This is a genomic window from Clostridium tertium, from assembly GCF_017873245.1.
In the GTDB taxonomy this organism is placed as follows: Bacteria; Bacillota; Clostridia; order Clostridiales; family Clostridiaceae; genus Clostridium; species Clostridium tertium.
Window position 1 is genome coordinate 1 of sequence record NZ_JAGGJY010000005.1, and the last position, 186,304, is coordinate 186,304.

Below are 186,304 nucleotides of genomic sequence, written 5' to 3' on the forward strand. Positions count from 1 at the left end.
ATATTTAAATCCTTACATATTTTCTTTTGACTCTTTCCTGTTTTTATATATTCTTCAATTGCATTTATTTTAAATTCTGCACTATAAGCTTTGTGATTTATTGACATAAAAAATCACCCCATTATGTAGATTGTACTCGACCCTTTGTCGATTGTCTACATAATAGGGTTATGACCAAAACGTGAGACCCTTGAAAGATTATTTATTTTATATTAAGTACAAGGGGGTCGCGAAACGCGACCCCCTTTAAAATATATGTTTTTTGTGTATTTTTAAAATAAATCCGGCAAGCTCGGGCTTTTATCAGATGCCTGTGAAGTTATTATATTAACACTCTTTGATAAATTACTAAACTTAATTTCATTTGTTAATGATTGCGCCTCTGAAAACCCATCCTTAACTCTTGCTTGATATATAACTAATATCTCCGAATCTGATGTCTGGCTGCTTTCCTTAATATTATTAACAGATATCTTAAATTTATTATCTCCCTGATTCTCTATAGCTCTATTTCCATTTGTTATTTCTGTTAATATACTATTTCCTGAAGAATCCTTTGAAACCTTATATATCTTAATATCAGTTGTATTTACGCTATTAAACTTATTATCTATATTTAATGTAAAATCAACGCTACTTCCACCTACTGTACATTTAGAACCAAAGGTTACTGTTGAACCATGAGCCATTTCAAAGCTTGTACCGTTATTATTTTCTTGGATACTTACTTCTTTTTTGTCTGTAGCTCCATTACTTATAATTCCATTGTATAATCCATGAGTAACATTTTTAACTTCTTCCTTTACAGTAACTATAGGAGTAGAAATTAAAGATTCTACAATTCCTCCTTTTAGCTTATTATAAGTAATTACATTTTTATCAGCTTCACCAAAGTTCAATTCTCCAACTTTATCTAAATTAGGTGATACAGAAAACTCTATTGGAGTAATACTATTTGCTGAATATCTACCATTTGAAACATAATTATAAATAACTTCCGGTAATTTTATGATTGCAATACCATTACTTACACTTTCTATTCCACTAACAGAAGTAAAATTATTTCCCAAGTTAATTTTTAGTATAGGATTAAATTTATATGGTCTGTAATTAGTAGTTGAAACTATTCTCTCTGCAACTAGGCTCATTAAGCTATTTTCAATACTATTATAATCATTATTCACTACATTAAAATATCCATCTGCATTGCCTGCTAATAAGTTATGCAATTTATATAAACTATCCTCAGTTGTTTTATTATTCATAGATAAACTTACAATATTATATCTCTTATCACTTAACTTACTCAACTCACTATCAGTATAAGATACTTGACCAGTAGATATAAATATTACATTTTTCTTTGCATCAGCTCTTCCTGAATTTAAAACCTTTGTAATAGAATCAAATGTTTTAGAAATATTAGGAGTTAAACTATCAGTAGCTAAACTTTTTATATAATTATCATTTAAATTTGTAATATTGTCTGTTAAAGGAACTTCTTGTTTAACTTGATTACTAAATGTTATTAACCCATATTGAGATTTACTAATTTTTAAAGCATCCTTATTTAAAAGTTTATTAAATAAAGAGTTTTTTACTATTGTTAATGAATCCTTCATTTGCTGTGAAACATCTAGAACTATAACAATATCATTAGGAACTGCATTTGTACTATCATTAAATACAAAATCTGCTGCTTCAATTTGATATCTAACATTAAATGCTTCTCCTTTATTTACATTAATATTCCTTTCACTTATAAGCTTTGCACTTATAGATGGTAATTCATTTGATTTAATTGTTATAGGAATAGTATTCTTAGGATTTATCGTTATAGTGCTCTCTTTCCAAGGGAAATTAATACTCATTTTATTATATATTTGTTGATCTCCTGGCCTATTTCCTTTTACTACAAATTGAAATGATACTGGATCAGCTTCATATCTTACTTTACCATTTCCTTCTGATGCCTTTTTATAATTCACATTACTTAACTTTACAGTGCTTCCTCCTACATTTAATGTAAAACCTTCTGTAAAACTTATATTCATATTTATATTATTTATAGGATAACTATCTAAAATTTGAGTTGCTATTCTATTAAATACAGCTTGTATAGCATTAGTACTGGTTGGGAAAAATCCGCTACTTTCATATAAATCTGGTTTTCCTTTAATACTAACGCCAGTCATTGCTTCATGTATTGATAATAAGGTGTCATTTCCCTCAGTATCTAACCCGTATCCTATTGAAAATGAATTATATCCCCTTGACTTTATAATTTCGCCTACAGCTCTTGAATAATTTATAGATTTTGTATCTAGACCTGTTCCTATTCCAGCAATTTTGGGCTCAGTATTATCTATTGTAATATAGTTATTTTTATTAGAACCTGTTACTGAATAAAATGTAGGTAATCCATCTGTCATAAGAACTATAGTTTTACTTGCAGATTTGTCTCCACTATCAAGCATATACACTGCTTTTCTCATACCTTCACCAATATTAGTTCCACCTAAGGCTTCTAAGTTATTAATTACTGACGTCAATCTTGAATCATTACTTTGCAAGAAATTTGCTCCAAGTGAATTATAATTTGTAACATCATGGCTACTATTAGAATCTAAACTTTTAACTTTCTTAGTTCCACCTTTGCTATTTGGATTAATTGTGGCTATACTAGAATACGCTACTATACCTATTTTAAGATTAGGAACATCTTTCATTCTATCTATAAAACCATTAGCTGCTCTTTTTAGTTCATCTATTTTTCTATTATCAGAAGCGGTATTATGATCACCAACCTTCTTATGCTCAACGCAGTAATCATTTACCCAGTTATGCCACAAGTTCCACCACTCACCATGATTTGGATCACTACTATCATGCCTTGTACAATATCTTACCCTTTTATTAGTACATGGATTTTCTATTTCTTCATCCATGCTTCCAGATATATCTAAAACTAATACTATTTCCTTAGCTGGTATTGCTGTTTCAAAAGGCTTTGGTATTATTTTTCCGCTAACTGTTATATCTTCACCAACCATAGCAGGATTCGGTGATGCTGAAATTTCCAAATTAAAATCCGGCTTATCTGGAATTTCTCCTGTTGCTTTTACATTCAAACTCTTAAGGGATATTAAAGTTGATATAACAAATAAACTTGTTATAATACTTATTATCTTAAACTTTCTTTTACTAACCATTTTATCCCTCCCCATATTATTTATTTCTAAACTTAACTATGACACTTAATGGTATAGTCACATCTGAGTATCCTCTTTTCTTATTTAAAACTAGCGAAATTTCCAAGCCTGTAGTTTCTTTAAAATTCCCTTTTGGATTCATTCTATAATCTAAAGGTCTAACTTTAAATTCTGTAACATTAGGTGATAATATTTTAGGAATATTTAATTTAGAGTCTGCAACTTCATCCCCATCTTTATTAACTTTCTTTAAAGTTAATTTATTGCTTCCAACATCATATATAAATGTAAAATACTCTGCTCCTATTTTAAATTTCAATTCAGTGACATCTAATTTTCCATTATCATCTAGTAATCCTTTATAATTGTATTTATTAGTATCTTTAATAGTAGCATTATTAAGCTTACTTATTCCTTCTGCTTGTGTTCCATATAGTAATAATTCTTTTTGAATTGCTTCTGACTCTAATTGTAGATCAGAATTAATTTCTGTTTTTGCTAATGTTTTGCTATTACTAAAGAAAAAAGTGTACACTACTCCAAGCACTACAACTGTTAAGCTTAATGTAATTATAAGCTCCAATACAGTAAAACCTTTTGCCTTTTTTCTCATAATTCTACCTCTTCTATTTAACAATTCTCCATAATGATTTTGTAAGGAATTTATCAACACTATAAAGCTCTGAAGCTGAAGTAACTTTTACTTCTTCTCTATCACCTTGTGATTTAACAAATATATCTTTTAATAAATCATGATTTAAAGCTAAAATACTTCTTACAACTTGTGGATCATAAGTTATATTTTTTTCTCCTTCACCTTTCAGAATTATATTTCCTGTAGTTATTATATTTCCTGTAAAACTAAAGTTACCGTCTATAGTTATATCCCCATTAGCTATAATTAGACCTTTACTCAACTCTATATCTGTTCCTTTAATTTTTCCATTTTCTATTTCAATATTCTCATTTTCATTTCCTTTTAAAATAACCATTCCCTCAGTTGTATCAAATGAACTTCCTTGTACTCTTCTAATTTCATTAAAATTGACTTGGTTACTAACTTGACGTTTAACTTCTTGTCCATCATATAAATCATCCCCAAGACCCGTAGTATCCCCCATAGCAAATACATTTCTGGCAAATTCATTTCTTTGCTCATTTACTATACTTATATCACTATCATTTATATTAGATTTTTGAATGTTCCCTTGATTATCTTTAACACTTGCTCCAACGGATTTAACACTTTTCTTAAGGCTTACTCCACCATCATTAAAATTATAAGAATTATTATTTTTAGAATAATATTCTGCGAAATAATCTGCCTTCATAATTGCATTAGATTGTCCATTTTTGCTTTCTAATAATTGTAGTGGTGAATAATATTTTAAAGTAACATTTGTTGCTCCATTTAATACATCATCATCATCAGTATAAGCTAAGTAATTTCCCTTTACTGCTACTGATTCTCCTGTTTGATATTTATTTCCGCTTTCATCTGTTGCATTTAAATAAGCAACTCCCATAATATAAGAATCCTTATTTACTGTTATTGTAGAAGTATTACTTGTGTCATTTACAATAATACTACTTGAACTTAAAGCTTTATTAGCTGTTGAAACCTCTGTTGTCTTTTCATTAATTCCATAAAAGTTATTTTTGATTACTATACTACTATTTGTAGCATTTAAAGCTAAATCATTATTTACAACAACATTTTTCTCAAAAGATATATTATTTAATTTAGAAACATTTGAATTTATGGATTTTCCTACATAAATATTTTTTGCATATATGTCCCCATTTACTGATGATTCATTTACTAAGTTATTTAAATGAAATGTGTTTGCGGTATATATATTTCCATTAATATTAAAACTTGTATTCTCTAGTTTTATCCCACCTATATATTTATCAAAAGTATATGCTGGATTATTTCCTAAATTATTATTTCCTTGTACCCATATATCCCCACTTATATTTACAATACTTTTATTCCCTAAACTTTCAACATTCATATTCCCATCTGCTGTTATTACTTTTCCATCAAAAACTGGATAAATATTTATTGAAGTTATTTCCGAATTATAGTCTGGAGCTGTTATGGAATACTTAGTAGAAACTGTTTTTTTATTTTTTAATTGCCCTTCAGTACTTTCAAAGTTTGATTTAACTTCTATAGTTATATTACTTACTTTCCCATTATTAATATTTTTAACATACCCGCCTTCTGGTATTTCAATTATAAATCTATTTTCTCTATTACTTATAGCTGAATCATATTCCAACTTTCCACTTTCGAGTATTGATTTTATGTATTTCTTTTCTAAAATTAAGTATTCTAAAATCTCTACTTCCTTTTCATTTAGAATTTCTTTATTTCTTACCGTTAAGAACTCATAAAACTTATCTTTAAATATTTCATTTATTTTATCTTTACTTCTATCTTTATCATCTAGTTCAGTAAATTTCTTTTTAACTTCTTTATCTGCATATTTTATAGCTTCTTGTGAGGTTTTTATTATTATATTTTCAACAACATCTAATCCTGAATCTGCTTCATAAAGGTTTTGAAGCTTTTTACTTTGATTAATTCTCATCTTATAATCATTTGCTGTAACTGCTAATATTGTTGTCCCAGTTGTAAAGATAATTGCCATTACTACAACTACTATTACAAAGGTAGATCCTTTCTTTTTTTTTCTAATCTTCACCTATAATTCACCTCCTTAAAACTATTCTATATTCACATTTTTACTTGAAAATCCTTCAAATAAAATATTATTTTCACTATCTTTAACTGTAACTTTATAATTATACATATCTGCTACTGGATTTTCTTCTATTTGCTTTTCTTCATATAAAATAACATCTCCAATGCTTAAGTATATCTTAAACTTAGAATAATTATTATCACCACTTATTAAATGAATTTCTACTGTTTCTTCTGTGTTATTTTTGAATTCTATGTTTATATTTTGAGAAAAGCCTTCCTTAATATATAAAACAATAGTATTATTATCTATATTCGTTTTATTAACAGTTACTAAAGGTGTAGATTCATTTTTTTTATATACAATTAGGTTATTTGAGTTCTTATCTAATTCCATTATTAATTCATTTGAAATAGCATAACTATTATCAGGGTTATCTTTTATTTTAATTATATTATTGTTACTACTATCTCTAAGAAAATTAAGTATAAAAGCTGAATTATTATTTTTAGCTAAATTATTTACATTATCATATATAAAATTTATATCCTTTTTTAACTCAACTTCAATAGTATAAATACCTTCATCTTTTCCTACTGACTCTGAAGAACCACCATATATAGTTCTTTCAAAATTTCCTTTAAAAGTATTTCCAGTTGAATCCTCTTTTAAATCCTGAATTATTTCATCCCCATCTAAAAGTTCAAAATATTTTTTTCCAGCATCATTCTTTAAAGTTATTTTATCGTAAGCCTTTAGCTCTTCTAAAACCTTTTGTCCAATATAACTTGCTTTTTGTCTGTACTCTGCACCTATATTATTTTTTAAGCTAGACATTACTAAACCTGATAAAGGTACTATTAATATTGATAGAAGGGCAACACTAATTATTACCTCAATTAATGTCATCCCTTTCTTTGCTTTCACTTTATTATTTTTCATATAAACACCTACTTCTTAGTAACATTTACAGTATTACCTTCACTTGTTACTGAAACTCTAGGATTTGTAGTATCATCATCTTTAATTATTATCTCAATATTCTTAGATGTGTTGTTAACAACCTTTAACTTTATTCCTGAGTTATCTGAGCTTTCGCCTCTTTTTTCACTTATTATTTCAAGTACTATATCATCTGATTTTGAGGTAAACTCCTTCCCCTCTGATGAATTATCTTTAGGATAATACGAACCAGCTGTTTTGTATTTATAATAAGTTTTCCCATTTGCTTCATCAAAAGACATTTCTACTTCCTCAACCTTATCATTATCTGAATAAATATAACTTTCCCTTGATTCATCCTTAGCTCTGCCAATAGTTACTGTAGGTAATTCAGATAAAGATGATCTTAACATCATTACAAAATCATTAATATCTTTTTTATTGTTTTGTTCTTCTATGGTAGATGCATAAGCTCCACTTGCTGCTCCGCTACTAAATAATATCTCTTTTCCATATACATTATTTAATGTCCATATTAAATATTCCATGTCTTCATCTGATAATTTAGGCACTGCATGGAATTCTAAATTCATAACTCCAGTTAGCTCTTCTTGTAATTTTGATGATATTGTTATATTAGTAATTACTATTTTTCTCTCATAGTTTTGTACTGAGAAAATGAACTTTTTTAAAGATTCATAGCTTCCCGAAAAATTTATTGCAACTTTAAGTTGTTCTGATGTTGCACCATTTTGTTCAGATGCTACTTCTTGAGAATCTTGAGATGCTTGTCCCTCATTACCTTCAGTAGATGTATTATTATTTTCATTATTAGATTCTATATTACTAGTTTCATCTTTTGTTGCATCTCCTGAGTACTCATCTGCTATGGCTTTTAATGAACTTTCTGCCTTTTGAATTTCTGGTGATACCATCTTTTCTACAGAGGCTACCTCCACAGGACTAAAAGCAATATTTCCCTTAAGACCACTATCATTCAATAATTTATCTAATTCAATTATTATTTTTTCTTGCATTATTGTTGGGTATAAGCTTTTAGATTTATCAAGAACTGTTGATTTTAATATTTTTAAATTTTCTTCCTTAGAATCAAGTTTTGATATATTATCCATGACATCATTATATCTTTGCTCAACTTGATTTTTTTCAGCTCTTTTAGTAGCTAGTTTTCCAACTTGCTTAGTATAGATAAATTGATAATAAACAAAACATATTAATACAGTTAATAAAATTCCTATTAAATACTTTTCTCTCTTACTTATATTCATTTTACTCAACATCCTTTAATACACATTTTATATCAAAGGTATAAATTTCATCCCCTGATATTCCACCAATATACACATCTTGTATATTATCTAGTTTCTTTAAGTTATGCTCTATTTCACCTATTGCAACTCTACTTGTTGAAACCGCTTGAATAGAAATTTCTGTATTAGTTATATTTATACTATTAAATGTAACCTCTGTTGGTAATGTTGAACTCAATTTATCTAATAATTCTGTTGTTACAATCTCTCTAGTTTTTAATGAACCTACTATTTTACTAAGTTCATTATTATATCTATCTAAGATGTCATCTTTTCTGCTTATATCATCCCATTTAGCTATTTTTTCTTTTATATCTTCTTGCTCTAACTTTTCATTATAATTTTTTATCTTTCTATTTAATAAAATTATATTTGTACTATTCCAAGCTAAGCTTCCAACTATAACTACAGATAAGAAACCTGCTAAGGAGTAAACATAAATATTCTTATTTTTTTGTTCTTTCTTCTGCCCTTGGTAAGGTGCAAAAAAGTTCATATCTCTTATCATATAATGTCCTCCTTAAAATCTTATAATTGCGCCTATGGCATTTAAGTACTGCCCAAAATTTTCATTTATTAAATCTTTGGATGTTATATCTATATTTCCTATTTTATCTACTTTAACTACTTCAATGGATAACTTATTTTTCATATATAAATTTATATTGCTTAGATTGGATAAGCCTCCATAAATATAAATTTTATCTATGATTGTATTAGATTTGTTACTATAAAATTGAAGTATTCTTTCTAGCTCCTCTAATATTTCATCAACAGCTTTTTTTATAGTTACATTTGAAATATCCTTATCATCCTCATTCAAAAGATTTCCTTCATTTATCTTTATAGATTCTGTTGATTTTATTGACATATTCAAGCTTTGGCTTAAGGCATAATCTATATTATCCCCACCAGACTTTATCATTCTTGTAAAATCTAATTTACCATTTTTAAATATTGCCACATTAATAGAGGTTGCTCCCATATCAACAAAAGCAACAGTACCTCCCATAACTTGTCCATTATTTGATGCATACTCAGCATAATTAGCTATCTTATTTACTGAATTATAAGTAACATCCAATGCATATGGATTTAACTCTAATGAATTTACTACACTGTAATATGCAAAAGCCATTCTCTCTGGAAATGATGTTACATTTATTTTTAGCTTTGCTCCTACATCATCAACAATTTCATCTAAAACTATAAATTGAATTATATAATCATCTAAATTTATAGGTAAATATTGTTGTATTTCATATCTAATTACAGTTTCCATTTCCTCTTCTTGAACTAAAGGAATTAATATATCTCTGTTTATTATTGACGATGAATTAGTTGTGAAAATTACATCCTTAGCCTTTATGCCATTTTCCTTTATTATAAAATCTAAAACATCTATAACACCTTGAAGATTCATTACTTTTCCATCTGCAATACATCCTTCTGGTGTTGGTATTTGTATCACTTTATTTAAACTAAGCCTATTCTTTTGAAACTTACCTTCCACTAACTTTATAGAATTAGTTCCTAAATCTACCGATAAAACAGCCTTTGATCTTTCTTTAGACTTACTTTTCTTTTCAGTTTTATTTCCTTCATAAGAAGAATTCAAATTCTCAGACTTTTCCTTCTTGAAAATCTTTCCTATGTCTTTTATATCCATACTACTTATTTCTTTTAATTTGGATAAATTGAACTTTTTACTTGGCATTAAATCACCTCACAAACAATTGATAATTTATAATGAACAATGAATAATTATAATGAAAGAATGAAGATTCCCTTTGCTTCGCAAAATTGAAATGAAAAAATGAAACAATTAAGGTTGATTTTTAGATGAGCTAAAAATCTTTTGTATGGGCAAAATGCAGATTTTGTCTGCATTTTGCCTATATAGTTTATATAGATTTTGCTATAAAATAAGTATAATTATTAATTAGTTTTCAGGAAATAATTGTTTACCTGCCTTTGTCTCAACTGTAACTATAACATTATTATTTGAATCTACTGTAACAAAAAATGCCTTTCCTTTAGTAGTATTATTTTCTCCACTTTTATAATCTGCTTCTGTTTTAGGAACATTCTGTAAGTAATTAGCTATTTTATTACCATTTGTAGTTCCATTTTCTGCTTTAACCACACTACTCCCATTAGCTTCTGCAACTACATCTCCCTCTGCTATAAGATAAGTGGCAGCATTAGCTATGGTCTTTGCATTAGCTAGGTCTGACTTTAGAGATGCACTCTTTCTTACATCCCCAAATTTAGGAATAGCAAAAGCTGCCAATATAGCTATAATAGCTATAACTATGATAAGTTCAATAAGTGTAAATCCTTTCTTTTTTTTCTTGTTTTTTAAATTGTTAACCATGTAAATTCCTCCTTGATTTTTTAATTTATATTAAATCTTTCAATTTAAACTTGATTTGTATTTTACTAAGCAAAATAATAAAAAAATTATGGGTATAATTCACCTTAATTGAATTATTAAAATCAAATAATTTGAACATTTTTTAATTCAAGTAATGTTTAATACATTTACATTCATACAAAACTAATATTTAAACACTCTCTATTCATTGAGTAGTAATGAATTCTATAAAAACTAAATTTAATTTTGCTAAAAAAAATCCCTTAAGGATTTTTATCCTAAATTCTTTCATTTTTTAATTTTTTATAATTCACCGTAGGTGAATTATCTCCTCAGCTTTTTCACTTTTAACTATTAACTTTTCACTAATAAATCGCTTCGCAATTTATTACATTTGAGTGTACATATCAAACATCGGTAACATTATTGAAATTACTATTCCTCCAATAACTACTCCCATAATAACTATCAATAATGGTTCTATCATTGAAGTTGCAGTTTGGATAGCTTGTTCAACTTCATCATCATAAAAATCTGCTGTTTTGTTTAGGATATCATCTAGTGAACCTGACTCTTCTCCTATTTTTATCATTGAAGATAACATTTTAGGGAAAATATTATTTTCTCTTATTGGCCCACTTAGACCATCCCCTCTTACTACTCTTTCTCTTATTTTCAAAATTGCATCTTCTGCTACTTTGTTTTCTAATACTCCTGCAACTGTTGGCAATGCATGCACTAAAGACACTCCAGATGCTAGTAAAGTAGATAATGTTCTTGTAAACCTTGAAACAATTATCTTTTTATTTAAAGCCCCTATTATGGGAAGTTTTAACTTTAACTTACTTATATTCACTATTCCATTTGTACTTTTTTTATAAATATTAAATAATATAACTATAATTGCTACAGCTATTAATATAAGAATTAAATTATTACTTAAAAATTTACTTGTCCCAAGCATGACTTTTGTTATTAAAGGAAGATCTATACTCTCGCCTTCAAACATTTCTATAAATGTTGGCATTACAAATGTCATTATAAAAACAACCGCTACTACAGCAACTATACTTAAGATACTTGGATATGTCATGGCTGATTTAACCTTATTATTAATCTTGTTTTCCTTTTCAAAATGGACAGACATTCTAAGCATCATTTCATCAATATTTCCACTAACTTCGCCGGACTCTACCATACTTATCAAAAGCTGTGGAAAATACTTTTTATGTTTTGCCATTGATTCTGATAAAAGTTCTCCTTTTTTAACATCATCTTCTATTATAGATAGAAGTTCTCTTAACTTTTTATTGGGAATTTCATTAGACAAGATATTTAAACAAGTAGTTATTGTCACTCCAGCATCTAGCATTGTGTAAAATTGTCTACAGAAAATTGCTAAATCCTTTGTGGTTACTCTTTCAAAAAATTTAAACTCAATTTGTTTACTTTCAATTATTTCTTCTATTATTAAGGGATAATATCCACTTGAAGTTATCATATTTATTACATCATCTCTAGAACTACCTTCAAATTTTCCTTCTATCTTAGTTCCATCACTTTTCATAGCTCTATATTTAAATTTTTTCATAACTCCTCATCACCCCTTATATATCTCTTAATAAAGTTATAGTTGCAAGTTCTTCTATAGTAGTTATTCCATCTAAAACTAGCTTTTTACACTCATCCGCAAGCGTTGTCATTCCATGTTTTATGGATATATCCTTTAAGATATTTGCATCCCTAGTTCTATTTATTGCATCCCTATGTTCTCTTGTTATTTCCATTATTTCATATACACCTATTCGACCATTATACCCAGTATTATTACAATGGCCACATCCCTTACCCCTATATAATTTTAGGGTATCATTATTTCTTATATTAAATGCATGTTTTTCATAGTCTGAAGCTATATATTCTTCTTTACAATTGTTACATATTTTTTTTACTAATCTTTGAGCAATTATTCCAGAAATTGAAGTTGCAACTAAGTAAGGTTCAACTCCCATATCAACTAATCTAGTCATAGATGATGGAGCATCATTAGTGTGAAGTGTGCTTAAAACCAAATGTCCTGTAATAGCTGCTTTTATAGCTATTTGAGCTGTTTCCTCATCTCTTATTTCCCCTATCATCACTATATCTGGATCTTGTCTTAAAATACTTCTAAGTCCACTAGCAAATGTTAATCCAGCCTTAGTATTTACATTAACTTGATTAATACCATTTAGTGTATATTCAACAGGGTCTTCTATTGTAACTATATTTACATTGTTAGAGTTAAGTTCACTTAAAATTGTATAAAGAGTTGTGGATTTTCCGCTTCCTGTTGGTCCAGTAACAAGTACTATTCCATGAGGGCTAGATACTATATTATCTAGTTTCTTAAGATTATCTTTACTTAAACCAAGCCTTTCTTTACCTAACCTATAATTATCCCTATTTAAAATTCTTATTACTACTTTTTCACCATTTACAGTTGGTAAAATGGACACTCTAAGATCTACATCTGTCTTTCCAACCTTAGTTATTATTCTTCCATCTTGAGGTATCCTTTTTTCAGCTATATTTAAATTTGCAAGTATTTTTATTCTAGTTATTAATGGTGCTAAGCTTTCTATTCCAAGAGTATTTATAGTTGTAAGCTCACCATCAATTCTATATCTTATTCTTATTTCCTTTTCATATGGTTCTATATGTATATCTGATGCCCTCATTTCAATTGAATTTCTAAATAAATGCTCTATCATTTTCACAACTGGAGCATTTTTTACATCATCAATTTCTTCTACATCTAACGATATACTTTTTGACTCTAAAGTTTCCTTTAACAGTTCTTCTGCCGCCTTGTTAACTTCTTCAGTACTATAATTTATTTGAACAAATTTATGAATGTCTTTTTTAGGTGCAATAAATGTCTTAACGCTTAAACCTGTTGATATAGAAATATCATCTATTGCAAATATATTTAATGGATCTGCTAGTGCAACCATTATTTTTTCTTCTTCAAATCCAAATGCTATTAAGTTATATTTATTGCAAAGATTTTGAGGTACTATCTTAATGGCCTTTTTATCAAAATTAACATTATTCAAATCAATTTTCTTTATTCCAGTTTGAGTTTCTATAGCATCTATAATATCTTCTTCTGAAACAATTCCACTTTCAATTAGAACTTCACCTAACTTTTTACCTAAAAGCTTTTGTGTTTTTAATGCGTTTTGAAGCTGAAAAGGAGTTATTTTTTCTGCTATTACCAAGATGTCTCCAAGCCTTTTCTTTTGAACTATAGCCATACTCTCTCCTCCTATGTTTAATTTAATTCTAATTGTTAAAAAATTTCCTTTTTTGACCATTTAGTTTACTTATTTTAATATTAATATAGCCATATCGCTTTTTCAATCATAATATAAATTTAAATTAAACTCACATTTTATATAAAAAAATTTAGATATAGTGACAATATTTCCTTTCCTAATAAAATATACACAATTGAACCAATAGATATGTATGGACTAAAAGCAATTTCTGATTTCTTTTCCTTTAATTTAAATATCAATATTATTGCTGCTACTAATCCTCCCAAAACAACAGCTATAAATAAGCAAACTAAAATCCCCTTAATTCCTATAAATAAACCACAAACTCCTGCAACCTCTGCATCCCCTTGTCCCATTCCTTTTGTAATTACCACTATTAAATATATAATTCCATATCCAATAGCTCCTCCTAAAACATTATTACTAATGCTTATATCTTTAGTATATAATCCTACAACTATATAAATAGCAGCAAGCACTACTCCTAAAATAGTAGTAGATGAATATATATATTTAGAGTCTAAATCTATATAAGAAATAACAATTAATAAAGACGTTAAAAGACTATAAAATACAAAACTTAAGCTTAATCCAAATCTTAAAAATATTAATAAATACAATACTCCATTCAACAATTCAACTAGCGGATAGTTTATAGATATCTTTTTCCCACACTTTCTGCATTTTCCTTTTAAAAATAAATAACTTATTACAGGAATAAGATCTATTGCTTTAAGCTCATATCCACAACTTGTACAATGCGATGGTGGAAAAGCAATAGATTCTTCTCTAGGTATCCTATAGATACATACATTTAAAAAACTTCCTATACACAAACCTATTATTAATATTAAAATTTCCATAATAACCTCCTTAAAGTTATAAACTAAGGTATTAATTCTACATAGTATGAACATTTTCCTCTATGCTTTTTAAGTATATGTGTTTTAATTAAAATATTATCCATTAATTGTATTCTATAATCAGATATAACATATCAATTTCAAATTATACAACAAAAAAATCGGATAAAAGCACAATATTAAGCTTTAATATCCGATATTTCTATATTCTATATAATTTTACTCTGATTTTATTTAACTACTCTTAAAAATTCTCCTTCTTTATTAACTTCAAAATCCAATTCATTACTTATAATTTGATTTGCTTCTTCTATAGTCAGCTCTTTTATTTTGTTTAAACCTTCTAAATCCTTTATATACTTATTTATTGAAGATATTTTTTCTCTACTACCAGCTTCCATAGATTTTATAGAATCAGTATTAGCAAATTCAATTTTATCACTTATTTCAGCGGTTTCTACTGCTAAAATAAATTCTCTTATAATAGACTTTACTTCTACTTTCTTTGAATCAATAGAATATTTTTTGAAACTAGGTACTAATATAACTACTAATACTCCTATTATTGCTGCTACTGCAATTAAATCAAATATTGTAAATTTACTTTTTTTCCTTCTATTGATATTACTGCTCATACTGTACCTCCAAAGCTTTATCTTTGTTCTTTCTATAATTTATTATACTTTATAAATTATAATATTGTAATGTACTTAAAATCAATATAAGCCTTTGTATTTTTAATATTTTTTATATCTTAAACTTTTATTCAATTAATAATTATATTTTTATATTAATATACTTTTCAAATATTAATGTAATAAAAATTTTCTTAACTATTAAAAAGGAACTTAGAATCTCTAAGTTCCTAAATTTTTATTTATTAATACATTCCATCCATTCCCATTCCTGGTGCTCCTGGCATTGGAACTTCTTTTTGAGGAATTTCAACAACAGCTGCTTCTGTTGTTAAGAATGTTGATGCTACTGATGCAGCATTTTGAAGTGCTGATCTTGTAACCTTAGTAGGGTCAACTATACCAGCTTTAATCATGTTTACATATTCTCCATTTAATGCATCATAACCTATTACAGATTCGCAATTTTTAACATGTTCTATAATAACTGAACCCTCAACACCTGCATTAGTTGCTATTTGTCTCATTGGCTCTTCTAATGCTCTTACTATTATATTTATACCAACTTGAGTATCTGGAATATTTGAAGTTACTGATACTACTTCGTTAATTATATTAACATAAGCAGATCCGCCACCTGGCACTATTCCTTCTTCAACAGCTGCTTTTGTTGCTGCTAAAGCATCTTCGATTCTTAATTTCTTTTCTTTTAATTCTGTTTCTGTTGCAGCACCAACTTTAATTACTGCAACTCCACCAGCAAGTTTAGCTAATCTTTCTGTTAATTTTTCTTTATCAAATTCAGAAGTAGTTTCTTCAATTTGAGCTCTTATTTGTGATACTCTTTCCTTTATTGCTTCACTATTTCCTCTTCCATTAACTATTGTAGTGTTTTCTTTTGTAACTTTGACACTATCACATTGTCCAAGCATATCTAAAGTTACTTCTTTTATGTCTATTCCAAGTTCTTCTGATATAACTGTTCCACCTGTTAATATAGCTATATCTTGAAGCATTTCTTTTCTTCTATCTCCAAAACCTGGAGCTTTTACAGCTACACATGTGAAAGTTCCTCTTAACTTATTTACTACTAATGTAGTCATAGCATCCCCTTCAACATCTTCAGCTATAATAAGTAATTTCTTACCTTGTTGAACTATTTGTTCAAGTATTGGTAGTAATTCTTGAATGTTTGAAATCTTTTTATCTGCTATAAGAATTAATGGACTATCTAAAACAGCTTCCATTTTTTCTGTATCTGTTACCATATAAGCTGATACATATCCTCTATCAAATTGCATACCTTCAACTACATCTAATTCTGTGCCCATTGATTTTGATTCTTCAACAGTAATAACGCCTTCGTTACCTACCTTTTCCATAGCATCAGAAATTAACTTACCTACTTCTTCATCTGCTGCTGAAATAGCTGCAACTCTTGATATGTCTTCTTTACCATTAACTGGTTTAGAAATTTTCTTTATCTCTTCAACAGCCTTGTCTACAGCCATCTTAATACCATTTCTAATTAGTATTGGATTAGCTCCTGCAGTAACATTCTTTAATCCTTCTCTTATAATTGCTTGTGCTAAAAGTGTTGCTGTAGTAGTACCATCCCCTGCAACATCATTAGTTTTAGTTGCAACTTCTTTAACTAATTGTGCTCCCATATTTTCATATGGATCTTCTAATTCAATTTCTCTTGCTATAGTAACACCATCATTAGTGATAAGTGGTGCTCCAAATTTCTTATCTAAAACTACATTTCTTCCTTTTGGTCCTAATGTCACCTTAACTGTATCCGCTAATGTATCAACACCAACTTGCATTGATTTTCTTGCTTCTTCACTAAATTTAATCATTTTTGCCATAATTCTTTCCTCCCTTATTCAACTATTGCTAAAATATCATCTTGTTTTAAAATAGTATATTCTTCACCCTCAACCTTAACTTCTGTACCTGCATATTTTGAATAAAGTACTTTATCTCCAACTTTAACTTCCATTGCTATTCTATTTCCATCAACTATAGCTCCTGGTCCAACAGCTACAACTTCCGCCTCTTGCGGTCTTTCCTTTGCTGTTCCTGTTAAAACTATTCCACTTTTAGTTGTTTCTTCTGCTTCTAATTTCTTTATTACTACCCTATCTGCTAGTGGCTTAATGTTCATAAAAAATCCCTCCTATTTATATCTATAAATTTAATTACCCTTCTATATTAGCACTCATCAGATATAAGTGCTAACAATTTTATGATAATCTTTTACTTTATAATTTTCAAATGTTACCTAATATATTATTACCCTATATATTATAAATATTACCACTTTTCATTAATTATTTTCCATTTTCTCATGCTTTTATTGATTTTCTTAATTTTATGCATATGTTTATTTATATTATATCCATAGGTGATTTTCCTTCTATTTCTTTGACACAAAAGCCTAAAAATATCAAAAAAATCGGTGCTACCATTATTACACTAATATTAAAAAATGATTGTACTAAATACCCTAGTAATGTTAATAACAGAACCTTAAATAAATTATTATTTATATTTTTAATTAACTTATACATTATTACTCCAAGTAATAATAAGTATGATATTAAATTCCATATTCCATTGCTAACTGCGTATTCTAAAAATTCATTATGTGATTTATCTATATAAGCACTATGTTTATTTATATATTCTTGATGCTTTTCGCTATACTGCGAATCTAACCTATATTTTAATGTATCAGGTCCCCAACCTATAAAAGGATTATCTTTAAATGCACTCCATGAAATATTTAATATCTCAATTCTACCACTATCTTCAACTTTTGCTATACCAGTTTCATCAATTGCAATAGTATTAGTTGCACGTCCAATAATCTTACCATTAGTAGATAAATTTAGTAATAAAAAAATACTTAAAAATGATATAAATACAATTCCTGATTTTTTTAATCTCTTTTTATCTTTAATTACAAATATTAATCCAATAATTGAATAAATTATAAAAGCTAGCCATCCACTACGAGTCAATGTACAAATTAATGCTGTAAATAATATAATTGAATATATTAAATATCTCTTTCCTCCATAAAAAATATAAATTGCCATACTTATAAATAAAAATATACATAAATATGATGAAAAAAAATTTCTATTTCCTATCATTCCGATAGAATCACTCACTTGTATAAAACCAAACATCCAAAACTGTACAGGATCAATCCCATAAAATTGAAGAATCCCATATCCACCCATAATGCATGAAAAAATTAATACTAAATTCAAAAGCTTTCTATTTAAAATAAAATATTTAGATGCTAGTATAAAAAGTAAAATGTAAATACAATACATTACGAAGCCTTCATTCCGTTGAATGTTCCCCATAAAAGCTACATATTTTTGCGGTGACAATATACTTGGAATTAACATAGTTATCAGAAACACTAATGCTATCTTATGCTCAAAATTAAATTCTGTTACCTTTAATCCAATTAATGTAATAATAGAAATTACACCAACTCCATAAAGAAATATCATCTTACCAATTACATATCTAGGTGATGATACATTCATGACTATAAAAGGCATTATAATTACTACAGAATATAAGATTATGTTCACTAAAATTTTAAGATCAATTTCTTTTGTAAGAGCTACTCTTACTTTTTTATTTATACTTTCCATCCTAACACCCACTAGTAGAGCAATTTAAACGATAAATATAAGTTGGTGAAGATAAATAGAATATGTGGAATAAGCATTTAGAAGTACTTGGCGTGGGAAAAACTACTAGGCCTTAGTGTTGCTTAATTGTTTGAGCGCAACGAGTTAACCAAAACTCTTGGCTTAGTAGTTTTTTCAAGCCTAGTACTTCTTTGCACAGCTATTTAGCTTATGGAACATATCTAGTTATCGTAGCCTTTATATTCACAATTTATAACTATCTTTCTAAGTTTATATTATCATATTCCTCAAGTGTTTCATTATCTATTACAGCTTTCTTTGTAGCTTGAGCATTTATCTTATTGAATACTCCTTTTGCCTTAAATGGAGTTACTAGAGTCCCTGCCCCATTTATACATCCACCTTCACACATCATACCTTCAATAAAGTTCCCTTGCAATTTACCTATTTTAGCCATCGTCATTGTTTTCTTTATTTCTATTCCGCCAGATACTTTTACAGGATTAAAGTTTACTTCTAATCCTTGGCTTCTTATATAATTTTCTATAGCTGCTGTTAATCCTCCATGTGCTCCAAAGCCTCTTCCATATATAGAAGCATCATCAACAACATCTTCATCACAACTATCTATATCTACTTCAAAAGCACTAAATAATGCTAGTAATTCTTCAAATGTTATAACATAATCTACAGCATCCTTTACAGACTTTCTAACAGCTTCACTCTTCTTAGCAGTACATGGTCCAATAAATACAACCTTTGCATCTGGATCGTTATGCTTTATAAATCTTGCTGTTGCTATCATTGGAGAAACTGTACCTGATACCTTTTCTACTTCTGATGGGAACATTTTCTCTACATAACTTAAGAAACCTGGACAACAAGAATTTGTCATATAACTTTGTCCATCTTCCAATCTCTCTAAAAATTCTCTGCTTTCATGAACTGTTACAGCATCTGCTCCACAAGCTGCTTCAATCATATCTACAAAACCTAATTTCTTAATTGCATTCTTAATTTTTCCATATGGAGTTTTTGCTCCAAATTGCCCAGTTATAGCAGGTGCTACTACAGCATACATCTTTCTTCCTCTTGCAAGCCTCTTTGCTATAGGAACAATTAAGCTCTTATCTGAAATAGCTCCGAAAGGACATGCACTCATACAACTTCCACAATTAACACATGTTTCTTCCTTTATCATTGCTCTTCTGTCATCTTGATTTATGTCTAATGCTCCTGTAGGACATACTCTTTTACAAGGTCTCATAACTTCTGCAATAGCATCGTAAGGACATGCTTTTTTACACATTCCACATTCCTTACAAAGTTCTTGGTTTATGTATGCTCTTCCAGCAACATAAGTTATTGCGCCAAAATTACACGCTTCATGACATTTATGAGCTAAACAATTTCTACAAGAATCTGTAACACTGTATTTGTTTATTGGACATCTATCACATGCTGCTTCAATAACATATATTATTTGATCATCTTCTTTGATATCAACAAATTCATCATCTATATTATCTCCATTAGCTAAATATCCTGCTGCCAACTTTGCTCTTTCTAAAACAATAGCTCTTTCCTTATATACACAGCATCTATACATAGCTTTATCTCCCTTAATAATCTCATAAGGAATCTTTTCTATTGATTCTGTGGTTAAGTTGCCATCTTTAGCTAACTTAGCAACTTCTGTTAGCACCTCATGCTTAAGTTTCTTTAACTGAGTCTCGAATTGAAACATACCAAAATCCTCCTACTTAATAAATTTAAACAATACTCCCCATCATTATTATACCAGTTAATTTATACCAATTTGTTATATTTAAAATATTCAGAAAATTCATTTTAAAATGATAAGGACATGCTTTGCATGCCCTATTTATTATTTAATTAATTTCTAATATCTTTTCTTCTACATTTTCAACAGCATATACATAATCATCTAAATATTCACCAATTCTATCTTTCAACAATTCTTTAGCTATAGGTTTTAATACCCCTTCTCTAACCTTCTTGTATTGTTCATGCATAAATTGACTTATTATTGTCATCGGAATTTCAATGCCTTCTAAATTATTCATAAGTTTTTCTAAAGCAAAATTTACTTCATCTTTAGGCATATAATATCTTGCTCTATCAGATAAGCTATATTTTCTTTCTAACTTTATTTTTTCACCTGTTCCTGAATAATGATGCACCCAATCTTTAGGATTTTTTATCATACTAAAGTCTAATACTTCTATAAAATTAGATAATTCTACATTTTCATCATATTTCAATAGTTCATTTTCAATATGATTTAATGCAAATATACCTTCTCTGAAACCAAATGTTAATGCTGGTCCAACTTTTAAAATTATGAATCCGTCCTCTACCATCTCTTTTAAAGCTCTTGGCGTTTGATAATCTGTTGAATGAGCTTCAAATATTAACTGAGGATAATTTTTTAGTTCATCTATTAAATCTTTAGCCTCTTCTCTATTATATTCCCAAACATAATCACTACTAAATTCAACTCCTGGCTGTACTACTACGCCAATTACATATTGCCAAGCATCTCCTACTCCAAAGCTTTCAAAAGCTTTTTTAAATGTTTCTACTGTATTTTTAAAACCTTCTACACTAGTTACTTTAGGACCAGCCTCTTCTTCTTCTACTTGAGCTCCACCTGGTATAGGAACTTCACTTCCTATAATATAAACTGGATGCATAGCTTCATCATCTTTTTCTTTAAGCTCTAAATATGCTTCTTCTGCAACTTTACAAAGTACAGATGCTCTATTAGCTATTAAACTATCATCAAATATTTCATTTTCGAAATCACCATTTAACGGCATGCTAGTATCTATATGGATTTTACTAAAGCCAGCTAATACATATTCTCTTATTAGATTCTTAGCATTTTCCATAGCTTCTCTTGGGTTTATCGTTCTCCATGTTAATGGGCCTAAATGATCTCCCCCTAAAATTATTCTTTCTTTTGGAAATCCTACTTTATCAGCTATGCTATAAATATATTTTACATATTCCTTTGGTTTCATTCCTGTATATCCACCAAATTGGTCAACTTGATTTGCAGTTGCTTCCACTAAAAGCGGTATATTCTTATTTAAAAGCTTTTGCATAGCTGCTTCAATTACATATTGATTAGAACAACATACAGAAAATATTCCTACATTTTCACCACTTTTATATCTTTTAACTATATCTTTCATTGGATGTATCATTTCGTCACCTCTCAAATTCCTTTATATACTAAAAAATTACTTATAAAATCACTTATAACTTATATATGAAAGAAAATAATATTCCGGCAAATGCTTTCATATTATTTTCTGTCAAATTCCTTATTATGTTTTTATCTAAACCTTATTTAATTAAGCCTTTCCATTACTTCCACAAACCATTATTTTGTGAGCAACTATATTCTTCATAGCTTCTTTTCCTGGTGTCATATATTTTCTAGGATCATTAGCATCTGGATGCTCATTAAAGAATTTCTTTACTGCATCAGAAAATGGTATTTTTAAATCTGTTGCTACATTTACCTTGCATATTCCAAGGGAAATTGCTTTCTTTACTAACTCATCAGGAACATCTGATGCTCCATGTAAAACTAATGGAATATCTACAATATCTCTTATTTCCTTTAATCTATCAAAGTCAAGTTTTGCTTCACCTTTATATAATCCATGGGCTGTTCCTATAGCTATTGCCAATGAATCTATTCCTGTTCTTTCAGCAAACTCCTTTGCTTGTTTTGGATTAGTGTACATAGAATCTTTTTCATCTACTACTAAGTCATCTTCTTGTCCACCTAATCTTCCAAGCTCTGCTTCTACTGTAGCATCAAACTTATGAGCATATTCAACTACTTCTTTAACTGTCTTTATATTAGATTCATAGTCTTCATGTGATGCATCTATCATTGTAGATTTAAATCCTAAATCTACATAATGTTTTATTTCTTCTACATCTTCAAAGTGATCTAAATGTATAGCTATTGGAATATTATATTTTTCTGCTGCAACTTCAGCCATAGATACTATATATTCTCCACCTGCATAAAGTATTGTTGAAGGTGTTCCTGCTAAAATAACTGGTGACTTTAGCTCAGCTGCTGTATCTACAACTACTTGTAGAGTTTCTAAGTTATGAATATTAAATGCCGGTACAGCATATCCTTCTCTTTGAGCTTTTTTTAACATTTCTCTTGTTGATAATATTTTCATAATCTACCTCAACTCCTATTAATTAATATTTTTATATTACGTCTTCTTCATCAAATTTATCTTCAGTTTCTATCTTCTTAACGAAATCTTTATTGCATCTTTATCTAAATTAGTTGCAAATGTAACTAATTTAGATAAAGTTATACTCAATTTGTATAACTAAGTCTCTAATAATATCCCTACAATAAGAATACTCATTTCAATAAAAAGGCTTATTTATTGTATTTATGAATTACTACACCCTTAACAACTCTATTAACAGTTCCATCAGGTCTTGGATTATCAGGTGAAATTCCTAATTTAAGTGAATTAAATAATCCAAACATTTGTCCAAATAGCATATAATTGAATACTGTATAAACTTCAGGAATTACTTGTCCATCTATTTCTATATATTTGTCACATACACTATTTAGCTCTTCATTCTTTGTATAACTTATTACAGCTAACTTATGATTTCCTGAATCACTATTTATTTCTCTTATAAGATCCATATCATAAAGGTTAGTGTATTTATTAGTAGAATTCATAAATATTACTAAAGTGTCATCATTAATTATTGATTTTGGACCATGTCTAAATCCTAATACTGATTCACAAACTGTAGTTATTTTACCGCTAGTTAGTTCTAGATTTTTTAGAGCCATTTCTTGGCATAATCCTTTTAATATACCTGAGCCTAAATAAACTACTCTTGATGCATTTAAATCAACTAAATCCTTTATCTCTTTCCACTTATTATCTAAAATTAAGTTACCTTGATTAATCACTATATCTAAATACTTTTTATTTTCTTCTAAATTATCAATATCAAATACTAATAATGATGCTAATAACATACAACTAAAAGAACTTGTCATTGCAAAACTCTTGTCATTTGAAAGTTCAGGCATTAATATGCAAAGGTTGTTATCGCTTTTTTCAGCTTTCTTAGCAAGTTCTCCATCTTTATTACAGGTAATTACAACCTGTGATATATCTTTTACATTTTCCTGAAATAAATCAAAAGCTCCAACACTCTCAGGGCTATTCCCTGATCTTGCATATGATACTAATATTGTTGGTACATCTTCTTCAATAAACTCATACGGATTTGATACTAAATCTGTTGTAGCAATAGCTTCTACTCTTAAGTTCAACTTTTTTGCTAAGTATAAATAAATTGTATCTCCAACATAATCTGAAGTCCCTGCTCCAGTTAAAATTATTCTAGTATCATTTTTTAATCTTCTACCAAAAAAACTTTTAATTTTATCTTCATTTTCCTTTATTATATTGTAGGTTTCTCCCCATAATTTGGGTTGTTGCCTTATTTCTGTAGCTGTATAAGTTGCCCCCAACCCCTTAATTTTTTCATTATCCATTCCAAAAAACATTTTAATACCTCCTGCACATTTTTTAATGTAATTATTACTATAAATATTAATTTTTATTGTTTTGTCCATACTTAGTTTTGTCTATACTTAAGTTTATCTACTCTAGATATATTCCTCTGTACTCTTCTACTCCAAGTTCATTTCACTGAGTAAATATTTCTATTTAAACTTTTTTTATTTTGCTAAAGGCAATAACATTTATAATTCCTATATAAAGGCTATATATTGCACCTAATATACTTAAAACTAAAAATAATATGTTAAAGTTTTGTTGTATTGCATTTATTACAATAAGAACACTTAATAAGGCATACGCACAAGCTTTCATAACTACTTTTTCTTTTTCATTGCTTTTTATTATATTTTCTAACATTGATATCTTACGTTCTCTTTTAAAGTTTTTAATTACCTTTAGCTGTTTTAAAAATATAAATCTAAAATATAGTTCGACTATCCCTATAGCTCCAATACCAACTAAAAAAGTATTTAGTAATGAACTAAAATAATCTCCTAGTAAAATCATAACAATGAATATAATTGAATATCTGTAATAAAATATCTTAAATTTTTGTTCTATTTGTTTAGATACAATATAACCATTTTTGTCAAAGAAATTATAATAAACAGTGTCTCCATAAAGATCCAAATATATATTCTTTCCAGCTATATTCACAGCATCTCTTTTCACTATAACATCGCCTTTCCTAAACAATATGTTTGATTTACAGAATAGTCATCATTTATAATTACTAAATCACTATCATATCCAACGCCTATTCTTCCCTTGCGTTTATCAATGCCTAAGCATTTAGCTGGATTAATAGTGCATGAATTAATAGCATAATTAAAAGGTACCATAGCTTCTTCAACTAATATCCTTAGACCATCATTCATCTTTAATGTAGAACCTGCTAATCCCTTTGTTTCTACTAAATGTGCACTTCCATCTTCATAAATTTCTATTTCATTTCCTCCAAAAACAAATTTAGTACCTGCTTCAAAGCCCTTTGCCATTAAGGCATCTGTAACCATAATTCCATAATCTGGCCCCTTTGCATTGAAGAAATTATATAAAGCTGTGGTAGTAGAATGATTTCCATCACAAATTATCTCCCCATACATACCTCTGACCCTTAGCGCAACTCCAACTAACCCGTTTTTTCTATGATTAAATGGAGTCATCCCATTATATACATGAGTTTGTGACCGAGCCCCATGAGCAAAAGCAAATATAGCTTCTTCATATGTAGATGCTGAATGCCCTATACTCACCACTATGTTATTTTTAAATAAATATTCTGTAAGTGAATAGTCCTCATCTATTTCAGTTGCTAAAGTTACATATTTTATTAATCCCTTTGCTGCCTTTTGATAGCATTGAAATTCTTGAATAGTAGGTTTAACTATATATTCTTTTGGTTGAGCACCCTTATATTCCATATCAAGATAAGGACCTTCAAAGTGAATCCCTAGTATTTCTGCTCCTTCATATCCATTTTCAACTACATTTGCAATATTACTTAGAGCTTCAATAAGAACTTCTTTACTTTGAGTTATAGTAGTAGGTAATATTGATGTAACCCCTTCACTTACTATACTCTTTGTCCAATTTCTCAAGCCTTTTTCATTTGCATCATTTGTATCAAATCCATATGCACCATGACAATGAATATCTATAAAACCTGGTAAAATCCTCTTGCTGCCATAATCATAAGCATCTGCCTTTTCATTGTAAGCATAGATATTGACTATTTTATTATCATCAATCTCAATTTGAGCTGGAATAAATTGATCAGCAATCCATACTTTTTTACTTTGTATTAACACATGGCATACCTCCTAAATTAACTTAATCTCATTATACATAAGTTTATCCAGCTAATATTTGCACTTTTGAACATATATCTTATATCTTTTACCATACTTATTGAATTTAAATAACTCCACATTATAATTATAATTATCAAGTATTGTACAAACTATTTTGGGAGATGATAAAATGATAGGATTAATAATTAGCGGACATGGTAACTTTGCATCAGGATTGCACACCTCCTTAAAGTTAATTGCAGGAGAACCTTCTAATATAGAATACGTTGACTTTAAGGAGACAGATTCTATAGAAGATTTAAAGAAAAAATATTATACTTCATTAAAAAATTTAAGAAATTGTGATAACATTTTAGCACTTAGTGATTTACCTGGAGGGTCCCCATTTAAAACTTTAGTAGAGGTTAAAACAGAAATGGACAAGCCTATGGAAGTAATTGGCGGTACTAATTTGCCTATGCTTCTTGAAATATCTATGCTTAAAGATGTTATAGATGATTTATATTCATTATCTGAATCGGCTATAGAGGTAGGTAAAAACGGTATTATAAAATATGAGTTTATAGCTCATGAAGATGATGAAAGTGAGGATGGTATATAAAATGGTAAATTGGGAAGTGGTTATATGGACATGTATCACTATTGCTGTATTATTAGGAATTGGAGCCTTAATATTGCTATTTATATCTGCTAAAAACATAAAAAAAAGAACTGCTGAACTAAAGGAAGTCCATGTTGAATTAAAGCCTGGAATGAAAGTAATGTTCTGTGGTGGAATTTATGGCAAAATAGTATCTGTAAGAGAAGATCAAGTAGAGGTTGACGTTGCTAAAAATACAGTCATAACTATATCTAGATATTCAATTCAAAATATTCTATAAAATATAAGGGACTGTATCAAAATAAATTTTTATATTAGACTATAAAAATGGAAGTTCTAATTCGAGCTTCCATTTTTGCGCACATATAAATAATATTCCAAAATTTCTTTTTAATTTTGAAAGTCCCTAAGGCAAGTAAAATCAATGGTTTAAAAAGGGGGACGCGAAACGCGACCCCCTTTATAAAAATAAGATATTAACTTTTTAAGGCAATAAAAAACTTACTTGAAATTGGATAAATTTTATATTAAATATATTTTTCAGACTGCGCCTTTTTTCTTATTTAAATAAAGTTTGAGCATATTCACTAGGACTTATTTCGTAATGTTGTGTAAAGGCTCTTGAAAAGTAATGGATTGAATTAAACCCTAACATAAATGCTATTTCGCTAATAGTATATTTATTTTCTTTAATCAATTGTTTACTCTTAGCTAGTTTTAAATCATTAATGTATTTCTTCGGAGATATATTTAAATTGTTTTTAAATAATGTTTGCAATGATGATCTGGACACTGAAAATCTTTCGCAAAGCTCTCCTATACCTATTGGAGATTCAATATTTTTATTAATATATTCTATTATTCTTTCTAATAATTCATCTTGAAAATGCTGATATGATTCTTTTGGCAATTTACTATCATCTACCTCTAAATAATCATATTGAAATAATCGAATTATAATTTCATGAAAATTGCTCAAAATAAGATTTTCCGAATACGGTATTGTGTTTGATGATATATTTTTTGCAAAAGTTCTTACTGCATTATACAATTCCTTTCTACACTGAAATATCCTATTGCATATTGAACTATCATCATCAGATTCCATATCAAAAATAATTGTTAAATATGAGCAAGATGAATCACTATTCACAGATTGAGTGTGAAATTGATTTTTTCCATATATAATTAAATCATATGGATTTAATGTATAATCAACGCCATCAATAGATGTATTTAAAATCCCATTATCAACAAATGTTAATTCATATAGATTATGACTTTCTCCTTTAAATTTATAATTAGGACTTTTAATTGTATAGTAGTAAGCTATTATTTCTGGAATATTTATAGTAGGTAATATTCTATTATAAACATATGGTTTATTTAAAAATTCAAGTCTAAGGTTGTACCCTAATGGTATTATTAAATTAAAAGTAGTTTGGGATGTCATCGAAATAACATTAAAATACATATTAGACTTTATCTCTAACTTTCTATGAATTGCAAAAAGCTTGAAATTACCATTATTTGAATCACTTATTAGTATAGCCGCCATTCCTTCAACTACTTCTATATATACTGGCTCTGAAAAATTATATAAGCTAGAAATAACCTTATCACTAGTTACAATTTGCTTTAATATCAAATTCTCCTTTTCTACATCTTTAGCTTCATCATAAATAGAACCATACTTTTTAAACTCAACATTTGTTGTCTTATCATACATAATAAATCACCTCACTATAAATTTATAACTTCATTTTAAATGTAACTTTTTATTATTTTTAATCAATATAGTAGATGCATGTAAAAATTAAATATCAATTTTACTATTTTACTTAGAGAAGCATATTAAATTTTAATCCACTGATTAAGATTATTAATTGAAACAAATATATAAGATTATCAGTATATAAATAAATATATTTATATATTACCACTTAAATTATTCATTTACAAAACCCCTCTGTAAACGTTGTTAAAAATAATAAATTAAATACCAAAAAGTATAAAGATTATTATTTATATTAGTTATATAATAACCTTGTATTCAATCAAAATAAAGTGTTTACATAAAAGGAGGTGAGAATATGCCAAATATTATATTAACAAGAATAGACAACAGATTAATTCATGGACAAGTTGCAACTCAATGGTGTGGTTCTATTGGTGCAAACTTGATTCTAGTTGCAAATGATGTTGTAGCTGAAGATAAATTAAGACAAGGCTTAATGGATATGGCTGCTCCATCTTATGCTTCAACTAGATATTGGACAATTGAAAAAACTATAACTACTATTCATAAAGCTAGCGCTAAACAACTTATATTTATAGTTTGTGAAACTCCTGCAGATGTATTAAAACTTGTTGAAGGTGGTGTACCGATAAAAAAAGTTAATATTGGAAACATGCACATGGCAGAAGGAAAAAGACAAGTTGCTGGTTCTGTTGCGGTAGATGACAAAGATGTAGAAGCATTCAAAAAGTTAAAGGAATTAGGAGTAGAGCTTGAAATAAGAAGAGTCCCTACTGAAAATTCAGAAAGTATTGATAAGATATTTAAATAATTAAATAATACGGGGGAATGCTAAATGGATTTTAATATTATACAAATTCTATTGGTTGCAGTATTTGCATTTATTGCAGGTATTGATCAATTTAGTTTCTTAGAATCATTGTATCAACCAATTGTATCAGGAGCTGTTATTGGTGCAATTCTTGGAGACTTACAAACTGGACTTATTGTAGGTGGTACTTATCAATTAATGACAATCGGTAATATGCCTGTAGGAGGAGCTCAGCCTCCAAATGCAGTTATCGGAGGAATAATGGCTGTAGTATTTGCCATTTCTTCTAAATTAGAGCCAACAGCTGCAGTTGGACTAGCAGTTCCATTTGCATTAATAGGACAATATTGTGTTACATTATTATTCACAATTATGTCTCCATTAATGTCAAAAGCTGATAAATATGCTGATAATGCAGATGCAAGAGGAATTGAAAAGCTTAACTATGGCGCAATGTCTGCTTTAGGATTATTCTTTGCACTTGTAGTTGTTATAGGTTTAATAGGTGGTAGTGCTGCTGGTGAAACATTATCTAATTTATCAGCACAATATTCTTGGTTCATGGATGGACTTGGTGCTGCTGGTGGAATGATGCGCTATGTTGGATTTGCAATTTTATTACGTATCATGTTATCAAATGACTTATGGGGAATTTACTTTGCAGGTTTTGCACTAGCAACTATAATAGGCAAAATCGAAGGTCTATCTGGATCTGCATTATTAATAATTGCATTCATTGGAATAGCAGTATGTATTTACGACTTCCAAATTAATGTAAAAATGAAAGCTGCTTCAGCAAATATAGGAATAGGAGGAGATGACGAAGATGGAATCTAATAGTACATTATATAAAGATTTGACTCCTGCCAAACAACTCGATAAGAAAACTTTAAATAAAATGGTTTGGCGTTCATTATTCTTACAAGCTTCATTTAACTATGAAAGAATGCAAGCTGCTGGATGGCTATATGGAATATTACCTGGACTTGAAAAAATTCATACTAATAAAGAAGACCTTTCAAAATCCATGAAACACAACTTAGAGTTCTTTAATACTCACCCATTCCTTGTAACTTTTGTTATGGGTATAATTATGTCATTAGAGCAACAAAAAGCCGATACTAATACTATTCGCGCTGTCCGTGTTGCTGCTATGGGTCCTTTAGGTGGAATTGGAGACGCTATTTTCTGGTTCACATTAGTTCCAATTACTGCTGGTATCACTGCTAACATGGCTATTGGTGGATCCTTAATTGGTCCAATACTATTCTTGCTAATATTTAATGGTGTTCAATTTGCAATTAGATATTGGTTAATGCATTGGTCATATAACTTAGGTTCAAAGGCAATTGATATCTTAACAAAAAATGCTAAGGAATTTACACGTTCAGCTTCTATGTTAGGAGTATTCATAGTTGGAGCTCTTACTTCAAACTATGGTGCAACAAAGTTAGCTATTGAAATACCAAATGGAGAAGCTCCAATTAATATACAAAATATATTAGATGGTGTTCTTCCTCAAATGCTTCCACTAGCTCTAACATTAATGTTATTCTACTTAATTAAGAAAAGAAAATGGACTCCTGTTGCATGTATAGGTTTATTACTTGTACTTGGAATAGTTGGTGCTTTATTCGGTCACTTATTTGGATTCACAATGTGGGCTAAATAATTTACTTCAAAAAGAGGACATGCTATTTATTAGCAGTCCTCTTTTTTAATTATTAATATAATCATAGTATTCTCAACTTTATAAACATATAAACTTTTCTATCTCAGTATAAAAAAGAACAAACTCTTCTTTAAAATCCACTTACTTATTTATATCTTATATATTTCAAAAATACATTTTTATAATTTACTTAAATATTTCTTTTACATTATCAGGTACTGTATTACCAGCTAAAGTATATGCTAATAAAACAGATCCATTCCAAGGATCAAGTGCAGGTTCTTGTAAATGGCACTTTAATCCTGATTCATTTATCATTTCTTTAAGTGGCTCTAAAACATGCTTACCTGACTTAAATACACCACCAGTATATGAAACAACAAACTCATCTTTGAAATTTAATTCTTTTGATATAGCAGATATATGTTCAAATATAGCTTTTGCTGCATCTTTAAATATATTTTTACAAGCTGGACATCCCTCTTCTGCTGCTAAAAAGCATATTGTTGAAAACTTAGCTAATTCTGTTCTATTAAATTTCAATCTATTAAATGCAATATCAACAATTTCATATTTATATGTTATATTATATTCTTTTTCAAGTATATCAACTAAAACAGTTTCTTCGCTTCTTCCATCTTTTTGCTTTGTATATTCATTAATCGTTCTAAGTGCAATCCAATAAGCACTTCCATCATCGCCTATTCCTGGTCCAAAACCACCACATCTTGCTAGTTTACCTTCGGCATTTCTACCATAAGCTATGCTTCCTGTACCTGCTACTACATTTATACCTGGCTTGCAAGCAGTTCCTCCTGCCCATCCATTGACAGCATCATTATCAATTGAATATGGTACTTCCATAACTTCTTTTATAGCTTCATCAATTTTAACCATATCATCTAAGCTTTCACCATATCCTGGCACTCCTGCAAAAGCATATGAGATATCCCTTACAGAAATCTTTGATTCTTCACATATATTAGAAATATTTTCTCTTAGTTCATTCTTAATTCCTTCTACACCAACTTGATGGATGTGTATAGTTGCTCCTTCTCTTTCGCATACCTTTTGTAACTTTTCATCTACTAATAGATATTTTGTTTTAGTGCCTCCACCATCAATTCCTAAATAATACATTTTGTTTCCCCCTACAATATTTATGTTATATGATTGGATATTTTACATGTATTATTACCAACTTTGCTACCTATAATCTACATTTTCCACTTTATATATTATATTAAAATCCATTAATTTAATTATATAATTATTATTACTAAATTCCAATATTTATATTTTATGAAATAAAATAGTTAAAAGTGAAAGAAGTAATTTCTCACATATATTTTTTAGTTTTGCAACACAAAACACTTTAACTTTTTCACTCTTAAGCTTTCAATAATAAATTTCTTCGCAATTTGCTAAAATCTATACTTCGATTTTATTTTCTCTAGCATAGTAGAAAAGATATTGCTGAGCCATTCCTGATAAAGCTCCAAATTTATCTCTTGCAAATACTCTCATCTTGTTTAGTGATACATCTGGCGCTACATAAAAATGAATCATAGCTCTTTTAACCCATACATCTACAGGGAAAGCTGAATGCTTTGTCATTGAAAATAACATTATGCAATCTGCTACCTTAGCACCTACCCCCATAAATTTCTGTAAAGCTATATGACACTCATCATCACCTAATGATTTTATATATTCTAAATCAAAATCTAATATTTCTGGTCTTTCATCATACTTACTAGGATTTAGTTTTATATCTTCCTTAACTTCTATAGCTTCATTTACCTTTTTAATTGTATCAACTATGTACTTACTTCTAAAAGATGCTCCTGTTTCTTGAATTTCTTCTAATGTAGCATCCTTAATTGCTTGTGGAGTTGGAAATGTATAATATTCATTTCCCTTGTATTCTATTTTTTCTCCCCATCTCTCACATATCTTTTTAACTGTTTTCTTTATTGAAGGGATACTATTTCTTGCAGATATTATAAAGCTTATAAGAATTTCAAAAGGATCTTGATTTAATATTCTTATTCCATAACCAAACTCAACACTTTTTCTAAGTATCTCATCTTTTGCAAGAACATCTTTTATTTCATCATAATTTCTTTCTAAATCAAAATAATTCTTCCATATGTTATTAAAGTCTTCTTCATTGGAATTATATATAATAACTTCATCATCATTTTGAATCACTTCAATAACTCTTCCATAAGCAACTACAATATAGTTATTATCTTCTATCTTATCCCACCTAAAGCATTGCCCACACTCTAGTATTTGTTTTATATTAAAGTTTTTTGTACCTTGTATTACTACTTTATTATCTTCAAAAATAGCATTTTTAAAATCCATTTCTTCACCTCTTATATATAATTAATATACCATTAATATATTATTTATCCCCGAGATATTAATAAACTATTCTTACTTAGCCATCTTCCCCCTAAGAATTAAACTAAATATTAATAATTTTTATCTTTATAAATTATATCATACTCTCAATAAAAAATGGATAATATGTATTCAATAATAATTTATATAAAGAAAGATAGAGAAATTAAGTAAATTTCTCTATCTTAAAAAAGTTCAACAAATCAAATCCATATTAAATCAAATCATATTTAGGGTAAATTTTTAATAATTATAGAATCCTCTACCAGTCTTTCTTCCAAGATATCCAGCTCTAACATACTTTCTTAGAAGATTACTTGCTCTGTACTTTGTATCTCCTGTTTCATTATATAAAACATCCATAATAGCTAAGCATACATCTAATCCTATAAGATCACCTAAAGCTAAAGGTCCCATTGGATGGTTTGCACCATATTTCATAGCCGTATCTATATCTTCAACTGAAGCTATTCCTTCTTGAAGAATAAATGATGCTTCATTAATCATTGGAATAAGTATTCTATTAACAACAAATCCTGGAGCTTCTGCAACTTCTACTGGTTCCTTACCAATTGCTAATGATAATTCCTTTATAGAGTCAAAAGTTTCCTTTGATGTTGCCATTCCTCTTATAATTTCTACTAGCTTCATTACTGGAGCTGGATTAAAGAAATGCATTCCTATAACTTTATCAGGTCTCTTTGTTGCTGAAGCAACTTCTGTTATTGATAACGATGATGTATTAGAAGCTAATATAGTAGATTCTTTACAAATCCCATCTAATTCCGCAAATATACTCTTTTTAATTTCCATATTTTCAACAGCAGCTTCAATTACTAAATCACAATCTTCTGCAAGAGATAAATCAGTAGTTCCAGTTATTCTTGAAAGAACAGCTTCTTTATCTTCTTCACTCATCTTACCCTTAGCAACTAACTTAGTTAATCCCTTATTGATTCCGTTTATTCCTCTTTCAACAAATTCATCCTTTATATCTCTAACTATTACTTCATAACCCTTTTGAGCAAAAGCTTGAACTATACCTGCTCCCATAGTTCCTGCACCTATAACAAAAATCTTTTCCATATTAAAAACCTCCCGTTTCTTCAATTCACAATTGACAATTGATAATTTAGGTGATAATTTCATAACTCAGTAAACTGGTCTATTTCTTTAATTGTCTACTTTCCATTGTCCATTATCAATTGTTATTTCCTTAATTATACATTATTAATTAGTTTTCTTTCATTGCTTTTACTTGTGCTGTCATCTCTGGAACAACTTTTAGCAAGTCTCCAACTATTGCATAATCTGCTGTTTGCATTATTGGAGCTGATGCATCTTTATTTATAGCTATTATTAAATCTGAATCTTGCATACCTGCAACGTGTTGTATTGCACCTGAAATACCACATGCTATATATATAGTTGGCCTTACTGTTTTACCTGTTTGTCCAACTTGATAATCTCTTTCTATCCATCCATTTTCTACAGCTGCTCTTGAACCTGCTACTGTTCCACCTAAAGCTTCTGCTAATTCTTCTAAAATAGCAAAATTTTCTTTTGAACCTACTCCTCTACCACCTGAAACAATGAAGTTAGCTTCGCTTATATCAACGATATCTTTTGCTTCTTTTACTATCTCAACTATTTTAGTTCTGATATCTGAATCTGCGATTTTTACTTCTACTTCTTCTACAGTAAAGTTTCTATCTTCATCTGAAATCTTTGAAAATACTCCTGGTCTTACTGTTGCCATTTGTGGTCTGTGATCTGGACATGCTATTGTAGCCATTAAGTTACCACCAAATGCTGGTCTTGTTGCTAATAAATCAGCTTTTTCTACATCGACATCTAAAACTGTACAGTCTGCTGTTAATCCTGTAGATAACCTTGCAGCTACTCTAGGTCCTAGGTCTCTTCCAATGAAAGTTGCTCCTATAAATAATATTCCTGGCTTTCTTTCATTTGCTAAATCACAAATAACCTTTGTATATCCATCAGTAGTATAGTGCTTTAATAATTCATTTTCTGCCACTAAAACCTCATCTGCTCCATGTCTTCCTAATACATCAGCTAAACCCTTTATATTATCTCCTAATAAAAGAGCTGTTAATTTTACTCCTAATTTATCAGCAATTTTTCTACCTTCACCAAGTAATTCTAAAGAAACCTTTTGAAGTTCTCCTTCTCTTTGCTCAGCAAATACCCATACGCCTCTGTAATCTGCTATACTCATCTTTTTTACCTCCCATATTTCCTAGATGTAGTGTTTTTCTTTTAATTTACCTAATACATATTTTACAGCTTCATTTGGAACTTCATTTATTAATTCTCCTGCTCCCTTAGCTTCTTTAGTCATTGACTTTTTAACCTTCGTTGGTGAACCTTTAAGTCCTAGTTCTTCTTTATTCACTTCTAGGTCAGCTGCTGACCAAATTTTTATTTCTGTATTTGCAGTATCAAAGATATATCTAACATTCATATATCTTGGTTCATTTAATTCTTTTATAGCTGTTAAAAGAACTGGTCCATTAACCTTTATTAATTCATACCCATCTTCTAATGCTCTATTTACTAATAACCCATCATCTTCTACTTTAACACCTTGAACATATGTTACTTGAGGTATATTTAAATGTTCTGCAATTTCTGGTCCAACTTGTGCTGTATCTCCATCTATAGCTTGTCTTCCAGCAAAAACTACATCATATTCTAATCTTCTTATTGCTCCTGCTAAAGTTTTTGAAGTTGCTAGTGTATCAGCTCCTGCAAAAGCTCTATCAGTTATAAGTATAGCTTCATCAGCTCCCATACATAAAGCTTCTCTTAATGCATTTTGTGCTTGAGGAGGCCCCATACTTACTACTGTAACCTTTCCACCTACATTATCCTTTAAAGTTAAGGCTGCTTCTAAAGCATGCTTATCTTCTGGATTTATTATTGATGGAACACCATCTCTTATAAGAGTCCCTGTCTTTGGATCAATTTTAACAGCTGTTGTATCTGGAACTTGTTTTAAACAAACTACTATATTCATCTATAAATCCTCCCCTATTATCTTAAAGCATTTCCTGAAATAACCATCTTTTGAACTTCTGAAGTTCCTTCATATATTTCAGTTATTTTTGCATCTCTCATCATTCTTTCAACTGGATATTCCTTAGTGTATCCATATCCACCAAATATTTGGACTGCCTTAGTTGTTACATCCATAGCAACTTCTGCTGCATAAAGTTTAGCTCTTGCTGCATCTACTGAATATGGAAGTTTATTATCCTTTAACCAAGCAGCTTTATAAACTAAATGCCTTGCAGCTTCAATTTTAGTATCCATTTCTGCTATCATCCATTGAAGTCCTTGGAAAGCTGCTAATGGTTTTCCAAATTGTTTTCTTTCTTTCATGTAAGCAACAGCTTCTTCAAATGCTCCTTCTGCAATTCCTAGAGCTTGAGCTGCAATACCAATTCTTCCTCCATCTAGAGTTTTCATAGCTATACCAAAGCCTTTACCTTCTTGTCCAATTAAATTTTCTTTTGGAACTATACAATTGCTCATAACTAACTCTGTTGTTGAAGACGCTCTAATTCCAAGCTTTTCTTCTTTCTTTCCAATTGAGAAACCTTCAAATTCTTTTTCAACTATAAATGCTGAAATTCCTCTTGTTCCTTTACTTCTATCAGTCATAGCAAAAATAATAAATGTATCAGCTACTCCACCATTTGTTATAAATATCTTTGATCCATTTAATATATAATTATCTCCATCTAATACAGCTACAGTTTGTTGTCCTGCTGCATCTGTACCAGCTCCTGGTTCAGTTAATCCAAATGCACCTAATTTTTTACCACTTGCAAGATCTACTAGATATTTTTCTTTTTGCTCTTTTGTTCCAAATTGCTCTATTAAAGAAGCACAAAGAGAAGTATGAGCAGATACTATAACACCTGTAGTTCCACAAGCTTTTGATAATTCTTCTACTGCTATTATATAAGAAAGAGTGTCTCCACCAGCTCCACCATATTCTTTAGCAAATGGAATTCCTAACATTCCAAGCTTGGCCATTTTTTCAACATTCTCCATAGGAAATCTTTCTGTTTCATCAATTTCAGCAGCAATTGGTTTTACCTCATTCATAGCGAATTCTCTAACCATTTGTCTTACTAATTCTTGCTCTCTAGTTAATTGAAAATTCATTTATTATACCTCCTCGATATTGCACCCATTTTTACTTAACTACATATATTTTAATTTTTCGATAATTCGTTATATTTCATTTTTTCTGACTATTTGTTATAAAAATTTTTATTTCTCTTTTCAATAAAAGCTGTCATTCCTTCTTTTTGATCTTCTGTTGAGAAGCACTTTCCAAAATCTTCAGCTTCAATTTCTATAGCTCTATCTATATCAACTTGCATTCCCCTATTTATTGCATCTTTACATAACTTAACTGCAATTGGAGCATTATTAATTATTGCCTTTGCCATAGCTTTTGCTTCTTCCATTAAATTTTCAAGGGCTACAACTTTATTTACTAAACCAATTCTAAGCGCTTCCTCTGCTTTTACAGTTGCACATGTATAAATAAGTTCTTTAGCTTTACCTTCTCCAACTAATCTAGGCAATCTTTGAGTTCCACCAAATCCAGGTGTTATTCCAAGACCAACTTCTGGTTGAGCAAATCTTGCTTTTTCAGAAGCTATTCTTATATCACATGCCATAGCCAGTTCACATCCACCACCAAGGGCAAATCCTGATACTGCTGCAATAACAGGCTTGTTTAGTTTTTCCAATCTTCTGAAAACTCTATTTCCTAAAAGGCCAAATTCTTTTCCTTCATCCTCTGATAAATCTTTCATTTCTGAAATATCAGCTCCGGCAACAAAAGCCTTTTCTCCCGCTCCTGTTAATATAACACAGTAAATATTACTATCATTTTCTAAGTCTTCTAATACTACGTCTAAATCCTTTAATGTTTCTGAGTTTAATGCATTTAATGCTTTAGGTCTATTAATTGTAACAATCGCTAGATTTTCCTCTTTTTCAAGAATTATATTTTTCAATTCCATTATAGAATCCCCCTTTTATCCATGATTATATTAAATTTATTCAATAGACATAACCCATGTAGTATCTTATGATTGCATTTAAAACATATTAATAATTGAATTTATGTTAGTATGTATCATATAGAATCAATTTGTTAATCTTATAACAATCATAAGCAAAAATAATTGAAGCAGATGCTTCAATTATTATTATAAACTCTTAAATTTTCTTTTGCAATAACTATTTCTAATTTAATCCAATTATCAATTTAGTTATTTATTTTCATTTTTATCATGTAATAAATATATTAATGTTAATAAGCTTTCTGATAAATGAACATTTTCTACTGTTACATCCTTAGGTACAGATAAGTCAACAGGTGCAAAATTCCATATACCTGTTACTCCATTTTCCACTAGAATATCGCATACCTTTTGAGCATTAATTCTTGGAACACAGATTATACCTATATCTATACTATTATCTTCAAGATAATTTTTTAGTATATCTATATCTTGTATTTCTATATCTCTTATTCTCATTCCTAAAAGTTTTGGATTTGCATCAAATATAGCTTCTATATCTAACCCAATTTGTGAGAATCTGCTGTAATTTGCTATTGCCTGACCTATATTACCAGCTCCAATGATTACGCCCTTATATTCTCTATTTAACCCTAATATTATGCTAATTTGATTATATAAGTCCTTTACATTGTATCCATATCCTTGTTGACCAAAGTCACCAAAGCAATTTAAATCTTGTCTTATTTGTGATGCCGTAAATCCTATTTTTTCTCCTAGTTCTTTTGAAGAAATTCTATCTACATCATTTCTTAATAACTCTTGTAAATATCTATGATATTTTGGTAATCTCTTGATTACGGCCATTGAAATATTCTTTTTCTTATCCATACTATATTTTCTCCTACTTTCTCTTATCTTATATATTAAAACAATATTATTCATCTTCATATTTATATTTTACCACTTTTATTATAATTTTAAAATAACTTAGGTTATCTATTTAACAAACTAAAACGTATATTAAATAGTTAATTTTTTCTCAATCATAAAAGTTTACTTAGTAATATTTTGGTCAATTAATATACTTTTTATATATTTTTTTATTAGTTTTAATTTTTATTTTCAAACAAAATTTAGCGTAATTATATTATATAAAAAAATTAAGACTTATGTATAACGTAGCAGATCCGTTATACATAAGTCTCAAATTTATACAGAGCCCCCAATGTGCTCTGTAAACAAGATAATGATCTTGTATGCTTCCCTTATGCCTGAAATGTTCTCAACCTAATTTATTATATTTAATATGCTGAAATTTGTCAATAAAAATAGTATTTGAAATTATTTCAAGCATCTTGTTGAATTTATTACTGCTATTACTGTAACTCCGACATCTGCAAATACAGCTTCCCACATATTTGCAATACCAAAAGCTCCTAAAAGTAATACAAGAACTTTTACTCCTAATGAGAATATTATATTTTGCCATAATATTTTATTTGTTTTTCTTGCTACTTTAATAGCTGTAACTAATGCTTCAGGATCATCTTTCATTAGAACTACATCTGCTGCTTCTATAGCTGCATCTGATCCAATACCACCCATAGCAACTCCAATATCCGCTCTTGCTAAAACCGGTGCATCGTTTATTCCATCTCCTACAAATATAACTTTCCCTTCAGTTGAATTATTTTTAATTAACCCTTCTACTTTTTCAACTTTATCTCCTGGTAATAATTCAGCAAATACCTTATCTACTCCAACTAATGATGCTACCTTTTCTCCTACTGATTTGTTATCTCCTGTTAGCATAACTGTTTGAGATACACCAATAGCCTTTAATCCTTCTATTGCTGATTTAGAACCTTCCTTTATTTCATCTGAAATTACTATATTACCTTTATATTCATTATTTATTGCTACATGAACTATTGTTCCAATTGAATTTATATTATTATATTTTATTTCAAATTTTTCCATAAGCTTATAGTTACCAATTAATACTTGTGAATTATTGATTGTTACCTTAATTCCATGTCCAGATATCTCTTCGTAGTCACTTAGCTCATTAGAATCTATTTCTTTTCCATATTCCTTTATTATAGATTGTGCTATTGGGTGATTTGATAAACTTTCTGAAATAGCTGCAATCTTTATTAATTCTTCCTTAGCTATGTCAACGTTATTTATTTCTGTTACTTTGAAAACACCTTTTGTTAATGTTCCTGTTTTATCAAAAACAACTGTATTAACATCTTTAAGTGCTTCTAAATAGTTTCCACCTTTAACTAATATACCTTTTCTAGATGCACCACCAATACCTGCAAATAATCCTAGAGGAATTGAAACTACCAAGGCACATGGACAAGATACTACTAAGAATATTAATGCTCTATAAATCCAGTCATAAAAACTTGCATCCTTAATAACTAGAGGTGGTATTATTGCTAATGCTAATGCAGAGAAAACAACTATTGGAGTATATATCCTTGCAAATCTAGTTATAAACTTTTCAGTTGGTGCTTTTTTATTAGAAGCATTTTCTACTAACTCTAGAATTCTAGAAACTGTTGATTCTTTAAAGTTCTTAGTTACTTTTACCTTTAAAACACCATTAGTATTTATGAAACCAGCTAAAATATCTTCTCCTGTTGAAACTTCTCTTGGAACAGATTCTCCAGTAAGTGCTGATGTATCAACGAAGCTTGTTCCATCTAATACTATACCATCCAATGGTACTCTTTCTCCTGGCTTTATTATTATTACATCATCTATATTAACTGTCTCTGGATTAACTTTTTCTTCTTTTTCATCTTTTAAGATATTTGCATAATCAGCTCTTATATTCATAAGAGAAGTAATTGATTTTCTTGAACGATTTACTGCATATGATTGGAACACTTCTCCTATTTGATAAAATAACATAACTGCTACACCTTCTGGAAACTCTCCTACAAAGAAAGCGCCTAAAGTAGCGACTGTCATTAAGAAGTTTTCATCAAAAACTTCTCCTCTTAAAATATTTTTAATAGCAGTTAATACAACTTCTCCTCCAACTAATACATAACTTAATGCAAATAATACTACAGATAAAATTGATCCTTCTGTTGAAATTAAAGCAATTGCATATACTATGGCTCCTATTATTAGTCTCATATTTTCTTTTAAACTCACCGCTTCTCCGTGAGAGTGATCATGTGAGTGTTCATGTGGTTTTTCACTTGAATGCTCATGAGATTCTCCTCTAAATTTACCGTGAGAATGATTTTTGTCATGAGTATGATTTTCTTTCTCATTTTTATTTTCTATAGAACAAGTATCACTTGTACACTTGTTAACCTCCTTAGGAATAATATTACTTTCATTTTTATTAAATACTTTAACGCCTGGTTCTAGCTTGTTTATTATAGATTTTGCTTCTAATATAATATCATCATCATGTCTTTCCCCATTTAATTCTATAATTAAAGTAGATGTTGTAAAATTTAAAGTAGCTTCCTTAACCCCATTCATATTATTTACTTTTGTTTCAATTTTATTTGCACAATTTGCACATGTTAACCCTGATAAAATTAATCTTATTTCATTACTACTCATATTCTTCACCACTTCCTTATTCAATAATGTGCTTAAATCCTTCATTAAATATATGCTTAATGTGATCATCTGCTAATGAATAATATATAACTTTTCCATCTCTTCTGAACTTAACTAATCTATTTGATTTTAATACTCGAAGCTGATGCGAAATTGCAGATTGTGTCATATTTAATAATGCTGCTAAATCGCATACACATAACTCATTCTGAAATAAGGCACATAATATTTTTATTCTTGTAGAATCACTAAAAGCTTTAAATAAATCGGCTAAATCATATAATTTTTCTTCATCTGGTATAGATTCTCTTACCTTTTCAACAACATCCTTGTGGATTATTGTACAATTACAACTTTCTAATTTATTCTCTTCCATAATTCCCTCCCACAACATATGAACAATTGCTCATATGTTTCTTTGATAATATTATATGCTACTTATATTAAATGTGTCAACTTTAAATAAAAATATTTTAATCAATTATTTTAAATATTCTAGTATTAAAGTTCTTATTATGATAACATCTACAAAATCTTATAATTTTATACTTTACTTATAAAAAAATAGAGAGTCAATCGACTCTCTATATTACTAAAGCTATATGCTCCTTTAACTTTTGATTTAAAACTACTTCATTTAATACCATATTTACAACTGTACTACAAATATGGCTAGCAAAAAGTAAATCTTTTTCATATGAAGCTATACCTTCATATTCAGTTTGAAGTTTCATTATATACTTTCCAATTTCTTCTGATGTTAGGTGAAAATTCATATCTCTTTTTATATTATAATCCTTTGAAAATTTATTCAATTCATTTTCATATAATACATGTTCTTTCATAGCATTAGCACTTTTAAATTCCCATCTTTGAAAATGTGGAATACAGAAAAAGTCACATAGAAAATGGCAAACTACGCCTAATTCTTGATTAAACTTTTTAGATGAATATCTAGTATAAATATCATCTAAAGTTAATGAGGATAAAAATTCTATTTTTTTAACAATCATACCAAAACTTTCATCTATATAATGTTTTTTAAACTTATATTTTGATACAGAGTCTGGTTTTAAATTTCCCCATATGAATTGTCCGTCATTTATTATAAATACTTTATCCTCTTCTACATTGCTTATAAATTGTTGTGCTAAAGCTTTGTGAGTATTCATCATCATAATTTCCTCACCTCGCTTTTCTTTTATAACTATATGATAATACTATAGATAATAAAAAACAAATATGTTTTCTTGTATATCGTCCCACTTATTATCATATTAGTAATTGCCTTCTCTCTTAACCATTATAACCTTTCACTCATCATTTGGTTAATACTTCCTATTAATTCTTCTTTTATTTTTTCAAATAATTTAGGTTGTATAGATGGATAAGTTAAATTTTTAGGCATATCCTTAAACTCTTTAACTTCTCCTATTTCGAAATCTGGTAGATCTCCTAAAGAATATATTTCAGCAAAAAATAATGCCGCGTAGCTTTCCTTTCCATCAATTTCTAAAGAATAGTCATACATATATACTATTTCAAATTCTTTAGCTCCTGTTTCTTCAAATAATTCCCTTTTTGCTGTTAAATTTATATCTTCATCAATTTCTCTATGCCCTGCTGGAATTTCCCAAGTATTTCTTTCTTTATGCTTAACAAATATCCATTTATTTTTATATCTTGATACTACTATTGCATAAAGTAATTTTTCATTTTCTATTATATTTTTTTCATAAAATTTAATTTTCATATTTCTTCTCCAAAATATAGTAGATTATTAAATTATAAAAATATAATTACTGTTTCACCTCTATATAATTCAATAATTTCTTATACATCTATTGTTATATTAAGCTCAATAAATTCTCTTATTTTTTAATCAAAATTTTTAAATCTGTTATTATAGCAGTTTTACTAACCAACTATTTAAATATATGTATCTTTCCACTGTCATTTAAATTTTTTAGTATTATAACTATTATAGGTAATACAAATAATCCTAGGAATCCAAATATTTTTACACCTATAAACATACACATTAGCATTACTATAGGATGTAATCCTATTTGCTGACCTACAACCTTTGGCTCTAGAACATTTCTTACTATTGTTATAACAACATAAATTATAGTTAACCCTACTGCTAAACCTATGTCTCCTCTAATTAGTTCTATTATAATCCAAGGTATAACAATCCCACCTGTTCCAAGTACAGGAAGTACATCTACGCAAGCTATTAATAATGCTATTGTTATTGCGCTTTCAACTCTTAATATAGAAAGCCCTATTGCAAGTTCTATAAAAGTTACTGATATAATTATTGAATAAGCTTTAATAAATTTGAATAAGGTACCAACTATATAGTCTTTTACATCAAAAATAATACTAGAAGCTCTTTCAGAAAACTGCCTTGTTATAAAAGTTGTTATATTTGTATAATCCATTGCAAAAAAGAAAGATGCAATAATTGAAAATATTACTATAATAAAAAAAGTTGGAACTGTTGTAACTGTTGATGATATAAATACAACTACTCCTGATGATATACTAGAAATTATACTTCCTAAGGATTCTGTTAATGATGATATCATATCTCTTATAGCTTGCATTAAAGTAGGGTCTAATTTTATTAATATATCTTCAAACCCACTTGATAATTGTAATATCACAGGTTCTATTGTTGTTGTATAAAGATTAGGTAATTTAATAAATACATCCTTCAATTCAACAAACAACTTAACTATAAGTACAGTAATTAATGCTCCTACTGTTGTATAAAAAATTAAGACTGTAATTCCCGCAACAACTTTTCTATTAAGCCCAAATTTTTTTGATATTGAATTTATTAATGGTTTTAATATAAATGCTATTCCAAAACCTATGACAAATGGTAAAAACCAACCTAGTCCATATTTAATTGCTATATATATTATTGTAGCAACAATTAATAAATATAATGTATTAATTATAAATTCTCTTTTTTTCTCTACACCCATAAGCTTAATCTCCTTATTTTTTTTATATTGATTATACAATAAATAATTTATATTTTAAATTTATAATTTAAATATTAAGTTAAAATTCAGAATTCAATATAAAATTAAAAATATAATATAATTTTCAAACTTATACCTGTATTATTAAGTTAACTTAGCCCGTAAATCAATAATATCTGAACTTAAATAAATAAGTATATTAAAAAATAACCATAAACTTAATATAAAAAAATAAGTTCATGGTTATTTATACTAATTATTTATATAATTCTTAAATACATCTGTAAAATCTTTTTTAATATAATTTTCTCTATTTATCTTTGTCCAATTAAATGCATACTCATTTATATCTTTAAATATTTCAGCTACATTACCTTCAACAACTTTACTTGATGCACATGCACTGGCGGCTATTTTTAATGTTTCTTCTGATTTGTTAAGCATAATATCATTTTCATGTATTATATGAGATATTCTAATTAATGATTTATATAAGTCCTTTAATTGCTCTATTTGATTTCTATCTACATCTATAGAAAAAATAGTTTCTCCAATAACAAATTTAATTTCACAATCTAAGTCTATAGTTCCTGCTGTTTCTATAGCAACGTTTCTAATTGTATTTTTATAATAATCATATCTAGTTACAAGTCTCTTTTTGCTTACAGCAGATGTACCATCTACATGAATAAGAGCTAAATTAGTAAAACAATATTCATCAGTTCTTGATTTTATAAGGAAAAATATTTGTTCTCCATCCTCATGCATTATATAATCATCTGCATCCACCTTATTAAAGTCCTTTTTATCAATTATTTTACCAATATCACTTAGCCCTAATGCATCTGAAGCTAATTTCTTTAACATATATAACCCCTCCCGTTTTTTATACTCTCTCTTATTTATAATAGTAGCTTTATAATGATAGATAAATATTATAATTTATCTACTTATTGTTAAATTATTTCCTTTTAATTTTGACAAGAAAGTAATTGAATACCTTTACAAGAATATATATATAAATACTAATATTTTTATATTAATCCCAAAATATACTTCCTGAATTTTGTAAATGTTCATAGTTACATATTGGACATCTACTATTAACTATCTCTTCTTCACTAACTAACTTATATTTACTTTTACATATTTCACAACTATACTCTAATTTGAAAATTTTATTATCCTCATATTTAATTTCTACATAAGGAACTGCTGTTAAATTTCCACACTTATCACATTTGGCATATGCATTATAATAACTTATCTTATTAATCTTTTTCCTACTTAATATAAAATCTATGCTGTCATTTCTTTTCTTAGTAAGCTCTCTTCTAAATACTTCGAAGTCTTGAGTCCTAAACCCAACACCTTCAAATAATGTAGCACTGTAATCACATCTCTTACACTGAATGCTTACTCCTTTACCCAAATCCAATCCCCCTTAATTAAATATAATTATTATATGTATATTTTATCATAAATTTAATAGAATATGTTTATATAAAAATTCAAAATAAAATAGAGAAGCTCATACTTCTCTATTTTATAATTCAGCTTGTCTAAATTATTTACACAATTCTTTCACTTTTAACTTTTTCACTATTTCACTCTAAATGTAGTCTTCATATTCAGGTTTATTAGTCAGATCACTTAATAAATGCTTTATTTCTTGATCCTTATTCTTGTCCATTATAAGAATAACATCTCCAGCATCTACTATAACTAAATCTTTTATTCCTAATCCAATTATTAGATTTTTATCTCCAAATATAGAACAATTTTCACTATCTTGCAGATATACATTATTACTTGTTTTATTATCTTTCTTTTCTTCTAAATATCTGCTTAATGCTGAAAAACTTCCTATGTCATCCCATATGAAGTCACTTTTTATAACGAAGGCCTTTCTTGTCTTTTGCATAACACCAAAATCTATTGATATCCCATCTATTAATGAATATTGCTCATTAATAACTTCTTCTTCATCATCTTCTCCAATGTGTTTATATATTTCCATTAAGGATTTATATAATTGAGGAAGATATTTTTCTATCTCTCTTAATATCACATCTGCTCTAAAAACAAACATTCCTGAATTCCATAAATAAGTTCCTTTTAATAAAAAATCTTTTGCAACCTCCACATTAGGTTTTTCAGTAAATCTAGCTACTTTATAAGTCGGTATCTCTGATGATTGTATTCTTGGTCCCATCTCGATATATCCATATCCTGTTTCTGCTCTTGTTGGAGATATACCAAGTGTTACTATTCCCCGTCTTTTATTTGCAATATCCACAGCTTGTGATAATGTTTCTATATAAACCTTCTCGTTTTCTATATGATGATCAGAAGGTAATACAACCATAACTGCATCTCCATCTCTCTTTAAAAGCTTAACGGCAGATAGACCTATACATGTAGCGGTTTCCTTGTTCTGTGGCTCTGTAAAGATATTATTAGGATCTATATTTCCAAGCTCTACTTTTATCTTATCCTTATACTCTTTGTTAGTAACCACATAAATATTTTCCTTCTTAATTAAAGGAGTAACTCTATCTACAGTGTTTTGGAGAAAACTTTTGTTATTTATTACTTTCAAAAATTGTTTAGGCTTACTTGATCTCGATAAAGGATAAAGTCTTGTTCCTTTTCCTCCTGCTAATATTAGCCCGTATATCAATAACTTTCAACTCCATGTAAATACTATGATATATCTTATGCTATTACCTTTTATTTTGTGAAATTTTTAAAATTGACAATTTTTTTATATTTATTATTACCTATTTAGACAATTTTTATGTATTGACATTTTTTTAAAATAGATTTAAAATAAATTTATAATTAAATATTTCCATTAAGAGGGAGTAGTAAAAAATATAACATCAACATTCGCGGCCTATCGGTCTGGTGTTATATACCATCTTGGTTACGAGACTTTTAATACAGTTTTTCATAAAGTGAAAATTGTATTAAGAGTCTCTTTTTGTTTATAGACTCATATATTTCTAGGCTAATTTTTTTTATTAGAACACAAAATATTATTATTAAATAAGTTTGGAGGAGTTATTATGGAGAAGTTTTTTTCAAAACACCATGAAGAAGTATTAAAAAATTTTAATGTATCTAAAAGTGGCTTATCTGAAAATCAAATTAAAGAAAACTTAGACAAGTTTGGATATAACCAATTAACTGAAAAACAAAAACAAACTATAATGCAAGTTTTCTTAAGCCAATTTAAAGATTTACTTGTAATTATACTAATTATCGCTGCAATTATATCCGCAGCAACAGGTAATCTAGAAAGTACCTTAGTTATATTTGCTGTTATTATTCTTAATTCAATTTTAGGTACAGTTCAACACTTTAAGGCAGAAGCATCCTTAGATAGTTTAAAAGCGCTATCTTCGCCATCTGCAAAAGTTTATAGAAATGGTAAGAAAGTTGAAGTTCAGTCTAAAGAAATTGTTCCTGGAGATATATTAATATTAGAGGCTGGTGATATGGTAGCAGCTGATGGTAGAATAATCGAAAACTTTTCTCTTCAAGTAAATGAGAGTTCATTAACTGGAGAATCTGAAAGTGTAAATAAATTTATTGATATAATAGAAAAAGAAGAAATAGCTTTAGGAGACCAAAAAAATATGGTTTTCTCTGGATCTTTAGTTACTTATGGTAGAGCTTTAGTTGTTGTTACTGCTACAGGAATGAATACTGAAATAGGTAAAATAGCTCACTTAATGGAAGAAACTCAGGAAAAGCAAACTCCACTACAAGCTAGCTTAGATGACTTTAGTAAAAAATTAGCTATAGGAATTTTAGTAATTTGTGTTTTAGTTTTTGGTCTTAGCTTATACAGAGGAACACCTATGTTAGATTCCCTTATGTTTGCTGTTGCTTTAGCCGTTGCAGCTATACCAGAAGCTTTAAGTTCAATCGTTACAATTGTACTAGCCTTAGGAACTCAAAAAATGGCAAAAGAAAATGCTATTATTAAAAAGCTTAGAGCTGTTGAAGGATTAGGTTCTGTATCTGTTATTTGTTCTGATAAAACTGGAACGTTAACTCAAAACAAAATGACCGTAAAGAAAGTTTATCTTGATAATAAATTAATTGATGGAGAAGATTTAGATTTAAATGACGAACTTACAAACTACTTAGTAAATAGTTCTATTTTATGTAATGATTCTACATCTAAAGATGGTGTTGAAATTGGTGATCCTACAGAAGTTGCACTTGTTAACTTAGGTCATAAATTATCTTTAGATGAAATAGAAATAAGAAAATCTCACGGAAGATTAGCTGAATTACCTTTTGATTCTGATAGAAAACTTATGAGTACTCTTCATAAATTTGATAATAAAAACTTGATGTTTACTAAAGGTGCTTTCGATGTATTATTAGATAGAATTGTAAAAATTAAAACATCTACAGGTGTAAGAGATATAACTTATGAAGATAAGCAAAATATAATAAATGCAAATAAACAATTATCACAAAGCGGATTAAGAGTTTTAGCTTTTGCTTATAAAGAATTTGCAAATCCAGATTATTTATCTTTAGATGATGAAAATAATTATACATTTATGGGTCTTATTTCAATGATAGATCCACCAAGAGTAGAATCTGCAGAAGCAGTTAGAGATTGTATAACAGCTGGAATAAAACCAGTAATGATTACTGGTGACCATAAGATAACAGCATCAGCAATTGCAAAGCAAATAGGTATCCTTAGAGATGGCGATAGAGCTATTGAAGGCTTAGAACTTGATAAAATGTCAGATGAAGAATTAAAAAACAATATCGAACATATTTCAGTCTATGCTAGAGTTTCTCCTGAGCATAAGATTAGAATAGTTAAAGCATGGCAAGAAAAAAATGAAATAGTTGCTATGACTGGAGATGGAGTTAATGATGCTCCTGCACTTAAGCAAGCTGATATTGGAATAGCAATGGGTATAACAGGAACAGAAGTATCAAAAGATGCTGCTTCTGTAATATTAACAGACGATAACTTTGCAACAATAGTTAAATCTGTAGCAAATGGAAGAAATATTTATAAGAATATAAAGAACTCTATTAAGTTCCTATTATCAGGTAATACTTCTGGTATATTATCAGTATTATATACTTCATTAATGGCTTTACCAATGCCATTCCATGCAGTACATTTATTATTTATAAATTTATTAACTGATAGTTTACCTGCTATTGCAATAGGTATGGAAAAATCTAAAAAAGATTTATTAAAAGATAAACCTAGAGCTAGAAATTCATCTATTTTATCAAAAGATTTTATATATGAAGTTGCAGCTGAAGGTTTTGTTATAGCAGTATTTACCTTAATAGCTTTCTATATAGGATTAAAAACTGATAGTAATGTTGCTTCTACTATGGCTTTTGCAACACTTTGTTTAGCAAGATTATTCCATGGATTTAACTGTAGAGGTGATAGATCAATATTCTCAATTGGTTTATTCTCAAATAGATATAGCTGGGCAGCATTTGGAGTAGGTTTATTATTTTTAAATTCAGTACTATTTGTACCATTTTTACAAAATTTATTCGAAGTATCAGATTTAACAGGATCTCAAGTAGGTTATATTTACTTATTAGCATTTATACCAACTTTAATTATTCAAGCTGTTAAAGTTATAAGAGATGCTATTAACGATAGAAAGCATACTAATATATCTTCTTCTGATGAAAAAGAGGAAGTTGGAAAAGTAGCATAATAACAATTGATAATGGATAATTGACAATTAAGGTGGAAATTCATCAAAGATGAATTTCTGCCTTTTTCATTTTTAAAAATGTTTTTAATGTAAAACTTGTTTATATTTTTGTTTATTTAAATATTTTAAATAAAGTATTAATTTATATTTATCTTATAACTTTAAATCTGTGTTTATTTCAAATTCAGGCATACCAAATGCATATGGTGCTATTTCATAATAAGGAAAATGTATTATTAATTTACCGTCTTTTATATAGAAGCTTTGATTATCCTTAATTCCTTGAAACCCTTCTTTACCTGTAAAATAATAATCAGGATGTTTATTAATTTCTTTTTGTATTTCTTCATTTATAAATTTTTTATAGTCATACCCTTTATCAAATAAATCTTTTAATTGTAGCTTTTCGCCTTTATCCATACTTACATTATAAGTTTTCCTAGTAGTAATCCCATGAGCTCCACCACTAAACTGATAATAATCTATATAGAAGCTTAAAATTTTTTTATCATTAGTTAAACTATAATTTGCTTTCATTTCATATGGAACTGTTGGTTTAAAATCTTCACTTACATCCTTTGTATCTTTTATCCACATAGTAGTCCAATCTAATATTTCCTTGTTGATAACTTTTTCGCCATTTTTATTACTTAAACCAATTATTTGAGGAATTTCGACATTTATATTTATAAATTCAGTATATTCCTTAATAGTTTTATCCACAAGTATTGGATTTTCGACAGCGTTACCATTTAATTTTATCAACATCCCCTGTGGATAAATGTGGACAAGATTTATTAATATTATGATTCCTATTATTGATCTTATAGCCTTCTTCATATACCATATCTCCTATTTCTATAAATTGTAGTAATTTTCAGTATTTTTTATAATTATCTATATATTATATTATTTACAGTAGTGTGGATAATTATTAACATTACTTTCAACATAGTGTACACAACTTATCCACATGGACATGTGGATTATGTGTGTAACATACAGATTTTTACTGGAATCTCCCATAACTTTCTACGCCATAAATTTGACAAGCCCTTTAATAAAGCCACTTTAAAGCCTGTGGATAACTTTTTATACCTTTTAATAAAAACCTCAAATTAATAACAAAGAAGTCACAGATTACTAATAATATTAGAATCTATGACTTCTTATTAATCAAATTCCTTTGTCTTACCTGAATTACTTATTAAATTATTTAGTCCTTTAAGCTCTTTTGAAGTTAAGTTTCTCCACTCTCCTATTTTTAATCTTTCTATATTTATATTCATTATTCTTATTCTATTCAACTTAACTACATTATATCCCAAAGCTTCACACATTCTTCTTATTTGCCTATTCATACCCTGTGTTAAAATTATTCTAAAAGTATTTTTATTTTCTTTTGTAACAATGCATTTTTTAGTTATTGTTCCTAAAATTTTTACACCACTAGACATAGATTTTATAAACTTTTCATCAATAGGCTTATCAACAGTAACTATATACTCTTTTTCATGATTGTTTCCAGCCCTCAATATCTTATTTACTACATCTCCATCGTTTGTTAGTAGTATCAATCCTTGAGAATCTTTATCTAACCTTCCTATTGGAAATATTCTCTTTTTATGATTTACAAAATCTACTATATTTCCTTTAACCTTTTTTTCTGTAGTACATGTAATTCCTACAGGTTTATTTAAAGCTATATAAACTAATTCATCTACTTTCTTTATAGACTTTCCATCTACCTTTACATCTGCTGATTCCTTAACCTTAGTTCCCATAACTGCCTTTATTCCATCTACAGTTACTCTACCATTTTCGATTAACTTATCTGCTTCTCTCCTTGAACAAAATCCTGTTTCACTTATGAATTTATTTAGCCTTATTTCAGGGCCTCTATCATTATGTATTATTACAAATTTATCTTCATTATTCTTTTGCTTCATTTTCTATCACCTTTACAAAACTTAAGGACTTACTTTATGTTCATCCCCAGAGTTATTAAATCTAACTTGAATTTTTTGTTCCTCAATGAACTCCTCTGTTTTTTCTAAAGCATCGTATTTCAATTGGCTTCCAGTAACAGTTATAATAATCCCATTCTCAGGAATCATATCATTGTTAAGTTCATATTCTAATATACTTTTTATGGAGATATCAATAGCTGAATTATCTACCTTTAATTCACTTAACATATTAGTACCTTTTTCTGTTTTACTATAAGAATCTATTATTCTATTAAACTTATTTACCTCTAGTGTTATAGCCGAAGTGGCATCTATAACTATAGTTTTATCAATTGCTCTATAACTAAATGCTCCTATAGCAAGAATAATTATAATTAAACTTAGCAATATTGATATTTGAAGTTTATATTTCTTTATACTTATTCCTTCCGTGCTAATAATATCTTCACCTATTTTATTATCTTTTCCAGATTTAACTTTTATAAACTCACCCTTTGAAGTTAATATAATTGCACTTTTAAACCCTTTATTAAGTATAAGTCCTCTATGTTCTGATACTTGCATTATTTGTGAGATTTCATCTACCCCTAAAATATTTATTGCTTCTACAACTTGTATATATTCTTGTAAATATTTATAATTAGGATTAGAAAATATAACTACATATGCTACAATATACTCCCTCCACGCTTGTAAGAATTCTCTTTCAACTGGTGTTCTTTTAAGAAGTCTATTTATAGGAAACTTCTTTGTTTCACTTAAATAATCAAATAATTCAACATCTTCAATTATAAAATATGCTATATTCAAAATTTTATTTCTTATAGAGTAAGATGGATATTCATGAGCCAAATCTTTTATAAGTATTTTATAAGTCAATAGTTCTTCTTTTAAACTTTCTATTTCTTCTGCTCTTTTTTCAATTGCATCATCCAAAGTTACACTTGATGGAGATTTAGTCGAAAATTTATATTTATCATTTTGAAAACCACTCATTCTTCTCCTCCACTTTATAAATCTTTAGTTTCTACAAGCTTTCCTTTTACTACAACTCTTTCTTTTGCTCCTACTGTACAAGTTATTAATGTTATAGTAGCATCGTCCGTATTATCAAGTACATCTACTCTACTTGGATCAACTATAAAGTTCTCAGTCACTTTATATATATATTCCTTTTTATTTGCTTTAACTATTACTTCATCTTCAGCCTCAACCTTATATAGATTAACAAATGCTTCTGAATAATCAGATACTCTATGGCCTGCAACTGCAAAATTCCCCTTTTCACCCGGTTTTACTGAAGTCTCAAAATGTCCTAAGTAATACTGAAGAATATCATCTGTTATTCCCTCAACCAATCCTTGGGATAAATTTATACTAGGAATTTCAATTAAAGCAACAGGCTCATATCCATTAATTGATATTTCTTGTTTGCCTTCACTTCCATCCTCAGGATCTTCACTTATAACTTGCTCTAAAATATTTTGAAGCTCCTTTTGTTTTTTTGATGTCTCCATTTTTTTATAAACAATTGATACAATTAAAGCTAGTCCAACTATAATTAAAATAATGCCTATCCCTCTTCTAATCTTTTCTTTCAAAACCCTCATCCCCCAATAAACATTTATACTAATTTATCATATATTATATCATAAACAGTTAGAGACTTTTACCATAATATATATTTTTTCATAGTCTATTAATATTTTAGGAGTAACTTATGAATAGAAAAATAATTTATGTAGATTTTGTATTTAAACGCAGGAAACTTTCCTCACGAACTATACATTTTATTTATAAGATTAAAATTAAATTAAAACTCCTTATTAATAAAATATTTAAAAAGAAAAGGATAAAGAATAGTTCCAAAGTATATCCCTTTAAAAAAGTATTATAATACTCATAAATAAACTTTAATATAAAACCTATATTTATGGTAAAATAATTCTATACTTAATTTAGAGGTGATAAAGTGAGGATAGGATTAGGATACGATGTACATCGTTTAGTTGAAGGAAGGGATTTAATAATAGGTGGCGTTAAGATTCCTTATGAAAAAGGCTTACTTGGGCATTCAGATGCAGATGTATTGCTCCATGCAATTATGGATTCACTACTCGGTGCTTCAGCTCTTGGTGATATAGGAAAGCATTTTCCTGATACAGATGAAAAATACAAAGGAATTTCAAGTATAAAGCTTTTGGAGGAAGTTGGAAAGTTACTATTAAATAATGGATATTCTATAAATAATATAGATTCTACTATTATAGCTCAGAAACCCAAAATGGCTCCTTTCATACAACAAATGCGAGAAAACATAGCAAATGCGCTAAACATAGATTTAATGCAAATTAATGTTAAAGCAACAACAGAAGAAGGATTGGGATTTACAGGAAACGGAGAAGGAATCTCTTCACAAAGCATATGTTTGTTAGAAGTGAATAGTTAAAAGTGAAAGAGTGAAAGAGTTATGGTAATAATTTAGCTTAGGATAAATTATATCATTATTCTATTAAAAAAATTCAGCTTGTCTGAATTTCATCCTTAACTCTTTCACCCTTTCACTAAAAAAGTATGGCTCACATAAGAAAGCCATACTTTTTTTCTGGTTTATATATTAATTTTTACAACAGCCTTATTTATTTCTCCAGTGTATGTATATAGCTATTATAGCACATATCCCCATTAAATAGGGATAAAATAAAAATTTCATTATTGCAAATGGTGATAATGCTGCTAGTCCTGCTGCTGATATTAGCTGTGCTCCATATGGTATTATTCCTTGGAATACACATGAAAACATATCCAATATCCCTGCAACTCTTTTTGGTTCTAAATCAAATTCATTAGAGATATCTTTGGCTATTGGGCCCACAGTTACAATTGCAACTGTATTATTAGCTGTACATATATCTACTAAGCTTACTAGCATAGCAATCCCATATTCTGCTCCTCTTTTGCTTTTAAAATTCTTTAATCCTTTATTAAGAATAAAGTCTATTCCCCCATTGAATTTAATAATTTCTATAGTTCCTGCTATAAGAATTGAAATTATTATAAGTTCACTCATTCCAGATATTCCACTTGATATAGAATTGAATAATCCTATTATATCAAAACTTCCAAATATAAACCCAACTACTCCTGATGATAAAATTCCAAGTAATAAAACAACTATTACATTAACTCCAAGCAATGCTGTTACTATAACTATTATATATGGTAAAATCTTAAATAAATTAAATTCTAGTGCTTCTAAATTAATTACTGCAGCATTTTTAGTTAATAACATAAATATTAATGCAGTTATTATAGCAGCTGGAAGAACTATTTTAAAGTTCATTTTAAACTTATCTTTCATTTCACACCCTTGAGTTCTAGTTGCAGCTATAGTTGTATCAGATATTATTGAAAGATTGTCTCCAAACATAGATCCACTAACTACTGCCCCTACAGCTAATGCAGTTGCTATCCCTGTTTTGTCTGCTATCCCTACAGCTATTGGTACCAAAGCAACTATAGTTCCCATAGATGTTCCTATAGATAGAGCTATAAAACATCCTATAACAAATATTCCTGGTATTAATAAACTACTTGGCAATAATGAAAGCCCTAAATTCACAGTAGAATCTACTGCTCCCATATCTTTTGCTACCTGCGCAAATGCTCCTGCTAATATAAATATGATTATCATAAGCAGAATATTAGTGTTTCCCGCACCTTTACAAAAAATTTCTACTTTCTCATCAAATTTTATTTTTCTATTCATAATCAATGCTGTTAAAGCAGCTGCTAAAAATGGGACAATTACAGATACAGCATAGAAATCTTTTGCCACTATTGACGTTCCTAAATAAACTAATAAAAATACTCCTAATGGAATTAAAGCTAGTCCATTTCCTTTATTCTTCAAAGCCTTCTTCTCTCCTTTTATAATAAATTATTTTATAAAATGTAAACTTTCAAAATAAAAAAGCCTCTGCAGAAATACAGAAGCTTTAATCACACATATAAAAAATTATAGTTCGCCTCTTATCTATCAGGATTTCCTGCAGGATTTAGCACCTTAAGAATCGATTAAAATTCTTGGTTGCTGGGCTTCATAGGGCCAGTCCCTCCACCACTCTTGATAAGACTTTTAAATTTTGCATTATTATAGTATCAATTTAGATTATCATTGTCAACATGAAATTTTTTCTTGATCCATATAATTTGAATATTAGTCCATTTTATTGTCAATAATTAAAATAGGATCTCAAAATCTCACTCCTTATGCTTTATAAAAGTGCCTTTGTGCACTTTTATTTTTTGTAATTACATTTAATTAAAGTGTTCAACATTATGTAAATTTACTCTCAATCATTGGAGTGAAAAAAATTATATATTATATTTTTAAACTATTTTATTTTTATATATACAAAAAAGAGATTACATAGTAATCTCTTTTTATTTGGTGCGTTATCAGGGGATCGAACCCGGGACACCCTGATTAAGAGTCAGGTGCTCTACCAACTGAGCTAATAACGCATATGGAGCGGGTGATGAGAATCGAACTCACGTAACTTGCTTGGAAGGCAAGGGCTCTACCATTGAGCTACACCCGCAAATTTTATTGACAATAATATTATATATTCCACAATTATTACTGTCAATAATAAATTTTCCCTTAAATTATTTCTGTAAGTGATTTTAATAAAATATCTCTAAATTTCTCGCCATCACGCTTATTTTTATTAGCTCTTTCGCATATGTTATTCCATTCAGAAATACTTATACCAATCCTATCTTTAAATTCCCTTTCAGTTGTTGTCATATAGCTTGAATTTACTACAAACTCCCCTAACTCCTTTGGGGTATTAAAAATTTTTAAGTATAAAAATTCTCTGTTATCTCCATACCAGGTTCTATTAAAGTCCCTGGAAAACCTTTGAAGTGCTCTAATTAATTTATCCTTAGGCAAAGACCAACAATCCTTTACCATTTTTACATGCCTTCTCATATTATCTGCTTCTTCTTTAGATATTTTCTTATTTTTTTCTCCATCTAAGATTATTTTTTCTACTGGAATGTTTGGAATACTAATAACCATTCTTTCTTTTCCATATATCCATTTATAAAATGCCTCTTGTAAAAACGAATATTGAATATATCCTAATAACATTTTCTCATTTGGAAAATATGACCATGTATTATTAAGTCCGTTATTCTTACAAAAAACTAAACTATGGATATATATACTTTTTTCATTAGGCAATTTATCCATAAACATATGTCCTCTTATTGTTTTGTTTTCATTAATCAATTCTTCCCAGTAATCAAATGAATCATAGCTATGTCTCACTGTATCACCTTTCTTTCAGCTCAGTAATATAATATACTATACATATATTATATAGTATGTTATACCATCTTTTCAAGTATTTTCAAAGAATATAACAAAGTAAGTTTAAACACTTTTACATTACAATATTCTGATAATATAATTTTACACTTATACTTAGTAAAAATATACAATTTTATTATATATAACTTAAATATACTAAATATTATCTATTACAAAAACTATTATATTGTAGATTATTAATCCCAAAAAATATATAATATTATTAAAGATATAAAAAGGAGGCATGACTTTGTACCACTGTGAAATTTGTGGAGCAACAGCGGATATTCATCATATAGTTCATAAACACGAAGGTGGCTACGATATTAAGTTAAATTATAAATATCTTTGTAACTACCACCATAGAGGAAAAAATGGTCCTCACAACTGTATAGAAACTGATTTGAGGTATAAACTAGAATTACAAGATAAACTCTATAAGTTATTACCCAAAGATTACTATACTACTAAGGAGCTTTATACTCTTCTAGGAATGTCTAATTCTTCTTTAAAAAAATTAATTAAAAAACTTAAATTATTTAAAGAAGGTTATTCTAAAGAAGATATAATTAAAAACCTCATGGGCGGTAAACTCTACTCATATGCTATGCTTCAAGAGCTTGAATTGGAACGTCTTTTCCATAGTATTAATATTAGCTAAAACGTTCTTTTATATTCAAGCTACTAACTATTTATTGCATAGATTTACTAAATTTCTTTAGTTTTAAATTAGATTTATAAAATATACAAAGCTCTTAAATACTATACTACCAAGCAATACTTGATAACTATAGTTATTTAAGAGCTTTCTTTTATATCAAATAACATATATTCTTAATAAGCGGCAAATAAAAAGCCTTTTAAAAAATATATTATATTCTTAAAAAGCTTTTGGAGCGGAAGACGGGATTCGAACCCGCAACTTTCACCTTGGCAAGGTGACACTCTACCATTGAGTCACTTCCGCATATTATTTTAAATATTTTAATGGTGCAGATGAAGGGAGTCGAACCCCCACGCCAATGGCGCTAGATCCTAAGTCTAGTGCGTCTGCCAATTCCGCCACATCTGCATACCTTATATTAATATTATATAAAATATTATTTTTTAAATCAATATAGATTGTAAAATTTGGTTATTTTATTTCTATAATAATATCTTATATATACTTTAATTATCTTAATTATTTTAATAAATTTAATAATCACTAAGAGCTTAACATAGTAAAGTTTCTCTTAGTGATCATTAATTCATATTATATTATTTTTTCACTTCTTGTTTAGCTAGTTCTTCTTTATTGTTTTACTATATATTAAATATATAAAGTATTCCAACCTCATGGTTATCTTCTTTATTTTCATAAGTTATATAGACACCGTAAAGTCCAGCTTTCATATCAGATGTATCTATTGATATGTCTCCATTTTCATCTATAGAATTTTCTACATCTAATTTCTCACTACCTACCATAATTTCCTTAGGTTTCAATACCTCTCCACTTTTAGACACTACTCTTTCTTTGAGTATAACTTTATTATTTTCTACTGTAGCCATTCCAGCTTCAATTATTTGTAGATTAGCATTTAATACCTTAAGATTTTTTAAGTTCTTTAGAGGTGATAAATCCCTTACTTCATTTTGCTCTATATTAAGTTCTTCTAAATTCTCAGCATATTCTAAGCCTTTTAAGCTTGTAATTCTTCTGCTACTACCAGTTAAGGTCCTTAGATTATGCATATCTTTTAAAGTTATATCTCCACTCAATCCAAGAGCCTTTTGAATATCTTGTTTTAGATACTTATCTTCAATTTTAATAACTTTATTTAAATCTACTCTTTCTAAGCCATTAATTATTTCTTTTAATTCAGTTATCATTGATTGTATTTCTTCATAAGTAGATGCTTTATTTTCTATCATTTCTGTTGCTTTTCCCACAGCCTGATCTAGTACACTTAAACTTTCTTCAGTATAAGCTTCTCTATCTATACCCTTAGCACTTTCAACTAATTTAGAAAGCTCTGTATAATCTATGGATTCTGAATTTGCATAATAAAGCTTAGTATCTCCCCATGTAGCGTGGTCTGAACCAATTCCATTTCCACCATCAGTTACTACAAGTTTTAATTCCTTAGCATCATTTATATCAACTTCTACATACTTCATAGCATCTCTAGAAGTAATTACTCCACTATCGAATTTCTTTTCTCCATCGACATATATTTCGAAGGAAACTGAACCTACTGTACCAAACATTTGTCTATCTACTCCAACATATGAGCTAAAGAATGCATAATCTTTATCACTTAAATCATATGTTATTGTTGAAGTTGCATGAGCACCTATACCTCTTTCAAATGATACTTCATTGCCGTCTTCATTAGTTAATCTTAAAGCATTATTACTTGTAGATATATCCTTCTTAGGAGCAGCATAGCTATTTTGAGTAGATTTCCAATCATATTCTGTCAAATACGTATAATCTTCCATGTTTACTACTGCTATAGTTCTTGATTTAGTTACTTCATTACCATCACTATCTAGAACTTTATAAGTAATTGGATATTTTCCTGGTTTATTAAAGTTTACTTCACCAGTTACTTCAACACTTGAAGTTAAATCTCCATCTTCAGCATCAATTGCAGTATACTCTTCATTTAAGTCAATTACTTCTCCAACCTTTGTTGACACTGATTTTGGAATAGTTAACTCTGGCTTTGCATTTGTAGTATATAATTTAGTATCTGCCCATGATGCAAAATCTCCAAGTCCATTACCATCAACATTATCTGCTACTAATTTAAGTTCTTTTACTCCAGTAACATCTAGACTTACAAGCTCTGCTTCACTATCTCTTCTTATTACATCTGATGTATAAACTTCTTCACCATCTGCAAATATTTTAAATATTATGGTAGTTCTATTATCATTGTAGTTTTTATCAGTACCTACATATGTTGAGAAGTTGGTATAATTTTCATCTAACTTATATACTATTTCTGCATTTGTTGCAGCTCCAATTCCTTTATCAAATTCTTTTATTTCGCCATTAACTTTAAGTTTAATTTTACTACTTGAGTTAACTGCTGAATCTTTGTTTACAGTTTTCCATCCTGATACTGCTGAATCCCACTCCATATCAGATACATAAGTACTATTACTATAAACTACAAATTTTCTATCTTTGCTTGCTTTATTTCCAGCACTATCTGTTATTGTATATGTCACAGTGTATTCTCCAGATTTATTTATATTAAAATCATTTTTATTAACCGTAACATTACTAGTTATATCACCATCTTCTTGGTCATTTGCTGTAACCCCTGAAGTTAAGTCAAAATTGCTGTTTAACTTAACATAAGTTATATCTTCAACATCTATTGTCGGGAACTTAGCTCTTATTATTTCTTCAGCTTTAACTAAATCTTCTTCGAATAAGTTAGCTGCTGGATGATTTTTAACTTCTTCCCTTAGAGCTTGTACCTTATCTAAAGTATTATAACTTTCAGTAACTTCTGTTTTATTACTATCAGTAAATAGTTCATTATTTATCTTATCTGCTAAAATATCCTCTCCATAGAATGATACTTCACCTATACTAGCCCAATCCTGATTTGCTTCTATAAATTTAAACATCACTCTTCTTGCTGTAGTTTTAGCTATTTTAAACTCTACAACATCATTAACATTTCCAGTATATTCACCTTTACCTACTAATATAAAATCATTTCCCTCAGCTTCATTAGACGTGTATATTTCAAATTTCTTAGCAAATCCTTTTCCTCCACTTCTTGCTTTATAAGCTATTCTATTTATTTCCTTACTTTCTCCCAAGTCAAATATAACTTCATTTTTGAATATATCACTGTTTGGTTTATTAGTTTCCCAATGTGTATTTCCATTACCATCTATTGCATTACCTATAACAGTACCGGGATAACTTCCAGCATTGTTAGTTACTGAAGTAGCTCCGAATTTAAACTCCTCATTATATTTATCTAAGTTATCAAACTCACCAAACTTTGATTTGTTTACTGTAAAATCTTCATATATAGTTACATAAGATTTAATTTCTGCTATGTTATTGTCACTATCTTTTACTCTATAAACAACTTCAAATCTACCAATTTTACCTTCTTTATAGTTATTTGAAACTATTTCAACATCAGAAGATAAATTTCCATCTTCAGCATCTCTCGCTTCGATACCTGATTCAAAATCTACTGCTTCTCCTAACTTATAAATCTTATCTTCAACTGAGATAACTGGTTTTGCATTATTTGTAGTTAATTTAGGATTAGCTATTACTGCATGATCTAAAGTATTTCCATTTCCAGCATCAGTAACTTTTATTACTAGTTGGTTTATGCCCTTAACTGGAACATTTATATATTCCATATTATCAGCATATTTTAAAACTTCAGTATTAGCTAAAGTTTTACCGTCAGCTATTATTTCAAAATTTATACTAGAAGTATCTTGTACTGCTATTCCTGCATCAACTCCAAGTAAAACCTCGAAATTATCATAGTCTTTGCCTGCTAAGTCATAAGTTATTGTACCATTTGCATGTATTCCAAAACCTTTTTCAAAGTCTTTAACTTCTCCATTTACTCTACCTCTTATATTAGTATTTCTTCTTGGAGTTCCCCATTGAGTTTGTGCAGATAACCATTCTAAATCTGATAAATAATCATAATCACTTACAACTTCAACTTCTACTATCTTTTCTACTAATATACCTTCATCACTTACAGAATATTTAACTTGATATTTTCCTTTTTGGCTAGTATCTACATTATGTTCAATCTTAACCTTAGAAACTATATCATTTCCCTCATAACTTAATACTTTTATATAGTCTAAAGGATTAAATTCTTCTCTTAACTCTAAAGTAATCTTATTTTGTTGAATGTTTATACTAGGTGAAAATGACTCTATTGACACAGAATCACCTGTACCTAAATCAATATCATAAGGTACTACTTCGTATTTAGAATTCTTAGTTGTATCTGCATTAGTATCTACAAAGTAATTAGTTGAAGTAAATCCTATTAACTCACCATCTCTTAATATTTCATATCCTAGTAAATCTGATTTAACATTATTATCTATATTAAATGTTAACTTAATTCCATTTTCTACTCTATTTAATGTAACATCTAAATTAGTATCTTGAGTAAATCCATTTCCCTTATAATTAGCTTTGCTATTATTTAGATACCATATCTTTTTATCCGGCTTTGGATACTTACTAGTTTCTTGTCTAGTTTCCTCATTAACCTCAAATCCATGTCTAGCAAAGTATTCGCTTAAGTCTTCACCAATTACCTCTGATGAGAATTTAACTAAATATTGCATCTTAATATTATCAGGATTTTCACTTCCTAAGTTAACATTTCTTTCTCTATATAATTTATTTAAATTTCCCCAATATCCAGGCTTATACATTTCTAATTGCCAATATACTGCTAAATTTTCAGCCAGTTCACCTTCTGAGTACTTATTAGAATTCTCGCTTATAACATTCTTATAAATTTTATTTTCAAACGGTATTCTATTATCTATCTTATTGTAATATACAGACATATACATAGGTAGCATATTATTTGTAACTTCACCATATAATCTTGTGCTTACATCCATTCTATGTCCTATCTCATGATCTAATCCCCAGCCTGGCTCTCCAACTAGTAAACTAGTCATTACATCACCTTGTACTCCTATATGATTGGTATATGCATACATATATCCAAATGGTTGTGCTAACCTAACATTTTCTCTTATATATTTAGGATCATTTTGCTCATTGCTACCATCTAGTCCATAGTATTTAAAAAGCTCTTTCATATGATTATTGTATCGATTTACTGTATCTAGTGGATTCGCACCTTTTTCTATATATGCCTTATATGCACCTGTAGCAGTACCTGTCCATACAATATGGTCACTTACAAATTCGAAAACATCTAAAACTTCCCTGTCTAATACATTAGGATTCTTAGCTATATCTTCATCTATTGCTTTTTTATACTCTATTAAAAATTCTTTAAATTCTTCCGCATTAGTATCCGCTGTAAGGAATGGGTATTTGTCTCCTGAAGCAAATCTTATAACTGGAGTTTTTGGTTGTTGCTCACTAGTGTACGGATTTAAAATATATATTGATCCCCCTCTAGTTACATCATGTCTATACCAATTATCAACTGCTATATCAGGAACAGTTATTACATTTTTACCTGGGTTTAAATTCACTGTTCTCATCCAGTTAGCAAAGCTTCCTTCTTGTTGAGAAAAGACTAACTTTGGCATTGGCTGACTTGGATCAGCATCTACATAAACTGTTATTTCATCACCTGGTTTTGCAGATATTCCTGTCGGTTGATTATTATTACCAAATCCAAATTTTAAATTCTTATTAGCATGTGCTACCATATCTCCGTGTTGTTCTGCTGTAATAATTTTTACAGTCTCTAATTCACCTTTAAAGATCTTATTTGCTAATTCAAATGCTTCTGTAAATGTACTTTCTAAAGGATGTCCTTTAACTTCATTTTCTAAATCCTTTAGTTTTTCTATAGTATTAAATTCCTCTGACAATTCATTCATTAATCCATTTGTAAATAGATTATCAACTTTATCACTTACTACATCTTGTTTATAGAACGCTATCTCTGATAATGTAGCCCAATTTTGATCTGAGTTTTTAAATTTAAATTTAATTCTCTTAAACTTAGTCGGACTGAACTTTGCCTCAACTAATCCAGATACTTTATTATGACTACCTGTTGCCACAAGCTGATATGTATCTCCCTTAGATGTTGTAGACCCATATATTTCAAACTCTTGAGCAAATCCTTTGTTATCAGATTTTCTTGCTCCGTATAATATCCTATTTAATTCTACAATTTCCTTAAATTCTACTTCTACTTCATTTATAAAATCAGCTGTATTTGCTTTATTAGTTTCCCAATATGTATCTGGATTATCATCTATAGCATTTGTTATTACTTGTGATGCATAATGTCCAGCATTATTTTTAATACTTTCTATATTATCATTATCCATTTTAAATAAGTCTGAATAATCTTCATTAAAATAATCCTCAAATTTTCTTGTAATTGCTGTTGTTGCTTCAATTTTATTTTCTTCTAATAGTATTTTGGCATTTTCTATATCTTCTTTGAAGCTACTGTAAAGAGGATGATTTTTAGCTTCATTTTCTAAAGCCTCTAGCTTTTCTTTTGTATTAAACTCTTCACTAACTTTACTCATTGTAGCATCAGTAAATAAATTTAATATCTTGTCATATACTTTATCTTCCTTATAAAATCTAAATTCAGCTACAAATGGTCTATTTATATTAGCCTTTACAAATTTAAACTTTATTCTTTTAAACTTAGTTGGCTCAAATTTAAACTCTAAGAAGTCGTTAGTACTTTGAGCACTTCCTGTTGCTACTAATTGGAATGTATCACCATTTGTTGTTTCTGAAGCATATATTTCAAACTCTTCTGGGAATCCCTTTCTGTTTTCTCTTGCTAAAAATGCAATTCTATTTAATACCTCTGGCTTATCTAATGTAAATATTACTTCATTAGTAAAATCTTCAGTATTATTTTTATTTGTTTCCCAGTGTGTTTCAGTCTTGTCATCTATCATATATTCTAATTTAGAATTAGGATATATTCCTCCATTTGCACTTATGTTAGCTATATTAGAGTTTGGCATTCTAAATAATTCACTATATTCAGAGTCCTTTCCATTGTGGTACGCTTCTAATCTTGAAACCTTCGCTGTTGTTGCTTCAATTTTATTTTCTTGTAGAAGTATTTTTGCATCCTCTAAATTCTCTTTATAATCTTCATAAAAAGGATGGCTTTTAGCTTCTTCTTCTAATGCTTGTACTTTTTCTAATGTATTAAATTCTTCACTTACACTGCTCATTGTATCATCAGTGAATAGCCTATCTATTTTTTCTGCTATTTCATCTTGAGTATATAAACCAAACTCAGCAGCACAAGCCCAATTCTCGTATCCCTTTTTAAATACAAATTTAACCCTTCTAAACTCAGTAGGATTGAATCTTATTTCTATAGAATCCTGTGTTGCTTTAGACGTTCCACTAGACACCAATTCAAATGTATCTCCTTTAGACGTTCTTGATGCATATATATCAAATGCTTCTGCAAAACCTCTATTAGTTCCACGAGGTGCAGTATATACTATTCTATTTAATGTTATTAATTCATTTAACTCTATTACTACTTCATTAGTAAAACTATCACTATTTTGTTTTCCTGAATGCCATTTTGTATTTATATCTCCATCCATAGCTTTAGTTATAGCTTCACTTGCATATTGCCCACCATTTGTAGTTATTGATTTCACTTTGCTTGATGGAACTTTATAGATTGCATCATACTGTGGAAGTATCTCACTATTCATATCTTTAAATTTAGATACCTTAGCATCAATATAGTTAACTTCTTTATTTTCTACAATTAACTTTGCATTTTCTATATCTTCTTTAAGCTCACTATATAATGGATGATTTTTCACTTCTTCTTCTAACGCATTTATTTTTTCTATATTATTAAACTCTTCATTTACTTGACTCATTGTACCATCAGTAAATAAATTCTTCACTTTATCACTCACTACATCTTCTTTATAAAACATAAATTCTGATGCTGAAGCCCAATCTTGATCAGCTTTTTTGAACTTAAATTTTATTCTCTTAAATTCAGTTGGATTAAATTTAATTTCTACTATATCTCCAGTAGAACCTGTATATTCACCACTACTTACTAATCTAAAGTCATCTTCTTCATCAGTAAGAGATGTATATATTTCTACTTCCTTAGCAAAACCTTTACCTTTAGCTGATGACTGCCTTGCTGCATATACTATTCTGTTTAAGTTTGTTACTTCATTTAATTTAAATATTACTTCATTGGTAAAATCAGTTCTATTTGGTTTCCCTGTTTCCCAATGAGTATTGAAATCTCCATCTATAGCCTTATCAATAGTAGAATTTGGATAATTACCTCCATTATTTGTAATAGATTCAATATTTCCATTGTCCATTTTAAATACTTCATTATAAGCATTTAGATTATCACTATTGTATAAGTTAAATTTACTTATACTAGCTTGAGTCAATTCATTAACAGATGTATTTTCTGTTATAGAAACTTGATTTCTTGATAGCTCATCTGCTAAAACCTTTACTGTTGTAGATGAGAAATTGGTTATTAGTGCAGCTATTAATATAGCCGCTATTTTTTTCTTGTTCATAATTTACCTCCCTGGTTAGTTTTATCTAGCCTTAGAAGTACATTAAAAAAGCTACTCTAAAAGAGCAGCTTTATACATCTTAATAAATTAAATATTAATTATAATAAGATAAATAATATTTAAAATTAAACTTTAAAACAAAAAGTATAATGTACTCTTTGGCAACTGGCTGACATAGTTATACACCTTAGTCCCTATAGCTTTGCGTCCTTAAATTTCTCTAAGTTTGCCTATTTAATTTTATAACTTTAAAATAAATTTTAATTATTTTAAAATTTATTATCCGTATTTTAACATAAAATCACATATTTATCCATATATTTTTATAAAATTTCTACTATTTTTCTTCTTTTTTTGCATAATCTCAACTTATTATTCTTCCAGTTTAAGTAAATTATTTTAATTACCTCTTTATATTGACATTGACTAATTAGATAATTATAATATTACTTATAAATATTTTAATACGTTGATGAGAAGAGTAAACTAAATTTCATTTTCAGAGAGAGATAAGCTTGGTGAAATTATCTTATTTGAATCTAGTTGAAGACCACCTCTGAGTGACTCTAATAAAGTCCGTTTAATATCACGTTACGATATATTAAGAGGTCTTATTATAGACAATTAAGGGTGGAACCGCGGGAAGTTTAGAACTTATACTCTCGTCCCTTCTATTTATATAGAAGGGATGGGAGTTTTTTTATTTTAAATTATATTATGAAGGGAGTAATAAATATGATTAAAATTACTTTAAAGGATGGATCAGTAAAAGAATTTGAAGCTGGTATTTCTGTTTTAGATATAGCTAAATCAATTAGTGAAGGCTTAGCTAGAAATGCTTGCTGTGGAATAGTTAATGGAAAGGTTGTTGACTTACGTTATATAGTAAATGAAGATAGCGAACTTGCTATTTGCACATTTGACTCACAAGAAGGAAAAGATGCATTAAGACACAGTGTATCTCACGTTTTAGCTTATGCAGTTAAAAGATTATATCCAAATGCTAAATTAGCTATAGGACCTGCTATAAATGATGGTTTCTACTATGATTTTGATGTAGAAAACTCATTTAGTTCTGATGATTTAGTAAAAATAGAAGATGAAATGAGAAAAATAGTAAAAGAAAATCCTTCAATTGAAAGATTTGAATTACCAAGAGCTGAAGCTATAAAGCTTATGGAAGATGCTAACGAACCATATAAGGTTGAATTAATTAATGATTTAGGCGAAGATGAAGTTATTTCATTCTATAAAATGGGTGACTTTGTAGATTTATGCGCTGGCCCTCACCTAATGTCTTTAAAACCAGTTAAAGCTATTAAACTTCTTAGAAGTGCTGGGGCTTACTGGAAGGGCGATGAAAAGAACAAAATGCTTTCAAGAGTATATGGAACTGCATTCTTAAAGAAAGCTGATTTAGATGCTCATTTAGAAGCTTTAGAAGAAGCTAAAAAGAGAGACCATAACAAATTAGGTAGAGAACTTAAAATCTTCACTACAGATGAAAAAGTAGGTCAAGGTTTACCTCTTATAATGCCTAAAGGTGCTAAAATTGTTCAACTTCTTCAAAGATGGGTTGAAGATGAAGAAGAAAAAAGAGGCTATGTATTTACAAAGACTCCTTCAATGTCTAAAAATGACTTATTTAAGGTTTCAGGACACTGGGATCACTACAAAGATGGTATGTTTGTTTTAGGAGATGAAGATAAAGATCCAGAAGTTATGGCATTAAGACCAATGACTTGCCCATTCCAATATACAATTTATAATGCAGAACAACACTCTTATAGAGAACTACCTATAAGATATGCTGAAACTTCTACTTTATATAGAAATGAAGCATCTGGTGAAATGCACGGATTAATTCGTGTAAGACAATTTACTTTATCTGACGGACATATAGTTTGTAGACCAGATCAAATTGAAGAAGAATTTAAAGGTTGTGTTGAATTAATCAACCACATAATGAGTACTTTAGGAATAGATGGAGATATATCATTTAGATTCTCTAAGTGGGATCCAAACAATACTGATAAATATATAAACAATCCAGAAGCTTGGGAAGAAACTCAAGTATTAATGAAGGCTATCTTAGATCACCTTGGAATTGATTATGTTGAAGCTGAAGGTGAAGCTGCATTCTACGGACCAAAGCTTGATATCCAATTCAAGAATGTTCACGGAAAAGAAGATACAATAATAACAATCCAAATTGACTTTGCTCTTGCAGAAAGATTTGATATGACTTATATAGATAAAGATGGAAATAAGAAACGTCCATATATAATTCATAGATCTTCAATTGGATGTTATGAAAGAACTTTAGCTATGCTTATTGAAAAATATGCTGGTGCATTCCCAACTTGGCTTGCTCCAACTCAAGCAATAGTTCTTCCTATTTCTGATAAATATAATGACTATGCTGAATCAATAGTTAAAGATTTCAAAGATTCAGGAATAAGAATTGCTGCCGATTATAGAGCTGAAAAAATTGGTTATAAGATTAGAGAAGCTAGACTAGAAAGAATCCCTTACATCCTAGTTGTTGGTGAAAAGGAAGCTGCCAACAATGAAGCTTCAGTAAGAAGCAGAAAGAATGGAGAAGAAGGTGCACTTCCAGTTTCTGAATTAAAGAACAGATTAATCTTAGAAATAGCTAATAAAGATAAATAATCAATGTAGAGTTTAGAATGGTGGAAAAATCCTCTGGTAGGATTTTATAAAATAAATAATTTTTGATAGAGAACCCTGAAAATTTTAAAATTTTCAAGGTTCTTCTTAATTTATAATAATTTTTAGTTATGAACTTCTTGTTTCCATTAAAATCACACTTCTTGTTTTATATATCTCTATTATGATAATTTTGTAAAACTTTAAATCAAAATAGATTCTTTTGTTACCATATAAACTGTTTTTTATATTTATATTTTTTATGATTACTATTCATTGTCCAATTTTCTTATTACTCTACAAGGATTACCAACAGCTAGTACATTATCTGGAATACTCTTAGTTACAACACTACCAGATCCAACAACTGAGTTCTCTCCAATTCTCACCCCTGGATTAATAGTGCTTCCCCCACCTATCCATACTCCATCACATATTTCTACTGGGTCTGCATATTCTAAATTTTCCATTCTCTCCTTAGGTGAAAGTGCATGATTAACTGTAAATATATTCACATTAGGCCCAATCATAACATTTTTCCCTATAGTTACTTTGCCACAATCTAATATTGTACAATTGTAATTTGCAAATGAATTTTCTCCCCAATAGATATTGTAGCCATAAGCACATCTAAAAGGTTGCTCTATGAAGAACTCTTTAGGCGCATGTCCAAATAACCCTCTAAGTAAGTCCATTCTCTTTTCTATTTCCTTTGGATGTAGTGAATTGTACTCAAACATAATTTCATTAGCATGTTGCCTATCATTAAACAATTCATCGCCTAAAGAAACATACAAATCTCCCCTCAGCATCTTTTCCTTTTCAGTCATAATATCATCCCCCAACCATAAATATCATATTTATTTATATAAAATACATCTTATAATCATATTACTACTTTTAAACTAATAAATCACTTTATATAAAAATAAAAAAGCCCTTATTAAAAGGCTTTTACTTATTTTCTTCAATAAGCTTTTTCATCTTATTTTGAAGTAACCATATTTTCTTTTGCTTTCTATTATAGGCAACCATCTTATCCTTATTATTAATACTAGACTCTAATTGCTTCGTAGTTTTTTCTTCATACATCTTTAAAGCTTCATTAAGAATTTGAAGTTCCTCTTTATTAAACATAAATACACTCCTTACATCAATGTAAATTAGTTTACTAAATCTTAATTATCATATTATATTATATTTTATAAAGAGTTTCTTTGCAATTATCCCTATTAATCTTTAAATAATGAACAACAGCAAATATTAAATTATTTATTTGCAAGCCAACATATACTCCACTTAATTTAAATCTTATGGATAATATCACAATCCATAATACAGATAAAAAGCTAACTAAACTTGTAAACTTTAATACAAAACTTTCATTTTTATTCTATAATTTATCCTTTTCTTAAATTAGGATAATGCTACATCTAAAATCATCATAATTACAAATCCTATAGAAAATGCTATTGCACTAATATCAGAAAAATTATCTTCTGCTGCCTCTGGTATTAATTCCTCTACTACAACAAAAATCATAGCTCCTGCTGCAAAAGAAAGTAGATATGGCATTATCGGTGTAATAACACTAGAAAATATTATTGTAATTACCGCCGCTATTGGTTCTACTATTCCAGATAAAGCTCCATAAATAAATGATTTATTTTTACTTAAGCCTTCGCTTTTAAGAGGCATTGATATTATTGCACCTTCTGGAAAGTTTTGAATTGCTATCCCTATAGAAAGAGCAATAGCTGAAGCAAGAGTTACTGCATTGGCCTCATTCATAACTGCTGCAAAAACAATTCCTATTGCCATTCCCTCCGGAATATTATGAATTACTACTGACAGTACAAGTTTTGTAGTTTTACTTAGTTTATATTTTTTTGTTCCTTCTTCCTTTTTACTATTGATATGCATATGCGGAACAATTTTGTCCAAAGAAAATAAAAATAAAATTCCTACAAGTACTCCAACTGCAGCTGGAATAAATGATAATTTCCCCATATTTTGAGACATATCTATAGAAGGAATAATTAATGACCATACTGCTGCAGCCATCATAACTCCTGATGCAAATCCAAGAAGTATCTTATTAACCATTTTATTCATTTCTTTCTTCATTGCATAAACACAAGCAGCCCCTAGAGACGTACCTAAAAACGGTATTAAGATTCCAATTAAAATATTCATTCCCACTCCTCCTTTTATAAACACTATTTCATATATTGATTAAATAACTTATAGCATCTTTCCTGAGTACTTTCTATCAAACTTGTTTTCCTATATAAATAGAGCAATTGTTCCATCTTTAAAACCATCATCTACTCAATTTGAATCTGTAAAATCATTATTATTTATATTATTGATTTTATTTTCTGATTAATCCGAAGAAACTAAGTCTATTTTCTTATCATTAACATGTCCCTCTTTTTTTTAATTTATTACACTACTATAGCCACATATGAATAATCAACATATATCTAAAACATGAATAATACTTTTAATAAACTTACTCTTAAACTTTTCCCCTGTATAATCGACTTTCTCCTAATCTTTATTATATCTAAGTATATTTTAACATATTTCTACTTAATATATTCTATTTTAATTCCTATATTATTTATAAAACTAAAAGCAATAGTTAAAAGCTACTATTTTCTAATACCAATTAAAAATAGTAGCTTTTAACAAATATATTATTCTAATTTGTTAAAATATCATATTTCTAAAATGAGAGTCACGAAACGTGATACCCTTTTAAATAAAATTTTAAACAACATTTAATTCTTTTATTTTCTTATTCTTTTTTTATTATTAACTGTTAATTGAGATTAATGCTTGTTCAAAATCTGCAATTATATCTCTTATATCCTCAATTCCAATTGAAACTCTCATCAAATCAGGTGTTACTCCACTTGCTATTTGTTCTTCCTTTGATAATTGACTATGTGTAGTTGTTGCTGGATGTAAAAGACAGCTTCTAACATCTCCTAAAGTAACTACTAATGCCACTAATTTTAATGCTTTTGTAAATTTCTTTGCTGTTTCTATATCTCCTTTTATTCCAAAAGTTAATAATCCACTTCCTCCACCTTTTAAATATTTCTTTGCTTTATCATATTGTGAGCTTGTTTCAATATATGGATAATTAACCCACTTTATTTTAGGATGTTTTTCTAACCATTTTGCTAGTTCTAATGCATTTTGTGAATGTCTTTCCATTCTCAAATGAAGAGTTTCTAAACCTAAATTAGTTAAGTAAGCATTAAATGGACTTTGACATGCCCCAATATCTCGTCCTAATGTAACTCTTAACTTTGTAATATATGCAGCATTTCCAAATGATTCTACATATTTTAATCCATGATAACTTGGATCTGGCAGCGTAAATTCTTCAAAATCTCCATTTACCCAATCAAAATTTCCTCCATCAACTACTATTCCTCCAATGCTCTGTGCATGTCCATCTGCATATTTAGTAGTTGAATGTACCACTATATTTGCCCCATGTTCAAATGGATTACACAAATATGGAGTTCCTACAGTATTATCTACTATAAATGGAACCTTTAACTCCTTTGCAACCTCTGAGAACTTATCAAAATCTAATATATTTAATCCTGGATTACCAATTGTCTCTCCATATACTGCTTTAGTATTTTCATTTGCACATGAAAGAATTTCTTCCTTACTTGCTTCTGGATCAACAAAGGTTACATCTATCCCCATCTTTTTAAGATTAACTGTAAATAAATTAACTGTTCCACCATATAAAGAAGATGCTGATATTATATGATCCCCAACCTTACATATATTTAATATTGAATATAATACGGCTGCTTGTCCTGATGCTGTAGCTACTGCCCCAACTCCCCCTTGAAGTCTTGCAAACTTATCTTCTAATGCACAAACTGTAGGATTAGATATTCTACTATACAAATGCCCCTCTGCTTCTAAGTTAAATAAATTTTCTAAGTGATCTGGATCATCATACTTATAAGTTGCTGTTTGAAATATTGGTAATACCCTAGGTTCCCCAGCCTTTGGCGTATAACCTCCTTGAATACATATTGTCCCCTTTTCCCATTTTCCTTCCATATTGAAAGCCCCCTTATTTAATATTATTGCTTATTGCTTTTCTATAAAATAAAAAAAGTTACTTCAAATTAAGAAGCAACCTAAATATACTAAACTATTCACTAATAAACTCAATGAAATACCTTATTTGCCAAGCATCAGCTTGCAGGATTTAGCACCACACTTATTTATAAAATAATTTTATATTTCGTAGGTTGCTAGGTTTCATAGGGCCAGTCCCTCCACCATTCTTAATAAAGTCTTTTTTATTTAATTATTATATATTATACACTATATCTTTAAATCTTCAACCATTATTTGTATTTTTTAAGGCTCTAGTATTCGTGATTATATAATCTACTTTGATATCATGCACTTCTGATTCTATTTTATCAACTATTTGTAAATCATATGCCAATGCTATCTTATTTTCTTTAGATTTTATATCTTTTAAATACCTATCGTAATATCCTCCTCCATACCCTATTCTGTTACATTCTTTATCAAAAACAACTCCAGGTACTACTATTAAATCTATATTTTCTTTTTCAATATAATTAGAGTCATCTATTGGTTCTAAGATACCCATTGAATTTTTCTTTAGCTCATCAATAGAATTTAATTTTATTGCCTTCATTAATTTATCATTTTTATATACTTTTGGAATAAAAACATTCTTTTTATCCTTAAAGGCCTTTTCTATTATATTTCTTGTATTTATCTCATTACTAAAGCTTATGTAAATAAATATATTAATAGCTCTTTTATATAAATCTGTATTTATTAACTCATTAAATATTTTATTATCCATTAATTCTTTTTCGTTGTTATTTAGTGAATCTCTTATTTCTAATATTTTATTTCTTAAAACTTTCTTTTCTTCTTTATTCATAATTTTTTTCATTCCTTTATTTTTTCACTTTTTAATTATTTTTCTTTGCAAAATATATTTATTATATCTCTTAATATTGCTGCAGCTGCATTTATAGTTCCTGATGCACCGCCTATTACACTAATGTCTCCTAAAGTATCCGTACTATAAAGCACACCTTTATTTTTACCATCTACAAAATATAAAGGATGACTTTTATCTATTACCTCAGGTTTTACATATGCTTTGATTTGTTCGCCTTCTTTATATATTCTTCCTATTAATTTAATTTTATTGCCATTCTTTTTTTCATTTATTATTAAACTTTTATATAATAAATTTATTCCTTGTATCTTAATATCATCGATAGTTAAACTAGAATTCATAATAACATTAGCTAGTATTAAAATTTTTGATGCAGTATCATATCCTTCTACATCTAGATTATAATTTGCTTCTGCTATTCCTAAACTTATAGCTTTGTTTAATGCTTCGTCATAATCAACTTCATTTTCATACATTTCAGTTAAAATATAATTACTCGTTCCATTTAATATACCTTCAATTGACAATACATCTGATCCTGCTATATCAAAAGTTCCAACATTTATAGATGGAAGTGCCCCTCCTGTTGTGCACCCTATCCCAAGCTTTACATTATTTTTATCAGCTAACTTTTTTAAGTTATTATATTGCAGCAATATTGGCCCCTTATTTCCTGTTACCACATTAATAGAATTCTCTAAAGCTAGCTTTATATGAGTTAAACCTGGTTCTCCTGTTTCTATATTAGTATTTGTTAATTCCACAAGCATATCTATATCATTATTTTTTACTATCGTATTTATATTTATGTCTTCCTTAAATTGTAGACTTTCTATATTTAAATTAAAATCATTACTTATAATTTCTTCTAAGTTTATTCCTAAATTATTATATATTCCACCATTACTTTTTATTATATATTTAACCCTTATATAAATTCCTAGATTATATAAATATTCACTTTTATCCCCTAGTAGTTTTATTAAAGCTTTACTAACCCCTCCAAATCCTATTATACCTATATTCATAATACATGCCCCCTTTATATTATTATAATATATCATTTCCTTTACACAAAATAAAAGGTGCCTTCATCTAAGGCACCTTCATTAATTAGAAACTTCTGTACTAAATATCCATTTTTTATCTTTTATATTTCTACCTTTGATAGTAACATTATTATCATTCGCCTCAATATAAACACCCTTAATATAATCTGATTCTCTTTTATAACCTTTTTCTTCATTTGAATCAGGTATAATAGTGTAATGAACAGATCCTGTATTGACTATTGTAAATGGTTTATTTAAAACTACACTACTTTCATTCAAATCCCTATGAGTATGTGATGAAAACATAATTACTTCTGGGTATTGCTCTAATATATTCTTTATTTCTTCACTTTGCTTTGATCCAACCCATGGATTATCTCCATAATCTAAATGCTGATGTAAAAATACAAATATCGGTTTACCTTTTTGATAATTCTCAGCTAACTTTTCTTTAAACCATTCTAATTGTTCATCAGAAATAAATGCTGTAACTGAATTTATAGTTTCAGAATTACCATCTTCAGATCCTAATGATATAAAATGATATCCTTTTATCCATTTATCATGATATACTTTTTCTTCTCCTGAAAACTCAAGGTACTTATTTATAAAGTTTTGAACTTGATCCTTAGAATTTTTTTCAATATTATAGTCAAAAAACTCATGATTGCCTATATTTCTTATAATTGTTTGTGGTAGTAAATCCTTGTTTTTATTTAAAGTTTTTTGTACTGAATCATATTGCTCATCTAATCCTTGATCCACAACATCACCATTTAATACTAATGCATCCATATTAGGATTTATTGTATGTAGATCTTTAATAGCCTCTTCAAAATGATCAATATTTTCATGAACATCTCCTAATACAGCAAAAGAAAGATTTTCATTTGATTTCGCTTCTACTGTTGTAGTATTAGGCTTAAACTCAGTTGATATTACTCCTAATAGAACTAATGTGATTATAATAATAATTAATTTGAATTTTTTTATTTTAATCCCCTCCTCACTTTAAATCCACATAAAAAATTATTAATTAAATCTATTTTTTTCAGAAACTTTTATAATATTCATTTTTTACATGTCAACTCTTTTATAATTTAAAAAATTCAAAATCTAAATTTATTTATCCCCAAATCTACATAATTATTTTTTTCTATAACCTCTAACCATTAAATTAAATACACTTTTAAACATTATAATAGTACTTAAATTTTCTAATTATTTCTATTTTAATTACTATTATAAATAAAAAAATCGTTAATTCTTACAATGAATTAACGATTTTTTTATTTATTTAACAACTATATACGTTATTAAATATTAATCTATATCTAAAATGTTTTTAATTTCATTCTTGTATGCATCTGCTTTAGCACCAAAGATGGCTTGAATTCCGTTACCAACTTCAACTACACCAGCTGCACCTAAAGATTTTAATTGATCTTTATTTACGTTTGCTTTATCTTTAACTTCAACTCTTAATCTTGTTATGCAAGCATCAACGCTAACTATATTTTCTTCTCCACCTAAAGCTGCTAAAACTGCTGGAGCTTTTTCAACTATTTCGCTGTTTTTTCCAGCTTTCTTATTACCAGACTTTTCATTAATGTCAGCTTGAGGAATACCTGCTTTTTCTTGATAATCAGATTTTGAATAAAGTTTAACTTCTTCTTCGCTTTCATCTCTACCTGGAGTCTTTAAATTGAATTTCTTAATTAAGAATAAGAATAAGAAGTAGTAAACTACCGCATAAACTATACCAACTAAGACTAATCTTAACCAGTTAGTAGGAACTCCTGCTCCCGCTGGTAATAAACCGAATAATGTAAAGTCTATTAATCCACCTGAGAATGTCATACCAATAAATACATTAAGTATATCCATTAACATAAATGATAAACCTGCTAATACACAGTGAACTCCATATAATACTGGTGCAACGAATAAGAATGTAAATTCGATTGGTTCAGTTATACCAGTAAGCAATGCTGTAACTGCAGCTGATGCTAATAATGATCCAACAGCTTTCTTCTTGCTTGGAGCTGCTGTCTTATACATAGCTAAAGCTGCTGCTGGAAGACCAAACATCATGAATGGGAATTTACCAGCCATAAATCTTGTAGTACCTGCAACTACTGTAGCCATATCTGCTGATGAAGCTCCAACTAAGCTACTCATGCTTGATAATTGAGCAAAGTAAGCTGTGTTAGCTCCTGCAACTGTTTGCCATGCTCCATCTACTAATATTTGTCCTTCAACAAATGATCCATACCAGAACGGTGTATAGAATACGTGGTGTAATCCAAATGGAATTAATGCTCTTTCAATAACTCCATAGAAGAATGTTCCTATAGCACCTGCATTTCTAACTAATTCTGAAAGTACTCCTATACCATTTTGAACTACCGGCCAGATAAATGCTAATAAAGCACCAACTATTGCCATAGCTAAAGAAGTTACTATTGGCACAAATCTTGATCCTGAGAAGAATCCAATAACTTGTGGTAATTGTATTGTATGATATTTATTGTGTAATATTGCTGTAACTATACCTGTGATAATACCACCGAAAACTGACATATTTAATGTAAATATACCTAAGTTAGTAGTAACATAAGTACCATATTCACCAACTGCATCTGGAGTAACAACTCCTAATTGAGTTAATCCTAATGCTAACATTGAAGATATAACTTGGTTCATAACTATGAAACCAAATATTGAAGCTAAACCTGCAGTTCCTTTATCTTTTTTAGCAAGTCCAACTGCAACACCTACTGCAAATAGTAATGGTAGGTTTCCAAATATAATATCTCCTACGTTTTTCATTATTGTTAATATTGCTGTAACTACAGGAATATTAACAAATGCTATTAATGGTTGATACACTGCTGGTGGGTTAGATAACCCTGATATACCTAGTAATGCACCACCAACACCTAGTAAAATACCTGCTATTGGTAAAGCTGCTATTGGAAGCATGATAGCTTTACCGATTCTTTGTAATTGTTGTAGCATCTTATAATTCCTCCTTAAAAATACTTATATAATAAAAAATAAATTACTACAGTAGTATGTGCTACTATGGGTTTATTATCTCCTTTTTATACAATAGTTATTAAAGTTTTTTAAATGTATTTTAAAAAAATAAAAAAAGGACCAAAACTTATAGATATAGCTATATCTATAATATTTTTAGTCCTTGCCTGCATAACCAGTAACACACTACGTATTTAATTATGTGATTATAATATCATATCACTTTTTAAATGTAAATGATTTTTTTATTATTTTACTATTTTATTTTTTTCCATCAATTTATTTATCATATTATTGAGTAACTTATATTGATTCAAATCTTTAGTTTTTTTATTCATAAAACCAACTCCCTGTTACTTTATTATTATATATATTCTAAATAAAATTTACTAATTTTATTATAATTGATATTTTTTTCTTTTGGTTAATTAAACCTTGTAATCATTTACTATTTATAAAAATCTTATTATTTCTTACTATTTCTTTTAAATATAAATTTTTTCAAACTATTGCTAACTATATAATATACGTTTATGACAATAAAATAATTCCTATTTATTTAAAATTAAATTTTCTTTAAATGTTTAAACTTTCGTAAACCTGGACATAAATTAAACGAGGTGATATTTTTGGAAAATAATACTAGTAAAGTAAGTACTTTAAGAATAGATTTGTCAATTATTTTATTATTAACTTCCTTTTTATTTTTTTTAGTATACTGTGTTAGCTTATAATTAAATTTTATAAATACGCAAAAAGTATGAATAGATTTCCAAAGTCTACATACTTTTTTATTATCAATTAACAGTAAAATAAAGTCATTATTATCTTAAACTTATAAATAGTTCACACTTTTTTAAATTTTATTGAAAATAAATACCTTTCTAACTATCCAATCTTTATAATAATTCTACTTATACTTTAGTATTACCCCTATTTTACTTATAACTAATCTCTAAATAATCAATTAACACTTTGTTAACATTTATAACTTTCATTATATATCTATCAATTTTATAGCACCTTTTACTATAAATTATCAGATTTTTCTATGGATTTTATACAAATCTGATTGTATAATTATAAAAAAATGATTAATTTACTACAAATTTCGAAAGGATTCGATAAATATGGCGTTAATAGGAATATTAATAATAATTGTAGGATTTGCATTAAAGTTTAATACAATTGCTGTTGTAATTGTATCTGGATTAGTAACTGGACTAGTTTCTGGTATGAGTATTTCAGAAATACTTACCACTTTAGGACAAACCTTCGTTCAAAAAAGAGAAATGTGTTTATTTTTACTGACTCTTCCTGTTGTAGGAATGTGTGAAAGATATGGATTAAAAGAAAAAGCAATAATGCTTATAAAAAATGTAAAAGGCTTATCTACTGGAAAAATTATATCTGGATATTTATTTATTAGAGAATTATCTATTGCAATGGCAGTTAAACTTGGTGGACATCCTCAATTTGTTAGACCGTTAATTAATCCAATGGCCCAAGGTGCTGCAATTTCAAAATATGGTAAATTAGATGAAGAAGATGAAGACCTAATAAAAGCTCACTCTGCGGCAGCTGATAACTATGGTAATTTCTTTGGACAAAATGTATTTATAGCAAACTCCGGTGTTTTACTTATAGCTGGTACTTTAGAAACTTTAGGATATAATGTGGACACATTACAAATTGCTAAAGCTTCAATTCCAATTGCTATAATAGCTTTTATTTTAGGAGCTATTCAAAACTATTATCTAGATAAAAAGCTTGCTAAAAAATATAAAAATAGGTAGGTAAATTTTATGGATATTAATACTTTTTCAAATATATTATTACAAGTATTTTACGTTATGGTAGGTTTATTTTTTCTACTTACTATGTTGTTTACTTTAAAAGATAAAAATCATAAAACTAAATACGGTACATCCCTTTTTTGGGGAATACTTGGAGTTATCTTTATATTAGGAGACGCAATTCCTTCAATGATAACTGGACTACTTATTGTAGTTATAGGTATATTAGCAGCATTTAATCAAATTAATGTTGGAACTATTAAACAATTAGACAGTACTTTCGCAAATTTAAAAGCATCTAAAATTGGAATTAAAATATTTATTCCATCATTAATTATAGCTTTAGTTGCTTTAGGCATTGCTCAGTTTACACCAATATCAGGGGTAACTGCTGTTGGTATTGCTGCAATAATAGCCTTAATTGCAACATTCATAATAACAAAGGCTAAACCTAATGAATTTATTGAAGATAGTAATAGAATGTTTCAATCTATAGGTTCTACTGCAATATTGCCTCAACTTCTAGCTGCTCTTGGAGCACTATTTACCGCTGCTGGTGTTGGTGATATTATCTCAAATATGATTTCAAGCGTTATCCCTGAAGGAAACATACTACTAGGAATAAGCGCTTATTGTATAGGAATGGCTATATTTACAGCAATCATGGGAAATGCCTTTGCTGCATTTTCAGTTATAACAGTTGGTATAGGAGTACCTTTTGTATTTGCTCAAGGTGGAGATCCTATAATTGCATCAGCATTAGCTATGACAGCAGGATTTTGTGGAACATTATTAACACCTATGGCGGCAAACTTTAATGTATTGCCAGTGGCTTTATTAGAAACTAAAGATAAAAATGCTGTTATAAAATCACAAGCTGTATTTGCAATTGTATTACTTGCAATTCATATACCACTTATGTACTTCTTAGCATTTTAGATTTTAAGGGAGGCTTTATATATGAAAATATTAATTACAGGATTTGATCCTTTTGGTGGAGAGAATATAAATCCAGCATTAGAGGCTGTAAAAAAATTACCTGATACTATTTTAAATAGTGAAATAATAAAATTAGAAATTCCAACTGTATTTAGAAAATCTCTAGAAACAATTGAAGAAAATATAATAAACCATAAGCCTGATGTTGTTATATCTGTAGGACAAGCTGGTGGAAGATTTGGAGTTACTCCAGAAAGAGTAGCAATTAACATAGATGATGCAAGAATAAAAGACAACGAGGGCAATCAACCAATAGATATATCTATTTTTGAAGATGGTGAAGCTGCTTATTTCTCAAACCTTCCTATAAAGGCAATGGTTAAAGAAATGATGGACAACGGAATCCCCGCTTCTGTCTCTAACACAGCTGGAACATTTGTATGTAATCATGTTATGTATGGGATATTATATTTAATCGATAAAAAATATCCAAATATAAGAGGTGGTTTTATACATGTACCTTATATACCATCTCAAGTAACTACAAAGCCTAATATGCCATCTATGTCTATTGATGATATATCTAAAGGACTAGAACTTAGTATCAAAGCTATCATAGAAAATTCATCAGATATAAAAACTATAGGTGGAGCTATTTGCTAATGAATAAGAAACTAAAGATTTTTGTATATGGTAGTTTAAGAGAAGGCTTTTTTAACTATGACCTTTATTTAAAGGGAAAGATTAATTCTATAAGACCTGCTGAAATAAGCGGATTTGAATTATATCATATGCCTTACAAGGGATATCCTGCCGTATTACCTGGAAAAAACACCATAGTCGGTGAAGTTGTTGAACTTATAAATTATGATTCAACACTTAAACCTATGGATGAAATGGAAGGCTTCTTAGGTGAAGGAAATCCAAATAATGAATATTCAAGAAAAATTGTAAAAGTAAAACTAACTGATGATGAAAGCTTTGAAAATTGTTATTCTTATTTCTACAATAAGGATATAGATACAAAATTCCAAGATGAAGCTATTTATATTGAAAATGGCGATTGGAAAGAATATATGCTTAAGGAAATGAAAGAGTTAAAAGTTTAGGAAAAAACTCAGCTATATGCTGAGTTTTTTTATTCTTCATTATAAGTATCATTTTCTTTCCATTTATCATATTTTTTTAATGCATTAAATACTCCCTGTTCTACTGCTTCTCTAATAACATAGGACAACAGAACTAAAAAAATTATGGTGCCTATAAATCCTAACGCCATTATTCTAATTCTCATCGCCTTATAAGTTTTTTACGAACTCATTACATTCTTTTCTATTTCTAAATATGTATATCTGTTTATTTTTTTCTTTTTGAAGAATATTGTAAAACTTATCTCTATGTTCCTTATTAAAATTCCATATCCACTTTAAAAATTCTAAATCAAATCTTTCTGGACATCCATCTGCCATATCTGGACGAACTTTACCATAACTTGATACTACTCTTTTTATAACACCAAATAAGCAAGTCATCCTTGGGTAATCTAAATAGATAACAGTATCACACATTTCAATTCTTTCCTTTATTGTTCTATCATAATTACCATCTATTATCCATTTTTCTTTTTTTAATTCTTCTTTAAGTAAAGTATTAAACTCTTCTCTTGATATATTTACCCATCCCTCTTTCCAAAATATCTTATCAAGATGAACTACTGGTAAATTAGTCTTCTTAGATAAATTTTTAGCTAATGTAGATTTGCCACTTCCTCCACATCCAATAATTATAATTCTATTCATATCTATTTATCTCCTACTTATATCAATAATATATTTATTACAAGCCCTCATTTTCTTCTATATTATTATCCACAATATTTTCTAATTCCTCATCATTTTTCACAGTATTTCCATAGTTATTTCCACAATGACTCCCACAGTTATTTCCTAAATAAACTCCCTGCTTAATTGGTGCAATAATAAAACCAGCTACAACTCCTCCTAGAAAGCATGTTGAACCTAATAATATTTTTTCTTTATTTTTCATTTAATTCCCTACCATCCTTTTATACACTAATATACTATTTCTCTATAATATATGTTTATATAATTGTATTATATCAATATATATTTTTATCCATATAAACCTTTATGCTATTATTAAAACCTTACCAATATACTAAAAACTAAGATCTATTTATAAAAATTTAAGGGAGCTCTAGCATATTAAATTTTATATTATATACTATAGCTCCACCTCATTTATTTCTTTTCAACAGGTATCCATATTTCACAAAAACAATCTGTATTATTATCTTCTTTATAAAATTCAAAATCAATATCATCTAACATAGTATAATCTGAGCTTGGTAAAAATTCATTAAATATTCTATTCCACATTTCACCAATACAATCACCATTTTCTCCTACACATTTAAAAACTCCCCACAATGTAGGATGTACATCCCAAACCTTATAACCTTCTGGAACATCACCACCATCATATTTCATAGCAATCCCATAATCAAAGTATTTACTTTCTTTAGATATAGGTTTACACACGCCATAAATATCATGATTTGTTGTGTTACTTTTTAATACATCAAACACACCATTCTCTGCACATTCATTCCAAAAGTTAGGTATATCTTCATTATTATCTTCTGAAATTGATTCTACTCTGAACTCCTTAACCTTTACTAATAGTTTGAAACTTTCTTTTTTTACGATTTTATAATCCATAACCGTTCCACCTTCCAATGAAATTTTTATTACAAGGCGATTAAAAGATTTTAATTCCATTCCCGAACGTCTTGCTATATTTGGTGTAACTCCATGAAACCTCATAAATGCTTTTGAAAAACTCTCTGGTGAATCATATCCATATTTTAATGAAATATCTAAAACTTTAGCATCTGACATAGAAATTTCTTGTCCAGCCATAGACAAACGTCTTTTCCTTATATATTCGTTAGCTGTTATGCCTGTTATCATACTAAATAATCTATGAAAATGATAATTTGACATATAAACATGTCTTGCTACATCTTCATAATTAATATCTTCTAAAATATGATTCTCCATATAATCAATTGATTTTTGTATGATTTGAATGCAATTCATCTTCTTCTCACCTCATATATTCATTGTAAGATATTAAAATTTATAATTCCTAATCAGGCTTGCTCAATTTTGTCAAATCTCTAAAGCCACTTCCGTTTGTAAAGTATTTCCACTCATATAATGAATGTAACATTCTTTAAAATGGAAAGTAAAGCAATTTTTAAAATTGTTTTTATCTTTATTTATAGATATACTTTAATTAGAATTTTATTTATATGATAATAGAAGTAATAAATATCGTTTTGGAGATGATTTAATGGAAAATAAAATAGAACAATTAACTCAAATTTTAAAAGAAAGTAGTAACATAGTATTCTTCGGTGGAGCTGGTGTATCAACTGAATCAGGTATTCCTGACTTTAGAAGTTCTAATGGTCTTTTTAATGAAAAACTTAATATAACCTTTACTCCGGAACAGTTAGTATCACATAGCTTTTATATTAGATATCCTGAAGAGTTTTTTAATTTCTATAAAGCTAAACTTATATATCCCGAAGCAAAACCTAATGGAGCACATATTGCATTAGTTAAACTTGAAGAAATGGGAAAGTTAAAAGCTGTCATAACTCAAAATATTGATGGACTCCATCAAGCAGCTGGAAGTAAAAACGTTTTTGAACTTCATGGATCTGTTTTAAGAAATTACTGTAGTAGTTGTAATGAATTTTATGATGAAAAGTTTATACTAAAATCTAAAGGTATACCTACTTGTACCAAATGTGGTGGAATAGTTAAGCCTGATGTGGTTTTATATGAAGAAGGCTTAGATGATTCTGTAATTAGAGGTTCTATTAAAGCAATATCTGAAGCAGATACTTTAATCATAGGTGGAACTTCACTTGTTGTTTATCCTGCTGCTGGACTTATAAATTACTTTAAAGGTAAGAATTTAATTCTAATTAATAAGAGTACAACTTCTGCTGATAATAATGCAAATTTAGTTATTCATGATTCTATTGGCAAAGTATTAAGTGAAGCAATTTTATTTTAAATTAAGCTGTCCTTATGACAGCTTAATCTTTATCCTTATATTACCTTATATTATAACTTTTTTTCAATTCTATTTCGTATATCTTCCATACGTTTATCTAAAGTTGCGCTAATTTCTGAACACTCAAGTAACTCTTTACTGATAATTTCAGCTTCCTCTAGGGAAATATTTTTCTTATATCTTAATTTATGTTCTAAGCTTGCCCAAAAATCCATAGCTATTGTTCTAAGCTGAACTTCTACCTTCATGTACCTCTTTTCATTCTTCAAGAAAATTGGTACTTCGATAATTAAATGTAAACTTCTATATCCGCTTTTTTTTGGATTCTTTATATAATCCTTCTTTGTAATTAACTTAATATCATCTTGATTTAATAAACAGTCCGCTAACATATAAATATCTTCTGGAAATGAGCAAATTACTCTTATGCCAGCTACATCATTTATATTTTCTTGCATTGCTTCCAGTGAAAAAGGTAACTCTTTTTTCTTAAGCTTTCTTATAATACTATCAGTAGACTTCAATCTAGACTTTACATTTTCTATTGGATTTCTATCATACTGTAATGAAAATTCTTCATTTAATACATTAAACTTTGTTTCAACTTCCATAATTGCACAACGATAGTACGCCATTAATTCATTCATTGGCATTATATTTTTTTGTATAGCATCCAAAAAATCCTCATTTATTATTCTTTCTCTAAAAATTTTTTTACCAACATTTTTTAACATATAATCATCCTTTATCTTAGCTAATTTGAATATATTTTTATATTAACATTAGCTAAATATAAAAGCATCAATCTTAACTATATATTAATAATTTATTTTAAATATTCTAAATAAATAATATATAATCAATTTATATATAGCTTTTATATAAATTAGTATTAATTCTTAAATCTTTAGTATGTTATAATTATATGGAAATAATTAATAAAATAGGCATTAAAATGGGAGATATAAATGAAAACAGGAAGATTAAATAAAATTACTGATGTTAAAGGAATAAAGGTTGGTCATAAAACAATTGATAATGGAGATATTCATACAGGTGTAACTATTATTATTCCAAGTGAAGATAATATATTTCAAAATAAATATATAGCTTCATCTTATGTAATTAATGGATTTGGAAAAACTAGTGGTTTAATTCAAATTGATGAGCTTGGAACTTTAGAAAGTATTATAGGTCTAACAAACACTTTAAATGTAGGTACTGTTCAGCAAGCTATTGTAAAACATATGCTAAAGGATAATCCTGATATCGGTAAAGAAACAGGAACTATTAATACTGTTGTAGGGGAATGTAATGATGGTTACCTTAACGATATTCGTACTTGTGCTGTAAAAGAGGAAGATGTCTATGAAGCTATTCATAATGCAACTATCGACTTTGAACTTGGTAGCGTAGGGGCTGGTAGAGGGATGTCATGCTTCCAAATGAAAGGTGGCATTGGATCTGCTTCTCGTATTGTTGAGCTAGATGGACAAGAGTACACTGTAGGTCTTCTTGTATTAAGTAATTTTGGATTAAAAAAAGACTTTATTTTCGATAATATTAGTTTTTCAGATATTGATGATGAAACTTTAGAAAAAGGTAGCATTATGATGATACTTGCTACTGATATACCATTGTCATCACGTCAACTAAAAAGAGTTTGTAAAAGAATGAGTGCTTCATTAGCAAGGTTAGGATCATATTTAGGAAATGGAAGTGGTGATATCGTAATAGGATTCTCTACTGCTAATATAATTCCTCATTATCAAACTACTGATATAATTAATATAAAGGAAATTCATGAAAATAAAATTGATATAGTATTTAGAGCTTCTATTGAAGCCTGTGAAGATGCAATTATGACTTCATTATATAATAATGAAACTCTTATAGGTAGGGATGGAAATAGTAGACTTTCACTAATAGACACATTAAATAATAAATTTTAATATATAAAAGATCTCTATATAAATAGTATACAGTAAAACCATTTATATAGAGATTTTTTATCTATATTTTTATTAATTTATTTTATCTATAAAATCTTTCCTAAATTTATGTTAACATTTAATCTGATATTTAATTATTATTTATTTGAATACTTTTTATGAGTTAAAATAACTTCCTTTGCCATTCCTTTTAAAAGTTCTGTTGTCATTAATTGATCTTCTGCATGCATTAAAAGTAATGATATTTGCACCTTATCTCCTGATGCTTCTTGCATAATTAGAGAACTATGTGATTCATGTGCTTTTATCAATGAATCTTCTGCATCCCTTACTAATTTATCTGCTTCTTCAAAACATTCTTCTCTTGCAGCTCTCATAGCTTCAAATAAAGCTGATCTTGCTTCTCCTACATTACTAATTAATTGAAATGATACTAATTCTAAATTATCCATTTATTCCATCCTCCACTATTTATCTACTTTTGCACTTTTACTACTTTGGCTACCTTTGTTTCTACTGCTGCTTTTTTTACAGCCTCTGCTACTGCTGCCCCAACACCTTTTTCAAATGCCTTTGGAAGAATTTTTTCTTCACTTAACTCTTCTATTGAAACAAAATTTGCTATAGCATAAGCAGCTGCAATTTTCATCTCTTCATTTATTTCTGTTGCCCTAACATCTAACGCTCCCCTAAATATTCCTGGAAAAGCTAATACATTATTTATTTGATTTGAATAATCCGATCTTCCTGTTCCAACTATCCTTGCTCCAGCATCCTTCGCCTCTTCTGGAAATATCTCTGGAATAGGATTTGCCATAGCAAATATTATAGCATCTTTATTCATTCTTGATACCATATCCTTAGTCAAAACATTTCCAACTGATACACCAATAAATAAATCTGCTCCGTTAATAACTTCACCTAATTTACCTTTTTCATTATTAGGATTCGTTATGGAGGCTAATTCTTTTATTGATTCATTAGGATAATTCATACCCTTATATATTGCTCCATCCTTGCCACAAACTATTAAATTTCTTATTCCAGATGATAACAACAATCTAGTAATAGCACTGCCTGCTGATCCATCTCCATTAACAATAACCTTTAGATCTTCTAACTTTTTATTTACTATCTTTAATGAATTTACCAAAGCCGCTAAAACCACTATTGCTGTTCCATGTTGATCATCATGAAATACTGGCATATCTAATTTTTCTTTTAATTTTTTTTCTATTTCAAAACATCTTGGTGCTGATATATCTTCAAGATTTACTCCACCTAAAGTAGGAGATATTCTAACTATTGTTTCAACTATTTCATCAGTATCCTTTGTGTTCAATACTAATGGAAATGCATCCACATCAGCAAAATTCTTAAATAGTATACTTTTTCCTTCCATTACTGGTAATGCTGCTAAAGGTCCAATATCCCCTAAGCCTAAAACTGCAGTTCCATCAGATACAACTGCTACTGTATTCCACTTTCTTGTATAAACATATGCCGCTTCTGGGTCTTTATGTATTTCTCTACAAGGCTCTGCGACACCAGGAGTATATGCTAAACTTAAGTCTTTTTCATTTTCTATAGCTACTCTTGAAGTTATTTCAAATTTTCCTTTTACTTGTTTATGAAATTCTAAAGATTCCTCATATATATTCAAGTATATCACCCTTCTTTCTTTTCGCTAAACCTAAACAACTTTAGTTCCATGAATTTCTTTAGATCCAGTATACTCTAAAATATACTCTCTATTATCTCTATTAACCCCTTTTCCAGGCATAATGATGATTCTATCTTCAGCATAATCTACCAATTCCTTAAGCTTATCTTTTCCTTCAAGAGCATTTTCACATCCACCTTTAGTTAATATTCTATCTACTCCAAGCTTTACTAAATCATCAATTGCAGATTTTTTATCATCAATACTATCAAAAGCCATATGAAATGTTATTTTCATTGGTTTAGCTGCTTCTACCATTTTTCTAGTTAAGTCTAGATCTATTGTATTTCCCTTCAAGGCCCCTATTACTACACCATATGCTCCTAGATCTTTACACAATTTAATATCTTGTATCATTATATCAGCTTCATCTTCAGAATACTCGAAGTTTCCACCTCTTGGCCTTATAATAACCATTACTGGAATATTTAACTTTTCTACAGCCTTTTTAATTGTTCCAAAACTAGGTGTAGTTCCGTCTTCTAAAAGGTTATCACAAAGCTCTATTCTATTAGCTCCTAAAACTTCAGCTCTAACAGCCTCATTGTAATTTCCAACACAAGCTTCATATATATTCATAAATTTACTCCTTATATTAGTCAAATGTTATAGGCGATTTAATTCTTTTTAAATATGCATCCAACCACTCTTGACTTGCTACTTCATAAGTAGTTTTACCATTTTCTTGTTTATTACACACATAGACTGTTGGCTCTAAATCTTCTGTAACTACTGAAAATGAGAAGCCCTCAATATTTGTAGCAACTCCAAATTCTCCTTTATTATTTAATGCTACTACTGATAAATCACCAGCCTTACCTCTTCTTCTTATAAGCTCTTTATCTAATTTTTCAACTGCCATATCAGCTGCTTCTTGAGGATGATGCCCTTCTTTCATTAATCTTACTATCTCATAAGATATACATCCCTTCATTAAGTCTTCTCCAAGACCTGTTGCAGTAGCACCTCCAACTTCACTATCTACATAGAAACCTGAACCAGATAATGGTGAATCCCCTACTCTTCCTTTTTTCTTCATAAATAAGCCACTCGTAGATGTTCCTGCTACCATTTTCTTATTAGAATCAAGTGCCACCATTCCAACTGTATCATGTCCATCATATGGGCTCAACCCTTCTTTTGCAATTTCTCTTCTTTTCTTTTCATAATGTAATTTTGCTCTATCTGTAAGCATATTAACTCTTTCAAAACCATTTTTATGGGCAAATGCTTCTGCACCTAGCCCCTGTAAAAAGCAATTCACTTGCTCATTGCTTAATTTTCTTGCTATACTAATTGGGTTCTTAAAATCTTTAATTCCAGCTATAGCACCAATTGAAAGGGAATCACCATCCATATAAGCAGCATCTAGCTCAACTTCACATTCTTCATTTGGTAACCCACCATATCCTACTGATTTATAGAAAGGAAAGTCTTCTACCATTTTTATTGCATTTTCTATTGCATCTCCTGCTGATTTTTCATCCCTTAATAGTTCTGCTGAACTAGTTATTCCTTCGACTGCCATTCTCCATGTTGCTATCATTGCATATTTCATAAGTCTCTCCTCCACTTCAATTAACTATGCAATTATTAAAAGCAATATCTATGCCAACATTGTATGTAAGTAGTATTTTAAAGAATATTATAACTATTAATTGCCTTTGCATATAAGTGTATTGTAAAATGATACATATAATAATAATTTAATTTATTTTTAATACAGTAACTTAAATTTTTTAATAATAGCAATACAAATTACATATATCTTCTATACAAACAATAAATTTATAAGAAGGGTGCACTTATGAAAAGAATAGATTTAATTTATAATACTGTTAAAAACCTCGATAATGGTGATGGTATAACGACTTTAGATATAAGTAAATATCTTAATTTGGAGCGTTCAAATGTAAGCAAAGATTTAAACATATTATTAAAAAAAGGAAAGCTTTTTAAAAATAATAGTCGTCCAGTAAAATATTTTTTTAATAATCCTAATGCTACCGATTTTTCTAAGAAATCCTCAATGGATAAACTAAGTTATTTATATCCATCCCTTGCTCCTGCAATTAAATTAGCTAAAACTGCAATATTATATCCTCCAAATGGTATGAACTCCTTAATAATCGGAGATACAGGAGTTGGTAAATCTATGCTAGCAAAGCTTATGCATGAGTATTCTAATTCTTTAGATGATACAAAAGATATGCCTTTCATTCATTTTAACTGTTCAGATTATTCAAGTAATACTCAACTATTAAGTGCTCAGTTATTTGGAGTAAAAAAAGGTACATTTACAGGAGCTAATGAAGATAGACCGGGATTAATAGAAGAAGCAAATGGAGGTATTTTATTCTTAGATGAAATTCATAATCTACCAAGTGAAGGTCAAGAAATGTTATTTGTCTTTATGGATACTGGATACTTTAAGAGATTAGGAGAAGTATCTAAAAGAATTAAATCCTCTGCTCGTATAATATGCGCTACTAATAAAGATATAAATTCATCATTATTAGATACATTTATAAGAAGAATCCCTATAAAGATAAATTTACCTGATTTAAATGAAAGGCTTTTAGAAGAACGATTGACCTTAATAGAATCTTTTATTAAAGAAGAAAGTATAAAACTAGATAAACCTGTACTTGTATCAAAAAATTCAATGTTATGTTTATTGTCCTATGATTGTCCGTATAATGTTGGACAATTAAAAAATGATATTATTCTTGCTGTGGCTAATGCTTATTCTGAGTATTTTATAAATAATAAAAAGCATATAAAAATAAATAGTCCAGATTTACCTTTGGATATTAAAAGAGCACTTAATAATCCTTTAGATAGAGAAAAACTACTTATTGAATCTCTTAATTCAGTAGATGGATACTTTGTTTATGATAAGAATACAGAGATAACAAGCCATTCATTTTTAAAACAAAAACATATGATTTTATCAAGTTACAAGGATTTTATAAATAATATAGATAGTGCTATACATCATAAAGAAAATTGTACAAATTTGATTATTAATTATTTTACTAAATATATAGATTTAGTAATTGAAAATAAGGCTAATTATAATTTTAATTTTGAACAATCAGCATATGATGAACTATTATCTAAACTATTAGAATTAGATGATAAGATAAATGAAAAACTTTCTAATAGTGATTTTAAAACTTTCTTTAACATTCATATCGATATGATTTATGACAGAATCGATCTTATGGATTACTCTACTCTACCTTCATTAAATAAATTAAAGTCTATATATAAGGACTACTGTCCATTAACTATGGAAATTAAATCTTTAATTGAAAAAACATATAATATAAATTTATCTGACTTAGAATTTATTTTCTTAATGACATTTACTATATACTGCATTAATAAATTAGATACCTCTAAACTATAACTTGCAGATTAATTTTTAGATTTTCAAAATTAAAAGCACCTAATAAGATGTGATTATTCTTATTAGGCGCTTTTAATTTATCATATAATTTATTTAGTTTTCAAATAAACCAAGCTATTACTTTTAGAACTAGATACAATATCTTTATTAGCTTACTAAGTTTATCATATCCTTAATGTTCAATATCTTACTTACTTCATTTTCTTGCATACCACATTCTTCAATAGCAACATCCTTAACATATCTTTCTGTATTTAAGGCTTTCTTAGCAATATATGCAGCTTTTTCATATCCCAATACTGGTGCTAAAGCAGTTACAATTCCTATACTTCCATTTACAAGGTCATTACATCTTATTTCGTTAGCCTCAATTCCCTTAATGCAATTTTCTACAAATGTTTCTATACCATTTGTTAATATTATTATAGATTCATATATGTTATGCATGATTATTGGATAGAAAGCATTTAACTCTAATTGTCCACTTTGAGTTGCCATAGTTATTGTTAAATCATTTCCCATTATTTGAAAAGCTATTTGCTTCATTACTTCTGGCATTACTGGATTAACCTTTCCTGGCATAATTGAAGAACCATTTTGCTTTGAAGGCAATTTTATTTCTCCAAAACCAGTTCTTGGCCCTGATGACATTAATATTAAATCACCTGAAATCTTACTTAAATTAACAGCGCAAACCTTTAATTGTGAAGAAATATCAGCATACTTATCGAGATTTTGAGTTCCATCAATTAAATCTTCTGATTGGTTTATATCTTCTCCAAATAATTCTGCTAATACTTTTGTGACTTCTTTTATATACCCTTTAGTAGCCGTTATTCCTGTTCCTACAGCTGTTCCTCCCAAATTTACTGTTAATAATGAGTCCTTAACATTTTCTAATCTGTTAGCATCTCTACCTATAGCTAGTGAAAATGCTTTAAATTCAGAACCTAAACTTATAGGAACTGCATCTTGCATTTCTGTTCTTCCCATTTTTATAATATCAGTAAATTCCTTAGCCTTTTCATTTAATGCACTTTCTAAAACTTTAATATTTTTTATGCATTTAACTAATAATTTATATGCTGTTATACTAGCTGCTGTAGGAATTACATCATTTGTTGATTGTCCCATGTTTACATGATCATTTGGATGAACTGGATAATACTCTCCTTTTTCATATCCTAATATTTCATTTGCTCTATTTGCTATTATTTCATTTATATTCATATTCATTGAAGTTCCAGCTCCACCTTGAATAGGATCTATAATAAATTGATCAAAATATTTTCCATCATATATCTCATCACAAGCTTTAATAATTGCATTACTTAATTCTCTTTTCAATTCTCCTGTTTTTTCATTTGTAATTGCACATGCCTTTTTTACTATAGCTAAATTCTTTATAAACTCTTTATTTATATTTAATCCACTTATTCTAAAGTTTTCATATCCTCTTAAACTTTGAACTCCATAATAAGCATCATTTTCAACATATTTTTCTCCAATAGAGTCTCTTTCTTTTCTATATTCCATTTTAGTACCTCCTAAGTAATAATTCTTACTATTTTAGAAAGCAATATGTATGCCAAATATATTAATATTGATTTATAGTTACTTTTTATAAAATATTTACTCACTACCAGTAACTGTATTATTTTTCTTTGACTATTCTACAATTATTTATACACTAACCTAATCTTTCAATTTATTTAACACACTAATTTTCAGTTTATTCTTTTTTTACACTCTATTTAAACTTATTTACAATTACAAAAATAAAAAAATCTTAGAATAATTTAAAATCATTCTAAGATTTTTATCATTATATTATTTTGCTAGTTCATAAATTGCTCTTGCATATGCTTCTACGCATTCCTTAAGCTGATTTATTTCTATATACTCATTTTTTTGATGAGCTAAATCAGGATCGCCTTCATTAAGAGGCCCAAAAGCTACTGTATTTGGCATTAATTTAGCATAAGTTCCTCCACCTGAAGCTAAAAGTTTAGCTTCTTTCTTGAATGTTTCTTCATAAGCTTTCTTTAAACTTTTTATAAGATTATGATCTTTTGGAAAATGTAATGGGTAATTATGATTTCCCATAATAAAATTTAAAGTACTTAAATTTACTTTTTCTTCTACTTTTTTAACTATTTCCTTAAAATCAATAGTTACTGGATATCTTACATTGAACCTCATTCTTATCTCTTCAGAATTTCCATTAATAATTCCTAAATTCATAGTTAACTTTCCTGATTCTTCATCTTCAAAGTTAATTTCTAAATTTTCTCCATTATAACCTCTTCCAATAAGATTATTAAAATCATTTAAAAAGTCTGTAAAATCATCATTGAAATTTAAAACTTTATATAAATACTCCATCATCTTGCATACTGCATTATCCCCTTCTTCTGGAGTGCTAGCATGAGCGGATTTTCCAAAAGATTTTATTAATATTGAATCTTCATTTTCTAAAGTTTCAATATTATATACCTTATTTAAATCTTCATTATTGAAATTATTTAAAAAGCTTTTATCTTTAAAAGATATTTTAACTTCACAAATATCTGGAACTATATTAGACTTTTTACCACCCTTAATATATTCAAGTTTATACTTTTCACTTGGAGATACTTTATGAGTAAGTTCAAAGGTTAGTATTCCTTTTTCTGAAGTAACTATTGGGAAATATGCATCAGGTGTAAAACATAATACTGGCGGCTTCTCTCGCTCCAAATAATAATCTATATCCTCTGTTCCTGATTCCTCATTAGTTCCAAATATAATTCTAACATTTTTAGATAACTTAATATCTGAATCCTTCAATAACTTTAATGCATATAATGAAGCAAATAATGGTCCCTTATCGTCTACTGCTCCTCTTGCATATAACTTTCCTTCCTTGATTACTGGACTAAAAGGATCTGTGTCCCATCCATCTCCAACAGGAACTACGTCTATATGTCCAAGCACACCTACATAATCTTCACTATCTTCATTTTTATATTCAGCATATCCAATGTAATTATCTAAGTTTGTAGTGTTAAATCCATAACTTTTACATATATCTAATATACATTCCAATCCTGATTTTATGCCACTCCCAAAGGGAGCAGCATCTTGTTTTTCACTTTTCACTGTGTTTGTTTTAAGGATTCTAAATAAATCATTAAAAAATTCATCTTCTAACTTTATATTATCAAATAAATACATAATTTATTACCTCACTTTTATATTATAGTGAGAAATCAAAATCATCATCATCTTCTTCAGCTTCTTTTACTTCTAATTCATATTGCTTCTTATCCATCATCTTAATAAATGGATACCATATTCCCATAACAACAAACATATCAAATAATTGTAATAATGCTCCTCTTATACTTCCAGTAATTAAGTATCCTTGAATTATTGGAGGAGTTGTCCAAGGTAAGTAAATTCCGTTTGGTTTTGGTACTATTCCAGTACTCATTGCAAAGTAATTTATACAAATAAGAACTACTGGTGCTAATATTAATGGAATAAATGCAATTGGATTTAAAACCATAGGTAATCCAAACATAATTGGTTCATTAATGTTGAATATACCTGGTACTGTTGATAACTTACCAATTTCCTTGTATTGCTTTGATCTAGCTCTTAATGCTAAGAATATACAAACAGCAAGTGTTGCTCCTATTCCCCCCATATATACTAAGTCATAGAACTGTTCAGTTAAAATATGTGGAGGTTGAAGCCCAGCTTGAATTGCAGCCATATTTTCTTCTTGTAATTGTAACCAGAATGGTCTTACAACACCATTTAATGTTGAAGTTGCATTAACTCCTAAGAACCAGAATAAAGTAGATAACACTGCTAATCCTATAGCTCCAAATATATTATTTCCAACTAAAGCTTGCGCTGGAGCTGCTATCATTGTATAAATCATATCAAATATTGAACCATATGAAGTCATTTGGAATAATGTACGAACTATTAGCATTAATGTAATAATAACGAATCCAGGAATAAGTGCTGAGAAAGCTTTTGAAACTGCTTCTGGAACACTTGGTGGCATCTTAATTGAAATATTTTTCTTAACAAATATATTAAATATTTCTGTAACTGCGATACCTACAAAAATAGCAACTATAATACCTTTAGCTCCTACCCAGTTACCAATTTCAATCATTCTTCCTACATAATGTGAAGTACCTTCTATTTCAATATACTTATCAAATGGCATTAATATAATGAAACTTGCTATACTTATTAAAGACACTGTAAAAGCATCTATTCTATATCTCTTTGATAGGTTATATGCTATAGCCCCTGCTATATAAACAGCCATGAAATCAAAAGTTACTCTTACTGGTGTTTTAATTAGTTGATAAAAACCTTCACCAAAAAGTTTTACTTGTAAATCTTCCCATCCTGGTATAGGGAAGTCTGCAATTATCATAAATACAGATCCTATTATTAAGAAAGTCATTATTGTTGCAAAAGAATCACGGACAGCTCTTAAATGCCTTTGTGCAGATATCTTTTGAGCTATAGGAATAACTTTTTCTTCTAACATTGCTTCAAACTTATTCATTTTATACCCTCTTTTCTTTAATTAAGCTTATTGATTAGCTCTTATCATTTTTATTGCTTGCTTTAATACCTTTTCACCATTCATTGTTCCATAATCAGCTGCGTTTATAACATCCACTGGAATATTTTTTTCTTTACAAGGTCCTTCTATATCTTTTAGTAAGAATTTTACTTGAGGTCCTAAAAGAACACAATCTACTTGTTTTTCATTTAAGGTTTCAAAAGATTTTGCAAAAGGAAGCGCTTCTATGTTAACATTTACATTATGCTTAGTAGCAACCTCTCTCATTTTTGTTACTAGTAAGCTTGTTGACATTCCCGCGTCACAGAATAAAAATATATTTTTCATAATAATTCCTCCTAAATAAATTTAATTTATTAATTGTACAATTATACTAAGCAAGTTTTGTACCAACTTTTTAATAATTCTCTAATCTCTTTATTTTATTAATACTTTTCTAATATATTGAGGGTATAAATTTATAGTTCTTTCCAGTGTATTGCATCTTAACACACTCATTTTATAATTTTCTATTTAATTTATACTAGTGTATCATTTTTTAAATTTATATATACAATAACCATTATACTAGAATACAATTAGAAGCTTTCTTCTATGATATAATATAATCTTTCATAATATAAAAAAATATAGCCTTAATATTTCTTAAAATTTCTTGTTATATTACAAGTGAATCTATAGAGCATATTAAAGGCTATATTCGTAATTTATTATTTTATTTTTATATTTTTGCCTTCACCTATGTAGTACACATCCTTTTAGAACTCAGTATTATTTTACTTAATCTTACATAATGTGTCTACTAATTTTATACTAATTATTATATTTAATAATATTCTAGCAAACTATAATTATTTATAACAATCTTATAATAAGGAGTCTTGAGAAAGCTTTTTATATCTTTCATATCTTTCTTTAGCATCTTCTTCTGTCTTAGCAAACAATTCTTCTGCTATTTCAGGGAAAGCTTTTGCTAATGAAGCATATCTTACTTCTCCCATTAAGAACTCTTTAAGATTACTATTTGGCTCTTTTGAATCTAAGCTAAATGCATTCTTTCCAGCAACCTTTAGGTCAGGATTATATCTGTATAAATGCCAATATCCAGATTCAACTGCTCTCTTTTCTTCATATGGAGTATTAGACATACCCATCTTTATTCCATGACTTATACAAGTTGAATAAGCTATTATTAATGAAGGTCCATTATACGCTTCTGCTTCTGCAATTGCTTTAAGTGTTTGATTTAAGTTAGCACCCATACAAACTTGTGCTACATATACATAGCCATAAGTCATTGCCATTAATCCTAAATCTTTCTTCTTTGTTCTCTTTCCTGTTGCTGCAAATTTTGCTACTGCTGCTTCAGGAGTTGATTTTGATGATTGACCACCTGTATTTGAATATATTTCTGTATCAAATACTAAAACATTAACATTTTCGCCTGATGCTAAAACATGATCTAAGCCGCCGTATCCAATATCGTAAGCCCAACCATCTCCTCCAAAGATCCATTGAGATCTATGAACAAAAAATTCTTTATCCTTTAAAATTTCCTTTGCAATTTCAGAGTTGTCTTCTTCTAAAACTCTTGTTAAGTTTTCTGCTCTTTGTCTTGTTCCTTCTCCACTATCCTTATGGTCTAACCAATCCTTTAATACAGCCTTTGTATTTTCAGGCATATCACCCTCTAAAGCAATCCTAATGTTATCTGCAACTCTTTCTCTAATTGTTTTAACACCTAAATACATTCCTAATCCGTATTCTGCATTATCTTCAAATAAAGAGTTCGCCCAAGCAGGCCCATGACCATTGTAATTTGGTCTATAAGCTGTTGCTGCTCCTGATGCTGCCCAAATTGATGAACAACCTGTAGCATTTGCAATCATCATTCTATCTCCAAATAATTGAGTAACAAGTTTAGCATAAGCTGTTTCTCCACAACCTGCACATGCTCCTGAGAATTCAAGTAGTGGTTGCTCAAATTGGCTTCCCTTAACAGTAGTTTTACTCATAGGATTTGTCTTTTGAGTAACTTCTTCAACAGCATAATTCCAAGCTTCTATTTGATCACTTTGTGTATCCATAGGCTTCATAACTAATGCTTTTCCTGGTGCAGGACAAATTTGAGCACAGTTTCCACATCCAGTACAATCTAAAGGAGTGATTCCTATTGTATATAAATATTCCTTATCTCCTTTTATTCCATTAGCCTTTAAACTCTTATAGCTACTTGGTGCATTTTTAACTTCTTGAGGTGTAGCTAAAAATGGTCTTATAACAGCATGTGGACATACAAATGAGCATTGGTTACATTGAATACAGTTTTCTGGAATCCACTCTGGAACATTAACTGCAATTCCTCTCTTTTCAAAGGCAGTTGTACCAGCCATAAATGTACCATCTTCTGCACCATATTCTATGAATTTAGATACAGGTAAGTGATTTCCTTCTAATTTATTTATTGGAATACATATTTCCTCAACGAATTTAGGAACATTCATCTTTTCTTCTAACTTATCATCTTCAGCATTTTTCCATTCTTCAGGTGGATTTATCTTAACTAAAGATTCTATACCTTTATCTATAGCTTCGTAGTTCATGTTTACTACTTTCTCGCCCTTTTTACCATAAGATGTAACAACTGCTTGTTTTAAATATTTAACAGCATCTTCAAGTGGAATTATATTAGCTAGCTTAAAGAAAGCTGATTGCATTATCATATTAATTCTTCCACCAAGACCTATTTGTTGGGCTATTTTTATGGCATTAATAATATAAAAATCTATATTATTTTCTACTATATATCTTTTAATGCTTGCAGGAAGTCTATCATTTAACTCTTCCTCAGTCCAAATTGTATTTAAAACAAAGGTACCATTTTTTCTAAGTCCCTTTAATAAGTTGTAGTTATATACATAAGATTGATTATGACATGCTACAAAGTCTGCTTGATCTATCTCATAATGTGACTTTATTAGAGTTTTACCAAATCTTAAGTGAGATACAGTTATTCCTCCTGATTTTTTAGAATCATAAGCAAAATATCCTTGCGCATACATATTTGTATGATCACCAATTATCTTAATTGCACTCTTATTTGCACTTACTGTTCCATCTGATCCTAATCCCCAGAACTTACATGCAGTTGTTCCTTCTGGTGCAACATCAATTTCTTCTTTTGGTGAAATTGATAAATTAGTAACATCATCTTCTATACCAATAGTGAATCTGTTCTTTGGCTTATCTTGACTCAAATTTTCAAAAATTGCTGCTATATGTGATGGATATGGGTCCTTTGATCCAAGTCCGAATCTTCCTCCATATACCTTAGGTGGAGTATCCATTTCACTTACTGCTCTAACAACATCTAAGTATAATGGCTCACCAATTGAACCTGGTTCTTTTGTTCTATCTAACACTGCTATTTTCTTAACAGTCTCAGGTATAACTTTTAATAATCTTTCTATTGAAAATGGTCTATAAAGTCTTACTTTTACAAGCCCAACCTTTTCACCCTTTTTCCTTAAGTAATCTATGGCTTCTTCTGCAACTTCCATTACAGACCCCATAGCTACAAGTATTCTATCCGCTTCCGGGTCCCCATAATAATCAAAGCAGTGATATTCTCTTCCTGTAAGCTCTGTAATCTTTGCCATATATCCTTCAACAACTTCTGGGATATCATCATAATACTTATTTAATGATTCGCTTAATTGAAAATATGTATCTGGATTTTGTGATGTTCCTCTTACAACTGGATGATCAGGATTTAATGAATTTTTTCTAAAATCATTAATCGCATCATAATCAACTAACTTAGCTAATTCTTCGTATTCTAAAACTTCTATCTTTTGAATTTCATGAGAAATTCTAAAACCATCAAAGAAATTAAGAAATGGCATTCTAGCTTTAATTGCAGTTAAATGTGCAACTGGTGCTAAATCCATAACTTCTTGTACTGACCCTTCAGATAACATTGCAAAACCTGTTTGTCTTGCAGCCATAACATCTTGATGATCTCCGAATATACTTAGTGATGATGTTGCTATTGCTCTGGCTGCAACATGTATAACTGCTGGAAGTCTTTCACCCACCATCTTATACATATTAGGAACCATTAATAATAAACCTTGAGATGCTGTAAATGTAGTAGTTAAAGCACCAGCCTGAAGTGATCCGTGTACTGCCCCAGCTGCCCCAGCTTCTGATTGCATTTCTACTATATTAACTGGTTTTCCAAAAATATTTTTTCTTCCCTGTGCTACCCACTCATCCATATGTTCTGCCATAGGTGAAGATGGAGTAATTGGAAAAATTGCACTTACTTCTGTGAACGCATAGGAAACATATGCTGCAGCAGTATTCCCATCCATTGTTTTTGTTTTTCTCATATCTTTATTAATCCTCCTTATGAATTAAAAATAACTGCATTTATAAATAAATTTATAATAATTTAAGTATTTGCATAGAACTCGTCTATTATTCAATTTTAAAAACATGCATTTAAAATACTATACCAAAATTTTCTTAAACTTTAAAGATAATAATTATCTATAAATAATTATTAAATGAATATTCTTTATTTAATATAAAAAAAAGTAGGAGAGTTATCTCCTACTTTACCACGTTAACTGCTTTTTCATTTCAATCACAAGTACATGTGATTTTTTATCAGCCTTTATTAAAATATCTTCTTCAACTATTTCAAGTGCATCTCTTTCATTTAATTCTAAATTATTAATTGTAGAATTTCCTTCTATTTGAACTAAATAAGCCTGTCTATTAGAACCAACTTGGAAGTCTATTTCTTTTCCTTCATCTAGCTCTACTACATAAAAGTTTGCATCTTGATTTATTTTAATAGCTGCATCTCCATCTTTGCTTGAAACTATATTAAGCCATTTATTTTTTCTATCGCCCCAATTAAATCTATAGTCACCGTATGCTGGCTTATATCCTTTTTTATCTGGAATAATCCATATTTGTAGTAACCTAGCTGTACTATCCCCTAAATTATGTTCACTATGATATACTCCTGTTCCTGCACTCATATATTGAACATGTCCTCTAGAAATAGTATTTTTATTTCCCATAGTATCGCCATGAGTTAATTCTCCCTCAACTACATAAGATACTATCTCCATATTCTTATGTGGATGTAAATCAAATCCAGTATTACCTTCAATCAAATCATCATTTATAACTCTCAATACACCAAAATTCATATTATCTATATTAAAATATTCTGCAAAAGAAAAATGGAATATACTCTTAAGCCAACCTAAATTACTTTTTCCCATGTTCCTATGATTTAATTTTCTTAACATAACCAAACCTCCTTAGCTTCTTATAAAATGAAAAATTAAACTTAATGATATGTATCAATGAAACTAATTCTTCATTTAATAATTTTAAGTAAAGAATTATAAGCTGGCGAAGATAAATAAAATATGTGAAATAAGCATATAGCGAGCAATTAGAAGTACTTGGTGAAGGAAAAACTACTAGGCCTTAGTGTTATTGGTTTGTTTGAGCGCAGCGAGTTAACCAAAACTCTTGGCATAGTAGTTTTTCCAAGCCTAGTACTTCTTTGCACAGCTATTTGGCTTATGGAACATATCTAGTTATCTTCGCCTTTATATTCACTTATTTCATTATCTTTACTCTGTTTTCTATTGGCGAAAATTCTTTTTCTCCAGCTGGAGCAGTACCTTTACCAAATGGCATTTGAGCAATCATCTTCCAACTATTTGGTATATTGAATTCTTTTCTAACTTCATCTTCTATTAATTCAGTATAATGTTGTAATGTTGCTCCAAGTCCTTCAATAGATAATGCTGTCCAAATAGCAAATTGTAACATTCCTGAAGTTTGCTGTGCCCAAACTGGGAAATTATCTTTATAAAGTTCAAATTGTTTTTGTAATGATTCCACTACGCTAAAATCTTCAAAATATAATACTGTTCCATGACCAGCTTTAAATGAATTTATTTTTTCTTCAGTTGAAGCAAAATTTTCTTCTGGAACTATTTTTCTTAAAGCTTCCATTGCAATATCCCATAACTTATCGTGTTTTTCTCCAAATAATACAACAACTCTTGAAGTTTGTGAATTAAAAGCAGATGGAACATGCTTTACAGAATCTTCTATTACTGCTTGAATCCTTTCATCTGATACTGGTGATTCCTTGCTAATTGAATATATACTTCTTCTTTCTTTTATTGCATCATAAAAATTTTTACTCATTTATATCATTCTCCTATCATATCATTTTAAATTTCTAATTAGTCTTAATTGTTTATCCATCTAAAATAATCTTTTTAAAATCTATAAAGCTATAATTTAAAACTTATTGCTTTAATATTTTTCTTAATTGAATTAAGTTATCTACTAATTCTCTTTTAGTATCTTCATTTAATTCACTAAATAAATTATCTAAGAACTCCTTATGTTTTGGGAATATATCTGAAATAAATTCTCTTCCTTTCTCTGTTAAAGAAACATAAAATACCCTTTTATCTTTTTCGCATTTCCTCCTAACAACTAATTCTTTCTTTTCTAATTTATTTATTACATATGTTATTGTTCCACTTGTAACTAAAATTTTTTCAGCTACTTTTTGCACTGGTTGATCCCCTTTATGATATAGCATTTCTAAAACGCCAAATTCGCTAATATTAAGTCCAAATTCTTGAACATTTTTTTCTATTTCAAAAAACATATCATTATAAGTTCTAGCCATCGCAATAACTAGTTTTAAATTTATATCGCTCATATCTTCACCTACATTATCTTGATTTCAAGATAATTATATATCTAAAATATCTTCAAGTCAAGATATTTATTGATAATAATTATCATTGTTTAATAACTAAATATTTTACTTGTATAAATCTCCCGATATTATGGCGAATATTTTACTAATTGATTATTATCACTCAAAAAACATACTATTTTTTTACTTAATATAAATAAAAAATACATAAGGCCTCTATTAAAATTAGTAGAGACTTTATGCATTATAACTTTTATAAATATTATATTAATTTCTATGTACTATATTCCTTTTAAAGCATCATCAAAACTATCTACATATTGAACTGATTCAGTCCAACCTGGTATTTCTTTTCCTAATCTCTTAAATTGAGATATAGTAACAACATTGCCTTGTGTGACTAAAAATCTGCTCTTAAATGGAACTTCCATATATCTTTGTAATAAAGTTCCTAACATATTTGCTACAGCTGGACTTGATGGTTTTAATTCTGCCGCATCAATTACTAAAGCATAATCTTTTGATGGAAATGTCTTAGTAATAGCATCATAATCCTTTAAAAAAGATGCCCCATCTTCTTCACTGAAAAATCCTGAAGCTTGTGCATGAAAAACCTTTTTTATCTTGTCCGAATTTAATTGATAATTTGAATTTTTTCCTTGGTATTTTATCATAATTAACCCTCCTAAAATTATTTTTATAAACTTACTAATATTGCCGATATATTAGTATATTTATCTTTAAAATTTAAATAATAAAACAGTTACTACTGACCCTGATCCCATAGATGCTAATGTCACGTAGTCACCTTTTCTTATTTTTTCTGACTTCAATGCTCTATCAAGAGCTATTATAGGACTTGTAGTTCCAGTATAGCCAAATTCATCTCCAATATATGTTGTCCTACTTTTATCTATATCTAACTTCTCTAATGTAAGTCTCGCATCAGGAATTGTAAATTGAGAAAAAATAAGATGATTAATATCATTTACCCTTATTCCATTATCCTCAGCAACTTCTTTAATTAAATCTACCCAAACATCAGATATAAAACTTCCATCAAAAGGCTTCCAAGACCATCTCTTATCATCCTCTTCTTCTATTCCATCTCTTATAATTTTTGAGTATCCTGCTTTAGGCATAAGTATATTATTACATTCTGATGCTTGCGCTAAATGCGTAGAATCAATAAATCCTCTCTTTTCATCTTCATCAACCTTTTCTAAGATAACTGCTGCTGCGGCATCTCCAAAGTTTGAATATGAAACTGAATCATTAGGACTTCCCACAGAACTAAATAATATTCCTCCAACAACTAGAGCCCTTTTAAATCTTTTATTAGTCATTAGTATTCTACTTGCCTGATCTAATGCTGTTATCATCCCTAAGCAGTTTGTATTTGTATCATATGCCATTTGTATCTTAGCTTCTGGACCACCTAACATCTCTAATACCTTAACTGCATTAGATGGTGATGTATATTCTGGTGTATCTGTTGCAAAAATAAGTAAATCTATATCACTGATATTTAATTTTGCATCTTTTAATGCCTCTATACTTGCCTTGTGAGCCATAGTTATAACAGTTTCATTAGGATCATTAGAAATATATCTATATTCTCTTTCTAAATGCTTTAATAAACCCGATATTTCAATGCCCATTTTATTAAAATGATTAATAAAATAATCATTATGTATTCTATTTGCAGGATGATCTACTCCTGTACTTATAATATTAATATTTTGATATCTCATATATACCTCTCCATTTTGACCTAACTATAATCTATTTTTTAATTTTAATAACTTTTGTTATAATATATCATTACTATAAATATCATAATATTCACTATATATACATATTATAGTATAATATTCCAAATTACAACATTTTAATAAGAATTTTATTATAATTATAAATATTCTTATATTTTATTCAGAGTAATTTTCCAGCAAAAAAATAAGGATTATGTTATTTAGTAATACATAATCCTTATCTTTCTAATTATTTTATTTTTATATGGGCGTCTTTAAATGTTTTATTTTTTATTTATCTTTCAGCCTTCTATTAATCTTCTAACTTGATTATAGTAATGCTCTATCTTAATTAATATTTCACTATCTTCTGGTAATTTTGCTATCTCAGATAATGATTCTTTTACACCTTTACTTTTTATTAAGTTTTGTAGCTGTCTGCTCTGTTCATCCTCATTATTTTTATAGTGCATAGCAGCCCCAACACCTAGTAATAAGTTTTCAGAATCAATATTATATCCTCTTGCTGTTATTAATGGCTTTATTAATCTGTCATTTTTATTTAATTTTCTTAAAGGCTCTCTTCCTACCCTTGCAACATCATCCTTTAAGTAAGGATTTTTAAATCTTCCTATAATTTTATCAATATATTTAATATGGCTTTCTCTATCAAATCCATATTTTGCAATTAAGGCTTCTCCACTTTCAATCATAGCCTTCCTCACAAAATTATATATTTTTTCATCATTTATACTTTCATCTATCGTTCTATATCCCTTTAAGTATCCAAAATATGCTGTGATAGCATGTCCAGTATTTAATGTAAATAACTTTCTTTCTATATAAGCTACTAAATTATCTACTAAATTCATTCCTTCAATATTAGGAATTTCACTCTTAAAAGCATTTTTTTCAACATTCCACTCATGAAAACTTTCAACAACTACATCTAAAATATTTTCACTTTTCACAGGAGGAACTATTCTATCAACTGAGCAATTAGGAAATCCAATATATTTTTCCAAATATTCCAACTCTTTTTCATTTAAATATTTTATAACTTCATCTCTAAGTTGGGAGCTTGCCTTAACTGCATTTTCACAAGCAATTATATTTAGATATTCTTGCATATTATTTTCTCTTCTAAGCTTAATTCCATTTGCTATTGTTTCTGCTATTCTAGGTAAAATTAAAGGTCCAACTGCTGTTGTAATTATATCTGCTTCCTTTATTTCATTTAAAATACTTTTGCTATTTGATAACACACCACTTATATTATTTATTTTTTCTTCTGTACATTGTATATCCATAATATTTATAGTGTATTGCTTATCTTCATTAATTTTATTTATTATAGATTCATTTACATCTGCAAAAACTACATGATATCCTGATTTAGATAACAATGCTCCTATAAAACCTCTTCCTATATTTCCAGCTCCAAATTGTATTGCCTTTTTCATAAAAACCCTCCTTATTTCTTAAATACTTCTAAAATTTCCTTCTTATCTCTCGTCTTATTAAGTTTATCTACCAATTCAATATCTTCTAGTGATATTGCTATATTAGTTAGTATCTCTAAATGTTCATCTCCAACTCCAGCTATACCTATAACTAAATATGCAAGCTCTTCGCCAAAATCAATTCCTTCTGGATATTGTAGAACTACTATTCCAGATGCTTTTATATTTCTCTTAGCTTCTCCTATTCCATGAGGAATTGCAACTCCCATTCCTATATAAGTAGAAATAACTCTTTCTCTCTCCAACATAGCGTCTACGTAATTTTCATTTACGTACCCACCTTTTACTAATAGCTCTCCTGCTCTCTTAATGGCATCTTCTTTGCCTTCACTTTCTAACCCTAGAATTATATTGCTTTCTGATAAAATCGGTAAATTATTCTTTTCATCTGTAGCATTTAAAATATTCTTTATTTGTAATTTTTGCTTTAATCCTTTTAACATATTATCTTCCAACCTTTCAAATAATTTATCTATTTTATTGTCACTTAAAAAATCTTCTATAAATATATGTTCTGCATGCGGAGAATTTCTTTTTGCTCTTTCTACTAAATTAATGTGACTAATTACTAAATCCGCATCTTGTGGTATTGAATCAACTGATGAATTAGTTACTTCAATATTTAACCCTAAATATTTTATTCTTTTCCTAAACTTTGTTGCTCCCATTGCACTAGATCCCATTCCAGCATCACATACAAATACAATTTTTTTAATTTCATTATTTTCTGCTTCATTCACTTCGAAATCTTCTTTTTCTCCTTCTATTGCTTCCTTTGATTCCTTATCTATTGATAACATTCTTATAAATATTATTACTACTACAATAGAAACTATAAAAATCGCAGGTATTAATCCTTTTGATACAATGAATTCTTTAATATTTTTTAAAGCACTCAACAATCCAAAGGTTAATGGACTAATTATAATAAACCCCATTATTGCTAATACCATACCAATTGTCCCAATTGAAAAGTTATTAACTAACATTTCAAATCCTGCTGGTATCCTATTTTCCATAACCTTATCGAAAGTCTTGATTATATATGCTGATAAAGGTCCAACTATCATTGCTCCAATTATCATTACTATTACTGTATCTGTTCCTACTATCAATCCCATAGTTGCTACTGCAGCTATAATTCCTCCTCTGTATCCTGAAACCATATTTCCGCCTTTTATTGAAATTATTAATGGAAAGAGGTATTTTACCATTGAATCTGCTAAAGATCCTAATGCTTCATTATGAAAAAAGCCTTCTGGAATAACTAGCAAAGTTATAAGTCCCCAAGAAATAAATACTCCTATATTAGCCATTATCATTGAACCTAAGAATTTAACTACTCTTTGAAACTTAGACCTTATCACTCCTTATCCCTCCAAGCTTATTTTTATCTTACTTATATAAATTTCCTTTAATATCTTTTCAACCTCTTGAGAAGCTTCTTTACTATCTTTCTCATTTAAAATATTTAGAAATCTTTCATTTTCAATGATTGCACCATTTATCTTACTCATGAGTTCTGAAGTAATTTCTTTATAGTCTTCTGGTATTATAGATATTAAAACTCCCTTGATTACTCCTTTTTCATTTTTAAATTGACCTTCAATTTTTAAATATCCAAACCTCCCACTATCTAAACATTTGCATTTACAATGTAAGAGCAGTATATTTAAATCTTTTAAATAAGTACTATTAACTTTTTCTCTATCTAGTATTTTATTTTTTATTTCTTCAGCTTCTTTTCTGTCTTTTGAAAATAACTTACTTGCTTCCTCAATTATTTCTTCTAAATCTCCAATATCCTTAATTTCTTTTATTTTCACATTATCTACTATTGATATAATTTCATTTCCTAACTCTGTAATTTCTCTAATTCCCATAGCCTTTTTATTATTTACGTCTACTTTCTTTATAACATTTTTGTATTTCTTATTTTTAAGTATTTTCCTAAAACTATCTTGTAATAATCCCTTATCATGTAAAGATAAAATTGGATCAACACAAATATTTTTAAAATTTATATCTAGTGGGACTGTGGAAACTATAATGTCTACTTCATCCTTTTTTAATTTATCTTCGTCTATATTTATAGCAGATATTGTACCTATAACTTCAACATTATTAAATTCTCTTTCTAATAGTGCTGCTAAAAGACTTGAAGTTCCAATACCAGTTGGGCAAGATATTACTACTTTTATTTTTTCTTCCAACCCCTTTTTATAAATAGCTGCAGCTATATGCATAGTTATATATGCTATTTCCGAATCTGGAATTTCGTCAACCTTAGTATTTAATTTAAGTATTTCGCAAGCTTTTTTTGTTGCATTATATTCCATTGGATATTTTTCTTTTATATTATTTAATAGAGGATTTCTTATATTTAATTTCATCTTTAACCTGCTTATTGCAGGTACTAAATGATTTGTAAGGTCCTTTAAAAGCCTTTCATCATCTTTCAAAAAAATATTTAATTCTTTTTCCACTACTTCAACTATATTTTTTCCTATTCTCTTAATATCAAGATTAGCTATATCCTCTTCTAATTTTGAAACAGAATTCAATCTAAGCTTTGCCCCTTTAAGATGCATAGTGATATATCCAATCTCATCTACAGGAATTTCTATATTGAATTTACTTTCAATATTTCTTACTAACATTTTTCCTATTTCAAATTCTGGCAATTTAGCTAGTTCTTCTAAAACATCTGGGTCTATCTTTATATTTTCTTTATTTTTTATTCTTTGAATAGCTAGAGATAAATGAACTACTAACCCTATATAAGCGCTATCTACAAGTCTAATATCATTTTCTTTTTCTAATCCTGAAACGATTTCTTCAATAGCTTTTATTATGGACTTGTCTATAAAATTTAAAAGTCTATTTTCTATTGAAAATTCTACTATTCCATTTTCTCTATTAGTTATTAAGGAGCCTTTTAAAAGATTTATTAATTCTTTTTCTTCTAAAGTTTCATATAAGATATTAGTAAGTGCTTTTCTATAATCATTTTCTTTACCCTCAACATAAACTCCAAGCCCTGGCTTTCTAACTAACTTTATGTTGAATGATTTTAGCCAATCTTCTATGCTATCTAAATCATTGCTTAAAGTTCCTTCTGAAGTTTTTAAAAGAGATGTAAAGTAAAATGATTTAATTGGATCCTGTGAAATTAGTAACTCGCTTATTATTATCCGTTTTCTTTCTTCCTTAGAGTACTCTTTTTCAATTCTTTCTATTTCTAGTAATTCTAATATTAACTTTTGATTTTCTAAATCTTCATCAATTACTAGACCCACCCCTGGTTTCTTTATAAACTTAAACTCATTTTCTTCCAACCACTTTTCTATCTTTGGCATTTCTCGTAATACCGTTCTAGAACTTAATGATAATTTATCTGCTATTGATGATATTGTTATTGGATTTGTTACCGTAGATCTAGTTAATATTTGAATTATTTCTTTCTGTCTAGAGTTTAGTTTTTTGTTTCTCATATTAAACCTCTCCATTAATGACATTTTTGCTTGTCCAACTCCTTACACCTATATTTTAAACTTTGTTATATCTTAACTCAATTTAATCATCCATTATAAATGTCTTAATCACTTAGTGACACTTTTAAATATAAGGTTATCTTTATTTATCATTATATCAAAGTTACATTTGGTTTTTATAAGAAACTATTTCTATCAAATGAACAATTAAACAATTTATAGCAGCTTCTCTAAATAATAAAAAAGACGTAAGTATTTTACGTCTTTTTTATTATTATTTATTTGCTAGTCTATTATATAAGTTTTGAATATTATCATCAGTTAAAAAGTTTTGAATTCCTATTAATTCTGCATTAGGACAAGACTTCTTAGCTCTATCTATTAATGTTTTATGAGTAACTACAATATCCGTATCTTTAGGTATCTCATCCACAGATGCATGAATAACTTCTATTCCAAGATTTAACTCTTTAATCTTATTTCTAAACTTTGAAGCTCCCATTGCACTTGATCCCATACCTGCATCACAAGCAAATACTATCTTTTTCACTCTAGATTTATTTATATTTTTCATTTCATTGACTTTGCCTTTTGCTTCTTCTAGATCTTCTTCTTTTGCATTCTTTGATGCTATTTTAATAAATGGTGCAGCCACTAAGAATGAAACTACTGTTGCTACTGCCACCCCTGCTAAAACTGGTAGCAATCCACCCTTTGGTGCCATTGCCATTAATGCAAATATACTTCCTGGTGAAGGTGTTGCTACAAGCCCTGCTCCCAATATTGTAAATACTAATATTCCTGATGCTCCTCCTGCTATTACAGCTAATAAAAGTAGCGGATTCATTAATACATATGGGAAATAAATTTCATGAATACCACCAAGGAAATGTATTATTGCTGCTCCTGGTGCAGATTGTTTTACTGATCCTTTACTATACATCCAATAAGCTAATATTATACCTAACCCAGGTCCTGGATTTGCTTCTAATAAGAACATTATCGATTTACCACTTTCTTGAACTTGTTCTAGTCCTATTGGTCCTAAAACTCCATGGTTAATGGCATTATTCAAGAATAAAATCTTACCTGGCTCTATGAATAGTGAAACTAAAGGTAATAATTTTCTTGCAACTAAGGCTTCTACACCTGTTTTTAATATTCCTGTTAAAACTACTACAACTGGACCTATTGCAAAAAATCCAAGTATAGCTAATATCATACCTAATATACCGATAGAAAAGTTATTAACAAGCATTTCAAAACCTGATGGAATTTTTCCATCTACAACTTTGTCAAACTTTTTAATTACAAAACCAGCTAAAGGTCCCATAATCATTGCTCCAATAAACATCGGAATATCTGCTCCTACTATAACACCCATAGTAGCAACTGTTCCTATAACCCCTCCTCTTGCACCGCCTACCATCTTACCTCCTGTATAACCAATTAGTAATGGTAATAAGTACTTAATCATTGGGTCTACTAAGCTTCCTAATAACTCATTTGGTATCCATCCAGTCGGAATAAAAAATGCTGTTATAAGTCCCCAAGCGATAAACGCTCCAATATTGGGCATTACCATACCACTTAGAAATTTCCCAAATTTTTGCATAGAATCTCTTGTACTAGTTTTAGAATTTGTCATTATTTTCCCCTCCATTTATTTTCCATTGTAAACTTTTACTTTGTAATTTAATTATATTTATACATATACATTAATTCAATTTGAAGAAACCGACCTTTTGTCATCTAACATTGGTGACAAGTTTATAATGTTACGGATATAATAGCGAAGATAAATAGATATGTTTCTCAACTTAACATTACTAAACAAATAATTATGCTGAATAAAATATAAAATAAAGAGGCTATGCTAGCATAGCCTCTTTATTTACTTGTATTAAATTTTCTTACATCATATCATTTAGAACTTTTACAAATGCTTCTTCTTCTAAATCAGTGTATCCTTTAGAAATTATTTGATCTATATCTTCCTTATTAAAAACATAACAGTACTCTTCACCTAAATATCCCTCTGGATAAAGACAACCTAAGTAATCATTTAGAGTTTCGCCATTTTCAGAATAAATTTTTCTTCCTATAATCATTAATTTTTTATATCCTTCTTTTAGTACAACTATTGATCCTAGTGGTAATAAATCCATTTTATCTCCTCCAGATTATGTATATAATTCTATAAATATTGTACTACATCTGATTCTCTTTATATAGTATGTATTAATTTATTGTATAAAAATAAAAAAGCATGAAATACCATATTACTTATGACATGAAATGCCAAAGGCATCGCAATATGATATTTCACACTTAAAAACAATTATTCTAATTATAATTTTTTAATTTTTTAATTTTATACTTTAGGAACTTACCATATAAACGTTTACTATTATTTTAAAATTAATAGATAATTTTCTTAAATAATTACATTTAAAATTGGACTGTATAGTTAATTTTATCTAAACTGTTTTCTATAAATATATCTTCAAGCGTTAATGTATCTCCTCTTAAATCTACTATATTTGATAGCTCATACTGCCATTTCCAATTCTTATTGGTAAATATGTTTACTGCCTTGCTATTATCATTTATTTCAAACGGCTCACTTATATTTCCTACGGCCAAAACTTTAGTTTCATTAGTATCTGTTGCCTCTACTAATGCAAATTTTTCAAATTGCTTATAATTATTAGGTAAATTATTTAATGCATAGATTCCATTTTCTATTACATGGTTAATAGTATCTCTCGTTGCTTTTAGAACTATTATCTTCTCTTGACCCATTAAATTACTTGTTAAACACATATGATCACCTCTTTTTTAATATCTCCAATCACTTTTATTATATGTTTATTTTTCATCAGATATATTAATTTTTAAATTCTATATCCTATAAATAAGAAATTTACAAATCTTAGATCATTTTTTTCTATTGTACTTATTTAAAGCAAGTTATACTTTACCACTTATTCAAAACTCTTTCTGCAAAAGCTAAAAAATCTTTTAAGACTATCTTTGTACCATCATCTAATATCATAGTACCATTGAACTTACCAAAAACTTGGTTTTGATCACTACAAATTAATTTCACATCAGTACAAGAAGCTCTATTTAAAATTGGTTCAAATTGCATTTCAAATCTTTGGTCACTACTTGTAATAGTCCAAGGTTTTGTATATAAATAATTTTCATTTTCATCTTTTGGAATATTAAATGTAATATCTTCCAACTTATGCAAAATACCATCATAAAAAATAGCATTTTCACTTGCTTCACTTGTATCTCCAAATCCATAGCCAATATTAAATCCTACTTCATGATTATTAACTATTCCACAACCTGCACCCCAGTACCATATATTTTTATAATTCCAAACACCCCTCCCCCAATCCAAAATGCCTCTTGTACTATTTTTATTAAATTCATATTTAAAATCACCTAATTGAAAATATCCACTAACTTTAAACCCTACTATTTTTTGATTATAATAAAAGTGTTTTTCCTTTTTAAATGGAGTCGCAATAACCATTGAATCTTGAGGTTCTTCATCTAACTCAAGATAACAATGAAATGTTTGTTTATCATGAAAATTATCCATTCTACATTTTAAAATTCTTTTATTATCTTTATGTTTAAATGATAAGTCAATTTTTTTAGAAGTATAAGCTACATCTCCTTCTTTTGAACTTGAAGGCATATTTATTTTACCAAGGGAGCATGCCTGAATTGGTGATACTGTTTTTTCTCTTGCATTTTTAAAATCTAAAATAGAAATACTCTCTAAACTCATATAAGAATTATCTGCAAGAGTTAAAGCAATCCCATATTCATCATTATATATTAAATAATAATCCCATTCTTTAATACGTAGAGAGCTTGCTTTAATATCTTTTCTATCATAATCTAATATTAGATTTCTTGAATATCCTGTTTGTTTTAAATTTCCTTGTTCATTCAATAATTTTGTATTCTCTGTAATCTCTCTTTGCATCGTAGTCCCCTTTCTTTTATAATAAAGTTCAAATAAATGATAAAAAGAATCTCCTAATTTATTTATATAAAAGTTATACTTACCATGTGTCCTCATTTAGATTATGTATATTTCAATTTTACCATATTTATCCATTTTTAATAATATATACCCTTAAAATAAAACTTTTTTAAATCAATGTCCAATTCAATTTCAATTAGCTTTATTGCCTTAAAAAAGTTAATCTTTTATTTTTATAAAGGGAGTCGCGTTTCGCGACCCCCTTTTAAAATATTGATTTCACTTACTTAAAGGCATTTTTTAATTTAAATATCAATTTTTATTATTTATATATGCGCAAAGGGAAGCTCGAATTAGAACTTCCCTTTTTATGAGCTAATATCAAATTTTTTTGATATAGCCCTATTCTTATATTATTAAGCTTCTTTAGATAGCTTTTCTAAATCTCCTATTATTACTTTTACTAAATCTAATTTACCTTTAGCATAATCTTTTTCACTTAGCAAATCCATTCCAAGCTCTAGTGCTTTTTCTGTTTCTTTATATTCATTTAATAAAGTTTTAATTAATTCTTCTCTCATAATTACATCTCTCCCTTATAATTACAATAAAATTATTCAACAGTCACTGATTTTGCTAAGTTTCTTGGCTTGTCTACATCACAACCCTTTTGCTTAGCCATATAGTATGCTAATAATTGAAGTGGAACTACTGATAATACTGGTGTCAATAAAGCGTTTGTCTTTGGAATGTAAATAACATCATCACAAACCCCTTTCGCTTCCTTATCTCCTTCATTAGCAATACCTAAAATTTTTGCACCTCTTGTTACTACTTCTCTAATGTTACTTATCATTTTATCTTTTAGCTTTTCATCTGTTAATAAAGCTATAATTGGTGTACCATCTTCAATAAGCGCAATTGTTCCGTGTTTAAGTTCCCCACCTGCATATGCCTCTGAATGAATATATGAAATTTCTTTTAGCTTTAATGAACCTTCTAAAGCTACTGCATAATCTAATCCTCTACCTAAGAAAAATACATCTTTATCCATATAGTTCTTTGAAGCATATTTTTGTAGTTTTTCTTTTTGAGTTAATATTTCTTTTACCTTTTCAGATAAATTCATTAACTCTTCCTTAAGAGCTTCTGATAATTCATTGTCTATAGTTCCTTTTATTTCTCCAAAGTATATTCCTAAAATATACATAGCTATTAATTGTGTTTCATAAGCCTTTGTTGATGCAACTGCTATTTCTGGACCTGCCCAAGTATAAACAACATGATGTGCTTCTCTTGAAACTGAACTTCCAACAACATTTGTGATAGCAAGAACTCTTGCTCCTATCCTCTTAGCATCTCTTAAAACTGCTAATGTATCTGCTGTTTCACCAGATTGGCTTACAACTATTAATAATGAATTTTCTGTTATTAATGGATCTCTATATCTAAATTCTGAAGCTATATCAACTTCAACTGGTATTTTAGCTAGCTTTTCTATTATAGTTTTACCAACTAGTCCAGCATGATAAGCTGTTCCACATGCTACTATAAATACTCTATCAAAAGCTTCTAATTCCTCTTTAGTAAAATCTATATCATCTAATTGAACTTTAGTATTCTTTATAACTCTTGATGTTAATGTATCTTTTATTGCTTTTGGTTGCTCATGAATTTCTTTTAACATAAAATCTTCATATCCACCTTTTTCAGCAGCATCTACATCCCAAGTAACATGATAAATATCCTTGTCTACAACTTCTCCATCTTCTGTCTTAATTTCTATTCCATCTCTAGTCATTATTACAAATTCTTTATCTTCTAATAAATAAACTTCTCTAGTATGGTTAATAACAGCTGGAATATCTGAAGCTATAAAGTATTCTTCTTTTCCAACTCCAACAATTAATGGACTATCTTTTCTAACTGCAACTATTTTATCTGGTTCATCTTTACAAATAACCCCTATTGCATAGCTTCCTTCCATTTTTGAAGTTGCTTTTACTACTGCTTCAAATAAATCTCCTTTATAATAATAATCCACTAAGTTTGGAATAACCTCTGTATCAGTTTCTGAGTAAAACTCATATCCTTTTCCCTTTAACCATTCCCTTAGTTTTATATAATTTTCTATTATTCCATTATGAACAACACTTATTGTTGCATTTTCATTTGTATGAGGGTGTGAATTTATATCTGATGGTTCCCCATGAGTTGCCCATCTAGTGTGTCCTATTCCCATGCTTCCTTTTAAAGGACTCTGTTCTAAATCATCAGCTAAGTTTTTTAAACGCCCTTTAAACTTTCTAACTTTAATTTCTCCATCATCCAATACTGCTACTCCTGCTGAGTCATACCCCCTATATTCAAGCTTTGATAATCCCTCAACTAATATTGGAGATGCTTCCTTTTTTCCTACGAATCCAACTATTCCGCACATATTCTTTTCTTCCTTCCATTTACGTATATTATTGATTTTAAAATTAAGTAGCTGTCACAACACCTTTAAATTAAAAATTTATAATGTAAAATATACTATTTTAGAAACTCCTTATGGAGTTTCTTCTTTAACTTTACATTTTTAATTATTAATTTTAAATTGTGCGATAGCACCTTGAAGGCTTTAACACCAAGCTAATCTTGTCCTGCAAATTACTTCACAGTTTTATTAGCTGTTAACGGTAGTGTGCAATACCGTGGGGCACCCGCCGAAGTATCGATACTCCCCAACCTCGTCAGCTATTTGCCCTATTAAAGGTAACAAATAGCTCTGGCGCTTTTCTATTCTTCTATTCTCCTTTTAATTTTTATAATTTATCTTATGCACTTCAAATTAAAATCTACACTAATTCTAACATATTTTTTCTTAAAATCAACTGTTTTAATCTAAATTTAATTATTTTTAGCTATTTTATTAAATTAATTCTATATATCTTCTATTTACTCTTGTTTACTCCTATTAATAACTATACATGTAGATGTCTAGACATATCTTCAATTGACAATGGAAAATGGAGAATTGATAATTATGAAAAAAACTCAGCTTGAGCTGAGTTTTCATATTTATACTTTAAATCTTATTCTTTCATAATTATCTATTTTCTAGGAAAATGTAGTTACTTTTCTTTTTACAAAAGTAACTACATTTTTTATTAATTTAATTTTAATTATAGTAGAATATACTTTACTAGCATTTAATTTAAACTGCATCGTCCTCAATAAAACTACCTATTAATTTTAATTTTTCCTGTCTAGATAATTGCTTTATTGCATATTCTCTTTTCATTGCATCTTTCTTATCTTTAAATTCTTCAAAATATACTATTTCTACTGGCAATCTAGCTCTTGTATATTTAGCTCCCTTTCCACTATTATGAGCTTTTATTCTTTTTTCTAGGGAGGTTGTCCATCCTGTGTATAAAGTGTTATCGCTACATTTTAATATATAAACATAATTCATTTTATCACCTAGTCTAATCTTTACTATAATCTTAATAAGTAAATTATAACTCAATAAAAAGCCTTTATAAAAGTAATTTATAGCTTAATAAAAGGTTATCTTAAACTATACTTTTTAAGATAACCTCTTTTCACTATCTACTTTAGTGCATTTTCTATCCTATTTTTCATTTCTTCTACTTTATCTTTAGCAACATCTGTCTTTTCTCTTATTGCTTTATCATATTCGTTAAATAGATTTTCCATATCCCCTACAGTACTTTTTATGGAAGCATCTTCAACAGTATTCTTTAAATTTGTAAGTTTTCCTTTAAATTCATTGCTATATTTATCCCAATCTTCAGCTTTTATATTTTCTATTCCGCCCTCAACTTTTCCTTTAAATTCTGTGTACAAATTATTTACAGAAGTCCTATTCTCATTTACTGATCCCCCTTGATTATTGGTACCATTAGTATTTGAATTTGTATTATCTGTCACGCCAGTACCATTTGTCCCATTATTTGTTCCTTCTGTTACTCCTGTGCCTGAATTTTTGTTTGTTGATGGATTTTCTGCAGTAGTTTTTCCACAGGCTACTAATCCTAAACTACAAGTTATTAACATACCTATTAATAATTTTTTCATTTTAATTCCTCCTTTTTTCACCATATAATTATTCTCTCTCTTAACCACATAATTATTTTCTCTCTTAATTTTTAAATTATACTTATTAGGTAAGCATCACATTTATGGTGTTCTCATATCTACAGCCTCAAAGTCACCACAATATGATACTCATCTCACTATAAACTCATGGTAAAAAAAGAAGGATCTATCTTAAAAGACAGTTCCTTCTTTAAAACTAAAAATTATTTGCATTATTTCTCACAAATTAATAAAATAATTTACCCAAAAGTATCTTTATTTTTAAAATAAATTTAAAACAACTCCAACTAATATAGTTAGTGCATAAGTTACATTCATTACAACAAAATTCTTTACTGCTAATATAAAAGTATCTTTTTTAGTTTGAATTTTATTGAACTTATTTATATTTTTATTTATTACTTTTAATACTAATAATGTTACTATTGAAACTATTGGTAATATTCTAAGTAGTACTCCCACTACTATTGCTATAAATCCAATATAATATAACCATTTAAATACCTTTAAAGCATTTTCTTTTCCAATATATATTGGAAGTGTATATCTTTTATTTTCTATATCTTCATCTATGTCACAAATATTATTTGCAAGCATTATATTAGAAATTCCCATTATAGCTGGTAAACTTATAATAAATATGTATATTAACTCAATTATATTGAAATTAATGCTTATATTACTTAAATCATTGAAGTTAATTGATAATATTCCTAAATCAAATATATGTATATGTATAGTTAAAAATGTTATTATAAATCCCATTGCAAGGCCTGAAAATATTTCTCCAAACGGTGTTCTTGATATTGGTATTGGCCCAAATGAATACGTAATTCCTATAACAAATGAAACTGCACCTATTAATAAAACTATTATATTTGTATTTTTAACTAATAATAAGCCTAAAGCTGTTGCTAATATAAACATAAAATAAATAGTTCTCCTAACTACTTTTGGATTTAAATTATAACTAACTATAGCATTATGAGTTTCATATCCATATCCTTCTTTTTTGACTGCTTTTGCATAATCCATATAGTTATTGATTGCTGTAGTAGTCATATCAAATATTATCATTGATAAAAACATTATTATTGCATTTTTTATATTGAAATTATCATATCTGTATAAACTATAAAAAGTCCCTAATAAAAATGGAATTACACTTGCTACTTTTGTTTGTATTTCTACTAATTTTAAAAAGCTTCCTATTCCCAAAATAAATTCTCCCTTCAAAATATTTCATTACCTATTTTATTACTTATTTACAAAATAGGAAAGTGAAAATATGTAAGTTTACTAATTTCATAACTTTAATTAAAATTAGAATAAACCAATATATTTCCACTTAAACATTAAAAGAAAAAAGTAGAGAAATTCAATTTTATTAATTTTATAAATAAGTTCTAAAACATAGACATATAGGTTTTCTCTACTAATTTACTATTATTTATTTAATTTTTAATTTAAAAACGCTTGTGCTTCTATTTTTGCTGATTCTTGACTTTCTATATCTCCTTCATCATATTCTGAATGCTTATAAAAATAATCTGCCATTTGGAATCTCTTAACTCTAGAAATATTTAATTCTTCAGCTAAATCATCTAAAAATCTCACTTCAGACATTTCATATTCAGCATCAGCTAGTGCAACTCTAGTCAATTCAAAAAATACTATGTTTATTATTCTTCCTCCAGCGTTCTTTATGATATTAATTGTTTCTTCATGGCTAACTTCTTCTAAGTCAAAGTTTTCCATATTCATTTCTTTTAACGCTCTCTCAATTAATTCCTTCTCTTGTTCTTCTACTTTATCATCTACTAATGCAAATTCTACAAGTAAGTTAATATAGGCAGTACCTAACTCCCTACTAAGTTCATTCAAAAACATACTCAATCCTCCTTTGTTTTCCTTAATTTATTATATCATATATTAAATATGTATAAAATAAAGTTGTTATGGACAAACCATAACAACTTTGTAAACTTTTTTAATCTAACTTTTTAGTATCTATCCAGCTCATCATTTCTCTTAATTCTTGACCTACTTTTTCAATTGGATGATCTGTTTCCATTCTTCTTCTTGCATTAAACATCGGTCTTCCAATTTGATTTTCTAGTAACCAATTCTTTGCAAAAGTTCCATCTTGAATTTCTGTTAATACCTTTTTCATTTCTTTCTTTGTTTCTTCAGTTACTATTCTATTCCCTACCATATAGTCACCATATTCAGCAGTATCTGATATAGAATATCTCATCATGCTCATTCCGCCTTGATATAGTAAATCTACAATTAATTTCATTTCATGTAAACACTCAAAATATGCATTTTCAGGAGCATATCCTGCTTCTACTAAAGTTTCAAATCCTGCTTTTATAAGTGCTGTGCAACCTCCACAAAGAACTGCTTGTTCCCCAAATAAATCTGTTTCTGTTTCATCTTTAAATGTAGTTTCTAAAACTCCAGCTCTAGCTCCACCTATTCCATTTGAATAAGCTAAAGCTAAATCACGAGCATTTCCTGTTGGATTTTGATATACAGCTATTAAACAAGGAACTCCTGATCCTTCTGTGTAAGTTCTTCTTACCATATGTCCTGGTCCCTTAGGCGCACACATAAATACATCTACATTTTCTGGTGGAACTATTTGTCCATAGTGAATATTAAATCCATGTGCAAATACTAATGAATTTCCTGCTTCTAGGTATGGAGCTATTTCTGAATTATATACCTTTGCTTGCTTTTCATCTGGTAATAATATAACTACTACATCTGCAGCTTTTGCAGCTTCTGCTACTGTTGCCACTTGTAATCCTGCTTTCTCAGCTCTTTCCCAAGACTTACTTCCTTCATAAAGTCCAACTACAACCTCTACTCCACTTTCATGTAAGTTTAATGCATGTGCATGTCCTTGACTACCATATCCAACTATAGCAACTTTTTTCCCCTTTAATAATTCTAAATTTGTGTCCTTTTCATAATACATTTTTGCCATTTTTCTAACCCCCTAATTATCTACATCTTCTTCACTTATTATTTCATTAATTGGTGCACCAGGTGCAACCATAGGAAATACTTTTTTATCATTATGAATTACATAATCAATTACTACTGGCCCTTTAAACTCTAAAGCTTCCCTTAAAGCAGGTTCTAGTTCTTCTTTTTCATATACTCTAAAACCTCTTCCCCCAAAGGCCTCTACTAATTTAACAAAATCAGTTGATCTATTTAAAGTTGTTGATGAATATCTTGCTTCATAGAAAAAGTTTTGCCATTGCCTTACCATTCCTAATGAATTATTATTAACTATTATTATAATTACAGGCAAATTATTTTTTGCTGCTGTAACTAGTTCATTACAATTCATCCCGAAGCTTCCATCTCCAGCTATATTAAAAACTTGCTTATTCTTTAATGCAATTTGAGCCCCAATCGATGCTCCTAACCCAAAGCCCATGGTTCCAAGTCCACCTGATGATATAAAGCTTCTTGGATATTTATAATCAAAATACTGAGCAGCCCACATTTGATGCTGTCCTACTTCAGTTGCAATTACAAAACTTCCATCGTCTAGTTCACTTAGCTTTCTAAATAAAAATTCTGGAGTTAATTCTCCTGTAACTGAAGTATCTCTAACATTTAAAGATTTAAGTTCATTCATTTGATTTAACCATTCTTCATTTTTCTTTTCCTTTAATAATGGTATTAATTTTTGAAGAACTATCTTTAAGTCACCAACTATAAATGAATCTACTTTAATGTTTTTATTAATTTCTGCCGGATCTACATCTATATGAATTACCTTTGTGTTCTTTATATTTTTTTGATTATTTATAACTCTATCACTAAACCTTGCTCCTAAATTTATTAAGAGGTCACATTTAGTAGCTAATATATTTGAAGCTTTAGTTCCATGCATTCCTATCATTCTTGTATATAATGGATGATCATAAGGAAATGCTGAGATTGCCATAAGAGAAGTAGCTATAGGTGAATTTATTTTTTCAACAAATCCCTTTAGCTCTTCAAAAGCTTCTGATGCAACTATTCCTCCACCTGCATATACAAAAGGATTTTCAGCCTCATTTATTAATGCGGCTACTTCTTCTAAAGCTTTATCAGTTATATGCTTTGTTTTTCGCTCTACTTCCTTTGGTATTATAGGTTCATATTTTACTTTAGCTGCTGTAATATCTTTTGGTATATCTATTAGTACTGGACCCGGTCTTCCTTCTTTAGCTATATAAAAAGCTTCTCTTATAATTCCTTGTAAGTCATTAACATCCTTAACTATATAATTATGCTTTGTTATCGGCATAGTTATTCCAGTTATATCAACCTCCTGAAAGCTATCTTTTCCAAGAAGTTGCTTTGTAACATTTCCCGTTATTGCAACCATTGGTATAGAATCCATATATGCAGTTGCTATCCCAGTCACAAGATTAGTTGCCCCAGGCCCAGAAGTTGCTAAACATACACCAACCTTCCCAGTAGCCCTTGCATACCCATCTGCTGCATGTGCCGCCCCTTGCTCATGCGCCGTTAATATGTGATTTATCTTATCTCTATACTTATATAACTCATCATATATATTAAGAACAGCACCACCAGGATATCCAAAAATAGTATCAACCCCCTCATCCAAGAGAGATTTAATCAATATTTCAGCCCCTGTTAAAAACATAAATAACCCCCTTAATTTTAATGGGAAGAGTGAAAGAGTGAAAAAGTTATGGTTATAATTAAGCAGAAGCTTAATTATTTAATTTGAAATTATTAATTTCATATTTCCTACTACCTTAACAACTTCAATTCTAACTTTTACTCTCCAATAACTTAGCTTGTCTGAGTTATTTCATAACTTCTTTCATTTTTTTATAATTCATTAAAGATCAATTATTTCCTTAACTCTTTCACTCTTTCCCTATTCACTCTTTCACTTTTCACTACTCCAGTATTGCTCCTTTGCTAGCTGAGCTTACTAACTTAGCGTATCTTGCTAAATATCCTTCTTTTACTTTTGGTTCAAGTATTTTTAGATTTTTTCTTCTTTTTGCTAATACTTCCTCATCTACTAAAAGTTCTAGTTTTCCATTTGGTATATCTATTGAAATTTTATCTCCTTCTTCAACTAATGCTATATTTCCTCCTTCTGCTGCTTCTGGAGAAACGTGCCCTATTGCAGCTCCTTTTGTTGCCCCACTAAATCTTCCATCTGTTATTAATGCTACGTATTTATCTAAGCCCATTCCTGCTATTGCTGATGTTGGAGATAGCATTTCTCTCATTCCGGGTCCACCCTTTGGCCCTTCATATCTTATTACTACTACATCACCTTTTATAATTTTTTTAGAAAGAATTGCTTCTATTGCTTCTTCTTCGGAATCAAATACTCTTGCTGGCCCCTTATGTGTTAACATTTCTTCTAATACTGCTGATTTTTTAACTACTGCTCCATCTTCAGCTAGGTTTCCTTTTAACACTTGAATACCACCTGTAGTGCTATATGGATTTTCTATACTTCTTATTACATTATTATCATTTACCACTACACCTTTTAAATTTTCCTTATGTGTCTTAGAAGTGGCTGTTATACACTCTAACTCTAATAAATCTTTCTTCGAAAGTTCCCTCATAACAGCTTGTATTCCTCCAGCCCAATATAAATCTTCTATATGAATATCAGATGCTGGTGCTAATTTACAAAGATTTGGAGTTTTTGAGGATACTTCGTTAATAATATCTAAATTCATTTCGACCTTTGCTTCATTTGCAATTGCAGTTAAATGAAGCACACTATTTGTTGAACATCCGAGTGCCATATCAACTGTCAATGCATTCTTTATAGATTTTTCATTAACTATATCTCTTGGCTTTATATCTTTTTCTAATAAATCCATTATTCTCATCCCTGCATATTTAGCAAGTCTCATTCTTTCTGAATATACTGCTGGTATAGTTCCATTTCCAGGCAATGCTAACCCTAAAACCTCTGCTAAACAATTCATAGAATTTGCTGTAAACATTCCTGAACATGATCCACATGTTGGGCATGCCTTATTTTCAAGCTCACATAAATCTCCTTCTAACATAGTTCCATTCTCATAAGCCCCAACTGCCTCAAACATAGTTGAAAGTGATACTTCCTTACCTTTAAATTTTCCTGCAAGCATCGGTCCTCCACTAACAATAATAGATGGAATATTTAGCCTTAATGCTGCCATCATCATACCTGGAACAATTTTATCGCAATTTGGTATTAAAACTAATGCATCAAATCCATGAGCCTTAACCATACACTCAATAGTATCTGCTATAAGCTCCCTTGTAACTAAGGAATATTTCATTCCTTCATGTCCCATTGCAATACCATCACATACTCCTATAGTTGGAAACACTAAAGGTGTTCCACCAGATAGTAATACTCCCTTTTTTACTGCTTCAACTATCTTATCTAAATTTATATGACCTGGAATTATATCATTTTGTGATGTTACAACTCCAATTAAAGGTCTATTTATTTCTTCATCCGTAAGACCTGTTGCCTTTAATAATGATCTATGAGGAGCTCTTGATGGTCCTTTTTTAACTACGTCACTTCTCAACTAACTCACCTCTTTTATCCTAATATTTTTTCTGAAACTAATTCCCCAATTTCTTTAGTTCCAACTAGCTTCATTCCTTCACTCATTATGTCACCTGTTCTATATCCCTCTTCAAGAACTTTTACAACAGAATCTTCTATAAGCTTTGCTTCTTTTTCTAAATTGAAACTAAACTTCATCATCATTGCTGCTGAAAGTATTGTTGCTAGTGGATTAGCTATTCCCTTTCCTGCAATATCTGGTGCACTTCCATGTATAGGCTCATACATTCCAAGAGTACCTTCTCCTAATGAAGCTGATGGTAACATCCCTATTGATCCAGTTATCATACTAGCTTCATCAGATAAAATATCTCCAAACATATTAGATGTTACTATTACATCAAACTGTCTTGGATCCCTAACTAATTGCATAGCAGCATTATCAACATACATATGATTTACTTCTACTTCTGGATAATCTTTAGCAACTTCTTCTATAACACCTCTCCATAATCTCGAAGTTTCTAGAATATTAGCCTTATCAACACTTGTAAGCTTTTTCTTTCTTTTCATAGCTGTATCAAATGCTATTTTAGCTATTCTTTTCACTTCATTTACATTGTATCTTTCAGTATCATAAGCTCCAGACACGCCCTCTAAATTTTCTCTTCCTCTTTCTCCAAAATATATTCCACCAGTTAATTCTCTAACTACGCATATATTAATTCCATCTCCTATAATGCTATCTTTAAGTGGAGATGCATCTTTAAGTGGTGCATATAATAAAGCTGGTCTTAAATTACAATATAAATTCATTCCACCTCTAAGCCCAAGTAATGCTTGCTCTGGTCTAACTTTAGCATTTGGATCATCCCATTTTGGACCTCCAACTGCACCAAGTAATACAGCATCAGCCTTTTTACATGCTTCCAAAGTTTCATCTGGAAGAGGTGTTCCTTTTTCATCTATTGCGCATCCTCCAGCTAATAAATACTCATATTCAAACACATGCTTAAACTTATCCCCAACACAATTTAAAATATTCACAGTTTGTTCCACAACCTCTGGTCCAATTCCGTCTCCTGGTATAACCGCTATTTTATAATTCATATTAAAAAGCCCCCTTGTAATAGTGGGAATAATGAAGGAGTTAAAAGTTAAAAATTTAGGTAATAATTCAACAGAGTTGAATTATTAAATATTCTAAATGAAATTCTAAAGGAATTTCATCAATACCTCTTTCACTTTTCCCTCTTATTTCTTATTACAGAAATTCTGAAAGAATTTCATCCTTAACTCTTTCCCTCTTCACTCTTCACTTTTTCACTCTTAATATAGTTTACTAGTCCATTGCTATTTATTATTTTCTGCATAAACTCTGGAAATGGTTCGCCTTGATATTCTTGTTTTTTTGATTTATTGTTTATAACTCCTGTTGTAAAGTCTATTTCAAGCTCATCTCCAGCATCTATTGACTTAACCGCTTCTTCGCATTCTATTATTGGTAATCCTATATTTATTGCATTTCTATAAAATATCCTTGCAAATGTCGATGCTATTACACAACTTACTCCACTTTCTTTTATTGCTATTGGAGCATGCTCTCTTGATGAACCGCATCCAAAATTCTTATTTGCGACAATTATATCTCCCTTTTCAACCTTCTTAGTAAAATCAGAATCTATATCTTCCATACAGTGCATTGCTAATTCCTTAGGATCAGATGTATTTAAATACCTTGCAGGAATTATTACATCCGTATCTACATTATCACCATATTTAAAGACCTTTCCACTTGCTTTCATTCTTTTCTCCCACTCCTTATTACAGAAATCCCCAAGGAATTTCATCCACAATTTTTTCATTTTTTTATTCTTTAATCTTTCCCACTTTTTCCGGGTTTGTTATCTTCCCCGTTAATGCTGATGATGCTGCTACTGCTGGACTTGCTAGGTAAACTTCTGATTCAACATGCCCCATTCTTCCTACGAAGTTTCTATTTGTTGTTGATATTGCTCTTTCTCCCTTTGCAAGTATCCCCATATGCCCGCCCAGGCATGGACCACAAGTTGGAGTTGAAACTACTGCTCCAGCTTCTACTAAATCTTTTATTATACCTTCTTCTAAAGCTTGAAGATAAATCTTTTGAGTTCCTGGGAATACAATACATCTAACTCCCTTTTTAACTTTTTTATTCTTTAATATATCCCTTGCAACTCTTAAATCTGAAATTCTTCCATTTGTGCAAGATCCTATAACAACTTGATCTACAGCTACTTCCCCTACTTCATCTATAGTCCTTGTGTTATCTGGTAAATGTGGAAATGCTACTGTTGGCCTTAATTTGCTTAAATCTATTTCATAAACTTCATCATACTCAGCATCTTCATCAGCTTCATATACCTTCCATTCTCTTTGTGCATGATCAACTAAGTATCTAATTGTCACATCATCTACTGGAAATATTCCATTTTTCCCGCCTGCTTCAATAGCCATATTAGCCATTGTAAATCTATCATCTATTGATAAATATTTTAATCCGTTACCCACAAATTCCATGGATCTATATAAAGCACCATCAACACCTATCATACCGATTATATGAAGTATTACATCTTTTCCACTAACCCATTTTGATGGCTTATTTTTTAAAACAAACTTTATTGCTGAAGGAACCTTAAACCAACACTTACCTGTCGCCATTCCAGCCGCCATATCTGTTGATCCTATTCCTGTTGAAAATGCTCCTAATGCTCCATATGTGCAAGTATGTGAATCTGCCCCAATTACAACATCCCCTGCAACAGCTAATCCTTTTTCTGGTATTAAACAATGCTCTATTCCCATTTCTCCAACTTCAAAGAAATTAGTTATTTCTTTTTCTCTCGCAAATTCTCTAATAAGCTTGCACTGTTCTGCTGCTTTTATATCTTTATTAGGTGTAAAGTGATCTGGTACTATAGCTATTTTATCTTTATTAAATACTTTATCTAAATTTAGTCTATTAAATTCATTTACTGCAACTGGAGATGTAATATCATTACCTAACACCAAATCTAAGTTTGCTTCAATTAATTGCCCTGCCTTTACACTTTCTAAACCTGCATGAGCTGCTAGAATCTTTTGAGTCATAGTCATTCCCATCTTATAGTCCCCCTTTTAAAAATACATTCTTACTGTTTTTTCTATATCTTTTATTAATTTATACTCTAATGAATCAACTAAAGCTATCCAACTGGCCTGAACAACATCTCTTGATACCCCAACTGTACTCCAATTTTCTATTCCATCTGTTGATTCTATAAGAACTCTTACCTTTGCTCCTGTAGCACTTTCCGAATCTAAAACTCTAACCTTATAATCTACTAATCTTACTTCTTTTAATTGTGGATAAAAACTTTCAAGTGCTTCTCTTAATGCCTTATCCAATGCATTTACAGGACCATCACCTTCAGATGCAGTCATTTTATTTTTACCATCAACTGTTATATTGATTAATGCTGTTGAAGTAAAATATTTATTATTCCACGGCTGCTCTCCTATGGTTTTAAAATGGTTAAGTTTGAAAAATGGTTTATACTTTCCTATAGTTTTTCTTATTAAAAGTTCTACTGTTCCTTCTGCTCCTTCAAACTTATAGCCTTCATATTCTAATTCCTTTAGTCTATTAGTTATCTTTTCTACTTCTTCACTTTCTCTTGTTATGTTTGGAAAATTTTTTTGTATTTCTTTTAGAATTGTACTTTTACCGCTTACTTCTGATACTAAAAATCTTCTATCATTTCCTATAAGCTCTGGTTTTATATGCTCATATGATTTTGACGACTTACAAACTGCATCTATATGCATCCCACCCTTATGTGCAAAAGCTGATGCTCCTATATATGGCATATTGTCTGATAAATTTATATTTGAAATTTCTGAAATGAACCTTGATGTCTTTGTTAAATTTGCTAATCTTTCTTGTGGTATAGCTTCAAATCCCATTTTTAATTGTAATGTTGGGATAATAGCTGATAAATTAGCATTGCCACATCTTTCTCCAACACCTATAAAAGTTCCCTGAACATGGCATATTCCTTCTTCTACAGCTATTATTGAATTTGATATAGCCATTCCAATATCATCATGACAATGAATTCCCACTCGTCCACCTATTGATTTCATTACATCCTTTGATATATCTCTAATTTCAGATGGAAGAGTCCCCCCATTTGTGTCGCATAATACTATTACATCAGCCCCAGCTTCCTTTGCAGTATTTATAGTTTCCATAGCATATGCTTTATTTTCTTTATATCCATCAAAGAAATGCTCTGCATCAAATATGACTTCTTTACTCTTGCTTTTTATATATTTAATTGAATCATTTATCATATTTATATTTTCCTGCAATGAAGTTTTCAATATTTCCTTAACTTGAAAACCCCATGCTTTACCAAATATAACAATAACATCCGTTTCTGCTTTTATTAAACTTTTAATATTAATATCATCTTCAACCTTAATGTTAGCTTTTCTTGTTGCACCAAATGCTGCTAACTTAGAATTCTTTAAATCAACTTTCTTCATCCTTTTAAAAAATTCCATATCCTTTGGATTTGATCCTGGATTCCCCGCCTCTATATAAGATACCCCCATATCATCTAACGCCATAGCAACCTTTATCTTATCCTCAAGAGAAAATGAAATATCTTCACCCTGTGCCCCATCTCTCAAAGTCGAATCAAAAATCTCTATTCGCCTATTGCTCATTGCTAAACCCCCCCAATAGTAATGGGAAGAATGAAATAATTAATAATGAAAAAGTTAATGAAATAATTCAGCAATGCTGAATTATTAATTTTAACTAAAAAAATTCCAAAAGAATTTTAACCTAAATTCTTTCATTCCTCCATTTTTTCATTTCAATTAAAGTATTCCCCATAACTTGTTATATCTTTATCGCCTCTTTCTAATGCTGTTATTCCTGTCCTTACTATTTCTACTATTCCGTAGTCTTCCATAAGCTCTATTAATGCATTTATTTTACTATCATCGCCAGTTAACTCTATTGTTACTGTGTTATGAGCAACATCTATTATCTTGCTTCTAAATATTTTTACTACTTCGTTTATTGCCCCTCTTTTTTCTGGTGAAGCTTGTACTTTAATTAAAACTAATTCCCTATATACCGAAAATTCTGACTTTAATTCATGTACTCTTAGAACATCTTCTAGCTTATTGAGTTGTTTTGTAAATTGTTCTAGTATATCTTCATTTCCCATTAATACTATTGTCATTCTTGATATTTCTGGATTCTCTATTCTTCCAACAGTTAAACTATCAATATTAAATCCACGCCTTGCAAATAATCCTGAAACTCTAGTTAATACCCCAGATGAATTACGTACCAGTACAGATAATACATGCCTTTCCAAATTTTTAGCCCCCTTTATTAAAAAATTGTGTAAAAAAACCACCCTTAATGATATGACTCAATATGGTGGTAATAAACATTCCGCCTTAAATTATACTATCACTAGGTTCTAACAAACCCTTGCCTTTAACGGTGCTTACCGGTAGTCGCTTACTCATACCCCCTTGTACTTTCTGGACACTGCTCTAGAGTGATATTTATTTAGTAAAGTATCCATTCACACCTACCATGGACTCTCTGTAACTTTATCGCCTAAATAAAAGTCTCCGTCTTCGCATTTATAAAACTTATAAGGACATATTAAATTTTGTTATTGCTAAAATTTTACTCTTCATTTCTTCAAGTGTCAATTATAAAGTAAAAACTTTACCAGATTGCTTTTTGAATACTATTTCAAGAGTATAATATTACCATTTTAATATTCAAATTATATATCTATTGATAAATAAGTAATTATTTTTTCATCATCATAAATATGTATTAGAAAAATATACATTTTTTTGCTAATTTAATTTACAGTTTAAATCTAAGATTCTTATTTATTAATCAGTAGATTTTAAAACATATTACTTATATATAATTTTACATTCTAAATTAAATTTAGTTCACAAGATACTAAAACAGATAATTTGTTAATAATAAATTATTTATTTTAATATAAAATATTTAAATTGAGAGGGATGTTTTTTATGTATGGATTTCCACCACTACAATTAACCGTGGTAAATATCACCAACAATACTGATACAACTATTATATTCAGGAGTACTTCATGTAAGAATAAATTTAGTAAAGGATAATGGAGAATTACAATTATAAGTAACAATAGAGGAATAGGCATAAAATTCAAGGATATAACGAAACGTTAGTCCCTTGAATTTTGACTAAATTCGTAAAATAATTATATATTATATTAAAGAAAAAACTCAGCTCTTCAGCTGAGTTTCTTCTTTAATTATTTCATGTACATTTGAAATAATAATTTCAAACAGCACTTCATTCTTTCATTTTTCTACTATATTTTACTTAATATTAAATCCGCTAATCCATGTGCCATTTTATCTATTTCTTCTTGATCTTCTCCTTCAAGCATAACTCTAACTAGTGGTTCTGTTCCTGAAGGTCTAATTAAGACTCTACCTGCACCATGCAGTGCTTCTTCTATTTTCTTTATTTCATTAATTATTTCTTCATCTTCTAAGTATATATTTTTCTTTTCATTTGGAACTTTAGCATTAACTAAAACTTGAGGAAGCTCCTTCATTATTCCAGCTAGCTCACTTAAAGTTTTTCCACTTCTCTTTCTTATTGCAGCAACTTGAAGAGCTGTAACTAATCCATCACCAGTTGTATTATAATCTAAGAATATTATATGTCCAGATTGCTCACCACCTAAAATATAACCATCCTTAACCATTTCTTCTAATACATATCTGTCTCCAACTTTAGTCTTTATTGTCTTTATATTTTCTTTCTTACAAGCAATGTCTAACCCTAAGTTACTCATTACTGTAACAACTAAAGTATCATCCTTAAGCTTACCTAAGTCCTTAAGATGTTTTGCGCATAACATTAGTATGAAATCTCCATTTATAAGATTTCCTTTTTCATCTACTGCTAAACATCTGTCTGCATCACCATCAAAAGCAAATCCTAAATCACATTTTTTTCTTACAACATAATCTTGTAATTCTTCTGGATGAGTTGATCCACAGTTTTCATTTATGTTTGTTCCATCTGGATTATCATTTATAACATAAACTTCTGCTCCAAGTTGTCTAAATGCCTTTACTGCAGCCTTGTAACATGCACCATTTGCACAATCTAAAGCTACTCTTAAACCTTTTAAATCTACTGGAATTGTTGATAATGCATAATCAGTATATTCGTCAAGAGCTCCAATTTCCATAGATGATCTTCCTAAGTCATGTCCTGTTGGGCTTGGCACGCCTTCAAAGCCACTTTCTATAACTCTTTGAATTTCATCTTCTAATTCATCTTGTAACTTGTATCCTTTATTATCAAAAAACTTTATACCATTATATTCTACAGGATTATGTGATGCTGAAATCATTATACCTGCATCAGCATTATATTCTCTTATTAAATGTGCTACTGCTGGAGTTGGAACAACACCTAATATAACAGCTTCAGCTCCAACTGATAATATTCCTGATACTAAAGCTGCTTCTAGCATATCTCCTGATATTCTTGTATCTTTTGCAACTAATATTTTTGGCTTGTGAGTTCCTTCTGTTAATACATAAGCTCCTGCTCTCCCTAAGCCATACGCTATTTCAGATGTTAATTCTGTGTTGGCGATACCTCTAACTCCATCTGTCCCAAACATTCTACCCATATTTTTTACCTCACTTTTTCTATTGGTTTATTGGTTTTACATAATGTCCTAATAAATAGTATACATTCACAAGTTATATATTACAACTTTATTATTATTAAAACTTTATTATATTCTACTGTTCTTCTAGTCTATCTAAAATTAAATTATATCCTCCAGTACCATAATTCAAGCATTTATTTACTCTGCTTATAGTTGCTGTACTGGCTCCAGTTTCTTCTGCAATTTCTGTATATACCTTCTTTTCCTTTAACATCTTTGCAACATGCATTCTCTGCGCTAGTGCCTTAAGTTCATTTATTGTTGCAACATCTTCAAAGAAATTATAGCAATCATCTATACTTCCTAACTTTAAAACAGCTTCAAAAAATAGATCTAGTTCTGGATTTTTAAGCTTGCTTTCTGCTTGACCCAAATATCTCACCCCTTGTTTTCTTTTGAATACTCTTAATAAATTATAACTATATTTTCATTAGTTTACAACTTTATTACCTTGAAGTATTATTTGTTTAAATTTCTGTATCACTGTCTCTTTGCGGATATACTAATTCTTTTAATCCCTTTTCCTTTAATTCATCATATATAGCCTTAGTTGGAACTAACCATACTTCTCCTGTTCCTCTATATACATTTAGTAAACCCTCTCCATTAAGCGCAGTTCCTATTAACGTAGTTCCTGACTTTTCTACTGTAAATTCTATATTAGAACTTCTTAAAATAGCAAAATTACCGTCTACCTTTAAAGTATCTCTAAACATCTTACATCTTAATATTTCTTTATCTGGAACTGGTATTTCTAATACTACTATTCCACTTCCACTTAATTTAGTTTGGTATACTCCTTCATTTCCAAAAATTAATGAAGATACATTTTTATGCATTACAGGCTCTACTTCTATACTCTCTTCACATGCATAAAATAATCCATCATCAACTATTATTTCTTCATCTTCTAGTTCTATTAAAGTAAAATGTCCAAAGGTAGGCTCTAAAAACACCTCACCAGTTCCCCTAATAATTGGTTTAAACATTGGCTCATTTGTTACCTTACTTGAAAAGAACTTTTTCCCAAGACCTATAATTCCTCCAGTTTTATTTTCTATCTCTATATTACCCTTCATATAGCTTAGGGCTCCTGCTTCTATTTTAACTGAACTATCATCTAATATTAATCTAATTTGTCTTAATTTAATTGATGATTTTTTCATAAAATCTAACTGAATTGATAAATTTAAATCATCCGATCCCTCTAAATCATCATACTCTAAAATCTGAAATATGCTGTCACTTCTCATTTCTGACACCATTGTCATCTTATTATTTGTATTGAATGAAGTTATCATAATATCTCCCCCTTCATCTACATTTTAACATAGTTTTATATTTTCAAACTACAATATATTTTTATGTATATTTTATATTCAACTTTGGCAGAATTAAGATATATTCATTAATTCAAAATTTATTTAATTTGTTGGAGGTGCTTTATGAAAGCAATTGTATATGAAGGTATTACAGATACTAGACATACAAAAGACATAATAAATCAAGGAGTTTCTTCAAATAATGTAAATGACCAATCTAATACATTTGACACTCAAAATTACTCATCTAATATATTTAGCAGCAAAAATGATTCTTACATAAAAATAATATTAAAACCCTAGTATTTAGCAAAGTTTATTCAAATTCATCTAGCAACTGACTTTATAAATTTTTCTCACATAAAATTTAAATAATATATGATTTCAATTTTACTATTTCCTTAATCATGACTATTAACTTTTAATATTATAGCACCATAGTAATTTAGAGTATTAATTGAAACGTATATATCTTAAACTTTAATTAGTATTGACTATGGATGTAAATAATATTTCCATAGTCAATACATTAATCACACCTAATATATTATCTCCTTTATTCTATGAACAATAAACATATTTATTTGAATCAACTTAACACCTTATTTTCCCATTAAACAAAATTCTTATAAACTATAACTTATCTCTTTTTAACCATTCTAATTTAATTAAAGAAATTAAACATTTTATTGAAAGCTTAACAATTTCTATAAGATATATAACCTCTATTACTTTCCTTATTTCTTAAGTATATTATCCGCAATAAATTGTAAAACTATATTTATTACATTTTAGGAGGTATCTTATGAAAGCAATTGTATATAAGGGTGTTAGAGATATTAGAGTTGAAAATGTTGAAGATCCTAAAATAGAACATAATGAAGATATTATAGTTAAAGTTACATCTACAGCAATATGTGGATCTGATCTTCATTTAATTCATGGCATGGTCCCTAATCTTAAAAAAGGCTCAGTTTTAGGCCATGAAACTATGGGAATAGTTGAAGAAGTAGGTAAAGATGTTAAAAAGATTAAGAAAGGTGATAGAGTTATTGTACCTTTCCCTGTTTCTTGTGGACATTGCTGGTATTGTGAACATGAATTATATTCACAATGTGATAATTCTAATCCATATGGAGAGGCTGGAGGATTATTGGGATATAGCGATACCTTTGGAGGTTATGATGGAGGCCAAGCAGAATATTTAAGAGTTCCTTATGCCAATGTTGGTCCTACTATAATTCCTGAAGGTCTTGAAGATGAACAAGTATTATTTTTAACTGATATATTACCAACATCTTATTGGGGTGTTGAAATGAGTGGCATGAAAAAAGGTGATACTGTTGTAGTACTTGGATGTGGACCAGTTGGACTTTTATCTATAAAGTGGGCAATATTTAAAGGTGCAAAAAGGGTCATTGCTGTAGATTGTGTAGATTATAGATTAAACCATGCTAAAAGTTATAAAGGTGTAGAAACTGTTAATCTAGAGGATTATGATGACACTGGAGAATACTTAAAAGAATTAACTAATGGTGGCGCTGATGTAGTAATTGATTGCGTTGGTATGGATGGTAAAATGTCTACTTTTGAAAAAATAGAATCAATGCTAAAACTACAAGGTGGCTCAAAATCTGCAATAGAAATTGCTAGTAGAGCTATTAGAAAATGTGGTACTGTTTCTATGGTAGGTGTTTATGGTGCTAGGTATAACTTATTTCCACTAGGCGATTTCTTTTCTAGAAATGTAACCTTTAAAATGGGTCAATGCCCAGCGCAAGCATATGTTGATCCTATTTTAAAGCTTATACAAGAAGGTAAATTCGATGCTAGAGATATAATAACACACAAAATATCATTATCTGATGGTGAACATGCTTATGATATTTTTGATAATAAAAAAGACAACTGCATAAAAGTAATATTAAAACCTTAGTAGCATTTTACAGAGCAAAATAATGAAAAGTTAATGATGTTTTGCTTCTAACTATTTCATTCCTCAATATTAATTTAAATTTAAAATATAAGTTGGCTAAGATAAATAGAATACGTGAAATAAACATATATCAAGCAATTAGAAGTACTTGGCGAAGGAAGAGGTACTAGGCCTTAGCGTTGTTGGGTTTGTTTGAGCGTAGTGAGTTAACCAAAACTCTTGGCATAGTACATCTTAAAATTCTAGTACTTCTTTGCATAGTTATTTAGCTTGTGGAACATATCTAGTTATCGTAGCCTTTATATTCTCAGTTTAAATGTATTCCTTAGCTTCTTCTTCTCCTGTCATAGCTCTTATTGCTCCTTGTGCTAAAGCTAATAATTCATCTTCTCCTGGATAAATTGTAATAGGTGCTATCCAGCCTACTCTTTTCTTTAATTCATCTATAACTTTCTCTGAATAAGCTATTCCACCTGTGAATATTATTCTATCAACTTTTCCTTCTAAAACTGTTGCCATTTCTCCAATTGATTTAGAAATTTGATATATAAATGCATCAAAACAAATTTGAGCTTCTTTATTTCCTTCTGCTGCTAATTTTAACACATCTCTAGCGTCATTTGTATTTAAATATGCTACAAACCCACCTTTTCCAACTGCCTTAGTATATACTTCTTGTTCTGTAAATTTACCGCTATAGCACATTTTTATAAGTGCTCCTACTGGTAATGAACCTGCTCTTTCTGGCGAAAATGGACCTTCTCCATCTAAAGCATTATTTACATCTACTACTTTTCCATTTTTATGAGCTCCTACTGAAACTCCGCCTCCCATATGAACTACTATTAAGTTTAAATCTGTATATTTAATTCCTGATTCCTTTGCATATCTTTTAGCTACAGCCTTTTGATTTAATGCATGGAACTTACTAACTCTTGGTAATTCAGGAACGCCTGAAATTCTTGCTACTTCATTAAGTTCATCAACAACAACTGGATCTACTATGAAAGCTGGTATATTCAGCTCATTACCTATTTGGTTTGCAATTATTCCTCCTAAATTTGAAGCATGCTGTCCTTGCACACCATCTTTTAAATCCTGAAGCATTTTTTCATTAACTTTATAAGTACCACTTTCCATAGGCTTTAGCATTCCACCTCTACCTACTACTGCATCTAAAGTGTTTATGTCAAAATTCTTTTCTTTTAATACATTCACTATTATATCTTTTCTAAATTTAAATTGATCGTATATTGTTTCATATTTTGATATTTCCTCTGATGAGTGTCTTAAAGTTTCCACTAATACTTCTTGTTCCCCATCATATACCCCTATTTTAGTTGATGTTGAACCTGGATTTATTATAAGTAATTTTAAAGCCATTTAAACGTCCTCCTAACTGCTTATTTATATTCTTTAGCTATCTCTTCTCCCCTCAGAACTCTTAAAGTTCCTTGAGCTAAAGCTAATAGCTCGTCTTCTCCTGGATAAACTGTAATTGGTGCTATAAAGCCTACTTTAGTATTTAAATTAATTATAAGCTGCTTCCAATAAGCTATTCCGCCTGTAACTATAATTCTATCTACTTTTCCTTCTAAAACAGTTGCCATTTCTCCTATTGACTTAGCAATTTGATAAACAAATACGTTATAATACTTTATAGCATCCTCTCTTCCTTCATTTACCCAATCTTCTAATTCTCTAGCATCATTTGTATTTAAATATGCTACGAATCCACCTTTTCCAACTATTTTGCTATACATTTCTTTTTCTGTATATTTACCACTAAAACATAACTTAATTAATTCACCAATTGGAACGCTTCCTGCTCTTTCTGGTGAAAATGGTCCATCTCCATCTAAGGCATTATTTACATCAATTACTTTTCCATTTTTATGAGCTCCTACTGAAACTCCTCCACCTAGATGTACCACTATTAAATTTAAATTTTCATAACCTTTTCTAGATTCTGTTCCATACCTTTTTGCAACTGCTTTTTGATTTAAAGCATGAAACTTACTAACTCTTGGTAATTCGGGTACTCCTGATATCCTTGCTACATCTTCTAATTCATCAACAACTACTGGGTCAACTATATATGCTGGTATATCTAATTCTTTAGCAATTTCATTTGAAATTATTCCACCTAAGTTAGAAGCATGTTGTCCTTGTACTCCAACTTTCAAATCATCTAACATAAAATCATTTACTAAATATGTTCCGCCTTCCATTGGCTTTAGCATTCCACCTCTACCAACGATTGCATTTAGGGTTTTTACGTCAATATTATTTTCCTCTAATGCCTTTATAATTATTTCTTTTCTAAATAGGAACTGATTATATATACTATCGTATTTTCCTATCTCTTCTGCGGAATGTCTTAAGGTCTTAACAAAAACCTCTTTTTCATCTTGGTATACACCAATTTTAGTTGAAGTCGATCCTGGATTGATAATTAATAGTTTGTAAGACATAGCAAAGTCTCCCCCATATTCTTATATTATTTTTTTGCTTCTGCAACTAATGCAGCTAGCGCAATGGAGTGTACCTTTGTTTCAAAACTATCAGCTCTCGATGTTAAAATTACAGGTGCAGATGTTCCAACTAAAAGTCCTCCATTTCTTGATTTTGATGTATATGTTAATGTTTTATACATAACATTTGCTGTTTCAATATTTGGAAGTAAAATTACATCTGCTTTTCCTGCTACTTTTCCTGTTATTCCTTTATGATGGGCTGCCTCTTCTGACAATGCATTATCTAAAGCTAAAGGCCCGTCCACTATACAACCTTTAATTTGTCCTCTATCATTCATTTTTGATAATAATGATGCATCTATTGTTGCTGGCATATCTGGATTAACTACCTCTACTGCACATACTGGAGCAACCTTTGGTAATTCTATTCCGCAAGCATGAGCAACATCTACTGCATTGTTTAATATTTGTACCTTTGCCTTTAAATCTGGATAAGTATTAAAGGCTGCATCAGTTAATAAAATTAATCTATCTATTCCTTCTATTTCAAACACAGCAACATGAGACATTAATTTTCCTGTTCTTAAACCAACTTCTTTATTAAGAACACTTCTTAAAAATGTAGCTGTATCCACTAAACCTTTCATAACCATATCTGCTTCACCAGATGATACTAATCTTATAGCTTCTAAAGCTGCCTTATTTACATTTGTTTCATTTACAATTTCAAATTGTGTAAGATCCATATCGATCTTATCAGCTATTTCTCTTATTTTTACTGAATCCCCAACTAATATTGCATCTGCAATTCCTCTTTCCTTAGCTGCTTTAACTGCTTCTAATACTGGCTCATCTTGTGCTACTGCTACTGCAACCTTCTTTTTAGCACATCCATTAACCTTTTTTAATAAGTCATCAAAATTCTTACTCATTTCTGCACCCCTTATATAATAGTGTGAATTTATTCTAATAATTAAATATTATTCTAATAATTGAGAATTTTCTTTCTTTAATATCTATTATAATACCTAATTACCATTAATACACTATATTTTGTTAAATTTATATCAATTGTTGATATTAATTACAAATATTTTCCTTTATATTGTAACAAAAAAAATTCTGAAAACTTAAGTTTTCAGAATTTTCTTTATTATTTATTTCATAGGTTTATATTCTTGAATTATTTTCTCTGCAACCTTTAATCCATCAACTGCAGCTGATATTATGCCGCCTGCAAATCCAGCCCCTTCTCCTGCTGGGAATAGGCCTTTAATAGATATACTTTGCAAGTTTTCATCTCTTGTCATTCTAATAGGAGCAGATGTTCTTGTTTCTATTCCTGTTAAAACTGAGTCATAGTTTCCATATCCCTTTATTTTTTTATCAAAATCAACTATGCCTTCTTTTAACGCTTCTATTACATAATCAGGAAGACATTCTCTTAAATCTTTAAATACATATCCTGCTGTATAACTAGGAGTAACAGAACCAAGCTTTGTACTTACTTTATCTTGCATAAAATCTCCAACTAATTGCACTGGAGCTTTATATTTTCCTCCTCCTACTTTAAATGCTAAACTTTCATAATGTCTTTGGAATTCCATTCCTCTAAGTGGTGAATCTCCTTCAAAGTCATCTGGTCCTACAGTAACAACTAAAGCTGAATTTGCGTTATCTAAATCTCTAGCATGATAACTCATACCATTTGATACTAATCTTTCATTTTCTGAGGCTGCTGCAACCACAACTCCACCTGGGCACATACAGAATGAATATACAGCTCTCTTAAGCTTTTCACTTTGATATGTTAATTTGTATTCAGCTGCCTTAAGCTTTGGGTGCTGATACATATCTCCATATTGACTTTTATTTATAAGCTCCTGTGGATGTTCTATTCTAACACCAATTGCAAAAGCTTTTGGTTGCATAAAGACTTCCCTTTTATGTAACATTTCATATGTATCTCTTGAGCTATGTCCTATTGCAACAATAAGATTTTCACACCCTATTTCTTTCCCATTTACTATAATAGATTTTACCCTATCATCTTCTGTTTTTATATCTTCTAATTTAGATGAAAATAAAACTTCCCCACCTAGTTCTTTTATTCTTTCTCTAATATTTTTTACTACACCCTTTAAAAGATCTGTTCCAACATGAGGTTTTGCTACATAAGTAATTTCTTCTGGTGCACCAGCTCTAACTAATTCCCTCAATACATAATCGCATCTTGTATCTTTTATTCTTGTAGTTAACTTACCATCTGAAAAAGCTCCAGCTCCACCTTCTCCAAATTGAACATTAGACTCTGTATTTAATTCACCAGTTTCCCAAAACTTATCAACAGTCTCTGTTCTTTTATCCACATCTTCTCCACGTTCTATCACCAAAGGTTTATATCCCTTTTCTGCTAATAATAATGCAGCAAATATTCCCGCTGGTCCAAATCCAACTACCACTGGTTTATTTTTTAATTCCTTTTCTCCTGAAACTATTTCTGCATTATAAGAAGGTGCCTCAAACTTTACATCCTTATCTTTTAATTTATTAACTAATTTTTCTTCATTCTTATGTTCTATTTCTACACAATAGATGTATTTTATATCATTTTTCTTTCTAGCATCTAAGCTCTCTTTTATTATTTTAATATTCTTTATTTCTGATTCAGAAATCTTTAACTTCTTAGAAACCTTTTTAATTAATGTATTTTTATCTTCATCTATCTTTAAAGCTATATTATTAACTCTAATGGACATATTATAATCCCCTTTCTGCTAGTCAATCTTATATATTAAAGATTTATTACACCTTATATATAATTTAAATTAAACATTCATTTGATTGCACCTTATTTTAACATAAATTTATTATTAGTAGTATTATTTTTATATGTATTATTTACTACTATTTTCTTATGATAAATCATCTATATCATCTATATTTATAAATGTCTTAAGATAAAAAGCAAATATCCATAGAAAGCATTATTCTTTTATAGCTATTTAACGTTATTTCAAACTTTTATCTTTTTTAATATATAAAAGAGATACATAGAAAATAACTATGTATCTCTTTACTTAAATTACTCATTATTATTACTATTATTAGCATTATTATTAGTATCAGATGGATTTTGAGCTACTTCTTTAATTACCGTAAATGCTATTTTTTCAACAGAAACTATACTAAAGCTCTCATCTAAACCTTGAAGTGTAACCTTAGGCTCTTGTTCAAAGCTTCCATCTTCCTTAAATGCACTTACATCTATAGAAGCTTTTATATTATCAGCTGTTACATTTCCTAGCTCATTTTCATACCCACTTATAGTCACCTTAATAGTATCTTTAGCAGGTGTAACTTTTACGCCTTCAATTCCCCCTGTTATACTATATTTTATATTAAAATCCTTAGTTGCAAATTTTATTACATTAACTTTAACTGTAATATAATCTTCCCCTTGAGATAGTTTTAATCCTTCTGGAATCACTATTCCAAGGGATACATCTTTACTTTCATTTATTGAGCTTAAATTTAAAGGAGTTGAATTTACTTCACTTATTGTATCTAATATCTCCTTAGGCCCTAAAATTTCTACAAACTTTTTGTTACTTTCTATAGACTTTAGTTTAAGACCATTAGGTAATTGTCCCGTCGTAACTACATTTACTTTTACAGACTTACCCTTACTAACTTTTATCTCCACATTAGCAGATTTTTCTGAAAGTAAAACTCCCAAAACTTCATTTCCATCTTCATCTAATGGCTTTATATCATAACTGCCTACTACATTTTCAAAAACATCCTCTTTATTATCTGAAACAACTAAACTTGATACTCTTGTAACAACTGACTCTGCTCCTGTTACCTTAACTTCTTTTGGATCTATAGTTGCTACTGATGCAAAATATCCCTGTCTTGGTGTGACTATAATATCTGAAGTTATAGGCATGGTTTTTTCCACCATATCTTCTATTTTGACTGATACTGTCAGTGTATTTGTATTTCTTATACTTACCGTAATTGGATAATCTACTATAGATACAGGAACTTTATTTTCTCCCTTTTTCCAAGCATACTCGCTTAAATCAACTTGAACTTTAAAATCACTTTTCTTTATTTTGTTTATATCACTTGTATTTCCCTCTACTTTTAAAGTTACATATAATTCCTGATTTGGGGTTAATGCTAATTTTGAGCTAGTTAAAGCTTCTGTATTAATTAACTCAACTGGTATTTTGCTTATTTCTGTAGTTCTTATTTTATTTTCTACATTAGTTACATAAACCCATAAGCCTATAGATAATAAAAGGCATATTACTGGTATTACTAATCTATTTTTTTCCTTATTATCCAAGCTTTCACCCTCTCCCCAGCTGATCTAACATTCTTTTTAACATTCTTTTTATCATTATGTTGCATCATTTTAAGTAAAATTACTCTTAATTTTTCTCTATCATAATTTCTTGTTAATCTACCATTTATCGCTAAGGATACTACTCCCGTTTCTTCGGATACCACTAAAACTATAGAATCTGAAACTTCTGATACACCTATTGCCGCTCTATGTCTTGTTCCAAGCTTTTTATTTATCGTATTATTATTTGTAAGTGGAAGTACACATCCTGATGCTAATATTCTATCTTTTCTTATTATAGTAGCACCATCATGTAATGGTGTATTAACAACAAAGATATTCTCTAGTAAATTTGAAGTTACTTTTGCATCTAAAATAGTTCCTGAATTAAGTATTTCTCCTAATCTAGTCGCCTGTTCTATAACTATTAATGCACCTGTTTTTGTTTCTGCTAAATTTTCAACTGCAGTAATTATTTCACTTACAGTTATGTTTCTTTTTTCTTCATCTTGAATATTGTGTATTTCTTCAAATGCACTTCTTCCTATGTGTTCTAATGCTCTTCTTATCTCTGGTTGAAATATTATAACAACAGATAAAAGACCAATGGTCAATGTCTTATTTAAAATGAAATTTAACATTTCTAATTTTAAGACATAACTTATAGGTATCAATGCCACCATAAGTATAATACCCTTTAAAAGTTGTTCTGCCCTTGTTTCTTTTATTAGTATATATCCTTTATAGAATATATAGGCAACTACTAATATATCTAAAACTGCAAATATAGATATATTTTTTAGTGTGTTTGTTATAACTGTACTAATCTCCTGCATAAAGGGCACCCCCTAGTTTTCATATATTATTTATTATACACCAATAAGTAAATTCTTAGTATAATATTTAAATTTTTTTTAATTTTATAATATTTTTCACTTTACTGTAATATAAATTTATGTAAAGAAATTTATGTGGGGTGATAAACTTATGAAAGAAAAACTTAGTACTTTGTTCAAAGATTATAAAAATTTAACTGTATTCATAATATCGCTACTGTTACTCTTATCATTATCAACGTTTTTTATCATATATAACTCAGATTCTAATAGAGCTAAAAGAACTCTAAGAAATATTGGTAATGAATTAAATGACGTAAATAAAAATCTTGAATCAGGCATAAAAGATTTTACCATTGATACAACTAAATCCTATGACCTTTTAGTATCTGGATCAAGTAAACTAAAGGAATTATTAAACTCAACCTCTCAAATAGAAGACATTGATGCTGAAATTTCATCTATGAAAAATGACTTAAACAATGCTATAAGCTCTACTATAAGTTTATATGATAATTGCATCAATATTCTTTCTAATCCTAAAGATGTAAAATCTAGTACTGATTTAGATAATTTTAGTGTTTTCAAAGAAAATTGTCTAAAAGATTATTCTATTTTGGCACAAAACAAAATTGATATAGACTTTTCTAATAATACACTACAATTTTTTGATAATACTTATAATTACTTAAATACCATAATTAAGATTAATAGAGATTCTGAATTTCAAAATACTCAACAGCGAGAATTCTTTCTTCAGCTTGATTCATTTAATTCAGAATTTAACTCATTAAATGAAGACTTAATGCCCGCCATTAATAAAATAAGAGAAGATAAAAGAGACCTACAAGCTATAATTGATGATTTATATAGTAAGGAAAAGTCTTATGAAAATTTAAAATCTAAAATTGTATCTATGTCTATTCCAGATGGCTGTATGGATATATATGATGCTTTAGATGAATACTTAAATATGTACTATATATATTTAAAATCTATTAAAGAAGCCGCTATATACGAAAAGACTTGCTCTGATATAGATAAGTTTTCTAAAGAAATTAACAAGAATTATAAGAATGCTTCTTCTAAAAGAGATGATGTAATAAACGCTTATTCTAATTACAAAAATATTCTCGAAAAATAATTTGTATTAAATTTTTCCTTTTGGAAATAATAATCTTGGATTATATATTATCCAAAAGGAGGTTATTTATGAAATATTTAAGAACAATACCTATTTTGTTTTTAACCTTTTTATTTTCAGCAGAGATACCTGTATTTGCTTATAAGAATGTTAGTTTAGTAGGTAATTCTAGCAATTCAATAAGCACTAATTTAAATGGAGAATTAAATAGTACTATAATAAATATGCCAAAAGAAAACGTAGTTGATGTATTCAATCACAATGACAACATGATATATTTAACAGAAGACGACATAAATTTAATGGCTAAAATCGTTTATGCTGAAAGTAAAGGTGAGCCCTATGAGGGTAAAGTTGCAGTTGCATCGGTTATTTTAAATAGGGTATTAAGTCCAGGATTTCCAAATAGCATTAGTGAAGTTGTATTCCAACCTAACGCATTCTCTTGCGTAGTTGATGGTCAAATATCTGTTACTCCAACTGAAGAGTGCTATAATGCAGTTTATGAAGCAATAAAAGGTAATGATCCTACAAATGAAGCATTATTCTTTTATAATCCTGCTATAGCTACTTGTTCCTGGATGCAAAGTGTTGAAAAAGCTGATAGTAAAGCTATTGGCCAACATTTATTTTTCAAAACTAATTATTAAAAATAAGATAATAGGAATGTCAACAGACATTCCTATCATCTTATAATTTAAAACTTGTATTTTTTATATTAAACTTGTCAGTCATTACCCAATATTAATAAAAAAGAAATTCAGCCAAAGCTGAATTTCCACCTTAATTATCAATTATCAATTATTAATTACTCAAATGTTCCTTTTACAACAGGCTCTCCATTTTGTATCATTATTTTTCCCATAGCTATAACAGTATCTATTTCTAATGAATTTTCATCTACTAATACTAAATCTGCATCTTTCCCATCAGCTATAGTTCCTTTATAAGTAAGCTTCAGTACATTAGATACATTTGAAGTTATAACTTTTAGCGCATCTTCAATTTTTATATTATATTTTTTTATACATTCTTTAACTTCCTCATATAATGTTGCCACAGAGCATATCCCAAGTCCTACTAATTTACCCTCATTATCAAATATAGGCATACTTCCATTTCCATCTGACGAAAATGTTACATTTGATATATCTATTCCATCATCCAATAAAATCTTTAATCCTTCACTTGCACTTAACTCTCCTGGTTCTAGGAAATTCGGATCCGAACTTGTAGTAAGATCTATAAATCCACCTTTCTTTACATACTCTTCTCCAGCCTTAAATAATGCTTCATTCCTATTAATATGTGTTGGAAGTAATTGTGTCGCTGGTATCTCAGTTTCTTCTATTAAAGAAAATAAATAACCTAGATTTCTTGCTCCATCTCCTAAGTGTATATTTACAATTCCCGCTTTTCCTGATAATAATCCTCCAACTCTCGCTTGGGCTACTGTTTGTGTGAATTCAGTATAAGTAGCCTGAGAACTTCTATGATCTGATAAAGCTACTTCCCCAACTCCAATAACCTTATCAATTAACATAAGATCAGACTTAATATTATTAGTTGTAGCCTTTACTGGTATTTCATATGATCCAGTATAACAAAATGTAGTTATTCCTTCTTCTTCCAAGGCCTTTGCTTTTGCTATTAGGCTCTTCATATCTCTACAAATCCCATCTGTTCCTATACAACCTACAACAGTAGTTATTCCAGCTCTAGTTAAATCTGTGAGTTTAATTTCGGGTGTCCTAGTTCTAAATCCACCTTCACCGCCGCCTCCATTAATATGAACATGACAATCAATAAATCCCGGAAATAGTAACTTGCCTTTTCCATCTATAACATTTATGTTAATAAAATCTGTTGGAATTTTTAAATCCTCGTATATTCCTTCAATTTTATTCGATGATATCACTACATCCTTTACTCCTTTATACTCAGGAGAATAAACCTTTATTCCTTTTATTACTGTTATCATCCGCGTCACTCCTATAGTTAGTTATTTAAAATATCTTTTATGTTAGTATTATTATAAATTGAATTTGAATATTTACTTATAAGCTCTTTTGCATAATACTTACTTTTATCCTTATTCAAATCTCTATAAAGTAAAGCTATCTTATAATAAGACTCCTCTATATAGTTCCCATTTTCATAACTAGATATATATTTTTCAAAATTTTTTATTGCCTCGTTATTATCCCCTAATTTCTCATATGTGGAGGCTAATAAAAACATTATATCATCATTTAAATGACTATTTTCTGCATAAATAATAGTACTTTCTAATATAACTTTTGTATCGTTGTATTTTTCTTCATCAAATAAATCAGTTGCTTTTATGTAATTTTCTCTTATCTCATCCTCATTTAATATATGTTCATTTAAATTACTATCTTCTTTTTTATCTATGTCATTGCTACTTTCTTTCGTACTTGTATTAATAGACTCTGAATTAGTATCTAAATTACTTACATCAATGCTTTCACTTGCATCAACTTCTCCACTTTTATTAACTACTTCAAAATTATTTTCTGCATTCTCTTTAAATCCATTTTGTAGTTTATCTTTTATCAATATTCCTGATGTTATAATAATACATATAATACCTGTTATAATTATTGATTTTATAACTACGCTACTATTACTTTTTATGTTTAAAATTTCATCAATTTCTTTTTTTATACTTTTAGCTTCTATATTATATTTATCTACTGAAAATACTTTATCAATACACTTTTGACATTCAACATATTCAGCTTTTCTCATATAGCATATTGCTAAAGCATTATTTACATTTATAGAATTATAATCACTTTCCTTACAAATCATTAAAATTTGTAGCGCTTCATCTATATTTAGATTTCTTATTAATTCTTCCGATTCCTTAAATAACTCTCTTCTATTAAAATCTATTTCTATATCTTTTAAATATGCCTTAGCAATCTCATCATCATTATGATATTTATTTATCTTCCATAGTGAAATAGCCTCTTCAAGCTCTCCTTTTAAATATAATAGCAATCCTTTTAAATTAAGTAAGTTTGAATCTTCTAAGCTTCTTGATATCCCTATCTCACAAATTTCTATGGCCTTGTCTATATATCCATTGTTATATAAATTAAGTGCTTTTTTATATTCCTTTTTATTATTATTTTTCATTTATTATTACCTCATTAAAATTTATAAGTAAAATATCAATCCTAAAATAGCAGATATCACTATAACTAATATAGGATGAACTTTTTTACTTAATAGTACTACTCCTATTATCGAAGTGATTATTATACTCTTTAAATCTAAATAAGATTCTTTTGCTAAATCTAAAAAAGCTTTTATTATTAATGCAATTAACACAGGCCTCATTCCCATTAAAGCACCTTTAACAACTGTAGATTCCTTAAACTTATCTAATGTCTTACTGATTATGGAGACTAATACAAATGAAGTTATTACTACTCCAATAGTAGCCATAATACTTCCCAAGACTCCAGATAATTTATATCCAACAAAAGTTGCTGAATTTATTGCAACTGGTCCAGGAGTCATTTGAGATATACCTATAATATCCATAAATTCATTTATATTAATCCAATTATTATTTTCTACTATTTCTCTTTGAATAAAAGGAAGCATAGCATATCCTCCCCCAAAGCTAAACGAACCTATTTTAAAGAAAGAAAAAAATAACTTTATTAATAATTCCAACTAGCTCACCTTCTTCCTTAAAAATATGACTCCATATATAGCTGATACTATTATTACTATAATTGGATGAATATCAAATAATGTTAATGCTATAAGTGCCACTATAATAGTTACTATAGTTCTTGTACTTTTTTCCAATCCCTTACTTAAGCTTATTGCTCCAACTAATACTAACATTGGAACTGCTGCAGTTATTCCCTTAAAGGCTGCATTAACATAATAATTATTTCTAAATTGCATAAAGAAAGCTGCAATTATGATAATTATTATAAATGATGGTAATATTACTGCTAATAAAGCCATTATTGCTCCTATTAATCCTCCAATTTTATATCCTAGAAATATTGAACAGTTAACTGCTAATGCACCTGGAAGGCTTTGTGATACAACTAATACATCCATAAATTCTTCTTTTTCAAGCCATTTTTTATTATTAACAACTTCCTCTTCTATCAATGGAATCATTGCATAACCTCCACCAAAAGTAAAAGCTCCTATCTTAAAAAACGCAATAAACATTTCTATAATTTTATTCATACCTTCACCACCTTAATTAATTTTATTATATTTTATATTATACATTTACTAATCATGTAAATTGTTAATTAAAACAGATATATTTTTCAAAAATAAAAAGCCGCATTAATAGTATGCGACTTTTCTTTATTTTAATTATTCTTGTTCTAATATTATTTTCTTAGCTGTTAATATTGATGTAGCACTCATTGAGAATTCATCTAAACCATATTCAACTAATGTTGGAATTGCAGCTTCATCTCCTGCCATTTCTCCACACATTCCAACCCATTTACCGTGCTTATGAGCTCCATCTATAGTCATTTTTATTAATCTTAATACAGCTGGGTGCATTGGATTATAAAGGTATGATACTTTTTCACTCATTCTATCAGCAGCTAAAGTGTATTGGATTAAGTCGTTTGTTCCTATTGAGAAGAAATCTACATGCTTAGCTAATTCATCTGCATATACAGCAGCTGCAGGGATTTCAACCATTATACCCCATTGAATTTTTTCTGAGTATTCTATTCCTTCAGCCTTTAATTCAGCTTTACATTCTTCTACAAATTCCTTTGCAGCTTGGAATTCTTCTAAACCTGAAATCATAGGGAACATTACTGCAAGATTTCCATAAACAGAAGCTCTAAGTAAAGCTCTGATTTGAACCTTGAATATATCTTTTCTATCTAAACATAATCTTATAGCTCTATATCCTAAGAATGGATTCATTTCTTGTGGTAATGGTAAGTATGGAAGTGTCTTATCTCCACCGATATCTAGTGTTCTTATAACAACTTGTTTTCCATCCATTACTTCAAGAACTTTTTTATAAGATTCAAATTGTTCTTCTTCTGTTGGAGCTGAATCTCTATCCATATATAAGAACTCAGTTCTGAACAATCCAACACCGTCTCCACCATTTGCAACTACTGCTTCCGCATCTGCTGGTGAACCTATGTTTCCACAAACTTCAACTCTTCTTCCTGATTTAGTAACTGTCTTTACAGTTATTAATTTCTTTAATTCTTCTTGTTCTGCTAAGAATTTTTCTCTCTTAGCTGTATATTCATCTATAACTGATTGTTCAGGGTTTATTATACATATTCCTTCAATACCATCAACTATAACAGTATCTCCATTTTCAACTGATGTAGTTATATCTTTTAAACCTACTATTGCTGGTATTTCTAAAGTTCTAGCCATAATAGCAGAGTGAGAAGTTCTTCCTCCGATATTAGTTAAGAAACCAACAACTTTACTTCTATCTAATTGTGCTGTATCTGATGGAGTTAAATCGTGAGCTACAACTATAGTGTTTGCTTCAGTTATAGCAAATGCATCTCCACCTTTTCCTGCTAAGTTTGAGATTATTCTCTTAGAAACGTCTTTTATGTCAGCAGCTCTTTCTTTCATATACTCATCTTCCATAGAATCAAAAATCATTACAAATGTATTTGTAACATTTTCAACTGCTTTCATTGCATTTATGCTATTTGATTCTATTTCTAATAACATTCCGCCAGTAAATTCTGGATCATCTAATAAAGTTAGGTGAGCTTCGAAAACTTGAGCTTCATGTTCTCCTATTTCTGCTAAAGCTTTATCTCTAATAGCAGTTAATTGAACTTTTGCTTGCTCTAAAGCCTTTTGTAGAACTTCTTTTTCTGCCTCTACATTAGAAACTTTCGCATCTGTTATTACTATTTCTTCGTGTTCTTGTAAAAATACTTTTCCTATTGCATAACCTTTAGACGCAGCTATACCTTTTTTCATTTCCGAGATTCCTCCTTAATAATAGCTATAAATTCAAATTCTATATGAAATTTATAGAAAGTACTAATCTGTTTTATAAATTACAACTACATGTATTATAACATATTTTTCACCTATGTTAATACGAATACACATAATTTTTATTATTTTCTATCATTAATTTCATCTTTTTATTTATTTTATTTACATATTTTCTATATAAGTATAATTATACTAAAAATTTTTACATTTTCTTCAAAATCAATAGTACTTTCACCCTCTATTTGATATATTTATTGCCTTTATTATAGTTAAAAGAATAGTTAAAAAAGGCTGTTTTAAACAGCCTTTTATTATAAAAATACAATTCGACAATTTATTCTCACATTTTATTATTTTCTATAAATCATCTATAAGTGCTCCAGCCTTAGCATAAGCAGTTGATTTTGCCTCAAAGAAATCTGTCTTTACTGAATTAGCATCTGATAATATATCTACCCAAGCTGCTGGATTGTTATCATGCCCTTCATAAATTGCATCTAATCCTATTGCCTTCATTCTTAAGTTCCCTAGATATTTTATATAATCATTGATTAAGTTTTTATTTATTCCTTGAATATTATCACCAATAACATAATTTCCCCAAGAAATTTCATGTTCAACTGCAGTTTTCATCATTTCTTTCAGTTGATTTTTTACCTCATCTGTAAATATTTCAGGTTGCTCTAACTGTAATTCTTTTAATATATTTCTAAACAACCAAAGATGGGTATTTTCATCTCTATTTATATATCTAATTTCTTGTGCTGACCCTGGCATTTTACCATTTCTCTCTAAATTATAGAAGAACATAAAGCCTGAATAAAAATATATTCCTTCTAATATATAGTTTGCCATTATAGTTTTAATAAGATTTTCTTGAGTTGGTGCCTCTAAGAAATTATTATACAATTCTCCTATGAATTTATTTCTTTCTAATAATATTTTATCATCTTTCCATTGATATAATATTTCATTTCTTTTTTCTGGAGAGCATATTGTATCTAACATATAACTATAACTTTGTGAATGAACAGCTTCTTGAAAAGCTTGTATTGTTAAGCATAAATTAACTTCACTAGCTGTAATATAATTATTAATATTAGATAAATTTGCAGTTTGTATTGAGTCTAAGAATATTAAGAAAGAAAGTATTTTATCATAAGCTGTTCTTTCATCATTTGTTAACTTATTATAATCCTTTAAATCCTGAGCAAGATTTATTTCTTCTGGAATCCAGAAATTATTCATCGCTTGCCTATACCAATCTGAAACCCAAGTATATTTCATGTTATTAAAATCATTTAAGTTAGTAGTATTTCCATTTATCATTCTCTTTTTAGATGTTTCAGTATCACCAAACTCATTAAAAAGAGGCTTTTTATTTATAAACATTTATTACCCTCCAAGACCTTATTAGTATTCTTTCGAACTTATGCTGAACAACTTTCACAATCACTTACTGTTAAGGATTTTGAGCGCACATAGTATATGGATTTAACTCCAGCTTTGCAAGCTTCTATATATAAATTCATAATTTGTCTCATAGTATAATTAGTTGTTATATATAAATTAAATGATTGCCCTTGATCTATATGTCTTTGTCTAATACCATTTATTTGCACACACCATTTTTGATCTATATTATATGCAGAGTTATAATACCAATAGTTTTCTTCACTTAAGTTTGGTGCAGTTTTTGGTATTATACTTCCTTTCTTTTCTTCAAGCCAAAATCTAGCCATTACTGGATCTATTCCTTCTGAAGTACCTGCTATAGTTGCTGTTGAACCATTTGGGGCTACAGCCATTAGGTATCCATTTCTCATTCCATGAGTATTTACTTCTTCTCTTAGTTGATTCCATTTTTCAGATTTATATCCTCTAAGTTCAAAGTAATTTCCATTATGCCAATCTGATCCTTCAAAACATGAATATCTTCCCTTTTCTTTTGAAATATTCATACTTGCCTTTATTGCATAATAGTTAATTCTCTCATAAACATCATCTGCAAATTCCTTATGCCTATCTTCTGTCCAATGAATTAAATTATTTGCAAGCATATGGTGATATCCACTTGTTCCAAGTCCTATAGCCCTATATTTTTTATTAGTCACTTCTGCAAATGGTACTGAATAATAGTTTAAATCTATTACATTGTCCATAGCTCTTATTTGAGTTTCTACAACATATCCTAGCTCTTCATCATTTTTAACATCAACATTTCCTAAAACTACTGATGATAAATTACATACTACAAAATCACCTGATTTTGTTTTTTCAATTATTATAGTATCTCCATTTTCATCTTTTACTTCTGATTGTTGTATATTCATTGAGCTCATATTTTGCATAATTTCTGTACAAAGGTTTGATGAGTAAATCATTCCTTTATGCTTATTTGGATTCATCTTATTTACTGTATCTCTATAAAAAGCAAATGGAGTTCCAGTTTCGGCAGCACTCTTTATTATTAATCTAACAATTTCTTTTACCGACATAACTCTTTTACTTATACTGTCATCTTCAACACATTCGTAATATTTCTTTTCCCACTCTTCTCCATAGAAATCTTCTAATGAATATCCCTTTGCTAATCTAATTTCATGGGGACACATCATATACCAGTTTGCATCTATATCTGTTTCTGCAAGTTTCCAAAATAAATCTGGATAGCAAAGTCCTGGAAAGACATCATGTGCTTTCTTTCTATCATCACCATTATTAGTTTTTAATTGTAAGAATTCTGGTAGATCCTTATGCCATGCATCTAACCATATGGCAACTGATCCATTTCTAACTCCTAGTTGATCTACTGCTATAGCTGTATCATTAAATAATTTTACCCATGGTATTACTCCACCTGAAGCTCCCTTAAATCCTCTTATAGGTGATTCTAAAGCTCTAACTTTACCAATATATATTCCCATTCCGCCACCAAACTTTGAAACCTCTGCAAAGTTATCAAGTGACTTATATATCCCCTTTAAACTATCTTGTACTGTATCTATAAAGCATGAGCTTAATTGATAAAATGGTTTTCTAGCATTAGACATTGTTGGTGTCGCCATAGTTGCCTTAAGAGAACTTAATACATCGTAAAATCTCTTTGCCCATAATACTCTTACTTCCTTTTTTTCTGGAATAGCTAAATGCATTGCTATCCCCATAAACATTTGTTGCGGAAGCTCTAATGTACTTCTATCAAAATCTTGAATCAAATATCTTTTTGCTAAAAGATTTATTCCACTATACGTAAATAGGAAATCTCTTTCTGGTTTAATTTCATTTTCTAGCTCTAATATCTCTTCTCTTGTATAATTTTCTAATATGTATTTCCCATAAAGTCCTTTTTCAGTTAATTTATTTATAAATCCATATAAATCTCCATATATATTTTCGTCATTAGTAATCTCTCTATTTTTTCTTATCTTATCGTAAAGTTTAAATACATACAGTCTTGCCGCTGCATTTTGCCATCTTGGCTCCATATCTGATGTAAGCTCTAAAGCTACTTGTATTATCGAATCTCTTATTTCCTCATCTTTCATATTAGGTCTAACTATATGATTTAACGCTTCTAAAAGCCTTTCTTCTGTATAAATCCTTTGACCATTATCTATTCCATCTAAAGCTAACCTACAAATATTAAATAAATGTGTCATACTCTTCCCCTTCCACTACATATAGTATGTAATATTCTTTCCGTTTCCATGAATATACAATATATAGTCCATTATAATTTCTATTTTTTCCTTTGTAAAATTTAATAATCTAATGCTAAACAAGAAAAAATGGAGATATTCATTTAATATCTCCTTTTTTCACCTTTAATAATAGTTTTCACAAATAATTTTTATTTTTTAAAATTAAAAGTTAAATAATACTAATTATTTTAACTTCTCAATCCAATCAGCTTCCTTAAATCCAACTAAAACAGTATTATCCTTTATTACTATTGGTCTCTTTACTAGCATTCCATTAGATGCTAATATATCTAAAAGTTCATCTTCTGGTAATACCTTAACTTTATCTTTTAATTGCATTTCTCTATATAATACACCTGATGTATTGAAGAATTTATTAATTGGTAACCCACTTTTAGCTATCCAATCTTTTAGTTCTTCTTTTGTTGGATTTTCATCTGCTATATGTCTATCTATAAATTCTACATTATTTTCTGTTAAAAACTTCTTTGCTTTTCTACATGTAGTACACTTTGGATATTCAACAAATAAAACTGACATATTATCACTCCTATATTTAATTATTATTATTTAATTATTATTATAACATATTATTTCTTAGGTATGATTAAATAAATTTTAAACATATCTCCTTCTACTTCTATTTTTATACTTCCATTATGAAGCTCTATTATACTTTTTGTTATGGCAAGTCCCATGCCAGAACCTTCTACAGATGAATTTCTTGATTTATCAGCTCTTGCAAATCTCTCAAATATATCTTGAGTATTAAAATCCATTTCATAATTAGATATATTTTTAAAAGATACTTCTACTAAGTTTTCTTTAGAATTTATATCTATATATACTCTAGTATTATTAAGTGAATATTTTAATGCATTTACTATTATATTTTCAAATACCCTGGACATTAATTTACCATCTAAATCAACAAATATTTCATCTTCATTTGTATTTACCTTAAATTCCATATTTTTTTCTTCATATAAATTTGAATATTCTCCAACACCTTGATATACTAAAGAAACTATATCTATTTCATGTTTCTCTATAGTCATTTTACCGCTGTTTAGTTTTGATACCTCAAACAAGTCTTCTATAAGAGTCTTTAACCTTTTTGAACTTCTATCTAATATAGTCAAATAATCTTTTCTTTCTTCTTCTGTTATATTAGTATCATTTAATATATTTACATAGTTTATTATTGATGTTAATGGTGTTTTTAAGTCATGAGAAACATTGGAAATTAATTCTGTCTTTAACTTTTCATTTTTTACTTTCTCATTTAAAGCTATTTTATAACCTTCTCTTATTTGATTTATATTTTCTACTAACTCTTTAACTTCTCTTTCACCAATATCACTTATTTTATATTCTAATTCGCCTGAATTAATTTTCTTCAATCCATCATTAATAACTGAAATATCAAGACTTTTCTTCAATGAATATAAAACACATACTAATGGAATTAACACTAAAATTAAAGTTCCTTTAAATGGATATCTAGTCAAAAATGTTATCAAAACATTTTGGTTTCTTATTCCTGCAATTAAATATAAATACACTAATATTACTGCTATTGCTCCACCAAAAGAAACCATAATTTTATTACGTGTATTTTTGTATTTGTAACCATATCTTAAAACGTATATAAGTCTCTTTAAAACTTTAATTTCTAAATGTATATTTTTACTATTAATCACAGAATTTATTATTATCTTTAGTAAAAGTACTATAGCTAGGATCGTTAACACTATCATTACTTTTGCTGTTATAGTATCTGTTTTTATAAGGTATGTATATACACTAGGATCTCTATAATATATCTCTATATATTTATCTACATTTTGTTTACTTATCTTATCTGTAGTACTTGTAACATAATAATTATATTTATCTTTATTGTCTATTCTAACAGATGGATAGCCAAATTCCTTCAAATACGCATTTATATTATCTTCAAGCAAAGCTACAGTATTATCATACTTTTCTACAGATTCACGTAATTTTACATCATTTGTCGTAAAATTTCCTGTTTCTTTATTTATTAATACATAAAATAAATCACCATAAAAATAATTATTCTCTGATAGACGCTCATTTTCGTATTCTATTGACCTAATATCCTCCAGATTATTAGTATTTGAATATATATATTTTGATACATCTTTACTTTCATAATATATCATCGATTCTATGTATTTATCCTTATTGAATAATGCATCAAATGTTCCTGCTCCTAAATCTGAAAAAGTATTATTAAAAGATTGATAATATCCTATAGTTAATGAAATTAATAATATACATACGGTTAAAATTTCTATTCCCCATACACCAGTTATATACCTTTTAATCTTCTCTTTCAATTTTATATCCAACTCCCCACACTACCTTTATATATTCAGGATCTTTTGTATTAATTTCTATCTTTTCTCTTATCCTTCTAATATGAACAGTTACAGTATTTTCACTTCTATAAAATGGTTCTTCCCATACTTTTTCATATATTTCTTTTATAGAGAAAACTCTTCCTAAGTTTGAAGCTAGAAGTTGAAGTATTTTAAATTCTGTTGCCGTAACTTTTACATCTTCTCCTCTTAAAAAAATTGTTTTTTCCTTATTATTTATTATCAAATCCCTTACCTCTATTATATCTGGACTCTCTCCTTCTAATTCCAAGGGCTTTTGATATCTTCTTAACTGAGACTTTACTCTAGCAACAAGTTCTAAATGATTAAATGGTTTAGCTATATAATCATCAGCCCCTACATTTAAACCTAATATCTTATCACTATCTTCTCCTTTTGCTGATAACATTATAATAGGCAAATTCCTTTTTTCTCTAATCTTTAGACATGTTTTTATTCCATCCATTCTTGGCATCATTATATCCAAAACTATTAGATGTATTTTTTCTTTATCTAATAGCTCCAAAGCCTCTACGCCATCTTTAGCTTTAAAGACTTTCATGCCTTCTCCTCTTAGATATATATCAATAGCATCTCTAATTTCCTTTTCATCGTCAACTACTAAAACATTAAACATATTTTCACCCCTCTATCTTATCCTATAATTATAATATCTTATATTATGAAATTTTACTAATTGTAAAAATTACATTTTTATTAAAATAATCAAATATATATATAAGTTATTATTAACATTCGATAGTATTTAATATATAATTTTAGTGTATATTTCTAACAGATAATTTTAAGGAGTTTGATATGTTACATAAGTTTACAATCAACAAGCACATGATTTTAGATTTCTTTTTTATTTTTGTTGGGTGTGTAATAGCATCTCTAGGAGTTAATTTATTCTTAGTTAATGCTCAATTACTTAGTGGTGGAGCTACTGGTATAGCACTTATTTTACAATATTTAGCTGAAGTACCTTCTGGTATAACTGTATTTATAATTAATATTCCTTTATTTTTTGTAAGTTATAAAATGTTAAATAAGCGATTTACTCTATATTCTGCAGTTGGAATGATATCATTATCAATTTCCCTTATAATCACTAAGCCTTTATCTAACTTAGTGAAAGTAGATGACATATTACTTTATTGTATTTACGGCGGAGTTTTATGTGGTCTAGGATATGGTCTAGTTTTTTCAAGAAATGGTTCAACTGGAGGTACCGATATTATAACAATGGTACTTAGAAAGAAGTATTCTAACTTTGAAATAGGTAAGCTTAGCTTCGGTATTAACTGTATAATAGTTTTTATAGGTGCATTAATTTTTGGGCTTCCTAAAGCTCTATATACCTTAATATCTATGTTTGTTCAAGGAACTATAGTAGATAAAGTTATTAATGGATTTAATAGTAAGAAATTATTATTAATATTAACTGAAAAAGAACAGGAAATAATAGAGTATGTCATTAAAGATATGAATAGAGGAGTTACTTCATTAATTGCTGAAGGTGAATATACTCATGAACTAAAAAAAATGCTTTATATAGCTGTAACCTCCTCTCAAATTGTACATTTAAAGAGTAAAATATTAAGAATAGATCCTAAAGCATTTATTACAATAATAGATGTTTCTGAAGTTAATGGAAAGGGATTTCATAAAATTTAATATTAATTATTTTTAAAATATAAAATAGTTTTACCCCCATATCTTAGATTTTTATTATCTCTAATATGGGGGGCATTTTTATAACTATATTCTACGGCAATCAATTTAGCTATATCTGAAATAAATTCATAAATGTAGTAATTATATTTGCTAATTATATTTTAAATATTGATTTCTTTATAATCCTAAAAGTCTTTTTCAAAATATAGATAAACTTTCTGAAACAGATCTTAAATAGTATATAAATCTTTATAAAAATTACTTCTAAGAGTATAACTTTTTATTCACCTTTTTATTCACCTTTTTATTAACTATTTCATTGACTTTAAATAAGCCTCTTGTCCCACTTTATATAAGTTATTACCATTTACATCTATTATAACTATTAAAGGCATGTCTATTACCTTCATCTTTCTAATGGCTTCTGCGCCTAAGTCTTCATATGCAATTATTTCTGATGAAACTATACTTTTAGAGATTAATGCAGCAGCACCTCCAATGGCTCCTAAATATACAGCTTTATTTTTTACTATTGAATCCACAACCTCTTGGTTTCTAGCACCTTTTCCTATCATTGCTTTTAGTCCTAACTCTAGTAATCTAGGTGAGTACGCATCCATTCTATAGCTTGTAGTTGGTCCAGCTGATCCTATAACTTGTCCTTTTTTTGCTGGACTTGGCCCTACATAATATATAGCTTCACCTTTAATATTTATTGGTAAATCATGTCCTGAATCTAATAGATCAATTAATCTCTTATGTGCTGCATCTCTAGCTGAATATATAGTACCTGTTAGTAATATTGTATCCCCTGCCTTTAGATCTTTTATTTTTTCATATGTTAAAGGAGTACTTATCTTTCTTTCCACAGTTTCTTTTCTTATTTCTTTATTTTCCACAATTTTATCCCCTTATAAAATTATTTCTTTATGCCTAGTAGCATGGCAACTTATATTTACAGCAACAGGCAGTCCTGCTATATGTGTTGGATAGGTTTCAATATTAATCCCTAATGCTGTTGTCTTTCCACCAAACCCTTGTGGCCCTATTCCAAGTTTATTTATTTCTCTTAATAATTCTTCTTCTAAATCACTATAAAATTTATTATTATTCCTATTGTTTATAGGTCTTAATAAAGCTTTTTTAGCTAAATATGCTGCTTTATCAAATGTTCCTCCGATACCTACCCCTACAATCATAGGTGGGCATGGATTAGGTCCTGCTTCCCTTACAACCTTTATTATAAAATCCTTAACTCCTTGCAATCCATCTGAAGGTTTAAGCATCTTTATTTGACTCATATTTTCTGAACCAAATCCTTTAGGCGCAACAGTTATTTTTACTTTATCTCCAGGAACTATATCATAATATATTATTGCTGGAGTATTATCCTTCGTATTGATTCTATTTATAGGATCCTTAACTACCGACTTTCTTAAATATCCTTCTTCATAACCTCTTCTAACACCTTCATTTATAGCCTCTTCAAGATTTCCTCCCGTAATATGAACATCTTGTCCAATCTCCATAAAAACACATGTTATTCCTGTATCTTGGCACATTGGCATTTCTTCATTTCTTGCTACTTCAGAATTTATCATTATCTTGTCCAATATATCATTAGCTAAATCCCAAGTTTCCTCTTTTTTAGCATTGCTTAAAGCCTCATATACATCATTGGATAAATTATAATTTGAATCTATGCATAATTTCTTGATAGCATCTGTAATTTCTTCAACACATATAGTTCTCATAAATATCCTCCTATTTCTTAACTTAACAAATCATTAGTTCAATCTTAAATTATTATAAATAAAGTCTTATATATTTTATAGATATATTACTAATGTCTCCATCGTTTCTCGAAGTTTAAAATTATTTTATATATAATTATTTATTTTAATATAAAGCTTTTCATAAATATTTTATCATATTTTTATACCAAAAATATTATATTTTAATAAATATGTCTAAGGAGAGTATGTGATGAATCTAAACTTAAGTAAAATTGCTAACTTTATAGTTTACTTTCTTATTGCTATATTAGTATTTTTTATAATCCATATCCTAGCTACTTCTATTAATTTTGAATTTAAAGAATTACCTAAAAATAGCCTTAAGGTAAATAACTCTATTTTACTTAAATAATCTGTTAAACATTTATTTTGCTACTAATTCAAATTATATAGGTTATTAGTCAAAGTATATATCCTAATTAGGTTCTTTTTAAAATGTATTATTTACAAAATAAAACAAGATATATTATCTTTCGTATAATATATCCTGTTTTTTAAATTTAATATATAGTTGAAATATCTTCGACAATATATTTTGATATATTTCCTCGGAAATCTCCTTATTAATTTGATGTCTTATTTATTTCTTCAAAATACTTTTCTATTCCCAATGATATTCCTTCAACTATTGAATTTTGATGTTCTTCTGTTTGTAATCTTTGTTCCTCTTCAGGATTAGATAAAAATCCGCATTCTACCAATACAGATGCCCCTTCATATTTGTCTCTTAATATTAAATAAGAATCCCCAGCTGGTTTTGATACTCTTTTATTATTATCCTTAACCACTTCTTTAAGTGATCCTTGTATATCGTCAGCAAGCTTTTTACTTATATCATTAGATGCATGCCAAACTTGAGCTCCAAAGCATTTAGCTTGTGGAAACATATTTTGATGAATAGATACAAAGATATCACATTTTGTCTCAGCCTTTAAATCTCTTCTTTTTTTAAGATCTTCTCTTTTCTTTTCTTTTATTGTAGATCCTTTTTCCTCTAAACCTTGATCTCCTTCTCTTGTTAAATAAACCTTATAACCCTTCTGCTCTAAGGCATCCTTAAGCTTTAAGCTTATTTGAAGATTTATATCCTTTTCTATTACACCTGACTTTGATTTTGCCCCACCATCAAATCCACCATGCCCAGGATCAATTAATATTATCTTTTGATTTGCCTCCTCTGCAAAAACTTCAATAGGTGTAAAACATAAAAGTGATATAGTTATACATAAAATTATTGATTGTAATTTTTTCATTTCTTTACCTCCATAATATTTATAAAAATAATTATAAATTTATTATGTCCATATTATTAATTTTTCTTGCTAATAAAAAAATCCCCAGTATTAGGATTTAATATCCTATACTAGAGATTTTTATGTTTTTAACTATTTTCTATAACACTTTCTGCTATATTTGTTGAATGATCCCCTATTCTTTCCAAGTTGCTTAATAAATCTAAGTATATAGCTCCAGCATATGCATTACAAGTTCCATCGTAAAGTCTCTTTATATGAAGTTCTCTATATTTCTTTTGTAGTCTATCAATTTCTGATTCTATGTACTCTATACTTTTAGCTTTTTCTATATCTTTTTTCGCATAACTATCTATAGCTACTTGTAAAGCCTCAGTAGTTTTATTATACATATTATTTATTTGTTCCATCGCTTGACTACTATATTCAAGTTTTTTAGAAATTTTTTGAGATGTTAAATCTGCTATATTTTCAGCATGATCCCCTATTCTTTCTATATCATTTATAACATGAAATGTTGCTGCTACTATACTTAACTCTTTATCTGATAAATCACATTTAGAAAGCTTAACTAAGTAATTTGTAATAGCTTCATTTAATGTATTTATAACGCCTTCATTCTCATAAACTTTTTTAATTAGCTTTTCATCATTTTTTTCAAAAGCTTCTAAAGCTAAAGCCAAGCCCTTTTTAGCCTTATTAGCCATTCTTAATGTTTCTTTTGCAACCTGTCCAGCTGCTATAACTGGAGTCTCTAATAATCTATCGTCTATGTACTTTGGTCCTGGTTTATCTTCTTCATCATCTCCTGGAATAATCCTATTAACAAGCTTAATTAATAATCCAGTTAAAGGTAACATTATTGCAGTATTTACAATATTGAATACTGTATGAGCATTAGCAATTTGTCTACTAACATCTCCTGGACTTATAGTTGACACTACATTTCCTAAAATACCACTAACTAATACTGGTATAAATATTAGAGTCCCACCTAAATTGAATATCAAGTGTAACATTGCTGCTTTATGTGCAGTTTTATTTGTACCAACAGATGCTATCATTGCAGTAATACATGTTCCTATATTACATCCAAATACTATTGGAAGTGCATCATGTATATTGATTGCTCCTGCTGTTGCTAAAGCTACTAGAATTCCTGTAGTTGCTGATGAACTTTGTAGAACAGCTGTTATAACTGCACCAGCTATTATTCCTAAATACCATTTGGAGCCTACTGTTGATAAAATATCATTAAATATAGGTGAAGCAGTTAAAGGCTTCATAGCAGCACTCATTTGTCCCATCCCAACAAATAGAATACCAAAACCTAATATTATGTTACCTATGTCTTTTCTCTTCTTACCCTTAGCAAACATAACCATAAATGCTCCTAAGAAAACAAATAATGGAGCAATTTGATCTAATTTAAACGCAACTAATTGAGCAGTAATAGTAGTACCTATATTGGCACCCATTATAATTCCTGCTGCTTGAGCTAAATTCATTAAACCTGCATTTACAAATCCCACTACCATTACAGTAGTAGCACTACTACTCTGTATTATAGCAGTAACTATTGCCCCTACTATAACAGCAATAATTGGATTTCTAGTTACCTTTTCCAGAATTGACTTTAATCCGTCACCTGCGGCATTCTCAAGGCCATCTCCCATTATCTTCATACCGTAAATAAATAGACCTAATCCGCCAAGTAACTGTATAATTACCTTTAATGATTCCAATAGCTATTCCCCTTTTCAACATTATTTTTACATTTTTAGTTTACAATACTTTTTAACATTTGTTAAGTAATTAAATATATTTTTAACCTAAATTTAATATAGAAATATATAGACTTTCTTGTAATAAGCTTATTTATAAAAAATAAATCCCACAACCATAAGGTTTGTGGGATTTGTGAAGTTCCATATATTATCTCTTTGAGAATTGTGGAGCTCTTCTTGCTTTTTTAAGACCGTATTTCTTTCTTTCCTTCATTCTTGGATCTCTAGTTACGAAACCTGCCTTCTTTAATTCTGGCTTTAAGTTTTCGTCAGCTTTTACTAAAGCTCTAGTTATTCCGTGTCTGATAGCTCCAGCTTGACCTGTGAATCCACCACCGTGAACGTTAACTAAAACGTCAAATCTGTCCTTAGTTCCAGTTAAAACTAATGGTTGGTTAACTATCATTCTTAAAGTTTCTAAACCGAAATAGTTTTCTATTTCTCTATTATTTATAACTACTTTACCACTTCCTGGTACAAGTCTAACTCTTGCGATTGATTTTTTTCTTCTTCCAGTACCCATGTATTGAACTTTTGCCATTTTTATTCCTCCTCCCGAGCATGTATTAGTACTTTAATTCAAGTACTTCTGGTTTTTGAGCATCATGTCCGTGCTCAGTACCTCTATATACTTTTAGCTTCTTAAGCATTTTTCTTCCTAAAACACCTGTTGGAAGCATTCTTCTTACAGCTTCTTCGAAAGCGAATTCAGGTTTCTTTGCTAATACTTCTCTATATGGAGTTTCTTTTAATCCACCTGGATATAAACTGTGCTTTCTCATTAATTTTTGATCTAACTTCTTACCAGTTAAAACAACCTTTTCTGCATTGATTACGATAACGAAATCTCCACAGTCAACATTTGGTGTAAATGTTGGTTTATTTTTTCCTCTTAAAATTGATGCAACTTGGCTAGCAACTCTTCCTAGTGGCTTTCCAGCAGCGTCAACAACATACCATTTTCTTTCAACTTCTTGTGCCTTAGCAATGTATGATTTCATGTTTTTCCCTCCCTGAACTTACATTTGTGCTTTACTTATTAAGTACTGCTTTTATGTCAAGACCCGGGGCTAGTGGATCTTATATACATAAATTATTCTAACAAACATACATTATTATAATACACGCTTACGGGCGTGTCAACTATTTTAATTAATTATTTTAATTAATTATTTTAATTAATTATTTTAATTAATTATTTTAATTAATTATTTTAATTAATTATTTTAATTAATCATCACATTTTAATAATAAACCTTTTCCAATACTAAACCAGCTGCCGGAACACATATTCCTGCTTTTTTTCTATCTTTACTCTCTATTATATTTTTCACTTCTCTTGAATCAATTTTATTAGATCCAACCATTATTAATGTTCCAACTATTATTCTTACCATATTATATAAAAAACCATCACCAGTAACATAAATTTTTATTATGTCATCTTTTATATCTATATACAAATCTGATATTGTTCTTACAGTTGTCTTTACCGAACTTCCACTACTCTTAAATGCTATAAAATCTTTAGTTCCTATAAAGTATTTACAAGCTTCCTTCATATCTTCTACATCTAATTTACGCTTTACATGATACATATAATCTTTTCCTATTGCGGACTTAACATCTCTATTCAATATCGAGTAAGAGTAGGTTTTCCCTTTTGCACTGTATCTTGAATGAAAATCTTCTTCTACTTCCTCAGATTTTAAAATCACTATATCATTAGGTAATCTATAATTAATAGCTTCTCTAAATTTTTCTGATGGTATTTTACTATTAGTTTTAAAATTTGCTACAAATCCCCTTGCATGAACACCAGCATCTGTTCTTGAGCTTCCGATAACTTCAGACTCTTCATTAGTTAAGAGTCTAATAGCCTCTTCTAATGTCTCCTGAATTGTTGCTCCTATCTTTTGCTTTTGCCATCCCAAATAATTTGTTCCATCATATTCTAAAGTTAGTTTAATATTTCTCATGTTTTGAATCACCTTTGCTTATATTATTTACATAGCAAATCTAACTAATAAACTTCCTATAAATAAAATAGAAAATACAGCAAATGCAATAGTATCTCTATTTGTAAATTTTAATTGCTTCATTCTTGTTCTTCCATTTCCGCCTCTATATGCTCTAGCTTCCATTGCCATAGCAAGTTCATCCGCTCTTCTAAATGAGCTTATAAATAGTGGTACCAATAATGGAATCAAGCTTTTTGCCTTTTGAATTATTCCACCTGTTTCAAAATCTGCACCTCTTGCCTTTTGTGCCATCATTATTTTATCTGTTTCATCCATTAGTGTTGGAATAAACCTTAAAGCTATTGTCATCATCATCGCAAGTTCATGCGCTATTTCCTTACCAATTGGTCTTAATAAGCTTTCTATACCATCTGTCAGCTCAATTGGTGATGTTGTTAATGTTAATACTGATGTACCCATTATTAAAAAAATAAGTCTTAATGCCATAAATGCAGCTGTTCTTAATCCTTCTTCATATACTTTCACAAAGCCTAGCTCAAATATCATTGTATCTGCTGTTCCCTTAATCATAAAAATATTTAAAACTGCAGTAAATATTATAAGAAAAAATACAGGCTTTAATCCCTTATATAAATACCTAGGTTGTAATTTAGCAATATATACTGTTAATGCTAAAATTCCAATTATTAATATATATCCGATAAATTTATCTACGACAAATAAGGATATTATAAATAATATTGATAATAATATCTTTGTTCTAGGATCTAACTTATGAACAAAAGTTTCACCCGGTATGTATTGACCTATAGTTATATCTTTTATCATTTTTGCTCCCCCTAGCTCTTAACTTCCTTTAATATTCTTAGTAGTTCTTTTTTTCCTTGCTTTATAGTATAAATTTCATCTGAGACATTAAAACCTCTTCTTTTTAATTCTCTCATAAGGTAAGTTACTTGTGGAACCGCAAGTCCTATATTTTCTAATGTTTCGACTTCCTTAAACACTTTAGCTGGTGTTCCTTCTAAAGCTACTTCTCCCTTATTCATAACTATTATTCTTTCAGCAAGCTTACCTACATCCTCCATACTATGACTTACTAATATTATTGTCATCTTATATTCATAATGTAAAACTTTTATTTGCTCTAAAATATCATCTCTACCTTTTGGATCCAACCCTGCTGTCGGCTCATCTAATATAAGGACTTTAGGCTCCATAGCAATTACACCAGCTATCGCTACCCTTCTCTTTTGTCCTCCGCTTAAATCAAAGGGTGATTTATTTCTATAAGTATCATAATCTAGCCCTACCATTTCCATAGATCTTTTTACTCTTTTTGTTATCTCATCATCAGATAACCCTAGATTCCTTGGTCCAAATTCTATATCTTTTTCTATAGTCTCTTCAAATAATTGATACTCTGGATATTGGAATACTAATCCTACTTTTTTCCTAATATCAGTAAGCTTTACCCCATCTTTTGTAATATCTTCCCCATCTACTACTATTCTTCCTGATGTAGGCTTAAGTAGTCCATTCATATGCTGAATTAATGTAGACTTACCAGAACCAGTATGGCCAATAAGTGCAACAAACTCACCTTCATTTATTTCTATATTAACATTGTTTAAAGCCACTTTTTCAAAAGGTGACTTAGGCATGTATACATGTACTAAATTCTCTATTTTAATTGACATAACGCATTCACCATCTCATCTACATTTAAAATATTTGTATCTATATCTATACCATTATTCTTTAATTCATAGCAAAGTTCAGTTACTTGAGGAACATCTAGACCTATCTCCTTCATTTGCTTTACATTAGAAAATACTTCTCTTGGATTTCCCTCTAAAATTATCTTTCCATCATCCATAACAAGAACCCTATCTGCCTCAGCAGCTTCATCCATATAATGAGTTATGAGAACTATAGTAATTCCATACTTCTCATTTATTTCTTTAATATTATTTAAGACTTCTCTTCTTCCTGAAGGATCTAACATTGCTGTAGGTTCATCAAAAATTATGCATTCTGGTTTCATAGCTAAAATTCCAGCTATTGCAATTCTTTGTTTTTGTCCACCTGAAAGCAAATGAGGTGCATGTCTTCTATACTCATACATTCCAACTTTTTTTAAACTTTCATCTACTCTTTTTCTTATTTCTTCTGGAGGAACCCCTAGATTCTCCGGCCCAAAAGCAACATCTTCTTCAACTATAGTTGCTACTAATTGATTATCTGGATTTTGAAAAACCATTCCTGCTTTTGCTCTTATCTCCCATAAATTATTAGGATCCGATGTATCTAAACTATCTACAATTACAGCACCTTCAGAAGGAACAAGTAATGCATTCATATGTTTAGCTATAGTGGATTTTCCTGATCCATTATGGCCTAAAACTACTAGAAATTCACCCTTTTTAACTTCAAAGCTAACTCCATTTACAGCGTATCTTTCCTCTTCTCCCTCATGCACTCTATATTTAAAAGATACATCATTGCATTTAATCATTGTTTCTTTCATATATAGCCCTCCTTTTATTGCTTAACTTTTATCTTAAATATTATATAAAAGCTTATTAGTGTATATACATTTAACATAAGAATATTATAATATACATTTGCTTAATTACAATTACTTTATAATAAATTTATAAGATCTTATATAATATTTAATTTTGAATATGTAAAAATGGGGACTAAGTTATAAACTTAATCCCCTGTATATTATACTAATTCAAGTATAACAACTTCTGCTCCGTCCCCTCTTCTTGGACCTTTTTTGTACATTCTAGTGTATCCACCATTTCTTTCTGCGTACTTTGGAGCAACATTGTCAAATAGGTTTTGAACTACTTCTTCTTCATTAACAAAAGCTAAAACTTGTCTTCTAGCGTGAAGGTCACCTCTTTTTGCTAAAGTGATCATCTTTTCAGCTAATTTTCTAGTTTCCTTTGCTCTTGTTTCAGTTGTTTCTATTTTACCATGCTTTAAAAAGCTTGTAACAAGGCTTCTTAGCATAGCTCTTCTTTGGTCAGTAGGACGACCTAATTTACGATAACCTGCCATGTGGATTTACCTCCTTACTCATCGTTTAGTCTTAATCCTAAGCCTAATTCCTTAAGCTTTCTTTCGACTTCCTCTAAAGATTTCTTTCCTAGATTTCTTACCTTCATCATGTCATCCATTGATTTTCCAGCAAGTTCTTGAACTGTATTTATTCCAGCTCTCTTTAAACAGTTATATGATCTAACTGATAAATCTAGCTCTTCTACAGTCATTTCTAGTACTTTCTCTTTTTTGTCTTCTTCTTTTTCTATCATTATCTCTACATCATTAGTACTATCTCCTAATGACATAAATAGTTTAAAATGTTCTATAAGAATTTTTGCTGATAAGCTTATAGCTTCATCAATCTTTATAGTTCCATTAGTCCAGATTTCTAAAGTTAATTTATCGTAGTCAGTAATTTGACCTACTCTTGTATTTTCAACAGTGAAATTAACTCTTTTTACTGGTGTATAAATTGAGTCAACAGCTATAGCTGATAATGGAAGGTCTTCACTCTTATTTTTATTTTGAGTAACATATCCTCTTCCTCTATTAACTGTAATCTCCATATATAACTTAGCATTATCATCTAATGTAGCAATATGAAGATCCTTGCTTACAACTTCAACATCTCCATCAGTTTTGATATCTGCACCTGTAACTACTCCTGGTCCTTGAGCATCTATATATATTGTCTTTGGACCTTCACCATTCATAATTAATGCTAAAGATTTAATGTTTAATATTATTTCTGTAACATCTTCTTTAACACCTTGTACAGTTGAAAATTCATGTAGTACTCCATCTATCTTTACTGATGTTGGAGCTGCACCTGGAAGTGATGATAAAAGTATTCTTCTTAGAGCATTTCCAAGAGTTATACCATATCCTCTTTCTAACGGTTCAACTACATATTTACCATAAGTACCATTCTCATTTGCTTCTATACATTCTATTATTGGCTTTTCGATTTCTAACATGCACAAACCCTCCTTATATTTTAAATGGCAACATTATTCTGAGGGCAACTGCTTATATATTTGTATTGTAAGAAAAATCTTAACAATACAAATACTAAACTATTACTTGCTGTATAACTCAACGATAAGAGTTTCATTAACTGGAACGTCAATATCTTCTCTTGATGGTTCAGCAACTATTTTACCTGAATAATTTTCAACATTTGCTTCTAACCACTTTGGTAAAGTCTTTGGATTTTCAATAAATGTCTTGAATTTTTCAGTTCCTCTGCTCTTTTCTGTAACTGTTATTTCATCGTTAACAGAAACTCTGTATGAAGGAATGTCAACTTTCTTACCATTTACTAAGAAATGTCCATGATTAACTAATTGTCTAGCTTCAGCTCTTGAAGCACCATAACCTAGTCTGTAAACAACGTTATCTAATCTCATTTCTAATAACTTAAGTAAGTTTTCACCTGTAATACCCTTCATATGATCAGCCTTTTCATAATAAGCTCTGAATTGGCTTTCTAATACTCCGTATATTCTTCTAGCTTTTTGCTTTTCTCTTAATTGTACGCCGTAGTTAGATAATTTTTTCTTAGCTGCTCCATGTTGTCCTGGTGCATAACTTCTTCTAACAAAAGCACATTTATCTGTATAACATCTATCCCCTTTAAGGAATAATTTCATACCTTCTCTTCTACATAATCTACATGTAGCTCCAGTATATCTTGCCATTAATTACACCTCCTATATGAATACTAGACTCTTCTTCTCTTTGGTGGTCTACATCCGTTGTGTGGGATTGGAGTAACGTCTTTAATTAGAGTTACTTCTAATCCTGCCGCTTGTAAAGATCTTATAGCCGCTTCTCTTCCAGCGCCTGGTCCCTTTACATATACTTCTATACTCTTTAATCCGTGTTCCATAGCTGCTTTAGCTGCTGTTTCTGCTGCCATTTGAGCTGCGAATGGAGTACTCTTTCTTGATCCTCTGAAGCCTAAAGCTCCTGCGCTTGACCATGATAAAGCATTCCCTGCCGCATCAGTTAAAGTAACTATTGAGTTATTGAAAGTTGATTTGATGTGTGCAGCACCATGCTCAACGTTCTTTCTTTCTTTTCTTCTTCTAGTCTTTTTAACTTTTTGAGCCATCGAATTCCCTCCTCACTACTTCTTCTTATTTGCGATAGTTTTCTTTGGACCTTTTCTAGTTCTTGCGTTAGTCTTAGTCTTTTGACCTCTAACTGGAAGACCTTTTCTATGTCTTATTCCTCTGTAACATCCAATTTCTACTAATCTTTTAATATTTAAAGCAACTTCTCTTCTTAAGTCACCTTCAATTGTTAAAGTCTTTACGTATTCTCTGATTTTTGTTACTTCTTCTTCTGTAAGATCTCTAACTCTTGTGTCAGGATTAACTCCTGTTTCTGCTAAAATCTTATGTGAAGTAGAAAGTCCTATACCGTATATATATGTTAGACCTATTTCAACTCTTTTTTCTCTTGGTAGGTCTACGCCTGAAATTCTTGCCATTAAAACTTACACCTCCTGATATTGAAATGCATACAACTTTAATTATATGTGTGTATTTTATATATAAAATCCTAGGTCAGTAGAGGATAGCTCTACTGTCAGCCGCACCTAAAATTTATCCGCTTATTTAAATGCCTATATAATCATATTTGACTTTAAGTGAAAAGTCAATAAATTTTACATAGTAAAATAATACTTTTTTGCCTATACTTTGATTGTATTAGCCTTGTTTTTGCTTGTGCTTAGGATTTTCACAGATAACCATTACTTTTCCTTTTCTTCTTATAATCTTGCACTTTTCGCAAATAGGCTTAACTGATGGTCTTACTTTCATAGCTAACCCTCCTTGTAAAACTTCATGGTAGTCTTTTACTACCTTTATTTAGCTCTCCATGTAATTCTACCTCTTGTTAGATCGTATGGAGAAAGTTCTATTGTAACCTTATCTCCTGGTAGAATTCTTATGAAGTTCATTCTTAATTTTCCTGATATATGTGCTAGAATCTTGTGACCACTCTCTAGTTCAACTTGGAACATAGCATTTGGTAGTGATTCTAGTACTGTACCTTGCATTTCTATTACATCATCTTTTGACATAAGGTAATCAACCCTCCTTAACAATGCCTTTAAGTTTTAGAAATCTTTTTATTTTTAAATCAGTACCTCTATCTTTTGATATGATAGATGCTTTAATCTCATCATCTACATCCTCTAAAACATTTATATGTTTTAAATTCTTTTTTTTAGGCATCTGAACTGTTTTAGTGCTCCCATTACTAAGAATTACATAATCATCACTTAAATGACCTATTATCACATATAAATGATTTTTATCTCTTCCTGTTTTTGAAAGAACCATTTTCCCAATTAAGTCATTGTTTTGCAAACTTTTCACCTCGATGATTACCTTAGCCATAAATCTACAAGCCACCTTTTGGTATCATGCGAATTTATAACTAAGCAACACTTATTTAATCAGTGTTAATATTTCGGGTCCATCTGGTAAAATTACAATAGTATTTTCGTAGTGTGCCGATAGACTTCCATCACTAGTTACTACAGTCCAGTCATCATTTAATGTTTTAACTTTATAGCTTCCTAAATTAACCATAGGCTCAATGGCTAAAGCCATTCCTTGAGCCAACTTTGGCCCTCTACCAGGCTTACCAAAATTAGGTACGTCTGGATCTTCGTGTACAACTCTACCTATACCGTGTCCTACGAAATCTCTTACTACAGCGAAACCTGAAGCTTCTATGTAGCTTTGTATTCCATGTGATATATCAGTAAGTCTGTTGCCAACCTTAGCATATTCTATGCCTTTAAAGAAACTTTGTTCTGTTACTTTAATTAACTTATTAGCTTCTTCACTAACATTTCCTACTGCAAATGTTCTTGCAGCATCTCCGTGAAAGCCATTAAGATAAGCGCCACAGTCTACACTAACAATATCTCCATCTTTTAATACATAACCTCCTGGGATCCCATGAACTACTTGCTCGTTAACAGATATACATAGTGAAGCTGGAAAACCATATAGCCCTTTAAACGAAGGCTTTGCTCCATGCTTAGTTATAAATTCTTCTGCTATCCTGTCTATTTCAGCAGTAGTTATTCCTGGTCTTACTTTTTCTTCAACTAGTAGTAACGTTTCTGCTACTATTCTACCTGCTGATCTCATTAGGTCAATTTCTTTGTTGTTTTTAATGATTATCATTATTCAACGCTCCCTAAGATATTACAGATACCTTCGAATACTTCATTAATAGCTTTTGTTCCGTCTACAATTGAAAGTAAGTTTCTTTCTTTATAAAAATCAATCAGTGGTTGTGTCTGTCTCTCATACACATCAAGTCTTTCAGATACAGTTTCTTCTGTATCATCTTTTCTTTGGATTATATCACTTCCACAAACATCACATTTTCCTGTAATAGTTGGTGGATTAAATTTTATATGATAGCTAGCTCCACATGATGGACACACTCTTCTACCTGTCATTCTTTCTAATATAAATCCAGTAGGTACTTCAATTAGTAAAGCTGTATCAAGATTTTCATTTCTTTCAGAAAGAAATTCTTGAAGTGCTTCTGCTTGATTAACTGTTCTTGGGAACCCGTCTAATAAGTAGCCATTTTTACAGTCATCTTGTTGCAGTCTATCTTTTACCATATTAATAGTAACTTCATCTGGTACTAACTGTCCTTTATCGATGTGCTTCTTAGCTTCTACACCTAATGGAGTGTTTTCAGAAATATTCTTTCTAAAAATATCCCCAGTAGAAATATGTGGTATTGAGTATCTATTACTAATTGATTTTGCCTGTGTTCCCTTTCCTGCTCCAGGAGGACCTAATAATACTATCTTCACGGGCATCATCTCCATTATTAATCTATTTTAAGAACCCTTGATAATGTCTCATTACTAATTGTGAGTCTAATTGTCTTGAAAAATCAAGGCCAACCCCAACCATAATTAATAATGATGTACCACCAAACTGAATTCCTTGTAATTGTGTATTTGAAATTAATATTGGTAGTATTGCTAGTAAAGCAGCAAATACTCCTCCAACTAATGATACTTTAGTAAGTACTTTTTCAAAATACTTTTCAGTTGCATCTCCCGGTCTTATTCCTGGTACAAATCCAGCTGACTTATGCAGATTTTCTGCCATTTCATCAGGTTTAAATGTGATTTGTGTATAGAACCAAGTAAAGAAAATAGTTAATACTGAATAAACTACTGGATACATCCATGTCTTTTCATTAAATATACTATACTTATTACTTGTTATCCATATTGCCCAGTCATAATTTGGAAAGAATTCTGCAATTGTTTTAGGGAACATCATAACTGACATAGCAAAAATTATTGCTATAACAGCTGATCCAATTATACTTAAAGGTATGTGAGTACTTTGTCCTCTCATAACTTTATTTCCAACAGCTTTACCAGCATATTGGACTGGAATTCTTCTTTCTGCTAATGAGAAGAATATTACTACTCCTAATAATACAATTGCAAAAACTACAAATAGTAAAATTTCTATTATAGTAATTTTTCCTTGATCCTTTAATGTAAATAATGACATTAAAGTTATTGGTAACTGAGATACTATATTCACGAATATTAATATGGATATACCATTTCCAAAACCTTTAGCTGTGATTTGATCACCTAACCACATACAGAATGTTGAGCCTGCAACTAGTGCCACTAATACAACAAGGACTCCAGTCCATTGCATTCCAACTGCTGCACCCTTTGCTGCAACCATACTATATGTTCCAAAAGCAAGAATAAATCCTATAACTATTGATAATATTCTCGTTATCTTTTGTATCTTCTTTCTGCCTTCTTCCCCTTCTTTAGAAAGTTGTTCTAAAGATGGTATTGCTATAGTCAATAATTGAACTATTATCGAAGCATTAATGTATGGTGTTACACTTAAAGCAAATATACTAAATTGTCTAAATGCTCCACCAGATAATAAATCATAGAAACCAAATATAGTTCCACTACTAGCTAAATCTTTTAGTACATTTGTGCTAATTCCAGGAACAGGAATATGCGTTCCTATCCTGAAAATTGCAACTAAAAATATAGTCCATATAAATCTCTTTTTTAATTCGGGAACCTTCCAGGCATTACGTAGGGTTGATAGCATACTAAATCACCTCAACTTTTCCTCCAGCTGCTTCTATCTTTTCAGCCGCTGATTTTGAGAACTTACATCCTTTAACAGTTAGGCTCTTCTCTAATGTCCCATTTCCTAAAATCTTAACTCCATCTTTTACTTTGTTGATAACTCTTCTTTCAAGTAAAACTTCTGGTGTTATTTCTGTTCCATTTTCAAATATATTTAATCTATCAACATTGATACTAACATATTGTTTAGCAAATATATTTGTAAATCCTCTCTTAGGAAGTCTTCTGTATAATGGCATTTGACCACCTTCAAATCCTGGTCTCACTCCACCACCTGATCTAGCATTTTGGCCTTTTTCACCTTTTCCGGCATTTCTACCTAAACCTGAACCAGTACCTCTACCAACTCTCTTTGGAGCTTTCTTACTTCCTGCTGCTGGTTTTAATTCATGAAGTTTCATTACTCAATGCACCTCCTCTTATTAAACTTCTTCTACTTTTAGTAGATAGTCAACTTTGTTGATCATTCCTCTGATTTGAGGAGTTTCTTCATGTTCTACTGTCTTACCGATCTTTTTAAGTCCAAGGGCATGTGCAGTAGCAATATGGTCTTTCTTTCTTCCAATTAAACTCTTTACTAGAGTAACTTTAATCTTTGCCATTGCTTTTCCCTCCTAACCTAAAATTTCTTCTACAGTTTTGCCTCTTAATTTAGCTATATCTTCAGCTGTTCTTAAGCTTGCTAAACCGTTAATTGTAGCATTAACCATGTTTTTAGGATTGTTTGAACCTAATGACTTAGCTCTAACATCCTTTAATCCTGCTAATTCTAATACGGATCTTGCTGGACCTCCAGCGATAACCCCTGTACCTTCTTTAGCTGGCATTATAAGAACCTTACCAGTTCCGAATTTTCCATATATTTGATGAGGAACAGTTGTTCCAACTATTGCAACACTTACTAAATGTTTCTTAGCGTCTTCTATTCCTTTTTTAATTGCTTCTGGGATCTCTATTGACTTACCCATTCCAACGCCTACGTGTCCGTTTTCGTCACCTACAACTACTAAAGCGCTGAATCTGAAGTTTCTACCACCCTTAACAACCTTAGTTACTCTGTTTATGTTAACAACCTTTTCCTTAAGGTCTAGTGTGCTAGGATCGATTCTCATGTATTTCCCTCCTTGTTTATTAGAATTTTAAGCCTGCTTCTCTTGCAGCTTCAGCTAAAGTTTGAACTCTTCCGTGATATACGTATCCACCTCTGTCGAATACAACTTCTGAAATTCCTTTTTCTAAAGCCTTCTTAGCTACTAATTCACCAACCATTTTAGCCGCTTCTTTGTTTCCACCTGCTTTTGCATCGAATGCTTTATCTAAGCTTGAAGCTGAAACTAAAGTTACTGAATTAACATCATCTATAATTTGAGCATATATGTTTTTTTCACTTCTATATACTGAAAGTCTTGGTCTTTCAGGAGTACCAGAAATTTTCTTACGTACTCTTAGGTGACGTCTTTCTCTACTAGCTTTTCTGTCTACCTTTTTGAACATAAAGATTTCACTCCTTTCTATTATTTCTTACCAGTTTTACCTTCTTTACGTCTGATTACTTCGTTATCATATTTAATTCCTTTACCCTTATATGGTTCAGGTTTTCTCCATGATCTTATATCAGCCGCAGCTGCTCCAACCTTTTCCTTATCGATACCCTTAACAACAACTTTAGTTGCAGCTGGAGTTTCGAAAGTTACACCTTCGATTGGTTCTATTTCAACTGGATGTGAATATCCTAAGTTCATTACAAGCTTCTTACCTTGTAATTGAGCTCTGTAACCAACACCAATTAGTTCTAAGCTCTTTTCAAATCCTTTTTCAACTCCGATTATCATGTTGTTGATTAACGCTCTAGTTAAACCATGAAGAGCTCTGTGCTCTTTTTGATCGCTAGGTCTAGTTACAACAACTTGGTTGTTTTCAACTGCTATATTCATGTCTTTATTCATAGCTTTAACAAGTTCGCCCTTTGGACCCTTAACTGAAACAACGTTATCTGCTGAAACAGCTACAGTTACGCCTGCAGGTATAGCTATAGGTAATCTACCTACTCTTGACATAATCGCACCTCCTGTTTTACTTGTTCTGATATATGTTAATCTAGTTACTTTCTACTTTGGAAATTACCAAACGTAGCAAACTACTTCTCCGCCTAATCCAGCTTTTCTTGCTTCTCTATCAACTAATAAACCAGTTGAAGTTGATATTATAGCAATTCCTAGTCCACTTAGTACCTTTGGAATTTCATCTTTCTTGCAGTAAACTCTTAGTCCTGGTTTAGATATTCTCTTTATACCAGTTATAACTCTTTCTTTATCTGCGCCATATTTAAGAGATATTCTTAACATTGGAACAACACCATCGTTATATTCCTCTAATTCTTTAATATATCCCTCTTGTAATAATATATTTGCAACAGCCTTCTTCATATTTGATGAAGGAACTTCTACTACTTCATGTCTTACAGCATTTGCATTTCTAATACGTGTTAGCAAATCTGCGATAGGATCTGTCATAACCATTTAATGTGCCTCCTTTCACTACATCAGTTTCTTACCAACTTGCTTTCTTACAACCAGGGATTTGACCCTTATAAGCAAGTTCTCTAAAACATATACGGCAAATACCGAACTTCTTTAATACTGAATGTGGTCTTCCACATATTCTGCATCTTGTATAAGCTCTTGTTTTATATTTAGGTTCTTTTTTCCACTTTTCAATAATAGCCTTACGTGCCACGGTTTTCCCTCCTTATTATTGAGCAAATGGCATACCAAGGAATCTTAATAATTCTCTTGCTTCTTCGTCAGTGTTAGCTGTTGTTACGAAGATAATATCCATTCCTCTAACCTTATCGATTTTATCGTATTCAATTTCTGGGAATATTAATTGCTCTTTTACTCCTAGTGAGTAGTTTCCTCTACCATCAAAAGCTTTGCTTGAAACTCCTCTGAAATCTCTAACTCTTGGAAGAGCAATAGCCATTAACTTATCAGCAAATTCATACATCTTTGCCTTTCTTAATGTAACCTTACATCCTAAAGCCATGTTTTCTCTTATCTTAAAGTTAGCAACTGATTTCTTTGCTCTAGTTAAGATTGGCTTTTGACCTGCAATTATGCTTAAATCATTAACTGCAGCTTCTAATATTTTTTGATTGTCCTTAGCTTCTCCAACTCCCATGTTGATAACTATCTTTTCAAGCTTTGGAACTTCCATTATATTTTTATATCCGAACTTTTCAATCATAGCTGGAATTACTTCTTTTTGATACTTCTCTTGAAGTCTTGTTGTCATAATTAGTACCTCCTTTCAGATTCTAGAATGTTTCTCCACACTTCTTACAAACTCTAACCTTAGTACCGTCTTCTAAGATTTTGTTACTAATTCTTGTAGCGTTTTTACACTTTGTGCAGTATAACATAACTTTTGAGCTGTATATAGCTCCTTCTCTTTCAATTATTCCACCTTGAGCATTAGCTCTAGTTGGCTTTTGGTGCTTTTTAACTATATTAACTCCTTGAACAATAACTTTGCCTGTTTTAGGATTTACTTTTAAAACTTCACCAGTTTTTCCTTTATCTTTACCTGAAACAACTACAACTGTGTCGTTCTTTCTAACATGTACCTTCAAATGAGACACCTCCTCTATTATAGAACTTCAGGTGCTAATGATAAAATCTTGTTAAATTCGTTATCTCTTAGCTCCCTAGCAACTGGTCCGAAGATACGAGTTCCTCTTGGTTGCTTATCATCCTTTATAATAACAGCTGCATTTTCATCAAACTTAATGTATGAACCATCAGCTCTTCTTAATCCTCTAACTGATCTAACTATAACAGCTTTTACAACGTCTCCTTTTTTAACAACTCCGCCTGGTGTTGCACTTTTAACGCTAGCAACTATTACATCTCCAATGTTACCGAACTTTCTCTTTGATCCGCCTAAAACTCTTATGCACATTATTTCCTTTGCACCTGAGTTATCTGCTACCTTTAGTAAGGTTTGTTGTTGTATCATTGAATTACCCTCCTTTCAGTCTTAAAGCCTATTTAGCTTTTTCAACTATTTCAACAAGTCTCCATCTCTTATCTTTAGATAATGGTCTAGTTTCCATAATTAAAACTCTATCATTCATTTTAGCTTCATTGTTTTCATCATGAGCTTTAAACTTAGTTGTTCTATTAACTGTTTTTCCATATAATGGGTGTCTAACCTTAGTTTCAACAGCAACAACTATTGTCTTATCCATTTTATCTGAAACAACTCTACCTATTTTTTTCTTTCTTAATCCTCTTTCCATTAAGAGTTACCTCCTTTCAGATTTACTGCTCGAAAGCCCTGATCTCTTCTTCTCTTATGATGGTTTTGATTTGGGCTATAGATTTTTTTACTTCTCTTATTCTCATAGGATTTTCTAATTGACCTGTAGCTAATTGGAATCTTAAGTTGAATAACTCAGCCTTAAGGTCATTTAATTTAACCTTTAAATCTTGAGGATTATTTGCTCTTAATTCTTTTAATTCTCTAGCCTTCATTATTCTTCACCACCCATTTCCTCAAAATCTCTTCTTGTAACGAATTTACACTTTACAGGAAGCTTGTGTGATGCAAGTCTCATAGCTTCTCTTGCAACTTCTTCATTAACTCCTGATAGTTCGAATAAAACTCTACCAGGTTTAACTACTGCTACCCAATATTCTGGTGAACCCTTACCTGAACCCATTCTTGTTTCAGCTGGCTTCTCAGTTACTGGCTTATCTGGGAAAATCTTTATCCAAAGTTTTCCTCCTCTTCTGATATATCTGTTTATAGCAATTCTGGCAGATTCTATTTGATTACTAGTTATCCAACCACAAGTTGTAGCTTGAATACCAAAATCTCCGTATGCAAGGAAATTACCTCTTGTAGCTTTTCCTTTCATTCTACCACGTTGTACCTTACGATGCTTAACTCTCTTAGGCATTAACATGACTAATTCCTCCTTTCTTATGCGTTAACTTCTTCCTTCTTTTCAACTTTTTTAGTTGGAAGAACTTCTCCATTATAAACCCAAACTTTTACACCGATCTTTCCATAAGTTGTATCAGCTTCAGCAAATCCATAATCGATATCTGCTCTTAAAGTTTGAAGTGGAATTGTTCCTTCATGATATTGTTCAGTTCTAGCTATTTCAGCTCCACCTAATCTACCTGAGCAAGCTGTCTTAACACCTTTAGCTCCAAGTCTCATAGCTCTTTGGATGCTTTGTTTCATAGCTCTTCTAAATGATACTCTTTTTTCTAATTGTGCAGCTATATTTTCTGCCATTAATTGAGCATTTGCTTCAGCATTTTTAACTTCAACTATATTTATTAATAAGTTTTTGTTATCAGTTACTTTAGCTAATTTAGCTTTTAAAGCTTCTATTCCTGCTCCACCTTTTCCAATTATTACACCTGGTTTAGCAGTATATATATTTAACTTAACTCTCTTAGCAGCTCTTTCGATTTCAATCTTTGAAATACCAGCTGAGAAAAGTTCTTTCTTTACGAATTCTCTGATTTTGTTATCTTCTATTAGATTGTCTGCGAAGTTCTTCTTTGAAGCATACCATTTAGCATCCCAATCCTTGATAACTCCTACTCTAAGTCCGTGAGGATGTACTTTTTGACCCACTTGATTTCCCTCCTTCTTTCTAAGCTCTTTCTTTAACTACAAGTGTTATATTACTTGTTCTTTTGTTAATTCTAAATGCTTTTCCGTGATCCATTGGTCTAAATCTCTTTAGTGTTGGACCTGCACCAACGAATGCTTCTGCTACATATAATCTTTCTACGTCCATTTCATGATTATTTTCTGCATTAGCAACAGCTGATTTTAAAACTTTATTTATAACAACAGCTGCATCTTTTGGAGTATATTGTAAAATAGCGAAAGCCTCTTGAATATTTTTTCCTCTTATTAAATCAAGAACTACTCCTACTTTTGTTGGAGACATTCTAACATATTTAGCTATAGCTCTAGCTTCCATTTATGTTCCTCCTTTCCGGGATTACTTTCTTTTTCTTGCTGCTTTTTCGTCATAATCGTGTCCTCTGTAAGTTCTTGTTAATGCGAACTCACCAAGCTTGTGTCCTACCATATCTTCGCTAACGAAAACTGGAACATGCTTTCTTCCATCGTGAACAGCAATTGTATGACCAATCATTTGTGGGAATATTGTTGAACTTCTTGACCAAGTCTTAACAACCTTCTTATCTCCACTAGCATTCATTTCTTCAATTCTCTTTAAAAGTCCTTCATGTACAAAAGGCCCTTTTTTTGTTGATCTACTCACTATAATTTGCCTCCCTTCATAATCTATAGGCTGACAAGCCATGAAGAGAAATTTAGATTCTCTTCATGCTACTTATCGTTTCTTCTCTTTATTATGAATCTGTCAGAATACTTCTTATTCTTTCTTGTCTTGTATCCAAGTGCTGGTTTACCCCATGGAGTAACTGGACTTGGTCTACCGATTGGTGATCTACCTTCACCACCACCGTGAGGGTGATCGTTAGGATTCATTACAGAACCTCTAACTGTAGGTCTCCATCCCATGTGTCTCTTTCTACCTGCTTTACCGATATTGATTATATCGTTAGTAGTATTTGAAACAGTACCGATTGTAGCTCTACATTCGATTCTTACATATCTCATTTCGCCTGAAGGTAATCTTAGTGTTGCATAGTTACCTTCTTTAGCCATTAATTGAGCTGTAGTACCAGCTGATCTTACCATTTGAGCTCCCTTACCAACTTGTAACTCAACGTTATGAACGAAAGTACCTACTGGTATGTTCTTTAATGGAAGAGCGTTACCTGCTTTAATATCAGCTTCTGGTCCTGAAACTATAACATCTCCAACTTTTAATCCAACTGGAGCAATTATATATCTCTTTTCACCATCAGCATATACAACTAATGCAATGTATGCTGTTCTATTTGGATCGTATTCTATTGTAGCAACCTTTGCTGGAACACCATCCTTATTTCTCTTGAAATCTATTATTCTATATTTTCTCTTAGCTCCACCACCGTGGTGTCTAACAGTTATTTTACCTTGAGCATTTCTACCACCGCTTTTGTTTAAAGAAACAAGAAGTGATTTTTCAGGTGTACTTGTTGTTATTTCTTCAAAAGTAGCCATTGTCATTTCTCTTCTTGATGGGGTAGTTGGTCTAAACTTTTTAACTGCCATGTAAATTCCCTCCTTACTTTAAGCTTCTCTGGCACTTATGTACCAATAATACGCTTTATTTGCGTTATTGCATTCCTTCAAAGAATTCGATATTCTTGCTGTCTGCTGTTAAAGTAATAACAGCTTTCTTGAAGTCTGCTCTCTTTCCTACATGTACGCCCATTCTCTTTGTTTTTCCCATAGTTCTTATTGTTTGAACTTTTTCAACCTTAACGCCGAAGATTTCTTCTACAGCTTTCTTAATTTGAACCTTGTTTGCATTAATTTGAACTATGAAAGTGTACTTTTTGTCTGCCATAGCAGTCATACTCTTTTCAGTGATAACAGGCTTTCTTATGATATCATAGCTTGTCATTATGCGTACACCTCCTCGATTTTTGATACAGCATCCTTAGTTATGATTAATTTCTCAAACTTTAATAAATCATAAACATTGATGTTGTTAACTGGCATGATTTGTACATCAGCAATATTTCTAGCTGATTTGTAAAGTACTTCATTAGATTCTCCAGTTATTATTAAAGTTTTCTTTGCATCAAATGCTTTTAAAACTTCAACCATTTTCTTAGTCTTTGGAGCTTCGAATGCTAATGTTTCTAACACTACCATTTGTCCGTCTTGAACCTTGCTAGTTAATGCAGATTTCATAGCTACTCTTCTCATGCTCTTTGGCACTGACATTCTGTAATCTCTTGGCTTTGGTGCGAATACTATACCACCTTTGATCCATTGTGGAGCTCTAATAGAACCTTGTCTTGCTCTACCAGTTCCTTTTTGTCTCCAAGGCTTGATTCCGCCTCCTCTAACCTCAGCTCTTGTCTTAGCTGATTGAGTTCCTTGTCTCTTGTTTGCTAATAAAGCAACAACAACTTGATGCATAGCATCAGTGTTAACTTCAACTCCGAACACATTATCATTTAATTGGATATCTCCAACTTGTTTTCCTTCTTGATTAAATAATCCTACTGTAGGCATCCTGTTTCCTCCTTTCTACAGAAATTAAGCTTTAACTGCGTTTCTTATTACTACTGTACCTTTGTTAGGTCCTGGGATACCACCCTTGATTAGTATTAAGTTCTTCTCAGCTATAACCTTAACTACTTCTAAGTTTAATACTGTTGTGTTAACAGCTCCCATATGTCCTGGCATGTTCTTGTTCTTGAAAGTTCTTGATGGATCTGATGAAGCACCCATTGAACCTACTGCTCTGTGGAACTTAGAACCGTGAGTCATTGGTCCTCTGTTAGCATTCCATCTCTTGATAACACCTTGGAATCCCTTACCTTTAGAAACTCCAGATACATCAATTTTGTCTCCAGCTTCAAATAAATCAGCCTTTATTTCTTGACCAACTTCATAAGCTGAGCAATCTTCTAATCTGAACTCTTTTAATTTTCTCTTTAATGAAACTCCTGCTTTAGCATAGTGTCCCTTCTTTGGCTTGTTAACTAATTTTTCTCTAACGTCTCCAAAACCTACTTGTATTGCTTCATAACCATCTTTTTCGATAGTTTTCTTTTGAACAACAACACATGGGCCAGCTTCTACTACTGTTACAGGAACTACTTTTCCGTTAGCATCGAAAATTTGAGTCATTCCTATTTTCTTTCCTAATATAGCTTTTTTCATGTATTTACACCTCCTAAACGTATTAGCGGATTGTTTAACAATCATAACCGTTCAAACTGTTTATTTAATAAGTATTAACTATAGCTTTATTTCGATATCCACACCTGCTGGTAAGTTTAATCTCATTAATGCATCAACAGTTTTTGGTGATGGATTAACGATATCGATTAATCTCTTGTGTGTTCTGATTTCGAATTGCTCTCTTGAATCTTTGTATTTGTGAACAGCTCTTAATATAGTAACAACATCTTTTTCAGTTGGTAGTGGTACTGGACCTGCAACCTTAGCTCCTGTTGATTTTGCTGTTTCAACAATTTTTTCAGCTGATTGATCTAATATATTGTGATCAAAAGCCTTTAATCTGATTCTTATTTTTTGTTTTGACATCTTGGTTTCCCTCCTTTTCATGTACGCTTTACTTCTAACGCACAACAGCGGATGTTCTATAAACTGCTCCACGTGTTTCATACTTAATCACATGGTTTTACAAAACCCCTGTCGTCGGATTCTAGATCCTAACATACTCATCAAGAATTAACCCGGAAGTCCGGCAACCTCCTGACTCATCGCTGTTTGCTATACAACTTCTTTATTATACTATGTTTAAATAGCCTTTTCAAGAGTTTTTTGGCCTTTTTTGATAAAATTTAAAGTATATTCGAATAATATTTTTCAAATATAATTCCTTTTGCAAATATATTTTATATTTGTTTTTATATTTTATCAACATATTTTTTCTTGTAATTTTTGCCGAACTTTATTCCTTATTATGATTATTAACCTATTGCAATATATTAATCATTTACAAAGAAATTTAAATATTTTATTTGAATTTCTTTAATATATTAATTTTATTAAATGTTCAACTTATTAAATTGCAACTACATACTCAATATATTCTTTTATATTTTATATTATATTGGCTTTTACATAATAAAAAGAGAGCAAAGGCGTCCCCTTACTCTCTGAATGTGATCACATTTTTATTTAATTTATATTATAGAAATTATTACTCGATTATGCTAGTAACAACTCCTGAACCTACAGTTCTTCCACCTTCTCTGATAGCGAATCTTAATCCTTCATCCATAGCTACTTGAGTGATTAATTCAACGTTCATATCAATGTGGTCTCCTGGCATAACCATTTCCATTCCATCTGGTAACTTGATTGAACCAGTAACATCTGTTGTTCTGAAGTAGAATTGTGGTCTGTATCCATCGAAGAATGGAGTATGTCTTCCACCTTCTTCTTTTTTAAGTACGTATACTTGACCTAC

The 186,304-nt window shown here is 29.4% G+C and carries 176 protein-coding genes, 4 tRNA genes, 3 riboswitches and 1 other annotated feature; of the genes, 21 read left to right on the plus strand and 159 right to left on the minus strand.

What is annotated here, in order from left to right:
* Nucleotides 1-272: 272 nt before the first annotated feature.
* The 21 genes from J2Z25_RS07360 to nagA form a co-directional block, all read right to left on the minus strand.
* A complete protein-coding gene (locus J2Z25_RS07360; protein WP_209739427.1) occupies nucleotides 273-3,212 on the minus strand; it encodes a vWA domain-containing protein in 2,940 nt (979 codons plus the stop codon).
* Nucleotides 3,213-3,228: 16 nt separating this feature from the next.
* Nucleotides 3,229-3,825, minus strand: a complete 597-nt coding sequence (locus tag J2Z25_RS07365) for a type II secretion system protein (RefSeq protein WP_209739429.1) — start codon at nucleotides 3,823-3,825, stop codon at nucleotides 3,229-3,231.
* A 13-nt stretch (nucleotides 3,826-3,838) separates the two neighbouring features.
* Nucleotides 3,839-5,926 (minus strand): hypothetical protein, encoded by a 2,088-nt coding sequence (locus J2Z25_RS07370; RefSeq protein ID WP_209739431.1) that lies wholly within the window; start codon nucleotides 5,924-5,926, stop codon nucleotides 3,839-3,841.
* A gap of 21 nt (nucleotides 5,927-5,947) precedes the next feature.
* The gene (locus J2Z25_RS07375) at nucleotides 5,948-6,868 is read right to left on the minus strand and encodes a type IV pilus modification PilV family protein (RefSeq protein WP_209739433.1); all 921 of its coding nucleotides are present in this window, start codon (nucleotides 6,866-6,868) and stop codon (nucleotides 5,948-5,950) included.
* Nucleotides 6,869-6,876: 8 nt separating this feature from the next.
* Nucleotides 6,877-8,157 carry a hypothetical protein gene (locus tag J2Z25_RS07380; protein ID WP_209739435.1) on the minus strand — a complete coding sequence of 427 codons (1,281 nt, stop codon included), beginning with the start codon at nucleotides 8,155-8,157 and terminating at the stop codon, nucleotides 6,877-6,879.
* 1 nt (nucleotide 8,158) lies between these two features.
* Nucleotides 8,159-8,707, minus strand: coding sequence for a PilN domain-containing protein (locus J2Z25_RS07385; RefSeq protein WP_209739436.1), 549 nt, complete (start codon nucleotides 8,705-8,707; stop codon nucleotides 8,159-8,161).
* Nucleotides 8,708-8,719: 12 nt separating this feature from the next.
* Nucleotides 8,720-9,916 (minus strand): type IV pilus assembly protein PilM, encoded by a 1,197-nt coding sequence (gene pilM / locus J2Z25_RS07390; protein ID WP_209739438.1) that lies wholly within the window; start codon nucleotides 9,914-9,916, stop codon nucleotides 8,720-8,722.
* A gap of 225 nt (nucleotides 9,917-10,141) precedes the next feature.
* Complete coding sequence (locus tag J2Z25_RS18790) at nucleotides 10,142-10,576, minus strand: prepilin-type N-terminal cleavage/methylation domain-containing protein (protein ID WP_111931419.1); 435 nt, start codon at nucleotides 10,574-10,576, stop codon at nucleotides 10,142-10,144.
* Between the two features lie 388 nt (nucleotides 10,577-10,964).
* Nucleotides 10,965-12,167 (minus strand): type II secretion system F family protein, encoded by a 1,203-nt coding sequence (locus J2Z25_RS07400; protein WP_209739440.1) that lies wholly within the window; start codon nucleotides 12,165-12,167, stop codon nucleotides 10,965-10,967.
* A 16-nt stretch (nucleotides 12,168-12,183) separates the two neighbouring features.
* Complete coding sequence (locus J2Z25_RS07405) at nucleotides 12,184-13,875, minus strand: GspE/PulE family protein (RefSeq protein WP_209739442.1); 1,692 nt, start codon at nucleotides 13,873-13,875, stop codon at nucleotides 12,184-12,186.
* 137 nt (nucleotides 13,876-14,012) lie between these two features.
* Nucleotides 14,013-14,762 (minus strand): prepilin peptidase, encoded by a 750-nt coding sequence (locus tag J2Z25_RS07410; protein WP_209739444.1) that lies wholly within the window; start codon nucleotides 14,760-14,762, stop codon nucleotides 14,013-14,015.
* 230 nt (nucleotides 14,763-14,992) lie between these two features.
* Nucleotides 14,993-15,397 carry a type II secretion system protein gene (locus tag J2Z25_RS07415; protein ID WP_209739446.1) on the minus strand — a complete coding sequence of 135 codons (405 nt, stop codon included), beginning with the start codon at nucleotides 15,395-15,397 and terminating at the stop codon, nucleotides 14,993-14,995.
* Nucleotides 15,398-15,642: 245 nt separating this feature from the next.
* On the minus strand, nucleotides 15,643-17,268 hold the full coding sequence (gene groL, locus J2Z25_RS07420; protein ID WP_209739448.1) for a chaperonin GroEL: 1,626 nt from the start codon (nucleotides 17,266-17,268) through the stop codon (nucleotides 15,643-15,645).
* Nucleotides 17,269-17,282: 14 nt separating this feature from the next.
* Nucleotides 17,283-17,567: a co-chaperone GroES gene (gene groES / locus J2Z25_RS07425; protein ID WP_008680972.1), complete on the minus strand. Its 285-nt coding sequence runs from the start codon at nucleotides 17,565-17,567 to the stop codon at nucleotides 17,283-17,285.
* Between the two features lie 223 nt (nucleotides 17,568-17,790).
* Nucleotides 17,791-19,080, minus strand: coding sequence for an O-antigen ligase family protein (locus J2Z25_RS07430; protein WP_209739450.1), 1,290 nt, complete (start codon nucleotides 19,078-19,080; stop codon nucleotides 17,791-17,793).
* Between the two features lie 256 nt (nucleotides 19,081-19,336).
* Nucleotides 19,337-20,827, minus strand: a complete 1,491-nt coding sequence (locus J2Z25_RS07435) for a 4Fe-4S dicluster domain-containing protein (protein ID WP_209739452.1) — start codon at nucleotides 20,825-20,827, stop codon at nucleotides 19,337-19,339.
* Between the two features lie 145 nt (nucleotides 20,828-20,972).
* Nucleotides 20,973-22,313 carry a class II D-tagatose-bisphosphate aldolase, non-catalytic subunit gene (locus J2Z25_RS07440; protein ID WP_209739454.1) on the minus strand — a complete coding sequence of 447 codons (1,341 nt, stop codon included), beginning with the start codon at nucleotides 22,311-22,313 and terminating at the stop codon, nucleotides 20,973-20,975.
* A gap of 150 nt (nucleotides 22,314-22,463) precedes the next feature.
* Nucleotides 22,464-23,321, minus strand: a complete 858-nt coding sequence (locus J2Z25_RS07445) for a tagatose bisphosphate family class II aldolase (RefSeq protein WP_142419085.1) — start codon at nucleotides 23,319-23,321, stop codon at nucleotides 22,464-22,466.
* A gap of 209 nt (nucleotides 23,322-23,530) precedes the next feature.
* Nucleotides 23,531-24,694, minus strand: coding sequence for an SIS domain-containing protein (locus tag J2Z25_RS07450; RefSeq protein WP_209739456.1), 1,164 nt, complete (start codon nucleotides 24,692-24,694; stop codon nucleotides 23,531-23,533).
* 163 nt (nucleotides 24,695-24,857) lie between these two features.
* A complete protein-coding gene (locus tag J2Z25_RS07455) occupies nucleotides 24,858-25,382 on the minus strand; it encodes a hypothetical protein (protein WP_008680981.1) in 525 nt (174 codons plus the stop codon).
* Complete coding sequence (gene nagA, locus J2Z25_RS07460; RefSeq protein ID WP_008680982.1) at nucleotides 25,382-26,521, minus strand: N-acetylglucosamine-6-phosphate deacetylase; 1,140 nt, start codon at nucleotides 26,519-26,521, stop codon at nucleotides 25,382-25,384. The genes J2Z25_RS07455 and nagA overlap by 1 nt, the downstream gene beginning before the upstream one ends.
* A gap of 172 nt (nucleotides 26,522-26,693) precedes the next feature.
* Between nagA and J2Z25_RS07465 the strand changes: the two genes are divergently transcribed.
* Together J2Z25_RS07465 and yajC are read left to right on the plus strand one after the other, a co-directional pair.
* The gene (locus J2Z25_RS07465; RefSeq protein WP_209739458.1) at nucleotides 26,694-27,125 is read left to right on the plus strand and encodes a PTS sugar transporter subunit IIA domain-containing protein; all 432 of its coding nucleotides are present in this window, start codon (nucleotides 26,694-26,696) and stop codon (nucleotides 27,123-27,125) included.
* Nucleotide 27,126: 1 nt separating this feature from the next.
* Nucleotides 27,127-27,405, plus strand: coding sequence for a preprotein translocase subunit YajC (gene yajC / locus J2Z25_RS07470; protein WP_245173176.1), 279 nt, complete (start codon nucleotides 27,127-27,129; stop codon nucleotides 27,403-27,405).
* A 279-nt stretch (nucleotides 27,406-27,684) separates the two neighbouring features.
* Here the strand turns inward: yajC and J2Z25_RS07475 are convergent, their stop codons facing one another.
* A complete protein-coding gene (locus J2Z25_RS07475) occupies nucleotides 27,685-28,854 on the minus strand; it encodes a helix-turn-helix domain-containing protein (protein WP_008680987.1) in 1,170 nt (389 codons plus the stop codon).
* Between the two features lie 364 nt (nucleotides 28,855-29,218).
* Here J2Z25_RS07475 and agaV point away from each other — a divergent pair, with 364 nt between their 5' ends.
* From agaV to J2Z25_RS07490, 3 genes are read left to right on the plus strand one after another with little or no spacing between them, the layout of a single operon-like run.
* Entirely contained in the window at nucleotides 29,219-29,695 is a 477-nt protein-coding gene (gene agaV, locus J2Z25_RS07480) for a PTS N-acetylgalactosamine transporter subunit IIB (protein WP_008680989.1), read from the plus strand.
* A gap of 24 nt (nucleotides 29,696-29,719) precedes the next feature.
* On the plus strand, nucleotides 29,720-30,532 hold the full coding sequence (locus tag J2Z25_RS07485) for a PTS mannose/fructose/sorbose/N-acetylgalactosamine transporter subunit IIC (protein ID WP_008680990.1): 813 nt from the start codon (nucleotides 29,720-29,722) through the stop codon (nucleotides 30,530-30,532).
* Nucleotides 30,522-31,367, plus strand: coding sequence for a PTS system mannose/fructose/sorbose family transporter subunit IID (locus J2Z25_RS07490; RefSeq protein ID WP_008680991.1), 846 nt, complete (start codon nucleotides 30,522-30,524; stop codon nucleotides 31,365-31,367). The genes J2Z25_RS07485 and J2Z25_RS07490 overlap by 11 nt, the downstream gene beginning before the upstream one ends.
* A 186-nt stretch (nucleotides 31,368-31,553) precedes the next feature.
* Here J2Z25_RS07490 and J2Z25_RS07495 read toward each other — a convergent pair whose 3' ends face one another.
* From J2Z25_RS07495 to J2Z25_RS07570, 16 genes are all read right to left on the minus strand, one after another.
* On the minus strand, nucleotides 31,554-32,507 hold the full coding sequence (locus J2Z25_RS07495) for an N-acetylglucosamine kinase (protein WP_209739463.1): 954 nt from the start codon (nucleotides 32,505-32,507) through the stop codon (nucleotides 31,554-31,556).
* 291 nt (nucleotides 32,508-32,798) lie between these two features.
* Nucleotides 32,799-33,740, minus strand: a complete 942-nt coding sequence (locus J2Z25_RS07500; RefSeq protein WP_008680994.1) for a DNA-3-methyladenine glycosylase family protein — start codon at nucleotides 33,738-33,740, stop codon at nucleotides 32,799-32,801.
* 282 nt (nucleotides 33,741-34,022) lie between these two features.
* The gene (locus J2Z25_RS07505) at nucleotides 34,023-34,865 is read right to left on the minus strand and encodes a 3-hydroxybutyryl-CoA dehydrogenase (protein ID WP_209739465.1); all 843 of its coding nucleotides are present in this window, start codon (nucleotides 34,863-34,865) and stop codon (nucleotides 34,023-34,025) included.
* A 148-nt stretch (nucleotides 34,866-35,013) separates the two neighbouring features.
* Complete coding sequence (locus tag J2Z25_RS07510; protein ID WP_209739467.1) at nucleotides 35,014-36,018, minus strand: electron transfer flavoprotein subunit alpha/FixB family protein; 1,005 nt, start codon at nucleotides 36,016-36,018, stop codon at nucleotides 35,014-35,016.
* Between the two features lie 21 nt (nucleotides 36,019-36,039).
* A complete protein-coding gene (locus tag J2Z25_RS07515) occupies nucleotides 36,040-36,819 on the minus strand; it encodes an electron transfer flavoprotein subunit beta/FixA family protein (RefSeq protein WP_142419098.1) in 780 nt (259 codons plus the stop codon).
* Nucleotides 36,820-36,836: 17 nt separating this feature from the next.
* Complete coding sequence (locus J2Z25_RS07520) at nucleotides 36,837-37,976, minus strand: acyl-CoA dehydrogenase (protein ID WP_008681000.1); 1,140 nt, start codon at nucleotides 37,974-37,976, stop codon at nucleotides 36,837-36,839.
* Nucleotides 37,977-38,065: 89 nt separating this feature from the next.
* Nucleotides 38,066-38,848 carry a short-chain-enoyl-CoA hydratase gene (locus J2Z25_RS07525; RefSeq protein WP_209739470.1) on the minus strand — a complete coding sequence of 261 codons (783 nt, stop codon included), beginning with the start codon at nucleotides 38,846-38,848 and terminating at the stop codon, nucleotides 38,066-38,068.
* 252 nt (nucleotides 38,849-39,100) lie between these two features.
* Nucleotides 39,101-39,742, minus strand: a complete 642-nt coding sequence (locus J2Z25_RS07530) for a redox-sensing transcriptional repressor Rex (protein WP_008681002.1) — start codon at nucleotides 39,740-39,742, stop codon at nucleotides 39,101-39,103.
* A gap of 453 nt (nucleotides 39,743-40,195) precedes the next feature.
* The gene (locus J2Z25_RS07535) at nucleotides 40,196-42,451 is read right to left on the minus strand and encodes a heavy metal translocating P-type ATPase (RefSeq protein ID WP_209739472.1); all 2,256 of its coding nucleotides are present in this window, start codon (nucleotides 42,449-42,451) and stop codon (nucleotides 40,196-40,198) included.
* A gap of 16 nt (nucleotides 42,452-42,467) precedes the next feature.
* The gene (locus tag J2Z25_RS07540; protein ID WP_209739474.1) at nucleotides 42,468-42,827 is read right to left on the minus strand and encodes an ArsR/SmtB family transcription factor; all 360 of its coding nucleotides are present in this window, start codon (nucleotides 42,825-42,827) and stop codon (nucleotides 42,468-42,470) included.
* A 208-nt stretch (nucleotides 42,828-43,035) separates the two neighbouring features.
* Nucleotides 43,036-43,629, minus strand: a complete 594-nt coding sequence (locus tag J2Z25_RS07545) for a zinc dependent phospholipase C family protein (RefSeq protein ID WP_142419101.1) — start codon at nucleotides 43,627-43,629, stop codon at nucleotides 43,036-43,038.
* Nucleotides 43,630-43,754: 125 nt separating this feature from the next.
* A complete protein-coding gene (locus J2Z25_RS07550; RefSeq protein ID WP_209739476.1) occupies nucleotides 43,755-44,204 on the minus strand; it encodes an NUDIX hydrolase in 450 nt (149 codons plus the stop codon).
* Nucleotides 44,205-44,376: 172 nt separating this feature from the next.
* Nucleotides 44,377-45,450 (minus strand): sporulation integral membrane protein YtvI, encoded by a 1,074-nt coding sequence (gene ytvI, locus J2Z25_RS07555; RefSeq protein WP_008681008.1) that lies wholly within the window; start codon nucleotides 45,448-45,450, stop codon nucleotides 44,377-44,379.
* A gap of 252 nt (nucleotides 45,451-45,702) precedes the next feature.
* Entirely contained in the window at nucleotides 45,703-46,317 is a 615-nt protein-coding gene (locus J2Z25_RS07560; protein WP_209739478.1) for a PH domain-containing protein, read from the minus strand.
* 172 nt (nucleotides 46,318-46,489) lie between these two features.
* Nucleotides 46,490-46,882 carry a hypothetical protein gene (locus J2Z25_RS07565; RefSeq protein ID WP_142419104.1) on the minus strand — a complete coding sequence of 131 codons (393 nt, stop codon included), beginning with the start codon at nucleotides 46,880-46,882 and terminating at the stop codon, nucleotides 46,490-46,492.
* 180 nt (nucleotides 46,883-47,062) lie between these two features.
* Nucleotides 47,063-48,133: a mannose-1-phosphate guanylyltransferase gene (locus tag J2Z25_RS07570; RefSeq protein ID WP_008681011.1), complete on the minus strand. Its 1,071-nt coding sequence runs from the start codon at nucleotides 48,131-48,133 to the stop codon at nucleotides 47,063-47,065.
* Between the two features lie 388 nt (nucleotides 48,134-48,521).
* Here J2Z25_RS07570 and J2Z25_RS07575 point away from each other — a divergent pair, with 388 nt between their 5' ends.
* Nucleotides 48,522-51,185 (plus strand): cation-translocating P-type ATPase, encoded by a 2,664-nt coding sequence (locus J2Z25_RS07575; protein ID WP_209739480.1) that lies wholly within the window; start codon nucleotides 48,522-48,524, stop codon nucleotides 51,183-51,185.
* Nucleotides 51,186-51,338: 153 nt separating this feature from the next.
* Here the strand turns inward: J2Z25_RS07575 and J2Z25_RS07580 are convergent, their stop codons facing one another.
* The 4 genes from J2Z25_RS07580 to J2Z25_RS07595 form a co-directional block, all read right to left on the minus strand.
* Nucleotides 51,339-52,025 (minus strand): DUF3298 and DUF4163 domain-containing protein, encoded by a 687-nt coding sequence (locus J2Z25_RS07580; RefSeq protein WP_209739482.1) that lies wholly within the window; start codon nucleotides 52,023-52,025, stop codon nucleotides 51,339-51,341.
* A 332-nt stretch (nucleotides 52,026-52,357) separates the two neighbouring features.
* Entirely contained in the window at nucleotides 52,358-53,134 is a 777-nt protein-coding gene (gene rluF, locus J2Z25_RS07585; protein WP_008681014.1) for a 23S rRNA pseudouridine(2604) synthase RluF, read from the minus strand.
* A 21-nt stretch (nucleotides 53,135-53,155) separates the two neighbouring features.
* Nucleotides 53,156-54,151, minus strand: a complete 996-nt coding sequence (locus J2Z25_RS07590; protein ID WP_209739484.1) for an anti-sigma factor domain-containing protein — start codon at nucleotides 54,149-54,151, stop codon at nucleotides 53,156-53,158.
* Between the two features lie 14 nt (nucleotides 54,152-54,165).
* The gene (locus J2Z25_RS07595) at nucleotides 54,166-54,756 is read right to left on the minus strand and encodes a class D sortase (protein WP_209739486.1); all 591 of its coding nucleotides are present in this window, start codon (nucleotides 54,754-54,756) and stop codon (nucleotides 54,166-54,168) included.
* A gap of 371 nt (nucleotides 54,757-55,127) precedes the next feature.
* On the opposite strand from J2Z25_RS07595, the gene ispF reads away from it, so the two are divergent.
* A complete protein-coding gene (ispF, locus tag J2Z25_RS07600; RefSeq protein ID WP_008681019.1) occupies nucleotides 55,128-55,604 on the plus strand; it encodes a 2-C-methyl-D-erythritol 2,4-cyclodiphosphate synthase in 477 nt (158 codons plus the stop codon).
* Nucleotides 55,605-55,790: 186 nt separating this feature from the next.
* On the opposite strand, the gene J2Z25_RS07605 is transcribed toward ispF, so the two are convergent.
* The 4 genes from J2Z25_RS07605 to J2Z25_RS07620 all read right to left on the minus strand — a co-directional run bounded on the left by J2Z25_RS07605 (nucleotide 55,791) and on the right by J2Z25_RS07620 (nucleotide 58,496).
* Nucleotides 55,791-57,068 carry a Na+/H+ antiporter NhaC family protein gene (locus J2Z25_RS07605; protein ID WP_209739488.1) on the minus strand — a complete coding sequence of 426 codons (1,278 nt, stop codon included), beginning with the start codon at nucleotides 57,066-57,068 and terminating at the stop codon, nucleotides 55,791-55,793.
* Between the two features lie 116 nt (nucleotides 57,069-57,184).
* A riboswitch (SAM riboswitch) is annotated at nucleotides 57,185-57,291 on the minus strand.
* A 315-nt stretch (nucleotides 57,292-57,606) separates the two neighbouring features.
* Nucleotides 57,607-57,682 (minus strand) — tRNA-Lys (locus J2Z25_RS07610).
* 3 nt (nucleotides 57,683-57,685) lie between these two features.
* Nucleotides 57,686-57,759 (minus strand) — tRNA-Gly (locus tag J2Z25_RS07615).
* Between the two features lie 62 nt (nucleotides 57,760-57,821).
* Nucleotides 57,822-58,496, minus strand: coding sequence for a hypothetical protein (locus J2Z25_RS07620; RefSeq protein ID WP_209739489.1), 675 nt, complete (start codon nucleotides 58,494-58,496; stop codon nucleotides 57,822-57,824).
* Between the two features lie 286 nt (nucleotides 58,497-58,782).
* Between J2Z25_RS07620 and J2Z25_RS07625 the strand changes: the two genes are divergently transcribed.
* On the plus strand, nucleotides 58,783-59,199 hold the full coding sequence (locus tag J2Z25_RS07625) for an HNH endonuclease signature motif containing protein (protein WP_209739491.1): 417 nt from the start codon (nucleotides 58,783-58,785) through the stop codon (nucleotides 59,197-59,199).
* 231 nt (nucleotides 59,200-59,430) lie between these two features.
* Here J2Z25_RS07625 and J2Z25_RS07630 read toward each other — a convergent pair.
* The 3 genes from J2Z25_RS07630 to J2Z25_RS07640 all read right to left on the minus strand — a co-directional run bounded on the left by J2Z25_RS07630 (nucleotide 59,431) and on the right by J2Z25_RS07640 (nucleotide 67,835).
* A tRNA-Gly gene (locus J2Z25_RS07630) sits at nucleotides 59,431-59,505 on the minus strand.
* Between the two features lie 21 nt (nucleotides 59,506-59,526).
* A tRNA-Leu gene (locus tag J2Z25_RS07635) sits at nucleotides 59,527-59,610 on the minus strand.
* Between the two features lie 233 nt (nucleotides 59,611-59,843).
* Nucleotides 59,844-67,835, minus strand: coding sequence for an NPCBM/NEW2 domain-containing protein (locus tag J2Z25_RS07640; protein ID WP_209739493.1), 7,992 nt, complete (start codon nucleotides 67,833-67,835; stop codon nucleotides 59,844-59,846).
* A gap of 157 nt (nucleotides 67,836-67,992) precedes the next feature.
* A riboswitch (cyclic di-GMP riboswitch) is annotated at nucleotides 67,993-68,076 on the minus strand.
* Between the two features lie 219 nt (nucleotides 68,077-68,295).
* Nucleotides 68,296-68,508, plus strand: a binding site (T-box leader).
* 62 nt (nucleotides 68,509-68,570) lie between these two features.
* Here J2Z25_RS07640 and thrS point away from each other — a divergent pair.
* Nucleotides 68,571-70,508, plus strand: a complete 1,938-nt coding sequence (thrS, locus tag J2Z25_RS07645; protein ID WP_209739495.1) for a threonine--tRNA ligase — start codon at nucleotides 68,571-68,573, stop codon at nucleotides 70,506-70,508.
* Between the two features lie 266 nt (nucleotides 70,509-70,774).
* On the opposite strand, the gene J2Z25_RS07650 is transcribed toward thrS, so the two are convergent.
* From J2Z25_RS07650 to J2Z25_RS07685, 8 genes are all read right to left on the minus strand, one after another.
* The gene (locus tag J2Z25_RS07650; protein WP_209739497.1) at nucleotides 70,775-71,335 is read right to left on the minus strand and encodes a sugar O-acetyltransferase; all 561 of its coding nucleotides are present in this window, start codon (nucleotides 71,333-71,335) and stop codon (nucleotides 70,775-70,777) included.
* 124 nt (nucleotides 71,336-71,459) lie between these two features.
* Complete coding sequence (locus tag J2Z25_RS07655; protein WP_209739499.1) at nucleotides 71,460-71,642, minus strand: hypothetical protein; 183 nt, start codon at nucleotides 71,640-71,642, stop codon at nucleotides 71,460-71,462.
* A gap of 279 nt (nucleotides 71,643-71,921) precedes the next feature.
* On the minus strand, nucleotides 71,922-72,701 hold the full coding sequence (locus J2Z25_RS07660; RefSeq protein ID WP_008681027.1) for a ZIP family metal transporter: 780 nt from the start codon (nucleotides 72,699-72,701) through the stop codon (nucleotides 71,922-71,924).
* 624 nt (nucleotides 72,702-73,325) lie between these two features.
* The gene (locus J2Z25_RS07665) at nucleotides 73,326-74,609 is read right to left on the minus strand and encodes an O-acetylhomoserine aminocarboxypropyltransferase/cysteine synthase family protein (protein WP_209739501.1); all 1,284 of its coding nucleotides are present in this window, start codon (nucleotides 74,607-74,609) and stop codon (nucleotides 73,326-73,328) included.
* Between the two features lie 120 nt (nucleotides 74,610-74,729).
* Nucleotides 74,730-74,849, minus strand: a riboswitch (SAM riboswitch).
* A gap of 46 nt (nucleotides 74,850-74,895) precedes the next feature.
* The gene (locus J2Z25_RS07670) at nucleotides 74,896-75,492 is read right to left on the minus strand and encodes a 5-formyltetrahydrofolate cyclo-ligase (RefSeq protein WP_245173192.1); all 597 of its coding nucleotides are present in this window, start codon (nucleotides 75,490-75,492) and stop codon (nucleotides 74,896-74,898) included.
* 23 nt (nucleotides 75,493-75,515) lie between these two features.
* The gene (locus J2Z25_RS07675; RefSeq protein WP_209739504.1) at nucleotides 75,516-76,532 is read right to left on the minus strand and encodes a homoserine dehydrogenase; all 1,017 of its coding nucleotides are present in this window, start codon (nucleotides 76,530-76,532) and stop codon (nucleotides 75,516-75,518) included.
* 81 nt (nucleotides 76,533-76,613) lie between these two features.
* Nucleotides 76,614-77,555 (minus strand): metallophosphoesterase family protein, encoded by a 942-nt coding sequence (locus J2Z25_RS07680; RefSeq protein WP_342451344.1) that lies wholly within the window; start codon nucleotides 77,553-77,555, stop codon nucleotides 76,614-76,616.
* Between the two features lie 324 nt (nucleotides 77,556-77,879).
* Nucleotides 77,880-79,577: a PTS transporter subunit EIIC gene (locus J2Z25_RS07685; protein WP_209739506.1), complete on the minus strand. Its 1,698-nt coding sequence runs from the start codon at nucleotides 79,575-79,577 to the stop codon at nucleotides 77,880-77,882.
* Between the two features lie 1,151 nt (nucleotides 79,578-80,728).
* Here J2Z25_RS07685 and J2Z25_RS07690 point away from each other — a divergent pair.
* From J2Z25_RS07690 to J2Z25_RS07705, 4 genes are read left to right on the plus strand one after another with little or no spacing between them, the layout of a single operon-like run.
* Nucleotides 80,729-81,394, plus strand: a complete 666-nt coding sequence (locus tag J2Z25_RS07690; protein WP_209739508.1) for a DUF969 domain-containing protein — start codon at nucleotides 80,729-80,731, stop codon at nucleotides 81,392-81,394.
* A 9-nt stretch (nucleotides 81,395-81,403) separates the two neighbouring features.
* Entirely contained in the window at nucleotides 81,404-82,333 is a 930-nt protein-coding gene (locus J2Z25_RS07695; RefSeq protein WP_209739511.1) for a DUF979 domain-containing protein, read from the plus strand.
* A gap of 21 nt (nucleotides 82,334-82,354) precedes the next feature.
* A complete protein-coding gene (gene pcp / locus J2Z25_RS07700) occupies nucleotides 82,355-82,996 on the plus strand; it encodes a pyroglutamyl-peptidase I (protein WP_209739513.1) in 642 nt (213 codons plus the stop codon).
* Nucleotides 82,996-83,442, plus strand: coding sequence for a gamma-glutamylcyclotransferase family protein (locus J2Z25_RS07705; protein WP_209739515.1), 447 nt, complete (start codon nucleotides 82,996-82,998; stop codon nucleotides 83,440-83,442). The genes pcp and J2Z25_RS07705 overlap by 1 nt, the downstream gene beginning before the upstream one ends.
* Nucleotides 83,443-83,471: 29 nt before the next feature.
* Here J2Z25_RS07705 and J2Z25_RS07710 read toward each other — a convergent pair whose 3' ends face one another.
* The 4 genes from J2Z25_RS07710 to J2Z25_RS07725 all read right to left on the minus strand — a co-directional run bounded on the left by J2Z25_RS07710 (nucleotide 83,472) and on the right by J2Z25_RS07725 (nucleotide 85,455).
* On the minus strand, nucleotides 83,472-83,627 hold the full coding sequence (locus J2Z25_RS07710) for a hypothetical protein (protein ID WP_209739517.1): 156 nt from the start codon (nucleotides 83,625-83,627) through the stop codon (nucleotides 83,472-83,474).
* 4 nt (nucleotides 83,628-83,631) lie between these two features.
* Entirely contained in the window at nucleotides 83,632-84,132 is a 501-nt protein-coding gene (locus J2Z25_RS07715) for a DNA topology modulation protein (protein WP_209739519.1), read from the minus strand.
* A 37-nt stretch (nucleotides 84,133-84,169) separates the two neighbouring features.
* The gene (locus tag J2Z25_RS07720) at nucleotides 84,170-84,379 is read right to left on the minus strand and encodes a hypothetical protein (RefSeq protein ID WP_209739521.1); all 210 of its coding nucleotides are present in this window, start codon (nucleotides 84,377-84,379) and stop codon (nucleotides 84,170-84,172) included.
* Nucleotides 84,380-84,594: 215 nt separating this feature from the next.
* Nucleotides 84,595-85,455, minus strand: a complete 861-nt coding sequence (locus tag J2Z25_RS07725; protein WP_209739523.1) for an AraC family transcriptional regulator — start codon at nucleotides 85,453-85,455, stop codon at nucleotides 84,595-84,597.
* A 256-nt stretch (nucleotides 85,456-85,711) separates the two neighbouring features.
* Here J2Z25_RS07725 and J2Z25_RS07730 point away from each other — a divergent pair, with 256 nt between their 5' ends.
* Complete coding sequence (locus J2Z25_RS07730) at nucleotides 85,712-86,446, plus strand: NAD-dependent protein deacylase (RefSeq protein WP_209739525.1); 735 nt, start codon at nucleotides 85,712-85,714, stop codon at nucleotides 86,444-86,446.
* Between the two features lie 50 nt (nucleotides 86,447-86,496).
* Here J2Z25_RS07730 and J2Z25_RS07735 read toward each other — a convergent pair whose 3' ends face one another.
* The gene (locus tag J2Z25_RS07735) at nucleotides 86,497-87,180 is read right to left on the minus strand and encodes a GTP pyrophosphokinase (protein ID WP_097033048.1); all 684 of its coding nucleotides are present in this window, start codon (nucleotides 87,178-87,180) and stop codon (nucleotides 86,497-86,499) included.
* Nucleotides 87,181-87,414: 234 nt separating this feature from the next.
* Here J2Z25_RS07735 and J2Z25_RS07740 point away from each other — a divergent pair, with 234 nt between their 5' ends.
* The gene (locus J2Z25_RS07740) at nucleotides 87,415-88,398 is read left to right on the plus strand and encodes a DmpA family aminopeptidase (RefSeq protein WP_097033049.1); all 984 of its coding nucleotides are present in this window, start codon (nucleotides 87,415-87,417) and stop codon (nucleotides 88,396-88,398) included.
* A 137-nt stretch (nucleotides 88,399-88,535) separates the two neighbouring features.
* Here the strand turns inward: J2Z25_RS07740 and J2Z25_RS07745 are convergent, their stop codons facing one another.
* The 4 genes from J2Z25_RS07745 to J2Z25_RS07760 are packed head-to-tail and all read right to left on the minus strand — an operon-like array spanning nucleotide 88,536 to nucleotide 91,679.
* Entirely contained in the window at nucleotides 88,536-88,850 is a 315-nt protein-coding gene (locus J2Z25_RS07745; RefSeq protein WP_008681058.1) for a PTS sugar transporter subunit IIA, read from the minus strand.
* A 23-nt stretch (nucleotides 88,851-88,873) separates the two neighbouring features.
* Nucleotides 88,874-90,061 (minus strand): NAD(P)-dependent malic enzyme, encoded by a 1,188-nt coding sequence (locus J2Z25_RS07750; RefSeq protein ID WP_097033050.1) that lies wholly within the window; start codon nucleotides 90,059-90,061, stop codon nucleotides 88,874-88,876.
* 30 nt (nucleotides 90,062-90,091) lie between these two features.
* Nucleotides 90,092-90,700, minus strand: coding sequence for a copper homeostasis protein CutC (locus J2Z25_RS07755; RefSeq protein WP_209739527.1), 609 nt, complete (start codon nucleotides 90,698-90,700; stop codon nucleotides 90,092-90,094).
* Between the two features lie 16 nt (nucleotides 90,701-90,716).
* Entirely contained in the window at nucleotides 90,717-91,679 is a 963-nt protein-coding gene (locus J2Z25_RS07760; RefSeq protein ID WP_008681064.1) for a glycosylasparaginase, read from the minus strand.
* Between the two features lie 249 nt (nucleotides 91,680-91,928).
* Here J2Z25_RS07760 and J2Z25_RS07765 point away from each other — a divergent pair, with 249 nt between their 5' ends.
* Nucleotides 91,929-93,536 (plus strand): sigma 54-interacting transcriptional regulator, encoded by a 1,608-nt coding sequence (locus tag J2Z25_RS07765; RefSeq protein ID WP_111931586.1) that lies wholly within the window; start codon nucleotides 91,929-91,931, stop codon nucleotides 93,534-93,536.
* Between the two features lie 147 nt (nucleotides 93,537-93,683).
* Here J2Z25_RS07765 and J2Z25_RS07770 read toward each other — a convergent pair whose 3' ends face one another.
* The 34 genes from J2Z25_RS07770 to J2Z25_RS07935 all read right to left on the minus strand — a co-directional run bounded on the left by J2Z25_RS07770 (nucleotide 93,684) and on the right by J2Z25_RS07935 (nucleotide 135,511).
* Nucleotides 93,684-95,072 (minus strand): aspartate ammonia-lyase, encoded by a 1,389-nt coding sequence (locus J2Z25_RS07770; RefSeq protein ID WP_209739529.1) that lies wholly within the window; start codon nucleotides 95,070-95,072, stop codon nucleotides 93,684-93,686.
* 294 nt (nucleotides 95,073-95,366) lie between these two features.
* A complete protein-coding gene (gene pepV, locus J2Z25_RS07775) occupies nucleotides 95,367-96,752 on the minus strand; it encodes a dipeptidase PepV (protein WP_209739531.1) in 1,386 nt (461 codons plus the stop codon).
* 22 nt (nucleotides 96,753-96,774) lie between these two features.
* Complete coding sequence (locus tag J2Z25_RS07780) at nucleotides 96,775-98,115, minus strand: PTS sugar transporter subunit IIC (protein WP_209739533.1); 1,341 nt, start codon at nucleotides 98,113-98,115, stop codon at nucleotides 96,775-96,777.
* Nucleotides 98,116-98,142: 27 nt separating this feature from the next.
* On the minus strand, nucleotides 98,143-98,463 hold the full coding sequence (locus J2Z25_RS07785; protein ID WP_008681074.1) for a PTS sugar transporter subunit IIB: 321 nt from the start codon (nucleotides 98,461-98,463) through the stop codon (nucleotides 98,143-98,145).
* A gap of 539 nt (nucleotides 98,464-99,002) precedes the next feature.
* A complete protein-coding gene (nifJ, locus tag J2Z25_RS07790; protein WP_209739535.1) occupies nucleotides 99,003-102,530 on the minus strand; it encodes a pyruvate:ferredoxin (flavodoxin) oxidoreductase in 3,528 nt (1,175 codons plus the stop codon).
* 228 nt (nucleotides 102,531-102,758) lie between these two features.
* Nucleotides 102,759-103,466, minus strand: coding sequence for a pirin family protein (locus tag J2Z25_RS07795; RefSeq protein WP_209739536.1), 708 nt, complete (start codon nucleotides 103,464-103,466; stop codon nucleotides 102,759-102,761).
* A gap of 319 nt (nucleotides 103,467-103,785) precedes the next feature.
* Nucleotides 103,786-104,385, minus strand: a complete 600-nt coding sequence (locus J2Z25_RS07800) for a nitroreductase family protein (RefSeq protein WP_209739538.1) — start codon at nucleotides 104,383-104,385, stop codon at nucleotides 103,786-103,788.
* A 103-nt stretch (nucleotides 104,386-104,488) separates the two neighbouring features.
* The gene (locus J2Z25_RS07805) at nucleotides 104,489-104,914 is read right to left on the minus strand and encodes a MarR family winged helix-turn-helix transcriptional regulator (RefSeq protein WP_099345704.1); all 426 of its coding nucleotides are present in this window, start codon (nucleotides 104,912-104,914) and stop codon (nucleotides 104,489-104,491) included.
* Between the two features lie 281 nt (nucleotides 104,915-105,195).
* The gene (locus J2Z25_RS07810) at nucleotides 105,196-105,588 is read right to left on the minus strand and encodes a hypothetical protein (RefSeq protein WP_209739541.1); all 393 of its coding nucleotides are present in this window, start codon (nucleotides 105,586-105,588) and stop codon (nucleotides 105,196-105,198) included.
* Nucleotides 105,589-105,654: 66 nt separating this feature from the next.
* Entirely contained in the window at nucleotides 105,655-106,668 is a 1,014-nt protein-coding gene (locus tag J2Z25_RS07815; protein ID WP_209739543.1) for a ketoacyl-ACP synthase III, read from the minus strand.
* Nucleotides 106,669-106,970: 302 nt separating this feature from the next.
* The gene (locus J2Z25_RS07820) at nucleotides 106,971-108,131 is read right to left on the minus strand and encodes a mannitol-1-phosphate 5-dehydrogenase (RefSeq protein WP_209739545.1); all 1,161 of its coding nucleotides are present in this window, start codon (nucleotides 108,129-108,131) and stop codon (nucleotides 106,971-106,973) included.
* 11 nt (nucleotides 108,132-108,142) lie between these two features.
* The gene (locus J2Z25_RS07825) at nucleotides 108,143-109,558 is read right to left on the minus strand and encodes a PTS sugar transporter subunit IIA (RefSeq protein ID WP_342451343.1); all 1,416 of its coding nucleotides are present in this window, start codon (nucleotides 109,556-109,558) and stop codon (nucleotides 108,143-108,145) included.
* Between the two features lie 3 nt (nucleotides 109,559-109,561).
* The gene (locus tag J2Z25_RS07830; protein ID WP_209739547.1) at nucleotides 109,562-111,685 is read right to left on the minus strand and encodes a PRD domain-containing protein; all 2,124 of its coding nucleotides are present in this window, start codon (nucleotides 111,683-111,685) and stop codon (nucleotides 109,562-109,564) included.
* 274 nt (nucleotides 111,686-111,959) lie between these two features.
* Nucleotides 111,960-113,333 carry a PTS mannitol transporter subunit IIBC gene (locus tag J2Z25_RS07835; protein ID WP_209739549.1) on the minus strand — a complete coding sequence of 458 codons (1,374 nt, stop codon included), beginning with the start codon at nucleotides 113,331-113,333 and terminating at the stop codon, nucleotides 111,960-111,962.
* Between the two features lie 265 nt (nucleotides 113,334-113,598).
* Nucleotides 113,599-113,853 (minus strand): DUF4176 domain-containing protein, encoded by a 255-nt coding sequence (locus J2Z25_RS07840; RefSeq protein WP_008681086.1) that lies wholly within the window; start codon nucleotides 113,851-113,853, stop codon nucleotides 113,599-113,601.
* Nucleotides 113,854-114,136: 283 nt separating this feature from the next.
* Nucleotides 114,137-114,511 (minus strand): hypothetical protein, encoded by a 375-nt coding sequence (locus J2Z25_RS07845; protein ID WP_209739551.1) that lies wholly within the window; start codon nucleotides 114,509-114,511, stop codon nucleotides 114,137-114,139.
* A gap of 154 nt (nucleotides 114,512-114,665) precedes the next feature.
* Complete coding sequence (locus J2Z25_RS07850) at nucleotides 114,666-115,697, minus strand: DUF2804 domain-containing protein (protein ID WP_245173194.1); 1,032 nt, start codon at nucleotides 115,695-115,697, stop codon at nucleotides 114,666-114,668.
* A gap of 416 nt (nucleotides 115,698-116,113) precedes the next feature.
* A complete protein-coding gene (locus J2Z25_RS07855) occupies nucleotides 116,114-116,278 on the minus strand; it encodes a hypothetical protein (RefSeq protein WP_008681089.1) in 165 nt (54 codons plus the stop codon).
* A 32-nt stretch (nucleotides 116,279-116,310) separates the two neighbouring features.
* Nucleotides 116,311-118,137: a glutamine--fructose-6-phosphate transaminase (isomerizing) gene (glmS, locus tag J2Z25_RS07860; RefSeq protein ID WP_209739555.1), complete on the minus strand. Its 1,827-nt coding sequence runs from the start codon at nucleotides 118,135-118,137 to the stop codon at nucleotides 116,311-116,313.
* A gap of 759 nt (nucleotides 118,138-118,896) precedes the next feature.
* Nucleotides 118,897-119,157, minus strand: a complete 261-nt coding sequence (locus tag J2Z25_RS07865) for a GIY-YIG nuclease family protein (RefSeq protein ID WP_209739557.1) — start codon at nucleotides 119,155-119,157, stop codon at nucleotides 118,897-118,899.
* A 137-nt stretch (nucleotides 119,158-119,294) separates the two neighbouring features.
* The gene (locus tag J2Z25_RS07870) at nucleotides 119,295-119,783 is read right to left on the minus strand and encodes a hypothetical protein (RefSeq protein WP_209739559.1); all 489 of its coding nucleotides are present in this window, start codon (nucleotides 119,781-119,783) and stop codon (nucleotides 119,295-119,297) included.
* 282 nt (nucleotides 119,784-120,065) lie between these two features.
* Entirely contained in the window at nucleotides 120,066-121,022 is a 957-nt protein-coding gene (gene menA / locus J2Z25_RS07875; protein WP_209739561.1) for a 1,4-dihydroxy-2-naphthoate polyprenyltransferase, read from the minus strand.
* A gap of 243 nt (nucleotides 121,023-121,265) precedes the next feature.
* Nucleotides 121,266-121,694, minus strand: a complete 429-nt coding sequence (locus J2Z25_RS07880; protein ID WP_008681095.1) for a PDZ domain-containing protein — start codon at nucleotides 121,692-121,694, stop codon at nucleotides 121,266-121,268.
* Between the two features lie 100 nt (nucleotides 121,695-121,794).
* Nucleotides 121,795-122,799 carry a ketol-acid reductoisomerase gene (gene ilvC, locus J2Z25_RS07885; RefSeq protein ID WP_209739563.1) on the minus strand — a complete coding sequence of 335 codons (1,005 nt, stop codon included), beginning with the start codon at nucleotides 122,797-122,799 and terminating at the stop codon, nucleotides 121,795-121,797.
* 12 nt (nucleotides 122,800-122,811) lie between these two features.
* Nucleotides 122,812-124,488, minus strand: coding sequence for a biosynthetic-type acetolactate synthase large subunit (gene ilvB, locus J2Z25_RS07890; protein ID WP_209739564.1), 1,677 nt, complete (start codon nucleotides 124,486-124,488; stop codon nucleotides 122,812-122,814).
* A gap of 262 nt (nucleotides 124,489-124,750) precedes the next feature.
* Complete coding sequence (gene ilvD / locus J2Z25_RS07895) at nucleotides 124,751-126,409, minus strand: dihydroxy-acid dehydratase (protein WP_209739572.1); 1,659 nt, start codon at nucleotides 126,407-126,409, stop codon at nucleotides 124,751-124,753.
* A gap of 14 nt (nucleotides 126,410-126,423) precedes the next feature.
* Nucleotides 126,424-127,500, minus strand: a complete 1,077-nt coding sequence (gene leuB, locus J2Z25_RS07900) for a 3-isopropylmalate dehydrogenase (RefSeq protein ID WP_209739574.1) — start codon at nucleotides 127,498-127,500, stop codon at nucleotides 126,424-126,426.
* 182 nt (nucleotides 127,501-127,682) lie between these two features.
* Nucleotides 127,683-128,195, minus strand: coding sequence for a 3-isopropylmalate dehydratase small subunit (gene leuD, locus J2Z25_RS07905; RefSeq protein ID WP_209739576.1), 513 nt, complete (start codon nucleotides 128,193-128,195; stop codon nucleotides 127,683-127,685).
* A 64-nt stretch (nucleotides 128,196-128,259) separates the two neighbouring features.
* The gene (gene leuC, locus J2Z25_RS07910; RefSeq protein ID WP_209739580.1) at nucleotides 128,260-129,534 is read right to left on the minus strand and encodes a 3-isopropylmalate dehydratase large subunit; all 1,275 of its coding nucleotides are present in this window, start codon (nucleotides 129,532-129,534) and stop codon (nucleotides 128,260-128,262) included.
* 15 nt (nucleotides 129,535-129,549) lie between these two features.
* Nucleotides 129,550-131,145, minus strand: a complete 1,596-nt coding sequence (cimA, locus tag J2Z25_RS07915) for a citramalate synthase (protein ID WP_209739602.1) — start codon at nucleotides 131,143-131,145, stop codon at nucleotides 129,550-129,552.
* Between the two features lie 152 nt (nucleotides 131,146-131,297).
* On the minus strand, nucleotides 131,298-131,810 hold the full coding sequence (gene ilvN / locus J2Z25_RS07920; RefSeq protein WP_209739616.1) for an acetolactate synthase small subunit: 513 nt from the start codon (nucleotides 131,808-131,810) through the stop codon (nucleotides 131,298-131,300).
* A gap of 1,014 nt (nucleotides 131,811-132,824) precedes the next feature.
* Nucleotides 132,825-134,168 carry a phosphoglucosamine mutase gene (gene glmM, locus J2Z25_RS07925; protein ID WP_008681106.1) on the minus strand — a complete coding sequence of 448 codons (1,344 nt, stop codon included), beginning with the start codon at nucleotides 134,166-134,168 and terminating at the stop codon, nucleotides 132,825-132,827.
* Nucleotides 134,169-134,283: 115 nt separating this feature from the next.
* Nucleotides 134,284-134,583 (minus strand): YerC/YecD family TrpR-related protein, encoded by a 300-nt coding sequence (locus tag J2Z25_RS07930; protein WP_209739619.1) that lies wholly within the window; start codon nucleotides 134,581-134,583, stop codon nucleotides 134,284-134,286.
* A gap of 94 nt (nucleotides 134,584-134,677) precedes the next feature.
* Nucleotides 134,678-135,511 (minus strand): AIM24 family protein, encoded by an 834-nt coding sequence (locus J2Z25_RS07935; RefSeq protein WP_099345692.1) that lies wholly within the window; start codon nucleotides 135,509-135,511, stop codon nucleotides 134,678-134,680.
* A 144-nt stretch (nucleotides 135,512-135,655) separates the two neighbouring features.
* Here J2Z25_RS07935 and J2Z25_RS07940 point away from each other — a divergent pair, with 144 nt between their 5' ends.
* Nucleotides 135,656-135,835: a hypothetical protein gene (locus J2Z25_RS07940; RefSeq protein ID WP_209739622.1), complete on the plus strand. Its 180-nt coding sequence runs from the start codon at nucleotides 135,656-135,658 to the stop codon at nucleotides 135,833-135,835.
* Nucleotides 135,836-136,337: 502 nt separating this feature from the next.
* On the plus strand, nucleotides 136,338-137,468 hold the full coding sequence (locus tag J2Z25_RS07945; protein ID WP_209739624.1) for a zinc-dependent alcohol dehydrogenase: 1,131 nt from the start codon (nucleotides 136,338-136,340) through the stop codon (nucleotides 137,466-137,468).
* A 312-nt stretch (nucleotides 137,469-137,780) separates the two neighbouring features.
* Here the strand turns inward: J2Z25_RS07945 and buk (J2Z25_RS07950) are convergent, their stop codons facing one another.
* The 6 genes from buk (J2Z25_RS07950) to cdaA form a co-directional block, all read right to left on the minus strand.
* On the minus strand, nucleotides 137,781-138,851 hold the full coding sequence (gene buk, locus J2Z25_RS07950; protein WP_008681112.1) for a butyrate kinase: 1,071 nt from the start codon (nucleotides 138,849-138,851) through the stop codon (nucleotides 137,781-137,783).
* A gap of 20 nt (nucleotides 138,852-138,871) precedes the next feature.
* A complete protein-coding gene (buk, locus tag J2Z25_RS07955; RefSeq protein ID WP_209739627.1) occupies nucleotides 138,872-139,942 on the minus strand; it encodes a butyrate kinase in 1,071 nt (356 codons plus the stop codon).
* 26 nt (nucleotides 139,943-139,968) lie between these two features.
* On the minus strand, nucleotides 139,969-140,877 hold the full coding sequence (ptb, locus tag J2Z25_RS07960) for a phosphate butyryltransferase (protein ID WP_209739629.1): 909 nt from the start codon (nucleotides 140,875-140,877) through the stop codon (nucleotides 139,969-139,971).
* A 225-nt stretch (nucleotides 140,878-141,102) separates the two neighbouring features.
* The gene (locus tag J2Z25_RS07965; RefSeq protein ID WP_209739631.1) at nucleotides 141,103-142,704 is read right to left on the minus strand and encodes an NAD(P)/FAD-dependent oxidoreductase; all 1,602 of its coding nucleotides are present in this window, start codon (nucleotides 142,702-142,704) and stop codon (nucleotides 141,103-141,105) included.
* Nucleotides 142,705-143,030: 326 nt separating this feature from the next.
* Nucleotides 143,031-144,302 carry a CdaR family protein gene (locus J2Z25_RS07970; protein WP_209739633.1) on the minus strand — a complete coding sequence of 424 codons (1,272 nt, stop codon included), beginning with the start codon at nucleotides 144,300-144,302 and terminating at the stop codon, nucleotides 143,031-143,033.
* Nucleotides 144,275-145,138 (minus strand): diadenylate cyclase CdaA, encoded by an 864-nt coding sequence (gene cdaA, locus J2Z25_RS07975; RefSeq protein WP_097033909.1) that lies wholly within the window; start codon nucleotides 145,136-145,138, stop codon nucleotides 144,275-144,277. Before cdaA ends, J2Z25_RS07970 begins: the two co-directional genes overlap by 28 nt.
* A 151-nt stretch (nucleotides 145,139-145,289) precedes the next feature.
* Here cdaA and J2Z25_RS07980 point away from each other — a divergent pair, with 151 nt between their 5' ends.
* Nucleotides 145,290-146,282, plus strand: a complete 993-nt coding sequence (locus J2Z25_RS07980; RefSeq protein WP_245173199.1) for a hypothetical protein — start codon at nucleotides 145,290-145,292, stop codon at nucleotides 146,280-146,282.
* Between the two features lie 68 nt (nucleotides 146,283-146,350).
* Nucleotides 146,351-146,932 (plus strand): cell wall hydrolase, encoded by a 582-nt coding sequence (locus J2Z25_RS07985; protein ID WP_008681127.1) that lies wholly within the window; start codon nucleotides 146,351-146,353, stop codon nucleotides 146,930-146,932.
* A gap of 158 nt (nucleotides 146,933-147,090) precedes the next feature.
* On the opposite strand, the gene iadA is transcribed toward J2Z25_RS07985, so the two are convergent.
* From iadA to J2Z25_RS08035, 10 genes are all read right to left on the minus strand, one after another.
* Nucleotides 147,091-148,263 carry a beta-aspartyl-peptidase gene (gene iadA, locus J2Z25_RS07990; protein WP_209739637.1) on the minus strand — a complete coding sequence of 391 codons (1,173 nt, stop codon included), beginning with the start codon at nucleotides 148,261-148,263 and terminating at the stop codon, nucleotides 147,091-147,093.
* A gap of 17 nt (nucleotides 148,264-148,280) precedes the next feature.
* Entirely contained in the window at nucleotides 148,281-149,447 is a 1,167-nt protein-coding gene (locus J2Z25_RS07995) for a tetratricopeptide repeat protein (protein WP_209739640.1), read from the minus strand.
* 21 nt (nucleotides 149,448-149,468) lie between these two features.
* Nucleotides 149,469-149,993: a chromate transporter gene (locus J2Z25_RS08000; RefSeq protein WP_008681131.1), complete on the minus strand. Its 525-nt coding sequence runs from the start codon at nucleotides 149,991-149,993 to the stop codon at nucleotides 149,469-149,471.
* Nucleotides 149,994-150,530 carry a chromate transporter gene (locus J2Z25_RS08005; RefSeq protein WP_008681132.1) on the minus strand — a complete coding sequence of 179 codons (537 nt, stop codon included), beginning with the start codon at nucleotides 150,528-150,530 and terminating at the stop codon, nucleotides 149,994-149,996.
* A gap of 135 nt (nucleotides 150,531-150,665) precedes the next feature.
* Nucleotides 150,666-152,285 (minus strand): phosphoenolpyruvate--protein phosphotransferase, encoded by a 1,620-nt coding sequence (gene ptsP, locus J2Z25_RS08010; protein ID WP_209739642.1) that lies wholly within the window; start codon nucleotides 152,283-152,285, stop codon nucleotides 150,666-150,668.
* Nucleotides 152,286-152,663: 378 nt separating this feature from the next.
* On the minus strand, nucleotides 152,664-153,698 hold the full coding sequence (locus J2Z25_RS08015) for a ribonucleotide-diphosphate reductase subunit beta (protein WP_008681134.1): 1,035 nt from the start codon (nucleotides 153,696-153,698) through the stop codon (nucleotides 152,664-152,666).
* Nucleotides 153,699-153,736: 38 nt separating this feature from the next.
* Nucleotides 153,737-155,968 carry a ribonucleoside-diphosphate reductase subunit alpha gene (locus tag J2Z25_RS08020; protein WP_209739645.1) on the minus strand — a complete coding sequence of 744 codons (2,232 nt, stop codon included), beginning with the start codon at nucleotides 155,966-155,968 and terminating at the stop codon, nucleotides 153,737-153,739.
* A gap of 225 nt (nucleotides 155,969-156,193) precedes the next feature.
* Nucleotides 156,194-156,550 (minus strand): arsenate reductase family protein, encoded by a 357-nt coding sequence (locus J2Z25_RS08025; protein WP_209739648.1) that lies wholly within the window; start codon nucleotides 156,548-156,550, stop codon nucleotides 156,194-156,196.
* A gap of 50 nt (nucleotides 156,551-156,600) precedes the next feature.
* Nucleotides 156,601-158,376 carry a HAMP domain-containing sensor histidine kinase gene (locus J2Z25_RS08030; RefSeq protein WP_209739649.1) on the minus strand — a complete coding sequence of 592 codons (1,776 nt, stop codon included), beginning with the start codon at nucleotides 158,374-158,376 and terminating at the stop codon, nucleotides 156,601-156,603.
* Entirely contained in the window at nucleotides 158,360-159,055 is a 696-nt protein-coding gene (locus J2Z25_RS08035; RefSeq protein WP_008681140.1) for a response regulator transcription factor, read from the minus strand. Before J2Z25_RS08035 ends, J2Z25_RS08030 begins: the two co-directional genes overlap by 17 nt.
* Before the next feature lie 182 nt (nucleotides 159,056-159,237).
* Here J2Z25_RS08035 and J2Z25_RS08040 point away from each other — a divergent pair, with 182 nt between their 5' ends.
* Nucleotides 159,238-160,098 (plus strand): YitT family protein, encoded by an 861-nt coding sequence (locus tag J2Z25_RS08040; RefSeq protein ID WP_008681142.1) that lies wholly within the window; start codon nucleotides 159,238-159,240, stop codon nucleotides 160,096-160,098.
* A 311-nt stretch (nucleotides 160,099-160,409) separates the two neighbouring features.
* Here the strand turns inward: J2Z25_RS08040 and J2Z25_RS08045 are convergent, their stop codons facing one another.
* The 43 genes from J2Z25_RS08045 to J2Z25_RS08255 form a co-directional block, all read right to left on the minus strand.
* Nucleotides 160,410-160,967, minus strand: coding sequence for a Fe-S-containing hydro-lyase (locus tag J2Z25_RS08045; RefSeq protein ID WP_035286053.1), 558 nt, complete (start codon nucleotides 160,965-160,967; stop codon nucleotides 160,410-160,412).
* 42 nt (nucleotides 160,968-161,009) lie between these two features.
* Nucleotides 161,010-161,852, minus strand: coding sequence for a fumarate hydratase (locus tag J2Z25_RS08050; protein WP_209739652.1), 843 nt, complete (start codon nucleotides 161,850-161,852; stop codon nucleotides 161,010-161,012).
* 605 nt (nucleotides 161,853-162,457) lie between these two features.
* A complete protein-coding gene (gene cwlD / locus J2Z25_RS08055; protein ID WP_008681149.1) occupies nucleotides 162,458-163,147 on the minus strand; it encodes an N-acetylmuramoyl-L-alanine amidase CwlD in 690 nt (229 codons plus the stop codon).
* Nucleotides 163,148-163,275: 128 nt separating this feature from the next.
* Nucleotides 163,276-164,892, minus strand: a complete 1,617-nt coding sequence (locus J2Z25_RS08060) for a Na/Pi cotransporter family protein (RefSeq protein WP_008681150.1) — start codon at nucleotides 164,890-164,892, stop codon at nucleotides 163,276-163,278.
* Between the two features lie 190 nt (nucleotides 164,893-165,082).
* Nucleotides 165,083-165,475: a 30S ribosomal protein S9 gene (gene rpsI / locus J2Z25_RS08065; protein WP_008681151.1), complete on the minus strand. Its 393-nt coding sequence runs from the start codon at nucleotides 165,473-165,475 to the stop codon at nucleotides 165,083-165,085.
* A 25-nt stretch (nucleotides 165,476-165,500) separates the two neighbouring features.
* The gene (gene rplM, locus J2Z25_RS08070) at nucleotides 165,501-165,935 is read right to left on the minus strand and encodes a 50S ribosomal protein L13 (RefSeq protein WP_008681152.1); all 435 of its coding nucleotides are present in this window, start codon (nucleotides 165,933-165,935) and stop codon (nucleotides 165,501-165,503) included.
* A gap of 243 nt (nucleotides 165,936-166,178) precedes the next feature.
* Complete coding sequence (gene truA / locus J2Z25_RS08075) at nucleotides 166,179-166,913, minus strand: tRNA pseudouridine(38-40) synthase TruA (RefSeq protein WP_209739655.1); 735 nt, start codon at nucleotides 166,911-166,913, stop codon at nucleotides 166,179-166,181.
* Nucleotides 166,914-166,940: 27 nt separating this feature from the next.
* Entirely contained in the window at nucleotides 166,941-167,744 is an 804-nt protein-coding gene (locus J2Z25_RS08080) for an energy-coupling factor transporter transmembrane component T family protein (protein WP_008681154.1), read from the minus strand.
* 11 nt (nucleotides 167,745-167,755) lie between these two features.
* Nucleotides 167,756-168,616 carry an energy-coupling factor transporter ATPase gene (locus tag J2Z25_RS08085; protein WP_209739658.1) on the minus strand — a complete coding sequence of 287 codons (861 nt, stop codon included), beginning with the start codon at nucleotides 168,614-168,616 and terminating at the stop codon, nucleotides 167,756-167,758.
* Nucleotides 168,601-169,446, minus strand: coding sequence for an energy-coupling factor transporter ATPase (locus J2Z25_RS08090; protein WP_099345685.1), 846 nt, complete (start codon nucleotides 169,444-169,446; stop codon nucleotides 168,601-168,603). Before J2Z25_RS08090 ends, J2Z25_RS08085 begins: the two co-directional genes overlap by 16 nt.
* 203 nt (nucleotides 169,447-169,649) lie before the next feature.
* The gene (rplQ, locus tag J2Z25_RS08095; protein WP_008681157.1) at nucleotides 169,650-169,991 is read right to left on the minus strand and encodes a 50S ribosomal protein L17; all 342 of its coding nucleotides are present in this window, start codon (nucleotides 169,989-169,991) and stop codon (nucleotides 169,650-169,652) included.
* Between the two features lie 14 nt (nucleotides 169,992-170,005).
* Nucleotides 170,006-170,953 carry a DNA-directed RNA polymerase subunit alpha gene (locus tag J2Z25_RS08100; protein ID WP_097033900.1) on the minus strand — a complete coding sequence of 316 codons (948 nt, stop codon included), beginning with the start codon at nucleotides 170,951-170,953 and terminating at the stop codon, nucleotides 170,006-170,008.
* A gap of 102 nt (nucleotides 170,954-171,055) precedes the next feature.
* A complete protein-coding gene (rpsD, locus tag J2Z25_RS08105) occupies nucleotides 171,056-171,676 on the minus strand; it encodes a 30S ribosomal protein S4 (protein WP_111928616.1) in 621 nt (206 codons plus the stop codon).
* A 23-nt stretch (nucleotides 171,677-171,699) separates the two neighbouring features.
* Nucleotides 171,700-172,092: a 30S ribosomal protein S11 gene (gene rpsK / locus J2Z25_RS08110; RefSeq protein ID WP_008681161.1), complete on the minus strand. Its 393-nt coding sequence runs from the start codon at nucleotides 172,090-172,092 to the stop codon at nucleotides 171,700-171,702.
* Nucleotides 172,093-172,107: 15 nt separating this feature from the next.
* Entirely contained in the window at nucleotides 172,108-172,473 is a 366-nt protein-coding gene (gene rpsM, locus J2Z25_RS08115; RefSeq protein ID WP_008681163.1) for a 30S ribosomal protein S13, read from the minus strand.
* A 220-nt stretch (nucleotides 172,474-172,693) separates the two neighbouring features.
* Nucleotides 172,694-172,807, minus strand: coding sequence for a 50S ribosomal protein L36 (rpmJ, locus tag J2Z25_RS08120; protein WP_016205879.1), 114 nt, complete (start codon nucleotides 172,805-172,807; stop codon nucleotides 172,694-172,696).
* A gap of 44 nt (nucleotides 172,808-172,851) precedes the next feature.
* Nucleotides 172,852-173,070: a translation initiation factor IF-1 gene (infA, locus tag J2Z25_RS08125; protein ID WP_008681165.1), complete on the minus strand. Its 219-nt coding sequence runs from the start codon at nucleotides 173,068-173,070 to the stop codon at nucleotides 172,852-172,854.
* A 7-nt stretch (nucleotides 173,071-173,077) separates the two neighbouring features.
* Nucleotides 173,078-173,389, minus strand: a complete 312-nt coding sequence (locus tag J2Z25_RS08130; protein WP_008681166.1) for a KOW domain-containing RNA-binding protein — start codon at nucleotides 173,387-173,389, stop codon at nucleotides 173,078-173,080.
* A gap of 51 nt (nucleotides 173,390-173,440) precedes the next feature.
* Nucleotides 173,441-174,190, minus strand: a complete 750-nt coding sequence (map, locus tag J2Z25_RS08135; protein WP_008681167.1) for a type I methionyl aminopeptidase — start codon at nucleotides 174,188-174,190, stop codon at nucleotides 173,441-173,443.
* Complete coding sequence (locus J2Z25_RS08140; RefSeq protein ID WP_008681168.1) at nucleotides 174,190-174,840, minus strand: adenylate kinase; 651 nt, start codon at nucleotides 174,838-174,840, stop codon at nucleotides 174,190-174,192. The genes map and J2Z25_RS08140 overlap by 1 nt, the downstream gene beginning before the upstream one ends.
* 22 nt (nucleotides 174,841-174,862) lie before the next feature.
* Nucleotides 174,863-176,137: a preprotein translocase subunit SecY gene (secY, locus tag J2Z25_RS08145; protein WP_008681169.1), complete on the minus strand. Its 1,275-nt coding sequence runs from the start codon at nucleotides 176,135-176,137 to the stop codon at nucleotides 174,863-174,865.
* A gap of 1 nt (nucleotide 176,138) precedes the next feature.
* The gene (gene rplO / locus J2Z25_RS08150; protein ID WP_008681170.1) at nucleotides 176,139-176,579 is read right to left on the minus strand and encodes a 50S ribosomal protein L15; all 441 of its coding nucleotides are present in this window, start codon (nucleotides 176,577-176,579) and stop codon (nucleotides 176,139-176,141) included.
* A gap of 21 nt (nucleotides 176,580-176,600) precedes the next feature.
* Nucleotides 176,601-176,780, minus strand: coding sequence for a 50S ribosomal protein L30 (rpmD, locus tag J2Z25_RS08155; protein ID WP_008681171.1), 180 nt, complete (start codon nucleotides 176,778-176,780; stop codon nucleotides 176,601-176,603).
* A 12-nt stretch (nucleotides 176,781-176,792) separates the two neighbouring features.
* On the minus strand, nucleotides 176,793-177,290 hold the full coding sequence (rpsE, locus tag J2Z25_RS08160) for a 30S ribosomal protein S5 (RefSeq protein WP_008681172.1): 498 nt from the start codon (nucleotides 177,288-177,290) through the stop codon (nucleotides 176,793-176,795).
* Nucleotides 177,291-177,309: 19 nt separating this feature from the next.
* Entirely contained in the window at nucleotides 177,310-177,672 is a 363-nt protein-coding gene (gene rplR, locus J2Z25_RS08165; RefSeq protein WP_008681173.1) for a 50S ribosomal protein L18, read from the minus strand.
* 20 nt (nucleotides 177,673-177,692) lie between these two features.
* Nucleotides 177,693-178,235: a 50S ribosomal protein L6 gene (gene rplF, locus J2Z25_RS08170; protein WP_008681175.1), complete on the minus strand. Its 543-nt coding sequence runs from the start codon at nucleotides 178,233-178,235 to the stop codon at nucleotides 177,693-177,695.
* 63 nt (nucleotides 178,236-178,298) lie between these two features.
* Nucleotides 178,299-178,697: a 30S ribosomal protein S8 gene (gene rpsH / locus J2Z25_RS08175; RefSeq protein WP_008681176.1), complete on the minus strand. Its 399-nt coding sequence runs from the start codon at nucleotides 178,695-178,697 to the stop codon at nucleotides 178,299-178,301.
* Between the two features lie 31 nt (nucleotides 178,698-178,728).
* On the minus strand, nucleotides 178,729-178,914 hold the full coding sequence (locus J2Z25_RS08180) for a type Z 30S ribosomal protein S14 (protein ID WP_008681179.1): 186 nt from the start codon (nucleotides 178,912-178,914) through the stop codon (nucleotides 178,729-178,731).
* Between the two features lie 15 nt (nucleotides 178,915-178,929).
* On the minus strand, nucleotides 178,930-179,472 hold the full coding sequence (gene rplE / locus J2Z25_RS08185; RefSeq protein ID WP_008681180.1) for a 50S ribosomal protein L5: 543 nt from the start codon (nucleotides 179,470-179,472) through the stop codon (nucleotides 178,930-178,932).
* Between the two features lie 22 nt (nucleotides 179,473-179,494).
* Entirely contained in the window at nucleotides 179,495-179,809 is a 315-nt protein-coding gene (gene rplX, locus J2Z25_RS08190; protein WP_008681182.1) for a 50S ribosomal protein L24, read from the minus strand.
* 17 nt (nucleotides 179,810-179,826) lie between these two features.
* Nucleotides 179,827-180,195 (minus strand): 50S ribosomal protein L14, encoded by a 369-nt coding sequence (gene rplN, locus J2Z25_RS08195; protein WP_008681183.1) that lies wholly within the window; start codon nucleotides 180,193-180,195, stop codon nucleotides 179,827-179,829.
* A 28-nt stretch (nucleotides 180,196-180,223) separates the two neighbouring features.
* A complete protein-coding gene (gene rpsQ, locus J2Z25_RS08200; protein ID WP_008681184.1) occupies nucleotides 180,224-180,478 on the minus strand; it encodes a 30S ribosomal protein S17 in 255 nt (84 codons plus the stop codon).
* Between the two features lie 22 nt (nucleotides 180,479-180,500).
* Complete coding sequence (rpmC, locus tag J2Z25_RS08205; protein ID WP_008681185.1) at nucleotides 180,501-180,713, minus strand: 50S ribosomal protein L29; 213 nt, start codon at nucleotides 180,711-180,713, stop codon at nucleotides 180,501-180,503.
* Entirely contained in the window at nucleotides 180,713-181,147 is a 435-nt protein-coding gene (gene rplP, locus J2Z25_RS08210) for a 50S ribosomal protein L16 (RefSeq protein WP_008681186.1), read from the minus strand. The genes rpmC and rplP overlap by 1 nt, the downstream gene beginning before the upstream one ends.
* Nucleotides 181,148-181,164: 17 nt before the next feature.
* On the minus strand, nucleotides 181,165-181,833 hold the full coding sequence (gene rpsC / locus J2Z25_RS08215; RefSeq protein ID WP_008681187.1) for a 30S ribosomal protein S3: 669 nt from the start codon (nucleotides 181,831-181,833) through the stop codon (nucleotides 181,165-181,167).
* 19 nt (nucleotides 181,834-181,852) lie between these two features.
* Nucleotides 181,853-182,188, minus strand: coding sequence for a 50S ribosomal protein L22 (gene rplV, locus J2Z25_RS08220; RefSeq protein ID WP_008681188.1), 336 nt, complete (start codon nucleotides 182,186-182,188; stop codon nucleotides 181,853-181,855).
* A 21-nt stretch (nucleotides 182,189-182,209) separates the two neighbouring features.
* Nucleotides 182,210-182,494, minus strand: a complete 285-nt coding sequence (rpsS, locus tag J2Z25_RS08225; protein ID WP_008681189.1) for a 30S ribosomal protein S19 — start codon at nucleotides 182,492-182,494, stop codon at nucleotides 182,210-182,212.
* A gap of 68 nt (nucleotides 182,495-182,562) precedes the next feature.
* Nucleotides 182,563-183,396, minus strand: coding sequence for a 50S ribosomal protein L2 (gene rplB / locus J2Z25_RS08230; RefSeq protein WP_142691647.1), 834 nt, complete (start codon nucleotides 183,394-183,396; stop codon nucleotides 182,563-182,565).
* 64 nt (nucleotides 183,397-183,460) lie between these two features.
* The gene (gene rplW / locus J2Z25_RS08235) at nucleotides 183,461-183,751 is read right to left on the minus strand and encodes a 50S ribosomal protein L23 (RefSeq protein ID WP_008681192.1); all 291 of its coding nucleotides are present in this window, start codon (nucleotides 183,749-183,751) and stop codon (nucleotides 183,461-183,463) included.
* Entirely contained in the window at nucleotides 183,751-184,371 is a 621-nt protein-coding gene (rplD, locus tag J2Z25_RS08240) for a 50S ribosomal protein L4 (RefSeq protein WP_008681193.1), read from the minus strand. The genes rplW and rplD overlap by 1 nt, the downstream gene beginning before the upstream one ends.
* 24 nt (nucleotides 184,372-184,395) lie before the next feature.
* Complete coding sequence (gene rplC, locus J2Z25_RS08245) at nucleotides 184,396-185,025, minus strand: 50S ribosomal protein L3 (protein ID WP_008681194.1); 630 nt, start codon at nucleotides 185,023-185,025, stop codon at nucleotides 184,396-184,398.
* 78 nt (nucleotides 185,026-185,103) lie between these two features.
* Entirely contained in the window at nucleotides 185,104-185,412 is a 309-nt protein-coding gene (gene rpsJ, locus J2Z25_RS08250) for a 30S ribosomal protein S10 (RefSeq protein ID WP_008681195.1), read from the minus strand.
* A gap of 622 nt (nucleotides 185,413-186,034) precedes the next feature.
* Nucleotides 186,035-186,304 (minus strand): EF-Tu C-terminal domain-related protein (locus J2Z25_RS08255; RefSeq protein ID WP_483413792.1); only part of this gene is annotated, 270 nt, incomplete at its 5' end.

What these genes read in the sequence shown, in the direction of transcription:
- J2Z25_RS07360 (WP_209739427.1), bottom strand. Translation starts at nt 3,212, where the DNA reads ATGGTTAGTAAAAGAAAGTTTAAGATAATAAGTATTATAACAAGTTTA.
- J2Z25_RS07365 (WP_209739429.1), bottom strand. Translation starts at nt 3,825, where the DNA reads ATGAGAAAAAAGGCAAAAGGTTTTACTGTATTGGAGCTTATAATTACA.
- J2Z25_RS07375 (WP_209739433.1), bottom strand. Translation starts at nt 6,868, where the DNA reads ATGAAAAATAATAAAGTGAAAGCAAAGAAAGGGATGACATTAATTGAG.
- J2Z25_RS07380 (WP_209739435.1), bottom strand. Translation starts at nt 8,157, where the DNA reads ATGAATATAAGTAAGAGAGAAAAGTATTTAATAGGAATTTTATTAACT.
- J2Z25_RS07385 (WP_209739436.1), bottom strand. Translation starts at nt 8,707, where the DNA reads ATGATAAGAGATATGAACTTTTTTGCACCTTACCAAGGGCAGAAGAAA.
- pilM (WP_209739438.1), bottom strand. Translation starts at nt 9,916, where the DNA reads ATGCCAAGTAAAAAGTTCAATTTATCCAAATTAAAAGAAATAAGTAGT.
- J2Z25_RS18790 (WP_111931419.1), bottom strand. Translation starts at nt 10,576, where the DNA reads ATGGTTAACAATTTAAAAAACAAGAAAAAAAAGAAAGGATTTACACTT.
- J2Z25_RS07400 (WP_209739440.1), bottom strand. Translation starts at nt 12,167, where the DNA reads ATGAAAAAATTTAAATATAGAGCTATGAAAAGTGATGGAACTAAGATA.
- J2Z25_RS07405 (WP_209739442.1), bottom strand. Translation starts at nt 13,875, where the DNA reads ATGGCTATAGTTCAAAAGAAAAGGCTTGGAGACATCTTGGTAATAGCA.
- J2Z25_RS07410 (WP_209739444.1), bottom strand. Translation starts at nt 14,762, where the DNA reads ATGGAAATTTTAATATTAATAATAGGTTTGTGTATAGGAAGTTTTTTA.
- J2Z25_RS07415 (WP_209739446.1), bottom strand. Translation starts at nt 15,397, where the DNA reads ATGAGCAGTAATATCAATAGAAGGAAAAAAAGTAAATTTACAATATTT.
- groL (WP_209739448.1), bottom strand. Translation starts at nt 17,268, where the DNA reads ATGGCAAAAATGATTAAATTTAGTGAAGAAGCAAGAAAATCAATGCAA.
- groES (WP_008680972.1), bottom strand. Translation starts at nt 17,567, where the DNA reads ATGAACATTAAGCCACTAGCAGATAGGGTAGTAATAAAGAAATTAGAA.
- J2Z25_RS07430 (WP_209739450.1), bottom strand. Translation starts at nt 19,080, where the DNA reads ATGGAAAGTATAAATAAAAAAGTAAGAGTAGCTCTTACAAAAGAAATT.
- J2Z25_RS07435 (WP_209739452.1), bottom strand. Translation starts at nt 20,827, where the DNA reads ATGTTTCAATTCGAGACTCAGTTAAAGAAACTTAAGCATGAGGTGCTA.
- J2Z25_RS07440 (WP_209739454.1), bottom strand. Translation starts at nt 22,313, where the DNA reads ATGATACATCCAATGAAAGATATAGTTAAAAGATATAAAAGTGGTGAA.
- J2Z25_RS07450 (WP_209739456.1), bottom strand. Translation starts at nt 24,694, where the DNA reads ATGTTTTTTGGAATGGATAATGAAAAAATTAAGGGGTTGGGGGCAACT.
- J2Z25_RS07465 (WP_209739458.1), top strand. Translation starts at nt 26,694, where the DNA reads ATGATAGGATTAATAATTAGCGGACATGGTAACTTTGCATCAGGATTG.
- yajC (WP_245173176.1), top strand. Translation starts at nt 27,127, where the DNA reads ATGGTAAATTGGGAAGTGGTTATATGGACATGTATCACTATTGCTGTA.
- J2Z25_RS07475 (WP_008680987.1), bottom strand. Translation starts at nt 28,854, where the DNA reads ATGTATGATAAGACAACAAATGTTGAGTTTAAAAAGTATGGTTCTATT.
- agaV (WP_008680989.1), top strand. Translation starts at nt 29,219, where the DNA reads ATGCCAAATATTATATTAACAAGAATAGACAACAGATTAATTCATGGA.
- J2Z25_RS07485 (WP_008680990.1), top strand. Translation starts at nt 29,720, where the DNA reads ATGGATTTTAATATTATACAAATTCTATTGGTTGCAGTATTTGCATTT.
- J2Z25_RS07490 (WP_008680991.1), top strand. Translation starts at nt 30,522, where the DNA reads ATGGAATCTAATAGTACATTATATAAAGATTTGACTCCTGCCAAACAA.
- J2Z25_RS07495 (WP_209739463.1), bottom strand. Translation starts at nt 32,507, where the DNA reads ATGTATTATTTAGGAATTGATGGTGGAGGCACTAAAACAAAATATCTA.
- J2Z25_RS07500 (WP_008680994.1), bottom strand. Translation starts at nt 33,740, where the DNA reads ATGGATTTTAAAAATGCTATTTTTGAAGATAATAAAGTAGTAATACAA.
- J2Z25_RS07505 (WP_209739465.1), bottom strand. Translation starts at nt 34,865, where the DNA reads ATGGAAAAGATTTTTGTTATAGGTGCAGGAACTATGGGAGCAGGTATA.
- J2Z25_RS07510 (WP_209739467.1), bottom strand. Translation starts at nt 36,018, where the DNA reads ATGAGTATAGCAGATTACAGAGGCGTATGGGTATTTGCTGAGCAAAGA.
- J2Z25_RS07515 (WP_142419098.1), bottom strand. Translation starts at nt 36,819, where the DNA reads ATGAATATAGTAGTTTGTTTAAAACAAGTTCCAGATACAACAGCTGTT.
- J2Z25_RS07520 (WP_008681000.1), bottom strand. Translation starts at nt 37,976, where the DNA reads ATGAATTTTCAATTAACTAGAGAGCAAGAATTAGTAAGACAAATGGTT.
- J2Z25_RS07525 (WP_209739470.1), bottom strand. Translation starts at nt 38,848, where the DNA reads ATGGAATTGAAAAATATAATTCTTGAAAAAGAGGAAAATCTAGCGATT.
- J2Z25_RS07530 (WP_008681002.1), bottom strand. Translation starts at nt 39,742, where the DNA reads ATGGATAAGAAAAAGAATATTTCAATGGCCGTAATCAAGAGATTACCA.
- J2Z25_RS07535 (WP_209739472.1), bottom strand. Translation starts at nt 42,451, where the DNA reads ATGAGTAGTAATGAAATAAGATTAATTTTATCAGGGTTAACATGTGCA.
- J2Z25_RS07540 (WP_209739474.1), bottom strand. Translation starts at nt 42,827, where the DNA reads ATGGAAGAGAATAAATTAGAAAGTTGTAATTGTACAATAATCCACAAG.
- J2Z25_RS07545 (WP_142419101.1), bottom strand. Translation starts at nt 43,629, where the DNA reads ATGATGATGAATACTCACAAAGCTTTAGCACAACAATTTATAAGCAAT.
- J2Z25_RS07550 (WP_209739476.1), bottom strand. Translation starts at nt 44,204, where the DNA reads ATGAAAATTAAATTTTATGAAAAAAATATAATAGAAAATGAAAAATTA.
- ytvI (WP_008681008.1), bottom strand. Translation starts at nt 45,450, where the DNA reads ATGGGTGTAGAGAAAAAAAGAGAATTTATAATTAATACATTATATTTA.
- J2Z25_RS07560 (WP_209739478.1), bottom strand. Translation starts at nt 46,317, where the DNA reads ATGTTAAAGAAATTAGCTTCAGATGCATTAGGGCTAAGTGATATTGGT.
- J2Z25_RS07575 (WP_209739480.1), top strand. Translation starts at nt 48,522, where the DNA reads ATGGAGAAGTTTTTTTCAAAACACCATGAAGAAGTATTAAAAAATTTT.
- J2Z25_RS07580 (WP_209739482.1), bottom strand. Translation starts at nt 52,025, where the DNA reads ATGAAGAAGGCTATAAGATCAATAATAGGAATCATAATATTAATAAAT.
- rluF (WP_008681014.1), bottom strand. Translation starts at nt 53,134, where the DNA reads ATGAAGCAAAAGAATAATGAAGATAAATTTGTAATAATACATAATGAT.
- J2Z25_RS07590 (WP_209739484.1), bottom strand. Translation starts at nt 54,151, where the DNA reads ATGAGTGGTTTTCAAAATGATAAATATAAATTTTCGACTAAATCTCCA.
- J2Z25_RS07625 (WP_209739491.1), top strand. Translation starts at nt 58,783, where the DNA reads ATGACTTTGTACCACTGTGAAATTTGTGGAGCAACAGCGGATATTCAT.
- J2Z25_RS07640 (WP_209739493.1), bottom strand. Translation starts at nt 67,835, where the DNA reads ATGAACAAGAAAAAAATAGCGGCTATATTAATAGCTGCACTAATAACC.
- thrS (WP_209739495.1), top strand. Translation starts at nt 68,571, where the DNA reads ATGATTAAAATTACTTTAAAGGATGGATCAGTAAAAGAATTTGAAGCT.
- J2Z25_RS07650 (WP_209739497.1), bottom strand. Translation starts at nt 71,335, where the DNA reads ATGACTGAAAAGGAAAAGATGCTGAGGGGAGATTTGTATGTTTCTTTA.
- J2Z25_RS07655 (WP_209739499.1), bottom strand. Translation starts at nt 71,642, where the DNA reads ATGTTTAATAAAGAGGAACTTCAAATTCTTAATGAAGCTTTAAAGATG.
- J2Z25_RS07660 (WP_008681027.1), bottom strand. Translation starts at nt 72,701, where the DNA reads ATGAATATTTTAATTGGAATCTTAATACCGTTTTTAGGTACGTCTCTA.
- J2Z25_RS07665 (WP_209739501.1), bottom strand. Translation starts at nt 74,609, where the DNA reads ATGGAAGGAAAATGGGAAAAGGGGACAATATGTATTCAAGGAGGTTAT.
- J2Z25_RS07670 (WP_245173192.1), bottom strand. Translation starts at nt 75,492, where the DNA reads ATGAAAAAAATTATGAATAAAGAAGAAAAGAAAGTTTTAAGAAATAAA.
- J2Z25_RS07675 (WP_209739504.1), bottom strand. Translation starts at nt 76,532, where the DNA reads ATGAATATAGGTATAATAGGATTTGGAGGGGTTAGTAAAGCTTTAATA.
- J2Z25_RS07685 (WP_209739506.1), bottom strand. Translation starts at nt 79,577, where the DNA reads ATGCTACAACAATTACAAAGAATCGGTAAAGCTATCATGCTTCCAATA.
- J2Z25_RS07690 (WP_209739508.1), top strand. Translation starts at nt 80,729, where the DNA reads ATGGCGTTAATAGGAATATTAATAATAATTGTAGGATTTGCATTAAAG.
- J2Z25_RS07695 (WP_209739511.1), top strand. Translation starts at nt 81,404, where the DNA reads ATGGATATTAATACTTTTTCAAATATATTATTACAAGTATTTTACGTT.
- pcp (WP_209739513.1), top strand. Translation starts at nt 82,355, where the DNA reads ATGAAAATATTAATTACAGGATTTGATCCTTTTGGTGGAGAGAATATA.
- J2Z25_RS07705 (WP_209739515.1), top strand. Translation starts at nt 82,996, where the DNA reads ATGAATAAGAAACTAAAGATTTTTGTATATGGTAGTTTAAGAGAAGGC.
- J2Z25_RS07710 (WP_209739517.1), bottom strand. Translation starts at nt 83,627, where the DNA reads ATGAGAATTAGAATAATGGCGTTAGGATTTATAGGCACCATAATTTTT.
- J2Z25_RS07715 (WP_209739519.1), bottom strand. Translation starts at nt 84,132, where the DNA reads ATGAATAGAATTATAATTATTGGATGTGGAGGAAGTGGCAAATCTACA.
- J2Z25_RS07720 (WP_209739521.1), bottom strand. Translation starts at nt 84,379, where the DNA reads ATGAAAAATAAAGAAAAAATATTATTAGGTTCAACATGCTTTCTAGGA.
- J2Z25_RS07725 (WP_209739523.1), bottom strand. Translation starts at nt 85,455, where the DNA reads ATGAATTGCATTCAAATCATACAAAAATCAATTGATTATATGGAGAAT.
- J2Z25_RS07730 (WP_209739525.1), top strand. Translation starts at nt 85,712, where the DNA reads ATGGAAAATAAAATAGAACAATTAACTCAAATTTTAAAAGAAAGTAGT.
- J2Z25_RS07735 (WP_097033048.1), bottom strand. Translation starts at nt 87,180, where the DNA reads ATGTTAAAAAATGTTGGTAAAAAAATTTTTAGAGAAAGAATAATAAAT.
- J2Z25_RS07740 (WP_097033049.1), top strand. Translation starts at nt 87,415, where the DNA reads ATGAAAACAGGAAGATTAAATAAAATTACTGATGTTAAAGGAATAAAG.
- J2Z25_RS07745 (WP_008681058.1), bottom strand. Translation starts at nt 88,850, where the DNA reads ATGGATAATTTAGAATTAGTATCATTTCAATTAATTAGTAATGTAGGA.
- J2Z25_RS07755 (WP_209739527.1), bottom strand. Translation starts at nt 90,700, where the DNA reads ATGAATATATATGAAGCTTGTGTTGGAAATTACAATGAGGCTGTTAGA.
- J2Z25_RS07760 (WP_008681064.1), bottom strand. Translation starts at nt 91,679, where the DNA reads ATGAAATATGCAATGATAGCAACATGGAGAATGGCAGTCGAAGGAATA.
- J2Z25_RS07765 (WP_111931586.1), top strand. Translation starts at nt 91,929, where the DNA reads ATGAAAAGAATAGATTTAATTTATAATACTGTTAAAAACCTCGATAAT.
- J2Z25_RS07770 (WP_209739529.1), bottom strand. Translation starts at nt 95,072, where the DNA reads ATGGAATATAGAAAAGAAAGAGACTCTATTGGAGAAAAATATGTTGAA.
- pepV (WP_209739531.1), bottom strand. Translation starts at nt 96,752, where the DNA reads ATGTATTTATTTGATAATATAAAGTTAGAAGATGAATTTTTTAATGAT.
- J2Z25_RS07780 (WP_209739533.1), bottom strand. Translation starts at nt 98,115, where the DNA reads ATGAATAAGTTTGAAGCAATGTTAGAAGAAAAAGTTATTCCTATAGCT.
- J2Z25_RS07785 (WP_008681074.1), bottom strand. Translation starts at nt 98,463, where the DNA reads ATGAAAAATATATTTTTATTCTGTGACGCGGGAATGTCAACAAGCTTA.
- nifJ (WP_209739535.1), bottom strand. Translation starts at nt 102,530, where the DNA reads ATGAGAAAAACAAAAACAATGGATGGGAATACTGCTGCAGCATATGTT.
- J2Z25_RS07795 (WP_209739536.1), bottom strand. Translation starts at nt 103,466, where the DNA reads ATGTTAAGAAAATTAAATCATAGGAACATGGGAAAAAGTAATTTAGGT.
- J2Z25_RS07800 (WP_209739538.1), bottom strand. Translation starts at nt 104,385, where the DNA reads ATGAGTAAAAATTTTTATGATGCAATAAAAGAAAGAAGAAGTATATAT.
- J2Z25_RS07805 (WP_099345704.1), bottom strand. Translation starts at nt 104,914, where the DNA reads ATGAGCGATATAAATTTAAAACTAGTTATTGCGATGGCTAGAACTTAT.
- J2Z25_RS07810 (WP_209739541.1), bottom strand. Translation starts at nt 105,588, where the DNA reads ATGATAAAATACCAAGGAAAAAATTCAAATTATCAATTAAATTCGGAC.
- J2Z25_RS07815 (WP_209739543.1), bottom strand. Translation starts at nt 106,668, where the DNA reads ATGAGATATCAAAATATTAATATTATAAGTACAGGAGTAGATCATCCT.
- J2Z25_RS07820 (WP_209739545.1), bottom strand. Translation starts at nt 108,131, where the DNA reads ATGAAAAAGGCAATACAATTTGGAGCTGGAAATATAGGAAGAGGTTTT.
- J2Z25_RS07830 (WP_209739547.1), bottom strand. Translation starts at nt 111,685, where the DNA reads ATGAGAAACAAAAAACTAAACTCTAGACAGAAAGAAATAATTCAAATA.
- J2Z25_RS07835 (WP_209739549.1), bottom strand. Translation starts at nt 113,333, where the DNA reads ATGACAAATTCTAAAACTAGTACAAGAGATTCTATGCAAAAATTTGGG.
- J2Z25_RS07840 (WP_008681086.1), bottom strand. Translation starts at nt 113,853, where the DNA reads ATGGATTTATTACCACTAGGATCAATAGTTGTACTAAAAGAAGGATAT.
- J2Z25_RS07845 (WP_209739551.1), bottom strand. Translation starts at nt 114,511, where the DNA reads ATGTGTTTAACAAGTAATTTAATGGGTCAAGAGAAGATAATAGTTCTA.
- J2Z25_RS07850 (WP_245173194.1), bottom strand. Translation starts at nt 115,697, where the DNA reads ATGCAAAGAGAGATTACAGAGAATACAAAATTATTGAATGAACAAGGA.
- J2Z25_RS07855 (WP_008681089.1), bottom strand. Translation starts at nt 116,278, where the DNA reads ATGAGAGAAGAATTAATTAAAACTTTATTAAATGAATATAAAGAAACA.
- glmS (WP_209739555.1), bottom strand. Translation starts at nt 118,137, where the DNA reads ATGTGCGGAATAGTTGGATTCGTAGGAAAAAAGGAAGCATCTCCAATA.
- J2Z25_RS07865 (WP_209739557.1), bottom strand. Translation starts at nt 119,157, where the DNA reads ATGAATTATGTTTATATATTAAAATGTAGCGATAACACTTTATACACA.
- J2Z25_RS07870 (WP_209739559.1), bottom strand. Translation starts at nt 119,783, where the DNA reads ATGAAAAAATTATTAATAGGTATGTTAATAACTTGTAGTTTAGGATTA.
- J2Z25_RS07880 (WP_008681095.1), bottom strand. Translation starts at nt 121,694, where the DNA reads ATGTTTTTGAATGAACTTAGTAGGGAGTTAGGTACTGCCTATATTAAC.
- ilvC (WP_209739563.1), bottom strand. Translation starts at nt 122,799, where the DNA reads ATGGCAAAAATGTATTATGAAAAGGACACAAATTTAGAATTATTAAAG.
- ilvB (WP_209739564.1), bottom strand. Translation starts at nt 124,488, where the DNA reads ATGTTTTTAACAGGGGCTGAAATATTGATTAAATCTCTCTTGGATGAG.
- leuB (WP_209739574.1), bottom strand. Translation starts at nt 127,500, where the DNA reads ATGAATTATAAAATAGCGGTTATACCAGGAGACGGAATTGGACCAGAG.
- leuD (WP_209739576.1), bottom strand. Translation starts at nt 128,195, where the DNA reads ATGAAAGCAAGTGGAAAGGTCTTTAAATATGGTGATAATGTAGATACG.
- leuC (WP_209739580.1), bottom strand. Translation starts at nt 129,534, where the DNA reads ATGGGAATGACTATGACTCAAAAGATTCTAGCAGCTCATGCAGGTTTA.
- cimA (WP_209739602.1), bottom strand. Translation starts at nt 131,145, where the DNA reads ATGAGCAATAGGCGAATAGAGATTTTTGATTCGACTTTGAGAGATGGG.
- glmM (WP_008681106.1), bottom strand. Translation starts at nt 134,168, where the DNA reads ATGGGTAGAATGTTTGGGACAGATGGAGTTAGAGGTATCGCCAACACA.
- J2Z25_RS07935 (WP_099345692.1), bottom strand. Translation starts at nt 135,511, where the DNA reads ATGATAACTTCATTCAATACAAATAATAAGATGACAATGGTGTCAGAA.
- J2Z25_RS07940 (WP_209739622.1), top strand. Translation starts at nt 135,656, where the DNA reads ATGAAAGCAATTGTATATGAAGGTATTACAGATACTAGACATACAAAA.
- J2Z25_RS07945 (WP_209739624.1), top strand. Translation starts at nt 136,338, where the DNA reads ATGAAAGCAATTGTATATAAGGGTGTTAGAGATATTAGAGTTGAAAAT.
- buk (WP_008681112.1), bottom strand. Translation starts at nt 138,851, where the DNA reads ATGGCTTTAAAATTACTTATAATAAATCCAGGTTCAACATCAACTAAA.
- buk (WP_209739627.1), bottom strand. Translation starts at nt 139,942, where the DNA reads ATGTCTTACAAACTATTAATTATCAATCCAGGATCGACTTCAACTAAA.
- ptb (WP_209739629.1), bottom strand. Translation starts at nt 140,877, where the DNA reads ATGAGTAAGAATTTTGATGACTTATTAAAAAAGGTTAATGGATGTGCT.
- J2Z25_RS07965 (WP_209739631.1), bottom strand. Translation starts at nt 142,704, where the DNA reads ATGTCCATTAGAGTTAATAATATAGCTTTAAAGATAGATGAAGATAAA.
- cdaA (WP_097033909.1), bottom strand. Translation starts at nt 145,138, where the DNA reads ATGCAGGAGATTAGTACAGTTATAACAAACACACTAAAAAATATATCT.
- J2Z25_RS07980 (WP_245173199.1), top strand. Translation starts at nt 145,290, where the DNA reads ATGAAAGAAAAACTTAGTACTTTGTTCAAAGATTATAAAAATTTAACT.
- J2Z25_RS07985 (WP_008681127.1), top strand. Translation starts at nt 146,351, where the DNA reads ATGAAATATTTAAGAACAATACCTATTTTGTTTTTAACCTTTTTATTT.
- iadA (WP_209739637.1), bottom strand. Translation starts at nt 148,263, where the DNA reads ATGATAACAGTAATAAAAGGAATAAAGGTTTATTCTCCTGAGTATAAA.
- J2Z25_RS07995 (WP_209739640.1), bottom strand. Translation starts at nt 149,447, where the DNA reads ATGAAAAATAATAATAAAAAGGAATATAAAAAAGCACTTAATTTATAT.
- J2Z25_RS08005 (WP_008681132.1), bottom strand. Translation starts at nt 150,530, where the DNA reads ATGAATAAAATTATAGAAATGTTTATTGCGTTTTTTAAGATAGGAGCT.
- ptsP (WP_209739642.1), bottom strand. Translation starts at nt 152,285, where the DNA reads ATGAAAAAAGGTATAGCTGCGTCTAAAGGTTATGCAATAGGAAAAGTA.
- J2Z25_RS08015 (WP_008681134.1), bottom strand. Translation starts at nt 153,698, where the DNA reads ATGTTTATAAATAAAAAGCCTCTTTTTAATGAGTTTGGTGATACTGAA.
- J2Z25_RS08020 (WP_209739645.1), bottom strand. Translation starts at nt 155,968, where the DNA reads ATGACACATTTATTTAATATTTGTAGGTTAGCTTTAGATGGAATAGAT.
- J2Z25_RS08025 (WP_209739648.1), bottom strand. Translation starts at nt 156,550, where the DNA reads ATGTCAGTTTTATTTGTTGAATATCCAAAGTGTACTACATGTAGAAAA.
- J2Z25_RS08035 (WP_008681140.1), bottom strand. Translation starts at nt 159,055, where the DNA reads ATGTTTAATGTTTTAGTAGTTGACGATGAAAAGGAAATTAGAGATGCT.
- J2Z25_RS08040 (WP_008681142.1), top strand. Translation starts at nt 159,238, where the DNA reads ATGTTACATAAGTTTACAATCAACAAGCACATGATTTTAGATTTCTTT.
- J2Z25_RS08050 (WP_209739652.1), bottom strand. Translation starts at nt 161,852, where the DNA reads ATGAGAACTATATGTGTTGAAGAAATTACAGATGCTATCAAGAAATTA.
- cwlD (WP_008681149.1), bottom strand. Translation starts at nt 163,147, where the DNA reads ATGAAAAAATTACAATCAATAATTTTATGTATAACTATATCACTTTTA.
- rpsI (WP_008681151.1), bottom strand. Translation starts at nt 165,475, where the DNA reads ATGGCAAAAGTTCAATACATGGGTACTGGAAGAAGAAAAAAATCAATC.
- rplM (WP_008681152.1), bottom strand. Translation starts at nt 165,935, where the DNA reads ATGAAATCATACATTGCTAAGGCACAAGAAGTTGAAAGAAAATGGTAT.
- truA (WP_209739655.1), bottom strand. Translation starts at nt 166,913, where the DNA reads ATGAGAAATATTAAACTAACTTTAGAATATGATGGAACAAATTATTTG.
- J2Z25_RS08080 (WP_008681154.1), bottom strand. Translation starts at nt 167,744, where the DNA reads ATGATAAAAGATATAACTATAGGTCAATACATACCGGGTGAAACTTTT.
- J2Z25_RS08085 (WP_209739658.1), bottom strand. Translation starts at nt 168,616, where the DNA reads ATGTCAATTAAAATAGAGAATTTAGTACATGTATACATGCCTAAGTCA.
- J2Z25_RS08090 (WP_099345685.1), bottom strand. Translation starts at nt 169,446, where the DNA reads ATGAAAGAAACAATGATTAAATGCAATGATGTATCTTTTAAATATAGA.
- rplQ (WP_008681157.1), bottom strand. Translation starts at nt 169,991, where the DNA reads ATGGCAGGTTATCGTAAATTAGGTCGTCCTACTGACCAAAGAAGAGCT.
- J2Z25_RS08100 (WP_097033900.1), bottom strand. Translation starts at nt 170,953, where the DNA reads ATGTTAGAAATCGAAAAGCCAATAATAGAATGTATAGAAGCAAATGAG.
- rpsD (WP_111928616.1), bottom strand. Translation starts at nt 171,676, where the DNA reads ATGGCAAGATATACTGGAGCTACATGTAGATTATGTAGAAGAGAAGGT.
- rpsK (WP_008681161.1), bottom strand. Translation starts at nt 172,092, where the DNA reads ATGGCTCAAAAAGTTAAAAAGACTAGAAGAAGAAAAGAAAGAAAGAAC.
- rpsM (WP_008681163.1), bottom strand. Translation starts at nt 172,473, where the DNA reads ATGGCAAGAATTTCAGGCGTAGACCTACCAAGAGAAAAAAGAGTTGAA.
- rpmJ (WP_016205879.1), bottom strand. Translation starts at nt 172,807, where the DNA reads ATGAAAGTAAGACCATCAGTTAAGCCTATTTGCGAAAAGTGCAAGATT.
- infA (WP_008681165.1), bottom strand. Translation starts at nt 173,070, where the DNA reads ATGTCAAAAGATGATGTAATAGAAATGCAAGGTACAGTACTAGAATCA.
- J2Z25_RS08130 (WP_008681166.1), bottom strand. Translation starts at nt 173,389, where the DNA reads ATGGCTAAGGTAATCATCGAGGTGAAAAGTTTGCAAAACAATGACTTA.
- map (WP_008681167.1), bottom strand. Translation starts at nt 174,190, where the DNA reads ATGATAATCATTAAAAACAACAAAGAAATTGACCTAATGAGATCAGCA.
- secY (WP_008681169.1), bottom strand. Translation starts at nt 176,137, where the DNA reads ATGCTATCAACCCTACGTAATGCCTGGAAGGTTCCCGAATTAAAAAAG.
- rplO (WP_008681170.1), bottom strand. Translation starts at nt 176,579, where the DNA reads ATGAAACTTCATGAATTAAAACCAGCAGCAGGAAGTAAGAAAGCTCCA.
- rpmD (WP_008681171.1), bottom strand. Translation starts at nt 176,780, where the DNA reads ATGGCAAAGATTAAAGTTACTCTAGTAAAGAGTTTAATTGGAAGAAAG.
- rpsE (WP_008681172.1), bottom strand. Translation starts at nt 177,290, where the DNA reads ATGAGAATCGATCCTAGCACACTAGACCTTAAGGAAAAGGTTGTTAAC.
- rplR (WP_008681173.1), bottom strand. Translation starts at nt 177,672, where the DNA reads ATGTTCAAAAAGGTAGACAGAAAAGCTAGTAGAGAAAGACGTCACCTA.
- rplF (WP_008681175.1), bottom strand. Translation starts at nt 178,235, where the DNA reads ATGTCAAGAGTAGGTAGATTACCTATAGCTATACCTGCAGGCGTAACT.
- rpsH (WP_008681176.1), bottom strand. Translation starts at nt 178,697, where the DNA reads ATGGTTATGACAGATCCTATCGCAGATTTGCTAACACGTATTAGAAAT.
- rplE (WP_008681180.1), bottom strand. Translation starts at nt 179,472, where the DNA reads ATGACAACAAGACTTCAAGAGAAGTATCAAAAAGAAGTAATTCCAGCT.
- rplN (WP_008681183.1), bottom strand. Translation starts at nt 180,195, where the DNA reads ATGATACAACAACAAACCTTACTAAAGGTAGCAGATAACTCAGGTGCA.
- rpsQ (WP_008681184.1), bottom strand. Translation starts at nt 180,478, where the DNA reads ATGGAAAGAGGATTAAGAAAGAAAAAAATAGGTAGAGTTGTTTCAGAT.
- rpmC (WP_008681185.1), bottom strand. Translation starts at nt 180,713, where the DNA reads ATGAAGGCTAGAGAATTAAAAGAATTAAGAGCAAATAATCCTCAAGAT.
- rplP (WP_008681186.1), bottom strand. Translation starts at nt 181,147, where the DNA reads ATGTTAATGCCTAAGAGAGTTAAGCATCGTAAGGTACAACGTGGTAGA.
- rplV (WP_008681188.1), bottom strand. Translation starts at nt 182,188, where the DNA reads ATGGAAGCTAGAGCTATAGCTAAATATGTTAGAATGTCTCCAACAAAA.
- rplB (WP_142691647.1), bottom strand. Translation starts at nt 183,396, where the DNA reads ATGGCAGTTAAAAAGTTTAGACCAACTACCCCATCAAGAAGAGAAATG.
- rplW (WP_008681192.1), bottom strand. Translation starts at nt 183,751, where the DNA reads ATGACAAGCTATGATATCATAAGAAAGCCTGTTATCACTGAAAAGAGT.
- rplD (WP_008681193.1), bottom strand. Translation starts at nt 184,371, where the DNA reads ATGCCTACAGTAGGATTATTTAATCAAGAAGGAAAACAAGTTGGAGAT.
- rplC (WP_008681194.1), bottom strand. Translation starts at nt 185,025, where the DNA reads ATGAAAAAAGCTATATTAGGAAAGAAAATAGGAATGACTCAAATTTTC.
- rpsJ (WP_008681195.1), bottom strand. Translation starts at nt 185,412, where the DNA reads ATGTCAAAACAAAAAATAAGAATCAGATTAAAGGCTTTTGATCACAAT.